Source organism: Leucobacter chromiireducens subsp. chromiireducens (genome assembly GCF_016758255.1).
In the GTDB taxonomy this organism is placed as follows: Bacteria; Actinomycetota; Actinomycetes; order Actinomycetales; family Microbacteriaceae; genus Leucobacter; species Leucobacter chromiireducens.
In genome coordinates, this window is the sequence record NZ_QYAD01000002.1 from 114,062 (window position 1) to 344,747 (window position 230,686).

Genomic DNA, 230,686 nt, shown 5'->3' on the forward strand with positions numbered 1-230,686 from the left:
CCTGAGCGTCGAGTTCGACGCGTGTACGCGAGCGCAGCAGATCGACGATGACGCCGAGGAGCGCGATCATGAGCAGAACGAAGCCGATCGCGGCGACCACAGCGAGGGGATCCTCGACGGTGCCGGACTGGAGATAGCGGTATACGAGCGTGGAGAGCGTCACGTAACGCTCGGGCAGTCCGATGATCGAGGGGATGCCGAAGTCAGCAAGGTTTGAGACTGCGATGAGTGTGAACGCTGAGAGCATCGCGGGGCGAAGGAGCGGAGTGGTTACCTCCCAGAGTGCGCGCGGTGCGGAGGAGCCCGCGATTCGTGCAGCTTGCTCGAGGTCAGCGGGAATCCGGCGGAGCGCGGCGGTGACGATCATCATCGCGATGGGGAAGCTGTGCAGCGTAAGCAGGAAGACGACGCCGTCGCCGCCATAGAGGTTCCAGAGCGGGGTCCCGAAGCGGGCCGTCCAGAACGTGTTCACCGCCGAGGCAGGGCCGAGCAGGCTGAGCCAGGCGATTGCGCCGACGAACGGGGGCATGAGCATGGGGCTCAGCGCAAGGAGCCTGAGCGCGCGCCGCCCAGGGAGGTCAGTGCGCTCCAGGAGGAGCGCGAGCAGGGTGCCGATGACTACCGCGAGGATGCCCGAGGCGGTCGCAGACACGAGCGAGTTGGCTGCGGCAGTGAGCACATCGGGATCGGCGAGTGCCGTCCAGCCACCGCCGCTCGCTGCGAGCAGGACGACCGCACCAATCGGCACGAGGACGAGCGCGCTGACTGCGCACCACAGCACGAGACGGGTGACGTCAAAGCCATCGAAGCGCCGCCCCGCGCCGGTGCGCGGCCTGCGGGCCCGGTCGGTGATGACCGGGCCCGCAGGGATGCGCTCCTGCGTGCTACTGGAAGAGACCATTGAACGTCTGCACGGCGTCAGCCTGCGTGGCGCGGATCTGCTCAAGTTCGGGGGTGAGGAACTCGATATCGGAGATTGCCGGTGCGCCCTCTGGGCTCGCGACGTCCTCGCGGATCGGAAGGTACGACTGAGAAGCCGCGATTTCCTGGCCCTCTGCACTGATGAGGAAGTCGACGAAGAGCTTCGCTGCCTCGGGCTGCTCGGTGTCCGCAAAGATTCCGACGGGCTGTGAGACGAACGGCACGCCCTCACTCGGGTAGACCGCTGCGATGGGGGAACCGGCGGCTGCGAGATCCCGCACGAGCGAGTCCACGACGATCCCGACCGGGCTGCTGCCATCGGCGACCGCCTGCGAGACGGGGCCGTTGCTCTCCGCGATCAAGGGCGTGTTCTTGGCGAGGCCCTCGAGCCAGCTCAGACCGAGAGCCGGGGTATCGAGCCACACCGCGGCGTTGTAGGCCGCGGCGCCCGAGACATCGGGGTTCGGCATCGCGATCTTGCCCGCGTACTGGGCATCGGTGAGATCGGCCCACGACTTGGGGGCGTCGGTAATCACGTTGGTATTCACGGCGATCACCGTCGGGATCAGGCGTGTGCCCACGTAGAAGTGCTCGGCGTCGATGAGGTCCTGGCGGATCTCCTTCGCCTCGGGCGACGCGTACTCGAGCAGCAGGTCGCGTTCGGCGTAGTCTTCGAAAGTGCCGGCATCGGCAGCGAGCAGCAGGTCCGCACCGATTTCGCCAGCCTTCTCCTCGGTTGCGATGCGCGCCGTGAGATCGCCCGTGCCCGCGCGGAACACGTCGACCGTGATCTCGGGGTGGTGCACGTTGAACGCGGCGATGACCGCGTCGATCTTCTCCTGGGGCTCCGACGTGTAGAGCGTAATGGTGGAAGACTCAGCTGCGGCGCCGGACTCTGCCGGGGCCTGGGAACCTGCGGCATCGGGTGCAGAGGAGCACCCGGTGAGGGCGAACGCCCCGAGGACGAATGCGGCGAGGACGCCGGTGGTGCGATTACGAGACATGAGTCGCTTTCTGTGCGGGTCTGGAGATGGGTTGGGTGAACAGGGGATCGGGGGAGTGCAGCGCGATCGCCGAGGCGCTCACTCCGTCGCTCGTGATCTGCACGAGCGAAAACATGGGGGAGTCGTGCCCGGCCACGGCATCGGGCCCCGCGTCCATGACCTGGTGATAGGCGAGCGAGGGGCCCACGAAGACGGGGATCCCCTGCACCGACGCCGACAGGCTGTGGTGGTAGTGCCCGGCGAGGATCGCCCGCACGTCGGAGCCGCGCAGCAGTTCGAGTAGGGCGTCTGCGTTCGCAAGTCCCTGCCTGCGCAGAGTCGGCAGCGGGGATGCGAGCGGTGCATGGTGCAGCGCGATCACGGTGCCGCGCTCGGCGGGCCGCGCCAGTTCTCCGGCGAGCCAGTCGAGCTGCGCGGAATCAAGTGCTCCCGTGTGTGAATCGAGCCGGATCACCCGGGTGCCGTCAATGTTGTGCGCGGCGAAGTGTCCCGTGGCGTGGTGATCGAGTGCGCGTGCCGCGACTGGGTCATCGTGGTTGCCGAGCACCGTGAGTACAGGGGAGCCGAGCCGCTCCTCGAGCCCCCGGCATGCCGCGGCCACTGCCGCGTAGGCGCCGGGATTGCCGCGCTCGATCAGATCGCCCGTGATGAGTACCAGTTCCGGGGTGACCCCCGCGGTCAACGCATAGTCGCCCACCCGCTCGATGCGGCCCGCGCCGTCCACCGAGCCGTAGAGCAGGCCGGTCTCCGTTGCGTGCACATCGCTGAGATGCAGCACCGTGAAGCGCCCTGTGTCGCGACTCACGCGGTGGTCCCCGCTCCAAGCAGGCGGGCTGCACGCGCGCGAAGTGACCGGAACTGCTCATCCGTTGCTCCATGCGTCCTGAGATACGTCTCTGGCCCTCCGAATGTGTCGATCAGCTCGAGTGCACTTTCGAGCGCCTCGGCGGGACTGTCGAGGTGGAGCCGCTCGGCGGCGGCTCGCTCGGCGCCGCTCAGCGCGAGCGCATCAAGCTGCGCGGTTGCGATGCCCGACCGTGCCGGCCGCACTGTGCGGCCCGAGTGTGCGTAGTCGGCCACGATCGCCTCGCGATCATCGCCGGCCACCAGGCGCGCAAGCGCTACGACGAGCCCCGTGCGGTCTTTCCCCGCGGTGCAGTGCACCGCGACGACTCCGGGGTGTTCCGCGATTGCCCCGACTGCGGCCGCGATCCGGGATCCGCGATCTCGGACGAGGCCCGTGTACACACCCTCGAGCGAGCCCGCGGCAGGCGGGGCCTCGCCGTACAGGGGTGTGGAGCGGACCGGAAGCCCGTGAGTGCGCGGACCGTGCTCCTCGGGCTCACGGAGGTCGATCACGAGGTCAACCCCGAGCGTGCGGAGGGTGCGCTCGCCGCCGGCGCTGAGCCCGTCGAGCGACGCGGTGCGCACGAGCCATGGAGTCTTCTCCGAGCCCACGCTCCGTGCGTTGTAGCTGCCCTCGAGTGGAATGACGTGCACTGCTCAGAACTCCTACCGGTTGCTGCTCGTTACATCGAGCGTGAAATTTGATTACATGAGCAGCTTCCCGGGCCGAGGTGTCGCCTCGGTGAACTCCGTGAGGCGGCCGCGTGGACGTTCGCGGAAGGGCGCGCAACGCGGGCGGAGAACGGGCACGACGGAGGCTTCGTGCTCGCGTCGTCGAGCTGTGTGATGCCGCCTAAGCGCGGGGCTCTGCGAGAGCGTCTGCGACGACCTCGCGCATGTCGAGCGTGTCGCTTGGTGTGACGAGCGCGGATACTTCGGCGATGAGTGCTTGCAGGAGGACCGAGTGTCCGAGCCGGCTGAAGAACGGGTCGACCGTGTGCTGCGCACCGATCATCCCGGTCGAGAGCGTCACGTCAGCCAGATCACCGAGCGGCGAGCGGGCGTAGCTACTGAGCGCGATGATTCGCGCCCCACGTTTGCGGGCGGCGCGCACCGTCGCGAGGGTGTGAGCGTTCGCGCCCGAGTGGCTGAGGGCAAGGCAAACGTCGTGAGGACCGGTGCTATGCGCGGCGAACTGTTGCGCGAGAATGTCGAGCGGCGCTTCGACGGGACGACCGATGGTAGCGAAGCGCATGGCCGCATCCTGCAGAGGAGGAGCGGAGAAGCCGTTCGCCGAGCAGACCACGCGGGAAGCGCCGACGAGGATCGTCGCGGCCTCGGAGAGCGCAACGCGATCGATGGCCTGCTGCCCCACAAGCAGCGCCGTGCGCGCGTGCGCGAACACCGCGTCAACGGCGTCACCCGTCACTGGAATTTCCACGGGCGTCGCGGCATTCTCACGTGCGAGTTCAAGCCGGAGGTGCTGGAATCCGCGGAATCCGAGTCTCTGGCATGCACGGATGACCGTGGCGGTCGATGTTCCGGCTGCGGAGGCGAGCTCCTGCGTCGACCACTGCGGGATCTCACCCGGCCGGTCGAGAATCACCCGGGCCACCGCCCCCTCACTCTGGCCGAGGCCACCGGCAACAGCGCGGATCAGCGCGAGGGCCGAACCGTCAGGGTGCGCGTGGGTGAGGGGGGCTGGCATGCGTTCACCGTAGGGCGCCCGGGTGAACGAGAAGTGGCGGGGAGCTTGCGGACAGGCGGCGGGGTGGCGGCGCGGGTTCCCCGCTCAACTGGCGGGCACCGGATCGCGGATCCCGGCCTTGCACGCCTCTGGCGAACAACCGCCCATAGAGCCGTCAGCTCGCATACCCTGGGTACATCGACGAACTCGCGCCCCGGCGGGTTTGTCTGGGAGGTTATAGATGTTCGAGAGATTCACCGACCGCGCACGTCGTGTTGTCGTCCTCGCCCAAGAAGAGGCGAAGATGCTCAACCATAACTACATCGGCACGGAGCACATTCTGCTCGGCCTGATCCATGAGGGCGAGGGCGTTGCCGCGAAGGCGCTCGAGCAGCTCGATATCTCGCTCGACGCTGTGCGCGCGCAGGTGACCGACATCATCGGCACCGGCCAGCAGCCGCCCGCGGGTCACATTCCCTTCACGCCCCGCGCGAAGAAGGTGCTGGAGCTCAGCCTCCGCGAGGCGCTGCAGCTCGGCCACAACTACATCGGTACCGAGCACATTCTGCTCGGCCTCATTCGCGAGGGCGAGGGCGTTGCCGCTCAGGTGCTCGTGAAGCTCGGGGCTGACCTCAACCGTGTGCGTCAGACCGTCATCCAGCTGCTCTCCGGCTACCAGGCCGGTAAGGAGAATGCGACCGTTGGTGCACCCGAGACGGGTGGTGAGTCCAAGGGCTCGCAGGTGCTCGACCAGTTCGGTCGGAACCTCACTCAGGCCGCGCGCGAGGGCAAGCTTGACCCCGTGATCGGCCGCGAGAAGGAGGTCGAGCGGGTCATGCAGATCCTCTCGCGCCGCTCGAAGAACAACCCGGTGCTGATCGGTGAGCCCGGCGTCGGCAAGACCGCTGTGGTCGAGGGCCTCGCGCAGGCCATCGTCAAGGGCGAGGTGCCCGAGACGCTGAAGGACAAGCAGGTCTACGTGCTCGACCTCGGCTCCATGATTGCGGGCAGCCGCTACCGTGGTGACTTCGAGGAGCGTCTCAAGAAGGTGACGAAGGAGATCCGCAACCGCGGGGACATCATCATCTTCATTGATGAGATTCACACGCTCGTGGGCGCGGGTGCCGCCGAGGGCGCAATCGACGCAGCGAACATCCTGAAGCCCATGCTGGCTCGTGGTGAGCTGCAGACCATCGGTGCGACCACGCTCGATGAGTACCGCAAGCACTTCGAGAAGGATGCGGCACTTGAGCGCCGCTTCCAGCCGATCCAGGTTGCGGAGCCGTCGCTCCCGCACTCGATCAACATCCTCAAGGGTCTGCGCGACCGCTACGAGGCGCATCACAAGGTGTCCATCACCGACGGCGCGATCGTCGCCGCGGTGAACCTTGCCGACCGCTACGTGCAGGATCGCTTCCTGCCGGACAAGGCCATCGACCTGATCGATGAGGCCGGTGCCCGTCTCCGCCTGTCGATTCTGTCGAGCCCGCCCGAGCTGCGCGAGTTCGATGAGAAGATCGCGGTCGTGCGTGCGGACAAGGAGCAGGCGATCGAGAACCAGGACTTCGAGGCCGCCGCGAACAAGCGCGATGAGGAGAAGAAGCTCATCGCCGAGCGGCTGCGGCTCGAGAAGCAGTGGCGCTCGGGCGACGTTGCAACGAAGGCCGAGGTCGACGAGGGGCTGATCGCCGAGGTGCTCGCGCAGGCGACCGGCATCCCCGTGTTCAAGCTGACCGAGGAGGAGACGAGCCGTCTCCGCTTCATGGAGGAGGCGCTGCACCAGCGCGTCATCGGCCAGAACGAGGCGATTTCCGCTCTCGCGAAGACGATTCGTCGCCAGCGCGCGGGCCTCAAGGACCCGAAGCGTCCCTCGGGCTCCTTCATCTTCGCCGGCCCCACGGGTGTTGGTAAGACCGAGCTCGCGAAGGCGCTCGCTGAGTTCCTCTTCGACGACGAGAACGCGCTCATCTCGCTTGACATGTCCGAGTACGGCGAGAAGCACACGGTCTCCCGTCTGTTCGGTGCTCCTCCCGGGTTTGTCGGCTTCGAGGAGGGCGGCCAGCTCACCGAGAAGGTCCGCCGTAAGCCGTTCTCCGTGGTGCTCTTCGATGAGATCGAGAAGGCACACCCCGACATCTTCAACTCGCTGCTGCAGATCCTCGAAGAGGGTCGCCTCACCGACGGTCAGGGTCGTGTGATCGACTTCAAGAACACGGTCATCATCATGACCACCAACCTGGGATCCTCCGCGATTGCCGGTGGCCCCGTGGGCTTCCAGCTCGAGGGCGACACCTCGGTCGGCTACGACATGATGAAGGGCAAGGTGAACGAGGAGCTGAAGAAGCACTTCAAGCCCGAGTTCCTGAACCGTGTCGATGACACCATCGTGTTCCCGCAGCTCACGAAGCCCGAGCTGCTGCAGATTGTCGACCTGTTCGTGAAGCAGCTGAAGGATCGCCTCCTCGACCGCGACATGTACATCGATATCTCGCCGGCAGCCCGCGAACGCCTCGCGGAGATCGGCTACGATCCCACGCTCGGTGCGCGTCCGCTCCGTCGCGCGATGCAGCGGGAGATCGAGGATCGCCTCTCGGAGAAGATCCTCGGCGCCGAGCTGCTGGCGGGCGACCTTGTGAAGGTCGACCTTGTCGATGGCCAGTTCACCTTCGAGACTGAGTCGCGCTCGGCGAAGGCGCACGGCGATGCGTCCGCGTCGGCTGCCGCCGCTGTGGCCTCCACGGCCGCGACGCCGAACACCACCGCGGAGTAACCTCCGCTGCGCAGGCTCCGCCTCGCGCTCGCCCTCGGGCCCGCTGCTTCGGCAGCGGGCCCGTTTGCGTTTCTGGCCCCAGCGGTGTGCCGAGCGCCGGGGCCCGCCCGAGTAGACTCGGGTCATGAGTGTGGCATCTGAGATTCGCATCCGCAACGCGCGCACGGGAGACGTGCTCCGCATGGTCGAGTTGATGGAACCCCTCGTCGCGCGAAGGATCCTGCTCGGCAAGGATCTGGTCGACTTGTACGCCGCGGTGCCCGAGTTCATCGTTGCCGAGGACGAGCACGGCACCCTCGTCGGGTACGGTGCGGTGCACGTAATGTGGGAGCAGCTGGGCGAGGTACGCACGCTCGGCGTCTCGGAGGAGTGGCTCGGGCACGGCGTCGGGCACCGGCTGATCACCGCGCTCGAGGAGCGCGCGCGTCAGCTCGGCCTCACGCAGCTGTTCTGCCTCACCTTTGAGACCGACTTCTTCGGCCGCCACGGCTTCGAGGAGATGGGTGAGAACACCGCGCTGGTCGCAGCGGATGTGTACGCCGAGCTGTTGCGCTCGAACGATGAGGGCGTCGCCGAGTTCCTGGATCTTGCCCGTGTGAAGCCCAACACCCTGGGCAACACGCGCATGTTGAAGCGTCTGTAGACCGCTTTCCGGGCTACGCTGGCGCCATGTCCACCCTCCGCGATCCCGTTGGGCCGAAGGACCGCAAGGTCTACATTCGGCGGCGGCTGCTCGTGCTCGCCGGCCTCCTCGCCGTGATCGCGGTGATCGTGCTTGTGATCGTGAAACCGGGCGGGGGAGACGGGCCCAAGAACGCGGAACAGGTCGAGGTGCCCGAGGGGCTCGACACGACCGCGAGCGACAAGGATTCGGGCTCGGCGGACGCCAAGGACGAACCGGCGGCATGCCGGGCCGGGCAGTTGCGCATCACCCCAGTGACGGACCGCGGCGACTACCCGGCGGGGGAGCTCCCTGCGCTCTCGCTGTCGGCAGAGAACACCGGCGAGGAGGCCTGCACGGCCGATCTCGGTACGGCTGGCATGGAGTTTGCCATCTCGAGCGGTGACGATGAGGTGTGGCGCTCAAAGGACTGCCAGACCGGCGCCGAGTCGCTCGCGGTGATCCTTGAGCCGGGCAAGCCGCTCGAGAGCGAACCGATCACGTGGGACCGCACTCGTTCGAGTACGGAGACCTGCGACATCACGCGTGACCCGGTGGGCGCAGACGGCGCCTCCTACCACCTGAAGGTCACCGCGGCCGGCGTGCAGGGCACGGGAACGGCCCAGTTCCTGCTCTATTAGCAGGACCGTTGCCTCGCTTAGGAAGTCAGTGCCTGAGTCCGCACAGAGTCCGCAGCAGCTTTGGGGCGAGTAACAACAACCGCGCTCACAGCAGCTCGAGAGGACTCGTCTGAGTCCGGCGAGAGGTGCCCGTACGTGTCGAGCGTCGTTGTCGCTGAAGCATGGCGCAACCTCGCCTGCAACACCTTCATATCGAGCCATGATGCGATCAGCATTTGAGCGAAATTGTGGCGAAGATCGTAAATCCTGAACCGGTCCGGGAGACCGGCAACCTTCGCGCGTGCTTCCATCCATGGGGTGTGAAGCACGTGGAGGTGACATTCAGGCCCGAATGCCCTCCTTCGAGATCAGACGCTCACTCGTAGTTGCAGAATTCGTTCCCTGCGGTGTCCTTTGAGACGCCGCAAGGGGGTGTTCGTGTCTACGGGGGGGCTTACCCTCGGATGTCCGTGTTGTTAGGTTGGTTGGGAAGATCACGGAGGAGGGGACCATGCGTAGTAGGCCCACTGCGGTGCGCCAGTTCGGAATTGGATTTCTACTTCTTGCTGTCGTTGCAGGTATCGCGCTTGCGGGGTCTTTGGCAACGATCCCGAATGCGGATGGGTGGTATGCCTCGGTGCGAAAGGCTCCTTGGAGTCCGCCTAACTGGGCGTTTGGTCCGGCTTGGTCAGTCCTGTACGTGTTGATCGCATTGGGTGGATGGCTGCTCTGGCGAAAAGGTTGGACCCCGGGCGAGAACAATGCCGCACGACCGTCTCTCAGCCTCTACGCTGTGCAGCTCGGCCTCAACGCACTGTGGACGCCAGTCTTTTTCGCTGGCTATCCACTAGTGGGAAAGAGCGCGTGGTGGGGTGCAATGGTCATAATGATCATGCTGATTGTGTCAGTCGTTGGGCTGATCGTGTCTGGGGCCCGCTGGTCGAAGTGGGCCGCATGGCTCTTCGTCCCCTATCTGCTGTGGCTTCTCTTCGCCTCGACGCTCAACGCGGCCGTCATCGTGCTCAACTAGCTGCTTCGGGCATTTGATTCCCGACCTGAAAATGCTCTCGGGATTCTGGCCTATCGTTTGTGTTTCAACTTCCAAGCAAGGAGGAAACATGAGTGAATCCAAGGACCGCGATACTCCCTCTGAGGAATACCAGGATGAACCTGTCATGGACGGCGCGACCGACGAGATGGATAGTTCAGCAGACCCGCGTAAAGGGCAGTCCGACCCAGCTTTGATTCGTCACCCTAAGAAGGCTGACAAAAACACGGCTCCCTATAACCTCTAAGCCCCGCAGCGGGTGAGCGCTTGCTAGGCCCCCTTGATGAGGTCAGCTCCTGTAGTACCTTCGACACCTGACAAGGTTGGGTTGCCCAGTTACTACTGGAGCTGACCGATTAGTCTCCGTCGTAGTTTTCTTCACGGTGGCGTCGTCTCGGATTCGTGGTGGCCTTCAAGAATAGGCGGACGAGCGACTGCTTCTTCTCGAAGTAGGCATGGCGCTCGATCTCGCCGGCGGCGTACTGCTCTTCGAGCTCACGCAGCGTGTCCTCCGCCGCGCTCGCGTCGAATCGCGAGTGCTGCTCGCCGAACTCCTCACTCGATCGGATCTGCATTCCAGCGCCTCTCGTTTGTGCCTTCTGGCGGGTGGGGAAGCAGCGGGCCCCTCTCCCAATCCTCGAGGAGAGGGGCCCTCTACGTTTGAACCAGTGTCACAAGGAGCACCACCTGGGCAGGTAGTAACTTTCACCCACGAGCAACCTACCCGCCCAGGCGGAGTATTTACGCGGTGATCGACTTCCCTGTCGGGTGGCTGTCAAGCGACAGGTCAACTTCAATCTTGCGTGGCTTCGCCTTTGCATTCAGCGGGAGAATGACGCTCAGCACACCATCCTTATAGGTTGCGCTGATCGCCTCGGTATCGATCCCCTCACCAATGCTGAACTGGCGCAGGTAAGCGCCCTCACCCCGCTCCTGGTTGATCCACTTCATTCCTTCGGACTTTCCGGTGGAACGATAGGCGCGGATCGTGAGGAGCTGGCCATCGAGATCGATATCCAAGCTGCCGGGGTCAATGCCGGGAAGATCGGCTGTGACCACGTACCGGTCCTGGTCTCGGCTCAGGTCCACTGGCATTGGGCGTGGGCCGCTTCGGGCCTGACGCATACCTGCCGTGACTCGCTCGAGATCAGTGAAAGGGTCAAATGTCAGTGTCATTGAAATCAGTCTCCTTCCAATAGCTGCCTGAGGTTGAGTTCCTCAGGTGGCAGATAAATTAGCACTCTCGCATCGAGAGTGCCAAATCTGCAGCGTATTGCTGCAGGGACAAAGCACTCGCCTGATTCCGTACTCGGTACTTCTCTGGCCGGTGGGCCGGTGGGCCCTTGGGTCTCGGCTCTGGCGGGTACTGGACCCAGAACGGCGTGCCTGTGTGGCCCCACGGATGGTGTCCATGATTTCCGCGGAGCCGTCGACCGGAAGCCACGCAGTGGACGGCCAGAGACCGCGCAGACTGTCCGCTGTGCCACTGGTGTTTCACCGTGCAGCTGGGCCAATTCATACGCTCGGGAGTATGAACAGAACAGCACGAGTAACGGTGGGTGTCTTCGCGAGTCTGGGCATGCTGAGCGTGGGCGTCGCTTCTCCGGCACGAGCCCTCGATACGAGTGATACGAGCGAAGTCCTTGAGTTTGGCTTTTCTGGCGCGCCGGAACACTGGACCGTGCCTGAGGGCGTGACGCACGTCGACATCACGACGCAGGGCGCTGGGGGCTACTTCGACTCGGACTCCGACGGTGGCTTCGGCGCGCGCGTGGAGGGCACGATCCCGGTGACGCCAGGTGACGAATTCACGCTCGTCGTTGGTGGCGCAGGCGAACTCTCGGTGGGAGGTTTCAACGGTGGCGGAGACGGTGGTGAGGGGCTGCGACCTGGCGGTGGCGGAGGCGGTGCGACCAGCGTCGCAGTGAACGGCGAGCTTGTGCAGATAGCTGGGGGCGGCGGTGGGCAGAGCTACTCCGGTGGACAATTCAGCCGAAACAATGGCGCTGGAGCTGTCGCGACCCGGTACACACACCCGGGTGGTAGCGCTAGCCTCCTCGGAGAAGCTGGCGTCGACGGTGACGGCCCGAGCTGGCTGCCGCCTGCCGCTGGTCTTGATGCGTACCCAGAGACCCTGCGCGGACGCGCTGGCGGCTCGGGCGGGGGCGGCGGCCTGGGTGGCGCTGCCGGCCAACCGGATGAGACTCACCCCACTTGGGGAGCCGGGATCGCAGGGACTTCAGGGACCGCGGCGACTGGCACGCAGGTCGGCGTAGGTGGGAACGGGGCGGCGCTCGAGGTGGCAGGCGACACAAACATCGCAAACGCCGGTGGCGGTGGCGGTGGTGGCGCGATGGGTGGTGGCGGTGGCGGCACGGGTGCCGTGCACCCGACTGGCAACACGGTCGGCCTTACCGCGTCCGTTGCGGGCTCCGGCGGCGGTGGCTCGAGCCTGGGGCCGGCGGGAGCGATCTTCAGCACGGCCAATGCGCGGACGTCTGGTCTTGTTGAGATTCGCTACACACAGGAGACAGGCGGTGAAGAGCCGGGCGAAGAGCCAGGCGAAGAGCCGGGAACCAACCCCGCTGAGGAGCCAGGAACTGAGCCGGGGAAAGCGCCGAGCGAGGAGCCCAGCGGCAACCCGGGCGGGCAGCCTGCGGGAACAGAACCTCCTGCGGCGAACTTGCCAGTAGACGGGCAGCGCTCCGCTGCGGCCACACACGCGGCACCACGCGCGCTCGCAGCGACCGGTGGCTCGGCCCCTGCGCCGTGGGCTGCGGTGGCGGGGACGCTGGTGCTCGCCGGTGCCCTCTCGGTGCTCTGGGCGCGGAGAGGCCGGGGGAGCGGAAACCGGGCCTGAAACGGCGGCCTCTGCTACGCTGCGGACAACGTTGAAGGGAGCGTGCCTCGCGGAGAAGATGGTTCCGAAGTCGCCGCGCAGCGGCAAACGGGCAATCGCAATCATTGCCGCGCTCGTGCTCTTCTCCACGCTTGCCTTCTCCGCCGCAAGCCGGGCCGAGCCCGGGGCATGGAACGTGGTGCTCCTCGTTTCAGGCTTCGTGCTGCTTGCCCTGGCGCTCTGTGAGGCCGTGCAGTGGATCTGGCGGACCATGCCACGCGGCACGGGGCCTGACGCCTAGCCGCCGATCGCCACGCCGAAGTGCCGCGCGAAGACGCCGAGAAGGTCGACGCCCTGCTCCTCGGACACGCGCGCCCCGCGCAGGCCATCGAGTCCGCGGAGCTCGGCAAACTCCAGGCCGCGGAGATCTAAGTCCTGCGACTTTGTGTGCTCGAGCACCAGCGTCTGCACGCTGCAGTGCTCGAACGCCACGCGGTTGAGGGTACTGCCACTCAGGTCAAGCTCCTCGAACCGGCATCCGATGAACGTCACATCGCGCAGCTCGGCCGAGCGGAAGTTCACCCAGCCGAGCTTTGACCCGTCGATGCGCACCTGGGCGAGCTCGGCGTCGAACGCCTCGAACGCGCCGATCCGAGATGAGGCGAGTTCGACATTGCGCCACGTCGTCCGCGCCGCCTGCAACCTCGGGGCAGTGACCTGCGTGAGCCGGGAGTCCGTGAACCGCGCACCGAGGAATCGCGTTTCATCCGCGACAAGCGAGGTGATCTCACACTCGCTGAACGTTGCGCCAGAGAGGTCGAGCCCAGAGGCATCGACCTGCTCGATGAGCTCCCCAACGTGGTCCTTCGCATCAGCGAGTGCCTCGACTTCGAGCGGCTCGAGGTGTGGGAGATCGAGCGAGGGCAGGGCTGGCGAGCGAAAACGATCAGTGCGGCGGCGCATGGCTTCTCCTTGAACGCGGGGCGTGCTGCCGATGGTATTGCCTCGCGTGCGCGGCGGCTCTGGGCTGGCGCGCGACTCGGTCTGCTACCCGCCCCCGCACTGATCTCGTCGACCGGCGAGGCCGTTAGGCCGGAAGCACGATCGCGCCGCGGAACGCCGGGTCGCCCCAGCGCGTCACCCGGTCGATCGTGGCGAAGGGCAGCGGCAGAGCGAACGTATCGACCCAGGTCTCGCCGTTCGGGGCCTGCACCCACGGGTCTGCGATGAGCAGCGCGTCGCCCACGACCTCGGTGGCCAGCACCCAGTGCGGGGTCGGGTCGGCAATGAGCTCGGTCAGATCGATGAGCAGCAGCACCTGTGCCCCCTCGCGCACGAATGACACAATCTCGTCGATCTCGAGCCAGCGCCGTTCGAGCGGCAAGCCCAGCGCCTCCGCCTGCCGCAGCGATTCGAGCTGCAGGTCGATGCGCAGTTCCTGCTCCCAGGGTTGCTCGGAGAACTCCTCGATGAACACGGGATCGGGGGTACTCAAGAAGATGTGGGGTCGCGCAGGCAGGGTGCCCGAATCGGCGCCGAGCTTCGCCGTCTCGACCGCGAGGCCGATCGGCTCGCAGGCCGGGAGGTTCGTTGCGCGCCGCCAGAACGCGATCTCCGCGGCGCGGTTCTCGGCACCGTTGTCGGCCTGGAACTCGCCAAGCCCACGCTGCTCCAGCGCGGTGAGCGCAGCGACCGCGCCGCAGGTCACATCGGTGGTCTGCCCGTAGTAGGGGGCTGTGCGCGCGGGCGCAGGAACGCGCCAGAACGACCAGGCCGCAACCGCGCTGGGCTCCTCCGCGCGGGTGCTGGGCACTGAGGGCACAGGCGTGCCGACCGCCGCGAACCCGGCGGCTTCGAGCGCCGCGCGCTGGGCCTCGGTGAGTGGCGCGAGCGTCAGGTGCTCCTCGAAGTGCACGGCGAGAGGCGCGGGGTGTTCCTCGGTTCCCGGTTCGCCGACGAGGTCATCGCGCGCGGCGGCAACGAGGGCCGCCCACACCTCTGCGGACCCGGCCACCACATCCACGATCTTGCGATACGCGGAGAGGGGGCGGGCCGCGGTGAGGGTTGCGCCCAGCACCGATCCCGAGCTGTCGCGCGCAGTGATGGTGCGCGGGGTCCAGAGTTCGCGTTCCACGTCCCAGAGGGCGGCGCGCTCGGCCGCGTTCGCGCCGAGAGCTGCAGCGCCGCGCAGCTCAGCGGGCAGCGCTGCCCCCGACTGCGAATCGAATGTGATGTCGTGCGTTGCGGAGATCATGCCCGCTCCTCTCGTGGAAGTGATGTGTCGCGCTCGTGCGCGATGCTGTCGCGCTCGGCAGCTGCGACGAGCACCTGGGTATAGGGGTGCTGCGGTTCTCTGAGGACCGCGGCGGTGTTGCCCTGCTCAACGATCTCGCCCAGCCGGAGCACCGTGATGCGGTCGGCAATGCGTGCCACGACCCCGAGATCGTGCGTGATGAAGAGCATCGCGAGCTGGAGCTCATCGCGCAACCGGGCCAGCAGTGCGAGAATCTGCGCCTGCACGGACACATCGAGTGCCGAGACGCTCTCGTCGCAGATGAGCACCTGCGGGTTCGGCGCGAGCGCCCGTGCGATCGCCACGCGCTGCCGCTGCCCGCCGGAGAGCTGCGCGGGCCGGCGATCAGCCAGCGCGGGATCGAGCTCGACGAGACGCAGCAACTCGTCGACGCTGCGGCCTCGCTGGCCGCCCGCGCGCAGCGCCTCATCGAGCGACTCGCGGATGGTAAACACCGGGTTGAGTGTGGAGTACGGGTCTTGGAACACGACCTGGATCTCGCCGGGGGTGCGGCCGCGCCGACCCGCGGGGAGCGTACGCCCGGCGAGACGGACTTCGCCCGTGTCGGGCCGCTCGAGGCCGGCGATTGCGCGCGCGAGCGTGGTCTTCCCGGATCCCGACTCGCCAACAATCGCGAGCACCTCGCCCGCGGCGACGGACACCGTGGCGTCGGCGAGCGCGGTGGTGGCGCCGAACCGCTTGGAGAGGTGCTCGGCCTCAAGCAGCGGCTCCGGCCGGGCCTCAGGCTCACGCAGCTCATCGGTGACAGACAGGTTCGCGGCGATGAGCTGGCGCGTGTATGGGTGCTCGGGGGCGCGAAGCACCTCCGACGTAACGCCACGCTCCACCACCTCGCCCTGCCGCATGACGAGGACACGGTCGGCCCGCCCCTCGATGACCCCCAGATCGTGGCTGATGAGGATCAGGCTCATCCGGTGCGCGAGCTGCAGCTCGCGGAGGAGATCGAGCACCTCGCCCTGCGTGCTGGCATCGAGCGCGGTGGTCGGCTCGTCCGCAATCAAGAGGCGCGGCTCGGCCGCAAGTGCCGCGGCGATCGCGACGCGCTGCCGCATGCCGCCCGAGAGTTCACCCGGGTACTGCCGCGCGACTCGCTCGGGGAGGCGCACCTCCGCGAGTCGGCGCAGCACCTCCTCATGCACGGCGGACTTGCCGATTCGTTGTCCTGTTGCGCCGGCGCGCGCTTCGATCGTGTCGGCGATCTGCGCGCCACAGCGCAGCACTGGGCTGAGACTCGTGAAGGGATCCTGTAGGAGCAGCACCGCGCGGCGCCCGCGCACGGCCGCCCAATCCGCGTCGCGCCCGGAGGCGAGATCGTACTCGTGGTCGTCGATGCGCGCGTCGCCCGTCGCGTGCACTCCGCGGGGGAGGAGCCCGGTGAGCGCACGGGCGGTCATCGACTTTCCGGAGCCGGACTCGCCGATCACGGCGAGCAGTTCGCCCGGCGCGACCGTGAAATCGACGGGAGCGACGAGCGTGCGCTCGCCCGCCACGACGCGCAGACCGGAGACGGCAACACCGGGGGGCGTGCCCTGAGCGTTGAGCTGTGTGTCCGATGAGGTGATCACTGCATCCCCCGTTCGCGGAGTCGCTCGCCGAGGTGATCGCCGAGCACATTGATGGCCATCGCGACGAGCACGATGAGAATCGCTGGCACCACCATCATCGCCGGGTTGTCGCCGAGGATGCCGCGGCCGTCGGTGATCTGGCGGCCCCAGTCGGGGGTGCCGGGCGCGACACCGATTCCGAGGAAGGAGAGCGAGGAGAGCGTGACGAGCGCGATCGCGAGGTTGAGCATGAAGTTGGTCATGATGAGCGGCCACACGTTCGGCACGATGTGCTTGAACATGATGCGCGCGGGCGACAGCGACAGCATTTGCGCGGCCTCGATGTACGGCCGCGGCGCCTGCTCGGTGACGCCGGCGCGAATGATCCGAATGTCCGAGGGGCAGAAGAGCAGCACCAGCATGATGACGGTCACCCAGTAGCCGGCCCCGAAGATGCCGGCGACCACGAGCGCGACGAGCATGACCGGGAGCGAGAGCAGAATGTCGACCACGCGGCCCACGATCCAATCGACCGGTCCGCGGAGGTAGCCGGCAACGGTGCCGATGAGGATGGCGAGCAGCATCGATCCCGCAGCGATGACGACGGGGCCAGCCACCGCGGATCCCGTGCCCGCGAGCGTGAGCAGCAGCACATCTCGCCCCAGTTCGTCCGTGCCGAGCAGGTGTCCGGGGGAGCCCGCGGGCAGCAGCGAATCGAGAATGCTCTGCTTTGTGGCGAGCTCGGTGAGGAACGGCGAGGCGATCGCGGCGAGCACCACGAGCGCGAGGAACACCGCGGCGAGTGTAGACACCCAGTCGCGGGGGCGGCCGGGCGCGACCCGCACGTCGTTGAGCAGGGAAACCTGTCGGGTACGCGGGGTCATGCGCTCAGCTCCCGTGCTCGGACTCGCGGATCGAGCAGCAGGTAGCTCATGTCCACAAGAATGGTGATGATCGCGATCGCCGCTGCGACGAGGAGGGTGATCGCCTGCACGACGGGCAGATCCTTGAAGAGTACGGCCTCTTGCAGCAGCTGGCCGATGCCCGGCAATGCGAAGACGGTCTCGACGATGATCGTGCCCCCGATGATGAAGGTCAGAATAAGCCCGGCACTGGTGACGATCGGGATCAGGGCCGCGCGTAGGGCGATGCGTCGCACCCGGCCCTCTGGGATGCCGCGCGCCCGTGCGAAGGTGATCGCGTCGCTCTCGAGCTCGCGGAGCACGGCGGCCCGCGTCATTCGCATCAGGATCGCTCCGATGCCTGCGGCGAGCACCGCGGCGGGCAGGAAGAGGTGCCACAGCTGATCGAGCGGGCCGTCGCCGGCACCGTACGCGGGGAAGATGGGGATCGCGATCGCGAAAACGGTGATCGCGAGGATCGCGAGAGCGAAGCTCGGCGCAGACAGTCCGAAGAGTGCGGTGGCGCTCGCGACGCGGTCGACGGGGGTGCCGGCGCGCGCGGCACTCACGATGCCGAGCGGTACCGCGGTGATGAGGGCGAGCACGAACGAAAGCCCGATGAGCAGCGAGGTGATGCCGAGCCGGCTGCTGATCACCGCGGTGACCGGCTGCTGGAGTCGGATCGAGATGCCGAAGTCACCGCGAATGGCGCTCCACAGCCAGTCGAAGTACCGCACGAGGAACGGGTCATCGAGGTGGTACTGCGCGCGGATCGCGGCGATTGCTTCGGGTGAGCTCGGCCGGTTGCCGAGCAGATTCTTCACGAGATCGCCGGGGGCGAGGTACAAGAGCGTGAAGGTGAGGAACGAGAGCACAAGCAGGATGACGAGCACCCCGCCAATGCGCAATGTGAGCGTGCGGGCCAGGCGGCGCCCACCGGGGGCGCCGCCTGCGCGTGTGGCTGACATGGGGGTGCTTACTTCGCCTCAGCGGCGAACAGCTGCGCGCCCCACGTGCCCGTGAAGGTGTACGGACCGTAGTCGGTGAGCCCCACGCCGTTCGAGAAGGCGGTGACCGACTTGCCCCACCAGATCGGCGCGTTCACGACGTGCTCCGCATTGAGTGTCTCGAGCTCGAGCAGCTTTGCGGCGCGTTCCTTCGGCTCGGTGAGCGCGTTTGCCTCCGCGATGAGTGCGGCGGCCTCTTCGCTCTCGAAACCGTTCGGGTTGTCGGGGCCCACGAGGTAGCTGTTCACCTCGGCCGGGTCGCCGGTCGTTGAGAAGTACCACATGAATCCGAGGCCGTGCTCGCCGTCGCCGATGGTGGCGAGCCACTCCTCGATGGGCACCTCGCGTACCTTCACGGTGATGCCGATTTCGCCAAGGTTCTCGGCAATCGCTTGCGCGGCGATGCCCAGCTGCGGGCCCGTGTTCGGGTAGGTGAGCTCGGTCGTGAGGTCCTTCGCGTCCGTCTCGGCGATGAGCTTCTTCGCCGCGTCGAGGTCGAGGTCGTGCTGCGGGATCTTCGCGAGCTCTGCGCGCGCCTCGTCGCCGTCGAACGCCTGGGCGAGCGACTCGGGGGTCATGATCGCGGTGGCTGCCTCGCCGTAGCCGCGCAGCAGCTTCTCAGCGATGGCGGTGCGGTCGACGCTCAGCGCGATCGCCTCGCGCACCTTTTGATCGTCGAACGGGGCGACGCGCTCATCGAAGAGCAGTCCGACGTACGAGAGATCGTTCATGGACTCCACGCGCATGTCGCTGATCTTCTGCCACTCGGCAGCCTGGTTGATCGGCACGTTGAACGCGATGTCGATGTCGCCCTTCTGCGCGGCGGCGAGGCGGGTGTTCGCGTCGGGGATGAAGTTTACGCGGATGGTCTTCGCCTTCGGCACGCCGCCCCACCAGGTGTCCACACGCTCGAGGAGCACGTGCGAGTCGGGCTGGAACTCGGTGACCTGGTACGGGCCCGTGCCCATGAGCAGGGACGCGCTCGTGCCAACCTTGCCAGCGTGCTCCTCCCAGAACTTCTGCTGAGTGACCACAAGGGCGCCCGAGTTCGAGAGGTTCACGAGGAACGTGGCATCGGGGGCCTTGCTCTTCACGGTCACCTCGCGGTCGCCGGTCTTCTCGACCGAGGCGAGGTTGTTCAGGTAGTAGGAGATACCGGGGGAGAGCTCGGGATCCTGCGCGCGCTGCAGGCTGAAGACGACGTCCTCGGGCGTGACCACGTCGCCGTTCTGGAACTTCGCGTCCGCGCGCAGCGTGAATACGTAGGTGGAGTCATCCGGTGTCTCCCAGGTCTCTGCGAGGGCGGGGATGATCGCGCCGCTCGCGTCCTGCGACACGAGTCCCTCCTGCACGGTGGCGGCGAGGTTGTAGTTCAGGATGCCGCTCTCCTGGCCGATGTAGAGATTGGCGAGCGAACCGGGGAATGCGACCGTGACCTGATCGAGTTCGGCGCCCGTGTCGACGAGCTCGACCGCGGGCTTCTCAGCGGGGGCGCCGTCGCCCGCGCAACCGACGAGAGCGAGGGTCGCGGCGATCGCGGCGGCTGCGGCGAGGCGCACGCGGCCACGGCGGCTCACGAGTGTGGGGTGAGTGTGCATCTGTGTCGCTCCTTTGCGTACCCGGAACCGAGCGGCTCCGCCCCCGCACGGTCGCGGTGGGTGCTGGATCGAGTGTACTGGCGGCGCAGGGCAGCCACCGGCGCGGACGGAGCCGGTGCCGAAAGCGTAGCTGAGCGTGTGGCACCGTGGCGCGGCGCAATGACTTGCGGGGTAATGTGCGACGCCAGCATCGGGCCCCCAAGCAAAACGGAGAGCACCCCAGCCGAAACGAAGAGCTGGCGGCTGGCGCCCAGACCTAGCATGAGATTCAGGGCACAACACCGTGCACAAACGAAGGAGCAGGTGTGCAGATCGCAGCTGAGACCGCCGAAACGTCAATGCGGCAGTCGCTCGGCCGACCTCTCGCTGAGATGGAGCGAGGGTGCGCCCCCGCCGTCACGGAAGCACTGACACACGCGGTTGCGCAAGACGCGCTCCGCTACCTGGCGCAGGAGGACGTTTCCAGGTTGCAGCGCGGCGTCGCGGCGTGGCTGAGCGAACGCTACGGGTGGCAGCCGAACATCGACTCGATCCGCCCGGTAGCCGACCTCGTCGCCGGGTTCCGTGCCGTGCTCACGCACCTGCTCCCCGCTGGGCAGCCGATCATCGTGCCCACCCCGGGCTACATGCCGTTCCTCTCGGTGCCGCAGCAGATCGGCCACCCGGTCATCGAGGTGCCCATGCTTCGCGACGATGCGGCGGGCTGGCGCTACGACTTTCCTGCGCTGCGAGCCGCGTTTGAGGCCGGGGCCCGGCTCATGGTGCTGTGCAACCCGCACAACCCGATCGGCAAGGTCGCGACGGAGACTGAGCTCGCCGAAGTTGAGGCGCTCGTCGCGGAGTTCGACGGCGTCGTGTTCGCCGACGAGATCCACGCTCCGCTCGTGCTCGGCGCGGGTGAACACATTGTTTACGCCGCGCGCAATGAGCGCGCCGCCGCGCACACGATCACCGCGACCTCGGCGACGAAGGCGTTCAACATTCCGGGTGCGAAGTGTGGGCAGCTGATCTTTTCGAACCCTGCGCAGCTCGCCGAGTGGCGCCGGGTGGGCCACTGGCACGAGCACCAGACGGCCGTGCTCGGCGTGGTGGCGACGACCGCAGCGTACGCCGAGGGGCGCGAGTGGCTGCGCGACACCGTGGGCGAGCTCGCCGCAACCGTTGATGAGGCGGTGGCGCTTCTCCGGGCGACGGCCGCGGAGACCGGGATCCGGGTGATCGCCCCCGAAGCGACCTATTTGCTGTGGCTTGACCTCAGCGAGACTGGACTGCTGCGTGAGGGGCAGAGCGCTGCGGAAGCGGTGCGCGAGGCGGCGCAGGTCGTGGTGACGGATGGCTCGTCCTGCGGGGCTGCGGGTGCCGGCAGTGTGCGATTCAATGCGGCGCTCAGCCACGCGGATACGATGGAGGCGGTGCGGCGTCTCGTCGCCGCGGCCGCCGCGGCACCGCGCGCGGCGTAGCGGGCAGGCGACACGATCGCTGTGCCGCGCGAGCACCGAGTGCGAGAGAGGCAGACATGGCAGATGGGATTGATCCCCGGGCATTGATGTCGTTTCGTGCGGTCGCAGAGCACGGCTCGTTCGCCGCGGCGGCGCGCGAGCTCGGCTGGACGCAGCCCGCGCTGAGCAGCCAGGTGCGCAGGCTCGAGGAGAGCCTCGGGGTCACCCTCGTGACTCGCACCGTCAAGGGCGTGCAGCTCACCGAGCCGGGTCGCCGATTGCTGCACCACGCCGAGATCATCGATGGACATCTCGAGCGGGCGGCGCGCGAGGTGGCGGGGCTCGTCGACGAGGGCCAGCGCACCGTGCGCGTGGTCGCGTTCCCGTCGGCGTGCACGAGTATCGTTGCCTCGGCCATGTCCGAGCTGCTCGCACGCGGCAGTGCGGGGGAGCCCGGCACTGCGATCGAGCTCGAGCAGCAGGAACCATTCGCCGTGCCCGAACTGCTGCGGCGGGGCACCGCGGACGTCGCGCTCGTGTTCCGCTATGAGGGGGAGGCCTCCCCGGACTTCGGCGCGGAGGTCACCGAGATCCCGATCGGCTGGGACCCTCTGCAGCTCATCGTGTCGCAGCGTCGCGGCTCAACCGGAACGAAGCGCCGTCCGCTCGCGGAGCACGCGCGGGATCGCTGGGTCACCGGCTGCCCGGCCTGCCGCCAGCACTTCCTGCGCATCGCGGAGCGCGAGGGGTTTGTGCCCGATATTCGCCACGCCACCGACGACTACATGGTGGTGCAAGAACTCGTGGCACGCGACATGAGCGTGTCGGTGGTGCCCCGGCTCAGCCTGCTGAGCTATCGGCACCCGGGCGTGCGCGCGTTTGGCATCGGCGAGGGTGATGGCCGACAGCTGCTGATCGTGCACGCGAAGGGTGAGGTGCGCCAGGAAGTGCACGATGTCGTGGCGGCCCTCGAGCGCGCGGCCGCGCGGGTGCTCGACCCGGTCGAGCTCGGCGCCCGGCCCGGCGTGGGCGAAAGCGCCTAGAGTCCCGTCAGATCCTCCACGCGCAGCGCGAGCCAGAGCTCGGCGCGGTCGTCGGCGTCGGCGAGCGTGCGCGCAGTCAGCCGCTCGATCCGCGTGATGCGATCCCGAAGTGTGTTGCGGTGAATGCCGAGCGCGGTTGAGGCCGGTCCGCGTTGCCCATCTGCGGCGTAGACGGCGCGCAGCGTGGCGCGCAGCATCTCAGCTTCTTCGCCGGGAAGCTCTGCCGAGTGGTGGGAGAGTGGCCCGAGCACGCGCGCGCTCAGCTGCGACGTGTCGTGCGGAGTGAGGCCTGATGGCTCATCGGGTACTCCCGCAGGAGTGTCGGAGAGCGCGACGAGCGCCTCGAGGAATGGCGTATCGCGGTCGGCCCACACCACCGTTGGAACGCGCGGGGCCGCATAGAGTGGCGCGGTCGCCGAGAGCGCACTGAGCCGCGAGTTCGCGGAGCGGAGGCTCAGCTCGGCGGAGGCGGGGTCGGTGGGGCGTCCCAAGACCGCGTCGAGGCCGTGCTCCGCGGCGACCTCGAGCAGGTGCGCCGTTGCCTCGGGGGTGTCAGCGCAGAGCTGCCACGCGAGGGCGAGGCCGGGTGCCTGCGCCGGGAGGCCGCCCGGGGTGATGAATCGGTCGTGGCCGCTGCGCGGTCGGCGCCGCCAGTTGGATACATCCTCGGGTGACCCCTGGATGGCGACGGCGCGCACACGCTCGGGCAGCCGCACACGCGTTGAGAGAATCTCAATCGTTGCGGGGGTCGCGCTCCCGGTGAGGAGTGCCCAGGTGAAGCGCTCCCAGCGTTCGCGCTCGCGGCTTTCCTCAGCGTCCGCACCGCGGAGGCCGAGCCACAGCACGATCGAGCCGGCAGCGATCACCGCGTGTCCCTCGGGAGTGAGCGGGGTGGCGCCAGCGACCGCGAGCCGAAGTGACCCCTCGCGATCGAGGGGAATCGTCTCAGGGGTGGTTGGCGCGCTGGTGGCGGCAGCGAAGCCCGCGGTGCTCGCGAGTACCGCGCCGTCCGATGTCAGCAGAGCGAGCTGCTTACCGGTGGCCTGTGCGATGCTCGCGAGGACCTCGGCTGGGTCTTGTTTCCCGCGGGCGCCGTCAAGCAGCCGCTGCTGAGCCTGAAGCGCGCCGCGGGCTGCGCGGAGCTCGTCCGCGCGGATGAGCCCGGCGACGGCCTTGCTGATCGCGATGAAGGGAGTGGGGAGCGGCACCTCGAAGAGCGCCACCCGGTACATGCTTGCCGCGCTCACGAGCGCGGGCGGGATGCGCTCGTGGTTCACGCCGACGCCGAAGCCAATCGCGGCAACTCGTGCCCGGCTGAGGCTCGCCACGAAGTCGCGCCACCGCGGGTCTCCGGACTCGAGCGCGAGCCCGGTCGTGAGGATGATTTCGCCGCCCTCAAGGTAGTCGCCGAGGTCCAGCAACTCGGTCGTGGAGAGCCACGAGATCTCCGGATCCCCCGGGCCGGACTGCACGAGTGTGAGCCCCAACTGGGGGAGCGCGAGCAAATCGGAGAGTGACGCCATGCTGAGATTCTTGCACAGGTCCGTGGCGCAGGGCTATGCAATCGCGCGCTCGGGGGCGGCTGCCTGACACGTACACTGGCCACACACGCAGCGAGGCATCGACGCCTGAGCGACGAGACGAACGGACGGGGATTCACTGTGAACGACCATGCGGAGCAGACCACGGCGGGCGCACTCGCCGGAATCCGGGTCGCAGACTTCTCCCGGGTGCTCGCGGGCCCGCACGCCACGATGATCCTTGCTGATCTCGGCGCTGATGTCATCAAGATCGAGAGCCCGGAGGGTGACGGCACCCGGCAGTGGAGCCCGCCGACCAACGCGGTGGGGCAGAGCACCTACTTCGCAGGCGTCAACCGCGGAAAGCGCTCGGTGGTCTGCGATCTGCGGGAACCCGAGGGGATTGCACGTGCCCGCGAGCTCGCGAGCACGGCCGACGTGGTGATCGAGAACTTCAAGCCGGGAACTATGGCAAAGTTTGGGCTCAGCTACGACGAGGTCGCCGCGGCGAACCCAGGTGTGGTCTACTGCTCCATCTCCGGGTTTGGGGATACCGAGGGGCGCGACCTTCCCGGCTACGACCTCCTCGTGCAGGCCGTTGGTGGGCTCATGAGCATCACGGGGCAGGAAGACGGCGAAGCCACCAAGGTGGGCGTCGCGCTCGTCGATATCCTGACAGGGCTGAACTCGGTCATTGGCATCCAGGCTGCGCTGCGCGCACGCGACACCGCCGATTCGCCGACCGCTGGCCAAGGACAGCACGTGAAGGTCACGCTGCTCGGCTCGCTGCTCTCCGCGCTCGCGAACCAGGCATCGTCGACCCTTGAGACCGGTGTCTCGCCCGGCCGTATGGGCAACGCGCATCCGTCCATCTCGCCGTACGAGACGCTCGACGCGTCCGATCAGGCGATCGCGCTCGCCGTCGGTACTGACGGACAGTTCACCCGCCTCTGCGAGGTGCTCGGGGTGCCCGAGCTCGCAGCCGACGAGCGCTTCGCAAACAACCCGCAGCGCGTTGCGCACCGCGTGGAGCTGCGCGCGGCGCTCGAGCAGCCCCTGCGCACCCGCACCGCCGCGGAATGGATCGCGGAGTTCACCCGCGCGAACATCCCCGCGGGCCGCGTCAACACGATCGCTCAGGCGCTCGAGCTCGCCGAAACGCTCGACCTCAGCCCCGTCGCGCACACCCCCGCGGTCGCGCCAGATGGTTCCGAGCACACCCTGCGCTCGGTCGCGCTGCCGATCTCGCTCTCGCAGACGCCCGCACGCTACTCGGCGCCGCCGCCCGGCGTAGGGGAGCACCAGGACGCGATCTGGCGAGACGCCTGAATCGCCCCACCGAGTCTTTCCGCACCACAACGTTTTCCGAGATCCCGACAAAGGAGCATCATGACCACGACGATTGACAAACTGTTCAACGTTTCCGACTTCGTGACCGAAGAAGAGCGCGAGTGGCAGATGAAGGCGCGCGAGTTCGCGCAGACCCGCATCAAGCCCATCATCGACCAGGCATTCGAGGATCGCCGCCTGCCCGTCGAACTGCTCCCCGAGGTGGGCGAGTTCGGCGCATTCGGCATGTACATGAACGGGTACGGGCTGAAGGGTGCCTCCTCGGTGGCCTACGGCCTCGTGGCAATGGAGTTCGAGGCCGTTGATTCCGGCTTCCGCACCGCGCTCTCCGTGCAGGGCTCGCTCGCCATGGGTGCGATCTACAAGTTCGGCTCCGAGGAGCAGAAGCAGCAGTGGCTCCCGGCCATGGGCCGCGGCGAAGCAGTCGGCTTCTTCGGTCTGACCGAGCCGCAGGGCGGCTCCGACCCCAACACCATGCTCACCAATGCGCGCCGCGAGGGCGACCAGTGGGTGCTCAACGGCAAGAAGCGCTGGATCGGCCTCGCCACGATCGCCAAGGTTGGCGTGATCTGGGCGAAGGATGAGGAAGGCATCGTGCGCGGCTTCGTCGTGCCGACGGACACCCCGGGCTTCAAGGCCACCGCCATCGAGAACAAGCTCTCGATGCGCGCCTCGCTGCAGACCGAGATCGAGCTCACCGATGTGCGCCTGCCGCTCGACGCGATTCTGCCCGAGGCAAAGGGCCTCTCGGCGCCGTTCAAGTGCTTGAACGAGGCGCGCTACGGTATCGCCTGGGGCGTCATGGGTGCCGCTCGCGCCTGCCTCGAGGTGGCGGTCGAGCGCTCGCAGACCCGCGAGGTGTTCGGTGCCCCGATCGGTTCGAAGCAGATCATCCAGGCGCAGCTCGCCGACATGTTCGTCGAGTACGAGAAGGGCCTCCTCCTCGCGCTGCACCTGGGCCGTCTGAAGGACGCCGGGAACCTCTCCTACGGCCAGATCTCCGTGGGTAAGCTCAACAACGTGCGCGAGGCCATCAAGATCGCCGGCAACTGCCGTTCGATCCTCGGTGGCGACGGCATCACGAGCGATTTCCCCGTGATGCGCCACATGGCAAACCTTGAGTCGGTGCGCACCTACGAGGGCACTGATGAGGTGCACCAGCTCGTCATCGGCCGAGAGCTGACCGGCATCGCCGCGTTCTAATAGAGGCTCGAATATATGGGATGATTCCCCGGGGTTGCACGCGGCCCCGGGGAATTGTTCGTATTCGGATAGAATTATTGCGGCAGAAGGAGGCCGCAATGCTGGTTCGTATCACCGATGAGAGTGAGCTTCCGCTTTACGCGCAGATCGCCGCGTCGCTGCGCGAGGACATCGCTGCCGGGCGCCTCTCGCCGGGCGCCGCTCTGCCGCCCGCGCGCGAACTGGCCGCGGGCCTCGAGATCAACGTGCACACGGTGCTCCGCGCCTACCAGCTGCTGCGGGACGAGGGCCTGATCGATCTGAAGCGCCGCCGCGGCGCGGTCGTGACCCCGGCCGCGGGGGCAATGGCTGAGCTGCGCGCTGACGTGACCGCTCTCGTGGAGCGCGCGGTGCAGCTGGGGCTCTCGGGCGCTGCGCTCGCCGCGCTCGTGGCAAGCGCGGTCCCCGTTCCCGGCACCGCGGCAGAGAGTGCGGGGGCGTCCGCGTGAGCGCCGCGCACCACCCAGAGCTGCGCCGTGCCCGTCGGGCCGCGCGCTGGGTTGCGCTTGTGTTTCCCCTCGCACTCACGACGATTGCGACGGTCCTCACGTTCGTCTGGCTCCCGAGACTGCCGGATCCCGCAGCTACGCACTGGTCTGGCATCGGCGGACCCGATGGCTTCGGGCCGCCGTGGACGTTCCCCGCGCTGAGCGCGGGCGTGGGGCTGGGCCTGACCCTGCTGCTGTGGTTCGCTGCGGCGGGTTCCTCGAGTGTGCGGGGGAGCGGGATCCCCACCTGGTCGGGCTTCAACCGGCTCGTCGCGGCGCTCAGCGCAGGAACCGTGACGATGCTGCAGTTTCTCGCGGTGATTTCGGCCGCGATTCAACTCGATCTTGCAGATGCCCGGCTCGCGCCGCCGCTCGGCTGGACGGGCCTGATCGGTCTCGCTCTGCTTCCCATCGTTGGTGCGATCGCTTGGGCGATGCAGCCCGCCGTGACCGTCGGCGGCGGCGAAGCGTCCCCGGGAGACGGGCTCGAGCTCAGTGCAGCCGAGCGCGCGGTCTGGTACCGCACGACTCGAGGCTCCGCTACGTTCTTCGTGGTGCTTATTGGCGCCGCTGCGTGCGTGCTGGGTGGCGGAATCTGGCTCCTGGGCGACCAGCTGGCTGAGGGGTGGATCCTCGTTGGCGTTGGCGCGCTGCTCTGGTGCGCGATCCCGATGACGGGCATGTTCCGCGTGCGCGTCGATGGTTCTGGGATCGCGGTGAGCTCGGCCGTGGGCTGGCCGGCGTTCCGCGTACCGCTCGCGGACGTGGCGCAAGCCGTCGCTGCGCCGATCAGCCCACTCGGAGACTTCGGGGGCTGGGGCGTGCGCTGGGCCCCGGGCCGAATGGGCGTGGTGCTGCGTGCCGGTGAGGGTATCGTGGTGACACGGCGGGATGGCCGGCTCTTTGCGGTGACGGTCGACGACGCAGACACCGCCGCCGCGTTGCTCACCGGGCTGAAGGACCGAGCGCGTGGGCACGACCCTGAACTCGGAGGTTCCGCATGACGACGCCAGAGTACGCACCGGCACCCGTGGCTGCTGAGCCCGTGCAGCTCGATTTCGGTCAGCCCGTTCCTGAGCAGAGCCCGAACACGCGCCTCGCACGCGTGCCGTGGGGTGCCGTCGCTCTGTTTGTGGTGCTCGCGTGTGGGCTCGCCTGGCTCGTCGCACTGCCGCTGTGGCTGCGGGATCCCGAGAGCACCGGCTTCGCCATGCTCTTCGGTGTCCTCGCTCCCGCGATGATGTTCACCCCCGCACTTGCGACGCTCGCGGTTGTCTTCTTCGCTCGCGTGCCGCGGACGGAGCGGCTGCGCTTCCTCGGCATGTGGCCGCTGCGCCCCGCGAAGCGCGTCGTGTGGTTCATCGTCGGAGCGGTGTTTGCGCCGACGATGATCGTCGCCGCGAGTGTCGTGGTCGCGGCAGCGCTCGGTTGGACGGAGCTTGACCTTGTCGAGTTCTCCGGCTTCGCCGCCGCTATCGCAGCGGGTCTCCCGGAGGGTATGGACATCTCCATGCCGCCCATCGAAGTGATCGTTGTCGCGCAGCTGCTCAGCATTCCGCTCGGCGTCGTCATCAATTCGGTCGCTGCATTTGGCGAGGAGCTTGGTTGGCGCGGCTGGCTGCTCCCCGCCCTCCGTCCGCTTGGCACGTGGCCAGCGCTCGCGATCTCAGGCGTGGTCTGGGGCCTGTGGCACTCGCCGCTCATCCTGCTCGGTTACAACTTCGGCCTCACTGACTGGCGGGGCGTCGCCCTCATGACGATCGGCTGTGTGCTCTGGGGTGCCCTGCTCGGATGGACCCGCCTCCGCACCGGCTCGGTGTGGCCAGCGGTGATTGGGCACGCCTCTCTGAACGCGTCCGCGGGATTGATTGGGATCGTGGCCGCAGCAGGCGCCGAATTGAACCCGGCACTCGTGTTGCCGCTCGGCGTCAGCGGCTGGATCGTCATCGCTGTGGTGCTGGTGCTGCTCGTCGCAACGAAGCAGTTCTCGCCCGACCGGCAGCCGGAGCTCGCACCGCGCCGAATGCGCGCCGGCGCTACGCCTCAGGCCGCGTAAGCTCCGCGATCCGCTTCGCGGCGGAAGGGTATCGATCCTGTAATTCGGCGCGCTCGCCGAGCGCAAAGCCGTTCCACTCGAACGGCGGGGCCATCGTCGTGCCGATCAGTGTCCAGGCGCCCGTCGACGACGAGCCCTGCATCACCTCGGGCGGCACCGCGAGCTGAGGCAGCTGGCCCGGGAGCTCACGCGAATCGGGATCGGGGCCGAGCAACCGTTCCTCTGCACGCCCATCGGGGTGCAGGAGCAGCATGCTGAGCGGCGCGCCCGCGTACCAGTGGTACACCTCGACCGAGGCGAGTGAGTGCAGCGCCGAGAAATCGGGGTCGGCCAGCAGATAGTAGATCGCGCTCGAGTGCTCGTCGAGGTGCATCTGGCGGAACATTCCGCCCTCGTGCTCGAGCGGCTCGAGGCCGAGCCGCTCGACCCACTGTGCGGCCTCCGGCGGCAGCTCGTTCGGCGCCGCGCTCACGCGACGGCCGCCTCACGCGTCTTGCGGAAGCGACGGCTCATGAGGATGAGCGCGATCAGCGTGATCACGTACGGGCCCGAGTCAGTGAGCTGCTGGGGGAGGCCGAAGGACTGCAGGCGGAAACCCAGCGCGTCAGCGAAGCCGAAGAGCAGCGCGGCGCCGAGCACTCCGACGGGGTGCGCACGGGCAAGCATCACGGCCACCACGGCGATCCAGCCGCGTCCCGCCGACATGTTCTCGGTGAACTGCACCACGTTGCCGAGCGCCAGCTGGGCACCGCCGAGGCCGGCGAGCGCGCCCGAGGCGATCACGGCTCCCAGCTGGTAGCGCTGCGGGTTGACACCCATGGTGGCAGCAGCGAGCGGGCGCTCGCCGACGCCGCGCATGCGCAGACCGAGCGGGGTGCGGAAGAGCATGATCCACAGCGCGGGGACGAGAAGCAGCGCGAGATAGCCGAGCGGGGTGAGCGAGAAGAGCGCGCCGAGCCAGGGGATATCAGCGAGGATCGGGATCCGCCAGACCGGAATGCCGTCGATGCCGGGATCCTGGAACACGCCCTGCACATTGAAGATCGCGACGAGGAGGAAGCTCGTGACGCCGACCGCGAGGATATTCATCGCGATGGCGAGCACGATCGGATCGCCCTTTCGGTAGACGGCGCCATAGCCCAGGATGAGCGAGAACACCGCACCGGCGAGCATCGCGACAATGACGCCGACGATCCAGTTGTGCGAGAAGTAGGAGGCCGCCACGCCGGCGAATGCGCCGACGAGGATCATGCCCTCGAGGCCGATGTTGAAGATGCCGACGCGCTCGGCGAGCATGCCTCCCAGGGCGGCAAGCAGCACCGGGATGAGCGAGCGGAGAACCGAGGAGATCAGATCCTCGTTGAACAGGTCGAGGAAGCTCATCGCTCGCCCTCCTTCGCTGCGGGGCTGGTGGCTGTTCGCTTGCGGAACTTGGGGAGTGCGACGCGGAAGGCGAGCAGGATGATCACGAACGCCTGAATCACTGCGGCGATCTGCGGTGAAAGGCCGAGCTCACGGCCCATGGCGTCGGAGCCGACCATGATCGCGGCGAAGAACAGGCCCGCGATCACGATTCCCACGGGGCGGTAGAGCGCGAGGAGCGTCACGAGGAGTGCCGTCCACGCGAAGTTGGTCTGCACAAAGTAGCCCTCGATGATTCGAGTGCTCGGTGCGCCGATGGTGAGCATCATGCCGAAGAGGCCAGCGAGGCCACCCGAGATGGCCATCGTGCGGGTGACGAGTGGCCCGGGCTGCACGCCGCTGTAGCGCACGAACTCGGCGTTCTGGCCCGCGAGCCCGGACTCGAAGCCGTAGCGGGTGCGGCGGTTCACGAAGATCGCGCCGAGCACCACGATGATCAGCACGATGATCGACCAGTTCACGCCCGTGAGCACGGCGGTGACCGGGTTCGTTGCCCCCAGCGTGTTGCGCAGGGTCTCGGCAAGCCCCGAGTCGCGCGGCACCAGCATGGAGATCTGGTGGTCGGCGGGCACCTGGGCGCTCGCCACGAGGTCGGTGCTGGGATCCTTCAGCTTGTAGCGGATGAGCCACGAGGAGAAGTACCGGGCGGGGTAGTTCAGCAGCAGTGTGGAGAGCAGGATCGGCACCCCGAGCAGGTTCTGCAGGAGCGCCGTGAGGAGGCCCCACGCGGCACCCGCGGCGATTGCCGCGATGAACGCCAGGGGTACGATCAGGATCGCGGGGCCGGGCACGTACACCGCGACGATGCCGCCGGCGAGCGCGCCCAGGCCGGCCTGGCCCTCGGTGCCGAGGTTCAGCACGCCCGCGCGGAACGCCACGGCGATCGCGATGCCGATACCGATGATGGGCACGGCGCGCTGCAGGGTGTTGGCGAGGCCAACGCCGCTCCCGAAGGAACCATTGACCATGGCGAGGTAGCCGCTCAGCGGGTCAACGCCAGCGATCAGCATGAAGCACGCGCCGATCAGCAGCGCGAGCACCACCGAAACGGGGATCGGGCTGGCGAGCCAGCGGCCGAAACTCTGCAGGGTTTTCACCGTGCGGTCTCCTTCTGCGGGGCGGCAGCGTGCGCCGCCGGGGTGGTGAGCGGAGCGCTGGGTCGGTGCTGCGCCTCCGGAGTGTGTCCTGCCATGTAGAGGCCCAGCAGGGCCTCGGTGGCATCAGCCTTCGGAACCTCGGCGACGATGCGCCCCTCGAACATCACGAGGATGCGCGAGCTGAGCGACATGATCTCGCTGAGCTCCGCCGAGATGAGCAGGAGTGCGCCGCCGCCGTCGCGGTACTCGCACAGCTCGCGGTGGATCGACTCGATCGCGCCGATGTCGACGCCGCGCGTGGGCTGCTCGGCGATGAGCACGGGGGAGCGGTAGTCGAGCTCGCGAGCCACGACGATCTTCTGCAGGTTGCCACCCGAGAGCGTGCCGACCGGCGTTGACGGGCCGGCAATCTTCACGCCGAAGCGGCTGATGAGGCGCTTCGCATGATCGAGCATGGCGGAGCGGGAGAGCAGCCCGCGGGTGAGGATCGGTGCGGAGCGGTGGTGGCCCAGCGCAAGGTTGTCGACCGCGCTTGCGCTGCCCGCGCTGCCGACCGCGTGACGGTCCTCGGGAACATAGGCGACGCCGCCGGTGCGGCGCTGCGCGATCGTGGCGCGGCTGAGGTCGGCGCCCGCGACGTGCACCTCGCCCGCGCTCGTGCGGCGCATTCCAATGATCGCCTCGGCGAGTTCCACCTGGCCATTGCCTGCCACACCGGCGATGCCTACGACTTCTCCCGCGCGGACCGACAGGTGCGCTGCGTCGACCGCGGCGCGGCCGCCCGAACCGGGCACCGTGAGCTCGCGCACGTCGAGCACAACGTCGCCGGGTGCCTGCGCCGGGGGCGGCGTGGTGAGATCCACGTCGCGGCCGGTCATGTGGCGGGTGATCTCCTCAGGCGAGCTGTCGGCGGTGACAAGCTCGGCGACGTTGCGCCCGTCGCGCAGCACGGTGACGCGATCGGAGATCGCCATCACCTCGTTCAGCTTGTGGGTGATCAGAATGATGGTGCGGCCGTCGGCCTTGAGCGCCCGCAGCACCTCGAAGAGACGCTCGGTCTCTTGCGGGGTGAGCACTGCGGTCGGCTCGTCGAGGATGAGCACGCGGGCCTCGCGGTAGAGCGCCTTGACGATCTCGACGCGCTGCAGCACGCCCACGGGCACCGAATCCACGCGCGCGGTGGGGTCGATCTGCAGGCCGTACTTGTCGGCGATCTCGGTGACGCGGCGGTTGGCTGCCTGGCGATCGATGAGGCCGCGCTTCGTCGGCTCACTGCGGAAGACCACGTTCTCCGCGATGGTGAGCGACGGGAAGAGCTTGAACGACTGGAACACCATGCCGATGCCGGCATCGATGGCGTCGAGGGGGGAGGAGAACGACTGGCGCTCCCCACGAATGTAGATCTCGCCCTCGTCGGGCTGCATGACGCCCGCGAGCATCGACATGAGGATCGACTTCCCCGCACCGTTCTCGCCCATGAGCGCGTGAATCTCGCCGGGTGCGACCTCGAGATCGACGTTGTCGTCGGCGAGCACGCCGGGGAAGCGCTTCGTAATGCCGCGCATCGAAACCTCAGCGGTCAACGTGGCTCCTTCAGTTGAACAGGCGGGAGGGGAAAAACTGGGGCTTCGGGGGCACTCAGCCCGGGAAGCAAGTGTGGCCGAGAGGCGCCGCGCGCGCGGAACCTCTCGGCCACGAGTTTACGACCTAGGCCAGCGGATCGGTGACCTTGACCTTGCCAGCGACGATGTCGTCGCGCACCTGGGTGACCTGCTTCAGCACATCAGCGTTGTCCATCACGGTGCACTGCGAGTCGGCGGCATCCTCGGTGAGGCTGACGATTGTCATGCCCTCCTCCTTGAGGCCGAACGAGGTGGTCGCCTCGGCCGAGCTCTTGCCGTCCATGATCTCGCCGACAACGGTCTCGACGACCTTGTTGACCGACTTGATCGTGCCGTCGACCACGGAACCCGGGGCGTCGGTGCACTGGTTGACGTCAACGCCGTAGGCGGAGAAGCCCTTGGCCGCTGCGGCCTTCATGATGCCACCGTTCGAGGCGGCGCCAACGGCGAACATCTGGTCGACGCCGGTGCCGGCGTACGCGAGCGCCTGCTCCTGCGCGAGCGCGGGGTCGGCGAACGGGTTGTTGCCACCGATGAACTGCGGGGCGACGGTCTCGACGTCCTTGTTCACGCTCTTCGCGCCCTCGGCGAAGCCCTCGGAGTACTTCTTGAGGAGCGGGATGTCGAGCGACAGCACCGAACCGACCTTGTTGGCCTTGGTGAGCAGGCCGGCCTCAACGCCGAGCAGGTAGGAGGGCTCCTGCTCGCGGAAGGTTGCCTGGTACAGGTTCTCGGGTGCGCCCTCAACGGCGGTGTCGATGAGGAGGAACTTCTGCTGCGGGTTCTGCTCCGCGAGCTCCTTCGCAATGTCACCGAACTGGAAGCCGAGCATCACGACGACCTCGGGGGCCTTTGCGATTGCAGCCTCGAGGTTGGTGCGACGCTGCGCCTCGTCCTTGGACTCGTACGTGGTGGCCGAGCCCTCGAACGTCTTCGCGACGGCGTCAATGCCGACCTTGCCCGACTTCAGGAACTCGTTCTGGCCGATCGGATCGCTCGTGATGTAGATGAAGCTCGGGCCCTCGGCCGACGAGCCGGCATCGGCGGAGCCGCCGCCGCCAGCGCAGGAGGTGAGCAGCAGTGCGGCGGTAGCCGCGCCTGCGACGAGAGCCGCGCGGGCGCGGCGCTTGGTGAAGAACATTGGTGTTCCTTTCGGAGGTGGTGGGAGGGAAAACTTCAGCGGGTGCACCCGAGGCCGGGTACTTCCTGGTCGGTGCTCCCTGGGCACTGTCGTGATCAGGGAAAGTAGCTACAGCCTACGAGCGCAGCGCCTCGAGCGGAACGGTCGCGAGCGTTTCGCCCGATCCCGGTCGAATGATGCGACGCTCGGTCACGATCGCCGTGATGAGCTCGTGCGGCGTGACGTCGAACGCGGGGTTGACCGCGTCGATGCCTTCGGGGGCCGTGCGAGTGCCGCCGAAGCCGGCCACCTCGTCGACGCCGCGATCCTCGATCTCGATGTCTGCTCCGCTTGCGGTGTTCATATCGACGGTCGACTCGGGGGCCACCACGATGAACGGAACGCCCGCGTGCTTCGCGGCAAGCGCGAGCGAGAAGGAGCCGATCTTGTTTGCGGAGTCGCCGTTTGCCGCAATGCGGTCGGCGCCGATGAAGACGGCGTCAGCGATCCCACGCGAGAGCAGGAATGGGCCTGCGGAATCGATGAGCAGGCGGAACGGGGCGCCCATGCGCTGCAGCTCCCACGCGGTGAGGCGTGCACCCTGCAGGAGGGGGCGGGTTTCGAGCGGGAACGCCTCGGCGAGCGAGCCCTGCTCAAGAAGCGTCTGGATGACGCCGAGCGCGGTGCCGCGTTCCACGGTGGCGAGGCCGCCCGTGTTGCAAATCGTCATGACGCGCACGGGGTCCTTGCCCGTGAGCTCGCGCGTGAGGTCCGCGCCGCGCAGGCCCATCGAGATACACGCAGCGATGTCTTCGTCGCGAATGGCGAGCGCCTCCTCGAGGATCGCGGCAGCGCCTTCGTCGAGGCGGGTCAGTGCACGATCGACACCCCAGGAGAGGTTTACGGCGGTCGGGCGAGCCTCGCGCAGGAGGCGCGCTTGTCGGACAACCTCGTCGCGGTCGAGCTCGGCGTCGCCGCCTGCTTCGGTGACCGACGCGGCGATGAGTGCGACGCCCATTGCGCCAGCTACCCCGAGCGCGGGTGCGCCGCGCACGGCGAGACGCTGGATATCCGCGATCAGCTCGCCAAGCTCAGTGACTCGGCGCTGCTCCAGTCGGTGGGGCAGAAGCGTCTGGTCCACAAGTTCGATAGCTCCGTCGATCCAGTCGATCGTGCGCAAATGAGGCTCCTTTAGGGGGCGACCGAGGGATGTACGTCGTCCCCCGTGTGTGGTATCGCACAGCCAGAATACCCGAATCTTGTCAGACCTCATGAGCCATCGCGATCAAGCGGGCGTCACCGAGCGGCCACGCAACGTTCACGCGACACAGCGCGTGTCTCCGTGTGGCGCACGCAAAACCCGGCGTACCGTATGTGCCATCGGGCAGGGTGCCCGATCGAGGCGGCCAACCACCTCGATGGGAGTGACGGTCGTCTCGCTGATCCGGGGCTTGCGCCTCGGGGCAGAGGAGCCATCGTGGCCGAGATGAATCACCCCGCATTTCACCCCGCAGCACCGACCGAAACACCCACTCTGGGCGCCGCGCACGACGCGAATCCCGCATCTGTTACTCCCGCGCTCTCGGAGCCGCCCGAGCAGGAACGTATCGCGGGAAGCGAGGAGCAGCTCCGCACCTACGTGCTCGACACCTCGGTGCTGCTGAGCGATCCGCGAGCGCTGTTCCGCTTCGCGGAGCACGCGGTCGTCTTGCCCGTCGTCGTGCTGACGGAGCTAGAACAGAAACGCCACGATCCCGAACTTGGGTACTTCGCGCGGCGCGCGCTGCGCTTCCTGGATGAGCTGCGGTCCGCGCACCTCCGGCTCGACTTCCCCGTGCCCGTCGGTGAGGCAGGTGGCACCCTGCGCGTCGAACTGAACCATACGAGCACGGATGGGCTGCCCTCGGGTATGCGTCTCGGAGGCAACGACACCCGCATTCTTGCGGTGGCGCAGAACCTCGCGAGCGATGGCTGCGAGGTGACGGTCGTGTCGAAGGACCTGCCGATGCGATTGAAGGCCGCGGCTCTGGGCCTGGGGGCGGAGGAGTACCGCGCCGAACTTGCTGCCGACGACACCTACACCGGCACGGCCACCCTGTCCATTGACGAGGCCGAGATGGCGGCGCTCTGGGAGAGCGAGCGGCTCGACGGTATCGAGGCCGCCGAAGAGTTTCCGCGTGGTACCGGCGTGGTGCTGCACTCGCCGCGTGGTTCGGCGCTCGGGCGTATCGATGGCCCCGGCGGCCTGCACCTGGTGCGGGGCGACCGCGAGGTGTTCGGGGTGACCGGTCGGAGTGCCGAGCAGCGGCTCGCGATCGACCTGCTCCTTGACCCGCAGGTGGGCATCGTCTCGCTGGGCGGCAGCGCGGGCACGGGCAAGTCCGCGCTCGCACTCGCGGCGGGGCTGGAGGCGGTGCTCGAGCGACGCCAGCACCGCAAGGTGATGGTGTTCCGGCCGCTGTACGCGGTGGGCGGGCAGGAGCTCGGGTACCTTCCCGGCGATCACCAGGAGAAGATGGGCCCCTGGGCGCAGGCAGTCTTCGACACTCTCGGCTCGATCGTGTCGGAGAACGTGCTCGACGAGGTGGTCGCCCGCAACCTGATTGAGGTGCTGCCGCTCACGCACATCCGCGGACGTTCGCTGCACGATGCGTTCGTGATCGTCGACGAGGCGCAGTCGCTCGAGCGCGGAGTGCTCCTCACCATGCTCAGTCGCATCGGCCAGAACTCCCGCGTGGTGCTCACGCACGATGTCGCGCAGCGCGATAACCTCCGCGTGGGTCGCTACGACGGTATCGCGGCGGTCATCGAGAAGCTCAAGGGGCACGCGCTCTTTGGGCACGTGACACTCACCCGCTCCGAGCGCAGCGATATCGCAGCGCTCGTCACGGAGCTCCTGGGGGACTAGCGGCGCTGCTCGCCGCGGCCGGCGGTGTTGGACTCGGCTTCGCCGGCGTCCCACACCTCGGTCGCGGCGAGGTTTTCCTCCGCGCTTGCCGCTGCGGCGTCGGGGTCGCGTCGTCGAATCGCCTCGAGCACATCGTCGTGGCCGCGGGGCTCGTCGCGGCAGAATCCCTCGCGCTGCTGCGCTGAACGCATCGACTCGTGGAGGCGGGGGAGCAGCGCGGTGTAGACCTCGAAGAGGATCGGATTGCGTGCTGCGCGGGCGATCGCCTCGTGCACCGCAACGTCCGCCTCGACCCACTCTTCGTCACTCGAAGCAGAGCGCGCCGCGAGCGCGTCGGCGATGCGTGCCGTGTCGTCTTGTGTGGCGCGCTCCGCGGCGAGACGCGCGAGCTGGGGTTCCAGCGCGCGTCGCGCCTCCAATACATCGCGCAGGCTCGCACCGGAGCGTGCGAGCGCGCCCGGTACCTCGCTCCGTGCGCGCACGAATGTGCCGTCGCCGCGGCGAATCTCGAGCATGCCGGAGTACTGCAGCGCGCGCAGCGCCTCGCGAAGTGTGCCGCGCGCGACGCCGAGCGAGGCCATGAGCTCGGGCTCGGGGGGAATGCGCTCTCCCACGGGCCAGCGGCCCTCGCTGATCTCGGTGCGGAGACGCTCGACGACCTGATCGCTGAGCGACAGGCGCTGCACCGGGTCCAGCAGCTGGGCGCTGTCGCGGGTGGGTTCCGATTTGGGGGTCACATGTGTCATGATAGTCCCCGACAAATGGTTAGACGTTGGACGTTTGGAACTTTATGACCGCAACAGCTCCGGTGCGCATCGTCGCACCCGCTCCAGAACACGCCTCGAGTGCCCCCACCGAGCGAGCACGGCGCCGCGCGCCGCAGGGCGCCGTGCTGATGCTCATCGCCCTCCTGCTTGTCGCAGTGAACCTGCGCCTCGCGATCACGAGTGCGAGCGCTTTGCTCACCGCGCTCACCGACGCCGGTGCGCTCACCGCTGCGACCGTGGTGCTGATCCCCGCGATTCCCACCGCGGTGTTCGCCGTTGCGGGCCTCGGCACCGCGAAGCTCGCCGCTCGATTCGGGGTCGAGCGCATTGTGCTCGTCGGCCTTGTCGGCCTCACTGTGGGCCTGCTCTTGCGCGGCGTCCCCAGTCCCTGGGTCATCGTGGCCGGCACCATCGTGGGCACGGGCGGGCTCGCAATGGTCAACATTCTGCTTCCCGCTGTTGTGCGCGGCCATTTCCCGAACCGAATTGGGCCCGTGACCACCGCGTACACGACGCTCATGTCGCTCGGCGCGGCGCTGGCGGCAGCGCTCGCGGTGCCGATCGCCGCGGGGCTCCAGTCTCCCGCACTCGGGCTCGCGGCGTGGGCGCTTCCCGCCGCGATCGCACTCCTCGTGTGGCTGTTCGCCATTCGGGGGATTCCGGCGGCTGCGGCCCCGGTTTCCGCAGCCTCGGTTTCCGCACCCCCGGCGACGCCGGCCGCGAAGACCGCGCCGGAGACCATGCCGGAGAACGCTGCTGCGGCACCCGCTCGGCGATCCCGATCCGCGCGAGAGCCGCTGCCGCACGGCACCTGGTTCCTCGCGGGGTACTTCGCGCTCCAGGCGCTGCTCAGCTACGTGGTGATGGGCTGGCTGCCCTCGATCGCGCAAGACGCGGGGCTGCCCGCCGGGCGCGCGGGCATGCTGCTCGGCATTTCGATGGCCATCGGCGTGGTGGGAACTGTCCTTGTGATGGCACTCGGCCGCACCCCGGCGGGAATGCGCCTCGGCTTCGGCATCGTGGGAGTCTCGAACCTCGTTGCGCTCGGTGGGCTGCTGTTCGCGCCGGCAGCGCTCCCCGAGGTGTGGGCCGCGCTCTTCGGGCTCGGCATGTGCGCCTTCCCGCTCGTCCTGGCACTCATCGCAGGCTTCGGGCGCGATGCGCAGGAGTCGGCGCGGGTTTCCGGCCTGGTGCAGTCCGTTGGCTACTCGGTCGCGACGCTCGGCCCGCTCGGTGCGGGAGCCGCGCGCCAGCTGCTCGGCGACTGGAACGCGGTGATCATTGCGCTCGCCGTGTGCACGGTGGCGCAGTTCGTGATCGGCGTGCTCGTGACGCGCGTCGTCGAGCGGCGTCGCGCGGCGGCTGCCCAGGCTGTGGCGTAGCCGCGCCTGATGCGCCTACGTCGCGGAGTTCTTCCTGAGCTCGGCGGCGTACCCGCGCAGGGAACGCTGGTAGCGAGGCACGTGCGGGATCAGCGCCTCAAGCGCCACTGCGAGCGCCTCGTCTGCGCGCCCGGCGGAGTGCAGCGCGAGCGCAAGAAACGCATCGGGGGCTGCGCCATGCGCGGGATCCCGCTCGCCCGACTCGAGGAACGCGACGGCCTCGGCGGTTCGGCCGAGGTTTCGCAGCGTCGAGCCGTACTGAACCGTGAGCTCCGCGCGTGCGGGCCCCGAGAGCCCCAGTTCGAGCGCGCGCTCGTACAGCTCGGCGGCGCGGGCTTCATCGCCGGCTGAGTCGTGGGCGCCGCCCAGTTCGAACGGGCCGCGCGGATCCGCGGGGTCGAGTTCAGCGACAAGCGCGCCGATGCGTTCCACGACCTCGGCCTCGGTCAGGGCGTCGTCTGCCCACACCGCGTCGACGCGGTGCTGCCAGTCTGTGCCGGCGCCTGCGTTCTTGTACTCGGGCTCGTACGCGGGCGGGGTCGTCTCGGTCATGCGAACAGCCTAGTCAGCCGCCTCACAGCACCGCGGGGTGGTGCAGCCGAAGCCACACCGCCCCGCGAGAGTACTCAGAAGCGTGAACTACTTTGCGACGCCCGGGTGGGTCATCGAGAGCAGGTCGAGCGCCTTGTCGAGGTCGGCCTCGGTGACATCGCCGCGCTCAACGTAGCCGAGATCGATCACGGCCTCGCGCACCGTGATGCCCTTGGCAACCGAGTGCTTCGCGATCTTCGCCGCGGCCTCGTAGCCGATCAGGCGGTTGAGGGGCGTGACGGTCGACGGGCTCATTCCCGCGAGCGCCGCCGCACGGTCGAGGTTTGCCTCGAGGCCAGCGACGGTCTTGTCCGCGAGGACCACCGACGCGTTCGCGAGCAGGCGGACCGACTCGAGCAGCGCGGTGCCCATGACGGGGATCTGCACGTTGAGCTCGAACGAGCCCGAAGCGCCCGCCCATGCGATGGTGGCGTCGTTGCCGATGACGCGCGCGCACACCATGAGCACGGCCTCGGGAACCACGGGGTTCACCTTGCCCGGCATGATGGACGAGCCCGGCTGCAGATCGGGGATGTGCAGCTCGGCGAGGCCCGTGTTGGGGCCCGAACCCATCCAGCGGATGTCGTTGTTGATCTTGGTGAGCGACACCGCGATCGTGCGGAGCGCGCCCGACGCCTCAACGAGGCCATCGCGGTTGGCCTGCGCCTCGAAGTGGTTGCGTGCCTCGGTGATGGGCAAGCCGCTCGACTGCGCGATCTCGGCGATGACCTTCTCGGGGAAGCCGAGCGGGGTGTTGATGCCGGTACCGACTGCGGTGCCGCCCTGGGGGACCTCTGCCACGCGGGGGAGGGCCGCGTCGATGCGCTCGATGCCGTAGCGGATCTGCGCGGCGTAGCCGCCGAACTCCTGGCCGAGGGTCACGGGGGTCGCATCCATGAGGTGGGTGCGGCCAGGCTTCACAGCTTCCTTCCACAGCTCAGCCTTCGCCTCGAATGCCTCAGCGAGGTGTGCGAGTGCGGGCTTCAGCTGCTCGATGAGCGCGCCGGTCACGGCGATGTGCACCGAGGTCGGGAACACATCGTTCGACGACTGCGAAGCGTTGACGTGGTCGTTCGGGTGCACGGGGGCGCCGAGGTGCTTCGTCGCGAGGGTGGCGAGTACCTCGTTGGTGTTCATGTTCGACGACGTGCCCGAGCCGGTCTGGTAAGTGTCGACCGGGAACATGTCGTGGTGTGCGCCACCGATGACCTCATCGGCAGCCGCGACGATGGCGTCGGCGATCGGCGCCTCGAGGATCCCAAGCTCCTTGTTCGCGATTGCGGCTGCGCGCTTGATACGTGCGAGCGCGACGATCTGCGCGGGCTCCAGGCCGGTGCCCGAGATGGGGAAGTTCTCGACGGCGCGCTGCGTCTGCGCAGCGTAGAGCGCGTTCTTCGGAACGCGGACTTCGCCCATCGTGTCGTGCTCGATGCGGTACTCGATCTCTTCGGTCACAGCTGTCCTTTGTCTGAGAGGGGTGGGTAGGTCAAGAAATGAAAGCTAGTCAAGCGGCGCGAGCTCAAGCTCCACCGGGCCGACGACCGTGTACGGCACAGCGCGACCCTCGGTGAGGCGGTATTGGCAGCCGACCACGGCGAGGCGCCCGGCATCCACCGCGTCGCTGATCGCGCGCGAAGTGCGCAGCAGCTCGTTCACGGTTGCTGCGAGGTGAACACGGCCCACGGCGTTCGCGTCGATCTGCGACGCATCCGCGTAGGGGGTATCCGTGCGACCCTTCAGCCAGAGCTGTTGCACAGCCGGCTGAATCGGGGCGAGCGTGTGTCGTACCGACGCGGTGGTCTCGCTCGGCGTGCGGCTCGACTGGTCGATGGCCGCGGCAACCGCGCCACAGGAATCGTGCGCGAGCACCACGATGAGCGAGGCGCCCAGCTCGGTGACCGCGTACTCCATCGACGCCGTGATCGACTCGGCCACGACGTGCCCCATGTTGCGAGCGATGAAGAGGTCACCCAGGCCGCAATCGAAGATGATCTCTGCGGCAAGACGCGAGTCCGAACACCCGAAGAGCGCGACATCAGGGGTCTGCGAGTTGACGAGCTCCGAACGGCGCTCAACATCCTGATTCGGGTGGGCGGACACGCCCGTGACGAAGCGCTCATTGCCCGCCGCGAAGGAATCCCAAGCCTGCTGCGGGGTCACGCGGGGCGCGGTCATTCGGTCTCCTTTGGTGCGGTGGTTGCGGCGGCGCCGTCTGGCGTGCCGAGCGACTCGGCAACCTGAGCCGCGAGTACGCGGAGGGTCGCGGGGGAGTCGGTGCCGTAGACGAGGATCGTGTCGTTGCCCCAGGTGCCCTGTAGACCGAAGAGCATGTTCGACTCCTCCGCCTTGCGGTCGGGGTGGTCGTACACGATCCAGTCAATGCCGCCGATCTGCTCGGTGCCCGTGGGGGCCTGCTGCTCAAGCTGCTGCGAGATCCACAGCTCGGGCACTGGCTCGCCGGACGCGGTGAAGCCTTGAGTCACCGCGGCATACGCTTCGTCGGCGGTCGTGTAGTTGATCTGCCACGAGGTGACCCCGCTGCCGGAGCGGAGGAGGGCCTGCTTCGCCTTCCAGTCATCCCCCACGGCGGGTGCTGCGAGCGTCCGCCCAGCGCTCGGGCTGGCCTCAGTGGCGAGCTCGGAAACGTTCACCGTGTGGTCCTCAAAACCGCCTACTCCGCGCGGCACCATCAGCCACATCACGAGCACAAGTCCGAGCGTCACCAGGAGCGAGAACACCAGGTTATTGACGGTCTTGCGCTGCCTGTAGAGGCGGCTATCGCGTGCCTTCCGCGCCGCGGTTTCCGCGGTCGTCTCGGGGCGGCCGAGCTCCGCAACAACGACCGGCGGTTTGTTCTTCTTCGCCATCGCTACGCGCGGCCCTCCATCGAATCAGTGCCTGCGGCATCCGCTGTTCCGGCCCCGGCTTGCTGGCGTGCCGACTCCAGGCGCTGACGCGCACCGAGCAGCCACTCCTCGCAGCGTGCCGCGAGCACCTCACCGCGCTCCCAGAGCGTCAGCGACTCCTCGAGTGTGCTGCCGCCCTGCTCAAGGCGCTGCACCACCTGAATCAGTTCGTCGCGCGCCTCCTCATAGCTGAGCTCGACGGGATCCCGGGTCTCGGAAACAGACATGTGGCACAGTCTAGCCGCCGTGGCTCACCAGGGGCTGCGTGTCGAGCACCATCCCGCACTTGCGGCACCCCGCGGGGTGCGCGCTAGGCTTTTTCGAATGCTTCGCCTGCTCTGCTTCATCGGTGCCGGAATTCTTCTCGGCGGAATCGTCTCTGCCATCGTCGGGCCACCGGGCGCTGCGGCCTGGGCGGTTCCCGTGGGGATCATCGTCACGGTGTTCTCGGCGGTAATGCTCGGGATTGGCAAGTCCCTGCGCGGGGTCAGCCTGCCGGCGCCGGAACTCGTCACCCGGGCCACCGACGATGGACGCTTGGGCCTTGCGCGAATCGATCGACTCACGCAGACCGGCACCTACATCAACGAGCAGCCGCTGTGCGACCTCGAGCTCACGGTGCAGCCGCTGAGCGGCGCCGCCTATCGCACCACCGTGCGGCGCATTGTGCAGCTCACGGAGATCCCGCGCTTTCAGCCGGGCAGCACCCACGTCGTCGCACTTCTCGCGGCCGGCACACCCGACGTCGCGATCACCGAGCACGATGCCTCTGCCGAAATCTGGTCGGACACCGAGGTTCCGCCAGCCGCCACCGCTGGCCCACTTCTTCCCCCATCCTCGGGCGGGCTGACGCGCGACGGCTCCGGGCGGCGGCCCCTCATCGGAATGGGAAAGCGAAGCAAGCCGATTCGGATCACGCTGTTCGTGCTTGCCGGTCTGCTCGCCGGTGCTGCGGTCGTCTTCCCGTACCGGGCGGGGCTCGCCGAGACGGTGGCGGCGATCCCGCAGGGCCAGCTCCACGCCGACTTGCGCACCGGCGACTCCCTCGCCGGTGCGCTCACTGCGCTCACGGCTGAGATCGGCCATGATCAGGTGCGCTCCATCACCGTCTCCTCCGACCTGGTGCGCGTTGAGGCACCCGTGAAGCGCGACAGCTTGAACGTCGACTCGTGGTATTACCGCCGTGGCAGCGTGACGCACACCGGCGCGGGATCGACGCAGCCCAAGTCCGCCAGCGAGTTGTTCTCCGTGTCAGAGCTTGACGGCGCAGCAGTGCAGCAGGCGCTGCAGGATGCTGCGCGACTCGTTGATGACGAGATCGATACCAAGGAAGCGCTCGCCGACGCGATGTACTCGGTCGAGCGTACGCTCGCTCACGACCCCGACGACCCGTGGAACACGGACCGCACGGGCCCGGTGACGGTGAACTTCTCCCTGAGCGATGCGTACCGGAGCACGAGCTTCCGCGTGGAAGCTGATGGGAGCGATCTCGTTCGCACGGATCAGTAGGGTGCCCGCATGCGCGGGAGGCGGGTCAAAGTGCAGGAGACGCTACCCCTGAGAGACCGCGCCGATCCGTCCGTCCGCGAGTGCGATCGTCAGCTCGGTGCCCGCGGGCGCGCCGGCCGTGCCGCGCAGCACCGTGCCGTCGGCGAGCTGGATGATTCCGTACCCCCGCTCCATCGTGGCGCGTGGCGAGAGCGCGGTCACCCGCGCGCGCAGATCGGTGAGCTCCCGCCGGCGGTCTTCGACGGCGCGATCAGCGAGCTCGGTGCCCCGCGCGATCCATCGCACAAGCTCCTCCGCGCGCTCATCAATCAGGCGCTCGGGGGTGCTCAGCACGGGGCGCCCACGCAGCTGCGTTAGGCGGTCAGTCTCGTGGGCGAGGAGCTGGCTGAGCCGCGAGGTCATGCGGGCGCGGGCCTGATCGATTCCCGCGAGTTCTTCGCCAACATCGGGGACCACGCGCTTCGCCGCGTCCGTGGGGGTGGACGCGCGAAGGTCGGCCACCTCGTCGAGCAGCGGTCGGTCGGCCTCGTGGCCGATCGCCGAGACGATCGGGGTCGTGGCTGCCGCAGCCGCGCGCAGCACGCGTTCGTCGCTGAAGGGGAGGAGATTCTGGAAGTCGCCGCCGCCGCGGGCGACGATGATCACGTCAACTTCCGGATCCTGATCGAGCGCCTCGATACCCGCCGCCACTTCGCCAGCAGCTCGATCGCCCTGCACTGCGGCGTAGTGCACGCGGAACTGCACACCGGGCCAGCGCAGCGTCGCATTGCGCACCACATCTTTCTCGGCGTCCGAGTCGCGGCCGGTGACGAGGCCGATTCGCCCGGGGAGGAACGGGAGCGGGCGCTTCCGATCTGCGTCGAAGAGCCCCTCCGCCTGGAGCTGTCGGCGTAGGCGCTCGAGGCGCTCGAGTAGCTCGCCAAGTCCCACGTGCGAGAGCTCAAACACCTGCACGGTGAGGGAGCCGCCCTTCACCCAGAAGTTGGGTTTCACGAGTGCGATCACGCGGTCGCCCTGCGCAAAGTCGCTCGTGAGGCGCTGCGCGACCGAGCGCCACACCGTGAAGCTCACAGTGGCGTCCTGCCCCAGGTCCTTGAGCTTGCCGTAGACGTGGCCGCCGCGCACCTGCCACTGCGTGATCTCGCCCTCGACCCACACCTGGCCGAGCCGGTCGATCCAGGCGGCGATCTTCTCGCTCATGAGGCCTACCGGCCAGGGGGTATCCCGGGTTGCGGGCGCGTTTCCTGATTCGGCCATGCGACCACCCTACTGATCGGGATCGGGGTTTGCCGCCGTCCCCGCGAGCATTGAGGAAGGGCGGGTAGAATCTTCTGCATGACTACGACCGTGCAACAGCCCGATCAGCGCACCATCGGCGCCCCCGTTGTGAGCCTCGCGATGCCGCGCATGCGGCGCGAGGTCGGCCGACTCAAAAACCTGCCCGTGGAAGGCGAGAAAAAGGTGCTGCTCGCCGCGCCACGCGGCTACTGCGCTGGGGTGGATCGCGCGGTTGTTGCCGTCGAGAAGGCGCTCGATCGCTTCGGTGCTCCCGTGTACGTGCGCAAGCAGATCGTGCACAACGTCCACGTCGTCAACACGCTCGAGAAGATGGGCGCCATCTTCGTCGAGGAGGTCGACGAGGTGCCCGAGGGCGCAAACGTCGTGTTCTCCGCGCACGGAGTTTCTCCCGCGGTTGTGCAGGCCGCTGACGATCGAGGCTTGCACGCCATCGACGCAACCTGCCCTCTGGTCACCAAGGTGCACCGCGAAGCCGTGCGCTTCGCGAAGCAGGATCTCGAGATTCTCCTTATCGGCCACACCGGGCACGAAGAGGTTGAAGGCACGGCCGGCGAGGCTCCCGAACACATCACGATCGTCAACTCGCCCGAAGACGTCGACACACTTGAGGTGAAGAACCCCGACAAGCTCGTGTGGCTCTCGCAGACCACGCTTTCGGTTGACGAGACGATGGAGACGGTGCGCCGCCTGCGCGAGCGTTTCCCGAACCTGCAGGATCCGCCGAGCGACGACATTTGCTACGCCACGCAGAACCGCCAGGTAGCCATCAAGAAGATTGCTCCGCAGGCTGACGTGGTGCTGGTTGTTGGCTCGTCGAACTCGTCGAACTCGGTGCGACTGAAGGAGGTCGCACTCGAGTACGGTGCGAAGGCGGCCTACCGTGTCGACTTCGCGAGCGAGGTGCAGCAGGAGTGGCTTGCGGGTGCTCGCACGATCGGCGTGACGAGCGGCGCCTCGGTGCCTGAGGTGCTTGTACAGGAGCTGCTCGATGATCTCGCCGACGCCGGGTACGCCGACGTTGAGGCGACGGTCACCGCTGAGGAAGACCTCGTGTTCTCGCTGCCGAAGGAGCTCCGTCAGGACGCCAACGGCAAACGCGATGATCGTGCGCTGGGCGGTCGCGTTCGCTAGGTTTCGCTCACGCGATATGCCCGCGGGGACACCTGCGGTGGAGACCTCCGGGACACCTGCGCGGGCATATCGTGAGCGTATGCTCCCGGGCATACGACGTGGCAACACCAGTCTTGCTGGACTGGACGTATGTTCATGTCGTATCGTTCCCGCGCGGCCAACGCCGCAATCGCTGCAATTATCGCGACGCTTGCCGTCGCAACCATCGTCGGGGGCGCGCTGCTTCTGCAGACGGGCGAGCGGGCGCGCGCTGAGCAATCCCCCGGGGCACAGGGGTCGAGCGGCGGGTTCGGCACGCAGCAGGCCTCAGATCAGGATCCCGAGCAGCGCTTTGGCGGCAACGGCTCTGTCGACGACCCCAACGGAATCGCGGTTGACGCTGACCACCCCGGAGTCCGTGGCCTCGATCCCGAGCTGCGTGAGGCGGTGCAGGCGGCAGCCGCTCGTGCAAGCGAGGAGGGGGTGGAGCTGCGGCTGAACTCTGGGTGGCGCAGCGCTGACTACCAGGCCGAGCTGCTCGCGGACGCGATCACCGAGTATGGCAGCGAGGAAGAAGCTCGTCACTGGGTTGATACGCCGGAGCGCTCGGCGCACGTGCGGGGCGACGCTGTCGACATTGGCGGCCTCGAAGCGGCACTTTGGGTCGGTCAGTACGGTGCCGAGTTTGGTCTCTGCCAGACCTATGCGAACGAGAACTGGCACTTCGAGCTCGCTGAGCTGGACGCCGACGGGTACTGCCCCGCAGCATACGAAAGCGCCGCCGCCCGCCCGGATTGAGCGTGCGACGGCGCTGGCCGTGTTGCCGAAGGCGGGAGTGCTCCCTGAGCCGGCTTAGGGCTGCTGCATCTCCTGCAGCGACTCGAGCATCTTCGAGAGCGCCCCGTTCGGATCCGCCTCAATCTGCTGCATAATCTCGGGCGCACCGTTCATGGCGATCATCGGGACCACCATCACGATGATGAACGCGATGACTGCCGCGACGAGCGGTACCCAGAAGGTGATCTTCCGGGCGCGCATCCGCTGAATCGAGAAGAGTAGGTTGAGCGCCCAGACGAGCAGCACGACGAGCGCGCTCACCATGCCGAGCGTGCCGACCCAGCTCGCCACCTTGGGCTCGTCCATTCCGATGAGCGTGCCCATCAGGCTGATCTGGCTTTCCAGACCAAAGAAGGAGCGGGCAACGCTGAGCGCACCGAACGCACCGAACACGAGCAGGATGATCGTGATGATGCGATCGCCCGTGCGGGGGCGCGGGGCGCCGGGCATGCCGTACACCGGGCCGGGCTGGGGCGCAGCCGCGCGGTAGGCCTGCTGATCTCCGGGCTGCTGCGTGAACGGCTGCGCCTGCTGCTGGTTCGGCTGCTGCTGCTGGTGCGCCTGCGGCTGGGTGCCCGTGGCACCCGTCGCACCGGCCGCCGCGGGGGCGCCCAGGTTGTGGGGAACCCCGAGGTTGCTCGGTGCGGCGGCCTGCGGGGCTGCATCGCTGCCCTCCGGCTTCCACTCCCAACCCTCCGGCGCGTACTCGCCGTACTCGGGCTGTGCGGGCCGGGGCTGTACCGGCTGCGACTGTGCGGGCTGCTGGGGCTGTGCCTGCTGGGGCGCCTGCGCCGGCTGGGTCGCGCCGGTGTTGGTTTCGTCGCGCGGTTCGGACACTAGGCGCTCACCGACTTCCCGGCGGAACCGAGCTGCTCAGCGGCCAGCGCGATGCGCGCAGCCATGCCGCTCTCGGCAACCTTGCCGTAGGCGCGCGGGTCGTACTGCTTCTTGTTGCCCACCTCGCCGTCGATCTTCAGAACACCGTCGTAGTTCTTCAGGATGAAGTCGGCGACGGGACGCGTGAATGCGTACTGCGTGTCGGTATCGATGTTCATCTTGATGACGCCGTTCCGCACAGCCTCTGCGATCTCCTCGGCCGAGGAGCCCGATCCGCCGTGGAAGACGAGGTCGAGCGGCTTCTCGCCGGTGCCGTACTTCGCCTGCAGGCCAGCCTGGATCTCTGCGAGGAGCTCGGGGCGCAGCTTCACGCCGCCCGGCTTGTACACGCCGTGGACGTTGCCGAAGGTGAGCGCGGTGAGGTAGCGGCCCTGCTCACCAAGGCCCAGTGCCTCGACCGTCGCGACAGCGTCGTCGAGCGTGGTGTAGAGCTGATCGTTGATCTCGTGTGCGATGCCGTCTTCCTCGCCACCGACAACGCCGATCTCGACCTCGAGGATCACATTGATCGCCGCCATACGGGGGAGCAGCTCCTTCGCGATGTCGAGGTTCTCGCCGAGGGGCACTGCCGAACCATCCCACATGTGCGACTGGAAGTAGGGGAGACCGCCCTGCGCCACGCGCTCCTCGCTCGCAGCGACGAGGGGCAGCACGAAGTTCTCGAGGTGCTGCTTCGGGCAGTGGTCGGTGTGGAGCGCGACGGTGATGTCGTACGCCTTCGCGACCTCTTCAGCGAACTTGGCGAACGCAATCGCACCACCGACGCGGTTTGACACGGTGTGTCCTGCGAAGTAGTCGGCGCCGCCGAAGCTCACTTGGATGATGCCGTCAGAGCCGGCCTCGGCGAATCCCTGGAGTGCAGCGTTCAGAGTCTGCGAACTGGAAACGTTCACCGCGGGGAAGGCGAAGCCGCCTGTCTTCGCGGCGTCGAGCATCGCTGCGTACTGTTCCGGGGTTGCGACGGGCATGTGTGCTCCTCGTGTTGTGTGATGTTGTAGTGCTGCTGTGGCTGCGCCTACGATGACGGATCCGTCAGCTCGCCCGGCGCGCCGGACGTTTGTGGCGATACCCGGTGGGCACCGCTTCGCTGTTCCAGTCTACGCGTTCGGGCCATGAACGGCAGGGAGAAGCGGTAGGCTGGTCGGCATGAATGAACCTGTTTCGCTTGGCGAATGGCAGCCCGACCGTAACCTCGCGATGGAGCTCGTTCGCGCGACCGAGGCTGCGGCCATGCGTGCGACCCCCTGGATCGGCCGTGGAGACAAGAACGCTGCGGACGGTGCAGCGGTCGATGCGATGCGTCGTTTCCTCTCGACGGTCAACATGAAGGGCACCGTCGTGATCGGCGAGGGCGAGAAGGATGACGCCCCCTGGCTGTACAACGGTGAGGTCGTTGGCAATGGTGAGGGCGCCGAGTGCGACGTCGCGGTTGACCCGATCGATGGCACCCGCCTCACCGCAGAGGGGCGCCCCGGCGCACTCTCGGTCATCGCGGTTGCCGATCGCGGCAGCATGTACGACCCGTCGGCTGTCTTCTACATGGACAAGCTCGTCTGCGGCCCCGAGGGCGTGGGGGTTGTTGACATCAACCGTCCCATCGGTGAGAACATTCGTGCGCTGGCGCGTGCGAAGCAGGTCGACGTGTCCGATATTCGTGTCGCTGTGCTCGACCGCCCGCGCCACGAGGACCTCATCCGCGAGATCCGCGAGGCTGGCGCCGGAACGCGTCTGCTCATGGACGGCGACGTCGCTGGTGGCGTGAACGCTGCCCGCTGGGATTCGCGCATTGACATGTGCGTGGGTATCGGCGGCACCCCCGAGGGCATCATCACGGCGTGTGCAGTGAAGGCTCTGGGCGGCGTGATCCAGGGCCGCCTCTGGCCGAAGGACGACGAGGAGCGCCAGCGCGCACTCGACGCCGGCCACGATCTCAACCGTGTGCTCGAGGCAAACGACCTCGTGGCGAGCGACAACTGCTACTTTGTGGCGACCGGGATCACGGACGCCGAGTTCATCGACGGCGTGCAGCGTCGCGGACCGTTCGTGCGTGCGGAGAGCATCGTGATGCGCTCGCACTCGGGCACCATCCGCCACGTCATCAGCGACATGGACCCCAGCCGCTGGGACTAAGCGTTCTGCCTCGTGTGAGGCTGGCCTGAGGGAGGCCCCGGACTGTACAAGTCCGGGGCCTCACTTGTGTGTTTGGCTGTGTGCGCGTCGGCGTGGCCATCCGCTCGGGGGAGGGGCCCGATTGCTGACGCCGCTGGACTTAGCTTTCGGCGGCGGGGGTTTTCGAAGGCTCTTCTCGCTCCTTTGGTGCCTCCGGCGCCCACAGGTCTTCTTCAGCGTTGCCGAGCTGGGTCATCTCGCTCGTGCGCAGCTCGGGTGCCATAAGTGGGCGTACTGCAACGTCGAGCTGCGTCGGCTCAGGTGAGATCTGCTCGCCGTTGAGCGCGCTGATCTTGCGCGCGGTGGGAAGCACCTGGCGCTCGAAGGATCCGACATAGGCATTGTAATCTTGCACTCCTCGGGCGAGCGTGCGGCCGAGCTTGTCGAGGTGGTTGGCGCTGCGCCCGATGCGGGAGTGGAGCTCACGGCTGAGGTCGAAGAGCGTGCGCGCTTCGGCAGTGAGTGAGTCTTGCCGCCAGCTGTGCGCCACTGACTTGAGGATCGCCCAGAGGCTCACGGGTGAGGCGAGGGCGACGCGGCGTTCGAAGGCGTACTCGAGAAGGAGCGGGTCGGTATCGAGCGCACTTGAGAGCAGCGACTCGCTCGGCAGAAACGCGATGACAAACTCGGGCGAGTCTGGCAGCGCGGATGCGTAGTCTCGTTTGCTCAGCGCGATGATGTGATCCCGCAGGGCACGTGCGTGCTGGGCAAGGAGTTCCCCTCGGCGCGCTTCGACGCTCGCGTCAGGGGAGGTGGCCCCGGCAGCACCCGTGCCCAGATTCTGTGCTTCGAGGTACGCGGCAAAGGGGACTTTCGCGTCGATGGCGATCGACTTGCCGCCGGGGAGGCGAACGACAACGTCGGGCCGTAGCACCCCGTTCTCGGTGGTGAACTGGGGCTGCACGTCGAAGTCGACGCGTTCGAGCATCCCGGCGGCCTCGATGATTCGGCGCAGTTGAGTCTCGCCCCAGATACCGCGCGTGTTGTTGGATCGAAGAGCGGCGGCAAGGCTCTCTGCCGTGCCGCGCAGCTTGTCTTCAGCGAGTGCGGCCTGGCGGAGCTGCTGTGCAAGTTCACCGTGCTGCTCTGCTCGCTGCTGTTCCATCGTCGCAACCGTGACCTCCAACTTGCCGAGGCTGTCGCGGAGCGGTGCGAGCTGCTGCAGTACGCGCTGCTCTTCGCGGTCGAGTTCCGAGCGCTGCTGCGCGTTTGCGTGAGCGTCGCGGAGCCGGGCTTCGAGCCCTTCCGCTCGGGTTTCGGCCGCTGCGAGTTCCTCACGCAAGATTCGGGCTCCCGCCTCGGCGTCGAGGCGTGCGCGCTGGGTGGCGAGCGAGATCTCTCGCTGCGCATCCTCGGTGTGCTCGGCGGTGACGCGTGCGAGGTCTCGCTGTGCGGCGCGACCCCGGACTGCAACGCCGGCCCCGGCGCCCACGGCGGCGGCGAGCAGCGCAACGAGCGCAATCAGCAGGGTGAGTGTCAGCGGGTTCATGAATTCAGGATGTCAGGGACGTCGGACATTGGTGGGCGACCGTTCACGCTCGGCATGTCGCAGTGACTCAGAACGGGTGGTTGTCGGGATCATCGTCGGCAGCTGGCCCGGGCGGCACGAGAGGTCGTGCTGTGCGAATCGGTGGTGTCGGTGTTGCAGCCTTCGGTGCTGATGAGCTCGGCGCTGATGACTTCGGTGGTGGCGGTGGTTGCGGTGATGGTGGTGGTGTTCCGGTGTTGTCGTGTTTCAGGAACCTCACCCGGCTTGGCGGTTCATCGTCGTACACGCGTCCGGTTGGGGATCGCCAGCGCATTGTCCCGTCCGGCAACAAACGGTGGTCCCAGTCAGAGTTGTGCTTCATGGTGTGGTGGCCCCGGCACAGGTGTGCAAGGTTGTCTGTTGATGTGGTGCCGCCATCTGCTGCGGGGATCGTGTGGTCGATATCGCAGCGGTTCACCGGGACCCGGCAACCGGGGAACCTGCAGTGCAGGTCGCGGGCCCCGAGGAAACGGCGCATCTGCGCGCTGGGCCGGTACCGGTCCACACTCAGTACATCCCCGGTCTCACCGGACACGGTGACTTTCTCCCAGAAGTCCGCGTGACCTGCGTAGCCACGAACCTGTTCAGGGTCGACGGGTCCGGACCCGATGAGTTCGGCGTCCGTGAACTCCGGCGGCGAGGACGCAGTGGGGTCAGGGCCGGTCGGTGAGTTGGTGCCCGGGGGTGCTGTGGTGGTCACCACGACCTGGATGTGCGCCCGCACCGCCTCTTCCGGGGACCCCGCAACAAGCCGCATCGGATCACCCGCAAGGAGCAGATCCCGGAGCACATCCGTGCGGGTCTGCGCGCGGCTGCGCTTGGGGAGCCCTGCCCGGATCTCTCGCACCCCGGGACGCCCACCTTTCATGCCCGGGCGGAGTTCCCGGAGCATGCGCCGTCGTTCTGCGACGCTCTGTGCTCTCACACCCCGTGGCGTGCGCGTGGTGTGCGCGGGTGACGCTTCACCCGTGACGGCGCCTGTGCCGGTGCCGGTGCCTGCACCCGCGGAAACATCATCGCGACCAGTGAGGGTGCGTGTGAGTTGGTGCTCGGTGGCTTCCGCGGATTTCGCGAGCCGCGTCAGACGATCATGAATGGCATACGCCACAGGAGTCGGCATGAACGCCACCAGCTCCGCCATGCCGTTCTCGTGATCACGCACCCACACTTTTCGCTCACACTCCGGCGAAGGTGCAGGAGCGCCGGTGTTTGGTTCGGTGGCGCTGGGATCGGTGCTTGTTGGAGCTGTGTCGTTCGGGTCGGTGCTCACCGGGTCAGAGGCACTCGGGTCGGTGCTGGACGGATCCGGGGAAGCCGGGTCAGTACTAGATGGGTCATCGCTCGTGGGGTCAACGCCCGGGAACGGGGCCGGCTTCGGAAGGGTTCTCGCGAGCTCACGCGCAAGCTTCCGCGCGATCGGCCGCAAACGCTGCGGAGTCTGGGACTCGGCACGCCGCAACACTTCCGCCTCATACCTGCCCCGCACACGCACCGACTCCGAGTCCTGTCCAAGCCCCAGCGCGTCCGAGGATTCCACAAGTGCCCGCACATGCTCGGGAGAAACCTTTCCGGTGAGCATGCGCGGCAGGGTTGCGGGGAAACGCATCGTGAGTGCGCTCGCAAGGTTCAGATCGCGTTCCACAACATGTTCGCTCTGGTGGAGTGCGGTCGCGATCTCGGCACGCAACGACCGGTACGGGATGTCGCCGCTTCCGGAAGGGGCGCGGTGCACCGCGGTCTCCATCGCGAAGGAAAGAACATTCAGGCGTGCGGCGGTGAGGATGTTCTGGAAACGATCGAACTGTTCCAGCATGCCGACCACGTCATCCACCACCCGCACAGAGAACACGGGTGGGATGACACCCGGGGTTGCGGACGCGAACGCTTTGGCGAAGAGCTCGGTGGGATCGAACTCCGGTGGCTGGGGTGGAGCAGAAGTGTGAGCCGCGGAGGTCTTCTGGAAGCGCACCCGGGAAGCCCGGCGCGGCGCGAGCGGCGAGCCAGCAGGGGGAGAACCTCGGGTGGTGGTCATGTGCTCATTCAAGCAGTGACCACTGACATTCAGAGCCCAGAAAACCGCGGAAACACGCGGCAAAACAGGACACCGTGAGGAACCCCTGATCCCACTCTGGAAAGTCACCTCATCCTCAAGAAGAGGGTGAATGTCTGCCGTGCGATCACCCCGTGGGCGCGCCCGCCACCTAGAGCTTCAGTGGGATGGCTTTGAGCTGCTGGATCCGAAGCCCAGTGCTCTTCGCCAGTTGCGTGAGATCGTCTGCGCCATGCCGCCGTGCAGCATCCGTGACGATTGCCGCGCACGCTTCGGCGTCTGCCAGCGCATTGTGATGCGCGAAGTCAACAAAACCCGCGGCGGCGGCCGAAAGCGGCAGTCGGTGAGAAGGAATCTCGTAGGTCTTTCGCGAGACCTGCACGCTGCAGAGGTACTTCAGCTTGGGTGTGGGAGTGATGCTCTCGGCGCACGCGGCTCGAATGACCCCCATATCGAAGCTGGCATTATGCGCCACGGCAATGTCGGAGCCGATGAAGTCGCGAAGCTCGCTCAGCTGCTCCGCCCACTCGCGCGCCGCCACGACCATGTCAGGGGTGATGCCGTGAATCTTGATGTTGAACGGCAAAAACTGTGCGTGCCCAGCGGGCGGCTTGATGAGCCACTCCGCACGATCAACGACCGCTCCGCCACGCACGCGCACCAACCCAACGGAGCACGCCGACGACGGGTGGCTATTGGCGGTCTCGAAATCGATCGCGGTGAAATCTACGGGCACCCCCTCAGCTTTGCACACCCCTCTGACACCGGCCGGGTAGACTGGGCTCTCGTGGCTCTTACTATCGGAATCGTCGGTCTCCCCAACGTCGGCAAGTCGACCCTGTTCAACGCGCTGACTCACAATGACGCGCTCGCTGCGAACTACCCGTTCGCAACTATCGAGCCGAACGTTGGTGTGGTGAACCTGCCCGACCCGCGTCTCGACAAGCTCGCCGAGATCTTCGGCTCCGAGCGGATCCTGCCCGCGCCGGTCTCGTTCGTTGACATCGCCGGCATTGTTCGTGGCGCGAGCGAGGGAGAGGGCCTCGGCAACCAGTTCCTCGCGAACATCCGTGAGGCAGACGCGATCGCCCAGGTGGTGCGCGGATTCTCGGACCCCGACGTGATCCACGTCGACGGCAACGTGAACCCCGCGAGCGACATGGAGACGATCAACACCGAGCTGATCCTCGCCGACCTGCAGACCATCGAGAAGGCACTGCCGCGCTACGAGAAGGAACTGAAGTCGAAGAAGATCGACCCGGCCGTCGTTGCCACCGCGAAGGAGGCAGCCGACGCATTGAACGCGGGGACGCTGCTTTCGCTGAGCGGGATCGACCTCGAGCCCATCCGCGAGCTCGGCATGCTCACGGCAAAGCCGTTCCTCTACGTGTTCAACGTCGATGAGGGTGTGCTGCAGGACCAGGCCAAGCTCGATGAGCTGGCCGCCCTCGTTGCGCCCGCGAAGGCGATCTTCCTCGACGCGAAGCTCGAGAGCGAACTGATTGAGCTGAGCGATGAGGACGCCGCAGAGCTCCTCGCGTCGATTGGCCAGGAGGAGAGCGGCCTCGACCAGCTCGCCCGCGTCGGCTTCGACACCCTCGGCCTGCAGACCTACCTGACCGCTGGACCGAAGGAAGCTCGCGCGTGGACTGTGCGCAAGGGCGCCACGGCACCCCAGGCGGCCGGTGTGATCCACGGCGACTTCGAGAAGGGCTTCATTAAGGGCGAGATCATCTCCTTCGATGACCTCGTTGAGGCCGGCTCGGTAGCCGAGGCGCGTGCGAAGGGCAAGGCCCGCATGGAGGGCAAGGACTACATCATGCAGGACGGCGACGTTTGCGAATGGCGCTTTAACGTCTAAGTAGTACCCCGGGGATCGACCCGGGTGGCGCGGGACGCGTCGGATCCGCCTCACTGCCGCATACGGAGAGAACGGATCCGCGCGTCGCCGCGTCGACACCCTGCGAACGGAATCGTGATCGTCGCATCGCACAACGGTTTCGCGCAGGGGTGCTGGCCTCGGGGGAGCGCCAGCGCGCACGGGGGGACAGCGGGCGCGAGACACACCCGCGTCAGTTCGCCTGTCTGCGCGTTCACTGGTCGTACTGACCACAAACGAACAGAGGCTTTCTGGCCTCGGGGGATGTGCTTTGAAGAAGATCTTCTCAGGAGTGGCCTCGGTGGCCCTTGTGCTGCTGTTGGTGCTTTCCGATGTCGTGGGCGGCGTGAGCGCGCTTCCTGCCGCGGTTGCCGCAGATACCCCGAGCATCACCCTGAATGGCACCGTCGCCGAGGGCGATCCTGGCTATCTCAACTCGAAGTCGATTGTGCTCTCGGCCGGGGCAGAAACGAAGATCAACTATCGGCTTGTTCCCGGCTACGCGTCTGGGGCCGCAACAGGGGTCACCGTTGCGATCTACCTCCCCTCGCTTGAGCATGTTGGCGATGGATACCGAGTGGTTGGGCGGGATCGGGCCCCGAGCCCGCTGGGCGTCCAAGGTCGAGTGAGCGCCGGCGGCGGCTGGAACGTGCTCTCTGACACGACCGTGCAGGGTGGCCCGATCGTGATGGAGTATGACGGAGATCTGCGCGCCGGGGTGAACCCCGCGTTTGATATCTTCCTCACGACCTACAACGATGGCTCGGACGGACCCTACGGGGGAGTACCCGAGGGCACTCGCTTCGAGATCAACGGCTCCGTCTCATACGAGATGTTCAACCGAGTTGAGGGCTCTTCGTGGACGACACCGAACGAGCTCGACGACGAGTCGCGCGTCTCGGTGATTTCCTCGGACTTGCGCTGGGAAACGCAGATCGAATCGTACGTGCCGGGTGGCGGCCCGGATCTCGTGCCCATTTGGGATCGATACCAGTACGTCGACTATCTCTACTCGCTCTCCAACACCTCAGACAACGTCGCCGCCAACATCGATGGCTATTCGGTCACCTTTGATATTGACTCCACTGACAGTGATGTGAACGGCATCATCCCCTTCGACATCAACCGCTGGCGGTACGAGGAAGGGGGCCCGGCTACTCCGAACGATGACCGGAACGATACATCGGGACAATTCGTCGGCGTACCTGGCGAGGGCGGCGTGCTGATCTACGACGTCACCGATTGGGATGGCACAAGCGAACTCACCGATGAGATTCCGTACACGTATTCCGGTACCGGCATGCTCACAATCGACCGTGAGCATGGCGCGAACAAGCAGGCGCTCACACCTGAGGGCGCTGCCGGACCTTCCGAGCGCAAATACTTGATCTCGCTGCCATTGAGTCGGCAAGGGTTCCCGAACCCGCCCACAACGTTCCGCGTAACCGCAATCACGAATGTTCTCTTCGCGAAGACCGCGAACTGGTCAAAGACCCGCGTGGTTGAGCGCGAGATTGTCGTGCCCGAGTATGCCTTCACGTTCTCGCACACCGCCCAGCAGCGGGAAGTTGTGTACGGCTACGAGACCTACACCGAGATCTCTGAGCTGCGCAGCGCATCAAACGCACCGACATTTGACCCGACAGTGCGCTACGAGCTTGACCCGGATGTCACTCCGGATCGCGTTAGCTATGAGATACCCGAGACCGATCTCGAACGCTTCGAGGACGTACGGGTGAGCTATCGTTTCGAAGACGAGCAGCGCGGCAAGACCGTTACCGAGTCGCTCACGCCGACGGTTTCAGATCCGGATCCCGACACGGGCCTCGTCACCCTCACGTTTGATCTCGCGGAACTGCAGAAACGCGACTGGGACCACACGCTCGTTCTCGGGCTCGGTGGTCGGGTTGAGGCAGGCGCGCTGCTGCCTGTCACCATCAAGGTCTTCGGTGCGCCTCTCCGTGTTGGCGACGTGACGTCGACGGCAACGGCCGTGTTCATCGAGAAGATCGCGAGCAACGACGATTTCGGTGGCAACACCACGTATACCGAGGTGCCGCACGAGACTCCGATTGATGCGAGCTACACCGTGATCTACCCCAAGGAGGTCGTGCCGAACATTGCCGTGCGCATCGATGGCACGGCCGACCGAGCTACGGTGGATTACGGTGCGAAAACGACAATCGATTTTCTCTTCGGTGTCAACGGCACCACCGCCGCAAACTCGACAACGACGCTCGCCGTGAACCCGAAGGTTGAGCGGCTTCGCGACGCCGAACTCACCCTTCGAGCCGCGCTCTTCGCCCAAGCGGAGCGCGTGCGAGTGAGCGTGGAAACGATCGACGGGACCGTCACCCGGCTTGAGCTCGGAAGCCCCGCTGCGAACGGTGATGTTGTTGTCGCGTTGCCGGAGCACGTGGCGAAGGTGATGATCGAGACCGATACGCTTGCCACCGATGGCGCCGTAAACTTCGCCACGATCACGGCGAAGGTCGGGGCAAAGCTCGACAGGCAGCACTTGATCAATGCGAAGATCCGCACGTATCAGCCGAAGCCCTATGATCGGGATGCCACCCGCGAGGCCACTGGCACGATTGATATCCGGTTGCCCAATGAGCTCGTTCCAGCCGTTGATGTTGTCGGCATCTACGGCTCGCAGCGCACGCAGAAGACGACGAACGTCGGCTATGAGTCGACGTTCGAAGCCGAGTATCAGGTGGATACGAAGGGCGTGAACTCGCCTCAGGCGAGCTACACGATTGACATGCTTGCACCCACGAAGACGGGTGCGCTCGAGTTCTCCAAGATCAGACTCCAGCAGCCGTTCCTTGACGCCATCACGGATCCCGTGATCACGTTCGTGAGTGCCTCGGGGAAGGAACAGGAGTTCACGGACTCCGAAGTTGCAGCGGGGGATGTGGCTCTCACAGATATCGCGAAAATTGTCATCTCCGGCAAGGACTTGCGTGTGCGCGGTCTGAGCGCAGTGGCGCTCGTTGAGTACCGCGCGGGCATCGAGATCGGGTCCTCGCAGACGCTGCGCGCGACGTTCACCGGGACTCAAGAGGCCCCGTACGAGGAGACGAAGACCGCGCGCCAGCAGAATCAGGTCAACGTCCGCGAGACGCAGACCGCTGTGAAGGTTGAGGGCGTCAACCAGGTGACGCAGCCTCTCGGTGCTGGGAACGCGTACTCGGTTGACATCTATCGCTGGTGGAACCGTGGCTCCACATACAACACGCAGGACTACACCCTCGACCAGGGATACAAGTCGCTCGGTGGCTTCACGACGACGCTCACCCGGCCGACCGCCGCCTCCGAGAACAACGACCAGCGCGTCAGCGTCGACGTCGCGCTCCCGCATACCCAATTCGATCTCTACTACCTTAAGATCCGCGAGGACATGCGACCGTACCTCGAGTCGGTCGACCTCTTCCGCATGGTTGACGGTACAGAGGTGCTCTGGAAGACAGTGCCCGGAGATGCTTGGGTGGAGAACTCACAGGAGGGCGCTGGCTTCTGGCGCATTGCCACCGCGCGGCCCGCGACTCCGGACAGCGAGCTCTTCACCACGTACGACTCTGTCACCGGAGTGAGCGAACACCCGTATTACAAGGAAGCGTGGGACGCGGACGTACAGCCTGATTCGCCCGTCTCTCGCGTTTCGGTTCATCTGGAGTTCTCGCGAGAGAGCAACGATGCTGCTCCGCAGATGGCAGGCACACAAAATGATGTCATCGAGTACATGGGTCGCTTCCACTCGTCTTCCGTGAAGGGGAAACAGGCGACGAAGCTCACCGCCACCGACACGTTCGGGCGCGATCGCGAACTCACCCGTACTGCCACCACCTCAATCAACTCACTCGTCGCCTACCCGTTCGCGCAGTCGCGCACCGGCGCAAACGACAATACGTCGCTCGCGAACAAGGTGATCCCGATGGGGAGCGCGGGGGAGTACCTCGCAAGCATCTGGAACGTCAATACGGCGAACTGGTCGTACTACTCTGGGCATGGCCCCGATGTGTACGTGCCCGCCGCGACCGAGTACGACGAGTGGCTCGGCATGTACGATCCCGCGTCGTTCCACGACAAGCTCGTCTACGAATTTGTGTACCCCGCGACTCCGGCTGATGACGCCGTGTACAACCTGGACGCAACTCACGTCTCGATCGCCGATACGAGCACACTGCAGTACCTCACAGGGGTGCGGGTGACCGGCGCGCGAGGCGACATCCTCTCCATTGACTTTGCGGCTCCCCTCGCGCAGGCTCCCCGCTTCGACTACGACAACTCCCGTGAGCGAGGGATCCACGACGATGGCGACGGGACGTTTACGGTCTCGTTCGGTCAGGAAGGCTCCTACCCCAAGCGCTTTGAAGCGATCTTTGAGGAGGTCGCCGGATTCGGAGAGCGCACCGCAGAGCTTGATGGCATCGCCCCCGACACGCTTGGCGCTTCGCTTGCCGAGGTCGACGTGCGTGTAGCGGGTGTGGTCAATGGAAACCGCGCGCTCCAGGGCACCACGAACCTCTACCGCGTGCCGAGCGACACGGGGGTGAAAGCCCTCATGCACACGTCGAGTGCGACGTTGACCGGCTACACGCCGAAGCTGGGCGCGAAGCTCGACATGAGCTTCGACAGCGTGAAGGTGTATGACTACCAGGCTGACGGGATTACGCCGAGCACCACGCAGGTGGCCGTGGGGATCGAGAACACCTCCGAAGCGGACATCAAGGATGCCGTCATCACCTTCACTCCCGACGCGGCGTATCGCTCGCAGCTTGTTGCGATCCCGGAGGACATCTTCGCCGGAGACTGGTCGGTTGAACGAGTCACGGTGACGCAGGGTGGCACAACGGTTGAGATTGCCAGCGATCGCTTCATTGCCAACCCCGAGACAGGAATGCGTGAGTTCGATCTGCGCAGCCTGTTCGCAGACGGAACGCTGCGGTCACAGCCGTTCGATGTGACGCTCGGCGGTACAGCGACGTTGCTCAAGGAACACATCGATAGCATCTCCGTGGCGTTCGCGCCGCGCGATGGCACGGTCGGCCTGTGGGGCTCGATCACTCGAGGGAATTCGAACGAACCCCTTCCTACCCGCATGCGCGACGGGGGCGACCTGTTCGTCACGGGCGTGTGGGTCGACGAGGCGGCCGACGGACCCAGCTGGAGCTCGAAGCCGACGTTCGTGACGGAGCGGAGCAAGGGCAGCGATGAGCAGATCATGCTGCATAGCGCCTTCACCGCGAGCGCGGTGGTTACCTCCTATAACCCGATCTTCGTTTCCGCGGGCGGGGGCAACTCAGGCGAGAAGCCGACGCTGCGCCTCGCGAGTAGCTCGAGCAGCGCCGCGGCGCCACGAGTCTTCACCCGCGTGGCGCGGATGCAGGCGCACGCTGTGCATCTCCGTGAAGACTTCTCGCGGGCCGACGCGACCGGTCTGTTCTACGACGCAGATACGGGGACTCAGATCGACTTCGCAAACATCGCGGTCGGCGACACGACCCGTGTGCTCTACGAGTTGCGGAACGTCGGAACGACGGCGAGCGATGACGCTGGCCCCGGATCGCTCCCGGTGTTTTCCCCGGTTGCGCACATCGAGGCGCCCGCCTTCCTTGCGGTCTCCGACGTGCAGGCTTCCTCGGCGTACCTCCTCGCCGATCCGAACCGAGCAGGAGTCATCGCGGAGAGCGTCAATACGGCAGTCACCGTGCCGGAGGATCAGGTGCGGATCACGCGTCAGAACAGCAAGCGCGCTGACGTCGCCTTCGACGTCACGCTGCACGACGGTGAGTCTGTGTTCTTTGTCGTCGAATACACGGCGACGAACGACCAGCCGAGCATCCTCGGCGCGACCCAGGGCAAGACCCTGCAGTGGAACGTGTACGCGCGGCCCGCCTACACACACCACTTCATGAGCTACAACAGCGATGGCGCGAATGGGAACCGCGTGACGGGATCCACCGCCGCGGTGAACTTTGACGGCGATGCGTTTGCTGAGCAGCTCGGGCGACTGACGAACACCGCGTATCGCTACGCCGATCCGAAGCAGCTCGTCATCGAGAGCCGCTTCGACCGCGAGAACGTGTCCGGCGAGGATATGACCCTCACCGTGAAGAACATCGGCAACGAGATCCGACATGACAACACGGCCATCGACCTGTTCCTCACTCTTGACACCGGCGGCCTGCTTGGTTTCGAGTTGACGGAGTTTCCGACCGTTCCGGCGCTCAACGTGCCCGAGGGTGCCGCGGCCTCCGCGCAGCCCACAGTCCTGTTCCAGGACCGGGACGGGAAGTGGGTCGACGCGGCTGATTTCGACGCGTCGGAGCATACGATGCGCGAGATCAACAAGCTCTGGATCCGCTACGGCACCGTGCACGCGGACGCTGGGCCATCGAACTTTGAGATCTCCGGAATCGGGCACTGGCGCACGCCGGCGGCCCAGAACACAAAGTCCTACCGCCTCACCTCGCAGGCGCAGACGCGCCTCACGCACCAGGACGAGACGGGTACGGGCATTGCGGAGTACAGCTACCGCACCGAGGCAGCGCAGACCGTGTACAAGGCGATCCCTACGGTCGAGTTCAACATCCAGTCCTTCGACACCCGAGCCGAGGCGACCGCGCCCTACAACGGCGCGCAGCCGGGAAAGACCGGCTACGTGGCCGGCGACGACGTGCACTACCGACTCACTGCGAAGAACCACAGCACAGATCAAGGCACGAACACGAACACGCCCTACGGCAAGGCGCCGCTGCGCCACCCGGTGATCGTCGACAAGATCCCCGAGTACCTCAGCACCGAGCTGAGCCGCTTCGTGCACGCCGGGGAACTCGACGTCGCCGGCGCCGTCGCCGCCGGTGTACTCGAAATCCGCATGCTCGACGCCGCGGGCACCCCGCGTGACTTCACGCTGCCCGAGGTCACCATGCGCTCGGTGACCGGCCTCGACGTCGCGGGAGCCCAAACCTTCGCAAACGACCGGCACAACGACGGTTGGGGACGGCTCTCCTCCGCCGAGCCCGTGAACACGACCGTAAACCCGGCTGACACGATCGACTTCAACGTGTTCAGCTACACGTTCGCCGATGAAGATCTCGGCCGCGGCGAACAGCTCGAGATTGTGTACTCGGCTCAGGCGAGACAGCACGATCTGCCCCGCGCGCAGTATGCGGATGGCACCGCGGTGTTCGCGCCGCTCTTCGGCTGGTACGGCAGCAACATTCCCGTCGCGAACTCTGCGAAGCAGACCTCGATGGATCTCGCTGCGCTGCTCCATGATGCCGGGATCACTGGCGACCGGGGGCACGAGATGACCGCCTCCGAATTCCTGTCGAATTCGCACTCTTGGCTGCCCGGCTCCAACGACCGGCGCCGCGACGCGAGCAACTCGCCGGGGTCGTACGTCCAGGCGACCTACTACGATGCCTCGGCGAATGTCGAGAAGTCGCACACGGCACATCTCCGGGAGACTGCCGCGAGCGAGCTCTACACGAGCTTCTCATCGACCGCGCTCGACGAGAACTTCGCGTACGTCACGAAGGCGCGTGTGGCCGACGGCGCGGTCACCGCGCCGGAGCGAATTCTCTGGGCGCAGGACGGAATGCAACTGAACCGCGCCTGGCTCTCGGGGGCGAGCGAGATGGTGCCCGATACGGAGCGCGCCGCGTGGGGCACCGACGCGGCGAACTTTGTCGAGCACGACGGCTCGCTGAACTCGTACGAGCGGCATCGGCTCGGCTACACACCATACGTCGAGGACGACTACAGCTACGCCGTGCAACTGCACGAGGAATTCACCGTGCGACTCCATGCGGCAAACCTCGGCGATCGTGCGATCGGCAGCGGGCTCGAGTACACGGAAATCCTCCCGCTGGGGATCAGCCCGTACGACGAGTCCGGGCAACTCCTCGGAGTGGCCGCGCTGAGCGGCGGCGGCGGCGAACTGGTGAGCGAGGTTGAGATCCTCCAGAGCCCGGACAACGATCAGGGCTACCGAGCTCCCGCCCAGTCGCAGGAGGCTGGCACGTACGCCGAGTCGACCCGCGATGACGGGATCCCCTACGTGCTCCGGGTGCGGGTCGCAGGCGAGGTGACCGGGCTCTTCGGCTCGGCTGCCGCTGACCAGAACCTGCAGACGCAGCGCGTCGAGATTCGGGTGCGCGTCGCCGGAGAGGTCCCCGCGAACGCGCAGGGCCTCTCACTCTGGCACGACCAGTTCACCCTCAGCACGATCGCGCCCGAGGAATACCTCGAGATCTACGGCGCGGAGTACGGCGGGTTCAACCGCTCGATTGGCGTGTACAACACTGCCCGCTTCCCGAACGACGGCATGGCGCAGGGCCTGAACGTGAACGACCTCGCCTATGACTTCGGCTCCTACACCTCGTACTTTGCGGTGGAGCCGTGGGGCCGCTACGTGCGCGGCCTGAACGCGCAGGGCACCGCGACCTCTGTCGACGGCGGTCGCCCTGCCCTCGTCACGGGCGACCAGATCACGATGCGCCGACCGACGCTCCGCGTGTGGAGCAGCGCGAGCAAGGATGCGTATCCCGCCGGGATCGATTCGACGATCGAGGACTTCAGCGTCGATCTGTACGAGGAGTTTTCGATCCGCTCCACCGTCGAGAATCAGCAGCTCGAGGTGCTTGGCGAGTACAACCGGGTGAACAGTGGCTACAACCGCTACTCGGGGGAAAACTTCAACGACGACATCTGGAAGAACGCACCCCAGACCATCGGCGGTGCGCGCGGCACCTGGTTCGAGCCGACCGTCACCATCGCACTGCCCTACGGCATCGCCCCCGTCCTCGCGGATGGAACGGTCGCCCGCTACGACGGCGAGCTCGCACAGCAGCAGAGCGTCGAGTTCTCGGCGTCTGCGCAGACGCTCGGACTTGGCAGCTCGGCACCAGCACGGGATCTGAGTGAGCTCTTCGACGTGCGCGTCGAACGGCTCGAGGACAAGCTGGGGGAGCGCTTCCTGCTGCACTTCACGGCTCGCGCCGACCGCGCCACCGAGATCGCAACCGGCGAATCGCTCGAGATCACGCCCCGCGTGGCCACGATCGACACGCCGCTCTACGGTGCTGACACCGACGACAGCCGCTATCAGCACTTGCTCGCGCTCGCGGGCACGCAGCGGCCGGTCTTCGCTCCCGTCGTCTCAGAGCGCTATACGACCGGCGCACCCCCGTCGCTCTCTGCGCGCGACCAGGGTGTCTCGGCCGCCCCGAACAATGTGAAGTCCTCGAATGGCCTCGCCATCACCGCGAACGACCGGATCCGGCGCGATGCGACGAGCACATGGAGCAGCAACATGGGCGCGCTGAAGATCACCGAGCGCCTCATCGCCTCCACGCAGCCCTACGGCGCGGACACCGAGCTCACCCTGAACGCGGGTACGGGCTGGACCGAGCGCGCGGGTGAGCTGACTCAGGAGCGCGCATCCAGCGGGGCAGGATTGCCCGGCGGGGCGGCTGCGCGAGCCACGACCGGTGCGTACGGCAGCAGCGACCTGAACCTCAAGAAGCCGTCGATCACGAACACCACGAAGGCCGCCTCCTTCGCCGACGGGACGCTCGCCGAGCTGATCCAGGTGGATGCCGCGGGGAAGTACTGGCTCGCAACCGAGGTGTCGAACGCGCCTGAGGACGAGACAAACCCGTACGAGCGGCTGAAGACCGCGGGCGATGTGCACAACGCGCGTTTCGTGGTGACTCAGTTCGTTACGAACTTCGCCGCAGCGACGGACGAGGTGCGTATCGCGGTCGGTGACGAGGTGCTGGACCGCGCCGAGTTCGAGGCCCGCGGCTACACGGTTGAGCGGATGACGCCGGCCGAGCCGGCGGTCGACGCGACGCGCAACCGGATCCAGTGGGTGGTCACGCCGCCTGCTGGGGAGCGCGGCACGCGCGGCGAGCTGAAGTCGGGCGAGCGCTTCACGCTTCTCACCGAACTGCATCTGGTCGACGGCTACGAGGACAATGTCGTCTCCGACGACACGGTCTGGACAGCCGACGAGCTCGTTATGGACACGTACGTCTCCCTGATCACGGACGACACGACGCTGATCCCGCGTGGGACCCCCGGAGCCCAACGCCCGGCCGACTTCATCGTCCAATCGCTTGCGTCGATCGCGTACCACACGCATACGAGCGACCGAGGCACCGGCATCGACATCGACAGCAACGGGGACCTCGCCGGCCGCTACGCCGCGGACTCCGCGGAGATCGAGATCCTCAAGCCGCGCGCCGAGGTGCGCGTCAACACGACCCGGCCCCGCATCGCCTACTCGAATGGGCTCTCGGGCGATACGTACTTCAACTCCTCGGACACCATTGAGTACCTCATCACCCACGCCGAGAACACCGGCTCCGGGCTCACCGAGCTCGTGATCGAGAACATCCTCCCGACGGACACGACGAACGAGAGCACCGTCTCGGTCAGCAACCAGCCGATCACCACGAACACGCGCTACGTCACCTCCGGCACGTGGGAGCTGCCGCAGCGCACGGTGGACCGGCTCGCCGATGCGGGCACCGAGATCGACGACGCTTTCAAGACCTTCGTCTACGTCTCCGACGAGCTCGCCGAGGACGGCTACGAGGCGGGGGCCTGGACGCTGCTCAACCCGGGCGGCACCTCGATCCTGCGCAACGAGCGCTTCGAGATCCCGGCGGCGACGCAGCCAGGCCTGCAAAAGATCCGCATCGTGGTGCGCGCGCTCGATCCCGAAACGAACCTCGTGCCGCAGGGCACGCGCCTCGCGATCGACGCGGACCCGGAGACCCCGGGAACGCAGTCGGTGCTCGACACCGATCCGACGAACCGGAGCACCTCGCCCTACCCGGCCTCGGTCACGGACCACGCGATCTCGCTGGGCGTGCGGATCGGGTCCAACGCGAAGTCGACGCTGTTCGTCTACGACACGGCCCAGTTCTGGGGCAACTACGTCTCGACGCGGGTGTCAAAGCTCGCGCAGAGCGAGACCCGCTCCTACCTCACCCCGTCGCGCCCCGTGGTCAACGTGAAGTACGACTCGCTCTACTACCGCAGCGACTCCACGAAGCCGAGCGATCAGCGCTTCGGGTGGTCCGACATCACGGCGATCGCGCCGAAGTCGTCCCCGCATCTGAAGTTCAGCGGCGAGTTCATCAACGCCGATCGATCGATGTGGTCGCGCGACGAGGACAACACGTACGCCGAGGACACGTTGGTGAACCCCTTCGTCACGTTCCAGCTCCCCACCGTGATGGAATCCGGCGGGGCGTTCACCTACGTGCCGCAGGCCGACATCACCGCCGATCACCCGCTCGACAGCGCGCACCGCTCGCGCTACTCGCTCACCGCCGCCGACACGAATCTGTGGACGTGGAAGCTCGTGCGCGCCGACGGCAGCGAGGCGGATCCCGAGTCGCACCTGAAGCACACGCGGATCGCGACGGGATCCTGGCCCGGCTTCGACCGGAACGTCGTGTCGGTGTGGTTCGATGGCAGCGTCATGCCGGGCGACAAGATCGTCGTCGAGTTCATCGGCGCGGTCGACGCGTACTCGCCCGGTGCTGACGCAGAGGACCTGAAGTCCCGGGCCATGGTGACGAACAACACTGGTCTGCTCCACCCGCTGAACTCGCAGCAGAACGCGGCAAACCGCCTCGGCTACTCAACTGACGGTCACGACTTCAACGACAACAAACTGATGAACGACCGCTTGGTCTTCTCGGAGAAGTCGCTGTTCCAGTACGAGACTTACGACAACTTCGGGAAGCGGAAGGTCGCGTACTCCGACCTCAACCGCGCGGGCAGTGTTGCGCCTGAGCAGACGCCTGTGCGCCAGGGCGGCGACTTTACCTTTGAGGTGTCCGTTGACAACTCGAAGGAAGCGGGAGACCGGCCCTACCCGTACCCGATCATCTACGACGTGCTGCCCTCGGCGGGGGACACTTCCATCACCAACGCGACGATCCCGCGCGGATCGCAGTACTCGGCCTGGCTCCGCCCTGACAGCGTGAAGCTCGAGCGGGAGGGTGCCGACAAGAAGACGTACCGGCCGAGCGAGTACACCGTCTTTGTCGGGCCCTTCACGAAGCAGGCCGGCGAGATCGTGGAGACCGAACTGGTGCCCCACGCGGAGGCCGCAAGCGAGTCGTTCTACGACGCGCTCGGTCTGCCCGGCGCTCCTTCTGCGGTGCGCGATCAACACTTCGTGCCGCTCGCCGACGTGGCGGACCGCCCGGAGCTGCTGCACCGCGCGCAGTCGATTCTTGTGCTCTTTAACAGTGCAACCGAGCAGTTGCCCGGCCAGAACAAGCTGAAGCTCAGCTACACGATGCGCTCGCCCCTCAACGCACCCGTCTACCTGGAGCAGTTCGACGGTGCCGAGCGCAAGGCCGAAGCATCGCTGTGGAACTCATTCATGGCGACGCAGCGGGTGAGCCGCTTCATCCCGCAGGAGTCGAACAACGCCGGTGTCTACGCGACGGAGAAGCGAGACGGCGTCTACCTCGGCAACTACGTCTGGAACGACGTGAACTACAACGGTGAGCAGGACGAGGGCGACGCTGTGCGCGACGGCAACGGCCGCACGCACCTGCAGCCGACCCGCGACCTCGACTTCGACGGCGAGATCGACGATCCCGGCATCAATGGCGTGCGCGTCACGCTCCTGACGCCCGCGGGGTACAACGTCGACGCGCTCGGCAACCCGATCCATGAGGTCTCGGGCGCGTGGGAAGTCGTCGACGAAGCCACCGGCACGTCGGTGCTCGACGAGGTGTTCCAGCGACCCATCCCCTCCGAAGGTCCGCTCGTGACCGTCACCGAGTCGGACATCGCGGGCAACTCGGGGTACTACACCTTCTCGAACATCCGCCCGGGCGACTACCGGGTGCTGTTCGAGTTCCCGCGCGAGTACGATGCGTTCTCGACCACCACGCGCACCGTGTTCGAGCGCGCCGGCGTCGAGAGCTTCGCTCCGGGCGAGCCGCTCGACATCCCCGCCGCGGTCGACGACGCCGCGCTCGTCGCCATCACCGAGGCGGCGACTGTCGACTCGGCGACGGACGACGCGCAGCGCATGAGCTTCGACCTCGGCGTCGCGCAAACCATCGAGTTCGGCGGCACGGTGTTCGCAGAAGACATCGACACCCTCGACGGCTACCAGGCGGGGTCGAACGAACCGGGCATCCCCGGCTACCACGTCACGCTGAAGCACCTGAGCGGCGAGACCGTGCGCGACCCCCACGGCCGCCCGATGGTCGCCGTGACCGATGCCCAGGGGGCCTACCGCTTCACGCTGCTGCCGGTCGACCGCCAGTACTATCTGGAGATCACCGACGAGAACGGCGAGTTCAACTCGGAGCGGCTCGTCTCCCCGTTCCTCCACCACAGCGACCCGTTCGCCGAGGCGAACGACAACGACGGCCTGAACGAGAAGGGCACGCGGATCGTGAAGACGAACCCGCTGAACTTCGACCTGGAGGGGCTCTTCGCCTCCGGCTTCGCGCCGCGCGAGAGCGTGAGTATCGGCTTCTACGACAAGACGACGTACGGCGTGATCGGCAACCGGGTGTGGGACGACCGCAACCGGAACGGGCTCCAGGACGCCGGTGAGCCGGGCATTGCGGGGCAGAAGCTTCAGCTCGAGCAGTACGTCGAGATCGACGGCACTTGGACGCGCACCGACTACACCCAAAACACAGTGTCGAACGAGGACGGCTTCTACTACTTCACGAAGGTGCCGAGCGTCCGTTACGACGGCACTGAGGCACTGCCGACGAAGTACCAGGTCGTCGTCCGAGAGCTCGTCACCGGCTACACGTTCGCGCCGACGCACGCGCCCGGGCTGTCGCCCACTGGCACACGTGAGACCGACTCTGATTTCTTCCCGAACGGGACGATGCATGATTCTGGTGTGTCCCTCGGTGAACACCTGATCAGCGTCGTGGAAATCGACGATGTGACGGGCGTCGTGTTTGGCATCACCGACAACACGATCGACCTCGGGCTCATGGCGCACGCGCGCTCGGAGCTTTCGGGCGAGGTGTTCATCGACGCCGACGCGAGCGGCACGAAGACCGCGGCTGAGGTCGCCGCCGCCGAGGACCGCTACACGGCGACCCTCGAGGTGCGTACCGCGGCCGGCTGGGTCACCGCGCGGCAGGACGCTTCGGGGCGCATGATCGAACCGGCTGCGGCGCGCGACAGCGACGAGCCGATCCGACAGACGGGTGTCTCGTCGTACCGCTTCGAGGAACTGCACATCATCGACAGTGTGCAGCTCACGCCATATGAGTACCGCGTGCGGGTCACCGAGGTGCCGCTCTGGCAGGGGATCACGGCGCTCGGCGCCGGGGACGATCCCACCGTCGACAACGACTTCACTCAGTCAGCTCGCGGCGCGACGCTCACCGCGGTGTCCGAGCCCCGCGTGCTCGGCGTGCTCCAGAACGAGCTGCTGCCCATCGATACCCGCACGGGGGTCCCGGCAGAGGACGTCGACTTGGGGCTTGTGCCGCTCGAGCGCGAAGCGCAGGTCGGTGACTTCATCTGGGACGACCGAGATCGCGATGGACTGCAGGGAGCTGACGAGCCCGGGCTGGGGGGCATCCGCGTGGTGCTCAACCGTGTGGTCGACGGCGAACTTGTGCCCGTCGCCGAAACGGAGACGGACGCCGACGGAGCCTACGCGTTCACCGTGGCGGTGGCCGAGGAGGATCCCGCGACCGGGCACCTCGATCAGCCGCACCGCTACGTCGTCGAATTCGCTCTCAGCTCGCGCCAGACGATCTCCCCGCTCGCGGTCGGCAGCGACGACGCGAAGAACTCCAAGTTTGCCGAGCTGCTCGAAGGTGGCGGCGCGCGCTACGGCCACGCGATCGCGGATCCCGCGCACACCGTGATCTCGGAGGAGTTCTCGCTCGTGTCGGCTGACGGCAACGGCCGCGCCGACTACACGACGACGGCAGGGACCGACCGCATCGACGGCGGCGTGATCACGCACGACTCGATCCGGGTTCTCGGAGACACCGTGTACCACGATGCGGACGCAGACGGAGCGCAAGGTCCCGACGAGCCCGGCATCCCGGGGATCGAGGCTGCCGTGTACGCCCTGAACCGAGACTCTGGGCTCTGGGAACCGTACACGGACGTTGACGGTCACCACACGGTCATTACAGACGCGGACGGGCACTACGCATTCACGGTCGAGGTCGCCGATCTCGACAAGGACTCGCCGCACTACCGCACCCCCGCGGAGTACCGCGTGCGGCTCGACGCCCCAGCGAATCTCCAGCTGGTTGAGGTGAACAACGTGTTCTTCCGCCAGCAAGGCGGCGACGTCGACGGGATCCCGATCCCGAAGCCGTTCAGCACCGTGCTCACCGATCCGATCTCGCTGATCGAAGCAAGGTCCGCGGGATCCGCCGCTGAGGTGCTTGATCTTGATGACGCACACGATGTGCTCAGCGCGGACGCCGGTTTCTCCATGTTCGACACCGAGGTGACGATTGGTGGGCGCATGTGGGAGGACGCGAATTACGATGGCATTCAGGACGCCGATGAAGCGGGGATCGCTGGCCGCATGGTGACCCTGTGGGAGCGCGTCGACGGGGTGTGGATCCGCACCGCCGATCTTGACGGCGTCGGCGAGCAGATGACAGACGCCCTCGGGGAGTACCGCTTCCGAGTCGGGCCCACTCACTTCGAGGAGGGGGCTGCGGGATTCCTCGCGCCGCGTGAGTATCGTGTCACCGCAGAGCGCGCGGGGTACCAGCTCTGGTCGCCGCTCAACGTCGGCGACGATCGGGAGATCGACAGCGACATCAGTACGCTGAGCGAAACGACGACGGCACCTGAGCTGCCGCAAGCCGCCTCACACGTGGGGGAGACGCGCGTCTTCTCGATCGTGGATCATACGGACGGTGTGGTCGATCTCGCCTCATCCCGCGACGACCTGCACATGGATATCGGTGTGAAAACCTACCCGCACCTCACCACCGTTGGGGGAACTGTGTGGGACGACGCGGACGAGGACGGCGAGCAAGAGTCGGGTGAAGCGCCGCTCGCTGATCAGGAGGTGACGCTGTGGGAGCGCGTTGACGGAGACTGGCAGGTCGCTACTGACGCGAACGGTGAGTCGACGCAACGAACTGATGCCGAGGGGCGTTATGCCTTCGCGGTGCTGCCGACCGAGTACGACGCCGCGGCTCCCGGCTACCTGCTGCCCCGCACGTACCGCACCACTGTGGCTGTGCCGCAGGCCTTCCGCCTGAGCGCTGGGAGTTTGACGGCCAAGCCCGACGGGAAGCGCGCCGTTTCGCTCGAAGCGCAGATTGTGGAGTTGGCGGATGCGGAGTCCGAAGCGCTTGAAAGCGCTGAGGGTGCCGATACCGCTGTGGACGATCATGAGCCGTCAGCGACTCGGATTGACCTGGCGAGTGTGCGCGATGATCTCACGCTCAGCTACCCGTTTGCGCGGGTGCCTGTGCCAGTCACGCCGACGCCCGGCCTTCCCGTGATCGGCGATCTCGCGGTCACGGGAACCGGGCTCGGTATTGGCGCCGTACTCGGGGTGTTGCTGCTCGCAGCAGGCGGGGTGCTCCTCGGCCTGCGGCGACAGCGCGCGAAGCAGGAAAGCAAATAGTGGAAGCGGAGGAACCCCGAGTGGCAAAGCATGGAGTGCCTGAGCGTGAGCACGCAGCGGAGGCTGCGGAAGCTGCGGAGACGACGGCGGCTCAGGGAACTGGGGCGGAACCCAGCGCGTCTGCTGGGCGTCCCGGTCGCTCTCGGCATCGTGCGCTCTGGCTCGGCGTTGGAGCTGCCGCGGCGCTTGCGATCGGCGCGGTGACCTGGTCCTTGTGGCCCGCGGGTGATGTGCGCACCACCACGGTGCTTGGTGTGGAGTACTCAACGAACCTGAATGTCGAGGAACAGAACGGCTATACCTACGTCACGGTGCCCGTCAACACGGAGGTGGAGTCCCTGGTGCTTGAGGTGCCCGACGCCGAGGACACCCGGACGATCCGTGAGTTCCTCGCTGGCCTCGATACGTTCGTGCCCGGAGAACACGTGCTGTCGCTGGGCACAGCAAATCTGCACATCATCGTGGACGGGCTCGCCGAGTAGGCGGAGGGAGCTCCTCCTTGACCCTCCCGTAGCGGGAGCCTGCATCCTTGAATCATGTTGCAAATCGGAGATTTCGCGGGGATTACCGGACTGAGCGTGAAAGCGCTGCGCCACTACGGAGAGAAAGCGGTGCTGGCTCCCGAGGTGGTGGATGAGCGGTCGGGATACCGCTGGTACGCCGAAGGGCAGGTGCGTACCGGCGCGACCATTCGAGCGATGCGGGCGGGCGGGGTGCCGCTGCCGGAGATCGCGGAGGCGCTGGGCGCGAGTTCAGTTGGAGCTGACGGGGCACTCGACGCGCTCGAAGCTCACCGTGAACGTGTGCTCGAAGAGCGCGCGCGGGAGGATCTCGCGCACGAGGCCGCGGTGAACGAACTTCGCGCACTGCGAGTTCCGGTCCATGTCGAACTTCGACAGCAGCCCGAACAGCACTTCGTTGGACGAGCGCTGCACGCACCAGGCGACGATCTCGACGAGCTGACCGACGACGAAGCGAACGCGGTCTTCGGGGAGCTCTTCGAGCGTCTCGCCGACGCGAGAATCCCGGTGAGCGGTGAGTTCTGGACGACGCTGGGGACCGGCGAGAACGGTGGTGTTGCGCTCATGGGCTGCTGGGAAGTGCCCCATTCCCTCGGCGCCGCGTGGACCTTCCCCGGGGACCGGGCAGGCACGCTGCCACCCCGCACCGAGCTCGTTGCGACGTGGCGGCCCGAAGAGGGGGAAGAACTCCCGGAGGGGGCGACGCACCCCGCGATCGTCGCGCTCTTCGACGCGCTCGATGAGCGTGGCATCGAGCTGCGCCTCGGGCGTATGGAGGTGCGGCAAACGATTCGCGGGCAGGATCCTAATGGATTCAGCGTGGAAGTGTCGGTGGTGGTTGCGGAACGCTAGCCTCGGGTGAGATCGCCACGGCCGGGCGAGACGACCGTGCCGTGGGCCGGTTGCGGAGGCCAACAATGTGGAGGACACCATGGGAAAGCGGAAGACACCCGAAGAACGGGCTGCTGAAGAAGAACGTTACGTCCGCGCGCTGGGGGCCCACACGGACGACGAGTTCGAGCCGTTCTTCACCGACACGAACCAGTCCATTCGCAATGCTGCGGCGCTGAACCCGGATGCCAGCCCCGCGGTGCTTGCGCGCTTTGCACAGGATCGCTTCTGGAGCGTGCGCGTCGCCGTCGCCGAGCACCCGAATACGAGCCGGGAGACGATTCTCGGAATGCTCGAGGAGAAGCCGGCGCGACGCGGGGTGGTGCACCACGCGGCTCGCGAGCGCCTCGAACGCGAGGGCATCGTGTTCGGTGAGGATGGACTGCCGGAGGCGCCCCTGGTGGAGTGAACCGTGTGTTTGCGCAAACGTCAGCTGCAGCCCATTCGCGTGTCTGATGTGCTCGCTACACTCAGAACACGGCCAGATCGACCGGTCGAGGTCCATACGAATCGAGAGGCAGCACACATGGGGGCATGGGGCAGCGCACCCTGGGATACGGATGGTGCGGCGGATTGGTTCGCCGAGTTCTTCGAGGGAGTTGACGCGGATGCGCGCATCTCCGAGGCGTTCGAAGCGGATGACGACTACGACCGCATTCGGGCAGCCGGCTACCTCCTTGCCGTGCTCGGGCGCGGCTATATCTGGCCCGGCGATCTCGAGCGCCTCGACGCGCTGCTCGAGCGTGGGATCGAGCTGCTCTCCGAGATGCTGGAGCCCGACTCTGAGTTCCGTGAGCTCTGGGAAGACGATCCCGAGGTCCTCGCCGCGGTGCGAGCCGAACTCGCCGTCCTTGAGGAGCGCCTTGGCGGCGACGACGAGGCAGACGACGATGAGGATGACGCGGATCGATAGCGACGACGAGCGGGGCACCGAGCACGGTATGGTCTGAAGTCGGCCAGCCTCGATTCCGGGCGCCGGTATTCCGCGAGCCCTGAGGAGGACGCCATGACTGACGAGACCCCCGAGACCACGCAGCTCCCGCCGTGCCCCGAGTGCGGCAGCGAGTACGCGTACGAGATGGGTGCGTTGCTCGTCTGCCCCATGTGCGCGCACGAGTGGGCGGCCGTGGTTGGCGACGGTGTGGCTCACGGTACTGACGCAAACAACGGGGCGAGCGCGAGTGCCGACGTGATTCGCGACTCTGTGGGCAACGTGCTCTCGGACGGCGACACGGTGACGGTCGTGAAGACCGTCAAGGTCTCGGGCGGCGGGGGTGGCTCGATCAAGGCCGGCACGAAGGTGACCGGGATCCGGCTTGCGCCGGGCGGCGCCGGCGGGCACGACATCGATGCACGCGTGCCCGGCTTCGGCAAGATGATGCTGAAATCAAGCGTGGTGCGGCGCGCAAACTGATCCCCGTCTACTGAATGTGCGCCAGGGGCTTCCGCGGGGCCTGGGCCAGGTGCATACTGAGCGCACGCGGATCCCATCCGCTCCGTCGAAGGAGTCATCATGACGCACACACTGGCCACATACATCTCGCTGCCGGGGTCTACCGGCGAAGCAATGGAGCACTGGCACGAAGTGTTCGGGGGTGAGCTCGAGATCCTGCGCTACGGCGACATGCCGCCCATGCCGGGCATGCCGTTCGAGCCAGACGCGAAGGCGGTTGCGCACGCAACGCTGACCCTACCCGCGGGGGTGATCGCCGGCGGCGACTCGATGGACCCTGGCACGGACTACCCCGTGCGCGGCTCGGCCTATTCGCTGCTCTACACGACCGACACTCCGGACGAGGCGCGAGCGTACATCGCGAAACTCCTTGCAGGAGGCGGCACTGAGGGGATGCCCTTCGAAGAGGCGCCGTGGGGTGACTGGTACGGTCAGGTATTCGACCGCTACGGCGTGATGTGGTCGTTCTCGTGCAGCGCCGCTGCGTGAGAGTGAGCCGGGGCGGCTGACACCGAAACCCCGGGGGAGGACTTCGAGGATGGCAGCAACACCGATGAGCAGCGCCGGTACGGCACCCGCACGGGGCCGAACGGCGAAGCAGCCTGCGATGCGCCCGGGCGACGAGCCGGCGGAGCAGGTACTCGACCGTGTGTCGGGTCCGCGCCGTGCGGAAGCCGACGAGTTGCTCGCGCTGCACCGCGAGGTGAGCGGCGAGGCCCCCATTGTCTGGGCCGGGCGCATCATCGGTTTCGGTGAGGTCAGCTACCTGTACGAGAGCGGACACGGTGGGATCATGCCCGAGCTCGCGTTTGCGACCGCGCAGGCGAAGCACACCATCTACTTCCCGGCTGGTTTCGCCGAGCGCTGGCCCGAGCTGCTCGCCGAGCTTGGTCCGCACACCGCGAGCAAGGCCTGCCTCTACATCACGCGTCTGGCGCGCGTCGATCGCTCGGTGCTGCGTGCGCTGCTCGAACGGGCGCTCGAGGAGACTCGAACGGATGCCGGGGCGCAGGACACCGATCCGAACGCGAACTCGGACATGGATTCGGACGCGGGCTCAGGCTCCGTAGCGCAGCGCGATGCGTAGCCCCGGCCGAGCGCACCGCCGGGCGGGCATGCGCAGCGTGAGCGTCCGCAGCGCGACGATCGCGGGAGCGCTTGCCGCGCTGCTGGTGCTGAGCGGGTGCATGGCTGGCTTCCCCGGGTGGCGGGGCTGGCCGGGTGGTGGCTCGGCGGGACCAGGCTCAGGGAACGCGAACTCCGCCTCGGCGGTGCAGGAGCGCGACTTCGCGGAGCTCTACGCGCAGCGCATCGCCTGGCGCGAGTGCCTTCCCGAGGACGGCCTCGACGACGACACCGGTGCGGCGCTCGAGGAAGCAGGCTACACGCTCGCGAAGATCCGCTGCGGCACCGTGATCGCACCGCTCGACTGGGAGGACCCCACAGATCGGGATCGGATCGAGCTCGCCGTCGTGCACCTCCCCGCGCTCGGCACGAAGCCGCTCGGCACCCTGCTCGGCAACCCCGGCGGCCCCGGCGCTACGGGCGTCGACTTCATGCTGGGCATGCCGCTGTCGCCCGGCTTCGAGCCGATCGCAGAGCGCTACGGGCTGCTGGGCTTTGACCCGCGTGGGATCGGCAACAGCACACCGCTCGATTGCGATGGCGGCGGCTCGGAGATCACCGCGATCCAGATCGGTACGTGCGTGGCGACGAACCCGATCGCGCACACGATGGGCACGTCTCAGGTGGCGCGCGACATGGAGCTCATGCGCGCGCTGCTCGATGAGGAACGCCTGAACTTCCTCGGCTACTCGTACGGCACTATGCTCGGCGCGACGTACGCGACCCTCTTCCCCGAGCGCGCAGGACGCATGGTGCTCGACAGCGCGGAGAACGCGCAGTGGGCGAGCCCTATCCACGCCTTCGATCAGGCGGCGGCGATCGCGAAGGCGACGGTGGCGCTTGCCACCTCGTGCCGCACCGAGTATCGCGACGAGGTCGAGGTGTGCCCCTTCGTTGATGAGGCGAGCCTGCTCAAGGTGCTCGGCGAACTCGACGAGAAGCCGCTCGAGGCGACGGACGGGACGCAGATTACTGGGCAGGACCTGCAGGGGTTTCTGACCGACACGCTCTACCAGAGCCACTTCGAGCGCGGGCGAGCACTGGATCGTATCGCTCTTGCGTTGTTTGGCGACCAAGACGCGATCGACGAGATCGGTGCGGCGGTGGCGCCCGACCCCGCGGGAGGAATCGACCTCGCGATGGAGATTGTGAGCTGTCACTCGTTCCCCATCGAGCCCGACATCCCGGGGCTGCTCGCGCACATTGAGGAGGCGGGCATGCCCCGCCTGCTCGGCGGCCCCGAGATCTCGGACGACACCCTTGCGCCGTTCGTTGACCTCTCTTGCTACGCGCTCCCCGAGAGCGGCCTCGACATTACGGACTCGTTCCACGCGCCGGACACGGCGGAGCCGCTTCTCGTGATTGGGATCACGGGAGACCACGCGACCCCGTACCCGTACGCGAAGGAGCTGGTGGACGAGCTCGGCAACGCGCGACTGCTCACCCTTGACGGGCAGGGGCACGCTGCCTCGTACTCCGATCGCTCCTCGTGCGTGGACGATGCGGTGACCGAGTACCTCCTCGCGGGCGCACTCCCAGCCGCTGGCGCGGTGTGCCGTGACGACGCGGCCGAGGCGTAAGATCAGCGACATGACCGAGCGTGCCACCGGACCCAAATCGTACTTCCCGTCGATCGAGGCGAAGTACGGCAAATCGATCGACGAATGGATCGCACTCCTACGCCCGCACGCGGGCGAGAAACACATGGAGCAGGTCGCATTCCTCAAGGAGCAGGGGATGGGGCACGGCCACGCGAACGCCCTCGTGCACGTGTTCCGCGCGGAGCACGACGGCGCCTGACCGGCGAGGGCCAGCTGAAATCACAGCGGCTTCCGAAGCTAGGCCAGTAGCCTGCTGACATGAGCACCGACGCACCCGCCGCATCCGCGCAGGAACCGGAGCCCGACTCGCACTCGGCGCTTGCCGCCGCCGACAACGACGAGATCACCATCTCCGCAAGCGCGCTGCGCACCCTCGGCGATCAGATGCAGCGATTCCTGCTGGAGTACCGCTTCGCTATGCAGGAGGTCGAGACGAAACTCGCCATTCTGCGCGAGGAGTTTCTCCACATGCACGAGTACAACCCGATCGAGCACGTGTCGAGCCGCGTGAAGTCCGTGGACAGCCTCGTTGCGAAGCTCGAGCGGCGCGGCATTGGCAGCGAGTTCGAGGTGATCCGTCGGGAGATCCACGACATCGCTGGTGTGCGTGTCACCTGCGCGTTCATCAACGACGTCTATCGGCTCTTCGACCTGTTGACGCAGCAGGATGACATCACCGTGCTCGAGGTCGAGGATTACATCGAGACCCCGAAGGAGAACGGGTACCAGAGCCTGCACACCATCCTCTCGATCCCGGTCTACCTCTCGACGGGGCGCGTGGACGTGCCGGTCGAGGTGCAGTTCCGCACCATCGCGATGGACTTCTGGGCGAGCCTTGAACACAAGATTTACTACAAGTACGCGCGGCAGGTGCCCGACTCACTCACGCAAGAGCTCAAGCGCGCGGCCGACACCGCCGCCGAGCTCGACACCCGCATGGAGCGCCTCCACATCCAGCTGCACGGCCAAACCGGGCGACCACGCAACATCGTCCGCCAGGTCTAGCGACACATCCTGGGCGCGCTCGCGCGTGTCGGCACCGCGGTGCGCTACGGTCGAATTGTGGAGAGCGAACACCTGCCGGGCGGATCGGGCGGTGTCTGGCGGATCGCCGGCGCCGATGGGGTGACGCGCGTCCACCGGCCCACGGGCCCTTGGACCCCCGCGGTGCACGAGTTGCTCGCGCACCTGCACGCGCGCGGCCTTGATGGCATCCCCGAAGTCGAGGGATTCGACGACGAGGGACGTGAGGTGCTGGAGTACCTCCCCGGACGCACGCTCGATCCCGAGACTGAGCAGGTGAGTGACGAGGCGCTCGCCGCAGCGGCGGCCTGGCTGCGCCGGTTTCACGATGCAGTACGAGACTTCCCGCGAGACGCCCGCGAGTGGCGGCAGGGCGCACAGGAACTCGCTAACGGCGAGGTGATCTGTCACAACGATCCCGGGCTCTACAACTGGATGATTCTCGACGGTGAGTTCGCGGGAATGATTGATTGGGATCGGGCAGGCCCGGGCCGCCCGATCGAAGATCTCGCGTTCCTCTGCTGGTCGGGGGTCCCTTTGCTCCGCGAGATTCCAGTGGCCGACGCCGCGCGTCGCGTCGATATCGCCGCGGCGGCCTACGGTGATGTCGCGCCCGAGGAGCTCCTCGCTGCGGTTGACGCACGAATGGAACTCATCGCCGCGCGCTGGCGTGCGGGCCTCGAGCGAGAAGATCCGGGCACCATCGCGCTCCGCGACGGCGGCATCATGGCGCGTCACGCGGCGCGGGTCGCCGGCTTCTCGGCTCGCCGCGAGAAGCTGCGCGCTTTGCTGGTTTCCGACGGCGCGAGCCGGCCCGGCGCAACACCCCAGATCCCGATCGAGCACAGGAGCGAATGATGACGCAGGCAGCACCGTTGGCAGCAGAGAATTCGGCACGCGTGACCCTCGCGGATGGCGGGATCGAGACGGCGCTCACGGAGCGGCTGGGACAGGAGCTGCCGGAGTTTGCGGCGTTCGTGCTGCTCGACAGCGTCGAGGGGCGTGCCGCGCTGAACGAGTATTATCGACCCTTCGTGGAGCTCGCCGCCGAGCGCGGTCTCCCGCTCGTGCTCGACACGCCGACCTGGCGCGCGAACCCGGACTGGGGCGCCCGGGTGGGCGCCGACGCGGCGGCACTCGAACGCGCCAATGCGGACGCCGTCGCCCTCGTGCGCCAGGCCGGGCTCGACGACACCGTGGTGAACGGCTGCGTGGGCCCCCGGTTCGACGACTACGTCGCGGAAGAGCGGATGACCGAGGCAGCTGCCGAGGCGTATCACGCACCGCAGATTCAGGCGCTTGCCGAGGCGGGCGCCGACCGCGTGACTGCGGTGACCATGATCGATGCCGCCGAGGGGATCGGCGTGGTGCGAGCCGCTCGCGCAGCGCGTGTTCCGGTCGCGGTGTCGTTTGCGGTGGGGGCGGACGGGATGCTCGGCGATGGGAGCTCCCTTGCCGCTGCGATCGCGGCGACCGACGCGGCGACCGAGGGCTACGCTGACGGCTTCCTCGTGAACTGCGCGCACCCGAGTGAGGTCGCGCGCGGGCTGGCGGCCGGAGCAGGGGCGCCCGAGCTCTCGCGCATCATCGGCTTCCGGCTCAACGCCGCGGAGCACGGTGACGAGGGTGCGGGGGACGCGCCCGCAGATTTTGCACGCGGCGTGCTCGCACTGCGCGATCTCGCACCTCAGGCCGTGGCTTTCGGTGGGTGCTGCGGCACGGACGCGCCGCACATCGCGGCGCTCGCTGATGCCGCTCAGGCGGAGTGATTCAGCCCGGCCCAGGGTGTGAGTGCCGCCTGAATCCCACCGCATTCGGGTGGCCCGCACGCAGCATGGATGCTGAGTAGTTAGGGTGGGGGTGTGAATAAGGACCCACTGGAGGAACTCTTCGGCCCCGCCGACGAGACGCCCGAACCCGTCCCCGCCCGTGAACGCCTGGCCTACGAGCAGGCCGAGCGTGTTCGGACCGCGCAGCTCCCTGCCGATCGTGGAGGCGCGTGGGGAGACCCGGGAGAGCCCCAGCGCGACCGTGCTGCGCAGGCCAAGCCGTGGATCGTGGTCGGCATTGTTGCCCTCCTCGCAATCCTCGCGTCGATCGTCGTCGTGAACATTGCGCGTGGGCAGGGAGACGCCGAGCCGAGCACTCCGAAGCCGACGGCAACGGAGCAGCCGAGCACCGAGCAGCCCGATCCCAAGCCCACTACGCCGGTCACTGAGAAGCCGGAGACCGAGAAGCCGGATGAAGACACGGTGCCGAGCGTCGATGTGGGGCCCACCTCATCGTTCCCGATTGGTCCCTGGAACGCGTCGTCTGAGTGGCCGCAGCGCCTCGGCGCCGCGAACTTCGAGATTCCAGACGCGAGCCACCTCAAGTTGAGCGGTGAGCTCTTCAACTCGTTCCCCGAATCGTGCGCCGCAATGCGTGGGGAGTGGGGTGCCACGAAGCTTCCGGACGGAAAGTTTGAGGTTGCGAAGCCCGCGGCCACGTGCGAGGCCGCGCCAGAACTCTACGACCAGGTCTGGGGCCTGCTCGATGCCTGGGTGAAATCGATCAAGGTCAACTAACCAGTCAATATCACGCCCTTGCTCAGGGCCAATTCGGCGAGCTTCGGCATCGGGGCGTTCGGCTAACTGCCGGGCGCCCCGAACCATGCGGGCCACAGCGCGAGCGCGAGCGGGTAGCCCGCAAAGCTCACGATGTCGAGGATCCAGTGCGCCACAACGAGGGGCACTGAGCGGCCGTAGCGGTGGTAGGCCCACCCGAACACGAGCCCCATCACGACGTTGCCGATGAAGCCGCCAAAGCCCTGGTAGAGGTGGTAGCTGCCACGCAGCAGTGCGCTCGACACGATCACGCCGACCGTGCCGACTCCGAGCCGGCGCAGCCGGTCGAAGAGGTATGCCACCACGATGATCTCCTCCGTCACCGCTGCGCGGAACGCGTGCAGCACGAGCACGGGGACCGTCCACCAGTAGGTGTCGAGCGCGGTGGGAATGACGGTGACGTTGATGCCGATGAGCTTGGACACGACGTAGAACGCGATGCCCGGGATCCCAATTAGGGCTGCGAGGCCAAGCCCGCCGAGCAGCTCGCGGCCCCAGCGCGCCTGCCCGCCCACTCCGAGCGCGGCGAAGTGCGGGCGCCGCGGCTGCCACACGAGATACGCGACGAGGGCGACCGGTGCGAGCGCGAAGGCGAAGCCGAGCAGCTGGTACACGAGATCGAACGCCGGCCGTTCGGAGAGCACACGATTGATGGTGGCGGTCTGTTCGGCGAGCGCCGAGTCGCGGGTGAGCGAATCAATGAGCGACACGACCGCGTACACTGCCGACGCGCCGAAGGAGAGCGCGAGCACGATGCCGATCTCCCAGCGGAGTCGGGTGCGGGCGGCGGGGGAGTGCGCGATGGGTGGCAGTGCAGTTGGGCTCACATGCTCAGCGTAGCGCCGGGCCGCGCGCGTTCGCGCGGGTTCGCTCCACGTTCCGTGTTGTGCGACTACGTACGGAGAAACGCGCCCGAGATTGCGGATATGTACAGAAAGTATCCCTAACTCTGGCATTGCAATTGCGGAGAGCTACAGTTCTCGGTCACGAAGCAGTTACGGCTGGTCCATTTTTTCGGGGGCGGTTGCAACGGTCGATAAGCTGGGCGGGAATATACCGAATCTTTTCGGGGATAGATTCGGCCGCACCTTGTCGTGCGCGCCGCCCCGGAGGGACACGTTCAAGGAGGAAACAAGTGAAGCGATCACGGATGGGTCTGAGCTTTATCGCTCTGGCCGCCGCAGGCGCGCTTGCCCTGTCGGGCTGCACGTCGGGCGGGGGATCGGACAACGGTGGCGATGCTGCTGCCAGCGACGCGATTATCACGACCAACGGCTCGGAGCCGCAGAACCCGCTCATCGCGACGAACACCAACGAGGTGGGCGGCGGCAAGATCCTCGACCAGATCTTCGCTGGCCTCGTTTACTACGATGCTGACGGTGCTGCGCACAACGACATCGCAACCTCGATCGAGACCGATGACGCGATCAACTACACGATCAAGATTCGTGACGACGCGACCTTCACCGACGGCACCCCCGTCAAGGCGGAGAACTTTGTCAAGGCGTGGAACTACGGCGCCGACTCCGAGAACGCTCAGCTGAACAGCTACTTCTTCGAGGACGTTGAGGGCTTCAGCTACGAGGACAGCGTCAAGGAGCTCCCGGGCCTGAAGGTTGTCGATGACACCACCTTCACCGTGAAGCTCAACAAGGCTGCATCGGACTTCCCGCAGCGCCTCGGCTACTCGGCCTTCTACCCGCTGCCCGACGCTGCGTTCGAGGACATGGACGCGCAGGGTGAGAACCCGATCGTCAACGGCCCGTACAAGCTGGCCGGCGAAGGCGCATGGCAGCACGACGAGCAGATCGAGCTCGTGGTGAACGAGGACTACAACGGTCCCCGCAAGCCCGTGAACGGTGGCCTGACCATCAAGTTCTACGCGACGCAGGACGCTTCGTACTCGGACCTCATGGGCGGCAACCTCGACGTTGTCGACCAGATTCCCGAGACGCAGCTCGCGAACTTCCAGGACGACCTGGGTGACCGCGCTGTGAACCAGCCGGCAGCCATCTTCCAGTCCTTCACGATCCCGGAGCGCCTCGAGCACTTCTCGGGCGAAGAGGGCAAGCTGCGCCGCCAGGCCATCTCGATGGCGATCAACCGTGAGCAGATCACGGACAAGATCTTCGACGGCACCCGTACCCCCGCAAGCGACTTCACCTCGCCCGTCATCGACGGCTGGAGCGATTCGCTCAAGGGCGCCGAGGTGCTCGCGTTCAACCCCGACGAGGCCAAGAAGCTCTGGGCCGAGGCTGACAAGCTCTCCCCGTGGTCGGGCACCCTTGAGATTGCCTACAACTCCGATGGTGGCCACCAGGCCTGGGTCGACGCTGTGTCGAACAGCGTGAGCTCCACGCTCGGTATCACCGCCGCTGGCAAGGCATACCCCAAGTTCGACGTCCTCCGCGAAGAGGTCACGAACCGCACGATCAAGACCGCCTTCCGTACCGGCTGGCAGGCCGACTACCCGGGTCTGTTCAACTTCCTCGGACCGTTGTACGCAACGAACGCTTCCTCGAACGATGGCGACTACTCGAACCCCGAGTTCGACAAGCTGCTGCAGGAAGGCTCGGTTGAGACCGATCCCGCCAAGGCGAACGAGAAGTTCCAGCAGGCACAGGAAGTGCTCCTCGCTGATCTGCCGGCCTTCCCGCTCTGGTACGCCAACGTGAACGGTGGCTACGGCGAGAACGTGGACAACGTCGAGTTCGGCTGGAACTCGGTGCCGCTGTACCACGAGATCACCAAGAAGTAACCCTTCTGACGCAGGCCCCGGGGCACGCCCCGGGGCCTCCGCCGTGCCGCGTGACTACCCGTCGCGCGGCACGGCCCCCAACTTGCAAATCTGCGACACCGAAGTCCACAGATTTGCCGCGCACTACAACTGCGAGAGAATACCCACATGCATAGCTCAGTCGAGCGGGGGAGGGTCAGCACATGCTGAGATACATCCTTTTCCGCCTCCTCCAGGTGATTCCAGTTCTCCTGGGCACCACATTCCTCATTTACTTCATGGTCTTCGCCATGCCCGGCGACCCCATCCTCGCGATGTTCGGCGACAAGACGCCCGACCCGGCGATTCTTGAGCGCCTTCGCGAGCAGTACCACCTCGATCAGCCGTTCATCGTCCAGTACCTCATGTACCTGAAGGGCGTTCTCGTCGGCGACTTCGGGATGAGCTTCTCGGGCCAGGCTGTCTCGGACATCCTCGCGCGCACCTTCCCGGTGACGATCAAGCTCGCGGCGATGGCGATTGTGATCGAGCTCATCCTCGCTATCACGATCGGCCTCATCTCGGGTCTGCGCAAGGGCAAGCTGTTCGACAACGTCAACCTGATCATCGGCCTGCTCTTCATGAGCATCCCGATCTTCGTGATCGCCTTCATCGCGCAGTGGGGCCTCGGCATCAAGCTCGGCTGGTTCCGTACGACGGTCGGCACGGGAGCCCCCGTGCAAGACCTGCTGCTGCCGGCAATCGTGCTCGGCGTCAGCCTCTACGCAACGAGCATGCGCCTCACGCGCGCCTCGGTGATCGACACGCTGAACCAGGACTTCGTGCGCACCGCGTACGCGAAGGGCCTGAGCCGCGGCCGAGTCGTCCCGGTCCACGTGCTTCGCAACTCGCTCATCCCGACGATCACCAACACCGCAACCGACTTCGGTGTGCTGATGGTGGGCGCCACGGTGACCGAGGGTATCTTCAACGTTCCCGGCGTCGGCAACGCACTCTTCAACGCGATCCTGAAGGGCGACAACTCGCTGGTGGTCTCCTTCGTCACGTTCATGGTGCTCATCTACCTCGGCGTGAACCTGATCGTCGACCTGCTGTACGCCGTACTTGACCCGAGGATCCGTTATGCCTGAGCCGCAGAACCCGAAAATGGAGCACTTCGTCGCACCGTTCGACGAGACGCCGGTGGCCGCGGTCGATGCCGTGGTTGTCAAGGAGAAGAAGTCGAACCTGTGGCTCGACGCGTGGCGCGATATGCGTGGCCGGCCGATGTTCTGGATCTCCGCGACCATCATTCTGATCGTGCTCGTCGTGTCCCTCTTCCCGTCGATGTTCACCAATGTCGACCCGCGCGCTGCCGACCTCGGCATGTCGAAGGAGGGGCCGACCGATGGGCACCTGCTCGGCTTCAACGCGCAGGGGCAGGACATCTTCTCTCGCCTCATCTACGGCACCTCGACCTCGGTCTCGGTCGGCCTACTGGTGATTCTCATCACCTTCGTGGGCGGCGTGATCGCCGGCTCGCTGGCCGGCTACTTCGGCGGCTGGGTGGACACCGTGCTCTCTCGCATCGGTGACATCTTCTTCTCGATTCCTTACATCCTCGCCGCGGTCATCGTGATGACCGTGTTCCAGGAGCATCGGACCCCGCTCGTCATCGCCTTCGCGATCGGTGGCTTCTCGTGGCCGGTCTCCGCGCGTATTCTGCGCTCCGAGATCCTCCGCGTGAAGAATGCCGACTTCGTGATGGCATCGACCGCACTCGGGCTGTCGAAGCTGAAGACCCTTGTGCGCCACGTGCTACCGAACTCGATTGCACCACTGATCGTTGTCACGACGCTCTCGCTGTCCGCTGCGATTGTGGCCGAGGCGGTCCTCTCGTTCCTGGGTGTGGGCCTGCCTCCGGCCGACTACATCAGCTGGGGCAACGACATCTCAGCCGCACAGCGTGATCTCCGCAACGATCCGCAGATTCTGCTTTACCCGTCTCTCGCGCTTGCGATCACCGTGCTCGGCTTTGTCATGCTGGGCGAGGTTGTTCGTGACGCGCTCGATCCGAAGGCGAGGGCGCAGCGATGAGCGAGCAACAGCCAATTCTGAGTGTCCGTGACCTTCGTGTCGAGTTCGGAACGAAGAAGGAGCGCCGCGAGGTGCTGCACGGCGTCGGTTTCGACGTCTTCCCCGGCGAGACCGTGGCAATTGTCGGCGAGTCGGGTTCCGGCAAGTCGACGACCATGCACGCCGTGATCAACCTGCTTCCGGGCACGGGCAAGATCACGGGCGGTTCCGTTGAATGGAAGGGCCGCGACCTCGTTGGGATCGGTCGGAAGGACATGGAGTCCCTGCGTGGACGCGAGATCGGTCTCGTGCCGCAGGACCCGATGTCGAACCTTAACCCGGTGTGGTCGGTCGGCTTCCAGGTCGAAGAGGCGATCCGTGCCAACGGCTTGGCGAAGGGCAAGAAGGAGGTGCGCGAGCGCGCCATCCAGGTGCTCGAGCAGGCCGGTCTGCAGAATGCCGAGCAGCGCATGAAGCAGTACCCGCACCAGTTCTCTGGCGGCATGAAGCAGCGCGCGCTCATCGGTATTGGCCTTTCGGCTGAGCCCGATCTGCTCATCGCTGATGAGCCGACCTCCGCGCTCGATGTGACAGTGCAGCGAGTGGTGCTGGATCACCTCCAGAAGCTCACCACCGAGCTCGGCACCGCTGTGGTCTTCATCACGCACGATCTCGGCCTTGCGGCTGAGCGCGCTGAAAAGCTCATCGTGATGTACCAGGGCAACATCGTGGAGTCCGGCCCGAGCCGCGAGATTCTGCAGCACCCGAAGCACCCGTACACGAAGCGACTCGTCTCGGCGGCGCCGAGCCTCGCCTCGCGTCGGATCGGTGCTGACGCGACGCTTCCCACGGCACCGACCGAAACCTTCGACCTCGCGGCGCTCGCCGAGAGCGAGAAGCGCAAGGTTGCCCAGGGCGAGCCCGTGATCGAGGTCACTGACCTCGGCAAGGTCTACAAGATCCGCAAGGGCAACTTCGGTTCGGAAGACTTCCACGCGGTGTCCGGCGCGACGTTCACGGTGAACCGTGGCGAGACCATGGCACTCGTCGGCGAGTCGGGCTCGGGCAAGTCGACCATCGCGAAGATGGTGCTGCAGCTCGAGGAGCCGACGAGTGGTTCGGTGCGGATCGCGGGCAAGGAGACACGTGGCATGTCGGGCCGCGAGCTGTTCGAGCTGCGCTCGACGCTGCAGCCCGTGTTCCAGGATCCCTACGGTTCACTCGACCCGCTGCACAACATCGGCAACACCATCATGGAGCCGCTGAAGATTCACGGTGTCGGCGATGCAGCGAGCCGGAAGGCCCGCATGTACGAGCTGCTTGACCAGGTGGCCCTGCCGCGTGAACTCGCGACGCGCTACCCGAACGAGCTCTCGGGCGGCCAGCGTCAGCGCGTCGCTGTGGCTCGCGGTCTCGCACTGAAGCCGGACATCCTCGTGCTCGACGAGGCCGTCTCCGCGCTTGACGTGCTCGTGCAGGCGCAGATCCTCGATCTGCTCGCCGAGCTGCAGCGTGACCTGGGGCTCACGTACCTGTTCATCACGCACGACCTCGCGGTCGTCCGGTTGATCGCCGATCGTGTCTGCGTCATGCAGCAGGGCAAGATCGTCGAGCAGGCGACTACCGATGAGGTGTTCGAGAACCCGCAGCAGGAGTACACGAAGAACCTCCTCGCCGCGATCCCGGGCGCAAACATCGAACTCGGTGTGAGCTAGTTCGGCGTCGTTCGCGCAGCCTCAGGGCAGTCCGTCATAGACGGGCTGCCCTGAGGCTTTTTTGGTGCGCAGAAGTTGGCGCCAATACGTGTTCCCAGGCTCGCATCTCCGTCCGGATGATTCTTGTGCGATGTCGCGCATGCCCGCGCAGAATTTCTCCCGCAACTTCGTAGCGTTCTTGCGTCTGTGCAACGCAGGATTGGGCTGAGCTGAAGGCAAAAAGCCTTGTCTTCTCCGTGTTCGCCCGCACGAGGCGGTAGGTTCGCACGTTTCCCTTGCTCAACATCGTTGGGAGAAAGAACTTGGCGCGTGCTTCCTCTCGGAGGATTCTGCACTACAGGGACTCCCTGCTGCATAGTCGTGGCGTATGCTTGAGTATAGTAATTTACTATCTATTTTCTATTAAGAATTTGACGAGGGTATTTTTATGCACATGCGAACTCTGCGACAGTTTGCGGGGCTGGGGCTCGTTCTTGCGCTGTGCGCATCCGCGTCCCCCGCGATGGCCGCCCCTTTGCAGTCAGCCACCAGAGCTGCGGCAAAGGACGAGTCAGTCAACTCAGCCTCTGTCGGGAAGCGTCCTTCACAAAGCGTGACTGCGTTCACGAAGGAGAATTATGCATCCCCCAGATATGCGGTAAATGTTATTGGCTACTTCTCCGAGCACAAGACAAATTCTGTCAAACTGACGAAACTGAGGATCTGCTATTCCGGGAGCAAGTCCTCGTCGCTTTGGATGTCGCCGAGTGTTGTTCGACCGAGCGGCAAGGGAACATGGACGGGAGGCCGGAAGACGATTCCGACAGGTAAGTGTCAGGAGTGGAGCGGAATAAACCGTGTCTACTCGAAGAGCAAATACAACGAGCTTTTTCGAGTGGACGCATACGCAAACGGCTCGAACCTCACAGTGCACGGCTTCAAACGGTAGTGAGGCCGGTTCAGCGATCGGGGCGTTGCCGAAACGCATAGTGAGACTCCTTGACCGCTGAGTGATCTCATTCACTTTCTCGCTGCGTTCCTGTGGACAATTGTCCCTGGGAACGCAGCTTTCTTTCCCGGGCGTGCGGATCCGTTCAATATTTGAGTGTGTTGTTCCGAATTGGTCACGGAAGCTGAACGAAGGCCGTGAGTGTCGCTATGCTCGTGTCCGTTGAATGACACGCGCAGCGCAGCGCACCGCTCCGCCGCGCGCCACCTTGGGTACCAGGAGGAACTCTTGAAGAAGACAATGATGTCTGCGGCCGCACTCTTCGGCAGCGCTGTGCTGCTCACGGCCTGCGCAGGCGGCGGCACTGGCGGCGGCAACGCCGGCGGCGATGGCGGGTCCGGCGGCGGCGCGATCACGGTCGGCACGACCGACGTGGTCACCTCGCTCGATCCCGCGGGCTCGTACGACAACGGCTCATTCGCCGTGATGACGAACGTCTATCCGTTCCTGCTGAACCACGAGATCGGTTCGAGCGACGTGGCGCCCGACATCGCGGAGTCCGCCGAGTTCACCTCGCCCACCGTGTACACCGTGAAGCTCAAGAGCGGCCTGAAGTTTGCGAACGGCAACGACCTCACCAGCTCGGACGTGAAGTTCACCTTCGATCGCCAGGTGAAGATCGCCGACCCGAGCGGCCCTTCGAGCCTGCTCGGCAATCTCGACAAGGTCGAGACCCCCGATGAGACCACGGTCGAGTTCCACCTCAAGGAGGGCAACGACCAGACGTTCCCGCAGGTGCTGTCGACCCCGGTTGCGCCGATTGTTGACGAGGACGTGTTCCCCGCCGACAGCGTGCTGAGCGACGAGGACATCGTCAAGGGCCAGCCTTTCGCGGGCCAGTACACGCTCAAGAACTTCAAGAAGAACGACCTTGCCTCCTACGTCGCAAACGCCGACTACGCGGGCCTGTGGGGCGCCGCGAAGACCTCCGATGTGAACGTGAAGTACTTCGCGAACGAGACCAACCTGAGCCAGGCGATGGAGACGAAGGCCGTGGACGTTGCCTTCCGCAGCCTTTCCGCGACCGACACCGAGAAGCTCGGCAAGACCGACGGCCTGAAGCTCGTCGACGGCCCCGGCGGCGCGATCCGCTACATCGTGTTCAACTTCGACACGCAGCCCTTCGGCGCGAAGACGCCCGAGGCCGATGCGGCGAAGGCGCTCGCAGTGCGCCAGGCAGCGGCCGACATGATCGACCGTGAGAAGATCGCCTCGCAGGTGTACAAGGACACGTTCACCCCGCTGTACAGCCCGGTGGCGCAGGGCTTCACCGGCGCGACCGAAGCGTTCAAGGACGCCTACGGTGACAAGCAGGGCGGCGCGGACTCCGCAGCGGCGAAGGCACGTCTGGAGGCCGCTGGCGTCACGCTCCCGGTGAAGCTCCAGCTGCAGTACAACCCGGATCACTACGGCGACGCATCGTCCGAGGAGTACGCGCTCATCAAGCAGCAGCTTGAGGCAGACGGCGTCTTCACGGTCGATCTGCAGTCGACCGAGTGGGGCCAGTACTCGAAGGACTTCCCGGCAGACGCGTACCCGATGTACCAGCTCGGCTGGTTCCCCGACTTCTCGGATGCCGACAACTTCCTCACCCCGTTCTTCGTTGACGGTGGCTTCTTCAACAACCACTACAGCTCCGCGAAGACCAACGAGCTGATCGCGAACGAGCGTGTAGAGACCGACGCGGCGAAGCGCACCACCCTCATCGAGGAGGCGCAGGCCGAGGTCGCGAAGGATGTTCCGATGATCCCGCTGCTGCAGGGCACGCAGGTCGCAGTGACCACCGACGCCATCGACGGCGTGGTGCTCGACGGTTCGTTCAAGTTCCGCCTCGGGACGATCACGAAGAAGTAACTCTCATGCCGGCGGCGTGCGGGGGAGACCCCGCACGCCGCCGGTGAGTTGCATCATGGCTACACTCGCACCCCCGGCGGCGCCGACACCCACGCGCGCCGCTCGCTCGGGAGGGGGCCTGCTCCGCTACATCCTGTGGCGCGCGCTCCTCATCCTCCCCACCGTCTTCATCCTCGTCACGATGGTGTTCCTGCTGATGCGCAGCATCGGCGATCCGATCACCGCCGCGGTCGGCGGCAAGCTGCCGCCCGACGAGCTCGCCAAGCGCATTCATGACGCCGGCTACGACCGGCCCATCCTCACCCAGTACTTCGAGTACCTCGGGCAGGTGTTCACTGGCAACTTCGGAACAACGATCAGCGACAACCGCGCCGTCACCGAGGTGCTCGCGACGTTCGGCGCGGCAACGCTCGAGCTCGCCGTCTTCACGCTCATCGTGGCCTTCGTCGTCGGCATCCCGCTCGGCATGCTCGCCGCGTACTACCGTGACCGCGGCCCCGACGCCGTGCTGCGCGTGTTCGCGATCTTCACCTACGCGACACCCGTGTTCTTCTCGGGCCTCCTGATGAAGCTCATCTTCGGCGTGTGGCTCGGCTGGCTGCCCGTTTCCGGGCGCGCGTCGATCGGTACTGAGCTGCAGATTGAGATGCTCGATGGCCCTTCCGGCTTCTACCTGATCGACGCGTTCCGCACGGGCAATCTCGCCAACGTGGGCGATGTGCTCATCCACGCGATCCTGCCCGCCTTGACGCTCGGCATGATGACCGCGGGCATCTTCCTCCGCCTCGTGCGCACCAACATGATCGGCACGATCGGTCGTGAGTACGTCGACTCGGCGCGCTCGCGCGGTGTGGGCGAGTTCCGGCTCGTCACGAAGCACGCCTACCGGCCGGCCCTGATCCCGATCATCACGGTCATTGGCCTGCAGATCGCGATGCTGCTGGGCGGCGCCGTGCTCACCGAGACAACGTTTGAGTGGAAGGGGCTCGGCTTCCAACTGGCCCACTACCTGAGCGCTCGCGACTTCGTTGCGGTGCAGGGCATTGTGGCGCTGCTCGCCGTGATTGTCGCGCTCAGCAACTTCGTTGTCGACGTCGTTGCCGCGCTCATTGACCCGCGAGTGAGGTACTGAGATGACCACCGAAGCCATCCTGACCACCCGCGCCACCGAGCGCGGGTGGCACTCCTGGCCTCTCATCAAGCAGCTCCGGCAGAGTGTTGGCCTGCAGCGCGGCATGCTTATCGCGGGTCTCGCGCTCGTCGCGTTCTTCCTCGTGCTCGCGATCTTCGCACCGCTCATCGCACCGTACGATTTCAACGCGCTCGCGGGCCCCGACGGCGACTTCGGATCGCGCAGCGCGCCCTCCGCGGCCCACCCGTTCGGCACTACGATCGCCGGGTACGACGTGCTCTCGCGCGTGATCTGGGGATCCCGCACCGCGTTGCTCGTGATCCTCATCGCCGTGGTGAGCTCGATTTTCGCCGGCACGCTGCTCGGGCTCGTCTCCGGGTACATCGGTGGCGCCCTCGACCGCGTGCTCGTGATGATCACCGACGCGATCTACGCGTTCCCCTCGCTGCTGCTCGCGATCGTCATGTCGATCGTCATCTCGGGCGGCCAGTCGAGCCTGTGGGGCGGCATCTGGTCCGCGGCCCTCTCGATCACCGTCGTGTTCATCCCGCAGTACTTCCGCGTGGTGCGCTCCGAGGTGGTGCGCGTGAAGGCGGAGGCGTTCGTTGAGTCGGCGCGCGTGGTCGGCGCGAGCCGGGGCCGAATCATGTTCCGGCATGTGCTGCGCAATTCGACGCGTTCGCTGCCGCTCGTGTTCACCCTGAACGCGTCGGAGGCGATTCTCACGCTGGCCGGCCTCGGCTTCCTCGGATTCGGCATCGAGCCGAACTCCGCCGCTGAGTGGGGCTACGACCTCAATAAGGCGATTGCCGACGTGACGAACGGTGTGTGGTGGACGAGCCTCTGGCCCGGCCTCGCCATCGTGCTGATCGTCACGGGTCTCACGCTGACCGGCGAGAGCCTCAATGACCTTGCAGATCCGCGCCTGCGCAGCCGCCGCCGGGTCAAGGCGGGCACGGGAACCGTCGCCCGTACCTCGGTCGCCGGCCTCGACACCGCGTCGACGCCCATTGGTGGCACCGCCGAGCCGAGCGACTCCACGCAGGAAGGAACGACACGATGAGCCGAGTGGGCGGAATCCTGAAAACGGGTGCGGCCCCGCGCAGCGGTGCCGTGCTCGACATCCAGAACCTCGAGGTCACCTTCGCAACCGATCACGGGCCCGTGCGCGCGGTCGATGGCGTCTCTCTGACGGTCGAGCCGGGCCGCGTGCTCGCGGTGGTGGGGGAGTCGGGCTCCGGCAAGACGGTCTCCGCGCGCACCGTGCTCGGGCTGCTGCCCGAGACCGCGACCGCCGCGGGCTCGGTGATTCTCACCTCGCGCGACGGCGGCGAGACGAACGATGTGCTGCGCCTCACGGGCGAGCAGCTGCGCAGCGTGCGCGGCCGCGATGTCGCGATGGTGTTCCAGGAGCCGTCGACCGCGCTGAACCCCGTCTACACGATCGGGTGGCAGATCGCGGAGGGGCTGCGCGCGCATGAGAAGCTCTCGAAGAAGCAGGCGCGCGAGCGTGCCATCGAGATGCTCGAGCGAGTGGGCATCCCGGATCCCACAGAGCGCGTGGACTCGTACCCGCATCAGCTCTCGGGCGGCCAGAAGCAGCGCGTCATGATCGCGATGGCGCTCGCGCTGCGGCCCGGGCTGATCGTGGCCGACGAGCCGACCACCGCGCTCGATGTGACCGTGCAGGCCGAGATTCTCGACCTGCTCCGCCAGCTGCGCGACGAGTTCGGCACCGCGATCCTGCTCATCACCCACAACATGGGGGTGGTGGCCGATCTCGCGGACGACGTCGCCGTGATGTACCAGGGCGAGGTCGTTGAGCGCGCGCCCGTCGCGGAGCTCTTCGCGAACCCGCGTGAGGCATACACGAAGCAGCTGCTGGGGGCCGTGCTGAAGTTGGGTGAGGGGCCGATCCGTGTCTCGGCGCCGCAGCACGACCAGCAATCAGATCGGGATCGCGGCCAGGCTGCCGCCGCACCGCTTGTTGTGGCGCAAGGTTTGGAGATCCGGTACCCGGGGCGACTCGGCAAGCCTGGCTTCCTTGCGGTGCGCGGCGTCGACTTCGAGATCGCCGCTGGCGAGGTGTACGGCCTCGTCGGCGAATCTGGCTCAGGCAAGTCGACGATCGGTCGCGCGATTGCGGGCCTTACTCCCGCGACTGGTGGCTCGCTCAGCGTGCTCGGCCACGAGATGGTGGGGTTCAAGGAGCGCCAATTCCGTGCCGCCCGCCGCGACATCGGCTTCGTGTTCCAGGACCCGGCGTCGAGCTTCAACCCGCTCCTCACGATCGCGGAGAACGTCGCCGAGCCGCTCGTGGTGCAGAAGATCGCCGCGAACCCCGCGGCAGCCCGCGCCCGCGTCGACGAGTTGCTCGAGGCGGTGCAGCTACCCCGCTCGTACGGGGACCGCTTCCCGCACGAGCTCTCGGGCGGGCAGCGTCAGCGCGCGTCGCTGGCGCGCGGCCTGGCGCTCGATCCGAAGCTGCTCATTGCCGATGAGCCGACCTCGGCGCTCGACGTGTCTGTGCAGGCGCGCGTACTTGAGCTGTTCACGGAGCTGCAGGCGGAGCTCGGCTTCGCGGCGCTGTTCATCACGCACGACCTCGCGGTCGTCGATGCGCTCGCGGATCGCGTAGGCGTGCTCTACCACGGCGAGCTTGTGGAGAGCGGCCCGGCGTCCGAGGTGCTGCGTGCGCCGCGCGAGCGATACACGCAGCGACTGCTCGCCTCGCTGCCGGTGCCGGATCCCGCGGAGCAGGCAGTCCGCCGCGAGGAGGCTCGCGCGCTGCGCGACGCGTAACCGATCGCGTTGGAACGACACTGGCGCCCTCTCCCGCTCTGGGAGGGGGCGCCAGTGATTTCGGCGGCAGCCGTGCGTCAGTACCGCGACGGGCTACGCTGCGCGACGGGCGAGGAGCGCGCCGCCCACCGCGAGCGTGGCAACCGTGAGCACGAACAGGGCCATCGGAAGAGCTGTGTGCTCACCCCAGGCGCCCACGAGCGGAGAGGCCACACCGCCCACGGCGAACTGCGCGGCACCGAGCAGTGCCGATCCCGATCCGCGGGCTTCTCGCGCCCGGGCGAGTGCGAGTGCGCTCGCGTTCGACATGATGAACCCGGTGCCGCCCGTCAGCGTGAACGCGCAGGCGATGAACGCCGCAGGACTGAGCGTGTCGGTGAGGGTGACTGTCGTGAGCGCCACACCGGCAGTGAGTGCGAGGATCGCCCCGAGCAGCAGCATCCGCGTGGGCTGCACGCGCCCCGCGAGTCGAGCGTTGATCGTGTTCGCTGTGATCATGGCCAGTGCGCCGAGCGCAAATGCGAGCGAGTACACGAAGGGCGACATGCCAAGCACCACCTGGCCGACGAACGGGGAGGCGGAGATGTACGCCATCATGCCGCCGAAACCGAGGCCGAACACGCACATGAGTAGCAGGAAGGAACGGTCGCGCAGCAGTTTGCCAAAGTTGCGCGCCGCGGCGGAGAGCCCGCCGGCGTGGCGCTGATCCCGCGCGAGGGACTCGGGGACAAACAGCGCCGCGAGCACCAGCATCGCGACCGCGAGGAACGCGAGCGTGGCAAGCACCACACGCCAGTCCGAGATCGCCGCGATCGCCCCGCCGATCGGGGGAGCGAGGAGCGGGCCGAGCCCCACGAACAGTGCGATGAGGCTGATCGCGCGGATGGACTCCGCGCCCTCGGTGAGGTCGACCGCGATGGCGCGCGAGATGACCACACCGGCCGCGCCCGCAAAACCCTGCACGAAGCGCAGCGCGATCAGCACCTCGATCGTGGGGGAGAACACCATCGCGATGCTGGTCGCGGCGAACACCGCGAGAGCGGCGAGCAGGATCCGGCGGCGGCCATGCTGATCCGAGAGCGGGCCGAGCACCAGCTGGCCCGCGCCCATGCCGAGCAGGAAGGCCGTGAGCGTGAGCTGCACCGAAGAGGCTGGGGCGCCAAGGTCTTGCGCGATGTGCGTGAACGAGGACAGGTACATGTCCGTGGCAAATGGGCCGGTGGCCGCGAGGAAGGAAAGAACCGCGAGGAGTCCGCGTGTGAACTTCGGTCGGGCACTCATTCTCGAATCATATATGATCGCCTGTGTGCGGACTCGTCTGTGATCCGCTAAAATAGTGCGTCGGCTTCTTCGGCGCCGCTTGGGGGATCGCCCCGCGGTGCCCGGCACCCCGCCGTGTCGACGACCCGTTCGTCACGTTAGGACACCACCCCTATGGCTCTCGCTACTCGCGAAGACCTCCGCAATGTCGCCATCGTCGCACACGTCGACCACGGCAAGACCACGCTCGTCGACGCCATGCTGCGCCAGACGAACTCCTTCGACGCGCATGCTGAGATGGACGACCGGGTCATGGACTCGAACGATCTCGAGCGCGAAAAGGGCATCACGATCCTCGCGAAGAACACCGCGATCACGTACGAGGGCGAGCACGCCAAGAACGGCCCGATCGTCATCAACGTGGTCGACACCCCCGGCCACGCTGACTTCGGTGGCGAAGTGGAGCGCGCACTCTCGATGGTGGACGGCGTTGTGCTGCTCGTTGACTCGTCCGAGGGCCCGCTGCCCCAGACCCGCTTCGTGCTGCGCAAGGCGCTCGAGGCGAAGCTCCCCGTGATCCTCGCGGTGAACAAGACCGACCGTCCCGACGCGCGCATCGAGGAGGTCGAGGGCGAGGCCCAGGATCTGCTGCTCGGCCTCGCATCGGACCTCTCGGAGGACAACCCCGAGATCGATGTCGACGCTGTGCTCGACGTGCCGACCGTGTACCTCTCGGGCCGTGCCGGCGCCGCGAGCCACACCCGCCCCGCGGATGGCGAGCTGCCTGACAACGAGACCCTCGAGCCGCTCTTCGAGACGATCCTCGATCGCGTGCCCGCTCCCACCTACGATGACACGCACCCGCTGCAGGCGCACGTCACGAACCTCGACTCCTCGCCGTTCCTCGGCCGTATCGCGCTGCTCCGCGTGCACAACGGCTGGATCAAGAAGGGCCAGAACGTCGCGTGGGTCAAGCACGACGGCACCGTCGCGAACGTGCGCATCACTGAGCTCATGCTCACGAAGGCGCTTACTCGCTACCCGGCCGAGCAGGCTGGCCCCGGCGACATCGTTGCCATCGCGGGTATCGAAGACATCACCATTGGTGAGACGATCGCTGATGCCGAGGATGTGCGTCCCCTCCCGACCATCACGGTCGACGAGCCCGCCATCTCGATGACCATCGGTGCAAACACCTCGCCGCTCGTCGGCAAGGTCAAGGGTCACAAGCTCACCGCCCGCATGATCAAGGATCGCCTCGATCGCGAACTCATCGGTAACGTGTCGCTCAAGGTTGTTGACACCGAGCGTCCCGACGCGTGGGAGGTGCAGGGTCGAGGCGAGCTCGCGCTCGCGATCCTGGTCGAGAACATGCGTCGCGAGGGCTTCGAGCTGACCGTGGGCAAGCCCCAGGTGGTCACGAAGCAGGTCGACGGCAAGACGCACGAGCCCTACGAGCACCTGACCATCGATACGCCCGAGGAGCACCTCGGCGCGATCACGCAGCTCCTCGCCGCGCGCAAGGGCCGCATGGAGAACATGGTGAACAACGGCACCGGCTGGGTGCGCATGGAGTTCATCGTCCCGTCGCGTGGCCTGATCGGCTTCCGCTCGGAGTTCATGACGATGACCCGCGGTACCGGCATCGCGAACGCGATCGCACACGGCTACGGCGAGTGGGCCGGCGTCATCACGACGCGCAACAACGGCTCGATCGTTGCTGACCGCGCGGGTGTCGTCACCCCGTTCGCGATCATCAACCTGCAGGAGCGCATGTCGTTCTTCGTGCAGCCGACTGCCGAGGTGTACGAGGGCATGGTGATCGGTGAGAACTCGCGCTCCGAGGACATGGACGTGAACATCACCAAGGAGAAGAAGCTCACGAACATGCGTTCGGCGAACGCGGACACCTTCGAGTCGATGACGCCCCCGCGCGTGCTGACGCTCGAGGAGTGCCTGGAGTTCGCCCGCGAGGACGAGTGCGTTGAGGTCACCCCCGACGACGTGCGCATTCGCAAGGTCGTGCTCGACTCGAACGCGCGTGCTCGCACCGCTTCGCGTCAGAAGAACACGGGCAAGTAAGCCCGAGTTCGCACCGCGGTAGCTGCCGCGCCCCGCACAGCGCCCCATCCGTCACTTGACGGGTGGGGCGCTGTGCTGTTTTTCTCGGGCGCGGTGGAACCGCGCAGCGTAGGATCGGCGCATGGGACTCATTTACGACACCACAATGTCTCCGTCGAAGGCGGAGCTGCTCGCTGCGTGGCTGCCCACGCGCTCCTGGTTCACGGGCGACGTGTCCGCGCTCACCAAGATCGCCGCGTACCGCTACGACGATCCTGAGGGCGAGGTCGGTATCGAGGGCCACCTGGTGACCGCCGGGGACAGCACGGTCTACCACGTGCCCCTCACGTACCGCGGTGCGCCGTTGCAGGACGGTGAGGAGTTCTTGCTCGACACCTCCGCGCACGGCGTGCTCGGCACCCGCTGGATCTCGGACGCGGTGGGGGATCCCGTCTTCCGCACTGTGATCGCCGAGGCGATCTCCCACGGCCGCACGGGCGCCGAAGAGATTGGGGTGTCGGAGTCGGGTGAGGAGGCTCCGCTCGCGCCCACGAGCAGCGTTGCGGGCACGGGAGCGCCCGATCTCGCGGTGCCCGAGCTGTGGGCGGCGTCAGTTTCCGAGCTGGCCGGCGAGAGCATCGCCGACACGGGCTTCGCAACATTGCGGGTGCGTCACGTGCTCGACGCATCGGCGCTCGCTGGGGGAGGCGAGCCTACGCCGGGCGATGAGCGCCTCGCGCTGCGCATCACCTGGCCGGGGCAGGAGAACCCGGTCACGATTGCAACGCTGAGCACAGTGTCGCCCGAGTAACGGGAGGCCGTCTCGAATGAGCCGCGCCCGGGCGGCTCGCGATTTCCTAGTTTGCGTCGAGACCCGATAGAGTAGTCCCTGCGTGAAAGCGCAAATCGGGATGTGGCGCAGCTTGGTAGCGCACGTCGTTCGGGACGACGGGGTCGCAGGTTCAAATCCTGTCATCCCGACCATGAAGCCGCGGAAACCTCAGGGTTTCCGCGGCTTTTTAGGTTGAGGCGCGCAGCCTGATTCATTGCGCAGGGTCTCATTGGCTGCTCTTGCTGGCCTGGGGCCCGCTCGTCTGTCACAGGACGAGTGAGAGCACCAGTACCGTGACAGACAAGGCCAGGAGGCCGAGGCAGTTCAGCCAGAACGCTGGCCCGAAAAAGCGAGCACGAATGTGAGACGCGGCGGCACAGGTGAAGTACGCAATCACGCCGACGTTGGCCGCGAAAGCGATGCCCGGAACCCAGATCCCCACGATGAGCCCTGCTGTAGCGAGCGTCTTGATCACAATGAGGGTCCACCACCATTCGCGAGGGAACCTCACTCCGTCGAGGCAGTCACGAATGAACTTGGGAGGACGCATCGACATCGCCGCATCGCTGAGGAGTACGAGAGCAAGCAGAACCGGAGGCCACCATTGCTCGGGTATCAGAATCATTGGATTACTCCTTACAGTCGCAAATGGTGGCAAACGTCGCACCGAGGTGCGAGAGGAGCTCCGCGGGTTCGGAGGAGTTCCTGGCAGACCACGTGAGTAGCGTGCCGATGTAGGCGAAGTACAGTGCGCGAGCTTTCTGTGCGGCCCCAGTGGGGGCAGTGCAGTCGTGCAGTCCTATTGCTGAGCGAAACTCCTTGTCGATTCGAGCCGCGAGCTCGGTGAACAAGATGGACTCGTGAGTTCCGGAGACGAGGATCGATGCGTAGTGTCGAGCAAGGATGGGGTTGGTGGTGAAGAGCGTGACGAACGGCTGTACGAGAGCAACCAGGCGATCGCTACACGTGTTGTGCGCAGGTGGAGCAGCTTCACTTTCATGCTCCGCGCGTCTCATGTGCTCAGCCGCAATCATGTCATCAAAGACATGAATCAGGAGGTCGTTTTTGTCTCCGACCACCATCACCCTGCCGACGCTGACGCCGCTGGTCTCCGCAATCTCCCGGATCGTTGTTTCGGCAAAGCCGCGCTCGCGGAACAGCTGGCCCGCGGTGTCGATGATTCGTTGCTGCGTCGCCTGCCTGAGCTGCTCGCGTGTAGAAGTCATTCGAGGGAATCCTTCATTGAGTGTGTTCAGTGAACGTGTTCACTCTATCATTTCTCGCTGTCGATGCCGGCGCTGTCTGGTATTCGTCGCGGTGAACGCTTCTCTGGTACACGGCACAACTCCGGCGTACGCTGGGGGCATGTCCATGAGTCTTACTGAGGTTGAGAACGCGATGCTCGCGTTGAACGGCGTGACCTCGCCGCGTTGATTCACCGTGGACTTCAGGTACTCGATCACGAAGAGTCCTAAGCCTCTCAGCATGAGCTCGATGAGGCTTGGCGTGATGAGCTGAGCAAGCGCATTGACGACATCGAGAGCGGGAGGGTCGAAACGATGCCCGCTGAGGATGTGTTCGCACGCATCCGTGCGGAACTCGCTGCTCGGCGTCCATGACGCTCGCTCGACGCTTCCATCCCGAAGCCGGACGGATTCTCGAATGGCCGCGTATCGCGCCCGTGTTCCCCGGGTGGCATCGTGAACTTGTCGTGCGCACCCAGGCCGTACCCAGACTTCCGTATCGTGTGCTCTACTACTTTGCCGATCAGGTCGTGGTGATTCTTGCGGTCGCGCATTACCGGCGCAAGCCCGGATATTGGAGACCTCGCCTTGGGGAGTGGGGTCCCGCGAATACCCAACAGAATCACACGTGACGACTCCAAACCTACCGGCATAGCGTGGAAAGGGTGACATGCCTCGATCCCAAGCAAGTCGAGGTAAATTGTGGCAACCCGATGTCGTTCCAAGCGCCCTGACTATCGCGTCTGGGGAGATGGTTTTCGGTCTCAGCCCCTATCGTGCCGACAGAATCGCCCGGAGCTTCATTGAGAACTCAACGAAGTTCCGCGCTTTTCTTGTTTTCGATCTCTCGGACTGCGCCCTCTGGCGCGCTCACGGAGGTGCGTTCCAGCAGTAGTGACTTTACCTCTGCCAGCTCCCGGCGAAGCTCATTTACTTGCTCGGAGGTAGCGTTGAGGGTGGGCCCGTTTTCGGTGGACACCTTTTCAACGATCCACGAAGCGAGAGTTGCTGTGACCGCGCCAATCAGTGCGATCCCTCCCAACATTAGTCCCGCGGCGATGACTCGACCGCCAGTAGTGACCGGGGCGAGGTCGCCGTAGCCGACCGTGGTCATTGTGACTACTGCCCACCACAAGGCTTCACCAAAGGAGTCAATCGTTCCCTCACTCTGTTCCGCATCGAGAATAGCGAGCGCTGCTATCACAACGAACAAGCTCGCTGCACCGATCGTGTAGGTAACGACCCTTCCCCTCAGAGCGTTGCCCGCGGATCGTTGGACTAGGGCGACAACAGTGAGAAATCTCATTAGTCTGAGTGGCCTCAGCATAGGCAGCGCGACAATCGCAAGGTCGAGAAGATGTCGATAGAACCATCGCCATCGATCTTCCGTGAGGATCAAGCGCGCCAGGTAGTCCACAAGAAAGATGGCCCAGGTCAACCAAATGATGAGCTCTGTGACCTCGCCAAGTATTCCGCCGGGCCGAGAAATGATTTGGATCGCGTAGGCGGCAAAGAACGCGAGGGCCGCGAGCGTGAGCGGCCACTCTGTGGCCTTCTCCCAGCGCTGAATCCTGTATCCAAACATGGGAATCAGGTTATCGGTGCGCACACTGTCAGCCGGTGCCCACAGTTGGCGTGGTGAGCAGCGCGCAGGCTGCCTTGACGATCCCAGACTCGGTTGGAATGGCCGGAGGACTCAGCATAACGAGTACTTCCCGCTGGTGAGGCGCCAGTCGGACGGACTGTTGGGCTTAGCGTCCGTGGCGCCTTCTCGCCCGCTTCCTCCGCATCGAGCTCGCAACCCGTTTGTCTGCACGATGAAGCAACGAAAAGGGCGAGGCTTCCACGGTACGGTGCAGCCTCGCCCTGCGGTGAAGTGTTGCTTCGCGCGCCTAGAGGTTGGCGATCGCCCAGTCGGCTTCCTCCGGAGTGAACTTCTCCCCATATTCAGACGTGAGCTGATCTCGAATGGCCTCTGGTGACATTGACATGGTGTCCTGGTAGGTGCGCGCTTTCTCGAGCGCGTTCTGATTCCAGTCGGCCTTCACGTTGTCAATGCCATACTGAGCAGCTTCGGGTGAGAACTTCTCGCCATACTCTGATGACAGCTGGTCGTAGATTCCAGCCTTGCTCATATGCATTGTGTCGGCATATAGCTGAGCCTTTTTCACTGCGGAGCGGTGTTCCGCAGGCACCTCAGGCTCCGGTGCCGGCTCCGGTGCGGCAGGGGGTTCCGCTTTCTCCGGCTCAGGCGCCTTTTCTGGTTCGGGCGCCGGTTCTGCCGCTGCGGGTTTCTTGGTATCGACGGTCGATGCGCTCTCGGTGGCGGACTTTTCGGGTGACTTGTCGCTGCCGCCCGTTGCGGCGTTGACGCCGCCGATCAGGAGGAGTGCGGCGATCAGCCAGACCCACCACTTCTTGAACCAGGGCTTCTTCGGTTTCGTTCCATTAACAACATTGGAAACTGCTGCTTCTGTCATGCTCTGAGCATAGCCAAATCTAATCTTATTTGAGCTTCATGCCTCTGATTCCTGAGACAATTGCGTTTATGCTCAAAAACAACGCGCCAGCTACCTGGCTATTCAACATAGCTGTATTCATGACGATCGTTGGGGGCATCGCGTTGATCCTTGGCGGCGCCTTTGCTCACCCGGGTATGGTTTCGGCTCTTGAGAGCCCTGTTCCCGGAGCCGTTCTTGTGACGCTGGGGTTCTCCGGTCTCTCAATCGGGATTGCGCTGTTTCTTACGTACCTCGTGGTGGCAGCGATTGTTGTCGGTGTTACTCGCGCGATTGCCGAGGCGATCAGGAGCGAATAGGTGGCACGACGTAGGAATCACAACTGCGGGTCGCGGTGGACTCCCTCGAAGGGGGTGAGCGTGCGCCACACGCCCGACTCGTCGCGGGTGATGAAGAGGACCACCTCGCCAGAGACGTCGAGCGGATCGCCCTCCGGGTATACCTTGTCGCCCGAGCACGTGACCGGCGTGGACGCGACGGGCAGCGCGGTGCCCGCAGTGGCATCACCCTTCAGGACCTCGCGCACGGCGACCGTATGCACCGCAGCGTCATATCCGAAGAGCTGCGTTGTCTTCCTTGTCGGCGTGACCGTGCCGCGGACGACCAGCTCGGAGTCAGCGAACACCGCGTCGACAGAGTCGTATCCGGCCCAGGAGACGCAGCTCTGCGCCTGGGGCATGCAGCCACTCAGCATTCCACAGCAGAGCGCTACGAGGGCAATGGTGCTCGCACTGTTCCGAATCCTCATGCTGTGACCATACGCGCGAAATGCGTTACCTGCACGGGCGCGGGGAGAGCACGGCAAAGGAGTGCGCGAAGGGCGTCACAGGCCCTCGTCGCGACACGCCCGGCGTGAAGTCGCCGAGCCTGAGAACTCCCGGTGAGGGATGTGAACCGGGTATCTTCGATGGTATGACTTCCCAGAGCTTCCTCCGTCTTCCCGAGTCCGTTCAAGTTCTCGTGACCGAAGGCCTTGACACCGAGGTGCAGAACTCGTTCGCTCGGATCGAGGAAGCACAGGCCGCGGGTGATGAGACGCTCGTCCGCTTCCTGGAGGGCGACATCATGCGTGCCTCGGCGCTGCGCATGAAGATCACCGGGGAAGACCCGAAGATCTAGCGTTCAGCAGCGGCGAGCTGCGCGGCGAGTCCCGCAGCATCCTGCTGAATCCAGTACTCGACGATCAGGCCGTCGGCAACGCGATACACCGCGCTGCCGACGGCCTCGATCGTTGTGCCGGTCGGGGCGTGGCCGTCGATCTCGCCCACGTGCGCGCCATGCTGAATCCACCGGGCGTACGCGCGATCCCCATCGACCAGAAGCTCGTCGATCACGAACTCGAACGGGCCGAACATTTCGAGCATCTCCTCGACGTGCTCCTCGTAGTTCGCAGGGGAGCGGTCGATCGTCTCGCGCGCGGCTGCGCGGACCTGGTGTGCCCGCACGCTCGATGCCATGAACTCCGCTGCACGGTGCGGTTCGCGTCCGCTGCGAACGGTCTCCAGGAATGCGGTCACGGTGTCGCGGGTGCTTCGGCTCATGCATCGATTCTGGCATGGCTGGCGCCCTGTACCCGCGCACGAATGAGGCGCTCCGCTCCGCCCCAATTGGCCCTTCGTCGCAGAAACCGATAGGTATGGTGTGGGCGACTTTGCCCAGAACTCCGTCGAAAGGGGAGCCCTATCCATCCGCCGGTACACGTCCACTCTCACTCAAGACCTCTTGCCAACCCCGCGCCGCTCCGCGAGCGCCTGATCGATGTCACGCGGCGATTTACGCCGTCGGACCTCATTCCCACTTAGCGTTCTTTCTTTTCACCATTCGGTTCCCGGCACTGACGCCGACCATCCGTATCTTGAAAGGAACACGCAATGACAGAGCTGCAACAGCTCTCGGGCCCGGTTGTTCTCGGGCTCTTTATTCTCTTCTTCGGCGCGAGCCTCATCATCTCGCTTCGCATCAGCCGGAAGCGTGAGAACGCCGACGGCTACATGACCGGCGGAGGCCGCATCGGCTTCGGCATTTCCGCCGCCTCGATGACCGCAACCTGGATTTGGGCTGCATCGATGTACGCCTCCGCGACCTCCGGCTTCCAGTACGGCCTCTCGGGCCCAATCCACTACGGACTCTGGGGCGCGCTGATGATTCTGCTGATCTACCCCTTCGGGCGGCGGATTCGGCAGGTTGCGCCGCGTGCGCACACGATCGCGGAGGTGATGTTTGCGCGGCACGGCCGCTCAAGCCAGCTGATGCTCGCGGGCTCCAACGTGCTGGGCAGTGTGATCAGCCTCACGTCGAACCTTATCGCCGGTGGTGCGCTCATCGACATGCTTTCGCCGTTCACCTTTACGCAGGGCATCATTGCGATCGGCGCTGGTGTGCTGCTCTACACGCTGTGGGCCGGGTTCCGCGCCTCGGTGCTTACCGACTTCATGCAGGTGCTCTTCATGCTGGGGGCCGTGGTGATCATCATCCCCGTCGTGTTCTTCGCCGCGGGCGGCCCCGAGCTGTTCGAGACGGGAGCGCATCGCCTCACGCCTCAGCAGGCGAACTTCTTCTCATCGGACGCGTTCTTCAACCAGGGCGCGCCCTACATCGCGGCAGTGCTCGCATACGCGATCGGCAACCAGACGATCGCGCAGCGCCTCTTCGCAGTGCGCGAGGACCTCATCAAGAAGACCTTCGTCACCGCGACGGTCGGCTACGGCGCCACGATCATCGGCATCGGCATGCTCGGCGTGATCGCGCTCTACGCGGGCATTGAGCCCGCGGGCGGCGACGTGAACAACCTCATCCCGCAGCTGGCGGCCACGTACCTGCCGCCGGCGCTGCTCGCGCTGTTCTTCATCATGATCATCGGCTCGCTCTCGTCGACCGCGGATGCAGATCTGACCGCGCTCGCGTCGATCGTGATGGCCGACATCTACGGTCAGAACGTGGCGGGGAAGGGGCGCGCGAACCCGCGCACGATGGTGCTCATCGGGCGCATCACCATGATCGTCGCGGTGACCGCGGGGATCTTCTTCGCGGGATCGCAGCTCAACATTCTCGATCTGCTCGTTTTCGTCGGCGCGCTCTGGGGCGCGCTGGTGTTTCCCGTGATCGCGAGCTTCTATTGGGATCGCGTCACGAACGCCGCGTTCAGCGTCGCGGTGGTCGCGGCGCTTGCGGCATTCTTGCCGGTGCGCTTCGAATGGGTTGAGCTGAGCGGGGGCGTGGGGATCCTGAGCGACGTGCTCGCCACCATCGGCATCGGCGTGGTGCTTGGCCTCATGGCGTTCGGCTTCTTTGGGCGCCGCGTCGCGCTCGTGGTGGGCGTGCTGTCGACGCTCGCGGCAGCGCCGTTCGCGATCGGATTCCTGCACCAGTACCCGGTGCTTTTGGGATCCCTCGTGGCGTACGCCGTGAGCACGATCGTGTGTGTCGCGCTGACGCTCGCCTCACGGAAGGCGCCGTTCGACTTCGCGCTGATCCGTGAGCGCACGGGTGACTTCGATCCGATCCCGAACGAGGAAGAGGTCGCTGGCGCCGCCGCGAGCAGCGACCTCACCGCGCCGGGAGCCCCGACCATGGCAGAAAGGACACACGCATGACCTGGAACACCGTATTGCTGACCCTGTACGTGCTGATCTGGCCGGTGCTCGTGGCGGGCACGCTGACGGTGATCGTGCGCGCCTTTGTGAAGGAGTGGCGCGAGGCGAAGCGCGAGGGGCGCTCCATCATTTAGCAGCGTGCCGCGCTCGGCCCTGGGGGCCGCGGGTGCCGGATCGGTTACGCGATCCGGTGCTCGTGGATCTCGGAGCTGAGCGCGGATCCGTTCACCTCGAGGTACAGCTGGCCCTCGGTGACCGAGACCGTCATCGTATTGCGGCGCTCGAGCAGCGGCACAATGGAGTCGATGAAGCCAGGATCGAACGAGCGGATCGGGATCTCGGCTGCCGCGTGAATCGTCTTCCCCTGCCAGTTCGGCATGAGGCGGGCGGGGTGGCGGTGCGTGTAGACGGCCGCTCGGTCGGCGAGCTTGCTGCCGTGGTGGAGGCGCTGCGCGTCAGGAGCGCCGATCTCAATCCAGGCGGTGATCTGACCGGTGAGATCGCGCACGAGCACGGCGGGTTCGTCGGTATCTGAGACCCCACCCGCAGCGAACGTGATGCCCTCCTCGTACTCGAGGCAGTAGGCAAGCACGCGGGTGGCGAGGTATGCCGCGGTCTCCGAGGGGTGGCGCGCGGCCCGGAGCTGGAGGTCCTCGTAGACCCCGCGGTCCACGTCCGCCAGTTGGATGTCGAAGTTGTGGATCGTCGCGCCAATAGCCATAGTCATCGAGCCTAGTGGGCGGCGCGTCACCCCGGATCCCGATCGAGAAAAGCGATGCGCTGCCGTGCCCGACGGGTTACGCTCGGCTCACAGGCCTGGGGCTGAGTGTTCCGCCCGATGGCACGCAGGATCGCGAAAGGACCCGCTCGATGACCACCTACCGCGTCGGCTTTCTCGTCGGCAGTATTTCCTCGACCTCGATCAACCGCAAGCTCTCGCTTGCACTCGCACGGTTGGCGCCGGAAGCAGGCCTCGAGTTCTCGGAGATCCCGATCGCCGGCCTGCCGTTCTACTCCGCGGATCACGACGCGGACATTCCTACGGCGGCCGCGGAGTTGAAACGCGCCATCGAGGAGGCGGAGGCCGTGGTCATCGTGACGCCCGAGTACAACCGATCGGTGCCGGGGGTGCTGAAGAACGCGCTCGACACCGCGAGTCGGCCGGGCGGGCAGAACAGCTTCACCGGCATCCCGTCGGCGGTGATCGGCGCTTCGGGTGGCCGCATCGGCACGGCCGTCGCCCAGCAGCATCTGCGCTCCATCCTGTCGTTTCTGAACTCGCCGGAGATGGCGCAGCCGGAGGCGTACATCACCATGCGCGACGGAATGATCACCGACGAGGGCGAGGTGACCGACGAGTCGACCCGCGGCTTCCTGCTGCGGTGGCTCGAGGCCGTGCACGCGCACGTGGCGCAGGTACGCGGCGACGCAAACTAGTCCGTAGCGCCCGGTTCCTCGTGCGCCCAGTCGAGGTCTGCGATGTCAATCTCGCGGGTCATGTCGGTGAGGAACCGGGTGACCGCGGCCCGCTCCTCGCTCGTGAGGCGCGCGGCCGCGTGGAACCGCTTCGCGTGCTGCGCGCCCACCGTGCGGATCGCCGCCTCGCGCGTCTCGGGGGTGATGCTGATCGCAAAGGCGCGGCGATCCTGCGGGTGAATCGCACGCGAAATGTGGCCGCCACGCTCCAAGCGGTCGAGGAGCTTCGTTGTGGACGGCGTGGTGATCCCGAGGTGTGTGGCGATTGACCCCGGGGTCGCGATGCCACCCTGATTCTCCGTGACGATGAGGAAGTGCAGCGCGCGCATGTCGGTACGGCCCAGCTGCATGTACTTGAGCGAGGCCTCGGAGAGACGATCTTCGGCCTCGCGCAGCGCGCCGAGGGCTGCCATCAGTGCGCCAATCTCGGTGAGGTCTTCGCCCGACATGCCTCGCCGATCGACCAGTCGGCTCTCCGGATCGTTTCCGGCCACGTCGTACATCCCGGGGGTGCGGGGGAGTGGCTCGGTCGCAGACATGATGCTATGTTATCCCCACAGATAAATTGTGCTGAGGGTGATTATTAACCCTGGCTAGTTAAGTGGGGTGGGAGATGTCCGCGAACCGGGAACGCACGACACAGCGCGCTGAGCGGGAGTCGTCGGCGAAGCGCTGGCCTACCTGGGCGCGCGTGCTCGTGCCGGCCGCGCTGATTCTCATTTGGGTCGCCGCCGCGGGCGTGGGGGGCCCGTACTTCGGCAAGGTGAGCGAGGTGTCGTCGAACGACCAAACCACCTACCTGCCGACCTCCGCGGAGGCCACGCAGGTGCAGCAGCGCCTCGGCGACTTCCGCGACGGCGACGACATTCCCGCCGTCGTCGTGCTGACGCAGCAGGACGCGTTCACGCCCGAACAGCTCAGCGCGCTGAATGAGGCCGCAGCCGAGCTGCCGGACCGGGTGCCCGGAGTAGGCAAGGGACTCTCCCCGCTTATCCCTTCCGAAGACGGGCGTGCGGCACAGCTCTTCGTGCCCATCGACAGCGGCGAGGGGCTCCGCGACACCGTGAATGCGGTGGGCGACGAGCTTCGGGCCGTGGCTCCCGCCGGCGTCGAGGTCTTCGTGACGGGCCCCGCAGGGTTCACCGCCGATCTCGTGAACGGCTTCTCGGGCATCGACGGGATTCTGCTTGGCGTCGCGCTCGCCGCAGTGTTCGTGATCCTCATCATCGTGTACCGCTCGCTGCTGCTGCCCGTCGCCGTGCTTGGCACGAGCGTCATCGCGCTCACGGCCGCGCTGCTGCTCAACTGGTGGCTCGCCAAGTGGGGGTTGCTCATGCTCTCGGGCCAGACGCAGGGCATCCTCTTCATCTTGGTCATCGGTGCGGCAACCGACTACTCGCTGCTCTACGTGTCTCGGTACCGGGAGGAGCTGCGCCTCGTGCAGGATCGCGGCACCGCGACGTTCCGCGCGCTGAAGGGCTCGCTCGAGCCGATCCTCGCCTCGGGGGGCACGGTGATCGCAGGTCTGCTCTGCCTGCTGTTGTCCGACCTGAAGTCGAACAGCTCGCTTGGGCCGATCGCGGCGATCGGCATCGTGTTCGCGATGCTCGCTGCGCTGACTCTCCTGCCCGCAATCCTCTTCGCGTTCGGGCGGGCCGCCTTCTGGCCGAAGCGGCCGAAGTACGAGCCCGAGGTGGTCGCTGCCGAACACGGCATCCACGGCGGGGTGTGGGCGAAGCTCGCCGGCTGGATCAAGCGCCGCCACCGCCCCATCTGGATCGCTACGGCACTCGTGCTTGCGGTCGGCGTGGTCGGTGCGTCGCAGCTCGACGCGAGCGGCGTGCCCCAATCGGACCTCGTGCTGGGTGCGTCCGAGGCTCGCGATGGCCAGCAGGCGCTTGGCGAACACTTCCCGGGTGGCTCGGGCAGCCCGGTCATGGTGATCACGCCGGAGAGCGAGCTGCAGGCGACGGCGGACACGCTCCTCGCCCAGTCCGGCATCGAGAGCGTGAGCGTCACCGCGCAGGACTCGGTGAGTGGCACCCTGCCGGTCACCGCAGACGGGATCGGGCAGGCCGGCCCGCCTGGAATGCCGGGCGCCGCAGCGCCGCAGCCCACCGTTGCTGACGGCGACGTGTTGCTGCAGGCCACGCTCTCGGACGCGGCAGACTCGGACGCGGCGGGGGAGACGGTGCGCGATCTCCGCGCGGCGCTCGCCGATTCAGTACCGGCGGCGCTGGTCGGCGGCGTCACGGCCACCGCGATCGACACGAACGATGCGTCGATCCACGACCGTACGCTCATCATTCCGATCGTGCTGCTCGTCATCACGCTGATTCTGATGCTCCTGCTGCGCTCGCTCGTCGCCCCGCTGCTGCTCGTCGCGACGACCGTGCTCTCCTTCGGCACCGCGCTCGGGGTGGCGGGCTGGCTCTTCACCCACGTCTTCAAGTTCCCGGGAGCCGACCCCGCGGTGCCGCTCTACAGCTTCGTGTTCCTCGTGGCGCTCGGCATCGACTACAACATCTTCCTCATGACGCGCGTGCGCGAGGAGTCGCTCGCGCACGGCACCCGCCAGGGCGTGCTGCGCGGGCTGTCGATCACGGGCGGGGTCATCACCTCGGCTGGGCTCGTGCTCGCGGCGACGTTCGCCGCGCTCTCCGTGATCCCAATCCTGTTCCTCGTGCAGATCGCATTTATTGTTGCCTTCGGTGTGCTGCTCGACACCTTCATCGTGCGCTCGCTGCTCGTTCCGGCGCTCAGCTACGACATCGGCCGCGCGATCTGGTGGCCGTCGAAGCTCGCCCGCGGGGAACGCTAAGCGGAGCCGCTCACGCCAGTCGCGGCGAGCAGCTCGCGCGTGAACTCGTGTTGCGGGGACCGGAACACCTGCTCGGTCGGCCCCTCCTCGATAACGCTGCCGTCGCGCATGATGAGTGTGCGGTCGGCCACCGCGCGCACGGCGGCGAGATCGTGAGACACGAAGACGAGCGCCACGTGCTCGCGCTCCTGCAACTTCCGAAGGAGCGCGAGGATGCCCGCCTGCGTGGCCATGTCGAGCGCGGAGACGGGCTCATCACACACGAGCACATCGGGCCGCGCGGCGAGCGCGCGCGCAATCGCCACTCGCTGTCGCTGGCCCCCGGAGAGCGACACGGGGCGGCGTCGCAGCAGCTTGGGATCAAGGCCCACCGTACGCAGCAGCTCGGCGGGGGTGCGCTGCGCGCCAGATGAGGTCTGGTCGGGCCGGATCGACGCGGCGATGATGCGTTCCACGCGCCACCGCGGATCGAATGTGGCGAGCGGATCCTGCGGGATGAGCCGCGCCCGGGGCGGAGGATCTGCCTGCGCGAGTGCGCCAGAGTCTGGCCGCTCGGCCCCAGCGAGCACGCGCGCGAGGGTCGTCTTTCCCGCTCCAGACTCGCCGACCACCCCGAGTGCTTCGCCGGCGCGCAGGGTGAGCGAGACACTGCGCAGCCCGGTCGTGCCGCCCGCGGGCGCCGGGAAGAGCCGGCTCACTTCGGTCAGTGTGATGAGTTCGCGGCCCGGCCGTGGTGGCGGGCCCGGCTTCGCCCCGCGCGGAATTGCTGCGACGAGCGCCCGCCCCGCCGGGGTGCTTGGCCGTGCGAGGAACTCTGCGCTGGGCGCGCACTCCACGATGCGCCCGGCCTCGAGCACCGCCACGCGGTTGGCCACGCGAGCGACTGCGCCGAGATCGTGGCTGATCAGCAGCACGCCCGTGCCGGCATCGCGGATGCCGCTGAGATGATCGAGCACGCGCGCCGCGGTCGCTGAGTCGAGCGCGGTGGTGGGCTCGTCGGCGATGAGGAGCGGCGGCTGAGCGGCCAGGGCAGCGGCGATCAGCGCACGCTGCCGCATGCCGCCCGAGAGCTCTCCGGGGCGCTGCACGAGCCGTGCCTCGGCGTCTGGCAGGCCGGCGGCCTGCAGAGCAGCGATCACTGCGGCGCGGCGCTCGGCCCCGCGTACCCCGCGGAGTGCGAGCGCCTCGCCGACCTCGGCGCCGATCGTGCGCAGCGGATCGAGCGACTGCAACGCGTCCTGCAGCACGAGGCCGACGGTAGCGCCGCGGATGCCGCGCCACTGGCGCTGGGTGGCGCGCCGCACGTCACGCCCGGCGACGCGCAGTGTGGTCGCCTCCACATGCCAGCGCGGGCTCGCCTGCGTCAGGCCGAGCAGCGTGCGTGCGAGCACGGACTTTCCCGCGCCGGATGAGCCGACGACGGCGAGGCACTCGCCCGGCGCGACGGTGAGCTCGAGTTCGGTGAGTACGCGTGCGCCGCCGGGTGCGGTGACGCTGAGTCCAGTGGTGTCGAGCAGGGGGATCGTCATGCGAGCTCCGCTCCACGCGCGAGGCGGCGGCCCAGCACGGTGAGCCCGGCCGCCGTGCACACGATCGCGAGGCCCGGCCCCACGGTCATCCACCATGCGGAGGTGAGGTACACGCGGCCCGCGTTGAGCATGGCGCCCCACTCGGGGGCCGGCGGCTCGGTGCCGAGTCCGAGGAAGCCGAGCGCAGACACCCACACGATCGCCTGACCCACGCCGAGTGTGGCCGCAGACACGAGCGGCCACAGGGTGTTTGGTGCGATGTGCCGCACGAGGAGACGTGCGGGCGAAACCCCGTCGAGCCGGGCCCACTCGACGTAGCCGCTCTGCGCAACCCCGCGCACGCGCGCTCGGAGCATGCGGGCGTAGCCGGGCACGGTGGCGATCCCAATCGCGAGGATCGCTGCGGTGGGGCCGCTTCCGAGCACCGCGATGAAGAGCAGCGCCATCACGAGAGTGGGGAGCGCGAACAGCACCTCGAAGAGCCGGCCAAGCGCCGAGTCGACCACACGCGGGCCGAGCCCCGCGAGGAAGCCGAGCAGCGCGCCTGCGCCGATGCCAATGCCGGTGGCGGCGAACCCGATGCCGACGGAGGCGCCGGCGCCGTGCACCACGCGCGTTGCGACATCGCGACCCGACTCGTCGGTGCCGAGCGGGTGCGCGAGCGACGGCGCTTGGAACGCCTCGGCCGGGTGAATCGCGAGGGGGTCGCCGGGTGCGATCAGCCCCGGGGCGACGACGGCGATCAGGGCGAGGGCGAGCAGGAGCAGGCTGGCGTACTCGGGCACGCGCAGGCGCGGCGGGGTCATGCGGTTCCCTCCGTGCCAGCGGAGTGCGTGCCTGCGGGGCGCGTTCCTGCGGAGTGGGTGCGTGCGGTGCTCTCGCCTGCGGCGGTGCCCGGGACGCGGACGGCACGCAGCCGCGGATCGACGAGCGGTTCGAGGAGCTCGGTGACGAGCATCACGGCGACGTACAGCAGCGCGATGACGGTCACCCCGCCGATCACCACGGGGACATCGCGCACCATGGTCGCCTCGAGCAGCATGCGGCCGAGGCCGGGTCGCGCGAACAGCGCCTCGACCACCACGGCGCCGCTCAGCAGCGAGCCGTAGGCCCAGCCCGACAGAGCGAGCGCGGGGAGTGCGGCGTGCCGCAGCGTGTGGCTGACGAGCACGCGCGTCTCGGAGGCGCCGCGAGCGCGCGCAGTTGTGGCGAAAGGGGCGAGGTCGGCCTCCTCGAGTGAGCCGTGCATCACGTGCGCGAGGTAGCCGGCAATGGGGACAGCGAGCGTCACAACGGGCAGCACGAGACCTGCGGGGGAGGCGCCCGTGCTCGTTGCCGGGAAGAGGCCGAGCCCACTCGCGAACACGAGGATGAGCACAGCCCCGAGGAAGAAGTGCGGGGTCACCGAGACGATCGTCTCGATGCCCGAGAGCGCGGCGCGCACGGCTCGCCCGATCCGCCCCCGCTGTGTCGCTGCGAGGAGCGCACCGCCGAGTGCGAGCAGCCACGCGAGGATGAGCGCGAGGGAGGCGAGCAGCACGGTCGGGGGGACGTTCGCGGCGAGGAGCTCGCTGACGGGCTGCTTCCGCGCGTAGGAGTCGCCGAACTGCAGCGTGACGGTGCGCCACAGCTGCGACAGGTATTGCACGATGAGGGGCTGGTCGAGGCCATAGTCGGAGCGGGCGCGTGCCACCGCATCGGCGCTCGCTTGGGATCCGGGGCCGCCAAGAATCGCCTCGAGCGGATCCCCGGTGGCGCGCACGGCGACGAACACGATCGTCGCGGTGACGAGCACTACGAGGATCGCCGCGCCAAGGCGTCGCAGCACCGCGCGGGCGACTCGTGCCGCCCGCGCGGTGGGTGCGGGCCCGCCGGCCCGTGTGGGCCGCGTGCCCCCATCGATCATGTTTACTCCGTGAGCTGCGCGTTCACGAAGGTGGGTGTTGCCACGGTGCCGAGCGTGGTCACGCCCGTCACACCCTTCGTGAGGAAGTGGTTCTGCTGATCATAGAGCGGCAGCACGGTGTAGCTCGCGAGGATGCGCTGCTGCGCGTCGGCGTAGAGCTTCTCCCGCGCCTCGGCATTGAGCGTGTCCGAGGCCTCGTCGAGGATCGCGTCGAGCTTCGCGTCAGCCAGCTGCGCGTGGTTCGCGAAGTAGCCGGACGGGGCGGGCACGATGCCGTCCGAGTGGAAGAGGATCCGCAGCACGTCGGGCCCCACCTTCGTGTAGGGGGCGCTCACTGCTTCGTACTCGTTCGCGCCCAGCGCACCGTACCAGGTGCTGAGGTCGACGGGCTCGAGCTGCACGTCGAAGCCGATCTTGCCGGTGTTCGCCTGAATCTGCTCGAACAGCGACTGCTCGGCCGCGGTCGACTGGTTCGTGCTCACGGGGAAGCGAACAGTGAGACGCTTGCCATCCTTTACACGAACGCCGTCCGCGTCGGTCTGCGTCCAGCCTGCCTCGTCGAGCAGCTTCGCGGCCTGCGCCGCGTCGGTCGTGAACAGATCGGGATCGCTCGCGCCCGCCGGCTCCGTGCTCGCGAGGGGTGAGTACGAGCGCTCGGCGGTGCCGCGCGTCAGCGACTCGATGCCGGGGTTCGGGTCGGCGGCGCGGATGAACGCCTCGCGCACGCGGATATCGTCGAAGGGCGTCTGCGCCGAGTTCAGTTCGATGCGGTTCGATGCGCCGGGACGGGGCGCATTGATGTGCGCGATGCCCGCGTCCTTCGCCGCGACGATGTCGCCGGGCAGCGGGTTGTCGATCACCTGCACCTCGCCGGATGCGAGCGCGGCGTAGCGGGTTGCCGCGTCGGGGATGAAGCGCCACTCGATGCTCTCGAGGTGCGCCGCGCCATCGTGGTCGGCCTCGGGGCCGGGGGTGGCGTAGTCTTCGTTGCGCACGAGCGTGACCGACTGCTGCGGCGCCCAGCCCTGCACCACAAAGGGCCCGGTGCCGATCGGGGACTTGCAGTTCTCCTCCATGCCGCGGGCGATTCCGGCGGGCGACTGGATCGCGGTCCACTGCTGGCTGAGCGACTCGAGCAGCGCCGAGTCGGGCGCCGAGAGGTGGAAGCGCGCGTGCGTGGCATCGACGGCTTCGACGCTCTTCACCTTCTCGACCGCGAGGTAGCCCGTTGACGACTGGGTCTCGGGATCCTGCAGATGCTCGATGTTCGCCTGGACTGCTGCGGCGTCGAGCGGTGTGCCATCGGTGAAGGTGACGCCCTCGCGCAGGGTGAAGTCCCAGGTCAGCCCGTCTTCGCTCGTGGTCCATTCGCTGGCCAGCCAGGGGGTGATTGTGCCGTCGGCGGTACGTCCGACGAGCGGCTCAAGGTACTGCGTCGAGATGAGTGCCTGCGGGTAGTTGCCGCCCACGTGCGGGTCGAGGCAGGTGGGCTCGGCGTCGCCGGTTGCGTAGACGAGCGTGCCGCCGTCCTTCGGGGTGCCGGCGCCGGGCTCTGCGCCGGGGGTGGCGCACGAGCTGAGCATGAGGGCGGCGCCCGTGGCGAGGATCGCGAGGCCGCCAAGGCCGAGTGCGCGTGGGGCGTGTGCGGCCCGCGGGGTGTGCAGTGCCATGGGGCAACTCCGGTTTCTGCTGATGCGGCTCCCGCGTGCGGCGCTAGTGGCGCCGGGGGAGCGTGTTGTTAGATCGAGTTCAACAACGAGGAGTCTACCCCAGGACGCATGCCGAACGGGAGTGTGATGCGAAGCGCTGAGGGGCGCTCGTCATACCACCGCTAGGCTGGGCCCATGAGCACTGCCGCGCGCGGGCGCCCCCGCGCCTCCTCCCGAGAGACGATCGCTGACGCCGCGACCGAGCTCTTCCTCGAGCAGGGCTACGAGGCCACCGCCGTGACCGAGATCACGCGCCGTGCGGGAGTGAGTCGCTCCAGCTTCTTCAACTACTTCGCGGGCAAGGCTGACATCCTGTGGTTTGTGCTCGACCAGCGCATCGCAGCGGTGCTCGAGGCGGTTGCAGATGCCACCGTGCCGGTGCCCGAAGCGCTGGCGCTGCTCGCGGCCGGCCCCGGGCCCGAAACGCTCGCTCTGGCGATCGTGGACGCGCGCACGATGAGCGTCGAGGAGGAGCTCGCTGCTGGTCGCGCCGAGCGGCAGCTCCGTCTCGGTGCCGCGCTCGCCGAGCGACTCGTTCGCGATGGGAGCGATCCCTGGACCGCGGAGATCGCAGGCGCCGGCTACGCGGCCGCCGTACTCGGTGCGGTGTGGCGCTGGGCCGAGCGGGGCGCTGGCCGAACCCCGCTCGAGGCCCCACTCTCGGAGGCGCTCGCCGCCGCCCGCGCCCTGCTCAGCTGACGCAGGAGGGTGTAGCGTGTCGCGCTACAGTGACGCCGCCAGGCGGGTGCCCTGGTCGATGGCTCGCTTCGCGTCGAGCTCGGCCGCAATGTCTGCGCCACCAATGAGGTGCGCGGTGATGCCGCGTTGGGCGAGCTCCGCGTGGAGTGACCGCTCGGGCTCCTGTCCCGTGCAGAGCACAATCGTGTCGGCCGGGATCGTGCGCTCCGCGCCGTCCACCGCGATGCGCAAGCCCGCATCGGTGACGCCGAGGTAGCTTGCGCCGGGCACCATCTCAACGCCGCGCCGCGCGAGCTCGCCCCGGTGTATCCAGCCGGTGGTCTTGCCAAGCCCCGCACCGAGCTTCCCTGGCTTGCGCTGCAGCATGGTCACCGTGCGTGGTCGGGGCTGCTGGGCTGTTGGCGCGGCCGTCATGTTGCCCCGTGCCGCGCGCTCGCGCGGCGCAGGGTCGATCCCGCCCGGTGCCGTCGACTCGCGGTCGATGCCCCAGTGCGCGAGGAAACCCGCAACGTCCGAGGGGTCATCGTCACCCCCGTGCGTGAGAAACTCGGCGACGTCGAAGCCGATCCCGCCCGCGCCGAGGATGGCCACGCGGTCGCCCACCGGCACGCGATCCCGCAGCACATCGAGATAGGTGACCACGCGCGGGTCGGCGAGGCCCGGAATGTCCGGGGTGCGGGGGAGCACCCCCGTCGCGAGCACCACCTCATCGAAGCCCGCGGCGGCGAGCATCTCGGCCGTCGCGGGGGAGCCAAGTTTGAGTCGCACGCCAGTCTCCGCGATGCGCACGGTGAAGTAGCGCAGCGTCTCGCGGAACTCGCTCTTGCCGGGCACCTGCAGTGCGACGTTGAGCTGCCCGCCAATGCGTTCGGCGGCGTCGAAGAGCGTGACGTCGTGCCCACGTTCCGCCGCAGTCGTCGCGCACGCGAGCCCGGCCGGCCCCGAGCCGACTACCGCGATCCTGCGCCGCCCCGGGGCGCGTGTGATCCGCAGCACGGTCTCCGCGCCGGCGCGCGGATTGACTAGGCAGCTCGCGAGCTTGCCCGAGAACGTGTGATCGAGGCACGCCTGGTTGCAGCCGATGCAGGTGTTGATGCGCTCGGGAGTGCCGGCGGCGGCCTTCGCGACAAACTCCGGATCCGCAAGGAATGGGCGGGCGAGCGACACGAGGTCAGCGTCCCCCTCCGCGAGAGCGCGTTCTGCCGCCTCCGGGGTGTTCACACGGTTCGTGGTGACGAGTGGAATGCTGACCTTCCCCATGAGGCGACGTGTGACCCAGGTGAACGCGCCCCGCGGCACCGAACTTGCGATCGTGGGCACGCGTGCCTCGTGCCAGCCGATGCCCGTGTTGAGGAGGGTGGCGCCAGCAGCTTCTGCGCGTCGCGCGAGTTCAGCGACCTCCTCGGGCGTTGAACCGCCGGGAACCAAATCGAGCATGGAAAGCCGGTAGACGATGATGAAGTCTGTGCCGAGCTCCTCGCGGGTCTGTCGAATGATCTCGAGGGGGAGGCGGACCCGGTTGTCGAAGGAGCCACCCCAGGCGTCGGTGCGCTGGTTGGTGCGCTCCGCGATGAACTGGTTGATGAGATAGCCCTCGGACCCCATGATTTCGACGCCGTCGTACCCGGCCTCCTGCGCGAGGCGAGCGGTGCGCACAAAGTCTGCGATCGTGCGCTCGATCTCCGCGGCGCTGAGCTCGCGCGGCGTGATGGGGGAGATGGGCGCCTGAATGGGGCTGGGTGCGACCGCCTCCGGATGCGCTGCGTAGCGGCCCGCGTGCAGAATCTGCAGCGCGATGCGCCCGCCCTCGTCGTGGACCGCGTCGGTGATGATGCGGTGGTGGGCGACCGCCGCCGGGCTGTCGAGCAGTGCGGCACCGGGAGTAAGTCGCCCCTCGGGGTTCGGTGAGATCCCACCCGTGATGATGAGGGCGGCTCCTCCCGCCGCCCGCTCGCGGTAGAACGCGGCGAGGCGCTCAGCCCCGCCCGGCGCTTCCTCCAGGCCGAGGTGCATCGAACCCATGATGATTCGGTTGGGAAGAGTGACGGAGCCCAGCTCGAGCGGGCTGAACAGGTGGGGATACGTCGGCGTTGACATGCGGCCCTCTCTGGTGTGCGCGGTGCTTCCGAATGTATCGACGTGCTCGGTGCGCTGTCGAACGAGCTGTGGTCTTTCTACAAGAACCCCGCGGGCACACGAAAGGAGGCGGAGCCGAAGCCCCGCCTCCCTGGCGTTCACCGCCGAAGCGATGGGTGCGACGCGTATGCGTCGCGCAATGTCCGATCCTTAGATGGCGCGGATGTTGCTTGCCTGCAGGCCCTTGGGGCCCTGCTCGATGTCGAACTCGACGCGCTGCTCTTCGAACAGGTCGCGACGGCCGTTGCCCTGGATCGCGCTGAAGTGAGCGAAGACGTCGGACGCGCCGTCATCGGGCGTGATGAAGCCGAAGCCCTTTTCGGAGTTGAACCATTTCACGGTGCCGGTGGCCATACTGTATTTCCTTTGTGTTGCTGGCCGCGAGAAGCGGCCGGGGTGCCACGGCGACGGCGCCGACGTGGAGACTGGTAGCTGTGCCGCATGTTTGCGACGGACAAAACTTGCTGGTGAATCCCAACGTTCGGCATTACTGGTCTTGCGGCTGAGCATATCTCACCTCAGAGCGCTGTTGCAGAATCGTGACAATGTCGTGTCTTTTTTCTGAGTTCCCTGAGTTCTCGCCGATCTCTCGACACTCCCGGGGGAGTGGATCGTGGGCGACGGGGCAGCTTTTCGGTCGCCGCGAGTGCGCGGAGATTTGACGGGCTCAAAAATTGCCGTACGCTGAGTAAAAGTCACTGTGACTTTAACTCCCGCATGAGAGTGCGAATACTTCGAGCAGACGGGGCAGCCATGCCGTACGGGAACGCGAGCGTGAGCGAGCGACGCACCTTGCCGCCTGCTGTGGCGGTGTCTGTGGTGGCATTCGCGCTGCACCCGCCGCATGATGCGGAGCGCGACGAGACTGCGCTGTCAGCTCACCCGGGCACCGCGATCTGGGTGCCCCTGGTGCGGCGCACCCGCGCCCCGTTCCTCGGGCAGTGGGCGCTCCCCGGAGGGCCGACGGAGTGGGACGAGACACTCGCGGATACCGCGCTGCGCACGCTCCGCGCAGCGGCTCGGCGCGACCCCGGCTCGCTCGAGCAGCTCTACTCGTTCGGGAGTGTCGAACGCTCCGCGGAGGCGCAGCGCCTCGTGACGATCGCGTACTGGGCGCTCTACGGCGAACGCGAACTCGCCGCCCCGGCGCTCGACCTCGGTGAGGCCGAAACGGATGACGGGGATCACGGCCCTGATCCCGATCTCGATCCCACACCGCGTCGGTGGGACGATCCCGCGCCCGCAGCGCAGCCCACTCAGCGCCCGCCCGCCGCGTCGCGTGAGGGGGAGAGCGGTAACGTGCGCTGGTTCTCGGCGGACGCGCTGCCCACGCTTGCCTTCGACCACGCGGAGATCGTCGCGCACGCGCTGGCCCGCCTCCGAGCCCGCACCGAGTACGCCGCCGTTGCGCACCGCTTCCTGGGTGCCGAGTTCACGCTGAGTCAGCTCCGCACCGTGACCGAGGCGGTGCGCGGTGAGGCCGTCGATCCCGCGAACTTCCGCCGGCAGGCACTCGCGCGCGGTGGCCTTGTAGACACCGGCCGCCTCGCGACGGGCGGCGCCCACCGACCCGCCCGGCTCTACCGCTTCAGCGAGGCCGACGAATCCTCGGCCGCCTCGGCCGCCCCACTCTTTTCACCCTCTCAGACAAGGAGCGCCTCATGACGAGCGTGCACGAACTCATCCGCGACGCCGCAGAACGTGAAGCCGCGGCCACCACGCGGGGAATAGGGCGACCGAGCGCCGCGCCGCACCGCCGCCCGATCGCGCTGCGGGCAACCGGCGCCTCGAGCTGCGACACGGGCCTCGTGCGCGATCCGTGGGCGATCGATCAGGATCCGGGATACGGGCCCGGAGCGTCGGCCGACGACGAGATTCCCGGCGCCGCGCCGCGCCAGGGACCGCTGCCCGCAAAGTACACGGACGCGAGCGACGAAGAGCTCACGGAGTGGATCCGAGCGGCGAAGGAAGCGTTGGGGGAGCGCGTGCGCATCCTTGGCCACTTCTACCAGCGCGATGAGATCGTCGAGCACGCAGACTTCGTCGGCGACTCGTTCATGCTCGCGCAGGCGGCGAAGGAGCACCCCGAGGCGGAGGCATTCGTATTCTGCGGGGTCCACTTCATGGCCGAGACCGCGGATATCCTCTCCGGGCCCGAACAGGCCGTGATCCTGCCGAACCTTGCCGCGGGTTGCTCGATGGCCGATATGGCGACGATCGAGCAGGTGGAGGATTGCTGGCGCGAGCTCACCGCATCGCTCGGTCCCGCCGAGTCCGGCGACCTGCAGCCCGTCATTCCGGTCACGTACATGAATTCTTCGGCCGCGATTAAGGCATTCTGCGGGCGCAACGGCGGAATCGTGTGTACCTCATCGAACGCGCGCACCGTGCTCGAATGGGCGTTTGCCCGTGGCCAGCGCGTGGTGTTCTTCCCTGACCAGCACCTCGGCCGCAACACCGCGAAGGCCATGGGCATCCCGGAGAGCGAGATGCCGCTCTGGCGACCCCACCTCGCACTCGGGGGGAACACCGAGGAGCAGCTGCGCGACGCGAAGGTGATCCTGTGGAACGGTTTCTGCTCGGTGCACAAGCGCTTCACGGTCGGACAGATCGAGCAGGCACGCGCCGAATTCCCCGGCGTGCGAGTGCTCGTGCACCCTGAGTGTCCGGCTGCCGTGGTTGAGGCGGCCGATGGCGCCGGTTCCACCGAGTACATCCGCAAGGAGATTGAGGCGGCTGCGCCCGGCAGCGTGATCGCGGTGGGCACCGAGATTAATCTCGTCAACCGGCTGCAGGAGCAGCGGCCCGACCTCACGATCTTCTGCCTCGATCCGGTCGTGTGCCCGTGCTCCACCATGTACCGCATTCACCCCGCGTACCTGGCCTGGACGCTGGAGTCGCTCCTTGCCGGCGAGACGCCGAACCGCATCACCGTCTCCGAGGCCGTTGCCGACGACTCGCGGGTGGCGCTTGAGCGGATGCTCGCGGCCCGGCCATGATCCTCATCGTCGGCTCGGGGATCGCCGGGCTCTCCGCGGCGCTTGCGGCAGTGGCCGCCGGCGCGGATGTTGAGCTTGTGCTCCCCGGCCGCCTCGAACCGCTCAGCGGGGGCGCAGGGGGAAACACCGCGCTCGCCCAGGGTGGTGTCGCGGCCGCGATCGGTGCGGCGGACTCAGTGCGGGATCATCTCGCGGATACCGTGGCCGCCGGGGCTGGGCTCGTGGACGTCGAGGCGGCCACCGCGCTGGTGAGCGATGGGGCCCGGCGCGTGCGCGAGCTCATCGAGGCCGGCTGGCCGGTGGACCGTGCGGACGACGGCAGCCCCGCGCTCGGGCGCGAGGCAGCGCACGGGCGTTCGCGGGTGGTGCACGCGGGCGGGGATCGCACGGGCGCGGGACTGCATGCGTACGTGCGCGCCCAGGTGCGTGCCGCTGCGGAATGCGGGCGTCTGGTGCTTCGCGAGCACAGCCGAGTCACTGCGTTGCGTCGAACGGCGGGTGTCGTGGTGGGTGCGGAGTTCGTGGGGCCAGACGGCGCCCGGAGGAGCTGCGCGGCAGACGCCGTGGTGCTCGCGACGGGTGGCTACGCCAGCCTCTTTCCGCGCACCTCGAACGACGCTGCTGCCGTGGGCAGCGGCGTGCTGCTTGCTGCCCGGGCGGGTGCGCTAGTTGCCGACCTCGAGTTCGTGCAGTTCCACCCGACCGTGCTGCATGTCGGTGACGGGGCGGGCCGCGGCGACCTCATATCGGAAGCGGTGCGTGGCGCCGGCGCAGTGCTGCGCGACGGGGCCGGCTCGCGGTTTATGGAGTCCGCTCACCCACGGGCCGAGCTCGCGCCGCGTGACGTCGTGTCGCGCACCATCCATCGCGTGTTGCGCGAGCGCGGCGAATCGACGGTGTGGCTTGACGCCACCGGGATTGAGACCGCGAGCGGATCAGGCACGCTGGCTCGTCGTTTCCCCGGTATTTCCGAGACGCTCGCTGCGCACGGGATCGACTGGAGTCGTGAGCCGGTGCCCGTATCGCCCGCGGCGCACTACGCCATGGGTGGGGTGTTGAGCGACCTGGACGGGCGCAGCAGTGTGCCTGGGCTATTCGTGGCCGGCGAGGTGGCGTCCACCGGCGTGCACGGCGCGAACCGGTTGGCGTCGAACTCACTGCTCGAGGGGCTCGTGTTCGGCGATCGCGCTGGCGCCGCGGCGGCAGCATGGAGTCGCGAGCCCGGCGAGGCGTGGTCCACGCACGGCGCAGGTTTCGCAGAGCTCAGCGCGTCGGCCCTCACCGTTCCGCTGCGACGCGACCCCGCGAGCGGACAAGCGGGCACGGAGGACTCCGCAGTGCGGGGAGCCATAGCGCGCGGGCTGGGAATCGAACGCGATGCCGCGGGCCTTCGCGACGTCCTCTCTGCCTGCGATGCCGCGACCGGAGACTCCGCCGAGCTGGCCTCGATGATCGCGCACGCGGCGAGCGAGCGACGAGAGTCGCGCGGAGCTCACCAGCGCACCGACTTCCCCGAGACTAACTTCATTGCGGCCGACACCGCCGGGTCGTCCTCGGGCCCAAGCTCGCGTGCCGCACAGCGCACTGCTTTCCACTTCACCCGAATACTGCCCTCTTCCGCAGACCTCACGGCTAGGAGCTTTGCCGCATGCTGACCCCCCAACTCACCACGGACGTTGTCTCGCGCGCGCTCGCCGAGGACGCGCCGTGGGGTGACCTGACGGTCGCGCTCACCATCCCCGAGGACGCAACGATCGCCACCCGGCTGGTCGCGCGGGAGGCCGGGGTATTCGCCGGTGGCGCGCTCGTCGAAGCGGCGTTCCGGCAGACGGATTCCCGCGTGGAGTTGAGCGAACTCGCGGCAGACGGCACGTCGTTCGAAGCAGGAGACGTGTTGGCTCGCATCGCTGGCCCCGCGCGCGCGGTGCTCACCGCTGAGCGAATCGCCCTGAACTTCAGCCAGCGGATGAGCGGCATTGCGACGCTCACCGCGCGCTTCGTCGCCGCGGTGGCACACACCCCAGTGCGCATTGCGGACACGCGAAAGACCACGCCTGGTCTGCGCGCGCTTGAGAAGCACGCGGTGCGCATGGGCGGCGGCTCGAATCACCGCTTCAGCCTGTCCGACGCAATCATGGTGAAGGACAATCACCTTGCGGCTCTCGGCGCAGTTGACGCCGAGAGCACCACTGCGGCGCTGGCGGGACTGCGCGAGCGTGTCGGGCACACGACGGCGATCATCGTCGAAGTGGATCGGGTCGATCAGATCGAAGCGGTGCTCGCCGCTCACCCGACCGGGCTGCTGCTCGACAACTTCACGAACGACGAGCTGCGCGCGGGCGTCGAGCTGATCGCCGGGCGCGCCATCGTTGAGGCGAGCGGCGGGGTGAATCTCGATACCGTGGCGGGCATCGCGGAGACGGGCGTTGACGTAATCTCCGTCGGGCAATTGACCCACGGTGCACGGGCGCTCGACCTCGGCCTCGACGCTGAGTGAGCCACGGATGAGCAGGACACAGCCGGGTTACCTCGATGCGGCGGCGACCGCGCCGTTGCGCCCCGAAGCGCGCGCCGCGATGACCGCGGTGTGGGACGAGGGACAGGCGAACGCATCGAGTGTGCACGCGGCGGGCGCGCGGGCACGGGCCACGGTGGAGCACGCGCGGGCGCAGATCGCCGCAGCTCTGGGTGCGCGGCCTGCAGAGCTCGTCTTCACCTCGGGCGGCACTGAGGCGAATGCGCTGGCGCTCACCGGGCTCGCGCTTGCTCGCCCACGGGGCAGGCACCTCATCGTCTCGGCGATCGAACACTCCTCGGTCCTCGAGTCCGCGCGCTTCCTGGAACGGGTCTTCGGCTTCGAGCTGACCGTGCTGCCCGTGGATGATCGCGGACGGGTGAGCCTCGCCGCAGTAGACGCAGCTCTTCGGGAGGATACGACGCTCCTCTCAATCGGACTCGCGAACGGCGAGATTGGCACCGTGCAGTCACTCACGGACATCGCGGCGGCGGCGCACGCGCGGGGGGCGCTCGTCCACTCGGACGCCGTGCAGGCCGCTGCGACGCTGCCCGTCTCATTCAGCGACCGCGGGCTCGCGGCCAGCGAGGTGGCCGGCCAGCCTGCGCCGTGGCCCGGCGCCGCGGTCGACGCGCTCACGATCGCCTCGCACAAGTTTGGTGGACCGCAGGGCGTCGGGGCGCTCCTCGTGCGCACGCGGTTTCCACTTGAACCGTTGCTGCACGGGGGCGGGCAGGAGCGAGGCCTGCGCTCGGGCACAGAGAACGTTGCTGGGATCGCGGGCTTCGGTGCCGCCGTGACCGCGGCGCACGAACAGATCGGGCGGAGCGCGCTGGCGCTCATGCGAAGCCGAGACGCGCTGATCGCTGCGGTGACCGCTGGGGTGCCGGGCGCGAGCCTCAGCGGTGATCCGGTGGAACGGCTGCCCGGCCACGCGTCGTTTACGATCGCCGGGGTGAGCGGAGAATCGCTGCTCGTGGCGCTCGACGCCGCGGGTCTTGCGGTCTCCTCCGGCTCCGCATGCGCGGCGGGGCGCTCCGATCCTTCCCCCACGCTCCTCGCGCTCGGGGTGTCGCCGGAGCTCGCACAATCGGCCTTGCGCTTCACCCTGCCGAACGAGATCCCGCATGAGCTCATTGACCGGGTGGTGGAGGTGCTTCGAGCTGAGGTCGCGCGGGCGCAGGCCCCTCGACTCGCGCGATATGGCTCGGCACCGAGATGAGTTCGCGGAGCATTGAGACGAGTGGGTGTGCCGGGGTCGTCTGCTCCGCCGCAGCGAGGTGCTGGTCCGCGACGCTCTGTATTCCCGTCAGCCACCACACCCACCCGCTGAGCGCATAGAGCGGCGCGCGGTGAGCGGGCGGGCACTCGGAGATCGCCTCCGCGAGGCGCGCCCGCACATGGACGAGCCGCGAGCGCTCAGTGAACTCAGGTGAAAGAAGCGCGAGCAGCCAGTGCAGCGACCACGCCCCAGGCGTGGGGTCGTCGACCGGCAGGGCCGCGAGCCTGCGCTCCGCGACGCTTCCGCTGCGCAGGTTCTTGGCAAGGATCGACGCGCTGAGAATGCCGAGTGCGGTGGCGGCCCACACGCGGTGGTCTCGCAGCCCCGCAATGAGCCGGGCGGTGGGCTCGGGGCCGAGCGGCGTCGTGCGCCTGAGATCCTGTGCGATCGCTCGTGCCCGCGCGAGCCACCCGGGATCGCCGAGCGGCGGCTGCCGAAGCACTGGCGCATCCTGAAGACAAGCGCCCAGTGCGGCATGAACAGCACGCGCCCGTTCGCGGGGCGCACGCTGGATGCGGCCGAGGGTGCGTTGATCTGGGATCGCCCCTGTCTGCACGGCAGCGGAGAGCGCGATGGGGGCGAGAGTGAGCTCGCTGAGCGGTCGCCCGCTGCGGGGCCAAGCGTCGGCAAGGTAGCTCATCCAGCCATCGGGGGCGCGGCAGCACAGCTCGCGCACGGGATACCCAGCACGAGGGAGTCGTGCCCGCAGCCGTGCGGCCAACCGTTGCCAGGGCGGGCCCCCGCCCGCGAATCGCACCTCGGTGAAGATAGCGATGCCGACGGAGACCGGGGCGGTGGGCTCGGCGGAAGTGTCTGCGCCTGTATGCGAGTCTGGGGCTGAGCCAGAGTCGTGGTCCTCACCCGCGAGGGAACCGAGCGCGGTGCGCACCGTGTCGAGAAGCGCGTCGACGTGCTCAGGGCTCTCATCGGGCGGCAGGTCCATGCGCAGCGCTTCGCGCGAGCGGGTACCGATGAATCTCACAATGGTCAGACTGCTGCGCGGTTCGAAGCCGAGCAGATGCGGCAGCACCGCAAGGAAGTCTGCGGGGGTGCCGCAGGCGAGCACGTGCGGCGACGCCGCGGACGAGCGGAGCGTGTGTTCGGGGGCGGAACGGACGGAATCGGTGGGCAGCTCGTGGGTCATGCCACTGATCCTGAGCGATGCGTGGGGAGCGCCTCCAGTTCTCCACAGCACACCGCCCGGTGCCCGCAAATATGCGGAAACCGGGCGGTGTGAGCGAGAAGTGAGGTCTCGCGCGACTACTCGACGAGCTTTCCCGCGACCGAGTCGTCGGCATCCGCGTAGGCGAGATCGCGGAACGAATCGGGTGCATCCGGCAGCGCTTCGAACCGGGCCCCACCCTGCGGCGTCCACACGAAGTTGCCGCGCAGTTCAGCGCTCGTCTCCGGGAAATCGGAGCGGTTGTGGCAGCCACGCGTCTCGCGCCGCTCCAGCGCGCACTCGAGGGTGGCGCGTGCCGCGAGAATCGAGCCGTACAGATCGAAGGCGTGTGCCAGATCGTCGAAGCCCGCGATATCCGGGTGCGCGGTGACGTTGGCCACGCGCTCCTCGATAGCTGCGAGCTTGTCGAGGCCGGCCTGCAGCCCCTCCTCGCTGCGCACCACACCTGCGTGCTCGGTCATGAGATCGCGCAGGTCGCGCTGCAGTCGACGCGGGCTCTCCGTGCCCGTGCCCTCGAGCAGTCCGGTCATCTCAGCGCGCGCCTCGGCCACGGCGGCAGGATCGCGGTGCACCTCTGTGATTCCGCTCACGTACTCGGCGGCGTCCGTGCCGGTGATGCGGCCGTAGACGAGCAGCTCGATCAGGGAGTTACCGCCGAGGCGGTTCGCGCCGTGGAGGCCACTTGACGCCTCGCCGATCGCGTACAGGCCGTCAACGCCGGTGCCGTGATCCTCGGGGCGCACCCACACGCCGCCCATCGAGTAGTGCGCGGTGGGGGCGATCTCGATCGGCTCCTCGGTGATGTCGAGCATCTGCAGGTCGATCAGGTTGCGGTAGACGCGCGGCAGCTTCGAGAGGATCTGTTCGCGGGGGAGGTGCGAGACGTCGAGGTACACGCCCCCGTTCGTGGTGCCACGCCCCTCAACAATCTCCGTGTAGCTCGCAAGCGCCACACGGTCGCGGGTCGAGAGCTCCATGCGCTCGGGGTCGTACTTCTCCATGTAGCGCTCGCCGAGCGCGTTGCGGAGAATGCCGCCCTCACCGCGCGCGGCTTCGGAGACGAGCAGCCCCGCGGCTTCTGCGGGCTCAAGGATGCCCGAGGGGTGGAACTGCACGAGCTCTGCGTCGCGGATCTTGCCGCCGGCGAGGGCCGCGAGGCGGAACGAGTCACCGGTGTTCTCATCGCGCCGCGACGAGGTGTTGCGCCAGATGCGCGTGTGCCCGCCGGCCGCGAGAATCACCGCGTCGGCGTTGATCTGCACGGGCGTGCCGTCGACGATATCGAAGCCGTAGGCGCCGAAGATGCGACCCTTGCTCGTCAGCAGTCGGGTGATGTAGATCGTGTCAACGATGGGTACCTGGAGCTCGGCGGCTCGACGCATGAGGGTGCGCTGGATCTCGAGTCCCGTGTAGTCGCCCGCGTAGGCGGTGCGGCGGTACTTGTGCGCGCCGAAGAAGCGCTGGCTGATGCGACCGTCCTCCTCGCGGGCGAAGGGCATGCCCCAGCGCTCAAGATCAGCGATGCCCTCGGCGGCACCCCGGGTGACCACCTCGACGATGGCGGGGTCTGCCAGGAAGTAGGACTCGCGCAGGGTGTCGGCAGCGTGCTGCTCCCAGCTGTCCTCCGGGTCCATCGTGCCCAGCGCAGCGTTGATGCCGCCCGCTGCGAGCGTGGTGTGTGCGTCGTGTGCGCGACGCTTGCCGACGGCGAGCACCTGCACCCCGCGTTCGGCGAGTTCGATGGACGCGCGCAGGCCGGCGCCGCCCGTGCCGATCACGAGGACGGAGGTGGAGAGCAGACGCTCGCTGCGGTGGGAACTGGTGGGTGAAGTCATGCGGACCACGCTAGGGAGCGCGCAATGATTACTCCAATGAATAGAACGGATCACCACGATGCGGTTAGGCTATCGACATGAACCTTGAACAGCTCCGCGGCTTCGCGGAAATCGCCGCGACCGGCCATTTCACGCGCGCGGCGGAGCAGCTGCACCTCGCCCAGCCCTCCCTGAGTCGCCAGATCTCGAGCCTCGAACGCGAGCTCGGTGTCGAGCTGTTTCACAGGGTGCGAGGCAACGTCGCGCTCACCAGTGCCGGCGAACGGCTGCTGCCGCTCGCGCGGCGGATGCTTGCGGACGCCGATACGGCGCGCAGCGAGATGGCCGAGCTCGCTGGACTCAAACGGGGCAGGATCCGCTTGGGCGCAACGCCCACCCTGTGCACGAGCCTCGTCGTCGACGTGATCGCAGAGTTCCACGCGCGCTACCCCGGGATCGACATTGAGATTCTCGAGCGGGGATCGCGCACCCTGATCGGTGCTCTGGTCGAGGGCGGGCTCGACCTGGCGCTCATCGTCACGAGCGTCGCGGCGGGGGAGGCACGGGCCGTGCTCGAACGCGAGCCGATCCTGAGTGAGCGGCTCGTCGTGGTCTCGGCCGCGCACCTGCCTGATCCGTTCGCGCGCGCGACGGCGCCGGCGGGGCGGGCGGTGCCCCTCGCGGAACTCGCCGCGGTGCCGCAGATTGCATTCCCTGAGAATTACGATCTGCGGGTAGCAATGGATGTCGCCTACCGGGCGGCGGGGCTCACCCCCGTGGTCGCGGTCGAAGGCGTCGAGATGGATGCGGCGCTGCGGTTCGCGGAGCGCGGGATCGGGGTTGCGGTGGTGCCCGCGATGGTGGCGATCGATCGCCCCAAGCTTCGCGCCACCCCGCTCGCGGGCCCCGAGCTGACGCGCACGGTGAGCCTCGCGCGGCGCTCCGACATGGCGCCGACGCCGTCTGGCGCCGCGCTGCAAGCGCTGATCCGCGAGATCGCTGACCGTTTGGCGTCGGGCGGCCCGACGGAGGAGCTCGTCAGCCGAGTGGCGGCAGGGTAACGCTGTGCGGGCGTCGTGAGCCGGAACGGGCTGTGGCGAGGCGCTACTTCTGGCGGGAGACCATCTCCGTGATCCAAATCGGGGCGAATGGGGAGACGCAGCCGGGCGGCGTGGGGTAGTCGGCGAGCACCTGCAGGCGCTCGCCGATGTCGATCGCGCGTGTGCGAAGCGCCGGGGTCGTGATCCCAATCTGTGCGAGGCACTCGTTCATGGCCCACTGAAGCGACTCGGGCGCCGAGCCCATCTCGCTCTCGATCTGATCGAGCAGCGCGGGGAGATCGAGGCCCTCGGGGCGCTTCAGCACGCGCTCCGTAGTGAGTGCCCAGCCTGAGCCCGCAAGCAGCGGATCGGCATGGTTGAACCAGCGGAGGCGGAGTTCTTCCGCGTGCGGGCTCTTCTTCACGATGTAGTTCACCAGCCAATCGCGCACCTTGGGGATCCGCGAATCGCGCAGCATCGCCTCGAGCTCGTCCGCGGTGTAGTCCTTCGGGCCGCTGATCAGCAGCGAGACGAGTCGCTCGGGGGAGCTGCCGGTTGCCCAGAGCTCGCGCGCGAGCCCAGGGTTGCGTTTCAGCTGCTTGGCCACCGCGCGGAGCTTCGTGAGGTTGACGCCGTGATCGTCGCCGTGGCGCTCGTTGATGGCGCGCGCCTTCGGGTCCTCAAGCGCGGCGAGCGCGCGGGACACCTCATCGGCCGAGCTCTGCGGTGTGATCTCGATCGCGGTCATCGTATGTCCCTCCGGCTCCGTGAAAGGGGGCTAGGCCGCGCGCTGCGCCTCAACCTGCGTGAGGTCTGCCTCGAGCGCGACCCAGCCGAGCATCGCGCACTTCACGCGCATCACAAACTTTGCGACGCCCTGCAGCGCAACTGCGTCGCCGAGCAACTCCTCGTCCGGCTCCTCCGCGCCGCGCGCCTGGATCATCTGCCGGAACGCGGCGATGCGGGTGCGGGCCTCGTCCATGGACAGCTGCTCATCGCGCACCAGCTGCGAGAGGATCGACGCCGAAGCCATCGAGATCGAGCAGCCCTGGCCCTGCCAGGCGAGCTCGGAAATCTTGCCGGTCTCCGGGTCCACCGAGATAGCAAGGTCGATCTCGTCGCCGCAGCTCGGGTTGAATTCGTGGTGCGACGCGGTCAGCGCGCCCTCCGCGGGGGAGAGCTCGCCCTTTCCGATGGGACGCTTCGAGTGATCGAGGATCAGCTCCTGGTACAGTCCGTCGAGCGCGCTCACGCCGACACCTCCGCTCCAAAGTACCGCTGGGCGCCGCGGAGCGCGTCGAGGAAACGATCAACTTCGTCCTCGGTGGTGGTCAGGTGCACGCTGGCGCGCGAGCTCGACGTGATGCCGAGCGCGCGATGCAGGGGCTGCGCACAGTGGTGCCCCACGCGGACCAGCACGCCCTGCTCATCGAGGAACTGGCCGACATCGTGCGCGTGCACGCCATCGACAGAGACCGCGGTGAGCGCGACGCGCTGCGTGGGATCAGCCGAACCGAGGAGCCGCAGCCCCGGGGTCTCGGTGATGCCCGCAACCAGGCGTTCAACGAGCTCGTGCTCGCGCGCAGCGACGCGCGCCATATCTGCCTGCTCGAGGAACGCGACGGCAGCGCCCAGGCCAACCACCTGCGAGACCGGTTGCGTGCCCGGTTCGAAGCGGAGTGGCGGCGGCATAAACTCCGCGCGCTCCATCGTCACTCGCGTGATCGCGGAGCCACCGGTGCGTGCGGGGGGCAGCGCATCAAGCATCTCGGGGCGGCCGTAGAGCACGCCAATGCCGTTCGGGCCGAGCATCTTGTGTCCCGAGAACGCCGCGAAGTCGACGCCGAGCGCCGTGAAATCAACGGGGATGTGGGGAACCGACTGACAAGCGTCGAGCACCGTCACCGCGCCAACCGCGCGCGCGAGTTCCACGAGCTCCGCAACCGGAGCGACCCAGCCCGTCACGTTCGAAACGTGGGCGAATGCAAAGATCTTCGTGCGGTTGGTGATGGCCTCGCGCGCGTCGTCAATTGTCCACGTGCCGTTCTCGCGCACCGGGATGAAGCGCAGGGTCGCCCCTGTCTTCACCGCGAGCCGCTGCCAGGGGATGAGGTTCGCGTGGTGCTCTGCCTCGGTGATGAGGATCTCATCGCCGGGCGAGAGGGCGAAACGCTCGCTGCCCGCAACCCCGAGCCCGGCGTTCGCCTCGCCGATACCGAGCGCCACGATGTTCAGCGCGTCGGTGGCGTTCTCGGCCCACACAATCTGTTCCGGCGTGCCGGCGCCCACAAAAGCAGCAACCGCGGCGCGCGCGCCCTCGAAAGCCATCGTTGCCTCGCCGACGGCACCGCTCGTTCCGCGGTGCACAGCAGCGTTGGCGGTCTCGAGGAACCGGCGCTCCGCGTCGAGCACGACGCTGGGGCGCTGCGCGGTGGCCGCGGAGTCGAGATACGCGGGACCGCCCTGGCGATCCTGAGCGGCGAAGTACGGGAACGCGGCGCGCAGGTCAGCGACCTCCGCGGGAGTGAACGCACGAGCAGACATGGTCTCCATTCTTCCACCGGTTGGGTACACCGGGGCTACGAGTTCTCCAACAGCGTGGACGGCCGCGCTATTCCGCGGGTTTAGCGTGCACTCGGCCCGGTGAGGAGCCAGTTCACCCCGCCGGCCACGAGCGCGATCAGCGCGGCAATGAGCGGTATGACCAGCGCGGCGGGTGTGCCGAGATGATCGGCGACGCTGCCGGTGATTGCGGCGGCAGCCGACTGACCCACCATCAGACCGGAACCGAGCATGGTCATGACCGTGGCCGAGCGGCCCTCAGGGCTCCGCTGCGCGCCGAAGCTGTAGAGCGTCACGAGGAGCGGGCCTACCCCGATGCCCATGAGTGCGAGGCTGAGCAGCATACTCGGCAGGTCGTGCGCGTTCTGCAGGAGCAGGCCGCCCGCGACGATGAACACGGCGAACACGGGCCAGCGGTAGCGGAGCGTGAAACGTGGAGGCAGGAAGGCGACCGCGATCGCGAAGATCGCGGAACCGATGCCCATGACGCCATAGATGAGTCCGGCCTGCTCGGCCGCGCCGCGATCCCGCATGAACGAGGTGAGTGAGGTGAGCATCGAACCGAAGAACAGGCCGACGGCCACGATCCCGAGCACGGTGATGAGCAGCTGCGGTCGGAAGAGCTCCGCCGCGGGTGCGAGCGTGGCCGCCCGGTCTGCGGCGCTCTGCGGAGGAGCACTCGTGTGGTGCAGGGCGAACGCGGTCACGAAGATGAGGGTGAGCACCGACGCGCCGACGATGGGGGCCCACGCGCCGAGTGTGGTGGCGAGCAGCCCCACCGCGACAGGGCCGAACACGAAGATGACCTCGTCTGCGGCAGACTCGTAGGCCAGCACCGTCGAGAGTGTCTTCGGACGCTTCTGGGCCGGCAGGTCCTTCTGAATGATCGTGACGAGGCGCGAGCGGGACATCGGAGACGGCTGCGGCGCTGAAGCACCCGCGAGGAACGACCCGAGGAACACAGTCCAGATGGGCAGATCACTGAACGCGACCCAGGCGAGCACGCCGAGGAATGCGGCGTTGATGGCCCCCGAGATGAGCAGTGTGGGCCGCTGCCCGAAACGATCGGCTGCGGCGCCGATGAGCGGCCCGCAGGTCGCAACGCCGAGCCCCACCATGGCGGAGTTCAGCCCGCCAAGCTCCACCGAACCGCGGGCAGAAACGACGAGCGTGAGCACGCCGATGACCATCATCGCGTAGGGGAGCCGCGCGACAAGCGCGACCGGGAAATAGAGTTTGCCGACGCGAGACAGCAGCGTGGGGGCGGGCTCCGGGGCGCCAGGAGCAGCGGGAGTATAGGTCGAATCCTGCATAGCCGACCGAGTCTACACCCCCGCCGAGGCGATGGGGCTACTTCACGGCGATGCCCTGCTGCACGAGGAACGCGCGGAACGCGTCGCCGTCAGCGGGGTCGCCCGGGTAGGGCACACCATCGACGAGCACGAGCGGGGTGCCCGTGACCATCAGCTCGGGATCGGCCGCGTGCGGCACGGGGTTCGCGAATGCCCAGGCGGAGAGCGCCTGCGCGAACGGCACGAATCGCTCATCCGTGATGCACGCGCGCGCCTCGGAGTTCAGGGCACCCGCGCCGTCCTCGATTGCGGCGATGATGCCCGCGTTGTCGAGGCCGGGGCCGCCCTCTGCCGGCTGCACCTCGGGGAGCATGAGCGCGGCGTTCGCCTGCCACGCTGCGTCGGGCTGAGTGTCGGCGAGGCAGGCCAGCGCGCCCGCTGCGCGCGAGGAGTAGTAGCTCCCCTCGGAGGCACGATCCAGGAACGTGAGCGGAGTGAGCTCGACCGCGGCCTCGCCATCGGCAAGCACCTGCGTAAGCGTCTCGGCATTCGCGGTCTCAAAGAGCGAGCAGTACGGGCAGCGGTAGTCGACGTACACGCGAATGAGGGCCTTCGCACCGAGCTCCTCCGCCGTGCGCGGCACCGGGAGCGCGCTGTCTGCGGGCGCGTCTGACGTGGCAAGCTCGCCCTTCGTGCCACCGAACACTAGGCCGCCGCTCGCCATGTTGCTCGGCCACGCCACCGAGCTCGCGGCGTCGTTCGAGCCGTCCGGGCTGCTCCCCGAGCCCGAGTCGTGCTGCGCCGCCCCGACAAGCGCCCCGCCGAGCGCAAGCGCGCCGACTACAACGGCCGCGATGACCGCGAGCGCGCCGGCGACCACGCCAGTGAGCGCAGGGCCGCGCCGCTGCCGCCGTACGAGGGCGACGATGCCGAGCGCCACAGCGACGACACCGATTGCGGCGCCCACCCACGCAAAAGCACTGAACGTGACGGGCGCGACGGCGGCGGTGACAAGACCCACGAGGCCGAGCGCCATCGCCGCGATCGGTAGGGCTTGACCGGTGCGGGGCGACCCGATCTCGGGCTGTGCGTAGGGGTGCGGGGGCGGGCCGGGCAGCTGCGAGTCGCTCATGCGGCTTATTCTTGCAGGCGCTCCTCGGGAATACCATGGAGGCATGATCCTCCTCGCGGCCACTCCCATCGGCAACCTCGGCGACGCGTCTGTGCGGCTCCGGGAGACCTTCGAAGCGGCCACCGTGATCGCCGCGGAAGATACGCGCCACACGGCGCAGCTGCTCCGTCTGCTCGAGATCGAGAATCGCCCCGAGCTGCTCGCGCTGCACGATCACAACGAACACGAGCGGGCCGCCGCGCTCGTCGCCCGCGCTGAAACCGAAGACATCGTGCTCGTGAGCGACGCCGGCATGCCGACCGTCTCCGACCCCGGCTTCCGTGTCGTGCAGCTCGCGGCCGAGGCCGGTGTGACGGTCAGCGCGATCCCCGGGCCGAGCGCCGTCATCACGGCACTCGCCGTCGCGGGGCTGCCGACCGACCGCTTCGCGTTCGAGGGCTTCCTGCCACGGAAGGCGGGGGAGCGAGGGCGCGCACTCGCGGGGCTCGCCTCTGAGCGCCGCACGCTCGTGTTCTTCGAAGCGCCCACCCGCCTCGCGGCGACGCTTGCCGACCTCGCCGACGCGTTCGGTCCGGAGCGACCGGCCGCCGTGTGCCGTGAACTCACGAAGCTGCACGAGGAGGTGCGACGTGGGCCGCTTGCCGAACTCGCTGACTGGGCCGCCGAGGGCGTGCGCGGCGAAATTGTGCTTGTCGTGGGCGGTGCGCCCGAGGTCGAGGTGTCGCCGGAGACGGCACTTGCCGAGGTGCAGCAGCGCGTGGCAGAGGGCGAGCGGCTGAAGGACGCAAGCCGTGCCGTTGCCGAGGCGAGCGGGCTCTCCGCGCGCGAGCTTTACGCCGCGGCGCTTGCCGCCCGCGCATAGCGGCCCCCGACCACACTGCACCCCAGAGAGGACACCGACGCACACCATGAGCCGCAAACGACCTGCCGCCCCAACCGTTCCCGCCGGCCCCGAAGCTCGGCGCCGCGTGAGCATTGAGCTGTGGCGCCTCGCGCTCCCCGTCCTCTGGTTCGGGCTCATCGCTGCGATCTCGTTCATCGAAGCGCCACTGAAGTTCCAGGCCCCCGGCATCACGATCCCACTCGGGCTTGGCATCGGGCGGCTCGTGTTCGCCGCGCTCAACGTCGCCGAGGGGCTCGTGCTGCTCGCCCTCACCCTGCTCTCCTTCTGGCCGCTCGCGACGAGGATCTCGGGCGTGCGCTTCGGCATCTGGGCGGGCCTCGCTGCCGTGTACGTCGCAAAGATCACGCTCGTGCGGCCGCCGCTCAACGCGCGCACCGACCTCGTGCTCGAGGGAGCTGATCCGGGCCAGTCGATCTGGCACTACGTCTACATCGGCTGCGACCTCGCCACAATGATCCTGCTTGCGCTCGCCGCGGCGGGCGCCGCCGGTGCGCTGCTACCACCGCGCACGGCACCGGGCGGAGCGCAGTCCGGGCGGCCCCGCAAGCGGTAGCCATTCCCAGCGGGCAGGCAGCGGAATACGAAATACTGTGCCCATACCCACGGCCGTACGGCCTCAACGCACGTGAAAAGGACGTTCAGCTTCGTGAAACTCTCCCGCGCACTCCTGCCCACCGCCCTCGCTGGCGCCCTGCTGCTCTCCGGTTGCGCCGGCGGCAGCCCGACGGCGGACTCCGCTGGCGCCGATTGCCTCGCTCCCGGCGCCGCGAGCAAGGCGGTCACGGTGAGTGGCGAGACGGGCAGCGACCTGAAGCTCGACTCGAAGACCCCCGTGAACGCCAAGGAGATGCAGCGCAGCGTCCTCACCGAGGGTGAGGGCGACGTGGTGAAGGAGGGCGAAACCATCTCCGTCAGCATGACGATGTTCAACGGCGCGAATGGTGACGTGATGCAGCAGCTGCCCGCCGCGCCCGTTCCGTTCAGCAAGGACCAGCTGATTGGGTGGGCGTACGAGGGCTTCCGCTGCGCGGTTCCCGGTCAGCAGATCGCGATTGTCGCTCCGTACGCTGAGATGTTTGGCGACACGAAGGCTGCGGATACGGGGGTGTCGGACCTCACGGAAAAGGACTCCATCGTGCTCATCATGGAGTTCGGGGAGAAGGGTGAGGACACTGGTGCAACGGGCGAGCCCGGCACGCTCGAACCGAGCGAACTCCTGAAGAAGGCCGAGGGCACCGCGAAGCCGGCTCCCGAGGGGTTCCCCACCGTGAAGCTCGACAAGGATGGCGCGCCCACGATCACGATGCCGAAGGACGCGAAGGCGCCCGAGAAGCTTGAGGTTGCGACGCTCATCGAGGGCGACGGCGAGACCGTCGAGCCCGGCGACCGCGTGTACGTGAACTACCGCGGCGTGATCTGGCGCACGGGCGAGGAGTTCGATTCGAGCTGGAAGAACGGCCAGCCCGCAAACTTCACCACCACCGGCGTGATTGGAGGCTTCCAGAAGGCGCTCGAAGGTCAGAAGGTGGGCTCGCAGATCATCTCCGTCGTGCCCGCTGAGGACGGCGGCTACGGTGCGGCGGGTCTCGAGAAGATGGGTCACCAGCCGGACGACGTCATGGTGTTCGTGCTCGACATCCTCGGGACCGTGCACGCGAAGTAATTCGCGATCCGCAGGTTTTCTCACTGCGCCCCGCGCCCCCGACTTTTGGGGGCGCGGGGCGCGGTCGTCTCGGGCACAATGGAACGTATGAAGCGCATCGTCATTCTTGGTTCCACTGGTTCGATTGGCGAACAGGCGCTCGATGTCGTCCGGAAGAACCCCTCGAAGTTTCAGGTGGTCGGCCTCATTGCCGGCTCGAACGCGGAGCGCATGGCCGAGCAGGCCGAGGAGTTCAACGTTGAGCACACCGGACTCGGTGCTGTCGCCGCCGAGCAGCTCATTCGTGAGGTGCCCGCGCAGGTCGTGCTGAACGGCATCACGGGCTCGGTGGGGCTCGGCCCCACCATCGCCGCACTGCAGGCGGGCCGCACGCTCGCGCTTGCCAACAAGGAGTCACTCATCGTGGGCGGTGACCTCGTCACGGGGATCGCGGCGCCGGGTCAGATCGTGCCCGTCGATTCCGAGCACTCCGCGCTCGCGCAGGCACTCCGCTCGGGTCGCTCGGAGGAGGTGCGCCGCCTCGTGCTCACCGCGTCCGGTGGGCCATTCCGCGGGCGCAGCCGCGAGGAGCTGCGTGGCGTGACTCCGGCCGAGGCGCTCGCGCACCCCACCTGGGACATGGGGCGCATGGTCACCACAAACTCAGCCACCCTCGTGAACAAGGGCCTCGAGGTGATCGAGGCGCACCTGCTCTTCAAGGTGCCCTACAGCAGCATCGAGGTTGTCGTGCACCCGCAGTCGATCGTTCACTCGATGGTCGAGTTCGTTGACGGTTCGACGATTGCGCAGGCGTCACCGCCCGACATGCGGCTGCCGATCGCGCTTGGCCTCACCTGGCCCGACCGCCTCGCAAACGTCGGCGCACCGCTCGATTGGCGCAGCGCCACGAGCTGGGACTTCGAGCCGCTCGACTCCGAGGCGTTCCCGGCGGTTGAACTCGCGAAGGAGGTCGGTCGCGCGCGCCTCACCTACCCTGCCGTGTACAACGCCGCAAACGAAGAGGCCGTCGTCGCGTTCCATGCGGGCCGCATTGGCTTCCTCGACATCGTCGACACCGTGCGAGATGTGCTCGAGGCGCACGCTGCGCCGGAGCAGCTGACGCTCGAGAGCCTTGCGGAGGCGGAGCGCTGGGCGCGGGAGTACTCGGAGCAGGTCATCGCTCGCCGCAGCGCTTAGCGAGGCACACGGCACTTCCCCGGCAATCGCCCAGGGGTTCCCGCGCTCGAGCGAGTAGCCTGAGTGCGTGATTGACGTGCTGCTCTACGTGCTCGGGATCCTGATCGTGCTGATCGGGCTCGCCGTCTCCATCGGCCTGCACGAGATCGGGCACCTCATCCCCGCGAAGCTGTTCGGCGTCAAGGTGACGCAGTACATGATCGGGTTCGGGAAGACGCTCTGGTCGCGCAAGAAAGGCGAGACAGAGTACGGCGTCAAGGCGATCCCGCTCGGCGGCTACATCGCCATGACGGGGATGTACCCGCCGCAGAAGCCGGGCGAGGCGCCACGTGCGTCGACCACGGGCTTCCTCAACTCCGTTGTTGAGGAAGGGCCGCTGCCCGTCACGAGGCCGCAGGGTGAGGCAGGGACGGCCGTGGCTGATCCCGAGCTGCGAGATCCCGAATTGAGCGATGCCGAGCAGCCGGAGCTGCGCCGCGGGATTGCCGGCCTGGTCGACGACGCGCGCCTCGCGAGCGCTGAGACGATCGAAGCCGGTGAGGATCATCGCACCTTCTACCGCCTCCCCGCGTGGAAGCGCATCATCGTGATGCTGGGTGGGCCCGTCATGAACCTCATCCTCGCGTTCGTGTTCTTTGCCATCGTGCTCGTGGGCTTCGGGGTGCCGCAGGCGAGCACCACCCTCGGTGCGGTGAGCGAGTGCTTGCAGCCAGCGGGCAGCACCGCGAAGACTTGCGCGGCAAGCGACCCCGCAGCGCCCGCCGCCGCGGCGGGGCTCCTGCCTGGGGACACTGTTGTCGCGGTGGACGGCACTCCGATCACGGAGTGGGAGGAGTTCCGTGCGCGTGTCTCGGCAGCTCCCGGAATCACGATGCAGCTCGAGATCTTGCGCGACGGCACTCCGCAGACCGTGGCGCTCACGCCCGCGGCGAACGAGCGCGCGCTCGTCGGCGAGGACGGCAAGGTGCTGACCAACGATGACGGCTCCGTGCGCACGGAGAGCGTCGGCATGGTGGGCGCGACGCCGGCCTCCGAGTATGTGCCGCAGCCCATCACCGAGGTGCCCGCGTACGTGGGCGAAAACGTGGCGCGGGTGGCCGGGGTGGTCGTGCAGCTGCCGCAGCGCATGGTCGACACCTGGAACGCCGCGTTTGGGGCGGGGGAGCGCGACCCGAATGGGCCGATGAGTGTGGTCGGCGTGGGGCGCCTCGCCGGCGAGATCGTCAGCCTCGATGAGGCCCCCGTCGCCGCCCGCGTGCAAAGCGTACTCGGGCTGCTCGGCTCGCTGAACATCGCGCTGTTCGTGTTCAACCTGCTGCCGCTCATGCCACTTGACGGCGGGCACGTGGTCGGTGCGATCTACGAGTCGATCAAGCGCGGCTTCGCGAAGTTGCGCGGCAAACCCGATCCCGGTCCGATTGATGCGGCGAAGATGGTGCCCGTGACCTTTGCCGTGGTGTTGGTACTGGGCGCGATGATGGTGCTGCTCGTGTACGCCGACCTCGTGAAGCCGGTGTCGTTCTTCGGGTAGGGCGTACTGTGGCTTTGCTGGGGCTGAGCCGCGCCGGTCCGCGCCGCGCCGAGCGGGCTCGCAGGATGCACGGCTAGACTCTTCTCCGTGGCAGCAGTCAATTTGGGAATGCCGAAGGTCCCCGTGGTGCTCGCACCCCGACGCAAGTCGCGCGAGATCTCGGTCGGTTCGGTAAAGGTGGGCGGAAACGCCCCGGTTTCGGTGCAGTCGATGACAACGACTCCCACGACCGATATCAATGCAACCCTCCAGCAGATCGCCGAGCTTACGGCGTCCGGCTGTGACATCGTGCGCGTGGCGTGTCCAAGCCGCGACGATGCCGAGGCGCTGCCGATCATCGCGAAGAAGAGCCAGATCCCCGTGATCGCGGACATTCACTTCCAGCCGAACTACGTGTACGCCGCAATCGATGCGGGCTGCGCGGCGGTGCGTGTGAACCCGGGCAACATCCGCAAGTTCGACGACCAGGTCGGCGAGATCGCGAAGCGGGCAAAGGCCGCTGGAGTGTCGCTGCGTATTGGCGTGAACGCGGGATCGCTCGATCCGCGTCTGCTGCAGAAGTACGGCAAGGCGACCCCCGAGGCGCTCGTTGAGAGCGCTGTCTGGGAAGCGTCGCTCTTCGAGGAACACGACTTCCACGACTTCAAGATCTCCGTGAAGCACAACGATCCGATCGTCATGGTGCAGGCGTACCGTCAGCTCGCCGAGCGTGGCGACTGGCCGTTGCACCTCGGGGTCACCGAGGCGGGCCCTGCGTTCCAGGGCACCATCAAGAGCGCAACGGCGTTCGGCATTCTCCTCGGTGAGGGGATTGGTGACACGATTCGCGTCTCGCTGTCGGCGCCGCCCGTGGAAGAGGTGAAGGTTGGCCTGCAGATTCTGCAGTCGTTGAACCTTCGCGAGCGCAAGCTGGAGATCGTGTCGTGCCCCTCCTGTGGTCGCGCGCAGGTGGACGTGTACACGCTCGCCGAGCAGGTCACCAAGGGTCTCGAGGGTATGAGCGTGCCGCTGCGCGTTGCCGTCATGGGCTGCGTCGTGAACGGTCCGGGCGAGGCGCGCGAGGCTGACCTCGGTGTGGCCTCCGGCAACGGCAAGGGGCAGATCTTTGTGAAGGGCGAGGTCATCAAGACCGTGCCCGAGAGTGAGATTGTGGCGACACTGATCCAGGAAGCGAACCGTCTCGCCGCTGAGATGCCTGCCTCCGAGTCGGGCACTCCTGAAGTCATCACGGCGTAGGGCACAGCAGCACAGGAGAGGGGCCTCCCCACAACGGCATGACAGTCGTTGTGGGGAGGCCCTTTCGCATCTCCGCTTGCCGATCTATACACGTCGTGTATACACTCGGTGCATGGCAACCATGGACTCCTCACACGCCATGCTCGGGCTGCTCGGCACCGGCTCTGGCTACGGCTATGACCTGAAGCATGACTACGATCGGCACTTCGGTTCCGAGAAGCCGCTCGCGTTCGGTCAGGTCTATGCGACGCTCGCGCGGCTCATGAAGCACGGCTTCATCGCGCTCCTCGGAGATGAGGCGGGCGGCGGCCCCGATCGGAAGCGCTACGAGATCACGCCGGCGGGCCGTGAAGAGCTCGAAGAGTGGCTGTTCTCCGCAGACGTCCCGTCTCCCGCGCTCCAGAGCAACCTGTTCGCGAAGACGGTCATCGCGCTCCTGCTCGGCGACGACGCCGCGAGACTGCTCGATCTGCAGCGTGCGAGGCACCTCGAGCGGATGCGAGAACTGACTCGCCGGAAGATCGGCGCCGACCTCGCCACCGTGCTGGTCTGCGACCACGCGCTGTTCCACATCGAGGCAGATCTCCGGTGGATCGAGCTGACCTCAGCCCGGCTGGGGGAGCTCAGTGCGGAGGTGGCACGATGAGCGCGCTCACTAGTGGCGCACGGTCCAGTGGCGCGGCGACAAACGAGGCAACAGTCGGCGATTCGGTGCTCAGCGTTCGCGGTATCACGCGGTCGTTCGGCATGGACGTAGCCCTCCGCGGGGTCGATCTCGACGTCGCGCGGGGCGAGATCCTCGCGATCATGGGGCCCTCGGGCTCCGGCAAGTCGACACTGCTGCATATCCTCGCCGGTGTACTCACGCCCGATGCAGGAACCGCGAGCTACCGTGCTGCAACGAACTCCGAGGTCGCGGAGCTGAGCACCCTCAGCGAGGCCGAACGCGCGAAGCTCCGCCTCTCTGAGTTTGGCTTCATCTTCCAGTTTGGGCAGTTGCTGCCCGATCTGAGCGCAGCCGACAACGTGTCGCTGCCGCTGTTGCTCGCGGGGCAGGCCCGAAAGGTCGCGCTGCGGCAGGCGCGCAGGTGGCTCGAACGGCTGGATCTTGCCGAGCACGCGGAGAAGCTCCCCTCCGAGTTGTCGGGCGGTCAGGCGCAGCGGGTCGCGATCGCTCGCGCGCTCGTCACTGCGCCGCAGGTCATCTTCGCCGATGAGCCGACTGGCGCGCTGGACTCACTTTCGGCCGAGCAGGTGATGCTCACGCTCACAGAACTCTCGCGGGCGTCGGGTACAACGGTCGTGCTTGTTACGCACGACGCGCGCACCGCGGCGTACGCGGACCGGGAGATCGTGGTGCGCGATGGCAAGCTCTCGGGGCTGGCGCGATGAGAGCGCTCACGTTGGGCTGGGTGCTTGCCTCCCGGGAGCGTGGTGGCGCGAAGCGCCTGTTCGGGATCGCCTCGGGTGTTGCAGTGGGTGTCGCCCTCCTGCTCCTCGTTCTTGCTGCGTACCAGGGTCTGCAGGATCGGGGTGCTCGCGCGAGCTGGCCGATTGACGCCTCGTTCAACGCCGAGCAGACCGCTGAGCGCGTGTTTGACGACGACGCGGTGTGGGTGGCAGCAAGTGGGGTGCTGGGGGCTCCCGGCGACTATTACAACGGTCAGGCGATCACTCGTGTTTCGATCGCTGCGACCGAGAGCTCGACGGTTGTGATACCCGGAATTGACCGTGCTCCACAACCGGGGGAGTATTTTGCGTCGCCGTCGCTCGCGCGGCTGATCGACTCAGCGCCGGCTGACGAACTAGGAGAGCGCTTCGGTACTCGGATCGGGATCATCGGCGATGACGCGCTCGTCGGGCCCGAATCGCTTCTCGCGATTGTTGGCACCGAGGCGGACTCTGTGGAGCCGATGCTTGGTGCCAGCTTGCGGGCTGAGCTCTCCGGCTCGAGCTACCCGAGCTCCGCCTACGCGATGATCGCAATTATCGGTGGTATTGCCGTGCTCTTCCCCGTGGTGGTGCTCATTTCGATCGTCACGAAACTTGGACAGGCGACACGAACCGAGCGCTTCGCAACGATCCGACTGATCGGTGCCTCGCCCCGGCTGGTCGCAGTGCTCTCCGGCATCGAAGCCGTCGTGCCCTCGCTCGCAGGCGCAGCCGCGGGCCTTGGGCTCTTCTTCGTGCTCCGACCGCTCGCCGCGCTTGTCGAGATTGAGGGTTCTCGGTTTTTCGTGAGTGACCTCGCAGTGCCCGGGTGGGGAATGATTCTCGTAGCGCTCGGAACCGCACTCCTCGCTGGTCTGGTCGCTTTCGTCACTGCCCTCCGTGGCGGACTCGGTCCGCTCGGCGGGTCGCGTGAGCAGCAGGAACGTACTCCAACCTGGTGGTCGCTGGTGCCGCTCGGGGTCGGCGCACTCGTGATTGGTGTGCTACCGGTGCTCACGACACTCGACATCGATCCGCTGATCTCAAATCTCGCCGTGCTTCTCGGATTCGTGCTCGTGACGGTGGGGCTGGTGATCGCCGGGCCTGGGCTTGCCTGGTGGGTGAGCCGCGCAGGGGCAGCGCGTGCGCGAAGCGCCGCCGGCGTGCTCGCTCTGCACCGCATCGCTCGGCACCCGCGCGCAACGTTCCGCGCCGTGAGCGGGCTCGTGCTCGCGCTCTTTGTGGTGACCGTGTTCGCCGTTGGCACCACAACCGAGTCGGTGGAGCAATTCGCCGATGTGCCGCCGACGGAACTCGTTCGCGCCGACGCGCTCGTGGCAAACCTGGGAATCGAGGCGGATCCGGAGACAACCGAAGCGGCGATTGCGAGCGTGGCGGCCACCCCTGGTGTCGAGCGCATTGTGCGCGTGGGGTGGTACGAGGGCGTGGACGAGACCGCGCACGACGCCGACCAAGCACCGGTCAGCCCTCCGCCGAGCGACACCGACGGTCGCCCCCTCAACGGCGGTTTTGTCATGGCTGCCGATGACGCTCGGGCGCTCGGGCTCGACACGGCGGCCGATGAGTGGGTGTGGATCGAGCAGCCCTACTTCAGTGTCTTTTCGCTTGGGCGTGACGTTGATATTTTTCCCATCACCGAAGCCGCGGCTGAGGGCGCGATTCCGACACTCATCACCGTGCTCACGGACGGCACGGCAGGCTCGCTCGAACGCGCGCGAACCGCCCTGACCACGAGCGAGCTCGAGCTCTCGATGCTCCCGTACACTCGGGCCGAGAACACGGACGCTGGATCGAGTCGCTTTGCGCGCCAGTATGTGAGCCTCGCTTGGGTGGGCATCCTCATCTCGATGCTTATTTCGGTGGTGTCGCTCTCAGTCTCGACCATCGCAGGCATGATCGATCGTCGGAGGCAGTTGGGCCTTTTGCGCCTGAGCGGAATGCCGGCGGCAACGCTCAGACGCATGATCGTCATTGAAACTGCGTTGCCGCTCGCGGCGGTGTTTCTCTGTACGATTGCGCTCGGTGCTCTGGCAGCGTGGTCGATTGTTGTGGGGCTGAGCAGTGGGGACCGGCAGGTCACGCTGCCGGATGTGAGCTACCTCGGGCTCATCGCCATCTGCCTGGGGCTTGCGGCTGCTGCGATCCTCGTCGTGTTCCGTTCGGTGCGTAGCGAACTCCCACTTGCCGCCACCCGGTTCGAGTAGTCGGGCGCACGCGTCGGCTCTGCGCCGTATAGGTCAGTACATCTCGGCGCGCGGAGCGGAGGCGTGCGCCACGCACGCGCGGGCGAGAGCTGCAGTGGGGTCGGTGACCGGGGGAGTTGTCGTGAGCGTACTGCACGCTATCGGGAGCTCCGTACAGCCGGCAATGACCGTGCTTGCGCCCTGGGCAACGAGCGCGGCAAGCACCGGGGCAAGGGCCGCCCCGCCAGCGGCCTCAGTTCCGCGCTTGACCTCGGCAATTGCGGTGTCCACGGCCAGCTGCTCCTCGGACGACGGCTCAAGTGGTACCAAGCCCTCGGTGAGCAATCGACGAGCGTACAGCCCGCTTGCCCGCGTGGCTGCGGTGCCGAGCACCGCGACACGGGAGCCCGGTGCCGTATTGCGGCGCAGCTCGGCCACGGTGGCTCCCACCATGTCGAGAATGGGGATGCCCACCGCTTCGCGTACTGGCTCGAGAAAGAGGTGCGCGGTATTGCACGGCACTGCGAGGAACGCAGCCCCAGCGGCCTCCAGGCGGCGCGCCCCCGCGATGAGCGCCTGCACGGGGCTCTCCCCGCCGTGCAGGAAGGCCGTCGCACGATCGGGGATGGAAGGGTCTGACCAGATCATGGTGCGCAGGTGATCCTGATCCCGCGTGGCCGGGGTTGCCTGCACGATCTTGCGATAGAAATCTGCTGTGGCCGCGGGACCCATCCCGCCGAGCACACCAATCACCGGGGGCTCCGCGGTGCGCACGGCGCCCCACTCGGGGAGGTGTACTCCGAGACCACTGCGAGGCACGGTCGACTCCTTCGGCGGGCAATTGGATGGTGGCCGAGGCAGACGTTGCAGCGGCGAAAAGGACAGTGGCAACGCTACAAATTTCGGGCCGGTGTGCGCACCGCGGGATCGGCATGCTGAGCAGCAGCAAGAGTGCGCCTCGCGCGGGAGGGTACGTGCTGAAGCTGCTGCTAGCGTGAACCGCACGAGCCCGAGTACGGCGAGAGACCGCAAGGAGAAGACATGCCCGAGTATCCCGCCGGCATTGTCATTTCCGACCTCACGGGGCCGGGCGGCTGCGTGGACGCGGCGGGCTCCGGCCGGCTTCGGCTCGCAGTGAAAGACAACATTGATGTTGCGGGCGCCGTAACGAGCGAGGGATCACGCTTCGTTGCGGAGGAGTCCACACCAGCGGTGCACTCGGCGCCGGTGGTCCAGGCGCTCGTCGATGCGGGAGCCGTTGTGGTTTCCAAAGTCAACATGCACGAGTTCGCCTATGGAGTGACGAGCGACAATCCGTGGTTTGGTGCGGTGCCGAACCCGGCGCTGCCGGGACGTATCCCTGGAGGATCCTCCGGGGGAAGTGCTGCGGTGATCGCTGGGGGCGCGGCGGACATCGCGCTCGGGACCGACACCTCCGGATCGATTCGCATGCCAGCCGGCTGCGTCGGCGTTGTCGGCCTGCGTCCACGAGCCGGCCTGCTCGACCTCAGCGGCGTGCGGCCGCTGTGTCCCTCGTTCGACACGGTCGGCCCCATGGCTGCGAGTGTTGAGCGTCTCGCGTGGGGATGGCGCGCGCTTGCGGGGGCGGCCCTCGCGGCGTGCCCGTCTGATGGCCAGGCAACGGGCACGCGCGCCGGGATCCGGGTCGCGCTGCATGACCCGCATGCGAGCCTGCCCCCGGAGATCCGATCGGTGCTCACCCGATCAGACGCCGCGATCGTCGGAGCTCAATGGGGAGGCGTGCTGGGAGAGCGCAGCGGGGAGGCGTACATCGATACCGTCCTGAACGCGCTGTGGCCGGCCTTTCGGTTCGAAGCCGCGCGGACGCACGCCGCGCGGTTTCCCGCTCGCGCCGCTGAGTACGGTGCGAGTGTGGCACGGAAACTCGCGGCCGCGCAGTCGAGCACCGCAGCGGATCATGAGCACAGCCTGCGCGTACTCCAGGGGCTCCGCAGCGAGCTGCTCAAGGGGTGGGATGATGCCGGCATTGATGCGCTGGTGCTCCCGACGCTCGGCTGCTCCGTGCCCAGGGCAGACGACCCGGAGGAGCAGTACGAGGATGCGCTGGGGCGTTATGCGGCGGTGTGGTCGGCCGTGAACCTCCCCGCCCTCGCGATCGGTAACGTGCAGATCGTCGCGCGCACCGAACAAGACGTGCTGCAGCTCGGATTGCGCCTTGAGCAATCAGGCCTCACGCCGTCGCCTGCGCGGGACTAATCGGCAGCGCGTTCCTCGCACGGCTCGTTTGTGTCGGGCTCGAGCGCGCGCTGCACCGCGGCGAGCACCACTCGCGTGGATGGGCCGGGTGCACTCGGTGAGACGAGCGCATGGACATCACGTGACAAAGCGAGGCCGGGGACGTCAAAGGTGTCCACCCCGGGCGGGGCAAGCCGGGCCACAACACTCGGAACGAAGGCGCTCGCAGCTCCCGCAGCGACCAGGTCGAGCACCACGTCGAAACTGTCGCTGTGCGTCATTGCGCGGGCGCGGACGCCCGCCTGCCGGAACACCCCCTCGATGACGTTTGCGTCACTCGTGCCCGGGTGATGGAGCGCCCACGGCAGCTCTGAGAGCACCTCCGCGGGCGAGCGCTCGCGGAGTGCGGAGTCCAACTGCCACGCGGCGGGGGCAATCAGCCGATATGGATCGGGGCCGAGGTTGACCTGGTGCACCGCGGGCGGCCACGCAAGCCCGCTGCCGGCGTAGCGATACACGAACGCGATGTCTGGCGCGTCGCCGGCCGCGAGCGAGCGCACCGCGGCCGAGGGATCCTGCACCGTGATGCGCAGCCGTACCCCGCTCTGCTGAAACGCGGGATCCGCGTACACGCGGGCGAGGGTGGCGCGAGCCAGGCTGGCATAGAGCACCACCGAAACCTCGCCCGAAGTGTCGTCGTGCGCAGTTCGCGCGGCCTCAAGAATCGTGTCGAGGTCGGCGAACACCGGGGCGGCCGCCCGTGCCATCGCTCGCGCGGCCTCGGTGGGGTGTGCGCTGCGGGCCGTTCGCTCGAAGAGCGGCACACCGACGAACTGTTCGAGCGCGGTCATCTGCTGTGAGACCGCCGATGCGGTGTACCCGAGTCGATTCGCTGCGCCGGCGAATGAGCCGAGCTGCACGACCTCGACGAGTGTGCGCAAATGGATCGGATTGAGCATGAGTTCTCCTTGTGCTCAGCATGGCGCATCGACGTGGGTGCCGCCTTGAACCGTGCCGTTATCTGCCTCTATTGTTGCCTCAGGGGAACCCCGAGAGCAACCGCAAGGATGAGGAGTGCTGATGGTCGAGACGATGTTCACGCATCCGCGCATCCTGGCCGATACCGGGGCAGCAAACGCAACTCCGGCAGAAACCGGAACCGATGCGATCCTCGTTTCTGACGGGATCATCACTGCAGTCGGTGGGCGGCACGAGCTGCGCGAGCGGGCACCGCACGCGTCAGAGGTTCCCCTCCCAGGCCGGGCCGTGGTCGCCGGGTTCCATGACGCGCACATCCACCTGGGAAGTGTTGCCCGCTCGCTGTCGGCGCTCGATCTTCGGGACTGCGCCTCACTCGCGGAAGCACTGGGGCGTGTGCGTGAGTACCTCGTCGCGCATCCCGGGGCGGGCTGGGTCGTGGGCGGTCGCTATGACAGCAACCGGTGGTCGAGTGGGGTGCCGACCCGGCACGATCTTGACGCCGTGTGCGCCGATCGACCGATCGCACTCGCGAGTCTCGATGGGCACTCGGCCTGGCTCAACACCGCTGGCCTGCGTGCAGCCGGAATCGACCGGAACACTCCGGACCCCGTCGGCGGAGACATCGCACGTGAGGCGGACGGGCGCGAGCCGGCCGGGGTCGTGCGCGAGAGCATCTCGGACGAGGTGCGGGAACTGTCTGAGCGTGGCATGGATCCCGAACTTCCGAGGCTCCTGCGTGCCGCGCAGGACATCGTGCTGGCGCAGGGAATCACTCACGTCACCGATCTCGACGAGGGCGCCACTCGGCGCGCGCTCAGCGGGCTCCGTGACAGCGGGGCGCTGAAGATTCGCGTGCACAAGGGAATTCCGATGTCGGACTTGGACGTGGCGATCGAGGCGGGCTGGCGCACCGGTGACGGCGACCGCTGGCTGACGGTCGGGCCGGTGAAACTCTTCTCGGATGGCGCGCTCGGATCGCACAGTGCCCACATGGGTGAGGACTTCGCGGACGCGCCAGGCAACGTTGGCATCGAAGTGCTCCGGTGTGAAGAGCTCGCCGCGCTCGTGGGGCGCGCGAACCGGGCCGGGATCGCGGTGGCCACGCACGCGATCGGCGATCGAGCCAATCGACTCGTTTTGGACGCCTACGCGGAGCATGTTGAGCTCACCCGCGCAATGGGGCTCCGTAATCGCGTCGAGCACGCGCAACACATTGCGCTTGAAGACCTACCGCGTTTCCGGGCGCTCGGTGTAGTCGCCTCGCTGCAAGCTACGCACTGCACCACCGACTACGCGCTCGCCGCCCAGCGAATTGGGCAGCGGCGCCTCGCCAACTATGCCTGGCGTTCGCTGCTCGACTCGGGCGCCGCGCTCGCCTTCGGCTCCGACGCACCCATCGAACCTACGCCGCCCATGTTCGGCGTGCACGCCGCGGTGACTCGACAGGACCGAACGGGTGAGCCCCTGGGCGGGTTCGAACCGCACGAACGCCTGAGCGTGCGCGAAGCGCTGAGCGCGTACTCTGCGGGTGCCGCCTACGCGGCGGGCCTCGAGCACCGCGTAGGTCGAATCGCGCCGGGCCAGTACGCCGACTTCGTCGCGCTCACCGACGACCCCACAGCGATCGATCCCACAGCGCTCGCATCCGTCACCTCGGCAGCGACCGTTATCGACGGCGACGTCGCGTTCGTGCGCGAATAATCCCACCGACCGACACCCACAGATTTCACCGTTTCACCCATTCCCCGCCCGCACCGGGCGGCTCACCAGTAGGAGTAGCAATGCAGCCACGACTCACCCGAAGCAACCGGGCATTCGCCAGGACCGCCACCCTGCTCGCGGTCGGAGGTCTGATCGTCGGCCTCACCGCCTGCGGCGGCCAGAGCCTTGCCGACGTCGACTCGAGCGGATTCGACGTCGACGCGAGCGCAAGCGAGTTCATGCCGATTCCATCGGAGGAGAAGGCCAAGGAGGTGCTGGAGGGGATCACCGCCGACGCTGATCTCGCCGCACAGGTGCCAGACGACATTCGCAAGAACGGCCTCCGCGCCACCACCTCGGTGGGCTACCCGCCCATGGAGGAATGGGGCACGAACGGCACCGACATTGTGGGCGTCGACCCGGCAATTGCGCACGCGATCGCTCGCAAGCTCGACCTGACACTCTCGATCCAGGATCAGGAATTCAACGCGATGATCCCTGGCCTCATTTCGGGCCGCTACGACATGCTGCTCTCCTCAATGACCGACAACGAGGAGCGTCGCGAGACGACCACGTTCGTCGACTACGTCCAGGCAGGGAACGCCTTCCTTGTCGCGAAGGGCAACCCGGACAAGATCGCGCTGCCCGCAGACCTCTGCGGCAAGACCGTGGCTGCGGTCGAGTCGGGATCCTCGGCGCTGCTTGCCGAGCAGTTCTCGAGCGACTGCGAGAGCGCAGGGAAGCCCGCCTACGACATCCTCCTCCTGGGCGGCGACAGCGAAGCAAACCTCAGCGTGCAGAGCGGCCGTTCGAGCGCCACGATCACTGACTACCCCGTGGCCGTGGAGCGAGCGGCGGACCCCGAATCCGAGATGGATGCCGTGCGCATCGAAGGCGACGAGAGTATCTGGGGCATCGGAATTGACAACTCGAAGGCGGAGTTCGCGAAGACCGTGCAGCAGGCACTTCAGTCGCTCATGGACGACGGCAGCTACGCCGAGATTCTCGATGCCTGGGGCCTCGGTGACATGGCGCTCCCGAAGGCTACTCTGAACGGCGGCGCGTAGGGCGCGCCCCGGGAACGCGAGGACGAACGATGACTGTGCAACTGCAGGCGCGCACCGAGCCCGTGGTCGGTTCGGACGGGACACGGATCCCGATTGCGCGACCACTTCACGTGAAGCGCTGGATCACCGGCGCGCTCGCGCTCGCCTTCGTGGCGTGGGCGGTGTCGATCGTGGTGTTCAACGACCGCATCCGATGGGACCGCGTGTGGGAGTACCTGTTCTCCCCGCGCATCCTTGAGGGCGTCGTCGTCACCATCTGGGTGAGCATCGCGGCTACCATCCTCGGCCTCGTGCTCGGGGTGGTGCTCGCGGTGATGAAGCTCTCACACAACCCCGTGCTGCGTTGGATCGCGGAGGGCTACATTTGGTTCTTCCGTGGCACGCCCGTGCTTGTGCAGCTGATCTTCTGGTTCAACCTCGCGTTCCTGCTCCCGTTCATCACACTAAAGATTCCTTTCACGAACATCGGGATGCGCTGGGACACAAACAGTGTGATCAGCGGCAGCGTCGCCGCGCTCCTCGGGCTCGGCCTGAACCTTGCCGCGTACTTCGCTGAGACCGTGCGTGCGGGAATCCAGGCGGTCGACCGCGGTCAGACCGAGGCCGCGCTTGCAGGTGGCATGACGCGGGCGCAAACCATGCGACTGATCGTGCTGCCGCAGGCCCTGCGCATCATCATCCCGCCCACCGGGAACGAGTTCATATCGATGCTGAAGACCACCTCGCTCATCGTGGTGGTGGCGGGCAACGACCTCATGACCAAGGCAAGCCAGATCTACAAGCAGAACAACCTGATCATTGAGCTGCTCATTGTTGCGAGCCTCTGGTACATGGCAATGACCGCGATCGCGACCTACCTGCAGTCGCGACTGGAGAAGCGCTTCGGGCAGGATCGCGTCCGCCTCGTTCGCGGCGAGACGTTCACACAGCAGCTGGTGCGCGTGGCGACCGGGGCCATCACCGTGCCCGGACGTGGTCGCACCGCACGAACGGGGGAGCCGGTATGACTGAGCTACTCGTCGACGCAGCTGGCGTCGAGAAGTCATTTGGCGACAACCGTGTACTGACCGGGGTCGACTTCACAGTGCGCCGGGGCGAAGTGAGCTGCATCATCGGCCCATCAGGGTCCGGCAAGTCCACGTTCCTCCGCACCATCAACGGCCTCGAGACCGTTGACGGAGGCAGCCTCACGGTCGACGGTGAGCAGGTGGGATTTCGCTTGCACGGTGGGCGCTACCACCCGTGGACCGACCGGGAATGGGCCCAGTTCCGCTCACGCATCGGCATGGTGTTTCAGCGCTTCAACCTATACGGCCACATGGACGCGGTCGAGAACGTCGCCGCGAGCCTCATCCACGTGAAGCGCCTGTCTCGTTCGGAGGCGCACGAGCGTGCTCGAGCAGAGCTGGATCGCGTGGGGCTCGGTGAGCACAGCCACAAGCGCCCCCACCAGCTTTCCGGCGGGCAGCAGCAGCGTGTTGCGATCGCACGCGCACTCGCCATGGATCCCGATCTGATGCTGTTTGACGAACCCACGAGTGCGCTCGATCCCGAGCTGGTCGATGAGGTGCTGGAAACCATGCGGGCGCTCGCCCGAGGAGGCATGACCATGATCATTGTGACCCACGAGATTGGCTTTGCGCGGGAGGTGGGCGACACACTGTCGTTCTTCGACCGCGGCACAGTGCTGGAACGTGGCACTCCCGAGGCAGTGCTCTCCGATCCTGATTCGGTGCGCACGCGCGCGTTCCTGGAGCGGGTTCGATGAGCATGGAATCGCGGCCTCGGGCAGCGGAACTCGGCATTCCCGCCGGGCAGTTCGCGCGCGGAGTCGAGAATGCGATCACCGATGTGCCGGGCATTCGGGTGGGACACTCGACCGTGCAGACCGAACGCCTCAGCACGGGTGTCACCGCAATCGTGCCCGACGCGCTCGGACCGGATCGAAAATCGATCCCCGCAGGGCTCTCCGTGGGCAACGGCTACGGGAAGCTCGTTGGCGTCTCTCAGCTGTGCGAGCTGGGGTCCATCGAGACCCCGGTGTTGCTGACGAGCACGCTCTCGGCCTTCCGTGTCGCGGATGCGCTCGTCGCGTACATGCTCGAGCAGCCGGGGCACGAGACGACCACGACCCTCAACCCCGTGGTGGGGGAGACGAACGATGGGTTCCTCTCAGACATCCGAAGCCGGCCGGTTGGTGAGGCCGAGGTGCGCGCTGCGCTCGCCGCAGCGGACACGGGGCCGGTCGCTGAGGGAGGCGTGGGGGCGGGTACGGGCACTGTCGCGCTGGGATACAAAGGTGGGATCGGCACCGCGTCGCGCATCGTCGGGGTCGGCGCGACCGAGTACACCGTCGGCGCGATCGTGCAGAGCAACTACACGGGCACACTGCAGCTCGCGGGGGTGCCCATCCCCGCTGCAGAGGTGCTGCCGGGAGAACCCGCCGAAACGATTGGGAACTCGTGCATGATCGTGGTGGCAACCGACGCGCCGCTTGATGCACGCCAGCTGCGGCGGCTCGCGAACCGTGCGGTGTTTGCGCTGCGCGGCACCGGTTCGGACTTTGCGCAGGGCTCCGGCGACTACGCGATTAGCGTGTCGGTGGGCACGGGGGCGCCGCCGAGCGATGATGACCTTTCGCCAGCGTTTCTCGCGACGATGGAGGCGGTCGAGGAAGCACTCGTGAACTCGGTGCTTCGTGCCGAGACCCGCGTTGGCTTTGAAGGGCGAACTGCGCACGCGGTTCCGATCGCGGAAGTGCGCAGACGGCTTGCCCGGGCCGGGATCGGCGCGGACTCACTGCTGTCGCGCTGAGGGTGCTCCGACTCGGCGGGTCGGCCAACGGGCTGGCCCGCCGAGTCGCTACTCCGAGACGCTATATCGAGACCGGTGCGAGGTCCACGGTGCCGCTTGCGATGTCGGTGCCGAGCACGCGCAAGCGCACAAGGGTACCCGCCCGCAGCCCGTCCGCCGGGCACTGCGCCGTGACGGGCGGGTCGGTGAGCTGCACGCGGGCTTTCGCCCCACGCACCTCGATCACCACCGCGTCGAGCGTGTCGCCCACGCGGTCGTGCAGCACCGCCGCTTCCACGCGGTCAAGCGCGGCCGACGTGAGCTGCCCCGAGCGCTGGTTTGACGCGCGCATGAGTGCGGGGAGCTCGGGGAGGGCCGCCCGAGCCCACTCGGGGATAGCCTCGTCGGCGCAGATCGCTGCGCACACGACCAGCCCGAAGCGGTCGACCAGGCGGCGCAGCGGAGCGGTCACGTGCGCGTACGGTGCCGCGATCGCGGCCTGCCGGGTCTCCGCGGGGAGCGCACCGTCGAAGGAGGTGTAGTCAGCGCCGCGGAACAGCGCCGCCGCCGCTTGTCGCACGGCGGGGGTGCCCACGGCCGTGGGGTCGAGCCCGGCCAGGTACTCGCCGTAGCTGAGATCCTGCGCCCATGGCTGCCCGAGTGCGCGCACGCGGGCACGGAACTCGGTGAGCGCGGTCTCCTCGGGCGGGGGCATCGTGCGCAGGATCCCCACCTCAGCGCCGAGCATGAGCTCCCCGGCGGTGATGCCCGCGAGGAGCGAGAGCTGTGCGTTCCACTCCTCAACGGGCAGCGGATCCCGCCGCTCGATGCGGTAGCCGCTGGGGGTCTCGCGAATCTCCTCCTCGGGCATGCTGAGACTTGCTCCGCCGCGCAGCCGTTCCTGCCCGGACCGCGCGAGTCCCACTTCGCGCAGCAGCGCGAGCGGTCCGTCCGCATGACCTGCGTCGATCGCCCGCTGTGCGCCCGGGTAATCGAGTTGTGCACGCGACCGAATCACTGCGCGCTCGACTCGGCCGGAGTGCGCGGCCCCGTCGGCGTCGAGCTCCGCCGTCCACACGTACGCCGAGCGGGTCTCGCCCGGCAGCAGCGATGCACGGCCCTCGCTGAGCAGCCGCGGGTGCAGCGGAACGGTGCCGTCGGGGAGATACAGCGTCTGCCCGCGTGATCTCGCCGCCCGGTCGAGCGCGCCTCCCGGGTGCACGAACCCCGGCACATCGGCAATCGCATACCGCACGCGCCAGCCCGATCCCACGCGCTCCAGGTGGAACGCCTGGTCGAGGTCCCGTGAGCCCACGGGATCCAGCGTGACGAACGGGATATCGCGCAGGTCACGTGGTGCGGGGAGCGGGATCGCCGCCGCGGCCTCGCTCAACGCATCTGGCGGGAAGTCGAGTGGCACCTCGAACTCGGTTCTGAGCGCGGCGAGCGCCGCCGCGAGCTCTCCGTGAGCGTGATGCGGTGCAAGGTGGGTGCGCCGTGCCGGCATGGCCCCAGCCTAGTGCCCGACCCCGCGTGTGTGGCTAGGCCATGAGGCCAGGAGCGTCCTCGTTCGGGCGTCTGCGCCGCAGGCGAAGCACGCAGGCCGTGCCGGCGAGCAGTGCCACCAGCAGGCCGTAGCCGTAGCTCACTGGGTGCAAGCCAAATAGCTGCACGAGAACCCCTGCCACGACCGTGGGTACGCCGAACGCGAGGTACGAGACGAGAAAGATCACGGCGAACACGTCTGCGCGCTGCGTGGCGGGGATGTGCGGCGACAGCGCACGCACCACACCGAAGAAGGCGGTACCAAAGCCTGCGCCCGTGATCGATACCGTTACGAGGTAGAGGGGGAGCGAGTTGAGCGCCAGTGCGCCGAGCGACAGGAGCGTGCCGCTCGCGAGGGCCGCGGTGCCAAATACGACGATGGTGTGCGCGCTGCGCCGACGGATGAGGAGCGTGGCGAGGCCGCCGGTACCCGCGAGAAGCGCCACGGAGAGCCCCTGCCACAGGTGATCACGCCCGCCGAGCTCGGCCGCAACAATGTTTGCACCGAGTGAGAGGAAGAACCCGCCGGTCGCCCAGCCCGCGAAGATTGCGGGGGCGCTGCGCAGGAATTCTGCGCGCATTGCGGCGGGTACCGTGAGCTGGAATCTCAGCGAGCGTAGCGCGCCGGGCGTGCGCGGTGCCGTCTCGGGAACGAACCACACGAGCACGGCGAGCACCGCGTATGCGGCACTCAGCGGACCGAAAATGTCACGCATCGGCTCGGCAGCAACGTCCAGCATGATGCCCGAGACGAGTGCGCCGCCGCCCAGCCCCACCATGGGCGCAACCGCGTTCCAGACCGCGGCCGAGCCCGGCCTGTCCGGCCGCTCGAGATCGGTGACCGCGGCCGAGAGCGAAGAGAGCAGCAAACCGCTCGCAACGCCCTGCACCGCGCGCCCCCACATCAGGCCGGCCACCGAGTCCGCGTGCCAGAACACCAGCACGCTTACCGCAAGCAGGAGCAGGCCCGCGCTCGCCACTGGGCGGCGGCCGACATGGTCAGAGAGTGAACCTGCGGTGAGGAGTGTGAGGAGCAGCGTGATGGCGTAGACCGCAAACACCGTGGTGATTGTTGCGGAGCTGAATCCGATTTCTGCTGCAAGTACCGGGTAGAACGGCGAGGGCGCGCTCGCGCCGGCCATCATGCCAACGAGGCTCACCACGGTGATGGCGAAGCCCCAGCGCCGGCGTGATGCGCTCGGCGCGGCTGCGTGGGAAGTGGCGTTCACTGCGTGCTCCAGAACTCAGGTGTCAGTTCGATGTTTTTCGAACAGTGCGAGCGTACTGGTATCGCACAAATAGTTCAACTATTATCGAACCATGAGTGCGGTTCCGGAACTCCCACACCCCGAGCGGGCAGAGATCACGCTCCCCGAGGTGTTGTTTGCGCTGAGTGATCCCGAGCGGCTTGCGATCGCCCGCCAGCTGGTCAACGGTCCGATGGAGATGGCCGCCTGCTCGCTCAGCGATCCGAACATGCCCAAATCAACGAAGTCGCACCTCATGAAGGTACTCCGGGAGTCCGGCGTGATTCGCAACGATCCGCAGGGGCGCTCACGCGTGCTCTCGCTGCGCCGGGAGGACCTCGACGCTCGCTTCCCGGGGCTCCTCGACGCGGTACTTGCGGCGGGCGCATAGCCCGTCCGGTTCCTCCTCCGCCCCGGAGCGGGGCGCGGAACCCGCACCTTCCACGGCTCGCACAGCTAGGGTGGAAGCGTGAGCAACGCCACAAACGCCCCCGAACCCGACGCGCAGCAGGAGCTTCGCGAGCGTCTTGACGCGCTGATCGCCGATTGCGGGGTGGGTTCGCAGCGCACGCTCGTGCGGCGCATCCTGGAGACCGGAATCGGCCTGGGGCAGGACGCCACCCCGCGCCGTGATCTCAAGATCACGGCTGCAGCCGTCGAGGAGATGCGCGCGGCATTCCTACTGTTCGCGCCATACGCTGGCACGCCGAAGGTGACTATTTTTGGTTCGGCGCGCACCCATGCGCACGACCCGCTGTGGGAGAACGCGCGCGCCGCCGCCGAACAGCTCGCAAACGAGGGATGGTTCGTTGTGACGGGCGCCGGTCCCGGCATCATGGAAGCCGCGGCGACCGGTGCGGGGCCGGAACAGTCGCTTGGGGTGTCGATCCGGCTGCCGTTCGAGGAAGCGCCGAACGCCGTGCTCACGGGGGACAACCGCCAGGTCGCGATGAAGTACTTCTTCACCCGCAAGCTGATGCTCGTGAAAGAGTCGAGCGGATTCATCTGCCTGCCCGGCGGATTTGGCACCATGGACGAGACCTTTGAGCTGCTCACGCTGCAGCAGACGGGCAAGATGGAGCCCACGCCCATCGTGCTGCTTGACCGCGAGGGCGGTCAGTTCTGGCGCGGCTTCGCGGCGTTCGTGACCGAGCAGCTCGCGGCCAACGGGCTTGTCGCCGTGGACGATCTCGACCGCGTGCTCGTCACGGACTCTGTCGAGGCGGCGGTCGCCGAGGTGACCGGGTTTTGGCGCAACTACGATTCGCTGCGCTGGTTCGGCGCCGAGCTGGTGCTGCGCCTCCGCGCCGAACCGAGTGATGAGGAGCTCGCTGACCTCAACGCGCGCTTCTCGGGCCTGTGCGAGACCGGCACGATTGAGCGAACCGAGGCGCTCCCCGAGGAACGCGGCGACGACGACCGCCCGGAGCTGCCGCGCATTATCTTCACCCCGCGTCGCCGCGCGGTGGGTGACCTGCACCGCCTGATCCGGGCGCTGAACGAGCTGCCCTCAGCGCCGCGCTAGCGGGAAGGCTCACCCGGGTGAGCGCTCCCGCAGCTCACCGCGCTACGCGACGTACCGTCCGAGGTGCTGACCGGTGAGCGTCGAGCCGTCGGCGATCAGCTCGCGCGGGCTGCCCTCGAACACCACCGTGCCACCCTGCTGTCCGGCACCCGGTCCGATGTCGATGATCCAGTCGGCGTGCGCCATCACCGCCTGGTGGTGCTCGATCACAATGACGCTCTTGCCCGCGTCGACGAGTCGGTCGAGCAGACCGAGCAGCTGCTCCACGTCGGCGAGGTGCAGACCCGTGGTGGGCTCGTCAAGCACGTAGATGTCGGCATCCTCGAGCATGTGGATCGCGAGCTTCAGCCGCTGCCGCTCGCCACCCGACAGCGTGGAGAGCGGCTGCCCCAGCGTCAGGTAGCCAAGCCCCACGTCCGTGAGACGATCCAGAATTTTCGCCGCCTTCGGGATGCGCGCCTCGCCGGTGCTGAAGAACTCGTGCGCCTCGGCCATGCTCAGCTCGAGCACCTCGGCAATGTTCTTCCCCGCGAGCGTGTACTCGAGCACATCCTGGTTGAAGCGGCGACCCTCGCACACCTGGCACACGCTTTCCATCGTGGCCATCATGCCGAGATCGGTGTAGATCACCCCAGCACCCTTGCACTCGGGGCACGCCCCCTCCGAGTTTGCGCTGAAGAGCGCCGGCTTCACGCCGTTGGCCTTCGCGAACGCGGTGCGCACAGGATCGAGCAGCCCCGTGTAGGTCGCGGGGTTGGAGCGGCGCGAGCCCTTGATGGCACCCTGGTCGATCGCGACGACCCCCTCTCGGTTCGACACCGAGCCATGGATCAGCGAACTCTTCCCCGAACCGGCAACCCCCGTGATGACGCAGAGCACACCGAGCGGCACATCGACGTCGACGTCCTTGAGGTTGTGGCGATTCGCCCCCCGAACCTCGATCGCGCCGCTCGCCTGCCGCACGGTCTCCTTCAGGTGCGCCCGATCGTCAAGGTGACGCCCCGTGAGCGTGTCCGAGGCGCGCAGCCCCGCGACAGTGCCCTCGAAGCAAATCTCACCGCCGCCGGTGCCCGCCCGCGGCCCGAGGTCGACAACGTGATCCGCGATCCCGATCATCTCAGGCTTGTGCTCGACAACCAGCACGGTGTTGCCCTTGTCACGCAGCTTGAGCAGCAGCTGGTTCATCCGCTCGATGTCGTGCGGATGCAGGCCAATCGACGGCTCATCGAACACGTACGTCGCGTCGGTGATAGGGGAGCCGAGATGCCGGATCATCTTGGTGCGCTGCGACTCGCCACCCGACAGTGTGCCCGTCGGGCGATCGAGACTCAAGTACCCGAGCCCGATCTGCACGAAGGAGTCCAGCGTGTCCGACAACTTCGCGATGAGGGGCTGCAGGCCGGGATCCGAGATCTCGCGCACCCACTCTGCGAGATCGCTGATCTGCATCGCGCACACGTCTGCGATCGAGAGGCCCGCGACCTTTGAGGAGCGCGCCGAATCGTTCAGGCGGGTGCCCCCGCAGGCGGAGCACGGGGTGAACACGATCGCCCGGTCAACGAACGCGCGCACGTGCGGCTGCATCGCCTCCCGATCTTTCGCGAGCATCGACTTCTGAATCTTTGGGATCAGCCCCTCATACGTGAGGTTCGTGCCGTCGACCTTGATCTTCGTGGGCTCCTGGTGCAGCAGCACCTCGAGCTGCTCGGGCGTGAAATCGCGAATCGGCACGTCCATCGGCAGCATCGCACCAAAGAGACGGCCGTACCACCCATCCATGCTGTAGCCGGGCACGGTGAGGGCACCGTCAGCGAGCGACTTCGTATCGTCGAACAGCTGATCGAGCGCGAAGTCAGAGACGGTGCCGCGTCCCTCACACGTGGCGCACATGCCGCCAAGCACCTCGAACGAGCGGCGCTCCTTCACCTGCTTGCCGCCCTTCTGGAGGGTGACCGCGCCCGCCCCGCTCACCGAGGCCACGTTGAATGAGAACGCGTTGGGCGAACCAATGTGCGGGGTGCCGAGGCGGGAGAAGACGATCCGCAGCATCGCGTTGACGTCCGTCGCCGTACCCACCGTGGAGCGTGGGTTTGCGCCCATGCGCTCCTGGTCAACGATGATCGCCGTCGTGAGACCCTCGAGCACGTCGACATCGGGCCGCGACTGCGAGGGCATGAAGCCCTGCACGAACGCGCTGTAGGTCTCGTTGATGAGGCGCTGGGATTCGGCCGCGATGGTCGCGAAGACGAGCGAGCTTTTGCCCGAGCCGGAGACACCCGTAAACACCGTGAGGCGGCGTTTGGGGAGCTCCACGCTCACATTCTTGAGATTGTGCTCGCGGGCCCCGCGCACCACGATTGTGTCGTGCGAATCGGCGGGATGGATGACGGAGTCGACGGCGCTCATGGGGGTAGCGTAGCGCGCGCGGGGCGCCGCAGACTTCTTGATTTCTGATCGTCTGCGTCCGGCAGGTCTGGCGGGCGGTGAGCATCGCTTCGGGTGCCCCGCAGGCGCGGCGGCTACGCTGTGCTGCGTGGGAACCCCAGTTGAGCACCGGCTGCACGCGAGCGCGTCACCCGCGATCCGCCCGTGGCACGTGATCGCCGCTGCGCTCACGGTGCTCGCGGCGCCCGCGCTGTTCGTGTTCGAGGACCTTCCTGCCGGGATCCTGCTCCTGATCCTGGGACTCGCAGCCGCCGCCTACGCCGACCGGGGAGGCTGCGGCGGGCAGTGCTCGATCCCGATCCCGCGGGGCGCCGCGGACCGTGCCGCGCTGCGCGCGCTGCCGCCGGAGGCGCGCCCGCCGTCGCTCCTGCGCGACCTGTCGCTCATCGCACTGGGCCTCGCGATCATCCGCACGATCGACCTCGGTGCGCGGCTCGACACGTGGTCAATGGTGCAGTTCACGCTGGCGCTGGGCGGCGCCGTGCTCGTGCCGTACCTCGTGTCGCGGTTTCTCTATCGGGATCGGGCCACGGGCTTTCCCTGGCGGAGCAGGCAGCGTTGGGGCGTATTCCACTGGGCCTGGCTTGCCGCGGTGCTTGTGCTGGGCTGGCTGATCCTGCCCTGGTATTTCATCAGCTCGGGGGTCTACGAGAACTGGCCGGCGGTCACGACACCCGATCTCATCTCGCGGCTGTTCGTTGGTGTCGGTGCCGTTGGGATCTGGGATGAGCTGTTCTTCATCTGCACGGTGTTCGCCGTGCTGCTGCGCCACTTCCCGGCCTGGCTCGCAAACGTGCTGCAGGCTGTGGTGTTCGTGTCATTCCTCTGGGAGCTGGGCTATCGCTCTTGGGGTCCGCTGCTGACCATTCCCTTTGCGCTGATGCAGGGCATGATCTTCCTGCGTACGCGCTCGCTCGCGTACGTGGTGACTGTGCACCTGCTGTTCGACGCGGTCGTGTTCGCGGTGCTCGTGCACGCGCACAACCCGGGGCTGCTCGACGTGTTTCTCACCGCGCCGTAGCGCGCGGGGTCCGCGCAGCGGCGCAGCCGGGACCGCGTTAGCGTGCGATGAGAGCGGCCACGCGTCGCACCGCGAACTCGTAGCCCTGCACACCGCAGCCCACGATCACGCCGGCGGCGATGGGGGAGATGTACGAGTGATGGCGGAACGGCTCGCGCGCGTGCACGTTGGTGAGGTGTACCTCGACGGTGGGCAGATCAACGCCGGTGATCGCGTCGCGCAGCGCCACGGAGGTGTGCGTGAACGCCCCCGGGTTGATGACGATCCCGAGGCAGTCTTCGCGGGCCTCGTGGATCGCGTCGATGAGCACGCCCTCGTGGTTGCTCTGCACCGCGCGAACTTCGATGCCGAAATCTGCTGCGACGCGGGCGGCAAGCGCCTCGACGTCGGCAAGCGTCTCCTCGCCGTAGAGTTCCGGTTCACGGGTGCCCAAGAGATTGAGGTTTGGGCCGTTCACCAACAGAATGCGTCGGGTCATGGGAGTCCTCCTGGGTCGAAGCCGTGGCTCCATGGTACCGCGGGCCGGTGCCGCGCGCTTTGCCCTTCGGGCGTTGCCGCACTACCGTTGTGGGGTGACTGACGAGCAGCCCCAGAAATCGAAGACCTTCGACCCGACCACGTTTCGGGACAAGCCTGTCTCGTTTGTGCGCCGCAGCGGACGAATGACGTCCGGGCAGCAGCGCGGGTGGGACGAACTCTCGCCGCTCTACCGTATCGACGTTCCCCGCGGCCCCGCCGCGACAAGCGTTGCGGAGGGTGCGCATGGCGTACCGGAGGAGATCTTCGGCCGCAAGGCACCACTTGTGATCGAGGTGGGATCGGGGCAGGGTCACGCGATCGTGCATGCCGCGAGCACGCACCCCGAGCGCGATCACATGGCAATCGAGGTGTTCCGTGCGGGGCTCGCGCGCACGATGACTGCGGCGGACGAGCTCGGCGCGCGCAACCTGCGGCTCATCGAGGCGAACGCGCCGGAGGTGCTTGAGCACTACCTGCCTGCGGGAAGCGCGGACGAGCTCTGGGTGTTCTTCCCGGACCCGTGGGCGAAGTCGCGCCACCACAAGCGGCGACTCATCAACGAGGAGTTCACGCAGATCGCCGCCCGCGTGCTCCGCCCCGGCGGCGTGCTCCGTCTCGCCACCGACTGGGAGGAGTACGCCGAGCACATGCGCGTGGTGCTCGATGCCGCACCCGACTTCTCGCGTGACTTCACAGGCGAGTACGCGGAGCGCTTCGACGGCCGCATCCTCACCGCCTTCGAGCGCAAGGGCGCCGCAAAGGGACGCGCGATCCGCGACCTGACGTACCGCCGCGCCTAGTCCACCGCCTGCGCCAGCATGCAGCGGGCATTGCCCGCTGCCTAGAGCAGCGCGGGGTCGAGCCGCGTGACCACGTGGGGGGTGAGCTCGCTCGCGGCGGCGAGATCAAGGCTGCCGAGCACCGCGACGGTCGGTACCCCGGCACCGCGCGCGGCGCGGATCCCTGTGCGCGAGTCCTCAAACGCAACCGCGCGAATGGGCTCGATCCCCAGTTCAGCCGCCGCACGTAGATAGCACTCTGGGTCGGGCTTCGACGATGCGACATCCTCAAGCGCGACGACGGTTTCGAACGCGGCACCGATGCCCGCCTGCTCGAGCGCAGGAACCACGGTCTGGCGGCTCGCAGCAGTTACGACCGCGAGGCGCTTTCCCGCCGCGGTAGCGGACGCGATGAACGCGCGAGCCGCGGGGGTGATCGTGCTGTGCGCTGCGGTTCGCTCAAGGTACCGGGCGTTGAACCGGTCAAAGAGGTACTCTGCGCTCGGTGCCTGCCCGCTCGCCTCTGCGGCAAGAACGCCAAACATGTGCTCCTCGGTAAAGCCGGCAAACTCAGCAAAATACCGCGCTGCAGACACTGCGACGCCGAGCTCCTGCTCAGAGATCTCGGCGACGAGTTCCGCAAGGAGCTGCTCATCGTCCGAGAGCGTGCCATTGAAATCGAGGAGGAAGGCATCTGCCTCCGCGATCAGCGTGCGCGTCGCAACGGGGAGCGCGGGAGCGGGGATGGAGTGGGTCACTGGTGGATCCTTTCGGACGCCGCACACGCAGGGGTGCGCGGCAAGAGCGGGTGGGCTGTTTGCAAGAACAGGAGGAGAGGGGCGGGCCGGGCGAGGTGCCGGGTGATTGCGCTTGGGCTACGCGGCTGACGACGCCTGGGGAGACGTGAGTGCGGGGATGCCGAGTGGCACCTCGAGCACTCCTTCGAGCGCCTCAGCGATGCCGAGCAGCGCGAAATCTGCGCCGTGTGGGCCAGCGATCTGCACTCCGATGGGGTGCCCAGCCGTGCTGCGAGCCATGGGGAGCGCCACTGCCGGCTGACCGGTCTGGTTGAACCACGCGGTGTAGTTCGCATGGAAGAGGAGCGGCTGTGTGGGATCGGGGCCAAACGAGTCGGCTGCAAAACGGTGCACGCCCATGACCGGTGAGACAACGATGTCGTAGCTTGCCACCCGTTCGGAGACGCGCGCGGCAACCGCCGACAGATGCTCGAAGTCGAGGAAGTAGTCGGTGGCCCGGAGTTGCGACCCAGACTCTGCCCAAGCACTGATCACGGGGAGAAGATCGTCCTGGCGGTCGGTGGGGCAGCCTGAGCGCTCGGCGATGCAGCGCGTCATGAGGCACCGGTCGAGTGCGGCAAAGTCGAGCTCGGTGATCGCTGGTGTGAAGTCTTCCAAGATGGCCCCGTTCGCGCGGAGTACCTCGAGGAACCGGTGAAACGCAGTGTTCGTTTCGCTGTCCATGTGCGGCCCATACCCGGGGCTCTCCATTACACCGACGCGGAGTCCACGCAGGGCAGCGGGTGTCCAACCACTCGACGCCGCGGAGGCGAGCAGCGCCGCGTGCACGCCGGAGGGGGAGTTAGGGAGCGGCCGCGACAGCTGATCGCTTGGGTGCGGGGCTCCGACGACCTCAAAGAGTTCGCGCGCCGCGCGCACCGTGCGCGCCATTGGTCCCGCGGAGCGCCAAGTGCTCGCGGGCGCATAGGCCAGGGCGCCCTGCGTGGGTTTGAGGGCGACAAGCCCACAGTGTGCAGCGGGGAGGCGCACACTCCCGGCGATGTCAGTGCCGAGCGCTGAGTGGCCGACGCCCGCGGCAACCGCCGCCCCCGCGCCTGAGCTCGAACCCCCGGGGGATGCCGATAGATCCCACGGATTGCGGGTGATCCCAAACTGCGAGCTGAGCCCGGCAGCAAGGAGCCCATAGTCGGGCATCGTCGTCTTCCCGACAATGATCGCTCCTGCCGCGCGCAAGCGTGACACGGGAACCGAATCCGAGGGAGAGAATGCGCCCGGGTGGGTCGCGCTGCCGTGCCAGCGGGGAAGATCCCGCACGTGGAAACTATCCTTCACTGTGACGATGGATCCCGCTAAAGGTCTGCCAGAATGGACCTTTTCATTGACGTGAGTCTGTGCCGCCGCAGCCTCGCGTGCCGCAGGGGTATTGAGTGCCGAGAATGCGTTCGTGGCCGCCTGAACCTGCTCGGCACGCGCAAACTGCAGCTCATAACTTTTCTCTGAAAGTGGCTGATTTAGGCCGATTTCTTGCGGATCAACGAACGAATCGTGCTGACTCATCATGTGCATTCCCCTCTGCGGTGAAGGTCGAGTGTGCCTGGCGAAGATTGCCTCTAGACACGGAGTGTAGCGGTGAATATATACTTGCCGAAACCCCCGCTCAGCGGGTAAATGGTCCAAAATATCGAACCTTTGGAGGCGGAGATGGAGATCAGAGATCGGCTCTCTCACATGGTGGAGCGTCTGCGTTTGCAGGGCGAATCCAAGCTCCCCTCCGAGCGTGAGCTCGCCGAGCAACTGGGGGTCTCCCGCGGCTTGGTGCGCAAGGAGCTCGCCAGTCTCGTCTCGGCGGGACAGATTGAACAGCGCGTGGGGCGCGGGGGCGGTAGCTACATCCGTGAGGTGGGGGTGAACGCCTATGTCACTTCCGGGGCAGGGCGCGCTCCGTTTACGGTCTCGCGCTCGCTCAATGCGGTCGTTGGCGTGCCCACGTTTCTGGTTGATCAGGGGTACCAGCCCAGCACCCGAATCCTTCGCGCCGAAGAGCGTGACGCGGTCGAGAGCGAGCGCACCCAGCTTGCGCTCGAGCCGGGCGCGCGAGTGGTCACCATTCGCCGACTTCGCTCTGCGAACGAGGTGCCGCTGTCGCTCGAAGACATGACGCTTCCGGCCCACATTTTTCCCGACATTCTCTCCCGAGACCTGAGCTCGATCTATGAGCTCATGGCGGGCGAGTATGGCACTCCCGTTGTCACCGCGCAGGAACGAATCGGGATCGGCGAGGCCACACCTTCCGCTGCGTACCTGCTGCGCGTCTCGCCCGGCACCCCGCTCTTTGACATCGAGCGTGTCGCGCTCGATGCTGCAGGACGGCCGATCGAGCTTTCTCGCGACCTGTTCCGCTCAGACATCACCAGGCTGACCGTGACGAGTCACTAGACCCACCACCGCGCAGCACGCCGCACTGGCGCGGACTGCTGCGCCCAACCTTGAGGAATCAACGATGATTCACACTCCTGTCCACCCTCTTGACCGGTTCTCGGGAACATTCCGGGCAACCGAGCACATCGATCAGGCGAACGCCGCACTGGGTGTGCTCGATAGCGCATTCCGTGGAATTGGCCAGATTTTTCTCATCAACAACCCGCTCACCGGGCTGGCACTACTCCTCGCCATCACCACCCAGTCAGTTTGGGCCGGAACGCTCCTCCTCGGGGGTGCGCTCATCTCCACGCTCACAGCACTTCTGCTTGGCTACGACTCCAGCGTGGTGCGACTTGGTTTCTTTTCATTCAACGGAGCGCTCTTCGGGGTGCTCGGCGCGGTGTTCCTGCAGGGCGAGTGGGTGCTCGGCAACGCCGTGTTCACACTCCTCGCTGCGGCGATCTCGGTTCCGATCATGCAGGCCACCATCGAGGTGCTCGTTCTGCGTTTCGACGCACCTGCGCTGTCACTCACCTTTGGTCTGCTGGGCTTGCTCGTGCTGTTGCTCGCCCCAGCCACCGCACACGGGAATGGCAATATGTCAATCCTGCAGCCGGTGCAGCGCTTCGCACACGCGCCAGATCCGGTGCTGCGCGCCGCAGTCGACGGTCCGCCGGTCGACGCGCTCTCTGGGCTCGTCAACGCGACCTTCCGAGGCATCGGACAGGTCGTGCTCATGGATTCGGTGCTCGCCGGCGTGCTGATCGTCATCGGCATCGCCCTCGCCACTCGCGTGGGTGCCATCATGGCGGTGCTCGGCTCGCTCACCGGGGCGCTCGCAGGCCAGGCCATCGGCGCAGACGGCTCTGAGATCTACCACGGCCTCTGGGGCTACAACGGCGCAGTTGTCGCGGTGGGATTGTTTGGCGTGATCCTGGTGCCGAGCGTGCGCGCATTCATCGCGACGATTGTTGCCGCAGCTGCATCGGCTCTGCTGTACGGGGCGCTCACCCAGTTCCTCGCACCCTACGGGATCATTCCGCTCAGCCTGCCGCTCGTCATCGTCATCATCGGCGCCGTGCTTGCCCTTCGTGCGAGCCGCATCGGTGTGATCCCCATTCCCGACTACTCAAACGCTGAGCATCAGCTCCGCACCCGCGCTCTGGAAAGGACACTCTCGTGACCCGTTGGCAGGACAACATTGATGATTGGGCGCATGGCTTCGACGTCGAAGCCATCACCTGGGGCGGCCCGGTTGCTCAGGTCCCTTCCCCCAGCTGGTGGGCTTCGGACAGCGCACTGATCGCCGGTGAGTGCCCCGATTTTGGCCCCGTGCTCTTGAAGAAGCTCTCCCGGCACGCCTGGTCATGGCGTAATCGCGACAACCTCATCGCGGCAGCGACTGCGGCGGGCGAGGCGGGAATTGGCCCCAAGATTTACGCGGCCGACAGCGAGCTTGGCGTGCTGCTTGAGGAACGACTCAGCCCCGAGTGGCGAGTGGGGCGCCTCGATCTCTTCCGCGACGCACGGCTGCGGCAGCGTCTCCACGAGGCTCGCGCGCAGTTCGCGCAGTTGGACATCCCGCTCTCCACACGCAGTCCACTCATTGAGCTGCTCCAACTGCTCGATGAGTGCGACGATCGCGGAATTGATGTGGATCCGCGAGTGCGAGAGCTCGCCGCCTACGTCGCGGGCTTTCGCGCGCCGCTCCTCGCATACCGCCGAACCGTCGAGATGCGGCCGTCGCAAGGCGAGGGCACCGTGTCGAACATCATGGTGAATCCTGCGGGTGAAGTGCGTCTCGTGGGGTGGGGCTCTGCCGCGAGTCTCTCGGCGGTGCACGACCATGCGGTGCTGGTGGCGGAAGCGTGTCCCGGGGCACTCGACATTGATGACTTCATCTCCGAGCTCGCGCCCGAAGCGGAAGCGCGCGATCGCGCGGTCATCAAGCTCATCGCGGGGATCGAACACCTGCGCTGGGCGGTGCTCACCCGGCTCCGTTCTGGAACCGATCCGGACGTCAACCTCGATTCGATCAAGTATGGGCTCTGGCGAATGACGTTTGCCGAGCTGCTGTTCTCTGACCCCGACACCCGTACCGAACTGGAAGGAGCGCTCGCATGACCACCATCACGCTTCCCGAACCTCTCCGCGCAGCCATCGCCAAGAACCCAGAATGGGCCGGTCTCGATGTGGCGGTTGACCCGGTATTCGGCGGCATCACCAACGAAAACTTCCGACTGCGGATCGGCGACAGCCAGCCGATCTTCGCGAAGGTGCCCGGGCTGGGCACCGAGAAGTTCATCAACCGAGACACGGCGAACCAAGCCGCGCGCCAGGCTGCAGCAGCCGGGATCAGCCCTCAGGTGCTGTTCTACGACGCAAGCAGCGGCATTGAGTTTTCCGAGTTCGTGGCAGATGGGTTCCGCACTGCGACGACACTCGACTTTCAGCGCGCTGACGTGTGTCGAGGCGTCATGGATACCTACCGTCGTTGGCACGGCACCCCGCTGCTCAGTGAGACCAAAACCATGGTGGACATGGTCGAGGAACACCTCGCGCAGGTCGAGGAAGACGGGATTCCGCTCCCGGACTGGTCGGCCGATGTGTTGCGCAACTATCGCGAAGCGGTCGACGCATTCATGGTGTCCGGGCTCGAACTGGTGCCGGCCCACAACGACCCCATGCCCGGCAACTTCCTCATCGATGATGCGGCCAACGTCACGCTGATCGACTTCGACTACGCCGCGAACAACGAGGCAAGCTTCGAGATCGGTCTGATCCTCACCGAGATGTTCGTGGACATCGATCGTTCCCGCGAACTTGTCGCCGAGTACCGCGGCGAGCATGACGAGCGGTTCTTCGCACGCGCCATGCTCTCGCGCATGATCGCCGACACGAAGTGGGGCCTCTGGGGGCTGATCAACGCCCACGCGCGCGATGAGGACTTCGACTACTTCAAGTACGGCTCCTGGAAGCTCTATCGCACGTTCTGGATCTCACGGCGACCCGAATACCGGCAGTGGTTGGACGCGGCCCGCTAATGTCCGAGCAGACCGCCGATGCAGTGCTCCTCCAGCTATTCGACGAGCTCTTCGCAGAGTTCTCGGAGATCGGCCGCGCGAATGACACGGGGCTGCACCGTCTCGCGTTCAGCGCGGCCGACGCCGAAGTGCGGGCGGCCTTCCGGGCGCGCTGCGCTGCGCTCGGCTTGCACGCGCACACTGACGAGATCGGCAACCAGTTTGCGCTTGCCCGGCCGCCGGTGCCAGGCGACCGCACGGTGCTGCTCGGCTCCCACCTCGACAGCCAGCCCGACGGTGGGCGATTCGACGGCCAGCTCGGCGTTGCCGCCGCGCTGGCCGTCGTGGCCGAGGCCGCTCACACCGAGGTACCGCAGGGAACAAACCTGGGCGCTGTGAACTGGGCCAATGAAGAGGGAGCCCGTTTCCAGCCCAGCGTGATGGGAAGCAGCGTGTTCACTGGGCAGCTCTCACTTGCCGAGGCACTCGCCGCGAGCGATGCAGAGCACACGCTGCTCTCCGATGAGCTGGTGAGCCGCGCACTCGCGGGCACCTCCGCGCTCCCGGCCACTGTCGCCGCCTACGCGGAGCTGCACGTGGAGCAAGGCGCTCGGCTTGAACGAGACGGTGCCGAGCTCGGAATCGTGGACCGCACCTGGGCCGCTCACAAAGCTGACGTGCGTGTGCACGGGGTACAAACACACACGGGACCGACCCCCATGGCGCTCAGAGTCGATGCGCTCGCGGCTGCCGCGAGACTCATCGCCCTGCTGCGTGAACTCGGGCTCGCGGATCCCGATGATCGTCTCCACACCGCAGCGGCGTGGATGCGCATCACTCCGAATTCGCCCAATGCGACGCCGTCGCTCGTCGAGTTCAAAGTGGAACTGCGAAGCCCAGAGGAGGAGCGGCTACACGCGGCGCGGGCAGCCCTCGTTACAGCGGCGCAAGAGATTGAGCGTGGCACTGGGGTGCAGTGCGACTTCGGCGCGTGGTCAGAACGGCGGGCGGCAAGTTTTGATCCCGATCTGGTTGCGCTTGCCACAGCGACCGCAATCTCAATGGGGATCCGCGCACAGCGCATGCCCACGATTGCGGGCCACGATGCGGTGATCATGAACGCGGCCGGTGTGCCAACCGTGTTGCTCTTCACGCCCAGCGCGGAGGGCATCACGCATCACGCCGCGGAGTACACCGAACCTGCTGATCAGCACCGTGGGGTGCGCGCGCTCGCCGCAGTGGCGCGTGCGCTGCTGGCGCGGGTTTAGCGCGCCGGCTCAGACGGGTTCGAGAAGAAGCCGCGGAGCAGCGCGGTGGAGCCCTCGACGTGTTCGAGCATTGCCTCCGCGGCCGAGTCCGGACGGCCGGTGAGGATCGCCGTCACGATTGCCTCGTGCTGCGAGTTCGAGTGGGCAAGGTTCGGCCGCAGCAGCGGGATCCCGTCAAGCAGCGCGTTGACGCGGGTGCGCAGGTTCGCAACGAGCGGTACCAGGCTGGGCGAGCCAGAAAGCTCCGCGATCAGCAGGTGCAGGCGCGAGTCGAGGCGCCGGTGCTGCGTATCGTCGGCGGCAGCGCACTCCTCGAGCGCCCGGCCGAGCGACTGCCGCTCCTCAGCGCTCAACTCGCGCGCAGCGGCCTCGCGCGCGGCGCCGACCTCGAGCACGCGCCGCAGGGGAGCGAGATCCTCCACCTCTTCCGCGCCGAGGGCAGGTGCGACGACACCGAGGGCCGAATCCCGCGGCAGCTCGTCCACCACGAACGTGCCGCCGTAGCGGCCACGGCGTGACACCACGTAGCCCGCATCCGCGAGCGTCGCCAATGCGTCGCGCACGGTGTCCCGACTCACCTTCAGCATGGTCGCCAGCTCGCGCTCGGCAGGGAGCCGCGATCCAGGGCTGATGAGGCCGAGACGGACCGACTGGAGGAGCCGCTGCATCGTCTCCTCGTACGCGTTCGTGGGCCGCACACCACGAACGAGGAGCTCGAAACCATCGTGTGTCAGGTCCATCGAGCTCCTCGTCGGGGTGTGCGGCGCGAACGCACCGGGCCAGCGCGGCCGCGCCGGGTCTCGTAGCGAGTGTACGCGGCTAGGAGAGCGGCGTCGTGTAGGCGCTGCTGATGCCGCCGTCCACGAGGAACGTCGACGCCGTAATGAAGGAGGAGTCGTCGCTCGCGAGGAACGCGACGGATGCGGCGAGCTCCTCCGGGCGGGCAAAGCGGCCGAGCGGCACATGGACGAGGCGGCGCTCAGCGCGCTCGGGATCGCTCGCGAACAGCTCCTGGAGGAGCGGCGTATTCACCGGCCCCGGGCAGAGCGCGTTCACGCGGATGCCCTGGCGCGCGAACTGGACGCCGAGCTCACGGGTCATTGCAAGGACGCCGCCCTTCGACGCGGTGTACGAAATCTGCGAGGTGGCCGAGCCCATCACGGCGACGAACGACGCGGTGTTGATGATCGATCCGCTGCCCTGCTTCGTCATGTGGCGAAGCGCCGCGCGCGAGCAGAGGTAGACGCTCTTCAGGTTGACGTCCTGCACCTTCTGCCAGGCCGGGAGTTCGGTGGTTTCGATCGAGTCATCGTCGTCGGGGGAGATGCCGGCGTTGTTGAACGCGATATCGACCGAGCCGTACTCGCGCGCAGCGGTATCGAACAGGTTGTCGACCTGATCCTGGTCGGTGACGTTGACCTGCACGAAGAGGCCCTCAACGGCCTCGGCAGCGGCCTGGCCGCTCGTGGGATCCATGTCGCCGATGACAATCTTCGCACCCTCGGCGCGCATGCGCTTCGCAGTGGCGAGGCCGATCCCGCTGCCGCCGCCGGTGATGACGGCGACCTTGCCGGCAAGACGCTGCGTGAGATCGATGGGGGTGATGTCGCTCATGGTGGTGCTCATTTCTCGTGCAATGCCCGTGTGAGCGGGCGGGAGGAGTGGAAAAGGAAAGGGTTATTCGCTTGCGAAGAAGACGTTCTTGGTTTCGGTGAAGTGTTCCGCCGCGTCGGGCCCCAGCTCGCGGCCGAGTCCTGACTGCTTGAATCCACCGAACGGCGTGGTGTAGCGCACGGAGGAATGCGAATTGACGGAGAGATTGCCGCCCTCGACGCCGCGGGCCACGCGGATGCCGCGACCGAGATCGCGCGTCCAAATGGACCCGCTGAGCCCGTACTCGGAACTGTTGGCCAGCTGGATCGCGTCGGCCTCGTCCTCAAACGGCAGCACCGAGACGACGGGGCCGAAGACCTCCTCGGTGGCGATTCGGGATCCGCGCTCGGGTGTCACGACGGTCGGGGCGAACCACGCGCCCGGGCCGCTCGGGGCGGAGCCCTGGAACGCGACGGGAACGTCGGGGGTCAGGAAACTTGCCACGGAATCGCGGTGCGCGAGCGTGACGAGCGGCCCCACCTCGGTGGCGTCGTCGGTGGGGTCGCCCACCACGACGTTCTTGACGGCCTGTTCGAACTGCTCCATGAAGCGGTCGTACACGCTGCGCTGAACGAGGAGGCGGCTGCGTGCGCAGCAATCCTGCCCGGCGTTATCGAACACCGAGTAGGGCGCTGTTGCCGCGGCCCGCTCAATGTCGGCGTCATCGAACACGATGTTGGCGCTCTTCCCACCAAGTTCGAGCGTGACGCGCTTCACCTGGTCGGCGGCGCCGGCCATGATGCGCTTGCCGACCGCGGTGGAACCGGTGAACACCAGCTTGCGAACGTCGGGGTGGCTCACAAAGCGCTCACCGACCACCGATCCGCGCCCCGCGAGTACCTGGAACAGGCCCTCGGGAAGCCCTGCCTCGAGCGCCAGCTCGCCGAGGCGGAGGCTCGTCAGCGGAGTCCACTCGGCAGGCTTCAGTACGACCGCGTTGCCTGCGGCGAGCGCCGGGGCAAAGCCCCACGAGGCGATCGTCATCGGGAAGTTCCACGGTGTGATGACCCCCACGACGCCGAGCGGCTCGTGGAAGGTGACGTTCATGCCGCCGGCGACCGGGATCTGCTGCCCGATGAGGCGCTCAGGTGCGCCGGAAGAGTACTCAAGCACGTCGCGCACATGGCCCGCCTCCCAGCGGGACTGCGTGATCGGGTGCCCCGAGTTTGCGGTTTCAAGCTGGGCGAGGTTCTCGATGTCGGCGTCGACGGCGTCCGCGAAGCGGCGCAGCACGCGAGCCCGATCCGCGGGGGCCACGGCTGCCCACTCGCGCTGCGCACGCACTGCCGCAGTGATCGCACGGTCGGTACCTTCGACATCGAGGTGCTCAATCTCCTGGATGACGGCCTCGGTCGCCGGGTTGACGAGGGTGGTGCTCATGACTGCTCCCTGGGTTCTGCGTCGGGGGTCTGGGATCGGGCGGTGCGATAGTCGCGCGCCGCGCTGACGAGGCCGGCGAAGAGGCGCCGATCCTGCTCGTTCTCTTCGGGGTGCCACTGCACGGCGATCCCGAAGGGGTGATCAGCGAGTTCGATGGATTCGGGGATCCCGTCGGCCGTGCGGCTCGTCACGGTGAGGCCCTCGCCAATCTCGCCAATTCCCTGGTGGTGGTACAGGTGGGCGCGTGCGCCCCGATCATCGCCGAGCACCTCGGCGATGCGGCTGCCCGCGTCCACTTCGACATCGATTGGGTTGAAGACTCCGCCCCCAATTTGGTAGCGATCGTCGCCCACCACATCGGGGAGGTGCTGGATCAGGTTGCCGCCGCGCTCGACGTTGAGGAGCTGCGCACCCCGGCAAATACCGAGGAACGGAAGCTCAATCGCAAGGGCTGCATCGAGCAGCGCGGCCTCGAAGTCATCGCGATCGCTGCGCGGCGCTCCGGTGCGATCATGGGCGTCCTGCCCGTATCGCGCGGGATCGATGTCTGCGCCGCCCGAAAGGATGATCCCATCGAGGCGCGAAACGATCGCCTCGGCGACCTCAGCGGATGCGGGCTGCGGGGGCAGGACCACAACGATCCCGCCAGCGTCGGTGACGGCCTTGATGTAGACCTGCGGGAGGAATGAAGCTCGCACATCCCACACGCCCGTCTGGGCCTGCTCAAGGTAGCTCGTGATGCCAATGATCGGCGCGTGCTCGCCGCGCTGCTGCGGTGTCTTAGAGGCGTTCAAAGCCACGGATCCTCTCCCAATCGGTGACCGCAGCGTCGTAGGCGGCAACCTCGACGCGTGCGGCGTGCGTGTAGTGATCGACCACTTCGTCTCCGAAGACTTCGCGTGCGAGTGCCGACTGCTCGAACAGGTCAGCGGCCTCGCGCAGCGTGGTGGGCACGCGGGCGATGTCGCTCGTGTACGCATTGCCGCTGAGCGGATCGCCGAGCTCGAGCTTCTGCTCAATGCCGTAGAGCCCGGACGCGAGCATGCCGGCGACGGCAAGGTACTGGTTCACGTCGCCGCCGGGGACGCGGTTCTCCACGCGAATCCCGCCACCGTGGCCCACGACCCGCAGCGCGCACGTGCGGTTATCGTGGCCCCACGCAACGGCGGTCGGGGCGAAGCTGCCGTCCACGAAGCGCTTGTAGGAGTTGATGTTCGGGGCGTAGAGCAAGGTGAACTCGCGAAGGGCCGCGAGCTGGCCGGCAATGAAGTGGCGGAACATCGGCGACATGCCATCGGCCGCACTCGGATCGGAGAACGCCGGGGTCCCATCGCTGCCCCACAGGCTCGCGTGCACGTGGCAGCTGTTGCCCTCGCGCTCGTTGAACTTCGCCATGAAGGTGATGCTCTTGTCGTGCGCCGCCGCGATCTCCTTGGAACCGCTCTTGTAGATCGAGTGGTTGTCGCACGTCGGGATCGCGTGGGCGTAGCGGAACGAGATCTCCTGCTGGCCGAGATTGCACTCGCCCTTGACGCCCTCGCAGTACATTCCCGCGTCGTCCATCGAATTGCGAATGTCGCGGAGGAGGGGCTCCAGGCGGGTGGATCCCTGGAGAGCGTAGTCGGTGTTGTAATCCGAACCCGGAACCAGGTCGCGGTAGCCCTTCCGCCAGGCCGTGCGGTAATCGTCGTCGAACACGATGAACTCGAGTTCGGTACCAACGAACGGGACGAGATCGTGCTCTGCGAGGCGTTCCACCTGGCGCTGCAGCACGCGGCGCGGGGAGACGTCGATGGGGGAGCGGTCGCTCGCTCGCGTGAGATCGGCGATGACGAGCGCGGTCCCGGGAAGCCAGGGGATCCGGCGCAGTGTCGAGAGATCCGGCACCATGGCCATATCCCCGTAGCCGCTCTCCCAGCTCGTGAGCGCATACCCGTCAACCGTGTTGAGCTCGACATCGACGGCGAGGAGGTAATTGCAGCATTCTGCCGCTCCATCCATCGTGTCCTCGAGGAAGAGGCGAGCCGAGATGCGCTTCCCCACGAGCCGACCCTGCATGTCCGTGAAGGCCACGATCACCGTGTCGATTTCGCGGGTTGCGACGGCCTCGCGCAGTTCGTCCGGTGTCAAGTTGCCGCTCGCGGGAATCATGTGTGCTCCTTGCTGCTCATCATCGAGTGTTGGGGTGCGGGCCAGGTGACGCCACTTCGCGTCCAATGGTCTGCCTGTAGGCCATTAAAGCACAGTGCTCGGTCGGCGCCGCAAGTCCCTTGCCTGAACTCTATCGAGGTTCGGCACGCACTTCCATGTGTTCTTGACGATGTTTTGGGGTATCAGGGCGCGGAATTTCGCCCCTGTGCGTGAATGGGGCAAAAATAAAAGGTTGTTGCAAACGACCTTTAGGTGGGTATAGTCATCGTGTCATCCCACCAAACCGCGAGGGCCGCTGTGCGGCGGCCGCGATCGCTCACAATGAAGTGAAAGGGGTCATGATGGCCAAAGACACACTCAAGGTCTCGGGGGTTACCTACACCACCGCCGAGTCCGGCTATTTCGAGAAACGACAACTGAAACGATCCGCCGGGATCTGGGGTCTCTGGGGGCTCGCGGTCGGCGCAGTGATCTCGGGCAATTTCTCGGGGTGGAACTTCGGGATCGAGGCCGCAGGATTCGGTGGCATGATGATCGCCTTCGCGATCCTCGTTGTCATGTATTACGGCCTCGTGTTCTCCATTGGTGAGATGGCCGCAGCGATGCCGCACACCGGTGGTGCCTACTCCTTCGGTCGGGCCGCCATGGGCCCGTGGGGTGGGTTCGTGACCGGCCTTGCGGAGTCGATCGAGTATGTTGCGACCACCGCGGTGATCGTCTACTTCTCGGCGGGCTACGCGAACGGTGTCACGGAGGGCCTGATGGGCTTCTCACTGCCGACCTGGGTGTGGTGGATCATTCTCTATGTCGCGTTCGTGGGGCTGAACACCGCTGGCGCTTCGATCTCGCTGAAGTTCGCGGTCATCGTCTCGTTCGTCTCGATCGGCGTGCTCGTCCTCTTCGGAACGATGGCGCTCTTGAGTGGCTCCGTCGACTGGGGCAGCCTCTTCAACATCGAGCCGGATCCCGGACAGACGGCCTTCCTACCGCACGGCGTGCTGCCGATTCTCTTCGCGCTGCCATTCGCGATGTGGCTGTTCCTCGGCATTGAGGAGCTGCCACTTGCAGCCGAGGAGTCGCACAACCCCGTTCGTGATATCCCGCGCGCCGGCCTCTGGGCACGTGGCACCCTGATCGTCACGGGTCTCCTCGTGCTCTTCCTGAACACCGCGGTGCTCGGCGCGGAGGCGACCGGAACCGCGGGTGAGCCGCTGCTCGACGGCTTCCGTGCGATCCTCGGCGAAGACCTCGCGTGGGTGGCCGGCCTGCTCGCACTGTTTGCGCTCTTCGGCCTGCTGGCCTCGCTGCAGGGCATCATGTTTGCGTACGGGCGCAACCTCTACTCCCTGTCTCGGGCCGGGTACTACCCGAAGTTCCTGTCGCTCACCGGTAAGCGCCAGACGCCCTGGGTGGCGCTCATCGCGGGTGCGCTCATCGGCTTCACCGCACTCATTGTGGTCGACCTCACGGGTGGCGACGGCGGCGTAGGTGGCGCGGTGGTGCTCAACATCGCCGTCTGGGGTGCGGTCGTTGCGTACTTCATGCAGATGCTGTCGTTCCTCATCCTGCGCAAGAAGTTCCCGAACGCGAAGCGGCCGTATCGGAGCCCCTGGGGTCTCTTTGGGGCAGCCGCTGCCGCGGTCATCTCGGCGCTGATCTTCTTGGGCTTCCTGCTCAACGAGACGTTCCGTCCCGCGATCGTCGCGGTCGCGATTGTGTACGCCATTGGGCTCATCATCTTCGGCGTATACACCCGCCACCGGCTGATTCTGTCGCCCGAGGAGGAGTACGCCGTCTCGGGTGGCCTGCACGGCGACCCGCAGGCGGAGGGCTACGGCGGCGAGGTCGAAGAGGAACTGCTCGCGCTCGACGGCAGGGACGCCGACAAGTAGTCGCGCCTCAGGCGGGCCTGCCGATCTCGGCCGTCCGCCACTCGCGCCCCGCACGCCGGGGGAGGTTCCCGGCCCGAGGGCAGTCTTCTCACGTGGGAAGGCTGCCCTCGGGGTGGCACGCTCCCCTCGGCGAGGCGTGCAATAGTTCCCAAATCGCGCAGCTTCGCGACACGCTCCCGCACGGGGCGCGCGGGCTGCTATGGTGAGACCCAGTTACGAATATCGGCCAACAAGCTGTAGCGGGAGAGTCCGGGTGGCACGCAAGTGCGAGCCCGGCGCCGTAGGAGCAAACCCTCCCCGGGAATCTCTCAGGCACCCGTACCGCTGCAGCGCGGCAACTCTGGAAAGTAGTCGGTCCTTCCGGCTCACCGACGGTGCAAGGGCGCCCGATCTCGATCGGAGTGCCTGAATCTCTCAGGTTCCGTAACAGAGCGGGGAGGATCCATCCGGTGCGTTTCGGCGTACACCCATCTACGGAGATCCTCTTGAGCATTAGTTCGCAACCCACTGTTTTCGCAGATCGTCACATCGGCGTCACCACGCCCGCTGACATCTCCGCGATGCTCGATACGCTTGGCTACTCGAGCGTTGACTCGCTCGTTGACACGGCAGTCCCCTCGGACATCCGCATGTCTGGCACGCTCGACCTTCCCGCGGCACGCAGCGAGGAGGAGATCCTCGCCGATCTGCGCGCGCTCGCAGCAAAGAACGTGCTGAAGACGCAGATGATCGGGCAGGGATTCGCGGACACGTACACTCCGCCCGTGATTCGCCGCAACGTGCTCGAGAGCCCCGCCTGGTACACGGCGTACACTCCGTACCAGCCGGAGATCTCGCAGGGCCGCCTCGAGGCGCTGCTCAACTTCCAGACCATGGTGGCGGACCTCACCGGCCTCGCCGTGGCGAACGCCTCGATGCTCGACGAGTCGTCTTCCGCCGCCGAGGCCGTGCTCCTCATGCGCCGCGCGGGGAAGGCTCCCGCCACCGCGCGCGTGGTGGTTGACCAGAACGTGTTCCCGCAGACGATCGCCGTGATTGAGGGCCGGGCAGAGGCGCTCGACTTCGAGGTTGAGGTGGCAGATCTGACCGCGGGGCTCCCCGAGGGCGAGATCTTCGGCATCGTGCTGCAGCAGCCCGGCAATGATGGATCAGTGCGGAATCAGTCCGAGCTGATCGCGGCCGCACACGAGCGCGGTGCAATGGTCACGGTGATCGCTGACCTGCTCTCGCTCACGCTCATCACCTCGCCGGGTGAACAGGGCGCCGACGTTGCGGTGGGCAACACCCAGCGATTCGGTGTGCCGCTCTTCTTCGGTGGACCGCACGCCGCGTATCTCGCAATTCGCGCCGGTCTCGAGCGCTCGCTGCCCGGCCGCCTCGTTGGCGTCTCCAAGGATTCGGCCGGCGATCCCGCATACCGCCTGACGCTCCAGACCCGCGAGCAGCACATCCGCCGGGAGAAGGCGACGAGCAACATCTGCACCGCCCAGGCGCTCCTCGCGATCACCGCCTCGATGTACGCGGTCTACCACGGCCCCACCGGCCTGCGCGCGATCGCCGAGCGCGCACACGCACACGCCCGCACGATCGCGCAGTCGCTTGCCGCCGCCGGGATCCCGCTCGCCGCTGAGTCGTTCTTCGACACGGTCGTGGCGAGCGTGCCGGGCCGCGCCGATGAGATCATCGCTCGCGCGTGCGACGCGGGGATCAACCTCCGCCGCCTCGACGCCGACACCGTGGGCATCTCGACCTCTGAGACGACCACGCCCGAGCACGTCGCCGCGGTTGCCGAGGCATTCGGCGCGACGCCCGCAGCGGCGGTCGCCCCCGGTGAGCTCGGCTTCGTCGCCGAACTCACCCGCACGAGCGACTACCTCACGCACCCGATCTTCAACACGATGCGTTCCGAGACGCAGATGCTGCGCTACCTCCGCCGCCTCGCCGACCGCGATCTTGCGCTCGACCGCACCATGATCCCGCTCGGATCTTGCACGATGAAGCTCAACTCGACCGCTGAGATGGAGTCGATCTCCTGGCCCGAATTCGCGGGCATCCACCCCTACGTGCCGGAGGATCAGAGCCGCGGCTGGCGTGAACTCATCGCCGATCTCGAGCGCCGCCTCGTCGAGATCACGGGCTACTCCGGGATCTCGCTGCAGCCGAACTCGGGCGCGCAGGGCGAGTACGCGGGCCTCCTCGCGATCCGCGGGTACCACCGCGCGAACGGCGACACACAGCGCACCGTCTGCCTCATTCCCGCGTCGGCTCACGGCACGAACGCAGCGTCGGCAGTGCTCGCTGGCATGCGCGTCATTGTGATCAAGAACACCGACACCGGTGCGATCGACCTCGACGACCTGCGAGCGAAGGTCGAGGCGAACCGCGACGAGCTCGCGGCGATCATGATCACGTACCCCTCGACCTACGGGCTGTACGACGCCGACGTCCGCGAGGTGTGTGAGCTCGTGCACGAGGCAGGTGGCCAGGTGTACATCGACGGCGCGAACATGAACGCGCTCGTGGGGCTCGCGCAGCCCGGCAAGTTTGGCGGCGATGTGTCGCACCTGAACCTGCACAAGACGTTCGCGATCCCGCACGGCGGTGGCGGCCCCGGCGTTGGCCCGATTGGTGTCGCCGAGCACCTGCTGCCTTACGTGCCGAGCGACCCCACCGGCACCTACTCGGTGAGTGACGGCGTCCCGGTTGTTGCGACGCTCTTCGGCTCAGCGGGCGTGCTGCCGATCTCGTTCGCGTACATCGCGATGATGGGCGCCGACGGGCTCACCCGTGCGACGAAGACCGCGCTGCTCAGCGCAAACTACATCGCGGCGCGGCTCACCGAGTACTTCCCCGTGCTCTTCACGGGCGAGGCCGGACTTGTTGCCCACGAGTGCATTCTTGACCTCCGCGAACTCACCGCGCAGTCGGGCGTGACCGCTGAGGACGTGGCGAAGCGTCTCATCGACTTTGGTTTCCACGCACCGACGCTTGCGTTCCCGGTTGCGGGCACGCTGATGGTGGAGCCCACGGAGTCGGAGGATCTCGATGAGATCGAGCGCTTCATCGAGGCGATGATCACGATTCGCGCTGAGATCGCGGAGATCATCGACGGCGCGGTTGAGCTCGAGGCGTCCGTGCTGCGCAACGCCCCGCACACCGCACGCGTGGTCGCAGGCGATGCGTGGGATCGCGCGTACAGCCGCGAGCAGGCCGCGTACGCGGTGCCCGCGCTGCGGCACGACAAGTACTTCCCGCCGGTGGGCCGGATCGACGGTGCCTTCGGCGACCGCAACCTGGTCTGCTCCTGCCCGGCACCCGAAGCGTTCGAGAACTAGACGAGGAGCACCCGATGACGAGCACGCCCCGACACACCACCCTGCATCCTGAGCACGCCGAATTGGGCGCATCGTTCACCGACTTTGGCGGCTGGGATATGCCGCTGAAGTACGGTTCCGAGCTTGCCGAACACCGCGCCGTGCGCGAGGCGGCCGGCCTCTTCGACCTCTCCCACATGGGTGAGATTCGCGTGAGCGGCCCCGACGCGGCAGCGTTTCTCAACACGGCGCTGGTGGGTAACCTTGCGGTTGTCGCCGTGGGCCGCGCGAAGTACTCGCTGATCTGCGACGCAGACGGCGGGATCATCGACGACCTGATCACCTATCGGCTCGGCGACGAGGAGTTCCTCGTGGTGCCGAACGCCGGAAATGCGCCGACCGTCGCAGCAGAGTTCGCGGCGCGCGCCGCGGGCTTCGACGTGACGATCGTCGACGAGTCTGCCGACACGAGCCTCATTGCGGTGCAGGGGCCTGCCTCCGTGGCGATCCTGCACCAGCTGGTGCCTGCCGAGCAGCACGGCGTCGTGACCAACATGAAGTACTACTCGGCCGCTCCGGTGACAGTTGCCGGGCTCGAGGTGCTGCTCGCTCGCACGGGCTACACCGGCGAGGATGGTTTCGAACTCTACGTGCCGAACGCCTCGGCGGCAGAGCTCTGGCGCGCGCTGCTTGGAGCGGGCGAGGGCCACGGCCTGATCCCCGCTGGGCTTGCCGCGCGCGACTCGCTCCGTCTCGAAGCCGGCATGCCGCTCTACGGCAACGAGCTCAGCCGCGACATCACGCCGTTCGAGGCCGGGCTTGGCCCCGTCGTCTCGTTCAAGAAGGACGAACAGTTCGTCGGTCGTGCGGCGCTCGAGGCGCGGCGCGAGGCCGCGCCGACTCGCGTGCTCGTCGGTCTCGTCGGCGCAGGGCGTCGCGCAGGACGCGCGGGGTACCCCGTGCTCGCGGGAGAGCAGCAGATCGGTGAGGTGACGAGCGGTCAGCCGTCGCCCACTCTCGGATATCCGATCGCGCTCGCCTCGATCGATCCCGCGTACGCGGAACCGGGCACGGAGCTGAGCGTCGACCTGCGCGGCAAGCCGGAGACATTCACGGTCGTGAAGACTCCGTTTTACCGCCGCGCGCAGTAGCTCTCTCGCGCGGAGTTCCGCGCACTTTTCACACGTCACACAGCATCACCCCAACAGGTAAAGGACACATCATGAGCAAGGTTCAGACCGGACTGCAGTACTCCGCCGAGCACGAGTGGATCACTGACGAGTCGCCCGCGACGATCGGCGTCAGCGAGGTCGCCGCTGACGCACTCGGCGAGGTCGTCTACGTTGACCTCCCCGCCATTGGTGCGACCGTCACCGCGGGCGACTCCTGCGGCGAGATCGAGTCGACGAAGTCGGTCTCCGAGATCTACTCGCCCGTCTCCGGCGAGGTCGTCGAGGTCAACCAGGCCGTCATCGACGACCCGGCACTCGTCAACTCGGATCCCTACGGGGCCGCGTGGCTGTTCAAGGTCAACGTGACCGAGTTCGGCCCGCTGCTCAGCGCTGAGCAGTACGCCGCCGACAACGGGGCAGAGTTGTGACCCGTTTCACGCCGATTCCCGCGGCGTCGCTCAATACCCCCATCGCCGAGCTCGATCCCGAGGTGGCCGCGCGCATCGATGCCGAGCTCGCGCGTCAGCGCCGCGGGCTCGAGATGATCGCCTCGGAGAACCACACCGCGGTCGCGGTCATGCAGGCCCAGGGCTCGGTGCTCACGAACAAGTACGCCGAGGGCTACCCGGGGCGCCGCTACTACGGCGGTTGCGAAGAGGTCGACGTCATCGAGACGCTCGCCATCGAGCGCGTGAAGGCACTCTTCGGTGCGGAGTTCGCGAATGTGCAGCCTCACTCGGGTGCGCAGGCGAACGCCGCGGTGATGCACGCGCTGATCCGCCCGGGCGACACGATCCTCGGCCTCAACCTGGCACACGGCGGTCACCTGACGCACGGCATGAAGATCAACTTCTCCGGTCGCCTCTACGATGTCGCCGCGTACGGTGTCGACGAGACGACGCTGCGGGTCGACATGGACGAGGTGGCGCGCCTCGCCCGCGAGCACCAGCCCAAGCTGATCATCGCCGGGTGGAGCGCCTACCCGCGCCGCCTGGACTTCGAGCGCTTCCGCGAGATCGCTGACGAGGTCGGGGCCTACTTGATGGTGGACATGGCCCACTTCGCTGGCCTGGTCGCTGCCGGGCTGCACCCGAATCCGGTGCCGCACGCGCACGTGACGACCTCCACGACGCACAAGACCCTCGCCGGGCCGCGCGGCGGGATCATCCTGTCGAACGATCCCGAGATCGCAAAAAAGATCAACTCCGCGGTCTTCCCGGGGCAGCAGGGTGGTCCGCTGGAGCACGTCATCGCGGGCAAGGCTGTCGCGTTTGGCGTTGCGGCGACGCCGGAGTTCGCTGAGCGCCAGCAGCGCACGGTGATGGGTGCGCGAATCCTCGCGGAGCGCCTGGTGCGCGAAGACGTGACCGAGCGCGGCATCAGTGTGCTCACGGGCGGCACTGATGTGCACCTCGTGCTCGTCGACCTGCGCGGCTCGGAGCTTGACGGCCAGGCCGCCGAGGACCTGCTCGCCGCGGTGGAGATCACGGTCAACCGCAACGCGGTGCCCTTTGATCCTCGCCCGCCGATGGTGACGAGCGGCCTGCGCATCGGCACGCCCGCGCTCGCCACGCGTGGCTTCGGTGAAGCCGCGTTTGCTGAGGTCGCCGACATCATTGCGGAGACCCTCATCGCCGGAACCGCCGAGGGCGGGGCCGACCCGGCCGTGCTCGCCGCGCTCCGCGCCCGCGTAGACGTGCTCGCGGCCGAGCACCCGCTCTACCCGGACCTCGCTCCGCTCAGCTAGCGGGACGAATCACACACTCCCACCGGGTGCCTGCCCGCACCCGGTGGGAGCCTCACTCACGTATCGCAGGAGGCAACGTGGCCATCAGCGTCTTCGACCTGTTTTCGGTCGGCATCGGGCCCTCGAGCTCGCACACCGTCGGTCCCATGCGGGCCGCTCACCGCTTCGCAGCGCACTTGCGCGAGAGTGGGATCCTGGCCGCTGCCGCCGGACTTCGCGTCGACCTCTACGGTTCGCTCGCCGCGACGGGTCACGGCCACGGCACACTCACGGCCGTGCTGCTGGGCCTCGAAGGTTGCGACCCCGAGACCGTGCTGCCTGAGGAGGTTAATGCGGCGCTCGCGCGTATTGAGCGCGACGGCACCGTCCTCCTCGGCGAACGACTCACTCCCGTGCCCGGGAACGCATCTGGTGCGCCCGCGATTCCTTTCCGGGCGTCGGACATCGTGCTGCGCCCGCTCACCGTGCTGCCCACGCACACGAACGGCATGAAGCTCGGAGTCACCGACACGGCGGGGGAGCTGTTGCTCGAAGAGACCTACTTCTCAGTGGGCGGCGGCTTCATTGTGCGCGAGGGGGCCGAGGAGCGCGTGCAGGATCAGCTCGAGTCCACGCTCGCTGAGCTGCCGTACCCGTTCACGACCGCCGCGGAGCTGTTGCGGTATTCGGAGGAGACCGGCCTCTCGCTCGCGGGCCTCATGCTCGAGAACGAGAAGACGCACCGCAGCGAGGCGGAAGTGCGCGATGCGCTCTGCCACATCTGGGACGTGATGGAGGCCTGCAAGGACTCCGCGCTGCAGCGCACGGGTGTGCTCCCGGGCGGGCTCAACGTGCGTCGACGCGCACCCGAGTGGCACCGCCGACTCAGTGAGCAGGATCCACACCGTGATCCCGTGTACTGGCAGGAGTGGATCAACCTCGTTGCGCTCGCCGTGAACGAGGAGAACGCGTCGGGCGGCCGCGTGGTCACGGCCCCCACCAACGGCGCTGCCGGCATCATCCCGGCGGTGCTCTTCTACGCCACGCACTACGCACCGGGCGCCGCCAGCTGGACTTCCGAGGAGAAGCGTCGCGCCATCGCCGACTTCCTCCTCGCGGCGGGCGCGGTCGGGGTGCTCTATAAAGAGCAGGCCTCGATCTCGGGCGCCGAGGTGGGCTGCCAAGGCGAGGTGGGATCCGCTTCCTCAATGGCGGCGGCCGGCCTTGCGCAGGTGCTCGGCGGCACTCCGCAGCAGGTGGAGAACGCCGCGGAGATCGCGATGGAGCACAACTTGGGCCTCACCTGCGACCCGATCGGCGGGCTCGTGCAGATCCCATGCATCGAGCGCAACGCGATCGCAGCGTCGAAGGCCGTCAACGCGGCAAAGATGGCGCTGATGGGCGACGGGACCCACCACGTGACACTTGATGAGGTGATCGCGACCATGCGCGAAACCGGTCGCGACATGAGCGAAAAGTACAAGGAGACCGCGATGGGCGGCCTCGCGGTGAGCGTCTCGGTCGGAGTAGTCGAGTGTTGATCGCCCTCCGCCCTCTACGATGATCCTATGAGTGATCACCGGACGAGCCCCGAGCGCTCGCTGTCGCAGCGACTCGACGCGCTGCCCTTCACGAAGAAGCACGCGCGCCTCCTCACCGGATCGGGGCTCGGCTGGGCTCTTGACGCGATGGACGTCGGGCTCATCTCCTTCATCATCGCGGCGCTCACGCAGCACTGGGGGATCACCACGGGCGAGGCGGGGCTCATCGCCTCCATCGGATTCCTCGGCATGGCGATCGGCGCCAGCCTGGGCGGCCTGCTTGCCGACCGCTTCGGTCGCCGACAGATTTTCGCCATCACCTTGCTCGTCTACGGCGTCGCGACGGGCGCGAGCGCGCTCGTGGGTGGCGTGGCCGCGCTCCTCGTGCTCCGATTCCTGGTCGGTCTCGGGCTTGGCGCAGAGCTGCCGGTCGCCTCGACGTACGTGAGCGAGTTTGCGCCGGCGCGGATTCGCGGCCGCCTGATCGTGATCCTTGAGGCATTCTGGGCGGTGGGCTGGACCGCGGCCGCGATCATCGGCTACTTCGTGGTGCCGGCCTCGGAGAACGGGTGGCGCTGGGCGTTCGCACTAGGGGCCATTCCCGCGGTGTACGCGTTCGCCGTGCGCTGGGGGTTGCCCGAGTCCCCGCGCTGGCTCGCGGGCCGTGGGCGCACCGCGGAAGCGGAGCGCATCGTTGCCGACTTCGAGCGCTCGGCGGGCATTGCACCGGAATCTTCGAGTGGGATCGCGCCCAGCGCTGCCCCTGCCGACGCCCCGGGTGCTGGTGCAGGCCCCACGGACGCACCGGTCGCCACGTCGGGCGGAAGCCGGCTCGCCGGGCTCTGGTCGCGCGAGTTCCGCGGGCGCACGCTCGCGATCTGGGCCATCTGGTTCTGCGTCAACTTCGCGTACTACGGGGCGTTCATCTGGATCCCAAGCATTCTTGTTGACGCCGGCTTCAGCCTCGTGCGCTCCTTCGGCTTCACCCTGATCATCACGCTGGCGCAGCTGCCCGGGTACGCGGTTGCCGCGTGGCTCATTGAGAAGTGGGGGCGTCGCCCCACCCTGTCCGTCTTCCTGGTCGGCTCAGCGGTCTCCGCGGTGTTCTTTGGCACCGTGCACACGGAGTCGGCCATCATCGCGTCCGGTATGGCGCTCTCGTTCTTCAACCTGGGGGCGTGGGGTGCGCTCTACGCGGTGACGCCGGAGATCTACCCGACCTCCATGCGGGGCACGGGGGCTGGCTGGGCTGCAGGCGTGGGCCGCATCGCGTCGATCGTGGCGCCGCTGCTCGTGCCGGTGCTCCTCGCGGGTCCCGGCACTGGCTTCACGTTTGCGCTCTTCGCCGCCTTCTTCATTATTGCGGCGGCGGCAACGTGGGGCCTCGTCGACCGGCGCGGCGAGGCCCTCGACGACCGCTAGTTCGTGATCGGGGCCGCGGCGGGCTGCTGCGCTGCCTGCCAGCCCAGATAACTGCCCTCAAGCTCGACCACGTCGAAGCCCTCCCGGCGAAGCGCGCTCGCGACCACGCTGACCCGCGCGCCGCTGCGGCAGTGTGCCACGATGGTGTCATCTTCTGGCAGCTCATCGAGGTGCCACAGCGCTCGGCCCGCTGACAGTTGCACGGCGCCGGGGATGTGCCCCTCGGCGTACTCCGCCCGCCCGCGCACGTCGAGCAGCTGCGCGTGCGGGAAGTCTGCAAGGTCTGCCGGGGTGACGGTCGGGACTGGGGCGAGCGGAAGCCCGTCAAGCGCGGAGATGAACCCCGTGACCGTGTCGATGCCCACCCGCACGAGATGGTCACGGAACTCCGTCGCCTGCGCGGCGTCGCCCGCGAGCACGACCAGTGCGCGCGGCTCGCGCTCCGGGTCGATTGCCCAGGCGCCGTAGCTCGCGGCCTTCGCGAGGCCGGGGATGTTGATACTGCCGGGGACGGTGCCCGTGCGCACGAGCGTCGCATCGCGAGTGTCGATGAGGATCGCGCGATCCTGATCGAGCTGTTCCTCGAGGGCCCCGGGCGTGAACTCGGTGAGCTCGGCGTCGCTGAGCAGTGCGGGGCCCAGCCGGTTCTCGCGCTTCATGCGCGCAAAGTACGCGTGCGCGTCCGGCTGGCCGCTGAGCAGTTCGGCGACGAAGCCGTCCTCATCGTCTGCTGCGAGATACGGTGCCCACCAGGCGAAGCGGCGCTCGTAGCCCACCGAGGTACTGGGAACGGCGCCGAGCGCCTTGCCGCACGCGGACCCTGAGCCGTGGCCGGGGAGCACCTGCACGTAGTCGGGGAGTGTGAGGAAGCGATCGCGTAGACTCGCGAACAGTTCGCGTGCGCCGGCGAAGCGTGAATCGGTGGTGCCCTGCACTTCGTCGAGGAGGTCGGGGCGGCCGACGTCGCCGACGAACACGAAGTCGCCGCTCGCGAGATAGCCGGGCTCGTCCGCCTGCGCGCCGTCGGTCACGAGGTAGGAGAGGTGCTCCGGCGTGTGGCCCGGGGTGTGGAGTGCCCGCACGGTGAGATTGCCGATGCGGATCTCGTCGCCGTCCCGGAGCCGAACCGCGTCGTCGAACTCGGGGCCGTAGCGCCAGTCCGGGCCGCCCTCGTCCGAGACGTACATGCGCGCCCCGGTGCGCACGGCGATCTCGCGGCTGCCCGAGAGGTAGTCGGCGTGGATGTGGGTCTCGGCGACCGCGACGATGCGCAGCCCGTGGGCGGCCGCGGTCGCGAGTGCCTCTGCGGTGTCGCGCCGCGGGTCGACAAGCAGCGCTTCGCCCGTGGCCTGGCAGCCGATCAGATAGCTCGCCTGTGCAAGGTCTTCGTCGTACATTCGTTCCAGCAGCATGGGCGGCCTTTCTCGTATGTGGCGGGTGGGGTGTGGAGCTCTTTCCCCTGGGATGTGCTGGCGAGGTCAGCGGCCCAGCAGGCGGCCGAGGAAACCAGGGCGCTCAGCCTGTGCCTGTGCGATCTCGGCGGGGGAGTGCTTGCCATCGCACCAGTCGGCGCGGGGCACGCTCGCCTTCACCATTGCGACGTGTTGGCCGCAGCCGGCCCAGGTGGTGCGCTGGCAGGTGGAGCAGGAGGTGGGTCGGCACATCGGGCAATTCCAATCTGTGAGATATACCCCCGGGGGTATTCCGCGGTGGTGGTGCGATAATACCCCTGGGGGTATAGTGGAAGTCAACTTGATCGCTGAGAGGATCCCCAGAATGACCGAGCTGAGCACCGGAAATGCCGTCCTCGCGCAGGGCAGTCTCCCCGCACACGACCCGGAGTCGAAGCGAAAGGTCGTCAACCGCCTGCGGCGCGCGCACGGACAGCTCGCCGCGGTGATCGACGCCGTGGAACAGGACGCACACTGCCGCGACGTGGTGCAGCAGCTGTCGGCCGTGTCGAAGGCACTCGACCGCGCGGGCTTCCTCGTGATCTCCTCCGCGCTGCGCGACTGCCTCGAGTACCCCGACGCTCCCGGCGCCGCCGACCCGGAGGAGCTGGAGAAGCTCTTCCTCTCGCTCGCGTGAGCGTGGGAGAGCTGCGCGTGCGGCCCATGCGCGCGGAGGACTGGGGGTGGATTCAAGAGTGGTTCGCCGACCCCAAGCTGAACGCCGAGCTCGGCCCGCTCGACGAAGCGTGGCGTGACTACGTGTTGGGCGACGACTCGGGCGTCGAACTGGTGGTGAGCGCGCTCGCAGGGGACGGGGACGCCGCTCGTGAGCAGCCGGTCGCGCTTGTCGGCTGCGTGTGGGAGACCGCGGACCACCCGCACACCGTGTCGGACCTTGCGGTCGATCCCGCTCGTCGCGGGCAGGGTATGGGACGCCGCGCGCTCGCCGCAGCACTCACGTGGGCCGGGCATCCGGGAGGGGACGCGTGGGTCTTATACGTGGACCTGGGCAACCCCGAGGCGCACGCGTTCTTCACGGCGCTTGGCTGGGAGAACCGCGGGATCAGCGACGAGATGACCGAGTTCACCTCGGTCGTGCCGCGCACACGCGCGGTGCAGGGCGTGGAATAGAGTCCGCGCCTTTCCCGTTGGATGAAGGGTGACCGAGCCCGATTCTGCAGTGTTTGACCGCCTCCTCGAGGATGTCGACCTCACCGTGCGTCGCACCGAGCGGCGAGAGCTTGCGGCCCGCCAGCGCGTGCATGCCGCGGCCGGTGTGACGACCCTCATCTACGTGCTTGAGGGAGAACTGCGGGGAGCCACCATGCCCGCGTGCTCGGTGGCGCGCGATGGCGGACAGGTGACTGCTGTCCCTGCCCGGCCCGCCGGTGGCTTCAGGAGCGGTGCCGCCGTGCTGACGCTCGGCCGTGGCACGCACACCCTTGAGGCGGCGTGTGACAGCACGGTGCTCATCGTGACGCTCGACCTCAGCGAGACTGCGCAGCGCCTGCACGAGTTGCTGCCCGAGCCGCTCACACTGCTCGGCTTTCCCGCCCTCGATCCCGCGGGTGCGGCTCTCGCAAGCAACATGGGCATCGCTGAGGCGCAGGGTGGTGCTGGTCACGCTGCTCCCCAGGCCGCGGGGAGCAGCGTGGTGTGCCGGCTTATGGCACACACCGTGCTGCTTGCGGTGCTGCGCTCCTGGTACGGGGCGGGGTGTGCGCCGCGCGGCTGGTCGGCCCGCGCGGCGGACCCGCAGCTCGATCGTGTGCTCACCGCGATCCACGACGAGCCCGGACGTGATTGGTCACTCGAGACGCTCGCGGCGCTCGGGGCCATGTCGCGCTCGATGTTTGCCCGCCGGTTCCGTGACACCCTCGGCGCGACGCCGGGCCAGTACCTCGCGCGGATTCGCATGGAGGACGCCAAGCGGCGTTTGGCGACGGGAACCCCTGTCTCGCAGGTGTCACGCGAACTTGGCTACGCTTCCGATGAGGGCTTCAGTCGGGCCTTCCGGCGTCACACCGGGGTCGTGCCCTCGCGCTGGCGGTGGGACAGCCCGAACAGAACGGCTCCCGCCACTAGGAGCGCGGCACCGATTCCGTAGCCAACGGCGACGCCGAGGGCGTCGATCAAGACTCCGCCAAGCCCAGCGGCCAGCGTGATGGCGGCCTGGAAACCCATGACCACGAGTGTGCCGCCGGCCTCCAGGCGGTCGGGGAGGCGATGGCCCACCCACGTGTTCACGACGATGAGCCAGGACGCGAAGCAGAAGCCCCACACGAACACCGCCGCGGCCACGAACCAGAGCGCGCCCGGCAACGTGAGCGTGGTGAGCACTGCGCCAGCGATGGCGAGTGGCACGAGCACCGACAGTGTCGCAAATGAGCGATCGACGATGAGCCCCACGAGGACATTGCCGATGAGCCCACCAGCGCCGAACAGCGCGAGGAGCATGACGATCGTGCCCGCGTCAACGGGCACCGCGTCGGGACCAACGGTGACCCGCTCGAGCGCGAGGCGAACGTAGGTGTAGGCGAGGAAGTGGCCAAACACGACGAGCGTGTGGCCGGTCAGGCCAAGGGCGATACCCGGGCGGAGGAACGTGCGGCCGAGCGCGGCGAGGCTGCTAGTGCGCGCAGCCGGGACTGGGGGCAGTACGACGCGCACCACGATCGCGAGCACGGCCATCGCGACGCTGAGGCCCGCGAAGGCAATGTGCCAGTCGGCGAGCTCAGCGACCACCACGCCGAGGGGAACACCCGCGACCGTCGCGAGCGACATGCCCGCAGACGTGAACATGATCGCGCGCCCGAGTCGCTCGGGCCCCGCAAGCTGAGCGGCAACGCTGATCGACATGGCCCAGAACGTGCTGATCGCGACGCCGAGGAGGAACCGCGACGCGAGAATCAGCGGGAACGAAGGTGCGAGGGCGACCACGAGGTTTGAGACTGCTCCGAGCGCGGCCATCCCGGCAAGGAGTACGCGCCGATCGAGCCGAGGAAAGACGAGCCCAATGGTGGGGGCCGCGATGAGCCCGGCGAGCGCGGTGATGCTGACGGTCTGCCCGGCCTGGCCGGGGGTCACGCCGAGGCTTTCGGCCATCTCGGTGAGCACGCCGTTCGGGAGGAACTCGGCCGTGACGAGCAAGAAGCTCATCGCCATGAGCGCGAGCAAGCCGCCGATGCGCATGCGGCCGGGTGGTGACGTTCGGGGAAGCGTAATGGGGGCGGTAGTGGTCATGATTCCAGCGTGGCGGCGCGTGGCGCTCTGTGCCCGACCGTGCGTCTGCGCTTCCCGATCATTCGTCCACGTCTGTGAGTGCTCACCTCCGCCTGAGGTGCTGCATGTTCTGCGGGGGTGGCCGGAGCGCGTGCCCCGGCCACCCACTCGTGGCGTTAGCCGCGCGCGACCGCGATCTCGTTGGGGACGCCATCGAGAGTGGCGCTCGCGAGGGTCTTACCGCTCGTGAGATCAACGGCGTGGACGGCCTTCGCGGCGGGCTCGGTCACGTATGCGACGTCGCCGTCCACCACGAGGGCGGGGTGCGCGTCCTGCCACTCCTTCGGCCCCTCCCAGGGCTGCACAACGGGGAACGCGTCGAGCACCTTGCCCGTCGCGGGATCGATCACGTGGATGCTGCCGTCCGTGGAGAGGATGAACGCGTTCCCCTCGGGGCCGCGTGCCACATCGCGGAAGGTGTAGCGAATGTTCTCGGGGAGCTCCGCGACCGTGAGCGTCTCAGCCTTCGTGTCGATCAGCGTGATCGCAGTCAGGAGATATCCCTCGGCGTCCGGATCGTTCTTGTAGTCGCCCACGACGAGCGGGCTCTCCTCGGACACGAACGCATTGCCCATGCGCCCGTAGGCGTCGGGTGCGCTCAACTTCGTGAATTCCCCGTCAGTGAAGAGCAGCGCGCCGTCCTCGCACCCGAAGACAACGGCCTCGTTGGCCGCGGTTCCCTCGCCGTGGATGCCGGGGCAGTTCTCGGCTGTGGCGTGCTCGTGCCAGTGGTCATCGTGCGGGGCGAGCGCCGCTGCTCCGGTGCGCGCGTCTGCGGTGCCGACCGTGGTGAGGAGCGTGCCGTCGCCGAGCTCAATCGACACTCCGTGATGCGGGGCAGCGGCGGTGTACTCGCGCGACTTCGGCGCGGTCGTGTTGTTCTTCGCAAGCGAATCGGTGTCGAGGATCGTGGTGCGGCCCGTGCCGTCGTCAAACAGCACCGTGTGGCCCGCGTGCCGCACGACGTGACCCGCCGCGGTCGCGGGGAAGACAAGCCCCGTGAGCTTGGCGGTGTCGGTGTCGAGCACCTCGAAGCCGCGCGAGGTGGTGACGAGGAGGTGCTGACCATCACCGAAGTTGTTCACTCGTGTGAACTCTTCGGTGGCAAGCTCGCCCGTGGCGCTCAGCGATCCCGAGCTGACTTTGCTCGTGTCGAGGACCGTGATTCCGCCAGCCGTGGTGACCGCGAGGCGATCTGCCTGCTCGGCGTGGTTGTGATCCGCGTGGTCGTGGTCGGCGTGCGAGTGATCGGCCTTGTCTGCGGCGCCGGCCTGCGCGGTGCAGCCACTTGCGAGGAGCGCGAGGCCCGCGCTTGCCGCAACGGTGAGGAGCAGGCGGGAATGGCGCGACGCTCGGGGGCGTGCGCGTTCGGTCTGGGTCATGGTTCCCTTTCTGGGGTGTTGGGGTGGGTGGTCAGCACTCGGTTGAGCGCTTGACCGGGCTAGTGGTCGGAACGCGTGAGACCTGACGCGATCCGTTCGGTGTTGGTGGCGAGCATCTCCGTGTAGCTCTCGGCCCCGCCGCCCGGGGGAGAGAGCGATTCGGTGAAGAGCTCAACGACGCGCACGTCGACGCCGGCCTCATCGGCGAGGACCCGCATGAGACGGTCGGGCGCAGACGACTCCGCGAAGATCGTGGGCACGCGTGCCTCCGTGATGGCGTCGACCAGTCCGCGCAAGTCCGATGCGCTGGGCGCCGCGAGTGTGGTGCCGCCCGGAATGGCAGTGCCGAGCACTCGGAAGTTGTAGCGCTCCGCGAGATAGGCGAAGACGTGATGGTTCGTGACGAGCGTCCGTTCGTTCTCGGGGATCGCGCCGAAGCGCGCACTCATCTCGGCGTCGATGCTGCCGAGCTGCGCGGCGTAGGTGGCGGCGCGCTCGGTGATGTCACTACGTGCTGCATCCCCGAACCCGGGAACGTCCCCGGTCGTGAGCGCGACGCCCATTGCATTCACCACCTCGATCATGCGCTGCGGGTCGGTCCAGAAATGAGGGTCGGGGGTTGCGGAGCTTCGAGCGTTCTTGAGCGGAGTGATGTGATCGCCGGCCACGAACTGTGCGCCACCGGCTGCGGCCACGCGGTCCAAATGCTGCTGCAGTCCCGCCTCGAGCCCGAGCCCGTTCGACACCACGAGTTCGGCGTGATCGAGCGCGGCCGCCTCCTGCGCGGAAATCTCAAACGAGTGAGGATCGGCGCCCGGCCGCATGAGGACGGTCACCTCGGCGGTGTCGCCCACGAGCTGCTGCACCACGTCGCCCAGGATGTTGGTCGTGACGACGATGCTCGGCCGTGCGGCCGCGCTCGCCGCAGCGTCCCCGGCTGCCGACGCGCCGGCGTTCCCGGTTGCGCACCCGGCAAGCAGGAGTGATGCTGCGAGCGCGCCCGTGAGCACGCGCGCCCAGCGACCTCGCGTGTGCTGGCGGCCCTCGGTGTGACCTCCGCGCGTGTGCTGACCGCGCGCGTTCCAAGCGCTCATCGTCCCGTCTCCGCAAACACGGCGGGCGCCACGGCGGGGCGCAGCTCGCGGGCCACCCGGGCCCCGTCCGCGAAGTCGATCTCGAACACGGTGCCGGAGGATGGTGATGCCAGATAAGCGCGCTGCGCGTCGAGCGTGAGGGTGAGCTGCGAGCGCATCGCGGGGGCAAGGTCCTCGCCCGTGAGGAGGGGCTCTGAGAACACGGGATCCTCGTCCGCGCGCAGCACGACGACCCGGCCGGCCTCATCGAGTGCGACGACGTGCCCCTCCTCGTCGTCGACCGCGATCGCCCGGATCAGTGGCGTGGGGCTCGGAAGCCACGTCCACGTGCGGGCGCGTGTATCGAGCAGCCACGCCCCGGCGCTCGCGGTTCCACCGGAGTTTGCTCCGAGGCCCGCCACCGTGGGCCGGCCCTTCCTGCCCGCGAACTCGGTGGGTGCCGCTCCGCCTCCGGCTGGGAGCGCGACCGGGGTGAGCGTCGGCTCGCCGCCCTCCTCCGTGGCGAGGACCGCGCCATCCGCGCAGCCGATCACGAGGGCGACCCGCGTCACCACGGCGCCGGAGGCTGCGGAGCACGGAATGCGTGTCTTGCTCGGTGCACCATCGGAGTCGAGCACGCGGAGCTCGGTCACGCGGCCAGCGCTGTCGGCCTCGGTGATCACCGCACCGTCGCCCAGTGGGGCGATGAGCCCCTCGTGGGGCGATGTCTCGATCCGGAACCGCGCCTCGATGGTTCCGTCCGCGAGTGAGTGATTCTCGAGCAGGATCGCTTCGCCCGACCCAGCGAAGAACACGCCGGTCGTGCCAGAAGTGGCGAGCGGGCCGCCGACCACGGTGGCGGCGCCGTCTCCGGGCAGCGTGCCGAGCAGGGCTGGGGTGCCACGGTAGTAGTGGAAGTGATCCACGTGATCCCACGTCCAGACGGCGCTGTCGATCACGTCGAGACCACCCGCGTGAGAGGTGAACACGTAGCGTCCGTCGCTGGCCGCGCCGGTGGGCGGCGCGACCGCGCCGAGCTGCGACTCCTCGCCGCTCAGGAGGTCGAGCATCCCGACCGCGCCGCCGTTGTCGACTGTGACGAGGTGGAGCTGGGGCTCGGCGGCCTCGGCGGCGCCAGCGACGCTGCCGTGCCCAGCGGCGGTTTCGGAGGTGTCGGTTTTGGCGGTGTCGGGCGCGGCCGGAGCCTGGTCGGCCGCGGGCGAGCCGCAGGCGGTCAGGGTGAGCGCGAGCAGTGCGGCGGAGGCGGCGGTTCCGCGAGCGCGGCGGAGCCCTGTGCGCCTCCGAGTGGAGTGTGCAGCGTGAATCATGCGTGGCTTTCTCGTGCGTGGTGTTCCGAGTGTGGGGGTCGTGAAAAGTGGTGAGGGGCGCTCGTGGCGGAGGGGGCGCGCGTGCGCTCGCGGAGGGCATGCGCGAGGTGGGAGCAGCCGGCCAGCGCGACGGCACTTGCCGCGATGGTTGCTCCTGCGGCGGTGCCGGCGAACCACGAGACCGAGAGCCCCGTGCCGACCGCGACCACGCCCACTGCGGAGCCCAGCACCATACGCTGCGGAATTCTGGCGCTCCACGGCGTCGCGGCCACTGCTGGCCCGAGGAGTAGCGCGACAACGAGCAGGGTGCCTACGGCCTGCGCCGACGCAACGACCGCGAGCGTGACGAGTCCGGTGAGGGCTGCCGCGGCGGGCCCGGTACGCACACCGAGCACGCGAGCGATCCGCGGATCGAATGCGAGCGCGACGAACGAGCGGTGGCCGGCGGCAGCGATCCCGATCGTGAGAACCGTGGCCCCCGCGATGACGGCGAGGTCTGTGGCCGAGATTGCGAGCACATCACCGAACAGCAGCGCGGTGGCGTCGGTGGCGAAGCTGCCGGAGTGCGACACGATGATCACGCCGAGCGCCAGCATTGCGACGAAGAGCAGGCCGATGCTGGTGTCGTAGGAGAGTTTGCCGCGGCGTTGCAGCGCGCCGATGAGGGCGCTCATGAGGGCTGCGGTGGCGGCGCCGCCGAGCATGGGCGGTAGGCCGAACAGCGTGGCGAGCGCCACTCCGGGCAGCATTCCGTGGCCGAGGGCCTCGCCGAGAAACGCCATGCCGCGAATCACCACCCAGGTGCCGACGACACTGCAGATGACGGCAACGAGCGCGCCGCCGGTGAGCGCGCGGACGAAAAACTCGGTGCCGAGCGCGTCGAAGATCCAATGCATGGGACACGACCATACAGATATCGAGAATCATTCTCAACATGGTAGTTTTGAACACATGGACCACGACGTCGCAATCCGGGCCACCGGGATTCACGCTGCCTACACCCGCGCCCCCGTGCTGCGCGGAATCGATCTGACGCTTGAGTGGGGAGCGGTGACCGCGCTCACAGGCGCCAACGGCGCCGGAAAATCAACGCTTCTCGAGATCCTCGCGGGTGCTCGGGATCCGGGCTCGGGGACCGTGATCCGCGCCGCACCGGTGGCGCTCGTGGTGCAGCGACCCCTCTCCCCGGCGCAGCTGCCACTCACCGTCGCGGATACCGTGCGCATCGGCGCGTCGCGGCCGGCGCGGCACGGGAGGGCACGCAGATCCCGCGCCGAAATCACTGCCGCGGTGACGTCGGCGCTCGAATCCGTCGACCTTGTCGACCTCGCCCACCGGCCCTTCGGGGAGCTGTCGGGTGGACAGCGCCAGCGCGCGCTGATCGCGCAGGGGCTCGCGACCGGCGACCGAATCCTGTTCCTTGACGAACCCGCGGCGGGGCTCGATGTGGCCAGCCGGGAGCGCACGCGCGGCATCCTCGCCACCGCTGCTGAGCGCGGGATCGCGGTCTGCTGCGTCACGCACGACGCCGCAGACTGGGCCAGCGCAGACCGCTGGCTCCGCCTCGAAGGCGGGCGAATTGCCGAGGACTGGGCGACGTCTCGATCGACACCCCGCTCGACGCCTCACGCGGCGCGACGAGAGCGTGCTGCGTGAGCGCGCAGATCACGGCTCCCCGCACGACCGGCCACCGCGGTGGCCGCATCCGTGCGAGCGGCTTTGTCGTGCTGCTGCTCGCGCTGGGGATTCTCATTCGCCTCCTGGTGCCGGGGGAGAGCCCCTGGCTCCCGGCGACCGCGCGCGATTTCGTGACGCTCGCGCTTGCCGTCTTCATCGAGTCGCTGCCGTTTGTGGTGCTCGGCACACTCATCTCGATTGCGGTACGCATCTGGGTGCCCGACGGTGTGATCGAACGCGCGCTTCCCAAGCGGCCCTGGTTGCGTCGCGTGGCGCTGTCCTTGTTTGGGATCGTGCTCCCGGTGTGCGAATGCGGAAACGTGCCGCTCGCGCGTGGCCTGATTCAACGTGGCTTCGCGCCGGCCGAGGCAGTGACGTTCCTCCTCGCCGCGCCCATCCTGAACCCCGTAACCATTCTCACCACCGCGCAGGCGTTTGGGTGGAACTCGGAGATCCTCCTGGCGCGCGTGCTCGGGGGGTTTGTGATCGCCAACCTCCTGGGGTGGTGGCTGAGCGGTCACCCGAGCCCTGAGCGAATGCTCACTCCCGGGTTCCGGTCAGCGTGCGCGCACCACGCCGTCGCTCCCCGGGGTGGGCGACTGCGCCGGAGCGCCGACGAGTTCCTCACCGAGACGGCGCAGCTCATGCCCGCGCTCGCCCTCGGCGCGGCCCTCGCTGGCGCGATCCAGGTGGGGGTGCCGCGCTCCGCGCTGCTCGCGCTCGGGGCCGATCCGCTGTGGTCGGTGCTCGCGCTCATCGCGCTCGCGTTTGTCGTCTCGCTCTGCGCCACGGTGGACGCGTTCTTCATCCTGTCGGTGAGCGCGGCATTTCTGCCCGGCAGCGTGACCGCGTTCCTGCTGTTCGGCGCGATGATGGATGTGAAGATGGTGGCGCTCATGCGAACAACCTTCACCGGCAGAACGGTGGCGCAGCTCGCCGTGCTGACGGCGCTCTGCGTCGCCGCGATTGGGTGGGGGATGAACCTTGTTGCCTAGATCACGCTGGCTCGGCTTGCTGCTGTTCGGGTGCGGGATCGTCGCCACGCTGTCACTCGCCGCGAGCGGCAAGCTTGCCTGGTACGTGCACCCCCGCTCCGCCTGGTTCACGGTGCTGATGGCGGTCGTCGCCGCAGTTGTTCTCGTGGGCGGGGCAGCGCTCCGCGCGGCACGGCCCGAGCGGACGCGGCCGAGTGGCCCCGGGGAGCGCGGCTGGCGGCGGCGCTGGCGGTGGGTGGGCAGCGGGGCCATCGCGCTGTGCGCGGTCGGGGCAATGCTGATCCTGCCTCCCGCGACGTTGAGCCCGGAACGGGCCGCCCAGCAGTCCGCGGGCACCTCAGTGACCGCTGATCCCCGAGGAGCCGATGCGGCGCTGCTTTCGGGACGCCCCGACGACGAGCTCAGCCTGCGCGACTGGTCGGTGCTCGCCCGCCAGCAGGAGAGTTCCGCGCTTGCCGGGCGGGGAGCCGAACTCCTGGGATTTGCGACCCCGGACGACGACGATCCAGACAACGTGGTGGTGGTCACGCGATTCTTCATCACCTGCTGCGCCGTTGACGCACAGGCGGTCGGTGTGCCGGTGTACGCGCCGGGCTGGGAACGCGAGGTCGCTGCGGGTGAGTGGCTGAGCGTCACCGGCACGTTCGCCCCAAACCCGAGCCCGGCGAGCAGCTGGGCAGCCATTCTGCTGCCCGAGCAGCTCACCAGGGTTGACGCCCCGGAGGATCCCTATGTCGGTTAGCCGTTTTCGACTACGGACGGGCCTGCTCGCGGGCGCCCTTGTGCTCCTCGCCGGAGGTCTCGGACTTGCGAGCGTGCTCCAGCCCCCGCGGCTGACCGGGGTGGAGGTACGGCCCGCAGCGCTCGTTGCTGGCGATGGCGCGCGCGTCGTGCTGCGCCTCAGCCAAGACGTGCGCGCCGTGAGCGCGGGGGACATCCAGAGCGATCCCGAACTGCCGGTTCGCGCGACGAGCGACGGCAACGAGGTCGTGCTCACGCTCGGTGAGTCACTCGAGTACGGTGCTGCGCTGCGCGTTCGCGCGCGCGTGGAAAGCGCTGCGACGGGGGCGGGAGCCGTGATCGAGACCGTGCTGCACGCCCCCGACACGACCGTCGCCACGCTCGTGCGCGACGAGCGGGGCGACCGCATTCTCGGCGCGGGCCTCGTCTCCGGAGCCGCGGGTTTTGAACTCACTCCAGCACCGCGGATTCAGGAATACGCGATGCTCCCTGACCGTGCACTCGTGGTCGCGGAGACCGGTGCGGGGCGCGCGGAGCTCAGTTCCGTGCGCATCGCGTCCGGCACCGTGGAACCGGTGATTCGGGACACGGCAGCAGAACTCACTGAACTCCGCACCGAAGCGACCGTGCTCGCCGCGGGCATCGTGGTGACTGGGCTGCAGCTCGGCCCCGATCCGACGCGGCGCACGCTCCTGCTCTTCGACGCGCGTGGTGCGTTTGCGGCCCCGGCCGTCGTCGCAGCGGCGGATGGTTCCCCGATTGCGGTGGAGCGGTGGCGATTTCTCCCCGGAACGAGCGCGGTGGTGCTCCGTGACACCGCGGGCGTGCTGTGGCGCGCGGACCCACTGCTCGGCGAGGCCGCGACGCCGATGCCGGCCAGCGCACCGGAGGCCGCGGCGCTCGGGGAGCCAGATCGGATCGTCGGCGCAGGCGGCGAAACCGTGACCGTTGCGCGCGATCGTGGTTCGCTTCGCAGCGCGCGCGAAGGCGTGGAACGCACCCTGTTCGCTCCCGCGGCCGCGCACAGTCGTATCGGAGCGCTCTGCGCCGCACCGAACGGCCGCGCACTGGCGGTTGAGGTGATCGCGGCCGACGCCGAATCCGACGGTCGCGCGGTGCGGCCGGGCGCAACGCGCAGCACGACGGTGTTCCTCGATATCAGGACGGGGGCACAACTGCGCAGCGCGATTGGCTTCTCACCGAACTGGTGCTGAGCCGTGCGCTACGCCGTGGGAAGTGACTCGGGGGTGGGCTCGGGAGCGGCTCCCGAGGCGGCGGGGTCTGCGGGAACCGAAGCAACGCTTGGCGTCGCCTCCGGGCGGCGCAGCAGTTCCACGAGCGCGAGTGCGGCGAGCACTCCCACGGTAGTCCACACGATCGTCGGCGCGTTGACCGGCCGCGAGAGGAAGATGATCAGCACACCCGCCACGGCGACGAGCAGCGAGATGGTCGTGCGGAAACGCTCGAGCACTGTGCCGAGCGTTCCGGTCGAGACACCGTGCGACGTGTACGCGCGGCGTGCGCGGGCGAAGCCGGCAGTGAGCGCGCTGCGGAGCGCGACCGCCCCGCGCGACGACCCGAGCACGAGCGCTGCGAGCGCGATGAGGATGGCCGCGAATGCCAGCGCGGCGCTCGTTGCGCGGAGTGATTCGGTGAGCTGCGTCGAGAGGGCGACCGCCGTGGCGCGGGGCATCACTCCGGGGCTCACCGCCTGCTCGAACAGTGCCGATCCCAAGCTGAGTCCACCGAGCAAGAGCAAGAACCCGAGTGCGAGGCCGAACCCGGTGCGCGTAAGCGAGCGCGTGCGGCGACGCGCGAGGGCAATGCCCGCGACGAGGAGGCCGAGCACCACCCAGGGGAGCCACGCACCCATCGCAACCGCAGCGGCGTAGCCGAGCTGGGCCCCCACGAGGCCCTCAGCGGTGGTGAGCGGGATCGAGGCGGTCACGTTCGGGATCATCGCTGCCAACCCGAAGCCGCGAGCCTCGAGTTGATCTTTCACCTCGGCGACAATCACGCCGGCCTCAATGGCGAGCGCGCCCGTGTCACGGTCGAGCGTTAGCATGCCGTTCGTGTTCCCCTGCAGCAGGGCGACCGTGGCACGGTGCGTGTTCGTGAGCGCGAGCTGCCAGGTGCCCGCGAACGCGTCCGAGGCCACCGTCTCCTCGACCGTCGACGCCACCACCGACCGCATGCCCTGTGCCGCGGGGGCACGCAGCAGGGTGACCGCGGCGCTTGCCTCGGCGGGGAGATCCAGAGTCGTAAGGCCGCTCGCAAGCGAGCCCACGATCCCGTCGAAGTCCACCTGCTGATCGACCGCCACCATGATCTGATCGCTGATGAAGCGCTGCACCGCCGGATCCTCCGCGAGTGGCGCGAGGGTCGCCACGAAGCGATCTGTGTTGACGAGCTCCACCCGCACCCACGACGCGACGACCGCGAGTGGTGCGAGGATCACCGCGAGCGTGAGCGCGATGCCGGCGAGCAGACTGCGGCCCCACCCGCGACCACGTTTGCCAGCACGCAGTGCCGCGTTCTCTGCCTCGAGTGCACGGACCCGCTCGTCAAGCGGTGTCGATGCGCGGTCGTCTGCCTCCGTGCGCTCTGCCGGAAGGTCGGTTGGGGAGTGCGGGGTAGCGTGCACGGCGGGCTCCTCGACGGGAAACGGGGGATACGCACCCGAGAACGGGGCACACGCGGCGTCCTGCGGAGCCGTGAGTCTCCATCTTGCCGGAGAGATTGGCGTTTGGGCCACTACGCCGCACCGTGGGCCTCCGTACGCGGTGAAGGGCGGACACGTAGATCGCGCGTACGTACCCCGCAGATCCGAGCCCGCACCTTAGGTGGCGGACCGCGCCGCAGTTGACTCGTACTCGAGAACACCACGCGGAAACGCCACACGGGCCGGCCCGCTCTCGCTCCACACAACGAAAGGTCAGTCACATGGCTCCCCAGTCGAAGAAGAAGAAGTTCGCGATCGCCGGCGGTGCGCTCCTCCTGGTTGCCGGCGTTACCGTCGGTGGCGCACTGGTCACCGCAAACAGCACGATCTTCAACAACCAGTTCAGCGCTGAGGTGACCGAGAAGCCCGCTGACGGTGAGCTGCTCGTCACCGGCGCACCGATGAGCAACACCTTCACCGGTGCGATGGACGGCGAAGTGATCACGGGGTACTACACCGCGAAGAACACCTCGAACGCCTCCACCCTCACCGTGGGCATCGGTTCGCAGGTGCAGCCGGGCGGAGTGAAGGCTGGTGAGCTCGCCGCAGCACTCGACACGCGGATCGCAATCAATGACGGTGCGCTGAAGCCCACCGGCGCGCTGAACGACATGAAGTTCACCGCCGGCGAGACCTTCGATCTCGCGCCGGGTGAGAGCGCCAAGGTGCGCGTCGACGTCTACGTGGCGGACGCGGATGCGTTCCGCGGCCTGGATCTCGACGGCGCCGAGGTCACCGCTGACTACCTCTTCAACAGCATCGCGAAGTAACCGCAGGAGCACTGCGGTGTGCGGGCCCATCCCAGAGCGCGGATGGGCCCGCACACCCACATTGACACCCGTTCATTCGCTCACTCGCACCCGCAGGTGAGCGCCCCACCTCCCGGAGGCCGAAATGCGCATCACGATTCTGTTCATGCGAACCATCGCGAGTCTTGCGCTCGCAGCGCTCGCCGTGCCCTTCCTGTGGTCGACAGTGAGCGGCGACTACTACATGACCGTCACCGGCGTTTCCATGCGACCCACCTATGAGCTCGGTGATGTGCTCGTGGTGCAGCAAGCACAGGGAGACGAACTCCAGACCGTGGGCGCTCCCGTGATTGTCTCCTTTATCCCGGGCGAGCGCACCGACCAGTATGTTCACCGTGTGCACGAGATCACCCCCGAGGGTGCGATCCTCAAGGGCGATGGCAACGAGATTGTCGATCCTGCGCCAGTGACCCAGGAGCAGGTGCTCGGCTCGCCACGCATCGTGTTACAGGGCAATGTCGCGACCCTCTTCCGCCTCTCTGAACTGTGGGCCGTGCGCCTGATCGTCGGAGCGTTCTTCCTTATTGCGCTCTTCATTCCGAGCCGCCCACGTGGGCGTCGCACCGCTGAGACGGGTGAGACGAACCAGCCGCGTGGCACGGAGCGGACCGGAGAACGAGCAGCAGCGCAGCCCGAGGACGCGCAGCCAGATCGAGTGCCCGTCGGAGCGTCTCATGGCTAGCGGAGACCAGCGGCCCCGGGCGGCAGGGCGCGCAGCGAGGAGCACCGCCTGGTTTGCGGCGCTCGCGATCGCCGGAGCAGCAGTGGCGCTCATCGCAGCGCCTGCGAGCGCGGTGATCCCCGAGCCGGTTGTGTCCGACACCGCTGGGCTTTCCGTGAGCCCGAGCACGGGGCTTTTCAACGTCACGCTGTGGCCGGGCGAGAGCACGACCGCCGTGGCCACCCTCGAAAACCACTCGTCAGTCGACATGCGAATTCGGCTCACCCCAGTGGAGACGGGATGGAGCGGAGCCGTGGGGGCGTTCGATGCACTCACGCTCGCGGGGGCACGGACTACGGACTGCACCGTAGCGTCGATGGCCCGGGTGCGGGGCGTTCCGATGTCGGCTGCGCAGAATCTCGATCAAGGAATTTTGCCCGCGGGTGAGCGTGCAGAGCTGTGCCTTCGGGTGAGCTACGACGCGCAGTCAGAGCTCGACCAGCCCGCAATGTCGTACGTGAACCTCGCGTTCACCGGTTTCGAACACGGGCGTGGCGGCGACGTGCGTCCACCGCTGCCGATCACAGGCGCCCAGGGCCCGGCGATCCTAGCTGGAGTCGCGGTAGCCACACTCCTGATGGTGGCGGGAACCGCGACGCTCGCAACACGTCACCGAAAGCAGCGGTGAGGGGCATAGTCTATGCAGCAGGGGGAGCGGCCGGGGCCGTTCCAGAAGGATCTGCGCGCCGCAACTGGGGGGCGCGTCAAGGGGGAGAGCAGATGTACACCCGAAACCCACTCGTGCAGCGGATTGTTCGCCACGTGATCGACGGTACGTCCGTCTCCGTGGTGGGGCAGCACTGGAGCGGACGCACGGAGCTCCTGAAGCAGGTCAACACGGCGCTGCGCAGCATCGGGCTCGCGACACTGCAGCTGCGCGGGATCGAGCACGCGCGGCCGCTTGAAGCATTTCGCGCCGCGCTGCCACCGGTTCCGCAGCTGCGGCGCACAGAAGGTGATCCCACGCAGGAACTGCCTCGCATGCTCACAGAGCTCCTGAGCGAGGGGCCCGCCGCGATCCTGATTGATGACATCGATCAGCTCGACGACGCGTCCTGGGCGCTGCTCGAACAGCTCCACAAATCGCATGGCACGCCGATCGTTGCTGCGACCGAGTCGCGCGGCAACATCGATCCCGATGAGAAGCTACTCATCCGCAAGGCGTCCCCCGTGGTGAAGCTGACCATTGACGAGCTGCCACTTGACCTCGTGCACGACCTGCTCGAGGCGCGCCTCGAAGGACGCGTTGCATCCTCGCTCAGCGGTCGGGTCCACATGAAGTCGGGCGGGCTGCCGGGCTTCGTGCTCGCGATCGCCGATACCGCGAAGCGCCGCGGCAAGATCCACCGCAACGGCGAGGTCTGGCTCGATGGTATTGAGCTGTGGTCAGACGAGCTCGAGGGTGCCTTTGAATCCCTGATCTACCGCTACCCGGAGGACGTGCGAGAGGCGCTCGAGCTGCTCGTGATGGCCGGGCCGATTCCCATTACTCAGGCGGCGACGCTGATTGGGCAGGATCGCCTCGAGGAACTCGAAGAGCGAGGTTTGGTGCGCCTGTTCCACGCCGGGTCGAGTCCGCGGGTCACCGTGAACCCGCCCGGCATCAGCGACTACTTCCGGCACCGGCCCGAGACCGTGAAGAGTCTCCGACTGCGCGCAGAACTCGAGGATCGGCTCGGCCAGGAGGCGACATTCGGCCTGGCAGAGCCGCCTGCCCTGCCGCGGCAGTTCGCCGATGTGATCCCGCAGTCGGAGGTGCCGCTCCTCGCGCGCGCGTTCCGTGATCGCTACGAGAACGAACAGGTACAGAGCTGGGAGACGTGGCGCAGTGAGCCGACCCTTCGCGCGGGGATTCGCGCGCTGGAGCTGCGTCTCACCGGAGAATCCTCGGACGAGGAGATTCGTGCGATCATCGCCGATACCCCCGCGAACGACGGGAGCGTCGAAGAGCAGCTCTTCTTCCGCTACCTCCACTCGCGCTGGCTCGTCACGCAGGAAGCGCCGCTCGAAGAGATCGAAGCCGTTCTCCAGGCCCACGACGATCTGGGACACCCCGCTGCGATCGAGGCGCTCATTGCGGGGGTGCACGCTGAGCGGAAGGAGATCAGTGCGGAGTCGCTCTCGCGCATCGACGAGCTCGCAGCGCTCCCTGGCATCGACGGGCAGATCGCTGGGCTCATCCTCATCGCGATGCACGCGCTCGGGGGCAGCTCGGAGCGCGCACTCGCACAGTTTGATCGCCTCGACGAGTCGGGGTGGGTGGCACGCTTCGCTGCGCCCCTGCGTGGCCTTGCGCTTATTACTTCGGGGCAGCCGCAGCGAGCTCTGGAGTGGGCTTCTGCGCAGCTGACCATCGCGCGCCAGCGCTTCGACCGCTCGGCGATGGTTGCCGACGCGTACATCGCGGTGATGGCGCTCCTCACAATGAGTCGGTATGCCGATGCGACCGCCGCGGGCAGCATCGTGGCGAGCGGGCAGTTCCAGGCTGCGAACCTGCCGTTTGGGCCGGACCGTGCGCTGATGAATGCGCTCGCGCTCGCGGCTCGACGCAGCGGCCGAGCCGGGGCGGTCGGTTCGCTGATTGAGCGTGGCGCAAGCTACGGCGGCCGAAGTGATGCGCTTCCGATGGGAGCAGCGGGCTTCCCCGCAGCAATGCTCACCGAACTTGAGGGCACCCCCGAGCAGATCGGTGCGGCCTATCGTGCGCTCGCTGACGAGCTGCGGGATCGCGGCTACGCGTTCTCCGCGGCGGGCTCGAACATCCTTGCGCTGCTCGTCGACTTCGATCCGCAGGCCGCCGCTGAAAAGCGGGATCGCGTGGCAGATATGGGGAGCGAAGTGTTCCTCGCCTATCTCGACGCCCGTCTTGCCCACCATGCGCAGGATCCGGTAGCTCTCGTGCACGCAGCGCGGCGGCTGCAGGCCGAACACGCGAATGACTCCGCGCTGAAGTACTTCACCGCGGCCGCGCGCATGTTCCGTGAGGTGGACAAGGAGATCGAGGCATCCGAGGTGCGCGAAGAGATCGCAGCTCTGATGGCATCGGCCGATCCCGCGACGGCGACTGCGGTGTCAGACCTTGAAACGAGCCTTGGCTTCACACAGCGCGAACGAGAGATTATTGATCTCGTGGCGGAGGGCCTCAACAACCCCGAGATCGCGCGCTCGCTCAGTCTGTCCGTCCGAACTGTGGAGACGCACCTGCGCAACATCCGCCGGAAGTCGGGTGCGCTTGAACGCGACGAGATTGGCGAGTTCTCCGGGAATCGGTAGCGCGTGCGGTCGCTGCGTACTCGTACGAGTGCGCAGCGACCGCGTAGCTTCGCCGCACCCACCCCGTAGAACGCGCGTAGCCGCCTACGCGCACCTACGCGGGAGGCTTGACTGGGAGTATCTGAAAGGGGCTCCCTCATGTCACAGGACGCACGACACCGTTTGCCACGAGCGACCATGCTTGGCGCCGCCCGCCGAGTGAGCGCGCGCGCGACCCTCGCACTGATGGTTGTTGCTGCAGTGCTCCTCTCGCTCCTGGGAGTGTCGTCAACCGTGGTGGGGGCCGTGACCACCGACGCGTCCCGGGTAGACGGGAACCGCTTCGCGGCTGCAGTGCGAGTGGACATCGGGATCGTGGATCTCGCGGTGACGCCGAGCTCGGGGGAGCTCTTCGGGCCAGGGCCTGATACGGGAGAGGTGACGTTCGGGCTGCGCCCTGCGCCCGCAGCGCCCGTTGAGCTTCTCGCCGGCGAAGAGATTGCCGCAGTGGTGACACTTCCCGCCGGTGCGACGCCGGGGGAGCTCCCTGCACTGGACACCGGCAATGGCTACCGACGGAGCTGGACTTCGCAGGAGAACGGCGGCATCTGGACGGTGCGGAGCGTGCTCAGTGCGACAGCGGACGGCCTTATCGACCTGCCTGGTTTCTCGTTTCCAGTGCACACCGACTTCACCACGGTGACGCAGAACTCGGCCCGCACCGCCACTGCGAGTGTTGAGCTGCCTGAGCGACTCACGAGCGACATGCCGGAGGGAAGCGTAGTGATTCCCGCAGCTTGGGGCGTCAAGACCGGGGTGTACGGGCTCGGCGGTACCCTTGCGTCGACCTCCAGTGCGACGATCCGCTTCCAGACCCAGCCGAGCTCAGCCGCTGAAACTCTGTACCTTCAGGCAGGTGAGATTCTGCGCACCACCGTGGTACTCCCCGCTGGGGTGACTCCCGGGACGCTTCCTGCGCCAAGCAGTTCGGGCGGGATCGACACGGTGTGGAGGAGCGAGCGCATTGGCGCCGACTGGGCCGTCACGCACACTCGTACGGCAACTGCCGCCGTCGAGGCCGTACCGAATGCTGCCGTGACGTTCCCGGTACGACTCACGAGTGCGGTTGCCGCCTCAGGGTTTGAGATTTCAGCGTCTGCATATCTTCCCCCACGATTCACGAGCGCGCAGGCGAGCGCGATAGGCGAGGTCAGCGGGCTGGTCAGCGCGCCGAAACTCGGCCGCATTTCAGCCGGTGGCGGACAGTCGATGGCACTCGCTCAGAGCGGGTCGGCGTACGGCTCTGGGTACAACGTAGACGGACGTGTGGGGAATGGAACGAGAAACAACGTATTGACTCCGGCGCCGCTCGGCTACCAAGATTTTGTTCAGCTTTCCGCCGGAGGCTCCCATACCTTGGGCCTTGGGAGCGATCTGAGAGTCTATGGCTGGGGGAGCGCCCAGTACGCTCTGACGGGCGGCACGAATGCACTGAAACCAGTCCAGGTGAGCTCCGACGGAATGGGACCTTTTACCCAGGTGTCCGCGGGGTACGACCACTCGCTCGCGCTCGGCTCGAATGGCCGCGCGTATGGCTGGGGCCGGAACCAGGCCGGTGCGCTCGGCGCTCTGTCGTCGCCCACATGGCCAACCGCGCTGGAGAACCCGTCGGGTGTGCAGTTCGTTCAGCTCGAGGCGGGTGTCGCGACCACGCTGGGGCTTGCCTCAGACGGCAGCGTGTGGGGAATGGGAGACAATCGGGCTGGGCAGCTCGGTTTGGGAACTGGCATGACGCAGACGACCAAGTTCACGCGAATCCCCATGCCTGATGATGTCCAGATTGTGCAGCTCGCTTCGAATAGCTCAACGACTCTTTCGCATACGATCGCGCTCACCTCTACGGGGGATCTGATCGCCTGGGGTGCGAACAGCGGCGGCCAGGCGGGGACCGCGCTCGACGGCTCGCGTCCGCAAGCCTACTCCGAGCCGACGCGCATCCAAGCCCCCGCAGGGGTCCGCTTCACACGGGTGGCAGCGGGCAACGCAGTGTCACTCGCGCTGGGTACAGACGGAAAGGTGTACTCCTGGGGGTCCGCGACGCAGGGTGTTCCGAGCGGCGGCGCGTCCGCGATCCCGCGCCAGGTGGCCCTCCCACATGTGAGCGGAGGTTTCACCGATGTTGCCGCGGGAGATATGCATGCGTTCGCGCTCGGTGCGAACAACCAGCTCTATGGCTGGGGCGCGGGCACGGCGGGACGTTTGGGTAACAACAACACCGCCTACCAGACGACCCCCGTCCTCATTCCGCAGTCCCTTACCCGCGCCGAAGCCGTCACCGACGATGCCCCTGCGCTCAGTGAGATCGATGAGATCTCGGACGCGCCGGAGGACGTGGAGGTGCCGGCCGAGCCTGCAGACACGGAAGACCCGAACGCTTCAGAGGAGGATGGGACGGAGGCGGACTCCGACAGTGCGGAGAACCCCAGCGACGCGGGAGCCACAAATCCTGCTGCGGGTGACGAACGAGGAAGTCGCGAGGAGGAGCTCGGCGAGGCCCGCCCCTCGCTCGGATCAAGTGATGCCTCAGGCACGGGGTAATTGGGGCGCTTGAACGGGGAAGCTGCGCACTCGTGTGCCACGCCCCACTTTCACCCTCTTCTTGAGGGTGAACTGACTTTCCAGAGTGGGATCAGGGCTTCCTCACGGTGTCCTGTTTTGCCGCGTGTTTCCGCGGTTTTCTGGGCTCTGAATGTCAGTGGTCACTGCTTGAATGAGCACATGACCACCACCCGAGGCTCTCCCCCTGCTGGCTCGCCGCTCGCGCCGCGCCGGGCTTCCCGGGTGCGCTTCCAGAAGACCTCCGCGGCTCACACTTCTGCTCCACCCCAGCCGCCGGAGTTCGACCCCACCGAGCTCATCACCAAAGCATTCGCGTCCGCAACCCCCGGTGTCATCCCACCCGTGTTCTCTGTGCGGGTGGTCGATGACGTGGTCGGCATGCTGGAACAGTTCGATCGTTTCCAAGGCATTCTCGCCGCCGCACGCCTGAATGTTCTTTCCTTCGCGATGGAGACCGCGGTGCACCGCGCCCCTTCCGGGAGTGGCGACATCCCGTATCGTTCCCTGCGTGCCGAGATCGCGACCGCCCTTCATCAGAGCGAACATGTTGTGGAACGCGATCTGAACCTTGCGAGCGCACTCACGATGCGTTTCCCCGCAACCCTGCCGCGCATGCTCACCGGAAAGGTTTCTCCCGAGCATGTGCGGGCACTTGTGGAATCCTCGGACGCGTTGGGCCTTGGGCAGGATCCAGATTCGGTGCGTATGCGGGGCAGGTACGAGGCGGAAGTGTTGCGGCGTGCTGAGTCCCAGACTCCGCAGCGTTTGCGGCCGATCGCGCGGAAGCTTGCCCGTGAACTCGCGAGATCCCTTCCGAAGCCGGCCCCGTTCCCGGGCGTTGACCCCACGAGCGATGACCCATCTAGTACTGACCCGGCCAGCACCGACCCAACGAGCACCGATCCCGACGGCGCTGCCCCGAACAACCTCGACCCGGAAGCTAGCACTGCTGCTAGCGGCGTCCCCGTTCCAGCGCCGGAGTGTGAGCGAAAAGTGTGGGTGCGTGATCACGAGAACGGGATGGCGGAGCTGGTCGCGTTCATGCCGTCACCTGTGGCGTATGCGATTCATGATCGCTTGACGCGGCTCGCGAAGTCCGCGGAAGTCACCGAGCACCAACTCACACGCACCCTCACTGGTCGCGATGGTGTTTCCGCGGGTGCAGGCACCGGCACCGGCACAGGCGCCGTCACGGGTGAAGCGTCACGCGCGCACACCACCGGCAGAACCCAGCGAGTCAGCACGAAGAGCATCGCAGAACGCCGGCGCCTCCTCCGGGAACTCCGTCCGGGTATGAAGGGTGGGCGTCCCGGGGTGCGAGAGATCCGGGCAGGGCTTCCCAAGCGCAGTCGTGCCCAGACTCGCACGGATGTGCTCCGGGACTTGCTCCTTGCGGGTGATCCGATGCGGCTGGTTGCGGGGTCTCCGGAGGAGGCGGTGCGGGCGCACATCCAGGTCGTGGTGACCACCACAACACCCCCGGCAGGTACCGGCAGTGACCCCACTGCTTCCTCGCCGCCGGAGTTCACGGACGCCGAACTCATCGGATCCGGACCCATCGACCCCGAACAGATCCGCGGCTACGCAGGCCACGCCGACTTCTGGGAGAACGTCACCGTGTCCGGTGAGACCGGGGATGTCCTGAGTGTGAACCGGTATCGCCCCAGCGCACAGATGCGCCGCTTCCTCGGGGCCCGCGACCTGCACTGCAGATTCCCCGGCTGCCGTGTCCCGGTGAACCGCTGCGATATTGACCACACGATCCCCGCAGCAGATGGCGGCACGACATCTACAAACAACCTTGCACATCTCTGCCGAGGCCACCACACGATGAAGCACAACTCTGACTGGGACCACCGTTTGTTGTCGGACGGGACGATGCGCTGGCGGTCCCCGACCGGACGCGTGTACGACGATGAGCCGCCGAGCCGGGTGAGGTTCCTGAAACACGACAACACGGGCACACCACCACCGAGGCCATCAGAGCAGAGCTCATCAGTGGCGGGCTCATCATTGCCGAAGGCTGCAGCATCGATACCACTGCCGCCCGCAGCACCGGCATCAAAACCGACACCACCGGTCCGCACAGCCCGGCCCCTCGTGCCACCGGGGCTAATTGCCGACGATGATCCCACCGGCCACCCATTCTGAGGAAGACCGCTACGAAGGGTCCTCCGACAGCTCACGAAGGTACTGCATCATGACGGGACTAGCCGAGCAGCGACGCCTTCACCTCGTGGCGGTTGGTGACGCCGAGCTTGCGAATGAGTCGGTGGATGTGGCTCTCCACTGTGCGCACGCTCACCACGAGCTGCGTAGCGATCTGCGCGTTCGAGAGGCCGTCGGACACGAGTCGAGCAACCTCGAGCTCGCGCTCAGTGAGGCGTGAGCGATCCGGCTCGAACCGGCGGGTCTCGAACTCGATGTCGGGGAGATCCGCGCGAAGGCGCTCGCGGGCGGATCGGAGCGCGGGCGCAGCATCGGCCTTGGCCTCGCTCACCGCGTGATCGTGCACCGCGATCGCGAGCCCGGTGCGCCCGGCGCTGAGCAGTTCCTCGGCGACCGCGACAGGGTCGTCGCTTGTGGGCTCGTGCAACCAGCGCACCGCGCGCACATAGGCGAGCACAAATCTGCCGCCCATCTGCTCGGCTTCTGCCGACACAACAGCAAGCAGCTCGGGATCTTGCCGCACCTCGAGCGAGGCCAAACGCAACAGCACACCCGCGAAGAGGTAGCCACGGGCGATGAGGTCTGCACCGCGGTCACGCAACAGCTCAGCCGCAGCATCACGCTGACCGAGCAAAATGAGGAGCTGCGCCTCTGCCTCGGCGGGGGACTGATGCAGCGGGGGAAGGCCCTCCGTGCTCAGCCCACGGAGCGTGTCGAGGTGGCGTTGCGCCTGCTCGCGCCGCCCGCGCCGCGCAGCAATGAGCGCCGCACAACCGTGAATCGCGAGGCCGGACGCCGCGGCGGCAACCGTTCGCGCCGCGGGGGAGAGTGGCACGAGCGTTGCGAGCACGTCCTCCGCCTCCGCGTAGCGGCCCTGCGCCTCCAGCGCGTACACCAGCACCGCACCGTGGCTGCGCAGCGAATCGACGTCGAGGATCGCAAGCGCCTGCGCATAGCCTCGCCGCGCCCAAGCGGTGGCCTCGTGCATCTCGCCGAGACCGAGCTGCACGACGCCCCGTAGCGAGTCGATCGCGAAGTCCTCGAGCGCGCGGGTGGTGTGCTCCGCCTCAGCGAGTGTGTGCGAGGCTGCTTCGAAGTCACCGCTGGTGGTCTGCGCGATGGTGAGTGCCCGCAGGCCCCGCACCTGATCCTCCGGCGGCAGGTCGTCGCTGACCTCCAGACGCACCGCGAAGTCGGCGGGGACCTGCCGCAGGTAGTGCTCGAGGGACACCGCGGTCGTGTCGGTGATCCGCGCGGTAACGCTGCCGCTCGGCCCAGCGGCCGCAAGCATCTCGAGCGCGCCATCGAGGTCCCGTTGGACGAACGCGCGCCACTCCGCGCGGAGCAAGAGCAGGTGGGTGGCGGCGACAGTGTCGTGCTCCTCTGGCAGCGACGCATTGAGCACAGCCTCGACGTCGGCATCGGGAGCCTCGCCCGCGACGAGGGCCTTCACCGCATTCACCGCGGTGCCCGCGTTCGGGTTCGACGCCCAGGCCGCACGGGCGAGTCGAACTCGAGCCTGCGCCTGCTCGTGGAACATCCGGGCGATCACGGCGTTCTCGGGAGTCGACGCGGACGCAGACCGGCCGAGGGAGCTTCGCAGCTCGGCGGAGTCCAGCCGTTCGGCCACGAGGCCAGTGAGACGAGTCCGCCGGGCAAGTAGGGGGCGGTGCCTGAAGTAGTCTTCGAGAAGCGGCGGATGCACCGCAATCCGCAGCTGACCGCGTACTGGGTGCACGCGGACGAGCCCGGCCGCTTCGAGCGACTCAATCGCCGCGCAGTCGAGTACCTCACGCACGGCATTGAGATCCGAGACTCCCGCGATCGCGAGAAGCTCGAGGGCATCGAGAAGCTCGGGGCTGAGCCCGGCGATGAGTTCCTGCATTGCGCCGCCGAGCTCCGGTGACCACAGCCCGGATTGTGCAACCCACACGTTGTCCTCGCGATGAAGGCCGCCATTCAGCACCGCCGCGTCGACGAGATCCTGGGCAAGCCCTGCCGAGGCCCCCGAGCGCGCAAAGATCTGTCCCAGTGTCACGTCGTCGAGGGGAGCACCAAGCTGCGCCTCCACGGAATCGCGCAGCTCGCGATAGGTGAGGGGCGGGAGCTGCACCGTGAGCGCCCGCAACCGCCGCGCCGCGCCGGCCGCGGGCGCCATGCCATGCCCGGTGGTCACGACCCGCGTCTCGGGATTCTGCTCCGCGTACGCGACGATCGCGCCCCATGACGCATCATCGAGCTCGTCGACGTTATCGATGAGCAGCGCTGCGTGCTGTCCGGAGATGCGCTGGGCGAGCTGCTGCACGTGGCCGGCAAGCTGTGCGGCAAACGTGTGCACCGGGCCATCCGGGGAAAATCCGGACACCGCGAGCGCGCCGAATGGCACTGTCCGAATCGCGGCGGCGCCGCTCACCCAAAACGATGCCCAGCGCTGCTCGTGCAGAGCGGCCTCAAGCTCGCGGAGAAACACGGTGCGCCCGCTGTGTTCGGCGCCGACGAGCTCGACGTGCCGACCATCCACGAGTGTGGCAAGCACCTGCGCAATCGCGCGGCTTCGTGCGCTCATACTTCCCCCTGGTCCTCCGGCATGTTCGCCGGGCGTGCCCCTGGCTGTGCCCGAAAGACCAGCCTGATGAGTCCCACACTAGAGGTGCCGGACTGCGCGCGCACGCTTTTCTCCGTCTCAGCAGTGCCGCGTGCGCTGAGCTCGGTGCAGGGTGCCACGGAGGCTGGCACCGTTGACCACGGGACTGCTGGCCGGCGACCACGGAGCACGCCTCGCGCTCACCGCGCAGCCGGGATCCCGCACCGCTGCTCCTTTGACGTGCTGGCGCAGAAATCTCGTTCTGTGCCGGTGTGAGAGAGAACGATTGATGGTGTTCCGCACACCGGACGGGCTACCCGCCCACGGTGCGCAGGGCGGTCGTCACAGCCCACACGGGCCCGCGATCAGACGAGCTTCACGAACGACACCCAGGAGGTGCCGGATGACCATCACCCACCCACACACCCGCCGCTCACGGCAGGCCGCATAGGGCGGCGCGCTGATTGCAGCGCTGTGCCTGGCGCCGCTGGCCGTGCCGACCGCGGCGCTCGCACACGACGGAGCGGAACCTGCCTCGACCGGGATCGAACTGAGCGATCCCGAGCTCACCCGAGCGGTGACGGCGCTGGGTGCACCGCTCGACATCCGCATTCCGATCCTCAACGTGCCTGGCGATCCCTCGAGCGGCGAACGCGACGCGAGTTCGGGCGACCCGTGGACACTCGCGCTGAGCCCAGACGGGCGCTACGCCTACGTCGACAACGCGAACTACGGACAGAACCCAATCGAACTGTGGGTATTCGACCTTGATCGGCGTATGCACGTCAAGACACTTGAGGTGGGCGACAACCCGGGAGGCACATCGACGATTGTCGCCGCGACCTCCGCAAACGTTGTCGCGGTGCGATCGGGCGACAGCGTGTACGTGATCGACTCCGTTGCCAACGAGATTCGCGACCGCTGGGACCTTCCGCGCTCCTCCGGGTATCGGGAAGCGATCAGCCCGGATGGACAGTACTTCTATACGGTTTCTTCCGTCGGGCTCGTGCAGAAGCTGAACTTGGACTCGGGGGAGATCGAGGCATCGCGCAGGATCTCGGTCAAGATGATGGGGACCATTGAGGTTACGCCGGACGGAAACTCCCTGGCGATTGGCGAGGGGTACACCGAAGACGCGAACTACCGCTTACTCTCCGCCGCAACGCTCGAAGACCTCGGACCGGCGCACTCGACCCCAACGATTTGGCAGTACAGCCGGATGCGCTTCGACGCTGCGGGAACCGCGCTCTATCAAACTGACTTTGGTACGAAGCTCAACAAGCTGGATCCTGTCACGGGGCAGTCGCTGCAGGAGGTGGCGGTGGGCACCAAGATGAGCGGGCTCGTGCCGAACCCGGAGCAGAACCGCGCGTGGGGAACCTCGATTGGGTTCAGCCTGGTGATGGTGGCGGACTACACGACGGGCAAACGCTCGGAGAGCTTCCGCTCGGTGCCCGGTGGATCGATTGACCTGGCGCAGCGCCCCAACGGTGAGCTTGTTGCTCCGAACGGAGCGAAGGGCAAGCGCGGCCCGGACATGAGCATTTCGGTGCTGCTTCCCGCCGCGGTCACCCAGCAGCCGGCGGACGTTACGGTGGAGACCGTGGACGAGGAAGCCGTGTTCACCGCCGAGGTGCAGGGCATCAAGGCCGACGCCGCGAGCGGAGTGACCTGGCAGCGCTCAGACGATGCCGGCGAGACCTGGGTCGACCTCGATGCGCACGGACTCAGCCTCGAGGTCCCCGCGACGCGCGAAACGGTTGCAGCGCAGTTCCGCCTCGCCTACACGGACGACTTTTGGGGCGTCGCCGGCGCGAGTGATGCTGCCCGCATAGTTGCGCCTGCCCCCGAGATCCTCGACCCAGTGACGGAGATCTCGGCGACCACCGGAACGGAAATTGCGCCGGTGTCGTTCACTGCCCGTGCTCAGGAAGCCCACGAGTGGAGCGTAGACGGCCTCCCCGAGGGGCTTGCACTCGATGCGGCAACGGGCGAACTCAGCGGTATGCCCGCGGTTGCTGGTGAGTTCAGTGCAACGGTGTCGGTGAGTGACGACTTCGGCGTCGATGTTGCAGAACTGAGCATCGCGGTGAGCGATCCGGCGGGCGACCCGGATCCAAAGCCGGGCCCTGGCACCGACCCGGCACCCGGTGAAGATCCGAGCGACGAACCCGGGGCGAAGCCGGCGCCGGGCAGCGACCCCGCTCCAGGCGATACCCCCGCTGGAGACCAGCCGGCTACGAAGCGCTCGGCTGGGGATCAGGATCTTGCCCGCACGGGCGGCACCGAGTTGATCGGCGCGGGGCTCCTCGGCGCCGGACTGATCCTCGCTGGCCTGGTGACGCTCAAGCGTCGTCGCGCGTAGACCCAGTGCACGACCGAGGGGCCCAGCTGCGTCATGCCGCTGGGCCCCTCATGTGCGTGTCTAGCGGCGATGGCGCCTTCCGGCCCGTCCCTCCGCTCGACGGGCGAGCTGGGCCTCGAGTGCGGTGAGCCGGTCGAGCAGCTCTGCGGTGGTCTCTGAATTGGCGTAGAGCTTCCGGATGCTCTCGAGTGCATTCGCGTGACGCTGGGGGCTCATCGCGCCCATGGCGTCCTCGACGAGGCCTACCTGGTAACCGAGGTCTGCGAGATCTCGCACCGAGGAACTCACGCACTGATCGGTGTAGAAACCGGCGACGATGACGTGGTGTACTCCCATGTTGCGCAGCATCTGGTCGATGTGCGTGCCCACGTGCACGCCTGAGCAGGTCTTCGTGAGCACGGCCTCGCCCGGCAGCGGCGCAGCCTGCGGCAGGAACGCGGAGTCGGGGGAGCCCGGCGGGTAGAGCATGCCAGCGGCCCGATGGAGCGCGCCGGTGTCTGACGCATCTCCGAGCTGCGCCTGGATGCCCACGTGCACGGGACGGATGCCCAGCTCGCGGCACTTCGCGAGCACTGCCTCGATGTTGTCGAGGGCCCGGGCGAGATCAGCCTCCATCGCGCGGAGCACGGGATCAAGCCCCTCGTGATACAGGCCCGCTGCGGTGAGCGACGCGACGATCGCGGGCGTCGAAAGATGCTCCTGGATATCGACGAGCAACAGCACGGTATCCCGGGGGTCGATCGTCAGCGGCTCTGCATAGCCGTAGGCGCCCAACGTCCCGTAGTACTGCTCCGCGAGTGCGTTGACCTCCGCTTCGGTGGCCAGTGGCGCGGAATCGCTCATGCTCATCGTCCTTTCTCCGGGTTCGGCTTACAGCTATGTTGGCAGGAAACGCAGGCGCTTCGCCTACCCCGAGCGGGGAGGATCCCCAGCCGAGTGTGCAAGCGCGTCGAGCGCAAGATTGAGCTCCACCACGTTTACCCGACTTTCCCCGAGATAGCCGGCATCGCGCGAGCTGGTCGCCGCAGATACGATCGTCGTCACGACGTCCACGGGAAGACCGCGCGCCTCGGCGACGCGCGCGACCTGAAGCGCAGCATACGCTGGGCTAATGTGCGGGTCGAGGCCTGAGCCCGATGCTGTGACCGCGTCCGTCGGCACCTCTGACGCGGGTACCTCATTGAACGAGGCAACGGCGTGCCGTCGTTCCTCGATCTGCAGGGCGAGCTCTTCACTCTCCGGCCCCAGATTCGAGCCTGCGGATGCGAGCGCGTCGTAGCCGTCGCCTGCGGCGGAAGGCCGGGGCTGGAAGTACTCGGGCAACGGCGCGCCAGAGGCGTCCGCGAACCGCTGCCCAATGAGCTCGGAACCCGCGATCCGACCGTCGGCTGCGCGCACCACAGAGCCGTTCGCCTGATGCGGAAAGACGCTCTGCCCGATGCCGAGCATCACGAGCGGGTAGCCGATACCCAACACGAGTGTGAGGAGCAGCATGATGCGGAGCGCCGTCCACAGCGGGGCAGTCTTCCGCCAGATGGTGCGTGCCACGACGCCCCCTAGTATCCCGGCATCAGGCTCACGACCATGTCGATGAGCTTAATGCCGATGATCGGGACGAGCACGCCGCTCAGTCCATTGACAATGAGGTTGCGGGTGAGGTCGCCGCGGGGCCCGGTGCTCCGGTACGGCACGCCGATGAGGGCGAGCGGGATCAGGATGACCATGACCAGACTGCTGAAGATCACCGTGGAGAGGACCGCCGACGCAGAGGAGTGCAGCTGCAGCACATTGAGTGCGGCAAGCCCTGGAAACGCGCCAACGAAGAGGGCGGGGAATAGCGTGAAGTAGCGCACGAGATCGTTGGCGAGGTTGAACGTCATGAGGGCACCGCGGGTGGCCATCTGTCGACGACCCACCTCGACGATGTCCACGAGGTGAGCGGGGTCGTCGTCCAGGATGATCATGTTCGCGGAGGCCTTCGCCGCAGCCGTTGCAGAGTTCATCGCGATGCCAATGTCTGCTTGCGCGAGCGCGGGAGCATCGTTGACGCCGTCACCGCTCATCGCCACCAAGTGCCCCGCGGACTGCTCGCGCACGATGACCGCGAGCTTCTCCTCTGGCGTTGAGTTGCCGACGTACTCGTCGATCCCCGCCTCCGCGCTGATCGCCTTCGCGGTGAGCTCGTGGTCGCCGGTGACCATCACGGTTCGAATACCGAGGCCGCGGAGGGCGCTGACGCGACCGGGTACGGAGGCCTTGATCGTGTCGCGCAGGTCGACCACGCCGAGCGCACGGCCTGGCCCCGCCGGTGGCTTCACCCCAATGATGAGCGGGGTGCCGCCGTCGCTCGCGATGGCGTGTGTGCTGGCCTGAAGCTCCGCGAGAACGTGACGCGATGGCTGCGTTCCCTGCTGTTTCAGCCAAGCGGCCACCGCGTGCGCCGCGCCCTTTCGGAGCTTCGTCCCATCGGGGAGGTCATACCCCGAGATCCGGGCGTTCGCGGTGAAGACCACGGGGGTTCCGTCCTCAGCGCGCGTGTGTTCGGTGCCTGCGGGGTCCGGTTCAGTGGCCCCAAGCGCGCGCGCCAGCCGGACAATCGAAGAGCCCTCGGGGGTGGGGTCACCGATCGATGCGAGCGCCGCAAGACGCATGAACTCGGTGGGGTCGACCCCGGAGAGCGGCAGGAACGCGACCGCGCTCCGGTTCCCCTGGGTCACCGTGCCGGTCTTGTCGAGGAGCACGGTCGTGATGTCGCCGGCCGTCTCGAGTGACTTCGCCGAGGTGACGAGCACCCCGCGCCGGAGCAGTTGCGACATCCCCGCGATGCCGGTTACGGACATCAGTGCGGCGATCTCCGTGGGGATGAGGCAGATCACCATCGCGACGAGCACGGGGATGGAGACCGGCGGCGCGACGGGCGAGACCGCAGAGTTGAGCGTGAGCGCGACGATCACAAACGATACCGAGAATGAACTGAGGAGCGCGCTGAACGCCACCTCGATGGGGGCCTTCTGGCGGCGCGCGGTGCTTGCGAGTTGTATCGTGCGCTCGAATGCGCTCGCTCCCACCGAAGCGGTGATGCGCACTACGAGGCGCCCACCCAGGTCACTCGTGCCACCGATGACGGCGGTGCGATCGCCGCCAGCCTCGCGGACCACCGTTCCCGCGTGTCCCGTGTACTCCGACTCGTCAACCTCGGCGGCGCCCCAGAGCACCTCACCGTCGGCTGGAATTGTGCCACCCGTATCCACGACGACGACATCGCCCGGCACCAGATCGTGCGAGTCGACCTGCTCAAGCTCGGCGTTCTGAGCCGAGCGGTCGCGGGTGGGATCATAACTTGCCACTCGAAGGGCAGGGGTGCTGCGCGCGGCCTGTCGGAGGGACGCAGTGTCAGAGCGACCGCGACCCTCCGCGATCGACTCAGCGAGCGTTGCGGTGAACAGGCACACCCAGAAGCCGATGGCGAGCGCCCAGGTGAACCCCGGAGGCATCGTGGTGCCGCCTGAGGGGCGCGCCCCGCCGACAAACGGTTCGGCGACCGCGATCAGTGTGGTGAGCGCGGCGCCCGCTTCCGTGAGCAGGAGGACTGGGTTGTGCCAGAGGTAGCGCGGGTCGAACTTCCGGAGCGCATCGAGGATCACCGTGCGCAGAGCGGACGGTGAGATCACGCTGTTGTTCCGCAGCCGCTCGAGGAGTCTCTGGATCACCGGACGAATCCTTCCGCGAACGGCCCAGCGAGCAGGTATGGCACGAACATGGGCACCGCGATAAACACGATGAGCGCCACAAGCAGGCCGACAAACTGGGGTCGGTGCAGCGGCAGTTCGAGTGTGCTCTCCGCTTTGCCCTGAAGCGAGAAGGACCCCGCGAGGGCGAGCACGAGCACGATCGGGATGAATCTCCCGAGCAGGATCACGATGCCGAGCGTGACGTTGAGCAGTGGGGTGTTCGCGCTCAGCCCGGCGAACGCGGAGCCATTGTTGATCGCTGCGGACACGAACGCGTAGAGCACCTCAGAAAGTCCGTGCGAGCCTTCGTTTCCCATACTCGACACGATCTCCGCCTGCACCGATGGGATCGCAAAACTCACTGCGATCCCGCCGATCGCGAGCGTCGGCATCACGAGGATGGCGATGCTGACGAGTTTCATCTCCTGTGTACCGAGTCGCTTGCCGAGGTAGACGGGAGCACGGCCGAGCAGCAACGCGGTGAGGAAGACCGCGATGACCATGAGCACGAGCATCGTGTAGATTCCCGATCCCGCACCGCCCGGGGCCACCTCGCCGAGCATCATGTCGAACATCAGCATGAGGCCGCCGAACGCGGTGTACGAACCGTGCATGGAGTTGACCGCACCACCCGTGGTGCCCGTCGTAGCGGTTGCGAACAGCGTGGAGCCCACGATCCCGAACCGCTGTTCCTTGCCCTCGAGCGCGCCGCCCGCGAGCTTGGGGGCCGTGCCAGCCCCCGCAAACTCGAATCCCGTGAGCGGCACGTACACGAGCACGAAGAGCACCGCCATCGTGGCAAGCAGAGCGTACCCCGCGCGCTGATCGCCGACCATCGTGCCCACCGTGCGGGGCATCGTGAAGGGAATCAGCAGCAGGAGGAGCGTCTGCAGCATGTTGGTCCACGGCGTCGGGTTCTCGAACGGGTGCGCGGAGTTCGCGTTGAAGAAGCCGCCACCGTTCGTCCCCAGCATCTTGATTGCCTCCTGCGAGGCCACCGGTCCCCCCGGGAGGGTCTGCGTGAGGCCCGCGACAGTCTCGATCTCAACCGGAGCCGCGAGGTTCTGGATCACCCCGCCAGCGAGCAACAGCACTGCTGCGAGCAGTGAGATCGGCAGCAGGATGCGCAGGTTTGCGCGCACGAGGTCGACCCAGAAGTTGCCGAGCCCGCTGCGACCGCCGCGCGAGGCGATTCCACGAATCAGGGCGATGGCGACGGCCATGCTGACTGCCGTCGACACAAAGTTCTGCACAGTGAGACCGACCGCCTGCGCGGTGTATCCGACGGTCTGCTCCGGCGAATACGACTGCCAGTTGGTGTTCGCAACGAACGACGCGACGGTGTTGAACGCTAGGTCAGGGCTCATGGGCCCCATGCCGAGAGAGTACGGGAGGAACTGCTGCGTGCGAAGCAGCAGGTAGAGCAGCACGAACCCAATGAGGGAGAACGCGAGGATCGAAGTGAGGTACCCGCGCCACGACTGCTGTCGATCGGGGTCGACTCCAGAGAGCCGGTAGATGAACCGTTCGACACGCCAGTGCCGGTCAGAGGTGAATACCCACGCCATGTAGTCGCCCAGCGGGCGGTACAGGAGGGCGAGGATCAGCGCCAGCGTCAGGAACGCTGTGGCTGCGAACCACCAGTTCATCAGAAGCGATCCGGGTGGAGCAGGGCGTAGCCCAAATAGAGCAGCGCCCCGAGGCCTGCGAGTAAGGCTACGTCGTCGATGAAACCCAACACTCTCTCCATCTGAAGGAACGAGTCTGAGTGTAGCCTCACGGAAGCCGTTGCGGGTACCGGGTGGGGCGGGGCCAGCAGAGTTGAATGCTCGACACGACGCCGGTTGCCACAAGCCAGGCGATCCCAATCGAGGTCGCGACATACTCGCAGAGGGCGCCGAAGTCGGTCGCGGTGTCGGTGAGCGAAAGGATGCCACCGGTGCCCGCGATCACGGCGACGAGCGACGCAGCGGTGCAGGAGAGGAGCGCCCACGTGCGGCCGCGAAACGCGAAGAGGAGCATTGCGGCGCAGGCGAGCACGAAACCGGTAATCGCGAGGAAGAGGTGCGCGAAGTCCTGGGCGGTGAAGAGCGCGGAGCTGGGGGCTGGGCATCCGGGAGTGCACGGGGTAGCTGCGGCGCCGACAAAACAGAGTCCGGCCACCGTGAGTGCAAGCGCGCCGGCGGCGGCGATCTTGCCCGCGCGGGAGTTCCAGCAGCCGAGGCCGACCAGGATCCCGGCTGCGCCGACCATGGTGAGGGCGACGCGGAACACGAACTCGGTGGGCTCACCCGGCGCCCCCAGGCCGCTCACATACGGCGGATCTTCGTGGGTGGAACGTGCGATCCAGATCAGGATCAGGGCGACGAGTGCCGTCAGGGCTCCCAGATAGCAGAGCGCGGCGGAGATCAGGTCCGCCGTTCGTGGCCGTTGCGCCTGCCCGCGCGGCTGATGGTCTGCGTGCGACTCGTCCGCCGGGGCCGGGGCATCGGCAGCGTGTGGGCCTGCGGGGAAGTGTTGCAGCAACGTGGTCCATTCGTGTCGGGTCAAGCGTGGTCGGCTGCTCCAATGCTCGCACCGCGTTCTCGGATGGGCATCGGACGCTGGACCTTGTCGTGGGTACGACGGTACTCGTAGCCGGGGGCGCTGAACAGCCCTGGGTGAGAGAAGCAATGGCATGCAGCGGGTCTCCTGTGGAGGAGACCCGCTGCAGTGAGCCTTCTGGCCTCGTTAGTGCTGGTGTCGACGGCGCGCCGCTGCGAGAACGAGTCCGGCCGCTCCCAGCGCAGCGATCACTGCGCCAGTGACCGCGATTCCTGCAAGATCCGTGGGCGACCCCGTTCGAGCCAGGTCCTTTGATGGAGCCGGCTGTGCAGGCTTCGTTGACGTCGTCTCTCCAGGCCTCGTCCCCGTCGGATCCGTCGGCTTCACCGGGTCGACAGGCTTCACGGGGTCGACCGGTTTCACAGGATCAATGGGTTTCACCGGGTCCGTTGTCGCTTCTTTCGCTGAGGAGGTGAGATGGTTCAGATCGCCGAGGTATTCGAGCGTGAACCCAGAACTGTCTGCGGAGAAATCGCTGAGGGAAAACGCTCCCGTGCTGTCGAGAGGCGCGGTAGCGTTCACCGTTCCTGACTGAGTGGTGACCACGACAGATCCCGTTGGCACTGAGTCGAAAGCGGCGGTAACGCTCCCACGGAGCGTGCCCTCCGACACGGCGTAGGAAATTTCCGTTGGTGCTTTGCGTACTTCGAGTGTGCCGGCGGGGCGCTCTGGAATGATTTCGGGCGCCTGCGCAGCGCGAGCAGGTGCATATGAGCCGAGCACTACCCCGTACTTTCCTGCGTCAAGCGTGCGGGGCTGGAGCGTCAAGGACGCCCGCCCTTCGGCCTGCGCATCAGGGGTGTACGTCTCGTCGCCGACTGCAAAGTAGAGCGCGTCGTGCTGGGTGAGCTTCGTGTAGTCGCCCGTGAGCTGTCCCGCTTGACCATAGGTAATACTCAGGTCGTCAGCGGGGACCTCCCACACTTGCGGGAGGATCGAAATGCTCAGCGGGTTAGACGAGCCGCCCGCGCCGTCGACGGTGAGATGAACTTCATCGCTGCCGCCGAGATACGCCGTAAAGGTGATCTGCGTGTCTGAGACGACCTCGAACGGGTAGGAGACATCGGCGGCAAGGAGCTGGGTCACACCGGAAAGATTCTTGCCCGTGATCGTGAAAGTGTTGCGCTGGTACTCGGTGACCGTGGTCGGAGTTACAGAGGAGAGTTCCGGGAGGGTAATAACTGAGGGGGCGGCTTCGGCGGCAGGGTCGTCAGGCGCGGCCGCGCTGCTGTTAACTCCGACTGCCATGAGTGCCAGCGTCCCGAAAAACGCGGCTGCTATGTGTGTTGCTCTTCGAATACTCACCTAGTTGTGCCTCTCGTTTGGGTAGCCAAGTCTAGAACTGCGTTTCGTCCCGCTCCCGACAATTCAGCGTGAAGACACGGGTTGGTCATGCGCTGTTTACTTGAGCGGCGGGGGAGTGGCGTCGACGTCGTCGAAGCTGAGAGGATCAGCGTATGAACCCGAGCGCGCACGTCATTGCCATCACTGGAGGCTCGCGCGGAATAGGTGCCGCGGTCGCGCAACGCTTGGTTCGTGACGGCTACGGTGTGCTTGTTGGGTACCACAGCGATCGGGCCGTGGCCGAACAGGTCGTCCGCGAGCTGCGCGACGCCGGTGGTACTGCCGAGGCGCAGCGCGTAGAGATCACCGATCCTGATTCGCTTGAGGAATTTCTCGAGGCGGCCGAGCGCATGGGAGAACTCTCCGGGCTCGTCGCGAACGCCGGCGCTGTTGGCACAGTCGGGCCGCTCACAACGCTCGACCCAGCCGCCATTCGGCGTGACATCGACGTGAACCTCCTGGGCCCGATCCTCAGCTGCAGGGCCGCGGCGCCTCGCCTCGCTCGCACGAACGGTTCGATCGTGCTCCTCGGGTCCGCCGCGACCACCGCGGGCAGTCCCGGAACCTACGTGCACTATGCCGCGGCGAAGGCCGCGGTCGCAACGCTCGCGGTTGGGCTGTCGACTGAGCTTGCTCACTCGGGTGTTCGTGTGAACTGTGTGGAGCCCGGAACGATTTGGACGGAGTTTCACCAGGATCCGGATCGGCCTGCGAAAATTGCAGAGGTTATCCCGTTGGGGCGGGCGGGGCAGCCGCATGAGATCGCGGGCGCCGTCGCCTGGCTCCTTTCGCCAGATGCAGCGTACGCCACTGGCGCTGTTCTCCGAGTGGCGGGCGGGATGTAGCGCGCCTCCTCTCCGCACGCTCCACAATCACAGCCGAGTTCTGCGGAGAGCCCGCGCATCACGTCACGTCTTCCGGGCATCCTGCGCGACTAGAACCTCAGTAGAAGCAGTGCGCGTGAGTTTCTGACTTTCGGGTCGAGTCGGTGAGCGGTCTCTGCCGGGCAGCCGGATCGCGTCCGCAACGTCAACTACTCGGGTGCTTCCTGCGGGCCACACGAGCCAGAGAGGCTGTTCCGAGTCGCCTTCTAGCGATAAGTAGCCATTTCCGGGGTTGACGAGCGTTCCAGAAAACTCTTGCAGGGGGCCGCTTGGTGGGATGAACCCGTCTGCGCTGACCGGTACGTTTCCCACTGGATCGGTGCTGCAACTCGCAGTCAAGATGATGCTGCACGCGGCAGCCATGAGGATGCCAGTCCGTGTTTCTGCGCGATTCGACATGGGGGCGTCTCCGTCGTTGGATCACATACAGGACGAGCGGGCTGTCGAGTTCATACCGGTGAGAGCTGCCCCATACCCTGTGGCGCGATCGAGAGAACACGATCATTCCCTCGAATTATCTATCCAATTTCTGTGTATATTGTGTCCATGAACTGAGTGGGATCGGCTGGTGCGTGACACGCAGCGCCCGGTCTCGGCGATGGGGCGCTCCGCACACCCAATGCTTCGTCCGCTGGTGGCTTTGACCCCTAGTTCCGCGAAACGATTGGAAAGCACATGAACGCCATTACTCGCACTACCTGGACCCTTGCGATGGGCGCATCCCTCATCGCTCTCACCGCTTGTTCCCCGAGCCCAGAGGTCCGACCTGAGGCTGCGGTGACTCCACCAGAGGCGCCTGAACCAAGCGAGGCCGCTCAAGGCTCGAGCTCAGAAGGTGGCTTGCATGGGCAGGACCTGAGCGGGATGTCGCGAGAGGAAGCCGAGTCCATCATGGCCAACTATCAGTGCGGTCAGTTTGCCATACTCGAGACATATCAGCTGCGGCTTGACCTCGGATTCTCGAATGACGGATTCGGAGAGGTGGGGCAGCAGGCTCAGCAGCAGATGCTGAACGATCTCTGGGCGAGCGTGATCAGTGGGAAGAGCCCCGTCTCGAAACACCTGAATGCGATCCAGAAGGCATTGAAGGACGGCGATCGTGAGGCCTACGACACGGCCTCGGGGCAGGCTGCGCAGGCGTGCGCAGCGAACGGCACCGGGCTCACGATGCAGTTCCTGCCTGGGGAAGGGGGATAAGGGCAGTGATGATCCCCAGGCGCCCGGCAACGCCGCGGGGAGTGCGGCGTGGCGTGAGTCATCTCGCATCGGGTGGGAGGGAGCCATCTCGGGGCCGCGTGCGGAAGCTCGCCGTGTCAGCGGTCCTTGTTGGCGCCACGCTCGCGGCCGTTCCGGGGTGCGTGTCGATCGCTGTTGCCATGGCGAGTGGGCACTCGAAAGCGAGTGAGATCCATGGGTCGACGGAAAGATTGGCCCACCACGTCGATGGCTTCGGGCGCCTGCTCGTGTGGAACACCGCGAGCGATACTGGCGGCTCGGCCTCCGTTGAAGCTATCGTCGAGTCTTTTCCTAAGGCAGCAGTGCGGATCGTTGATGGTCGAGGCGAGTTTGACCCATCACGCTACTTCGAGGAGGACGGAACAATCTACGAGATCGACAGCAACAATGATGAGCTTCGGATTTCCGTCTTTTTCGTTGGAGAGTCGGCGAAGGACTCCTGGAAATCGCTCGTGACTTACGTTCACTACGGCTGCGGTGCGTTTGTATCGAAGGATGCGGGTCTCACCTATCTGCTCGAGGAAGTGACCTGTCCGCCGGGTGTTTACCCCACAAAGCTCGAGGAGGAGCAGAGGAACGTTCTTGAAGAGAAGATCCTCACCGCGTCGCAAAAGAAGAGCTCGGATACTCGCTCTGGAAGTAGGAGCAGGGCTCAGATGCGCAATCAGGCGATGCAGGGCAGGGCGCAGAGCGCGGGCCCGGCGGGTGATCGTCGGTGTCGGGTCCTTCTGCTGCGCCTCGCTCGGCGCTACTGAGTGGTTTCCCGCACCGCAGTGTTGAGGGTGTCGCCGAGGACGGTCTCGAGGAAGGCCCACGATACGAACCGCCCTGTGACATGATCTTCTTCGAAGTCGTACTGCGCGCCTCCGAACTCGCAGTGTGTGTTGATGCGGAAGTGCTCCGGCAACGAGCCGGTATGCGCGGCGTAAGAGTGAGTGTGCGTGAAATGCCGGATCCGAGCATGGACCGAATCCTTCACCACCGCGTACGCGAAGCTCTAGTCGTTCCTCACTCGCTCGGCTGCCGTGTTCGGAATGCTCATGAGGTCCACGACGAGGGGTTCACGCAATGTGGGGGATCGAAGAGTCACATCAGAGACATTGCCTGCCAGGGCCGCGTCATTGCGATCAGAGCACGTCGTGAGTACGAGGACCAGCTCGACCTCCCCGGTACTCACGCGCTGAAGCAATAGGTCGTGACGTGTTCCTCTCTCGTTGCCGAGGCTGCGGCAAGAATACGTGGTGGCCGGGAGAGTTCGAAGTTCTCTGCGCGTATGAAGCGGTTTCACTCGTGCCCCAGCCTGCGAGTTTCCCCAGCCAGCCGCGAAGCAGCCGCTACCGAGGCGATGGATCTCAAAGCTCGCCACAAACTCGCCTGACTCGCGGGTCACTCGGGAGAAGTGCACCCTTGACGATTGATCGGAGTTCGTGAGGGTGAGCTCCTCGAGCGAGTCTGTTCAGACTCTCACGTGGCTCCGAGATTCTTCATCCCTCCGCCGAGGGAGTGACGCCGTGGCCAGCTCGACGCTCAGCATCCTGCGTGCACTACGAGATTCCAATCGTTCTTTGCGTGCCCTCAACGCTCAGGCCACCCGGTGCGGGGCTTGTGCTGCTCGAAAGATCGGAGATTACTGTCTCGAGTCCCGCCAAGCCTGACGACCTCTTGATCTCAGCGCCGATGCGGGTGCTGGCCTCTCGGAAGCTGTCGTCGGCGAGCACTCGGCGGACCGCTTGCTGCACCTGCGCGGGCGTTGGAGCGTTCGTTGAGAGGTTCACGCCTGCACCACTCCAGCCCACTCGCGCGGTGACCTCGGCTTTGTCCTCGGTCTTGCCCGCGACGACCAATGGGACGCCATGCTCGAGCGCGTAGTGCACGCCCCCATACCCGCCATTGCTCACAAATACGTCGGTGAGCGGAAGGAGTTGGTCGTGGGGGAGATACGGAGCGACGCGAACGTTTCCTGGCAGTGGTGATGGCAGCGTGTCTATGGGGCGGCCGCCCGTCGACACCACCACGACAACGTCCTCCTCAGCGAGCCCCGCAATTGTGGGTTCGATGAGTTGAGAGTAGTCACGGTTCGCCACGGTGCCTTGGCTCACATGGACTACCGGCTTCCCTTCGCGGAGTTCCTCCCACCACTCGGGAAGATCTCCCGCGGAGGGGACAGAGCGAGAGACCGGACCCACAAAGTGGACGCTAGTGGGGAGTTTCGAGCGTGGATACTCGAACCCCGGTACTGAGAACTGCACAATTGCGTCGGCGCGCTCCTGCCCGTTCATGAAGAACCCGTTCAAGGGTTTCCCGGTCGCCTCGAGCATGAGCTGCTCCGCCTCCTTCTGAACGCCGCCGAAGATGACCTTCTGAGCAAAGAGTCGAAGCAGCGAATTGCGGAGGCGCCCGATTGGCCCGCGCATGGGTGTAACTCCGAGCCCGTACGGGGCGGTGTCGGGGCTGGAAAGTCCGAGCGGAATGATCCCAAGCGAAATCACAGCGGGTCGGTCCTCGCGGTTCTTCGCCGCAAGCCCGAGCGTTCCCATGAACATTGGTTCTACCAGCACTGCATCAGTAGCTTCCGCGTCGAGTGCTGCCTCGACAGCGGCGAGCTGGCTCAGTGCCGGACGGAGGAATATGGCGGTGATGTCGTATCGAATGCCCGCCGCACCCGTGCGGCCAACCCGCCCAGGGAACGCTGCATCCATGTCTGAGTCGTCGTAGTCGGCGTCTGCGGGGAGTGCGAGATATTCTGCACCGGTTGCTTCGATCGCCTCCCGGTACTTCGCGCCGCTGAGGAAGCGAACGCGATGACCGCTGTGGTGGAGGTGGCGCGCGACCGCGAGAAGCGGGGTCACATGCCCATGAACTGGAGTGCTGCAGAGAAGAACGGCGGACACCGGTGTCCTTTCGGTGGAGTTGAGAGGCAATCCGGCTATGCTGGAGCCTGATAGGTAATTCATTAAACCATAAGGTTAGTCAAATGTCTGCGTCTCAATCTTCCCAACCAGTCGCTCGGACCTACAGCTCTCCGCTTCGTGAGGAGCAGGCGGCAGAGACGCGGCTGCGTGTGGTTCGTGCTGCTGCCAAGCTGTTCGCTTCCGCGGGATACGAGGGCACATCGCTTGCTGATTTGGCCCGCGAAGCGGGGGTCTCATTGGGGACAATGAAGGCAAGTGGCCCGAAGCGTGAACTGCTGCTCGCCGCATTCGAACTGAGCTTTGCAGGCGCCGAAGGGATCGACACGCTGGCGTCGCATGAGCCTATTGTCGAGATCACGGCAGACGAGGACAATGAGAAGTACGTCTTCGGTATTACTCACTTCGTCGCTGAGTCAAACCGTCGCAGTAGTCGGCTCTGGGCTGCGTTGGTGTCCGCCGCAATATCTGACAGCAACCTCAATGATGCGCTCGAAGGCCTCCGCCAACGACGGCGAAAAGACATGCTTGTCCTCGTAGATGAACTATGTAGCCGAGGCATTGCATCGTCACGGGTGAATCGTGAGGCACTGGCAGACGGGCTCTCTTTCCTCCTCTCACCGGAGGGGTACAGCCAACTCGTCCTTGAAGCCAGGTGGGACCATCGCGACTACGAGTCATGGCTCAACAGCATGGTATTTTCTGTGGCGCGGCAGCTCTCTGCGGCAGAGTGAGAGACTCGCGATTTGCCTTTCAATCTCTGCCGGGAGCCTCAGAGGTATGTCGCTTCATTGAGGTGACGAGAGCGAAGTATGCGGGCTTCTGAGAGTCCGAAGGTGCGTGCCACCGTGCGGAGCCGAATGCCTCGCTGTACTCGAATAGCGCGTACGCGAGCCCAAACGGGGTGCGCCGTTTCTTCCGGTTGAGTAGTCGATCGGCACGCAGTACCAGCGCGAACCCATCACCCTGAGCGCCTTCGGCGTCGGTTGAGAAATCTCGAGGCACGAGATCCTCTGCAGAAGTTCGCTTTTCCACGATCCACGAACGAGTTGCAGCGGATTTGTGACATTTCGTGGTCTCGTCCCGTCTTCTACACAGGGCGTCATTCTTCGCTCAAAAGATGGTGCGGCCGGCGGTCGTGCCACGAAACGTGGAGGTAGTTCTGATGGGTACGGAAGAAACGAAGGCGACGGTCGCTCCCGAGAACGGCGCCCAGGCGCCGCGGCGTGGAGGGGCTCCGGTGCAGCCGCGAGTAGATCGAGCGCCTGTAGTTCCGCAGAGTTCGACCGCCGACAATGGTTCGACGGGACGGACAACGATAGCCGAGGGCGTGGTCGCGAAGGTTGCGGGTATCGCAGCTCGGGAGGTTTCCGGCGTACATGCACTCGGCGGGGGAGGCGCTCGCGCGTTCGGTGCTATCCGGGACGCGGTGAACGCGACGGACCTCACTCAAGGGGTAAAGGTTGAGGTCGGCGAGACCCAGGCGGCCGCCGACATCACAATCGTTGTCGACTACCCTGCCCCCATCCAGGATGTCGCCGAGAACGTTCGCAGCGCAGTGACCGCAGCGATCACCAGGCTGGTTGGACTGCAGGTTGTCGAAGTGAACGTTGACGTGAATGACGTGCACCTTCCATCCGACGACGTTGACGACGACACAGAGTCGCGCGTCTCATGAGTGCCACGCTGACCGGGTCGATGGTCGGCGCAGTACTGGCTTTCGCTGCGCTGGTCTTCGGGTTCTGGGGATTCTTGCTGGTCGGGATCCTGATGTCGATTGGGGCCTTGGTTGGCCGTGTTCTGGCAGGCCAGCTAGATCTCCGTGCCCTAGCTGGCGCATTCACGGGGAGGCGGAGGTCGTCATGAGCGTGATGGCCGTTGAACCCCCGAGCGCTGTATACCCGTTCGACATCGATTCGCGCACGCCGGGCGGCGTTCGGGTACACGAACGCGTTGTCGCCAAGGTGGTTCGGGAAACGTCAGCGGTCGCTATCGGGGTATCGCGAGACCACGTGGACGTTGAGGTGACTGAATGGGGCGGAGGATTGGGCGTGCGAATCGCCGCGAAACTCCCCGTTCCGGATCTCAGCGACCTCGCAGCGCTCGAGGCTGCGGTTCCAGTCCTCGAGCGCGTGCATGAACTTCAGGCCGGGCTTGCCGAAGAACTCGCGACGCTGACAGGACGGGTGATCCATCGGGTGTCGTTCACGGTAACCGGGGCGGTCATTCCGAAGCGAAAGCGGGTGAGGTAGATGACGAATGCCGTGCTGAAGCGGATAGTGCGTCGCGAGATGCACTCTCCGCGCACCGTTCCCGCCGTGATCGTCCTTGTCTTGATCGCGCTGACTGCCG

At 67.0% G+C, this 230,686-nt stretch carries 195 protein-coding genes, 1 tRNA gene, 2 pseudogenes and 2 riboswitches (2 of these 200 cut by a window edge); of the genes and pseudogenes, 113 read left to right on the forward strand and 85 right to left on the reverse strand.

The features are described 5' to 3' along the window. The 5 genes from D3226_RS06635 to D3226_RS06655 form a co-directional block, all read right to left on the reverse strand. Positions 1–901, reverse strand: partial view of an ABC transporter permease gene (locus tag D3226_RS06635; RefSeq protein ID WP_202381653.1) — the 5' portion only. Its footprint begins 794 nt before the window's first position; the window shows 901 of its 1,695 coding nt (coding positions 1–901); the start codon lies at positions 899–901; its stop codon lies off the left edge, out of view. Beyond that, positions 885–1,925 (reverse strand): ABC transporter substrate-binding protein, encoded by a 1,041-nt coding sequence (locus tag D3226_RS06640; protein ID WP_202381654.1) that lies wholly within the window; start codon positions 1,923–1,925, stop codon positions 885–887. The genes D3226_RS06635 and D3226_RS06640 overlap by 17 nt, the downstream gene beginning before the upstream one ends. Next, the gene (locus tag D3226_RS06645) at positions 1,915–2,730 is read right to left on the reverse strand and encodes a metallophosphoesterase (protein ID WP_202381655.1); all 816 of its coding nucleotides are present in this window, start codon (positions 2,728–2,730) and stop codon (positions 1,915–1,917) included. Before D3226_RS06645 ends, D3226_RS06640 begins: the two co-directional genes overlap by 11 nt. Then, complete coding sequence (locus tag D3226_RS06650) at positions 2,727–3,425, reverse strand: tyrosine-protein phosphatase (RefSeq protein ID WP_202381656.1); 699 nt, start codon at positions 3,423–3,425, stop codon at positions 2,727–2,729. The genes D3226_RS06645 and D3226_RS06650 overlap by 4 nt, the downstream gene beginning before the upstream one ends. A 199-nt stretch (positions 3,426–3,624) precedes the next feature. Then, positions 3,625–4,479 carry a MurR/RpiR family transcriptional regulator gene (locus D3226_RS06655; protein ID WP_202381657.1) on the reverse strand — a complete coding sequence of 285 codons (855 nt, stop codon included), beginning with the start codon at positions 4,477–4,479 and terminating at the stop codon, positions 3,625–3,627. Positions 4,480–4,699: 220 nt separating this feature from the next. On the opposite strand from D3226_RS06655, the gene D3226_RS06660 reads away from it, so the two are divergent. The 3 genes from D3226_RS06660 to D3226_RS06670 all read left to right on the forward strand — a co-directional run bounded on the left by D3226_RS06660 (position 4,700) and on the right by D3226_RS06670 (position 8,530). After that, positions 4,700–7,228, forward strand: coding sequence for an ATP-dependent Clp protease ATP-binding subunit (locus tag D3226_RS06660; RefSeq protein WP_202381658.1), 2,529 nt, complete (start codon positions 4,700–4,702; stop codon positions 7,226–7,228). A 124-nt stretch (positions 7,229–7,352) separates the two neighbouring features. Continuing rightward, entirely contained in the window at positions 7,353–7,871 is a 519-nt protein-coding gene (locus tag D3226_RS06665; protein ID WP_202381659.1) for an amino-acid N-acetyltransferase, read from the forward strand. A 26-nt stretch (positions 7,872–7,897) separates the two neighbouring features. After that, complete coding sequence (locus tag D3226_RS06670; protein WP_202381660.1) at positions 7,898–8,530, forward strand: hypothetical protein; 633 nt, start codon at positions 7,898–7,900, stop codon at positions 8,528–8,530. A 17-nt stretch (positions 8,531–8,547) separates the two neighbouring features. On the opposite strand, the gene D3226_RS06675 is transcribed toward D3226_RS06670, so the two are convergent. Next, a complete protein-coding gene (locus D3226_RS06675; protein WP_202381661.1) occupies positions 8,548–8,820 on the reverse strand; it encodes a tyrosine-type recombinase/integrase in 273 nt (90 codons plus the stop codon). A gap of 200 nt (positions 8,821–9,020) precedes the next feature. On the opposite strand from D3226_RS06675, the gene D3226_RS06680 reads away from it, so the two are divergent. Further along, the gene (locus tag D3226_RS06680) at positions 9,021–9,539 is read left to right on the forward strand and encodes a TspO/MBR family protein (protein WP_202381662.1); all 519 of its coding nucleotides are present in this window, start codon (positions 9,021–9,023) and stop codon (positions 9,537–9,539) included. Positions 9,540–9,627: 88 nt separating this feature from the next. Beyond that, the gene (locus D3226_RS06685) at positions 9,628–9,804 is read left to right on the forward strand and encodes a hypothetical protein (protein WP_202381663.1); all 177 of its coding nucleotides are present in this window, start codon (positions 9,628–9,630) and stop codon (positions 9,802–9,804) included. 109 nt (positions 9,805–9,913) lie between these two features. Here D3226_RS06685 and D3226_RS06690 read toward each other — a convergent pair whose 3' ends face one another. Continuing rightward, positions 9,914–10,132: a hypothetical protein gene (locus tag D3226_RS06690; protein WP_202381664.1), complete on the reverse strand. Its 219-nt coding sequence runs from the start codon at positions 10,130–10,132 to the stop codon at positions 9,914–9,916. 166 nt (positions 10,133–10,298) lie between these two features. Further along, positions 10,299–10,733, reverse strand: coding sequence for an Hsp20/alpha crystallin family protein (locus D3226_RS06695; RefSeq protein WP_202381665.1), 435 nt, complete (start codon positions 10,731–10,733; stop codon positions 10,299–10,301). Positions 10,734–11,088: 355 nt separating this feature from the next. Here D3226_RS06695 and D3226_RS06700 point away from each other — a divergent pair, with 355 nt between their 5' ends. Together D3226_RS06700 and D3226_RS06705 are read left to right on the forward strand one after the other, a co-directional pair. Then, entirely contained in the window at positions 11,089–12,417 is a 1,329-nt protein-coding gene (locus D3226_RS06700) for a hypothetical protein (protein WP_202381666.1), read from the forward strand. A gap of 58 nt (positions 12,418–12,475) precedes the next feature. Continuing rightward, entirely contained in the window at positions 12,476–12,697 is a 222-nt protein-coding gene (locus D3226_RS06705) for a hypothetical protein (protein WP_202381667.1), read from the forward strand. Here the strand turns inward: D3226_RS06705 and D3226_RS06710 are convergent. From D3226_RS06710 to D3226_RS06735, 6 genes are all read right to left on the reverse strand, one after another. Beyond that, entirely contained in the window at positions 12,694–13,359 is a 666-nt protein-coding gene (locus D3226_RS06710) for a pentapeptide repeat-containing protein (protein WP_202381668.1), read from the reverse strand. The two genes, D3226_RS06705 and D3226_RS06710, sit on opposite strands and share 4 nt — an antisense overlap. A gap of 124 nt (positions 13,360–13,483) precedes the next feature. Further along, the gene (locus D3226_RS06715) at positions 13,484–14,650 is read right to left on the reverse strand and encodes a peptidase C39 family protein (protein WP_202381669.1); all 1,167 of its coding nucleotides are present in this window, start codon (positions 14,648–14,650) and stop codon (positions 13,484–13,486) included. Continuing rightward, positions 14,647–16,275 carry an ABC transporter ATP-binding protein gene (locus tag D3226_RS06720; RefSeq protein WP_337248922.1) on the reverse strand — a complete coding sequence of 543 codons (1,629 nt, stop codon included), beginning with the start codon at positions 16,273–16,275 and terminating at the stop codon, positions 14,647–14,649. Before D3226_RS06720 ends, D3226_RS06715 begins: the two co-directional genes overlap by 4 nt. After that, the gene (locus tag D3226_RS06725; protein WP_202381670.1) at positions 16,272–17,138 is read right to left on the reverse strand and encodes an ABC transporter permease; all 867 of its coding nucleotides are present in this window, start codon (positions 17,136–17,138) and stop codon (positions 16,272–16,274) included. The genes D3226_RS06720 and D3226_RS06725 overlap by 4 nt, the downstream gene beginning before the upstream one ends. Beyond that, positions 17,135–18,124, reverse strand: coding sequence for an ABC transporter permease (locus D3226_RS06730; RefSeq protein WP_202381671.1), 990 nt, complete (start codon positions 18,122–18,124; stop codon positions 17,135–17,137). Before D3226_RS06730 ends, D3226_RS06725 begins: the two co-directional genes overlap by 4 nt. A gap of 8 nt (positions 18,125–18,132) precedes the next feature. Beyond that, positions 18,133–19,761 carry an ABC transporter substrate-binding protein gene (locus D3226_RS06735; protein ID WP_202381672.1) on the reverse strand — a complete coding sequence of 543 codons (1,629 nt, stop codon included), beginning with the start codon at positions 19,759–19,761 and terminating at the stop codon, positions 18,133–18,135. A 305-nt stretch (positions 19,762–20,066) separates the two neighbouring features. Here D3226_RS06735 and D3226_RS06740 point away from each other — a divergent pair, with 305 nt between their 5' ends. Further along, entirely contained in the window at positions 20,067–21,221 is a 1,155-nt protein-coding gene (locus D3226_RS06740) for an aminotransferase class I/II-fold pyridoxal phosphate-dependent enzyme (protein ID WP_202381673.1), read from the forward strand. A gap of 56 nt (positions 21,222–21,277) precedes the next feature. Further along, positions 21,278–22,243, forward strand: a complete 966-nt coding sequence (locus D3226_RS06745; RefSeq protein ID WP_202381674.1) for a LysR family transcriptional regulator — start codon at positions 21,278–21,280, stop codon at positions 22,241–22,243. Here the strand turns inward: D3226_RS06745 and D3226_RS06750 are convergent. Further along, positions 22,240–23,766, reverse strand: coding sequence for a PucR family transcriptional regulator (locus D3226_RS06750; RefSeq protein ID WP_202381675.1), 1,527 nt, complete (start codon positions 23,764–23,766; stop codon positions 22,240–22,242). The genes D3226_RS06745 and D3226_RS06750 overlap by 4 nt on opposite strands. Before the next feature lie 138 nt (positions 23,767–23,904). Between D3226_RS06750 and D3226_RS06755 the strand changes: the two genes are divergently transcribed. The 5 genes from D3226_RS06755 (at position 23,905) to D3226_RS06775 (ending at position 28,899) form a co-directional block, all read left to right on the forward strand. Next, the gene (locus D3226_RS06755) at positions 23,905–25,092 is read left to right on the forward strand and encodes a CoA transferase (RefSeq protein ID WP_202381676.1); all 1,188 of its coding nucleotides are present in this window, start codon (positions 23,905–23,907) and stop codon (positions 25,090–25,092) included. Between the two features lie 60 nt (positions 25,093–25,152). Next, the gene (locus D3226_RS06760) at positions 25,153–26,316 is read left to right on the forward strand and encodes an acyl-CoA dehydrogenase family protein (protein WP_202381677.1); all 1,164 of its coding nucleotides are present in this window, start codon (positions 25,153–25,155) and stop codon (positions 26,314–26,316) included. A 98-nt stretch (positions 26,317–26,414) separates the two neighbouring features. Further along, positions 26,415–26,804: a GntR family transcriptional regulator gene (locus tag D3226_RS06765; protein ID WP_202381678.1), complete on the forward strand. Its 390-nt coding sequence runs from the start codon at positions 26,415–26,417 to the stop codon at positions 26,802–26,804. Further along, entirely contained in the window at positions 26,801–27,847 is a 1,047-nt protein-coding gene (locus tag D3226_RS06770) for a DUF1648 domain-containing protein (protein WP_202381679.1), read from the forward strand. Before D3226_RS06765 ends, D3226_RS06770 begins: the two co-directional genes overlap by 4 nt. Then, complete coding sequence (locus D3226_RS06775) at positions 27,844–28,899, forward strand: CPBP family intramembrane glutamic endopeptidase (RefSeq protein WP_202381680.1); 1,056 nt, start codon at positions 27,844–27,846, stop codon at positions 28,897–28,899. Before D3226_RS06770 ends, D3226_RS06775 begins: the two co-directional genes overlap by 4 nt. On the opposite strand, the gene D3226_RS06780 is transcribed toward D3226_RS06775, so the two are convergent. The 6 genes from D3226_RS06780 to mtnA form a co-directional block, all read right to left on the reverse strand. Then, the gene (locus D3226_RS06780; protein ID WP_202381681.1) at positions 28,880–29,371 is read right to left on the reverse strand and encodes a cupin domain-containing protein; all 492 of its coding nucleotides are present in this window, start codon (positions 29,369–29,371) and stop codon (positions 28,880–28,882) included. The genes D3226_RS06775 and D3226_RS06780 overlap by 20 nt on opposite strands. Beyond that, positions 29,368–30,282, reverse strand: coding sequence for an ABC transporter permease (locus tag D3226_RS06785; protein ID WP_202381682.1), 915 nt, complete (start codon positions 30,280–30,282; stop codon positions 29,368–29,370). Before D3226_RS06785 ends, D3226_RS06780 begins: the two co-directional genes overlap by 4 nt. Then, a complete protein-coding gene (locus D3226_RS06790; protein WP_202381683.1) occupies positions 30,279–31,418 on the reverse strand; it encodes an ABC transporter permease subunit in 1,140 nt (379 codons plus the stop codon). Before D3226_RS06790 ends, D3226_RS06785 begins: the two co-directional genes overlap by 4 nt. Beyond that, positions 31,415–33,001 carry an ABC transporter ATP-binding protein gene (locus D3226_RS06795; protein ID WP_202381684.1) on the reverse strand — a complete coding sequence of 529 codons (1,587 nt, stop codon included), beginning with the start codon at positions 32,999–33,001 and terminating at the stop codon, positions 31,415–31,417. Before D3226_RS06795 ends, D3226_RS06790 begins: the two co-directional genes overlap by 4 nt. 124 nt (positions 33,002–33,125) lie before the next feature. Beyond that, entirely contained in the window at positions 33,126–34,181 is a 1,056-nt protein-coding gene (locus tag D3226_RS06800; RefSeq protein WP_202381685.1) for a BMP family ABC transporter substrate-binding protein, read from the reverse strand. 115 nt (positions 34,182–34,296) lie between these two features. Next, the gene (gene mtnA, locus D3226_RS06805) at positions 34,297–35,340 is read right to left on the reverse strand and encodes an S-methyl-5-thioribose-1-phosphate isomerase (RefSeq protein ID WP_202381686.1); all 1,044 of its coding nucleotides are present in this window, start codon (positions 35,338–35,340) and stop codon (positions 34,297–34,299) included. 306 nt (positions 35,341–35,646) lie between these two features. Here mtnA and D3226_RS06810 point away from each other — a divergent pair, with 306 nt between their 5' ends. Beyond that, positions 35,647–37,068 (forward strand): PhoH family protein, encoded by a 1,422-nt coding sequence (locus tag D3226_RS06810; RefSeq protein WP_202382150.1) that lies wholly within the window; start codon positions 35,647–35,649, stop codon positions 37,066–37,068. Here the strand turns inward: D3226_RS06810 and D3226_RS06815 are convergent. Then, positions 37,065–37,805: an FCD domain-containing protein gene (locus tag D3226_RS06815; RefSeq protein WP_202381687.1), complete on the reverse strand. Its 741-nt coding sequence runs from the start codon at positions 37,803–37,805 to the stop codon at positions 37,065–37,067. The two genes, D3226_RS06810 and D3226_RS06815, sit on opposite strands and share 4 nt — an antisense overlap. Positions 37,806–37,858: 53 nt before the next feature. On the opposite strand from D3226_RS06815, the gene D3226_RS06820 reads away from it, so the two are divergent. Then, complete coding sequence (locus D3226_RS06820) at positions 37,859–39,217, forward strand: MFS transporter (protein WP_202381688.1); 1,359 nt, start codon at positions 37,859–37,861, stop codon at positions 39,215–39,217. A 15-nt stretch (positions 39,218–39,232) separates the two neighbouring features. On the opposite strand, the gene D3226_RS06825 is transcribed toward D3226_RS06820, so the two are convergent. From D3226_RS06825 to D3226_RS06845, 5 genes are all read right to left on the reverse strand, one after another. Next, on the reverse strand, positions 39,233–39,769 hold the full coding sequence (locus D3226_RS06825) for a tetratricopeptide repeat protein (protein ID WP_202381689.1): 537 nt from the start codon (positions 39,767–39,769) through the stop codon (positions 39,233–39,235). A gap of 87 nt (positions 39,770–39,856) precedes the next feature. Then, positions 39,857–41,263 carry an aspartate ammonia-lyase gene (locus D3226_RS06830; protein WP_202381690.1) on the reverse strand — a complete coding sequence of 469 codons (1,407 nt, stop codon included), beginning with the start codon at positions 41,261–41,263 and terminating at the stop codon, positions 39,857–39,859. Between the two features lie 45 nt (positions 41,264–41,308). Further along, the gene (locus tag D3226_RS06835) at positions 41,309–41,983 is read right to left on the reverse strand and encodes a carbonic anhydrase (protein WP_202381691.1); all 675 of its coding nucleotides are present in this window, start codon (positions 41,981–41,983) and stop codon (positions 41,309–41,311) included. Next, positions 41,980–42,675 carry a DUF4245 family protein gene (locus D3226_RS06840; RefSeq protein ID WP_202381692.1) on the reverse strand — a complete coding sequence of 232 codons (696 nt, stop codon included), beginning with the start codon at positions 42,673–42,675 and terminating at the stop codon, positions 41,980–41,982. Before D3226_RS06840 ends, D3226_RS06835 begins: the two co-directional genes overlap by 4 nt. Positions 42,676–42,677: 2 nt before the next feature. Then, a complete protein-coding gene (locus D3226_RS06845) occupies positions 42,678–42,941 on the reverse strand; it encodes an exodeoxyribonuclease VII small subunit (protein WP_202381693.1) in 264 nt (87 codons plus the stop codon). Positions 42,942–43,038: 97 nt separating this feature from the next. On the opposite strand from D3226_RS06845, the gene D3226_RS06850 reads away from it, so the two are divergent. Further along, a complete protein-coding gene (locus D3226_RS06850) occupies positions 43,039–44,223 on the forward strand; it encodes a hypothetical protein (RefSeq protein ID WP_202381694.1) in 1,185 nt (394 codons plus the stop codon). Positions 44,224–44,265: 42 nt separating this feature from the next. Here the strand turns inward: D3226_RS06850 and xseA are convergent, their stop codons facing one another. Beyond that, the gene (gene xseA / locus D3226_RS06855; RefSeq protein ID WP_202381695.1) at positions 44,266–45,480 is read right to left on the reverse strand and encodes an exodeoxyribonuclease VII large subunit; all 1,215 of its coding nucleotides are present in this window, start codon (positions 45,478–45,480) and stop codon (positions 44,266–44,268) included. Between the two features lie 141 nt (positions 45,481–45,621). On the opposite strand from xseA, the gene D3226_RS06860 reads away from it, so the two are divergent. Further along, the gene (locus tag D3226_RS06860) at positions 45,622–46,653 is read left to right on the forward strand and encodes a 4-hydroxy-3-methylbut-2-enyl diphosphate reductase (RefSeq protein WP_202382151.1); all 1,032 of its coding nucleotides are present in this window, start codon (positions 45,622–45,624) and stop codon (positions 46,651–46,653) included. Positions 46,654–46,788: 135 nt separating this feature from the next. Next, positions 46,789–47,430 (forward strand): M15 family metallopeptidase, encoded by a 642-nt coding sequence (locus tag D3226_RS06865; RefSeq protein WP_237462557.1) that lies wholly within the window; start codon positions 46,789–46,791, stop codon positions 47,428–47,430. Between the two features lie 54 nt (positions 47,431–47,484). On the opposite strand, the gene D3226_RS06870 is transcribed toward D3226_RS06865, so the two are convergent. Beyond that, complete coding sequence (locus D3226_RS06870) at positions 47,485–48,306, reverse strand: DUF6264 family protein (protein ID WP_202381697.1); 822 nt, start codon at positions 48,304–48,306, stop codon at positions 47,485–47,487. Further along, positions 48,306–49,334 (reverse strand): class II fructose-bisphosphate aldolase, encoded by a 1,029-nt coding sequence (gene fbaA / locus D3226_RS06875; protein ID WP_202381698.1) that lies wholly within the window; start codon positions 49,332–49,334, stop codon positions 48,306–48,308. Before fbaA ends, D3226_RS06870 begins: the two co-directional genes overlap by 1 nt. A gap of 178 nt (positions 49,335–49,512) precedes the next feature. On the opposite strand from fbaA, the gene glpX reads away from it, so the two are divergent. After that, on the forward strand, positions 49,513–50,496 hold the full coding sequence (gene glpX, locus D3226_RS06880) for a class II fructose-bisphosphatase (protein WP_202381699.1): 984 nt from the start codon (positions 49,513–49,515) through the stop codon (positions 50,494–50,496). A 139-nt stretch (positions 50,497–50,635) separates the two neighbouring features. On the opposite strand, the gene D3226_RS06885 is transcribed toward glpX, so the two are convergent. The 3 genes from D3226_RS06885 to D3226_RS06895 all read right to left on the reverse strand — a co-directional run bounded on the left by D3226_RS06885 (position 50,636) and on the right by D3226_RS06895 (position 54,849). After that, positions 50,636–52,024 (reverse strand): DNA recombination protein RmuC, encoded by a 1,389-nt coding sequence (locus D3226_RS06885; RefSeq protein ID WP_202381700.1) that lies wholly within the window; start codon positions 52,022–52,024, stop codon positions 50,636–50,638. A 67-nt stretch (positions 52,025–52,091) separates the two neighbouring features. Continuing rightward, on the reverse strand, positions 52,092–54,095 hold the full coding sequence (locus D3226_RS06890) for an HNH endonuclease signature motif containing protein (RefSeq protein WP_202381701.1): 2,004 nt from the start codon (positions 54,093–54,095) through the stop codon (positions 52,092–52,094). Positions 54,096–54,264: 169 nt separating this feature from the next. Next, complete coding sequence (locus D3226_RS06895; RefSeq protein ID WP_202381702.1) at positions 54,265–54,849, reverse strand: exonuclease domain-containing protein; 585 nt, start codon at positions 54,847–54,849, stop codon at positions 54,265–54,267. Positions 54,850–54,900: 51 nt separating this feature from the next. Between D3226_RS06895 and ychF the strand changes: the two genes are divergently transcribed. From ychF to D3226_RS06970, 15 genes are all read left to right on the forward strand, one after another. Further along, complete coding sequence (ychF, locus tag D3226_RS06900; RefSeq protein ID WP_202381703.1) at positions 54,901–55,974, forward strand: redox-regulated ATPase YchF; 1,074 nt, start codon at positions 54,901–54,903, stop codon at positions 55,972–55,974. 319 nt (positions 55,975–56,293) lie between these two features. Beyond that, positions 56,294–72,643 (forward strand): SdrD B-like domain-containing protein, encoded by a 16,350-nt coding sequence (locus tag D3226_RS06905; RefSeq protein ID WP_337248923.1) that lies wholly within the window; start codon positions 56,294–56,296, stop codon positions 72,641–72,643. Positions 72,644–72,663: 20 nt separating this feature from the next. Beyond that, positions 72,664–73,125 carry a hypothetical protein gene (locus D3226_RS06910; RefSeq protein WP_202381704.1) on the forward strand — a complete coding sequence of 154 codons (462 nt, stop codon included), beginning with the start codon at positions 72,664–72,666 and terminating at the stop codon, positions 73,123–73,125. A gap of 54 nt (positions 73,126–73,179) precedes the next feature. Further along, positions 73,180–74,016, forward strand: coding sequence for a MerR family transcriptional regulator (locus tag D3226_RS06915; RefSeq protein ID WP_202381705.1), 837 nt, complete (start codon positions 73,180–73,182; stop codon positions 74,014–74,016). A 79-nt stretch (positions 74,017–74,095) separates the two neighbouring features. Beyond that, positions 74,096–74,464, forward strand: coding sequence for a hypothetical protein (locus D3226_RS06920; RefSeq protein WP_202381706.1), 369 nt, complete (start codon positions 74,096–74,098; stop codon positions 74,462–74,464). A 117-nt stretch (positions 74,465–74,581) separates the two neighbouring features. Then, positions 74,582–74,968, forward strand: coding sequence for a hypothetical protein (locus D3226_RS06925; protein WP_202381707.1), 387 nt, complete (start codon positions 74,582–74,584; stop codon positions 74,966–74,968). A gap of 93 nt (positions 74,969–75,061) precedes the next feature. Next, positions 75,062–75,469 carry an alkylphosphonate utilization protein gene (locus D3226_RS06930; protein ID WP_202381708.1) on the forward strand — a complete coding sequence of 136 codons (408 nt, stop codon included), beginning with the start codon at positions 75,062–75,064 and terminating at the stop codon, positions 75,467–75,469. Between the two features lie 99 nt (positions 75,470–75,568). Beyond that, positions 75,569–75,997 (forward strand): VOC family protein, encoded by a 429-nt coding sequence (locus D3226_RS06935; protein WP_202381709.1) that lies wholly within the window; start codon positions 75,569–75,571, stop codon positions 75,995–75,997. Positions 75,998–76,046: 49 nt separating this feature from the next. Then, the gene (locus tag D3226_RS06940) at positions 76,047–76,595 is read left to right on the forward strand and encodes a DUF1801 domain-containing protein (RefSeq protein WP_237462558.1); all 549 of its coding nucleotides are present in this window, start codon (positions 76,047–76,049) and stop codon (positions 76,593–76,595) included. Then, positions 76,588–78,213 (forward strand): alpha/beta hydrolase, encoded by a 1,626-nt coding sequence (locus D3226_RS06945; RefSeq protein ID WP_202381710.1) that lies wholly within the window; start codon positions 76,588–76,590, stop codon positions 78,211–78,213. Before D3226_RS06940 ends, D3226_RS06945 begins: the two co-directional genes overlap by 8 nt. A 10-nt stretch (positions 78,214–78,223) precedes the next feature. Further along, positions 78,224–78,433 carry a DUF4287 domain-containing protein gene (locus D3226_RS06950; protein WP_202381711.1) on the forward strand — a complete coding sequence of 70 codons (210 nt, stop codon included), beginning with the start codon at positions 78,224–78,226 and terminating at the stop codon, positions 78,431–78,433. A gap of 59 nt (positions 78,434–78,492) precedes the next feature. Continuing rightward, positions 78,493–79,239 carry a GTP pyrophosphokinase gene (locus D3226_RS06955; protein ID WP_202381712.1) on the forward strand — a complete coding sequence of 249 codons (747 nt, stop codon included), beginning with the start codon at positions 78,493–78,495 and terminating at the stop codon, positions 79,237–79,239. Positions 79,240–79,296: 57 nt separating this feature from the next. Beyond that, a complete protein-coding gene (locus D3226_RS06960; protein WP_202381713.1) occupies positions 79,297–80,115 on the forward strand; it encodes a phosphotransferase in 819 nt (272 codons plus the stop codon). Beyond that, positions 80,115–81,026, forward strand: coding sequence for a homocysteine S-methyltransferase family protein (locus D3226_RS06965; protein WP_202381714.1), 912 nt, complete (start codon positions 80,115–80,117; stop codon positions 81,024–81,026). The genes D3226_RS06960 and D3226_RS06965 overlap by 1 nt, the downstream gene beginning before the upstream one ends. A gap of 93 nt (positions 81,027–81,119) precedes the next feature. Continuing rightward, complete coding sequence (locus D3226_RS06970; RefSeq protein ID WP_337248924.1) at positions 81,120–81,824, forward strand: hypothetical protein; 705 nt, start codon at positions 81,120–81,122, stop codon at positions 81,822–81,824. 62 nt (positions 81,825–81,886) lie between these two features. Here D3226_RS06970 and D3226_RS06975 read toward each other — a convergent pair whose 3' ends face one another. Next, positions 81,887–82,690 carry a CPBP family intramembrane glutamic endopeptidase gene (locus tag D3226_RS06975; RefSeq protein ID WP_337248925.1) on the reverse strand — a complete coding sequence of 268 codons (804 nt, stop codon included), beginning with the start codon at positions 82,688–82,690 and terminating at the stop codon, positions 81,887–81,889. A gap of 308 nt (positions 82,691–82,998) precedes the next feature. Between D3226_RS06975 and D3226_RS06980 the strand changes: the two genes are divergently transcribed. The 8 genes from D3226_RS06980 (at position 82,999) to D3226_RS07015 (ending at position 95,146) form a co-directional block, all read left to right on the forward strand. Beyond that, positions 82,999–84,621, forward strand: coding sequence for an ABC transporter substrate-binding protein (locus D3226_RS06980; protein ID WP_202381716.1), 1,623 nt, complete (start codon positions 82,999–83,001; stop codon positions 84,619–84,621). A gap of 182 nt (positions 84,622–84,803) precedes the next feature. Next, on the forward strand, positions 84,804–85,730 hold the full coding sequence (locus D3226_RS06985) for an ABC transporter permease (RefSeq protein ID WP_202381717.1): 927 nt from the start codon (positions 84,804–84,806) through the stop codon (positions 85,728–85,730). Continuing rightward, positions 85,723–86,676: an ABC transporter permease gene (locus tag D3226_RS06990; RefSeq protein ID WP_202381718.1), complete on the forward strand. Its 954-nt coding sequence runs from the start codon at positions 85,723–85,725 to the stop codon at positions 86,674–86,676. The genes D3226_RS06985 and D3226_RS06990 overlap by 8 nt, the downstream gene beginning before the upstream one ends. Continuing rightward, the gene (locus D3226_RS06995; RefSeq protein WP_202381719.1) at positions 86,673–88,370 is read left to right on the forward strand and encodes a dipeptide ABC transporter ATP-binding protein; all 1,698 of its coding nucleotides are present in this window, start codon (positions 86,673–86,675) and stop codon (positions 88,368–88,370) included. Before D3226_RS06990 ends, D3226_RS06995 begins: the two co-directional genes overlap by 4 nt. A 1,231-nt stretch (positions 88,371–89,601) precedes the next feature. After that, on the forward strand, positions 89,602–91,212 hold the full coding sequence (locus tag D3226_RS07000; RefSeq protein ID WP_202382155.1) for an ABC transporter substrate-binding protein: 1,611 nt from the start codon (positions 89,602–89,604) through the stop codon (positions 91,210–91,212). 55 nt (positions 91,213–91,267) lie between these two features. Beyond that, positions 91,268–92,344: an ABC transporter permease gene (locus tag D3226_RS07005; protein WP_202381720.1), complete on the forward strand. Its 1,077-nt coding sequence runs from the start codon at positions 91,268–91,270 to the stop codon at positions 92,342–92,344. 1 nt (position 92,345) lies between these two features. Then, positions 92,346–93,407 carry an ABC transporter permease gene (locus D3226_RS07010; protein ID WP_202381721.1) on the forward strand — a complete coding sequence of 354 codons (1,062 nt, stop codon included), beginning with the start codon at positions 92,346–92,348 and terminating at the stop codon, positions 93,405–93,407. Then, on the forward strand, positions 93,404–95,146 hold the full coding sequence (locus D3226_RS07015; RefSeq protein WP_202381722.1) for a dipeptide ABC transporter ATP-binding protein: 1,743 nt from the start codon (positions 93,404–93,406) through the stop codon (positions 95,144–95,146). Before D3226_RS07010 ends, D3226_RS07015 begins: the two co-directional genes overlap by 4 nt. 93 nt (positions 95,147–95,239) lie before the next feature. Here the strand turns inward: D3226_RS07015 and D3226_RS07020 are convergent, their stop codons facing one another. Continuing rightward, complete coding sequence (locus tag D3226_RS07020) at positions 95,240–96,427, reverse strand: multidrug effflux MFS transporter (protein ID WP_202381723.1); 1,188 nt, start codon at positions 96,425–96,427, stop codon at positions 95,240–95,242. A 153-nt stretch (positions 96,428–96,580) separates the two neighbouring features. Between D3226_RS07020 and typA the strand changes: the two genes are divergently transcribed. From typA to D3226_RS07035, 3 genes are all read left to right on the forward strand, one after another. Beyond that, positions 96,581–98,488, forward strand: coding sequence for a translational GTPase TypA (gene typA, locus D3226_RS07025; RefSeq protein WP_202381724.1), 1,908 nt, complete (start codon positions 96,581–96,583; stop codon positions 98,486–98,488). A gap of 121 nt (positions 98,489–98,609) precedes the next feature. Beyond that, a complete protein-coding gene (locus D3226_RS07030) occupies positions 98,610–99,278 on the forward strand; it encodes a maltokinase N-terminal cap-like domain-containing protein (protein ID WP_202381725.1) in 669 nt (222 codons plus the stop codon). Positions 99,279–99,374: 96 nt separating this feature from the next. Continuing rightward, positions 99,375–99,451 (forward strand) — tRNA-Pro (locus D3226_RS07035). A gap of 113 nt (positions 99,452–99,564) precedes the next feature. Here the strand turns inward: D3226_RS07035 and D3226_RS07040 are convergent. Beyond that, positions 99,565–99,924, reverse strand: a complete 360-nt coding sequence (locus D3226_RS07040; protein WP_202381726.1) for a DoxX family protein — start codon at positions 99,922–99,924, stop codon at positions 99,565–99,567. A 4-nt stretch (positions 99,925–99,928) separates the two neighbouring features. After that, complete coding sequence (locus D3226_RS07045; protein WP_202381727.1) at positions 99,929–100,525, reverse strand: TetR/AcrR family transcriptional regulator; 597 nt, start codon at positions 100,523–100,525, stop codon at positions 99,929–99,931. A gap of 264 nt (positions 100,526–100,789) precedes the next feature. Between D3226_RS07045 and D3226_RS15145 the strand changes: the two are divergent. After that, positions 100,790–100,918, forward strand: a pseudogene (locus D3226_RS15145) (addiction module protein); the annotation flags it as partial. A gap of 436 nt (positions 100,919–101,354) precedes the next feature. Here D3226_RS15145 and D3226_RS07055 read toward each other — a convergent pair. Continuing rightward, positions 101,355–102,152 carry a potassium channel family protein gene (locus D3226_RS07055; RefSeq protein WP_337248926.1) on the reverse strand — a complete coding sequence of 266 codons (798 nt, stop codon included), beginning with the start codon at positions 102,150–102,152 and terminating at the stop codon, positions 101,355–101,357. A gap of 283 nt (positions 102,153–102,435) precedes the next feature. Further along, positions 102,436–103,023: an Ltp family lipoprotein gene (locus D3226_RS07060; RefSeq protein WP_202381728.1), complete on the reverse strand. Its 588-nt coding sequence runs from the start codon at positions 103,021–103,023 to the stop codon at positions 102,436–102,438. A gap of 68 nt (positions 103,024–103,091) precedes the next feature. On the opposite strand from D3226_RS07060, the gene D3226_RS07065 reads away from it, so the two are divergent. Beyond that, the gene (locus D3226_RS07065; protein ID WP_202381729.1) at positions 103,092–103,361 is read left to right on the forward strand and encodes a hypothetical protein; all 270 of its coding nucleotides are present in this window, start codon (positions 103,092–103,094) and stop codon (positions 103,359–103,361) included. Between the two features lie 17 nt (positions 103,362–103,378). Here D3226_RS07065 and D3226_RS07070 read toward each other — a convergent pair whose 3' ends face one another. Then, positions 103,379–103,810 carry a hypothetical protein gene (locus D3226_RS07070; RefSeq protein WP_202381730.1) on the reverse strand — a complete coding sequence of 144 codons (432 nt, stop codon included), beginning with the start codon at positions 103,808–103,810 and terminating at the stop codon, positions 103,379–103,381. Between the two features lie 164 nt (positions 103,811–103,974). Here D3226_RS07070 and D3226_RS07075 point away from each other — a divergent pair, with 164 nt between their 5' ends. Then, positions 103,975–104,181: a hypothetical protein gene (locus D3226_RS07075; RefSeq protein ID WP_202381731.1), complete on the forward strand. Its 207-nt coding sequence runs from the start codon at positions 103,975–103,977 to the stop codon at positions 104,179–104,181. Here the strand turns inward: D3226_RS07075 and D3226_RS07080 are convergent. Beyond that, positions 104,178–104,603 carry an ester cyclase gene (locus tag D3226_RS07080; RefSeq protein WP_202381732.1) on the reverse strand — a complete coding sequence of 142 codons (426 nt, stop codon included), beginning with the start codon at positions 104,601–104,603 and terminating at the stop codon, positions 104,178–104,180. The two genes, D3226_RS07075 and D3226_RS07080, sit on opposite strands and share 4 nt — an antisense overlap. Positions 104,604–104,933: 330 nt before the next feature. Between D3226_RS07080 and D3226_RS07085 the strand changes: the two genes are divergently transcribed. After that, the gene (locus D3226_RS07085) at positions 104,934–106,655 is read left to right on the forward strand and encodes a sodium:solute symporter family protein (RefSeq protein WP_202381733.1); all 1,722 of its coding nucleotides are present in this window, start codon (positions 104,934–104,936) and stop codon (positions 106,653–106,655) included. Beyond that, positions 106,652–106,789, forward strand: a complete 138-nt coding sequence (locus tag D3226_RS07090; protein WP_202381734.1) for a putative transporter small subunit — start codon at positions 106,652–106,654, stop codon at positions 106,787–106,789. The genes D3226_RS07085 and D3226_RS07090 overlap by 4 nt, the downstream gene beginning before the upstream one ends. Positions 106,790–106,833: 44 nt before the next feature. Here D3226_RS07090 and D3226_RS07095 read toward each other — a convergent pair whose 3' ends face one another. Then, positions 106,834–107,376, reverse strand: coding sequence for a YaeQ family protein (locus D3226_RS07095; protein ID WP_202382158.1), 543 nt, complete (start codon positions 107,374–107,376; stop codon positions 106,834–106,836). Between the two features lie 149 nt (positions 107,377–107,525). On the opposite strand from D3226_RS07095, the gene D3226_RS07100 reads away from it, so the two are divergent. Then, positions 107,526–108,092 (forward strand): NADPH-dependent FMN reductase, encoded by a 567-nt coding sequence (locus D3226_RS07100; RefSeq protein WP_202381735.1) that lies wholly within the window; start codon positions 107,526–107,528, stop codon positions 108,090–108,092. Here D3226_RS07100 and D3226_RS07105 read toward each other — a convergent pair. Next, positions 108,089–108,670 (reverse strand): MarR family winged helix-turn-helix transcriptional regulator, encoded by a 582-nt coding sequence (locus D3226_RS07105; protein ID WP_202381736.1) that lies wholly within the window; start codon positions 108,668–108,670, stop codon positions 108,089–108,091. The genes D3226_RS07100 and D3226_RS07105 overlap by 4 nt on opposite strands. 74 nt (positions 108,671–108,744) lie before the next feature. On the opposite strand from D3226_RS07105, the gene D3226_RS07110 reads away from it, so the two are divergent. After that, positions 108,745–110,952 (forward strand): MMPL family transporter, encoded by a 2,208-nt coding sequence (locus tag D3226_RS07110; protein WP_202381737.1) that lies wholly within the window; start codon positions 108,745–108,747, stop codon positions 110,950–110,952. On the opposite strand, the gene D3226_RS07115 is transcribed toward D3226_RS07110, so the two are convergent. From D3226_RS07115 to D3226_RS07130, 4 genes are read right to left on the reverse strand one after another with little or no spacing between them, the layout of a single operon-like run. Then, positions 110,949–112,481: an ABC transporter ATP-binding protein gene (locus tag D3226_RS07115; protein ID WP_202381738.1), complete on the reverse strand. Its 1,533-nt coding sequence runs from the start codon at positions 112,479–112,481 to the stop codon at positions 110,949–110,951. The two genes, D3226_RS07110 and D3226_RS07115, sit on opposite strands and share 4 nt — an antisense overlap. Further along, positions 112,478–113,287, reverse strand: a complete 810-nt coding sequence (locus D3226_RS07120) for an ABC transporter permease (RefSeq protein ID WP_202381739.1) — start codon at positions 113,285–113,287, stop codon at positions 112,478–112,480. Before D3226_RS07120 ends, D3226_RS07115 begins: the two co-directional genes overlap by 4 nt. After that, positions 113,284–114,387 carry an ABC transporter permease gene (locus D3226_RS07125; RefSeq protein WP_202381740.1) on the reverse strand — a complete coding sequence of 368 codons (1,104 nt, stop codon included), beginning with the start codon at positions 114,385–114,387 and terminating at the stop codon, positions 113,284–113,286. The genes D3226_RS07120 and D3226_RS07125 overlap by 4 nt, the downstream gene beginning before the upstream one ends. A gap of 2 nt (positions 114,388–114,389) precedes the next feature. After that, a complete protein-coding gene (locus D3226_RS07130; protein WP_202381741.1) occupies positions 114,390–116,057 on the reverse strand; it encodes an ABC transporter substrate-binding protein in 1,668 nt (555 codons plus the stop codon). Positions 116,058–116,231: 174 nt separating this feature from the next. Between D3226_RS07130 and D3226_RS07135 the strand changes: the two genes are divergently transcribed. Next, a complete protein-coding gene (locus D3226_RS07135; protein WP_202381742.1) occupies positions 116,232–116,795 on the forward strand; it encodes a TetR/AcrR family transcriptional regulator in 564 nt (187 codons plus the stop codon). A gap of 24 nt (positions 116,796–116,819) precedes the next feature. Here the strand turns inward: D3226_RS07135 and D3226_RS07140 are convergent, their stop codons facing one another. Next, on the reverse strand, positions 116,820–118,892 hold the full coding sequence (locus D3226_RS07140; protein WP_202381743.1) for an NADPH-dependent 2,4-dienoyl-CoA reductase: 2,073 nt from the start codon (positions 118,890–118,892) through the stop codon (positions 116,820–116,822). 189 nt (positions 118,893–119,081) lie between these two features. Then, the gene (locus tag D3226_RS07145) at positions 119,082–119,285 is read right to left on the reverse strand and encodes a cold-shock protein (RefSeq protein WP_025133079.1); all 204 of its coding nucleotides are present in this window, start codon (positions 119,283–119,285) and stop codon (positions 119,082–119,084) included. Between the two features lie 399 nt (positions 119,286–119,684). Here D3226_RS07145 and D3226_RS07150 point away from each other — a divergent pair, with 399 nt between their 5' ends. From D3226_RS07150 to D3226_RS07170, 5 genes are read left to right on the forward strand one after another with little or no spacing between them, the layout of a single operon-like run. Next, positions 119,685–120,596 carry an NUDIX hydrolase gene (locus D3226_RS07150; RefSeq protein WP_202381744.1) on the forward strand — a complete coding sequence of 304 codons (912 nt, stop codon included), beginning with the start codon at positions 119,685–119,687 and terminating at the stop codon, positions 120,594–120,596. Continuing rightward, positions 120,593–121,930 carry a quinolinate synthase NadA gene (nadA, locus tag D3226_RS07155; RefSeq protein ID WP_237462559.1) on the forward strand — a complete coding sequence of 446 codons (1,338 nt, stop codon included), beginning with the start codon at positions 120,593–120,595 and terminating at the stop codon, positions 121,928–121,930. Before D3226_RS07150 ends, nadA begins: the two co-directional genes overlap by 4 nt. Next, positions 121,927–123,585: an L-aspartate oxidase gene (locus D3226_RS07160; RefSeq protein ID WP_202381745.1), complete on the forward strand. Its 1,659-nt coding sequence runs from the start codon at positions 121,927–121,929 to the stop codon at positions 123,583–123,585. The genes nadA and D3226_RS07160 overlap by 4 nt, the downstream gene beginning before the upstream one ends. Then, complete coding sequence (gene nadC, locus D3226_RS07165) at positions 123,579–124,427, forward strand: carboxylating nicotinate-nucleotide diphosphorylase (RefSeq protein ID WP_202381746.1); 849 nt, start codon at positions 123,579–123,581, stop codon at positions 124,425–124,427. The genes D3226_RS07160 and nadC overlap by 7 nt, the downstream gene beginning before the upstream one ends. A 7-nt stretch (positions 124,428–124,434) precedes the next feature. Continuing rightward, the gene (locus D3226_RS07170) at positions 124,435–125,667 is read left to right on the forward strand and encodes a cysteine desulfurase family protein (RefSeq protein ID WP_202381747.1); all 1,233 of its coding nucleotides are present in this window, start codon (positions 124,435–124,437) and stop codon (positions 125,665–125,667) included. On the opposite strand, the gene D3226_RS07175 is transcribed toward D3226_RS07170, so the two are convergent. Both D3226_RS07175 and D3226_RS07180 read right to left on the reverse strand, forming a co-directional pair. Next, positions 125,579–126,871, reverse strand: a complete 1,293-nt coding sequence (locus D3226_RS07175) for a DUF4192 family protein (RefSeq protein ID WP_202381748.1) — start codon at positions 126,869–126,871, stop codon at positions 125,579–125,581. The two genes, D3226_RS07170 and D3226_RS07175, sit on opposite strands and share 89 nt — an antisense overlap. Before the next feature lie 116 nt (positions 126,872–126,987). Continuing rightward, a complete protein-coding gene (locus D3226_RS07180; RefSeq protein ID WP_202381749.1) occupies positions 126,988–128,745 on the reverse strand; it encodes an FAD-binding protein in 1,758 nt (585 codons plus the stop codon). 77 nt (positions 128,746–128,822) lie between these two features. On the opposite strand from D3226_RS07180, the gene D3226_RS07185 reads away from it, so the two are divergent. After that, positions 128,823–129,785 carry a LysR family transcriptional regulator gene (locus D3226_RS07185; RefSeq protein WP_202381750.1) on the forward strand — a complete coding sequence of 321 codons (963 nt, stop codon included), beginning with the start codon at positions 128,823–128,825 and terminating at the stop codon, positions 129,783–129,785. 43 nt (positions 129,786–129,828) lie between these two features. Here the strand turns inward: D3226_RS07185 and D3226_RS07190 are convergent, their stop codons facing one another. From D3226_RS07190 to D3226_RS07210, 5 genes are all read right to left on the reverse strand, one after another. Beyond that, positions 129,829–130,512 (reverse strand): DNA alkylation repair protein, encoded by a 684-nt coding sequence (locus tag D3226_RS07190; RefSeq protein ID WP_202381751.1) that lies wholly within the window; start codon positions 130,510–130,512, stop codon positions 129,829–129,831. Positions 130,513–130,542: 30 nt separating this feature from the next. Continuing rightward, complete coding sequence (gene sufU, locus D3226_RS07195; protein WP_202381752.1) at positions 130,543–131,016, reverse strand: Fe-S cluster assembly sulfur transfer protein SufU; 474 nt, start codon at positions 131,014–131,016, stop codon at positions 130,543–130,545. Beyond that, a complete protein-coding gene (locus D3226_RS07200) occupies positions 131,013–132,317 on the reverse strand; it encodes an aminotransferase class V-fold PLP-dependent enzyme (protein ID WP_202381753.1) in 1,305 nt (434 codons plus the stop codon). The genes sufU and D3226_RS07200 overlap by 4 nt, the downstream gene beginning before the upstream one ends. 71 nt (positions 132,318–132,388) lie before the next feature. Further along, the gene (locus D3226_RS07205; RefSeq protein WP_202381754.1) at positions 132,389–133,639 is read right to left on the reverse strand and encodes an MFS transporter; all 1,251 of its coding nucleotides are present in this window, start codon (positions 133,637–133,639) and stop codon (positions 132,389–132,391) included. 37 nt (positions 133,640–133,676) lie between these two features. Beyond that, on the reverse strand, positions 133,677–134,750 hold the full coding sequence (locus D3226_RS07210; RefSeq protein WP_202381755.1) for a DsbA family protein: 1,074 nt from the start codon (positions 134,748–134,750) through the stop codon (positions 133,677–133,679). Positions 134,751–134,793: 43 nt separating this feature from the next. On the opposite strand from D3226_RS07210, the gene rsmI reads away from it, so the two are divergent. The 9 genes from rsmI (at position 134,794) to D3226_RS15150 (ending at position 144,916) form a co-directional block, all read left to right on the forward strand. After that, positions 134,794–135,612 carry a 16S rRNA (cytidine(1402)-2'-O)-methyltransferase gene (rsmI, locus tag D3226_RS07215; RefSeq protein WP_202381756.1) on the forward strand — a complete coding sequence of 273 codons (819 nt, stop codon included), beginning with the start codon at positions 134,794–134,796 and terminating at the stop codon, positions 135,610–135,612. A 46-nt stretch (positions 135,613–135,658) separates the two neighbouring features. Then, positions 135,659–136,207 carry a hypothetical protein gene (locus tag D3226_RS07220; RefSeq protein ID WP_202381757.1) on the forward strand — a complete coding sequence of 183 codons (549 nt, stop codon included), beginning with the start codon at positions 135,659–135,661 and terminating at the stop codon, positions 136,205–136,207. A 93-nt stretch (positions 136,208–136,300) separates the two neighbouring features. Then, on the forward strand, positions 136,301–137,317 hold the full coding sequence (locus D3226_RS07225; protein WP_202381758.1) for an FKBP-type peptidyl-prolyl cis-trans isomerase: 1,017 nt from the start codon (positions 136,301–136,303) through the stop codon (positions 137,315–137,317). An 87-nt stretch (positions 137,318–137,404) separates the two neighbouring features. After that, positions 137,405–138,493 (forward strand): 1-deoxy-D-xylulose-5-phosphate reductoisomerase, encoded by a 1,089-nt coding sequence (gene dxr / locus D3226_RS07230; RefSeq protein ID WP_202381759.1) that lies wholly within the window; start codon positions 137,405–137,407, stop codon positions 138,491–138,493. 67 nt (positions 138,494–138,560) lie between these two features. Continuing rightward, a complete protein-coding gene (locus D3226_RS07235; protein WP_202381760.1) occupies positions 138,561–140,024 on the forward strand; it encodes a site-2 protease family protein in 1,464 nt (487 codons plus the stop codon). Between the two features lie 87 nt (positions 140,025–140,111). Further along, positions 140,112–141,260 carry a flavodoxin-dependent (E)-4-hydroxy-3-methylbut-2-enyl-diphosphate synthase gene (ispG, locus tag D3226_RS07240; RefSeq protein ID WP_202381761.1) on the forward strand — a complete coding sequence of 383 codons (1,149 nt, stop codon included), beginning with the start codon at positions 140,112–140,114 and terminating at the stop codon, positions 141,258–141,260. 112 nt (positions 141,261–141,372) lie between these two features. Further along, positions 141,373–141,906 carry a PadR family transcriptional regulator gene (locus D3226_RS07245; protein WP_237462560.1) on the forward strand — a complete coding sequence of 178 codons (534 nt, stop codon included), beginning with the start codon at positions 141,373–141,375 and terminating at the stop codon, positions 141,904–141,906. Then, positions 141,903–142,652, forward strand: coding sequence for an ABC transporter ATP-binding protein (locus D3226_RS07250; protein WP_202381762.1), 750 nt, complete (start codon positions 141,903–141,905; stop codon positions 142,650–142,652). Before D3226_RS07245 ends, D3226_RS07250 begins: the two co-directional genes overlap by 4 nt. 1,811 nt (positions 142,653–144,463) lie before the next feature. Continuing rightward, on the forward strand, positions 144,464–144,916 hold the full coding sequence (locus D3226_RS15150; protein ID WP_420029089.1) for an FtsX-like permease family protein: 453 nt from the start codon (positions 144,464–144,466) through the stop codon (positions 144,914–144,916). Positions 144,917–144,949: 33 nt separating this feature from the next. Here the strand turns inward: D3226_RS15150 and cuyB are convergent, their stop codons facing one another. After that, positions 144,950–145,714, reverse strand: coding sequence for a cysteate racemase (cuyB, locus tag D3226_RS07260; protein ID WP_202381764.1), 765 nt, complete (start codon positions 145,712–145,714; stop codon positions 144,950–144,952). 222 nt (positions 145,715–145,936) lie between these two features. On the opposite strand from cuyB, the gene D3226_RS07265 reads away from it, so the two are divergent. Further along, positions 145,937–147,133, forward strand: a complete 1,197-nt coding sequence (locus tag D3226_RS07265; protein WP_202381765.1) for an amidase — start codon at positions 145,937–145,939, stop codon at positions 147,131–147,133. Here the strand turns inward: D3226_RS07265 and D3226_RS07270 are convergent. Next, complete coding sequence (locus D3226_RS07270) at positions 147,130–148,071, reverse strand: LysR family transcriptional regulator (protein WP_202381766.1); 942 nt, start codon at positions 148,069–148,071, stop codon at positions 147,130–147,132. The two genes, D3226_RS07265 and D3226_RS07270, sit on opposite strands and share 4 nt — an antisense overlap. A 121-nt stretch (positions 148,072–148,192) precedes the next feature. Between D3226_RS07270 and D3226_RS07275 the strand changes: the two genes are divergently transcribed. From D3226_RS07275 to D3226_RS07295, 5 genes are all read left to right on the forward strand, one after another. Further along, positions 148,193–149,794: an amidohydrolase gene (locus tag D3226_RS07275; protein WP_202381767.1), complete on the forward strand. Its 1,602-nt coding sequence runs from the start codon at positions 148,193–148,195 to the stop codon at positions 149,792–149,794. A gap of 80 nt (positions 149,795–149,874) precedes the next feature. After that, positions 149,875–150,861, forward strand: coding sequence for an ABC transporter substrate-binding protein (locus D3226_RS07280; protein WP_202381768.1), 987 nt, complete (start codon positions 149,875–149,877; stop codon positions 150,859–150,861). A gap of 29 nt (positions 150,862–150,890) precedes the next feature. Continuing rightward, positions 150,891–151,868 carry an amino acid ABC transporter permease gene (locus D3226_RS07285; protein WP_202381769.1) on the forward strand — a complete coding sequence of 326 codons (978 nt, stop codon included), beginning with the start codon at positions 150,891–150,893 and terminating at the stop codon, positions 151,866–151,868. Then, entirely contained in the window at positions 151,865–152,629 is a 765-nt protein-coding gene (locus tag D3226_RS07290; RefSeq protein ID WP_202381770.1) for an amino acid ABC transporter ATP-binding protein, read from the forward strand. The genes D3226_RS07285 and D3226_RS07290 overlap by 4 nt, the downstream gene beginning before the upstream one ends. Next, positions 152,626–153,675, forward strand: coding sequence for a P1 family peptidase (locus D3226_RS07295; protein WP_202381771.1), 1,050 nt, complete (start codon positions 152,626–152,628; stop codon positions 153,673–153,675). Before D3226_RS07290 ends, D3226_RS07295 begins: the two co-directional genes overlap by 4 nt. Positions 153,676–153,736: 61 nt before the next feature. Here the strand turns inward: D3226_RS07295 and D3226_RS07300 are convergent, their stop codons facing one another. Further along, on the reverse strand, positions 153,737–155,161 hold the full coding sequence (locus D3226_RS07300) for an RNB domain-containing ribonuclease (protein ID WP_202381773.1): 1,425 nt from the start codon (positions 155,159–155,161) through the stop codon (positions 153,737–153,739). 34 nt (positions 155,162–155,195) lie between these two features. Continuing rightward, on the reverse strand, positions 155,196–156,428 hold the full coding sequence (locus D3226_RS07305; RefSeq protein ID WP_337248927.1) for an MFS transporter: 1,233 nt from the start codon (positions 156,426–156,428) through the stop codon (positions 155,196–155,198). Positions 156,429–156,519: 91 nt separating this feature from the next. On the opposite strand from D3226_RS07305, the gene D3226_RS07310 reads away from it, so the two are divergent. Together D3226_RS07310 and D3226_RS07315 are read left to right on the forward strand one after the other, a co-directional pair. After that, the gene (locus D3226_RS07310; protein WP_202381775.1) at positions 156,520–156,837 is read left to right on the forward strand and encodes an ArsR/SmtB family transcription factor; all 318 of its coding nucleotides are present in this window, start codon (positions 156,520–156,522) and stop codon (positions 156,835–156,837) included. Between the two features lie 78 nt (positions 156,838–156,915). Further along, positions 156,916–157,971, forward strand: a complete 1,056-nt coding sequence (locus D3226_RS07315) for an LOG family protein (RefSeq protein WP_202381777.1) — start codon at positions 156,916–156,918, stop codon at positions 157,969–157,971. 42 nt (positions 157,972–158,013) lie between these two features. On the opposite strand, the gene D3226_RS07320 is transcribed toward D3226_RS07315, so the two are convergent. Then, positions 158,014–160,377: an ATP-binding cassette domain-containing protein gene (locus D3226_RS07320; RefSeq protein WP_202381779.1), complete on the reverse strand. Its 2,364-nt coding sequence runs from the start codon at positions 160,375–160,377 to the stop codon at positions 158,014–158,016. Positions 160,378–160,528: 151 nt separating this feature from the next. Here D3226_RS07320 and D3226_RS07325 point away from each other — a divergent pair, with 151 nt between their 5' ends. Beyond that, entirely contained in the window at positions 160,529–161,437 is a 909-nt protein-coding gene (locus tag D3226_RS07325) for a CPBP family intramembrane glutamic endopeptidase (RefSeq protein WP_202382162.1), read from the forward strand. A gap of 37 nt (positions 161,438–161,474) precedes the next feature. On the opposite strand, the gene aroQ is transcribed toward D3226_RS07325, so the two are convergent. Beyond that, positions 161,475–161,915: a type II 3-dehydroquinate dehydratase gene (gene aroQ / locus D3226_RS07330; RefSeq protein WP_202381781.1), complete on the reverse strand. Its 441-nt coding sequence runs from the start codon at positions 161,913–161,915 to the stop codon at positions 161,475–161,477. Positions 161,916–162,009: 94 nt separating this feature from the next. Here aroQ and trmB point away from each other — a divergent pair, with 94 nt between their 5' ends. Beyond that, the gene (gene trmB, locus D3226_RS07335) at positions 162,010–162,756 is read left to right on the forward strand and encodes a tRNA (guanosine(46)-N7)-methyltransferase TrmB (protein WP_337248928.1); all 747 of its coding nucleotides are present in this window, start codon (positions 162,010–162,012) and stop codon (positions 162,754–162,756) included. Positions 162,757–162,797: 41 nt separating this feature from the next. Here the strand turns inward: trmB and D3226_RS07340 are convergent, their stop codons facing one another. Together D3226_RS07340 and D3226_RS07345 are read right to left on the reverse strand one after the other, a co-directional pair. Continuing rightward, positions 162,798–163,493 carry an HAD-IA family hydrolase gene (locus D3226_RS07340; protein ID WP_202381783.1) on the reverse strand — a complete coding sequence of 232 codons (696 nt, stop codon included), beginning with the start codon at positions 163,491–163,493 and terminating at the stop codon, positions 162,798–162,800. A 117-nt stretch (positions 163,494–163,610) separates the two neighbouring features. After that, the gene (locus tag D3226_RS07345; protein ID WP_202381785.1) at positions 163,611–165,053 is read right to left on the reverse strand and encodes an amidase; all 1,443 of its coding nucleotides are present in this window, start codon (positions 165,051–165,053) and stop codon (positions 163,611–163,613) included. A 141-nt stretch (positions 165,054–165,194) separates the two neighbouring features. Between D3226_RS07345 and D3226_RS07350 the strand changes: the two genes are divergently transcribed. From D3226_RS07350 to D3226_RS07370, 5 genes are all read left to right on the forward strand, one after another. Next, positions 165,195–165,929 carry a GntR family transcriptional regulator gene (locus D3226_RS07350; RefSeq protein ID WP_202381786.1) on the forward strand — a complete coding sequence of 245 codons (735 nt, stop codon included), beginning with the start codon at positions 165,195–165,197 and terminating at the stop codon, positions 165,927–165,929. Between the two features lie 64 nt (positions 165,930–165,993). Next, entirely contained in the window at positions 165,994–167,097 is a 1,104-nt protein-coding gene (locus tag D3226_RS07355; RefSeq protein ID WP_202381788.1) for an urea transporter, read from the forward strand. Beyond that, positions 167,094–168,038, forward strand: a complete 945-nt coding sequence (locus tag D3226_RS07360; RefSeq protein ID WP_202381790.1) for a hypothetical protein — start codon at positions 167,094–167,096, stop codon at positions 168,036–168,038. The genes D3226_RS07355 and D3226_RS07360 overlap by 4 nt, the downstream gene beginning before the upstream one ends. After that, on the forward strand, positions 168,035–168,958 hold the full coding sequence (locus D3226_RS07365; protein ID WP_202381792.1) for a choline kinase family protein: 924 nt from the start codon (positions 168,035–168,037) through the stop codon (positions 168,956–168,958). The genes D3226_RS07360 and D3226_RS07365 overlap by 4 nt, the downstream gene beginning before the upstream one ends. After that, entirely contained in the window at positions 168,958–170,205 is a 1,248-nt protein-coding gene (locus tag D3226_RS07370; RefSeq protein WP_202381793.1) for a hydantoinase/carbamoylase family amidase, read from the forward strand. The genes D3226_RS07365 and D3226_RS07370 overlap by 1 nt, the downstream gene beginning before the upstream one ends. On the opposite strand, the gene D3226_RS07375 is transcribed toward D3226_RS07370, so the two are convergent. The 5 genes from D3226_RS07375 to D3226_RS14670 form a co-directional block, all read right to left on the reverse strand. Then, a complete protein-coding gene (locus D3226_RS07375; protein WP_202381795.1) occupies positions 170,202–170,945 on the reverse strand; it encodes a FadR/GntR family transcriptional regulator in 744 nt (247 codons plus the stop codon). The genes D3226_RS07370 and D3226_RS07375 overlap by 4 nt on opposite strands. Before the next feature lie 79 nt (positions 170,946–171,024). Next, a complete protein-coding gene (locus D3226_RS07380) occupies positions 171,025–171,819 on the reverse strand; it encodes a 3-oxoacyl-ACP reductase (protein ID WP_202381797.1) in 795 nt (264 codons plus the stop codon). A 63-nt stretch (positions 171,820–171,882) separates the two neighbouring features. Next, a complete protein-coding gene (locus D3226_RS07385) occupies positions 171,883–173,238 on the reverse strand; it encodes an aldehyde dehydrogenase family protein (RefSeq protein ID WP_202381798.1) in 1,356 nt (451 codons plus the stop codon). Beyond that, positions 173,235–174,038: a gamma-glutamyl-gamma-aminobutyrate hydrolase family protein gene (locus D3226_RS07390; RefSeq protein ID WP_337248929.1), complete on the reverse strand. Its 804-nt coding sequence runs from the start codon at positions 174,036–174,038 to the stop codon at positions 173,235–173,237. Before D3226_RS07390 ends, D3226_RS07385 begins: the two co-directional genes overlap by 4 nt. Beyond that, the gene (locus tag D3226_RS14670; RefSeq protein WP_237462564.1) at positions 174,019–175,389 is read right to left on the reverse strand and encodes a glutamine synthetase family protein; all 1,371 of its coding nucleotides are present in this window, start codon (positions 175,387–175,389) and stop codon (positions 174,019–174,021) included. Before D3226_RS14670 ends, D3226_RS07390 begins: the two co-directional genes overlap by 20 nt. Positions 175,390–175,730: 341 nt before the next feature. On the opposite strand from D3226_RS14670, the gene D3226_RS07395 reads away from it, so the two are divergent. The 7 genes from D3226_RS07395 (at position 175,731) to D3226_RS07425 (ending at position 186,456) form a co-directional block, all read left to right on the forward strand. Then, positions 175,731–177,281, forward strand: a complete 1,551-nt coding sequence (locus D3226_RS07395; RefSeq protein WP_202381802.1) for an amino acid permease — start codon at positions 175,731–175,733, stop codon at positions 177,279–177,281. 230 nt (positions 177,282–177,511) lie between these two features. Then, a riboswitch (glycine riboswitch) is annotated at positions 177,512–177,615 on the forward strand. Then, positions 177,616–177,721: riboswitch (glycine riboswitch) on the forward strand. It begins immediately after the preceding riboswitch. 45 nt (positions 177,722–177,766) lie between these two features. After that, on the forward strand, positions 177,767–180,616 hold the full coding sequence (gene gcvP / locus D3226_RS07400) for an aminomethyl-transferring glycine dehydrogenase (RefSeq protein ID WP_202381803.1): 2,850 nt from the start codon (positions 177,767–177,769) through the stop codon (positions 180,614–180,616). Between the two features lie 14 nt (positions 180,617–180,630). Next, positions 180,631–181,746 carry a glycine cleavage system aminomethyltransferase GcvT gene (gcvT, locus tag D3226_RS07405; protein ID WP_202381805.1) on the forward strand — a complete coding sequence of 372 codons (1,116 nt, stop codon included), beginning with the start codon at positions 180,631–180,633 and terminating at the stop codon, positions 181,744–181,746. Between the two features lie 71 nt (positions 181,747–181,817). Next, positions 181,818–182,195, forward strand: coding sequence for a glycine cleavage system protein GcvH (gene gcvH / locus D3226_RS07410; protein ID WP_202381807.1), 378 nt, complete (start codon positions 181,818–181,820; stop codon positions 182,193–182,195). Continuing rightward, positions 182,192–183,514: a serine hydroxymethyltransferase gene (glyA, locus tag D3226_RS07415; protein WP_337248930.1), complete on the forward strand. Its 1,323-nt coding sequence runs from the start codon at positions 182,192–182,194 to the stop codon at positions 183,512–183,514. The genes gcvH and glyA overlap by 4 nt, the downstream gene beginning before the upstream one ends. 77 nt (positions 183,515–183,591) lie before the next feature. Continuing rightward, complete coding sequence (locus tag D3226_RS07420; RefSeq protein WP_202381809.1) at positions 183,592–185,034, forward strand: L-serine ammonia-lyase; 1,443 nt, start codon at positions 183,592–183,594, stop codon at positions 185,032–185,034. Positions 185,035–185,061: 27 nt separating this feature from the next. Then, positions 185,062–186,456 carry an MFS transporter gene (locus D3226_RS07425; RefSeq protein ID WP_202381811.1) on the forward strand — a complete coding sequence of 465 codons (1,395 nt, stop codon included), beginning with the start codon at positions 185,062–185,064 and terminating at the stop codon, positions 186,454–186,456. On the opposite strand, the gene D3226_RS07430 is transcribed toward D3226_RS07425, so the two are convergent. After that, positions 186,453–187,868, reverse strand: coding sequence for an MBL fold metallo-hydrolase (locus tag D3226_RS07430; protein WP_202381813.1), 1,416 nt, complete (start codon positions 187,866–187,868; stop codon positions 186,453–186,455). The two genes, D3226_RS07425 and D3226_RS07430, sit on opposite strands and share 4 nt — an antisense overlap. A gap of 66 nt (positions 187,869–187,934) precedes the next feature. Beyond that, entirely contained in the window at positions 187,935–188,120 is a 186-nt protein-coding gene (locus D3226_RS07435) for a hypothetical protein (RefSeq protein WP_202381814.1), read from the reverse strand. Between the two features lie 112 nt (positions 188,121–188,232). Here D3226_RS07435 and D3226_RS07440 point away from each other — a divergent pair, with 112 nt between their 5' ends. Genes D3226_RS07440 through D3226_RS15040 form a run of 3 tightly spaced genes read left to right on the forward strand, consistent with a single transcriptional unit; the run spans position 188,233 to position 190,014 of the window. Then, the gene (locus D3226_RS07440; protein WP_202381815.1) at positions 188,233–188,544 is read left to right on the forward strand and encodes a metal-sensitive transcriptional regulator; all 312 of its coding nucleotides are present in this window, start codon (positions 188,233–188,235) and stop codon (positions 188,542–188,544) included. Beyond that, on the forward strand, positions 188,541–189,038 hold the full coding sequence (locus D3226_RS07445) for a GNAT family N-acetyltransferase (RefSeq protein WP_202381817.1): 498 nt from the start codon (positions 188,541–188,543) through the stop codon (positions 189,036–189,038). The genes D3226_RS07440 and D3226_RS07445 overlap by 4 nt, the downstream gene beginning before the upstream one ends. A 28-nt stretch (positions 189,039–189,066) precedes the next feature. Further along, entirely contained in the window at positions 189,067–190,014 is a 948-nt protein-coding gene (locus D3226_RS15040) for a helix-turn-helix domain-containing protein (RefSeq protein ID WP_202381818.1), read from the forward strand. On the opposite strand, the gene D3226_RS07455 is transcribed toward D3226_RS15040, so the two are convergent. The 5 genes from D3226_RS07455 to aztB all read right to left on the reverse strand — a co-directional run bounded on the left by D3226_RS07455 (position 189,927) and on the right by aztB (position 195,868). Beyond that, positions 189,927–191,150, reverse strand: a complete 1,224-nt coding sequence (locus D3226_RS07455; RefSeq protein ID WP_202381819.1) for an MFS transporter — start codon at positions 191,148–191,150, stop codon at positions 189,927–189,929. The two genes, D3226_RS15040 and D3226_RS07455, sit on opposite strands and share 88 nt — an antisense overlap. Positions 191,151–191,305: 155 nt before the next feature. Next, positions 191,306–192,571 carry a zinc metallochaperone AztD gene (aztD, locus tag D3226_RS07460; protein ID WP_202381821.1) on the reverse strand — a complete coding sequence of 422 codons (1,266 nt, stop codon included), beginning with the start codon at positions 192,569–192,571 and terminating at the stop codon, positions 191,306–191,308. A 59-nt stretch (positions 192,572–192,630) separates the two neighbouring features. After that, positions 192,631–193,665, reverse strand: coding sequence for a metal ABC transporter substrate-binding protein (locus tag D3226_RS07465; RefSeq protein WP_202381824.1), 1,035 nt, complete (start codon positions 193,663–193,665; stop codon positions 192,631–192,633). Further along, the gene (locus tag D3226_RS07470; protein ID WP_202381825.1) at positions 193,662–194,972 is read right to left on the reverse strand and encodes an ABC transporter; all 1,311 of its coding nucleotides are present in this window, start codon (positions 194,970–194,972) and stop codon (positions 193,662–193,664) included. The genes D3226_RS07465 and D3226_RS07470 overlap by 4 nt, the downstream gene beginning before the upstream one ends. Next, entirely contained in the window at positions 194,969–195,868 is a 900-nt protein-coding gene (gene aztB / locus D3226_RS07475; RefSeq protein WP_202381827.1) for a zinc ABC transporter permease AztB, read from the reverse strand. The genes D3226_RS07470 and aztB overlap by 4 nt, the downstream gene beginning before the upstream one ends. A gap of 55 nt (positions 195,869–195,923) precedes the next feature. Between aztB and D3226_RS07480 the strand changes: the two genes are divergently transcribed. The 4 genes from D3226_RS07480 to D3226_RS07495 are packed head-to-tail and all read left to right on the forward strand — an operon-like array spanning position 195,924 to position 199,599. Next, entirely contained in the window at positions 195,924–196,628 is a 705-nt protein-coding gene (locus D3226_RS07480) for a metal ABC transporter ATP-binding protein (RefSeq protein WP_202381829.1), read from the forward strand. Continuing rightward, entirely contained in the window at positions 196,625–197,644 is a 1,020-nt protein-coding gene (locus D3226_RS07485) for a permease (RefSeq protein ID WP_337248931.1), read from the forward strand. The genes D3226_RS07480 and D3226_RS07485 overlap by 4 nt, the downstream gene beginning before the upstream one ends. Beyond that, positions 197,634–198,386: a TIGR03943 family putative permease subunit gene (locus D3226_RS07490; RefSeq protein WP_202381831.1), complete on the forward strand. Its 753-nt coding sequence runs from the start codon at positions 197,634–197,636 to the stop codon at positions 198,384–198,386. Before D3226_RS07485 ends, D3226_RS07490 begins: the two co-directional genes overlap by 11 nt. Further along, positions 198,376–199,599: a hypothetical protein gene (locus tag D3226_RS07495; protein ID WP_202381833.1), complete on the forward strand. Its 1,224-nt coding sequence runs from the start codon at positions 198,376–198,378 to the stop codon at positions 199,597–199,599. The genes D3226_RS07490 and D3226_RS07495 overlap by 11 nt, the downstream gene beginning before the upstream one ends. A gap of 8 nt (positions 199,600–199,607) precedes the next feature. On the opposite strand, the gene D3226_RS07500 is transcribed toward D3226_RS07495, so the two are convergent. Continuing rightward, positions 199,608–201,029: a hypothetical protein gene (locus tag D3226_RS07500; protein ID WP_202381835.1), complete on the reverse strand. Its 1,422-nt coding sequence runs from the start codon at positions 201,027–201,029 to the stop codon at positions 199,608–199,610. Positions 201,030–201,328: 299 nt separating this feature from the next. Here D3226_RS07500 and D3226_RS07505 point away from each other — a divergent pair, with 299 nt between their 5' ends. The 6 genes from D3226_RS07505 (at position 201,329) to D3226_RS07530 (ending at position 210,659) form a co-directional block, all read left to right on the forward strand. Next, positions 201,329–201,877 (forward strand): hypothetical protein, encoded by a 549-nt coding sequence (locus tag D3226_RS07505; protein ID WP_202381837.1) that lies wholly within the window; start codon positions 201,329–201,331, stop codon positions 201,875–201,877. A 124-nt stretch (positions 201,878–202,001) separates the two neighbouring features. Then, on the forward strand, positions 202,002–202,598 hold the full coding sequence (locus tag D3226_RS07510; protein ID WP_202381839.1) for a S24/S26 family peptidase: 597 nt from the start codon (positions 202,002–202,004) through the stop codon (positions 202,596–202,598). Beyond that, the gene (locus tag D3226_RS07515) at positions 202,591–203,265 is read left to right on the forward strand and encodes a hypothetical protein (RefSeq protein WP_202381841.1); all 675 of its coding nucleotides are present in this window, start codon (positions 202,591–202,593) and stop codon (positions 203,263–203,265) included. The genes D3226_RS07510 and D3226_RS07515 overlap by 8 nt, the downstream gene beginning before the upstream one ends. Positions 203,266–203,357: 92 nt before the next feature. After that, positions 203,358–205,910, forward strand: a complete 2,553-nt coding sequence (locus tag D3226_RS07520; RefSeq protein ID WP_202381843.1) for a helix-turn-helix transcriptional regulator — start codon at positions 203,358–203,360, stop codon at positions 205,908–205,910. A 138-nt stretch (positions 205,911–206,048) separates the two neighbouring features. Continuing rightward, positions 206,049–208,487 (forward strand): RCC1 domain-containing protein, encoded by a 2,439-nt coding sequence (locus D3226_RS07525; RefSeq protein ID WP_202381844.1) that lies wholly within the window; start codon positions 206,049–206,051, stop codon positions 208,485–208,487. Between the two features lie 180 nt (positions 208,488–208,667). After that, complete coding sequence (locus D3226_RS07530) at positions 208,668–210,659, forward strand: HNH endonuclease signature motif containing protein (protein ID WP_202381846.1); 1,992 nt, start codon at positions 208,668–208,670, stop codon at positions 210,657–210,659. Between the two features lie 58 nt (positions 210,660–210,717). On the opposite strand, the gene D3226_RS07535 is transcribed toward D3226_RS07530, so the two are convergent. After that, on the reverse strand, positions 210,718–213,243 hold the full coding sequence (locus D3226_RS07535) for a helix-turn-helix transcriptional regulator (protein WP_202381848.1): 2,526 nt from the start codon (positions 213,241–213,243) through the stop codon (positions 210,718–210,720). A gap of 511 nt (positions 213,244–213,754) precedes the next feature. Between D3226_RS07535 and D3226_RS15045 the strand changes: the two genes are divergently transcribed. Further along, a complete protein-coding gene (locus D3226_RS15045; RefSeq protein WP_202381850.1) occupies positions 213,755–215,626 on the forward strand; it encodes a putative Ig domain-containing protein in 1,872 nt (623 codons plus the stop codon). Positions 215,627–215,686: 60 nt separating this feature from the next. Here the strand turns inward: D3226_RS15045 and D3226_RS07545 are convergent, their stop codons facing one another. The 6 genes from D3226_RS07545 to D3226_RS14885 form a co-directional block, all read right to left on the reverse strand. Further along, complete coding sequence (locus D3226_RS07545; RefSeq protein WP_202381852.1) at positions 215,687–216,469, reverse strand: cysteine hydrolase family protein; 783 nt, start codon at positions 216,467–216,469, stop codon at positions 215,687–215,689. A gap of 63 nt (positions 216,470–216,532) precedes the next feature. After that, positions 216,533–217,174 (reverse strand): potassium-transporting ATPase subunit KdpC, encoded by a 642-nt coding sequence (gene kdpC / locus D3226_RS07550; RefSeq protein WP_337248932.1) that lies wholly within the window; start codon positions 217,172–217,174, stop codon positions 216,533–216,535. Positions 217,175–217,182: 8 nt separating this feature from the next. Next, positions 217,183–219,336, reverse strand: coding sequence for a potassium-transporting ATPase subunit KdpB (gene kdpB, locus D3226_RS07555; RefSeq protein WP_202381854.1), 2,154 nt, complete (start codon positions 219,334–219,336; stop codon positions 217,183–217,185). After that, positions 219,333–221,006 carry a potassium-transporting ATPase subunit KdpA gene (gene kdpA, locus D3226_RS07560; protein WP_202381856.1) on the reverse strand — a complete coding sequence of 558 codons (1,674 nt, stop codon included), beginning with the start codon at positions 221,004–221,006 and terminating at the stop codon, positions 219,333–219,335. Before kdpA ends, kdpB begins: the two co-directional genes overlap by 4 nt. 127 nt (positions 221,007–221,133) lie before the next feature. Next, positions 221,134–221,907, reverse strand: a complete 774-nt coding sequence (locus D3226_RS07565; RefSeq protein WP_202381857.1) for a DUF998 domain-containing protein — start codon at positions 221,905–221,907, stop codon at positions 221,134–221,136. A gap of 180 nt (positions 221,908–222,087) precedes the next feature. Continuing rightward, on the reverse strand, positions 222,088–223,209 hold the full coding sequence (locus D3226_RS14885) for an IPT/TIG domain-containing protein (RefSeq protein ID WP_202381859.1): 1,122 nt from the start codon (positions 223,207–223,209) through the stop codon (positions 222,088–222,090). Positions 223,210–223,418: 209 nt separating this feature from the next. Between D3226_RS14885 and D3226_RS07575 the strand changes: the two genes are divergently transcribed. The 3 genes from D3226_RS07575 to D3226_RS07585 all read left to right on the forward strand — a co-directional run bounded on the left by D3226_RS07575 (position 223,419) and on the right by D3226_RS07585 (position 226,180). Then, positions 223,419–224,150 carry an SDR family NAD(P)-dependent oxidoreductase gene (locus tag D3226_RS07575; protein ID WP_202381861.1) on the forward strand — a complete coding sequence of 244 codons (732 nt, stop codon included), beginning with the start codon at positions 223,419–223,421 and terminating at the stop codon, positions 224,148–224,150. A 930-nt stretch (positions 224,151–225,080) separates the two neighbouring features. Next, positions 225,081–225,386: a hypothetical protein gene (locus D3226_RS07580; RefSeq protein ID WP_202381863.1), complete on the forward strand. Its 306-nt coding sequence runs from the start codon at positions 225,081–225,083 to the stop codon at positions 225,384–225,386. A gap of 98 nt (positions 225,387–225,484) precedes the next feature. Further along, positions 225,485–226,180, forward strand: coding sequence for a hypothetical protein (locus D3226_RS07585; RefSeq protein WP_202381865.1), 696 nt, complete (start codon positions 225,485–225,487; stop codon positions 226,178–226,180). Positions 226,181–226,969: 789 nt separating this feature from the next. Here D3226_RS07585 and D3226_RS07590 read toward each other — a convergent pair. Next, positions 226,970–228,274, reverse strand: a complete 1,305-nt coding sequence (locus tag D3226_RS07590; RefSeq protein WP_337248933.1) for a nucleotide disphospho-sugar-binding domain-containing protein — start codon at positions 228,272–228,274, stop codon at positions 226,970–226,972. Between the two features lie 125 nt (positions 228,275–228,399). Between D3226_RS07590 and D3226_RS15155 the strand changes: the two are divergent. The 5 genes and pseudogenes from D3226_RS15155 to D3226_RS07615 all read left to right on the forward strand — a co-directional run. Further along, positions 228,400–228,570 (forward strand): annotated as a pseudogene (locus D3226_RS15155) (TetR family transcriptional regulator); the annotation flags it as partial. A gap of 12 nt (positions 228,571–228,582) precedes the next feature. Continuing rightward, positions 228,583–229,068, forward strand: coding sequence for a hypothetical protein (locus D3226_RS07595; RefSeq protein ID WP_237462567.1), 486 nt, complete (start codon positions 228,583–228,585; stop codon positions 229,066–229,068). A 431-nt stretch (positions 229,069–229,499) separates the two neighbouring features. Next, positions 229,500–230,012, forward strand: a complete 513-nt coding sequence (locus tag D3226_RS07600; protein ID WP_202381871.1) for an Asp23/Gls24 family envelope stress response protein — start codon at positions 229,500–229,502, stop codon at positions 230,010–230,012. 184 nt (positions 230,013–230,196) lie between these two features. Continuing rightward, positions 230,197–230,586 (forward strand): NTP pyrophosphohydrolase, encoded by a 390-nt coding sequence (locus tag D3226_RS07610; protein WP_237462568.1) that lies wholly within the window; start codon positions 230,197–230,199, stop codon positions 230,584–230,586. Then, positions 230,587–230,686 carry the 5' portion of a DNA/RNA endonuclease G gene (locus tag D3226_RS07615; protein ID WP_202381874.1) on the forward strand. Its footprint extends 482 nt past the window's final position, so only the first 100 of its 582 coding nucleotides appear in the window; the start codon lies at positions 230,587–230,589; its stop codon lies off the right edge, out of view.

What these genes read in the sequence shown, in the direction of transcription:
- D3226_RS06990 (WP_202381718.1), top strand. Translation starts at nt 85,723, where the DNA reads ATGCCTGAGCCGCAGAACCCGAAAATGGAGCACTTCGTCGCACCGTTC.
- D3226_RS07145 (WP_025133079.1), bottom strand. Translation starts at nt 119,285, where the DNA reads ATGGCCACCGGCACCGTGAAATGGTTCAACTCCGAAAAGGGCTTCGGC.
- D3226_RS07600 (WP_202381871.1), top strand. Translation starts at nt 229,500, where the DNA reads ATGGGTACGGAAGAAACGAAGGCGACGGTCGCTCCCGAGAACGGCGCC.
- D3226_RS07300 (WP_202381773.1), bottom strand. Translation starts at nt 155,161, where the DNA reads ATGCCGGCACGGCGCACCCACCTTGCACCGCATCACGCTCACGGAGAG.
- D3226_RS14670 (WP_237462564.1), bottom strand. Translation starts at nt 175,389, where the DNA reads ATGATTCCCGCGAGCGGCAACTTGACACCGGACGAACTGCGCGAGGCC.
- D3226_RS06845 (WP_202381693.1), bottom strand. Translation starts at nt 42,941, where the DNA reads ATGTCTGTTTCCGAGACCCGGGATCCCGTCGAGCTCAGCTATGAGGAG.
- D3226_RS07110 (WP_202381737.1), top strand. Translation starts at nt 108,745, where the DNA reads ATGTCCGCGAACCGGGAACGCACGACACAGCGCGCTGAGCGGGAGTCG.
- D3226_RS06680 (WP_202381662.1), top strand. Translation starts at nt 9,021, where the DNA reads ATGCGTAGTAGGCCCACTGCGGTGCGCCAGTTCGGAATTGGATTTCTA.
- D3226_RS06835 (WP_202381691.1), bottom strand. Translation starts at nt 41,983, where the DNA reads ATGACCGCGCCCCGCGTGACCCCGCAGCAGGCTTGGGATTCCTTCGCG.
- D3226_RS07045 (WP_202381727.1), bottom strand. Translation starts at nt 100,525, where the DNA reads ATGACTTCTACACGCGAGCAGCTCAGGCAGGCGACGCAGCAACGAATC.
- D3226_RS07295 (WP_202381771.1), top strand. Translation starts at nt 152,626, where the DNA reads ATGAGCATGGAATCGCGGCCTCGGGCAGCGGAACTCGGCATTCCCGCC.
- D3226_RS07350 (WP_202381786.1), top strand. Translation starts at nt 165,195, where the DNA reads ATGGAGATCAGAGATCGGCTCTCTCACATGGTGGAGCGTCTGCGTTTG.
- D3226_RS06705 (WP_202381667.1), top strand. Translation starts at nt 12,476, where the DNA reads ATGGTTCCGAAGTCGCCGCGCAGCGGCAAACGGGCAATCGCAATCATT.
- D3226_RS07495 (WP_202381833.1), top strand. Translation starts at nt 198,376, where the DNA reads ATGTCGGTTAGCCGTTTTCGACTACGGACGGGCCTGCTCGCGGGCGCC.
- D3226_RS07065 (WP_202381729.1), top strand. Translation starts at nt 103,092, where the DNA reads ATGCTCAAAAACAACGCGCCAGCTACCTGGCTATTCAACATAGCTGTA.
- D3226_RS07180 (WP_202381749.1), bottom strand. Translation starts at nt 128,745, where the DNA reads ATGACTTCACCCACCAGTTCCCACCGCAGCGAGCGTCTGCTCTCCACC.
- D3226_RS06765 (WP_202381678.1), top strand. Translation starts at nt 26,415, where the DNA reads ATGCTGGTTCGTATCACCGATGAGAGTGAGCTTCCGCTTTACGCGCAG.
- aztB (WP_202381827.1), bottom strand. Translation starts at nt 195,868, where the DNA reads ATGCATTGGATCTTCGACGCGCTCGGCACCGAGTTTTTCGTCCGCGCG.
- xseA (WP_202381695.1), bottom strand. Translation starts at nt 45,480, where the DNA reads ATGGCCGAATCAGGAAACGCGCCCGCAACCCGGGATACCCCCTGGCCG.
- D3226_RS06865 (WP_237462557.1), top strand. Translation starts at nt 46,789, where the DNA reads ATGTCGTATCGTTCCCGCGCGGCCAACGCCGCAATCGCTGCAATTATC.
- D3226_RS06825 (WP_202381689.1), bottom strand. Translation starts at nt 39,769, where the DNA reads ATGACCGAGACGACCCCGCCCGCGTACGAGCCCGAGTACAAGAACGCA.
- D3226_RS07250 (WP_202381762.1), top strand. Translation starts at nt 141,903, where the DNA reads ATGAGCGCGCTCACTAGTGGCGCACGGTCCAGTGGCGCGGCGACAAAC.
- D3226_RS06700 (WP_202381666.1), top strand. Translation starts at nt 11,089, where the DNA reads ATGAACAGAACAGCACGAGTAACGGTGGGTGTCTTCGCGAGTCTGGGC.
- D3226_RS07520 (WP_202381843.1), top strand. Translation starts at nt 203,358, where the DNA reads ATGTACACCCGAAACCCACTCGTGCAGCGGATTGTTCGCCACGTGATC.
- D3226_RS06810 (WP_202382150.1), top strand. Translation starts at nt 35,647, where the DNA reads ATGAATCACCCCGCATTTCACCCCGCAGCACCGACCGAAACACCCACT.
- D3226_RS07365 (WP_202381792.1), top strand. Translation starts at nt 168,035, where the DNA reads ATGACCACCATCACGCTTCCCGAACCTCTCCGCGCAGCCATCGCCAAG.
- D3226_RS07580 (WP_202381863.1), top strand. Translation starts at nt 225,081, where the DNA reads ATGGCCAACTATCAGTGCGGTCAGTTTGCCATACTCGAGACATATCAG.
- D3226_RS07210 (WP_202381755.1), bottom strand. Translation starts at nt 134,750, where the DNA reads ATGAGCGACTCGCAGCTGCCCGGCCCGCCCCCGCACCCCTACGCACAG.
- kdpA (WP_202381856.1), bottom strand. Translation starts at nt 221,006, where the DNA reads ATGAACTGGTGGTTCGCAGCCACAGCGTTCCTGACGCTGGCGCTGATC.
- D3226_RS06985 (WP_202381717.1), top strand. Translation starts at nt 84,804, where the DNA reads ATGCTGAGATACATCCTTTTCCGCCTCCTCCAGGTGATTCCAGTTCTC.
- D3226_RS07020 (WP_202381723.1), bottom strand. Translation starts at nt 96,427, where the DNA reads ATGAGTGCCCGACCGAAGTTCACACGCGGACTCCTCGCGGTTCTTTCC.
- D3226_RS07435 (WP_202381814.1), bottom strand. Translation starts at nt 188,120, where the DNA reads ATGTGCCGACCCACCTCCTGCTCCACCTGCCAGCGCACCACCTGGGCC.
- D3226_RS06675 (WP_202381661.1), bottom strand. Translation starts at nt 8,820, where the DNA reads ATGGAAGCACGCGCGAAGGTTGCCGGTCTCCCGGACCGGTTCAGGATT.
- D3226_RS06930 (WP_202381708.1), top strand. Translation starts at nt 75,062, where the DNA reads ATGACTGACGAGACCCCCGAGACCACGCAGCTCCCGCCGTGCCCCGAG.
- D3226_RS07085 (WP_202381733.1), top strand. Translation starts at nt 104,934, where the DNA reads ATGACAGAGCTGCAACAGCTCTCGGGCCCGGTTGTTCTCGGGCTCTTT.
- D3226_RS07220 (WP_202381757.1), top strand. Translation starts at nt 135,659, where the DNA reads ATGAGCCGCAAACGACCTGCCGCCCCAACCGTTCCCGCCGGCCCCGAA.
- D3226_RS07120 (WP_202381739.1), bottom strand. Translation starts at nt 113,287, where the DNA reads ATGACCCCGCCGCGCCTGCGCGTGCCCGAGTACGCCAGCCTGCTCCTG.
- D3226_RS07280 (WP_202381768.1), top strand. Translation starts at nt 149,875, where the DNA reads ATGCAGCCACGACTCACCCGAAGCAACCGGGCATTCGCCAGGACCGCC.
- D3226_RS06920 (WP_202381706.1), top strand. Translation starts at nt 74,096, where the DNA reads ATGGGAAAGCGGAAGACACCCGAAGAACGGGCTGCTGAAGAAGAACGT.
- D3226_RS07385 (WP_202381798.1), bottom strand. Translation starts at nt 173,238, where the DNA reads ATGAGCACCACCCTCGTCAACCCGGCGACCGAGGCCGTCATCCAGGAG.
- D3226_RS06715 (WP_202381669.1), bottom strand. Translation starts at nt 14,650, where the DNA reads ATGATCTCCGCAACGCACGACATCACATTCGATTCGCAGTCGGGGGCA.
- D3226_RS07455 (WP_202381819.1), bottom strand. Translation starts at nt 191,150, where the DNA reads ATGACCACTACCGCCCCCATTACGCTTCCCCGAACGTCACCACCCGGC.
- D3226_RS07075 (WP_202381731.1), top strand. Translation starts at nt 103,975, where the DNA reads ATGACTTCCCAGAGCTTCCTCCGTCTTCCCGAGTCCGTTCAAGTTCTC.
- D3226_RS06950 (WP_202381711.1), top strand. Translation starts at nt 78,224, where the DNA reads ATGACCGAGCGTGCCACCGGACCCAAATCGTACTTCCCGTCGATCGAG.
- D3226_RS06640 (WP_202381654.1), bottom strand. Translation starts at nt 1,925, where the DNA reads ATGTCTCGTAATCGCACCACCGGCGTCCTCGCCGCATTCGTCCTCGGG.
- D3226_RS07170 (WP_202381747.1), top strand. Translation starts at nt 124,435, where the DNA reads ATGAGCAGGACACAGCCGGGTTACCTCGATGCGGCGGCGACCGCGCCG.
- gcvT (WP_202381805.1), top strand. Translation starts at nt 180,631, where the DNA reads ATGACGAGCACGCCCCGACACACCACCCTGCATCCTGAGCACGCCGAA.
- D3226_RS07470 (WP_202381825.1), bottom strand. Translation starts at nt 194,972, where the DNA reads ATGATTCACGCTGCACACTCCACTCGGAGGCGCACAGGGCTCCGCCGC.
- D3226_RS06915 (WP_202381705.1), top strand. Translation starts at nt 73,180, where the DNA reads ATGTTGCAAATCGGAGATTTCGCGGGGATTACCGGACTGAGCGTGAAA.
- D3226_RS06935 (WP_202381709.1), top strand. Translation starts at nt 75,569, where the DNA reads ATGACGCACACACTGGCCACATACATCTCGCTGCCGGGGTCTACCGGC.
- D3226_RS06995 (WP_202381719.1), top strand. Translation starts at nt 86,673, where the DNA reads ATGAGCGAGCAACAGCCAATTCTGAGTGTCCGTGACCTTCGTGTCGAG.
- gcvH (WP_202381807.1), top strand. Translation starts at nt 181,818, where the DNA reads ATGAGCAAGGTTCAGACCGGACTGCAGTACTCCGCCGAGCACGAGTGG.
- D3226_RS07015 (WP_202381722.1), top strand. Translation starts at nt 93,404, where the DNA reads ATGAGCCGAGTGGGCGGAATCCTGAAAACGGGTGCGGCCCCGCGCAGC.
- D3226_RS07425 (WP_202381811.1), top strand. Translation starts at nt 185,062, where the DNA reads ATGAGTGATCACCGGACGAGCCCCGAGCGCTCGCTGTCGCAGCGACTC.
- D3226_RS06730 (WP_202381671.1), bottom strand. Translation starts at nt 18,124, where the DNA reads ATGTCAGCCACACGCGCAGGCGGCGCCCCCGGTGGGCGCCGCCTGGCC.
- glpX (WP_202381699.1), top strand. Translation starts at nt 49,513, where the DNA reads ATGAATGAACCTGTTTCGCTTGGCGAATGGCAGCCCGACCGTAACCTC.
- D3226_RS07130 (WP_202381741.1), bottom strand. Translation starts at nt 116,057, where the DNA reads ATGGCACTGCACACCCCGCGGGCCGCACACGCCCCACGCGCACTCGGC.
- nadA (WP_237462559.1), top strand. Translation starts at nt 120,593, where the DNA reads ATGACGAGCGTGCACGAACTCATCCGCGACGCCGCAGAACGTGAAGCC.
- D3226_RS07070 (WP_202381730.1), bottom strand. Translation starts at nt 103,810, where the DNA reads ATGAGGATTCGGAACAGTGCGAGCACCATTGCCCTCGTAGCGCTCTGC.
- D3226_RS06785 (WP_202381682.1), bottom strand. Translation starts at nt 30,282, where the DNA reads ATGAGCTTCCTCGACCTGTTCAACGAGGATCTGATCTCCTCGGTTCTC.
- typA (WP_202381724.1), top strand. Translation starts at nt 96,581, where the DNA reads ATGGCTCTCGCTACTCGCGAAGACCTCCGCAATGTCGCCATCGTCGCA.
- D3226_RS07175 (WP_202381748.1), bottom strand. Translation starts at nt 126,871, where the DNA reads ATGACCCACGAGCTGCCCACCGATTCCGTCCGTTCCGCCCCCGAACAC.
- D3226_RS06885 (WP_202381700.1), bottom strand. Translation starts at nt 52,024, where the DNA reads ATGAACCCGCTGACACTCACCCTGCTGATTGCGCTCGTTGCGCTGCTC.
- D3226_RS06725 (WP_202381670.1), bottom strand. Translation starts at nt 17,138, where the DNA reads ATGACCCCGCGTACCCGACAGGTTTCCCTGCTCAACGACGTGCGGGTC.
- D3226_RS07060 (WP_202381728.1), bottom strand. Translation starts at nt 103,023, where the DNA reads ATGACAGAAGCAGCAGTTTCCAATGTTGTTAATGGAACGAAACCGAAG.
- D3226_RS07090 (WP_202381734.1), top strand. Translation starts at nt 106,652, where the DNA reads ATGACCTGGAACACCGTATTGCTGACCCTGTACGTGCTGATCTGGCCG.
- D3226_RS06945 (WP_202381710.1), top strand. Translation starts at nt 76,588, where the DNA reads ATGCGTAGCCCCGGCCGAGCGCACCGCCGGGCGGGCATGCGCAGCGTG.
- D3226_RS06735 (WP_202381672.1), bottom strand. Translation starts at nt 19,761, where the DNA reads ATGCACACTCACCCCACACTCGTGAGCCGCCGTGGCCGCGTGCGCCTC.
- D3226_RS07000 (WP_202382155.1), top strand. Translation starts at nt 89,602, where the DNA reads ATGTCTGCGGCCGCACTCTTCGGCAGCGCTGTGCTGCTCACGGCCTGC.
- D3226_RS07285 (WP_202381769.1), top strand. Translation starts at nt 150,891, where the DNA reads ATGACTGTGCAACTGCAGGCGCGCACCGAGCCCGTGGTCGGTTCGGAC.
- D3226_RS07030 (WP_202381725.1), top strand. Translation starts at nt 98,610, where the DNA reads ATGGGACTCATTTACGACACCACAATGTCTCCGTCGAAGGCGGAGCTG.
- D3226_RS07575 (WP_202381861.1), top strand. Translation starts at nt 223,419, where the DNA reads ATGAACCCGAGCGCGCACGTCATTGCCATCACTGGAGGCTCGCGCGGA.
- D3226_RS07010 (WP_202381721.1), top strand. Translation starts at nt 92,346, where the DNA reads ATGACCACCGAAGCCATCCTGACCACCCGCGCCACCGAGCGCGGGTGG.
- D3226_RS06690 (WP_202381664.1), bottom strand. Translation starts at nt 10,132, where the DNA reads ATGCAGATCCGATCGAGTGAGGAGTTCGGCGAGCAGCACTCGCGATTC.
- D3226_RS06660 (WP_202381658.1), top strand. Translation starts at nt 4,700, where the DNA reads ATGTTCGAGAGATTCACCGACCGCGCACGTCGTGTTGTCGTCCTCGCC.
- D3226_RS07125 (WP_202381740.1), bottom strand. Translation starts at nt 114,387, where the DNA reads ATGATCGATGGGGGCACGCGGCCCACACGGGCCGGCGGGCCCGCACCC.
- D3226_RS07510 (WP_202381839.1), top strand. Translation starts at nt 202,002, where the DNA reads ATGCGCATCACGATTCTGTTCATGCGAACCATCGCGAGTCTTGCGCTC.
- D3226_RS07355 (WP_202381788.1), top strand. Translation starts at nt 165,994, where the DNA reads ATGATTCACACTCCTGTCCACCCTCTTGACCGGTTCTCGGGAACATTC.
- D3226_RS07370 (WP_202381793.1), top strand. Translation starts at nt 168,958, where the DNA reads ATGTCCGAGCAGACCGCCGATGCAGTGCTCCTCCAGCTATTCGACGAG.
- D3226_RS07480 (WP_202381829.1), top strand. Translation starts at nt 195,924, where the DNA reads ATGGACCACGACGTCGCAATCCGGGCCACCGGGATTCACGCTGCCTAC.
- D3226_RS07430 (WP_202381813.1), bottom strand. Translation starts at nt 187,868, where the DNA reads ATGCTGCTGGAACGAATGTACGACGAAGACCTTGCACAGGCGAGCTAT.
- D3226_RS06665 (WP_202381659.1), top strand. Translation starts at nt 7,353, where the DNA reads ATGAGTGTGGCATCTGAGATTCGCATCCGCAACGCGCGCACGGGAGAC.
- D3226_RS06655 (WP_202381657.1), bottom strand. Translation starts at nt 4,479, where the DNA reads ATGCCAGCCCCCCTCACCCACGCGCACCCTGACGGTTCGGCCCTCGCG.
- D3226_RS07140 (WP_202381743.1), bottom strand. Translation starts at nt 118,892, where the DNA reads ATGTCAACGCCGACGTATCCCCACCTGTTCAGCCCGCTCGAGCTGGGC.
- D3226_RS07205 (WP_202381754.1), bottom strand. Translation starts at nt 133,639, where the DNA reads ATGCAGGATTCGACCTATACTCCCGCTGCTCCTGGCGCCCCGGAGCCC.
- D3226_RS06800 (WP_202381685.1), bottom strand. Translation starts at nt 34,181, where the DNA reads ATGTTCTTCACCAAGCGCCGCGCCCGCGCGGCTCTCGTCGCAGGCGCG.
- D3226_RS07610 (WP_237462568.1), top strand. Translation starts at nt 230,197, where the DNA reads ATGAGCGTGATGGCCGTTGAACCCCCGAGCGCTGTATACCCGTTCGAC.
- D3226_RS06820 (WP_202381688.1), top strand. Translation starts at nt 37,859, where the DNA reads ATGACCGCAACAGCTCCGGTGCGCATCGTCGCACCCGCTCCAGAACAC.
- D3226_RS07375 (WP_202381795.1), bottom strand. Translation starts at nt 170,945, where the DNA reads ATGGACCTGACACACGATGGTTTCGAGCTCCTCGTTCGTGGTGTGCGG.
- D3226_RS06850 (WP_202381694.1), top strand. Translation starts at nt 43,039, where the DNA reads ATGCTTCGCCTGCTCTGCTTCATCGGTGCCGGAATTCTTCTCGGCGGA.
- D3226_RS07395 (WP_202381802.1), top strand. Translation starts at nt 175,731, where the DNA reads ATGGCCAAAGACACACTCAAGGTCTCGGGGGTTACCTACACCACCGCC.
- D3226_RS06710 (WP_202381668.1), bottom strand. Translation starts at nt 13,359, where the DNA reads ATGCGCCGCCGCACTGATCGTTTTCGCTCGCCAGCCCTGCCCTCGCTC.
- D3226_RS07310 (WP_202381775.1), top strand. Translation starts at nt 156,520, where the DNA reads ATGAGTGCGGTTCCGGAACTCCCACACCCCGAGCGGGCAGAGATCACG.
- D3226_RS07160 (WP_202381745.1), top strand. Translation starts at nt 121,927, where the DNA reads ATGATCCTCATCGTCGGCTCGGGGATCGCCGGGCTCTCCGCGGCGCTT.
- D3226_RS07115 (WP_202381738.1), bottom strand. Translation starts at nt 112,481, where the DNA reads ATGACGATCCCCCTGCTCGACACCACTGGACTCAGCGTCACCGCACCC.
- D3226_RS07545 (WP_202381852.1), bottom strand. Translation starts at nt 216,469, where the DNA reads ATGAGCGATTCCGCGCCACTGGCCACCGAAGCGGAGGTCAACGCACTC.
- D3226_RS07245 (WP_237462560.1), top strand. Translation starts at nt 141,373, where the DNA reads ATGGCAACCATGGACTCCTCACACGCCATGCTCGGGCTGCTCGGCACC.
- D3226_RS07105 (WP_202381736.1), bottom strand. Translation starts at nt 108,670, where the DNA reads ATGTCTGCGACCGAGCCACTCCCCCGCACCCCCGGGATGTACGACGTG.
- D3226_RS06670 (WP_202381660.1), top strand. Translation starts at nt 7,898, where the DNA reads ATGTCCACCCTCCGCGATCCCGTTGGGCCGAAGGACCGCAAGGTCTAC.
- D3226_RS07185 (WP_202381750.1), top strand. Translation starts at nt 128,823, where the DNA reads ATGAACCTTGAACAGCTCCGCGGCTTCGCGGAAATCGCCGCGACCGGC.
- D3226_RS07200 (WP_202381753.1), bottom strand. Translation starts at nt 132,317, where the DNA reads ATGGAGACCATGTCTGCTCGTGCGTTCACTCCCGCGGAGGTCGCTGAC.
- D3226_RS07005 (WP_202381720.1), top strand. Translation starts at nt 91,268, where the DNA reads ATGGCTACACTCGCACCCCCGGCGGCGCCGACACCCACGCGCGCCGCT.
- D3226_RS07275 (WP_202381767.1), top strand. Translation starts at nt 148,193, where the DNA reads ATGGTCGAGACGATGTTCACGCATCCGCGCATCCTGGCCGATACCGGG.
- D3226_RS06745 (WP_202381674.1), top strand. Translation starts at nt 21,278, where the DNA reads ATGGCAGATGGGATTGATCCCCGGGCATTGATGTCGTTTCGTGCGGTC.
- D3226_RS06860 (WP_202382151.1), top strand. Translation starts at nt 45,622, where the DNA reads ATGCCGCGCATGCGGCGCGAGGTCGGCCGACTCAAAAACCTGCCCGTG.
- D3226_RS07380 (WP_202381797.1), bottom strand. Translation starts at nt 171,819, where the DNA reads ATGAGCGACATCACCCCCATCGATCTCACGCAGCGTCTTGCCGGCAAG.
- D3226_RS14885 (WP_202381859.1), bottom strand. Translation starts at nt 223,209, where the DNA reads ATGGCAGTCGGAGTTAACAGCAGCGCGGCCGCGCCTGACGACCCTGCC.
- D3226_RS07465 (WP_202381824.1), bottom strand. Translation starts at nt 193,665, where the DNA reads ATGAGCGCTTGGAACGCGCGCGGTCAGCACACGCGCGGAGGTCACACC.
- D3226_RS06685 (WP_202381663.1), top strand. Translation starts at nt 9,628, where the DNA reads ATGAGTGAATCCAAGGACCGCGATACTCCCTCTGAGGAATACCAGGAT.
- D3226_RS06965 (WP_202381714.1), top strand. Translation starts at nt 80,115, where the DNA reads ATGACGCAGGCAGCACCGTTGGCAGCAGAGAATTCGGCACGCGTGACC.
- D3226_RS06955 (WP_202381712.1), top strand. Translation starts at nt 78,493, where the DNA reads ATGAGCACCGACGCACCCGCCGCATCCGCGCAGGAACCGGAGCCCGAC.
- D3226_RS07505 (WP_202381837.1), top strand. Translation starts at nt 201,329, where the DNA reads ATGGCTCCCCAGTCGAAGAAGAAGAAGTTCGCGATCGCCGGCGGTGCG.
- nadC (WP_202381746.1), top strand. Translation starts at nt 123,579, where the DNA reads ATGCTGACCCCCCAACTCACCACGGACGTTGTCTCGCGCGCGCTCGCC.
- D3226_RS07270 (WP_202381766.1), bottom strand. Translation starts at nt 148,071, where the DNA reads ATGCTCAATCCGATCCATTTGCGCACACTCGTCGAGGTCGTGCAGCTC.
- D3226_RS07150 (WP_202381744.1), top strand. Translation starts at nt 119,685, where the DNA reads ATGCCGTACGGGAACGCGAGCGTGAGCGAGCGACGCACCTTGCCGCCT.
- D3226_RS15150 (WP_420029089.1), top strand. Translation starts at nt 144,464, where the DNA reads ATGCTCCCGTACACTCGGGCCGAGAACACGGACGCTGGATCGAGTCGC.
- D3226_RS07530 (WP_202381846.1), top strand. Translation starts at nt 208,668, where the DNA reads ATGACCACCACCCGAGGCTCTCCCCCTGCTGGCTCGCCGCTCGCGCCG.
- D3226_RS06750 (WP_202381675.1), bottom strand. Translation starts at nt 23,766, where the DNA reads ATGGCGTCACTCTCCGATTTGCTCGCGCTCCCCCAGTTGGGGCTCACA.
- D3226_RS07095 (WP_202382158.1), bottom strand. Translation starts at nt 107,376, where the DNA reads ATGGCTATTGGCGCGACGATCCACAACTTCGACATCCAACTGGCGGAC.
- D3226_RS07345 (WP_202381785.1), bottom strand. Translation starts at nt 165,053, where the DNA reads ATGATGAGTCAGCACGATTCGTTCGTTGATCCGCAAGAAATCGGCCTA.
- D3226_RS07320 (WP_202381779.1), bottom strand. Translation starts at nt 160,377, where the DNA reads ATGAGCGCCGTCGACTCCGTCATCCATCCCGCCGATTCGCACGACACA.
- D3226_RS06940 (WP_237462558.1), top strand. Translation starts at nt 76,047, where the DNA reads ATGGCAGCAACACCGATGAGCAGCGCCGGTACGGCACCCGCACGGGGC.
- D3226_RS06840 (WP_202381692.1), bottom strand. Translation starts at nt 42,675, where the DNA reads ATGGCGAAGAAGAACAAACCGCCGGTCGTTGTTGCGGAGCTCGGCCGC.
- D3226_RS06925 (WP_202381707.1), top strand. Translation starts at nt 74,582, where the DNA reads ATGGGGGCATGGGGCAGCGCACCCTGGGATACGGATGGTGCGGCGGAT.
- D3226_RS07040 (WP_202381726.1), bottom strand. Translation starts at nt 99,924, where the DNA reads ATGATTCTGATACCCGAGCAATGGTGGCCTCCGGTTCTGCTTGCTCTC.
- rsmI (WP_202381756.1), top strand. Translation starts at nt 134,794, where the DNA reads ATGATCCTCCTCGCGGCCACTCCCATCGGCAACCTCGGCGACGCGTCT.
- D3226_RS07515 (WP_202381841.1), top strand. Translation starts at nt 202,591, where the DNA reads ATGGCTAGCGGAGACCAGCGGCCCCGGGCGGCAGGGCGCGCAGCGAGG.
- D3226_RS07100 (WP_202381735.1), top strand. Translation starts at nt 107,526, where the DNA reads ATGACCACCTACCGCGTCGGCTTTCTCGTCGGCAGTATTTCCTCGACC.
- D3226_RS07290 (WP_202381770.1), top strand. Translation starts at nt 151,865, where the DNA reads ATGACTGAGCTACTCGTCGACGCAGCTGGCGTCGAGAAGTCATTTGGC.
- fbaA (WP_202381698.1), bottom strand. Translation starts at nt 49,334, where the DNA reads ATGCCCGTCGCAACCCCGGAACAGTACGCAGCGATGCTCGACGCCGCG.
- D3226_RS07595 (WP_237462567.1), top strand. Translation starts at nt 228,583, where the DNA reads ATGAAGGCAAGTGGCCCGAAGCGTGAACTGCTGCTCGCCGCATTCGAA.
- D3226_RS06890 (WP_202381701.1), bottom strand. Translation starts at nt 54,095, where the DNA reads ATGACCACCACCCGAGGTTCTCCCCCTGCTGGCTCGCCGCTCGCGCCG.
- D3226_RS06695 (WP_202381665.1), bottom strand. Translation starts at nt 10,733, where the DNA reads ATGACACTGACATTTGACCCTTTCACTGATCTCGAGCGAGTCACGGCA.
- D3226_RS07440 (WP_202381815.1), top strand. Translation starts at nt 188,233, where the DNA reads ATGACCGAGCTGAGCACCGGAAATGCCGTCCTCGCGCAGGGCAGTCTC.
- dxr (WP_202381759.1), top strand. Translation starts at nt 137,405, where the DNA reads ATGAAGCGCATCGTCATTCTTGGTTCCACTGGTTCGATTGGCGAACAG.
- aroQ (WP_202381781.1), bottom strand. Translation starts at nt 161,915, where the DNA reads ATGACCCGACGCATTCTGTTGGTGAACGGCCCAAACCTCAATCTCTTG.
- D3226_RS06775 (WP_202381680.1), top strand. Translation starts at nt 27,844, where the DNA reads ATGACGACGCCAGAGTACGCACCGGCACCCGTGGCTGCTGAGCCCGTG.
- D3226_RS07080 (WP_202381732.1), bottom strand. Translation starts at nt 104,603, where the DNA reads ATGAGCCGAAGCACCCGCGACACCGTGACCGCATTCCTGGAGACCGTT.
- aztD (WP_202381821.1), bottom strand. Translation starts at nt 192,571, where the DNA reads ATGACCCAGACCGAACGCGCACGCCCCCGAGCGTCGCGCCATTCCCGC.
- D3226_RS07535 (WP_202381848.1), bottom strand. Translation starts at nt 213,243, where the DNA reads ATGAGCGCACGAAGCCGCGCGATTGCGCAGGTGCTTGCCACACTCGTG.
- D3226_RS06760 (WP_202381677.1), top strand. Translation starts at nt 25,153, where the DNA reads ATGACCACGACGATTGACAAACTGTTCAACGTTTCCGACTTCGTGACC.
- D3226_RS07265 (WP_202381765.1), top strand. Translation starts at nt 145,937, where the DNA reads ATGCCCGAGTATCCCGCCGGCATTGTCATTTCCGACCTCACGGGGCCG.
- D3226_RS07190 (WP_202381751.1), bottom strand. Translation starts at nt 130,512, where the DNA reads ATGACCGCGATCGAGATCACACCGCAGAGCTCGGCCGATGAGGTGTCC.
- D3226_RS07525 (WP_202381844.1), top strand. Translation starts at nt 206,049, where the DNA reads ATGTCACAGGACGCACGACACCGTTTGCCACGAGCGACCATGCTTGGC.
- D3226_RS07135 (WP_202381742.1), top strand. Translation starts at nt 116,232, where the DNA reads ATGAGCACTGCCGCGCGCGGGCGCCCCCGCGCCTCCTCCCGAGAGACG.